147 protein-coding genes and 9 pseudogenes (1 of these 156 running past the window's edge) are annotated in these 174,314 nt (G+C 72.1%); 83 read left to right on the top strand and 73 right to left on the bottom strand.

Translation table 11 applies throughout. The features are described from left to right. The 3 genes and pseudogenes from IO20_RS0115735 to IO20_RS38605 all read left to right on the top strand — a co-directional run. Nucleotides 1-241 (top strand): annotated as a pseudogene (locus IO20_RS0115735) (glucosamine-6-phosphate deaminase); the annotation flags it as partial. A 323-nt stretch (nt 242-564) separates the two neighbouring features. After that, nucleotides 565-1,116, top strand: coding sequence for a hypothetical protein (locus IO20_RS42355; protein WP_030545688.1), 552 nt, complete (start codon nt 565-567; stop codon nt 1,114-1,116). Between the two features lie 493 nt (nt 1,117-1,609). Beyond that, nucleotides 1,610-1,759 (top strand): pirin, encoded by a 150-nt coding sequence (locus IO20_RS38605; RefSeq protein ID WP_078945786.1) that lies wholly within the window; start codon nt 1,610-1,612, stop codon nt 1,757-1,759. Between the two features lie 559 nt (nt 1,760-2,318). On the opposite strand, the pseudogene IO20_RS41390 reads toward IO20_RS38605, so the two are convergent. Continuing rightward, nucleotides 2,319-2,536, bottom strand: a pseudogene (locus IO20_RS41390) (IS5/IS1182 family transposase); the annotation flags it as partial. 355 nt (nt 2,537-2,891) lie between these two features. Between IO20_RS41390 and IO20_RS0115720 the strand changes: the two are divergent. The 4 genes from IO20_RS0115720 (at nt 2,892) to IO20_RS0115700 (ending at nt 7,782) form a co-directional block, all read left to right on the top strand. Then, nucleotides 2,892-4,208 (top strand): NAD(P)/FAD-dependent oxidoreductase, encoded by a 1,317-nt coding sequence (locus tag IO20_RS0115720; RefSeq protein WP_078945785.1) that lies wholly within the window; start codon nt 2,892-2,894, stop codon nt 4,206-4,208. A gap of 181 nt (nt 4,209-4,389) precedes the next feature. After that, nucleotides 4,390-4,926 (top strand): nitronate monooxygenase, encoded by a 537-nt coding sequence (locus tag IO20_RS39730; RefSeq protein WP_342635499.1) that lies wholly within the window; start codon nt 4,390-4,392, stop codon nt 4,924-4,926. Nucleotides 4,927-5,000: 74 nt separating this feature from the next. Continuing rightward, nucleotides 5,001-6,386: a flavin monoamine oxidase family protein gene (locus tag IO20_RS0115710; protein ID WP_051874216.1), complete on the top strand. Its 1,386-nt coding sequence runs from the start codon at nt 5,001-5,003 to the stop codon at nt 6,384-6,386. 151 nt (nt 6,387-6,537) lie between these two features. Continuing rightward, nucleotides 6,538-7,782: a cation:proton antiporter gene (locus IO20_RS0115700; protein WP_063761373.1), complete on the top strand. Its 1,245-nt coding sequence runs from the start codon at nt 6,538-6,540 to the stop codon at nt 7,780-7,782. A 9-nt stretch (nt 7,783-7,791) separates the two neighbouring features. Here the strand turns inward: IO20_RS0115700 and IO20_RS0115695 are convergent, their stop codons facing one another. Then, a complete protein-coding gene (locus IO20_RS0115695; protein WP_030545678.1) occupies nt 7,792-8,682 on the bottom strand; it encodes an MBL fold metallo-hydrolase in 891 nt (296 codons plus the stop codon). Between the two features lie 237 nt (nt 8,683-8,919). Between IO20_RS0115695 and IO20_RS0115690 the strand changes: the two genes are divergently transcribed. Further along, nucleotides 8,920-9,621 (top strand): DUF1345 domain-containing protein, encoded by a 702-nt coding sequence (locus IO20_RS0115690; protein ID WP_030545675.1) that lies wholly within the window; start codon nt 8,920-8,922, stop codon nt 9,619-9,621. Nucleotides 9,622-9,649: 28 nt separating this feature from the next. Here IO20_RS0115690 and IO20_RS40320 read toward each other — a convergent pair whose 3' ends face one another. From IO20_RS40320 to IO20_RS0115675, 3 genes are all read right to left on the bottom strand, one after another. Beyond that, nucleotides 9,650-9,832: a hypothetical protein gene (locus IO20_RS40320; RefSeq protein WP_157850781.1), complete on the bottom strand. Its 183-nt coding sequence runs from the start codon at nt 9,830-9,832 to the stop codon at nt 9,650-9,652. Nucleotides 9,833-9,996: 164 nt separating this feature from the next. Next, nucleotides 9,997-10,140, bottom strand: coding sequence for a DUF6126 family protein (locus IO20_RS40725; protein ID WP_169749492.1), 144 nt, complete (start codon nt 10,138-10,140; stop codon nt 9,997-9,999). 52 nt (nt 10,141-10,192) lie between these two features. Next, nucleotides 10,193-11,098: an FAD-dependent oxidoreductase gene (locus tag IO20_RS0115675; protein ID WP_030545671.1), complete on the bottom strand. Its 906-nt coding sequence runs from the start codon at nt 11,096-11,098 to the stop codon at nt 10,193-10,195. A gap of 187 nt (nt 11,099-11,285) precedes the next feature. Here IO20_RS0115675 and IO20_RS0115670 point away from each other — a divergent pair, with 187 nt between their 5' ends. Further along, on the top strand, nt 11,286-11,906 hold the full coding sequence (locus tag IO20_RS0115670; RefSeq protein WP_030545669.1) for a TetR/AcrR family transcriptional regulator: 621 nt from the start codon (nt 11,286-11,288) through the stop codon (nt 11,904-11,906). A gap of 38 nt (nt 11,907-11,944) precedes the next feature. Here the strand turns inward: IO20_RS0115670 and IO20_RS0115665 are convergent, their stop codons facing one another. The 7 genes from IO20_RS0115665 to IO20_RS0115635 all read right to left on the bottom strand — a co-directional run bounded on the left by IO20_RS0115665 (nt 11,945) and on the right by IO20_RS0115635 (nt 23,109). Continuing rightward, complete coding sequence (locus IO20_RS0115665; protein ID WP_037635599.1) at nt 11,945-14,104, bottom strand: ATP-binding SpoIIE family protein phosphatase; 2,160 nt, start codon at nt 14,102-14,104, stop codon at nt 11,945-11,947. A gap of 93 nt (nt 14,105-14,197) precedes the next feature. Then, nucleotides 14,198-15,541 (bottom strand): NAD(P)/FAD-dependent oxidoreductase, encoded by a 1,344-nt coding sequence (locus tag IO20_RS0115660; protein WP_030545665.1) that lies wholly within the window; start codon nt 15,539-15,541, stop codon nt 14,198-14,200. A gap of 84 nt (nt 15,542-15,625) precedes the next feature. Next, complete coding sequence (locus IO20_RS0115655; RefSeq protein ID WP_030545663.1) at nt 15,626-17,173, bottom strand: long-chain-fatty-acid--CoA ligase; 1,548 nt, start codon at nt 17,171-17,173, stop codon at nt 15,626-15,628. Between the two features lie 128 nt (nt 17,174-17,301). Continuing rightward, nucleotides 17,302-18,765 (bottom strand): aldehyde dehydrogenase family protein, encoded by a 1,464-nt coding sequence (locus IO20_RS0115650; protein ID WP_030545662.1) that lies wholly within the window; start codon nt 18,763-18,765, stop codon nt 17,302-17,304. Between the two features lie 27 nt (nt 18,766-18,792). Further along, complete coding sequence (locus IO20_RS0115645) at nt 18,793-19,890, bottom strand: Zn-dependent alcohol dehydrogenase (RefSeq protein WP_030545661.1); 1,098 nt, start codon at nt 19,888-19,890, stop codon at nt 18,793-18,795. A gap of 54 nt (nt 19,891-19,944) precedes the next feature. Continuing rightward, nucleotides 19,945-22,317, bottom strand: coding sequence for an AMP-binding protein (locus IO20_RS0115640; protein WP_030545660.1), 2,373 nt, complete (start codon nt 22,315-22,317; stop codon nt 19,945-19,947). 93 nt (nt 22,318-22,410) lie between these two features. Further along, complete coding sequence (locus IO20_RS0115635) at nt 22,411-23,109, bottom strand: hypothetical protein (RefSeq protein WP_030545659.1); 699 nt, start codon at nt 23,107-23,109, stop codon at nt 22,411-22,413. A gap of 391 nt (nt 23,110-23,500) precedes the next feature. On the opposite strand from IO20_RS0115635, the gene IO20_RS0115630 reads away from it, so the two are divergent. Continuing rightward, nucleotides 23,501-24,055 carry a TetR/AcrR family transcriptional regulator gene (locus IO20_RS0115630; protein WP_063761369.1) on the top strand — a complete coding sequence of 185 codons (555 nt, stop codon included), beginning with the start codon at nt 23,501-23,503 and terminating at the stop codon, nt 24,053-24,055. Between the two features lie 70 nt (nt 24,056-24,125). On the opposite strand, the gene IO20_RS0115625 is transcribed toward IO20_RS0115630, so the two are convergent. The 3 genes from IO20_RS0115625 to IO20_RS0115615 are packed head-to-tail and all read right to left on the bottom strand — an operon-like array spanning nt 24,126 to nt 26,921. After that, nucleotides 24,126-24,899 carry a gamma-glutamyl-gamma-aminobutyrate hydrolase family protein gene (locus tag IO20_RS0115625; protein ID WP_030545657.1) on the bottom strand — a complete coding sequence of 258 codons (774 nt, stop codon included), beginning with the start codon at nt 24,897-24,899 and terminating at the stop codon, nt 24,126-24,128. Next, nucleotides 24,896-26,266, bottom strand: a complete 1,371-nt coding sequence (locus IO20_RS0115620; protein WP_030545656.1) for a glutamine synthetase family protein — start codon at nt 26,264-26,266, stop codon at nt 24,896-24,898. The genes IO20_RS0115625 and IO20_RS0115620 overlap by 4 nt, the downstream gene beginning before the upstream one ends. Beyond that, nucleotides 26,259-26,921, bottom strand: coding sequence for a hypothetical protein (locus tag IO20_RS0115615; protein WP_030545655.1), 663 nt, complete (start codon nt 26,919-26,921; stop codon nt 26,259-26,261). The genes IO20_RS0115620 and IO20_RS0115615 overlap by 8 nt, the downstream gene beginning before the upstream one ends. Nucleotides 26,922-27,079: 158 nt before the next feature. On the opposite strand from IO20_RS0115615, the gene IO20_RS0115610 reads away from it, so the two are divergent. The 4 genes and pseudogenes from IO20_RS0115610 to IO20_RS38595 all read left to right on the top strand — a co-directional run. Beyond that, nucleotides 27,080-28,051 carry an alpha/beta hydrolase gene (locus IO20_RS0115610; protein ID WP_030545654.1) on the top strand — a complete coding sequence of 324 codons (972 nt, stop codon included), beginning with the start codon at nt 27,080-27,082 and terminating at the stop codon, nt 28,049-28,051. Between the two features lie 199 nt (nt 28,052-28,250). Then, a complete protein-coding gene (locus IO20_RS0115605) occupies nt 28,251-29,912 on the top strand; it encodes a flavin-containing monooxygenase (RefSeq protein ID WP_030545653.1) in 1,662 nt (553 codons plus the stop codon). Continuing rightward, nucleotides 29,909-30,289 carry a hotdog fold domain-containing protein gene (locus IO20_RS0115600; protein WP_030545651.1) on the top strand — a complete coding sequence of 127 codons (381 nt, stop codon included), beginning with the start codon at nt 29,909-29,911 and terminating at the stop codon, nt 30,287-30,289. Before IO20_RS0115605 ends, IO20_RS0115600 begins: the two co-directional genes overlap by 4 nt. Nucleotides 30,290-30,644: 355 nt before the next feature. Continuing rightward, nucleotides 30,645-30,815, top strand: a pseudogene (locus tag IO20_RS38595) (pirin family protein); the annotation flags it as partial. Nucleotides 30,816-30,892: 77 nt separating this feature from the next. Here the strand turns inward: IO20_RS38595 and IO20_RS0115590 are convergent. After that, on the bottom strand, nt 30,893-32,587 hold the full coding sequence (locus IO20_RS0115590) for an alkaline phosphatase D family protein (RefSeq protein ID WP_030545649.1): 1,695 nt from the start codon (nt 32,585-32,587) through the stop codon (nt 30,893-30,895). Nucleotides 32,588-32,878: 291 nt separating this feature from the next. Between IO20_RS0115590 and IO20_RS0115585 the strand changes: the two genes are divergently transcribed. Beyond that, nucleotides 32,879-33,520, top strand: coding sequence for an esterase/lipase family protein (locus IO20_RS0115585; RefSeq protein WP_051874233.1), 642 nt, complete (start codon nt 32,879-32,881; stop codon nt 33,518-33,520). Between the two features lie 121 nt (nt 33,521-33,641). On the opposite strand, the gene IO20_RS0115580 is transcribed toward IO20_RS0115585, so the two are convergent. Further along, complete coding sequence (locus IO20_RS0115580; protein WP_030545644.1) at nt 33,642-34,094, bottom strand: SRPBCC family protein; 453 nt, start codon at nt 34,092-34,094, stop codon at nt 33,642-33,644. 273 nt (nt 34,095-34,367) lie between these two features. On the opposite strand from IO20_RS0115580, the gene IO20_RS0115575 reads away from it, so the two are divergent. After that, a complete protein-coding gene (locus IO20_RS0115575) occupies nt 34,368-34,730 on the top strand; it encodes a PRC-barrel domain-containing protein (protein ID WP_030545642.1) in 363 nt (120 codons plus the stop codon). Between the two features lie 34 nt (nt 34,731-34,764). Here IO20_RS0115575 and IO20_RS0115570 read toward each other — a convergent pair whose 3' ends face one another. After that, complete coding sequence (locus IO20_RS0115570) at nt 34,765-35,226, bottom strand: ATP-binding protein (RefSeq protein ID WP_051874215.1); 462 nt, start codon at nt 35,224-35,226, stop codon at nt 34,765-34,767. A gap of 200 nt (nt 35,227-35,426) precedes the next feature. On the opposite strand from IO20_RS0115570, the gene IO20_RS0115565 reads away from it, so the two are divergent. Beyond that, nucleotides 35,427-36,347 (top strand): squalene/phytoene synthase family protein, encoded by a 921-nt coding sequence (locus IO20_RS0115565; protein ID WP_030545638.1) that lies wholly within the window; start codon nt 35,427-35,429, stop codon nt 36,345-36,347. 260 nt (nt 36,348-36,607) lie between these two features. On the opposite strand, the gene IO20_RS0115560 is transcribed toward IO20_RS0115565, so the two are convergent. Next, nucleotides 36,608-36,988, bottom strand: a complete 381-nt coding sequence (locus IO20_RS0115560) for a hypothetical protein (RefSeq protein WP_051716223.1) — start codon at nt 36,986-36,988, stop codon at nt 36,608-36,610. Between the two features lie 85 nt (nt 36,989-37,073). Between IO20_RS0115560 and IO20_RS39725 the strand changes: the two genes are divergently transcribed. After that, nucleotides 37,074-37,891 (top strand): IS5 family transposase gene (locus IO20_RS39725; protein ID WP_106978500.1). Its coding sequence is split into 2 segments (ribosomal slippage): nt 37,074-37,416 and nt 37,416-37,891, totalling 819 coding nucleotides; the frame shifts between segments, so codons are not numbered across the junction. A 91-nt stretch (nt 37,892-37,982) separates the two neighbouring features. Here the strand turns inward: IO20_RS39725 and IO20_RS0115550 are convergent. The 5 genes and pseudogenes from IO20_RS0115550 to IO20_RS0115535 all read right to left on the bottom strand — a co-directional run bounded on the left by IO20_RS0115550 (nt 37,983) and on the right by IO20_RS0115535 (nt 41,274). Beyond that, nucleotides 37,983-38,438 carry a DUF2690 domain-containing protein gene (locus IO20_RS0115550; RefSeq protein WP_157850780.1) on the bottom strand — a complete coding sequence of 152 codons (456 nt, stop codon included), beginning with the start codon at nt 38,436-38,438 and terminating at the stop codon, nt 37,983-37,985. A gap of 211 nt (nt 38,439-38,649) precedes the next feature. Next, nucleotides 38,650-38,898 carry a sugar nucleotide-binding protein gene (locus IO20_RS41995; RefSeq protein WP_051874213.1) on the bottom strand — a complete coding sequence of 83 codons (249 nt, stop codon included), beginning with the start codon at nt 38,896-38,898 and terminating at the stop codon, nt 38,650-38,652. Nucleotides 38,899-38,953: 55 nt separating this feature from the next. Further along, nucleotides 38,954-39,583, bottom strand: a pseudogene (locus IO20_RS42350) (sugar nucleotide-binding protein); the annotation flags it as partial. Between the two features lie 26 nt (nt 39,584-39,609). Then, nucleotides 39,610-40,548: an adenosine kinase gene (locus IO20_RS0115540; protein WP_030545632.1), complete on the bottom strand. Its 939-nt coding sequence runs from the start codon at nt 40,546-40,548 to the stop codon at nt 39,610-39,612. Nucleotides 40,549-40,695: 147 nt separating this feature from the next. Further along, a complete protein-coding gene (locus IO20_RS0115535) occupies nt 40,696-41,274 on the bottom strand; it encodes a DinB family protein (RefSeq protein WP_030545630.1) in 579 nt (192 codons plus the stop codon). A gap of 218 nt (nt 41,275-41,492) precedes the next feature. On the opposite strand from IO20_RS0115535, the gene IO20_RS0115530 reads away from it, so the two are divergent. Beyond that, nucleotides 41,493-41,705, top strand: coding sequence for a hypothetical protein (locus IO20_RS0115530; protein WP_030545628.1), 213 nt, complete (start codon nt 41,493-41,495; stop codon nt 41,703-41,705). Between the two features lie 34 nt (nt 41,706-41,739). Here the strand turns inward: IO20_RS0115530 and IO20_RS0115525 are convergent, their stop codons facing one another. The 5 genes from IO20_RS0115525 to IO20_RS0115505 form a co-directional block, all read right to left on the bottom strand. Further along, complete coding sequence (locus tag IO20_RS0115525; protein ID WP_030545626.1) at nt 41,740-42,819, bottom strand: C40 family peptidase; 1,080 nt, start codon at nt 42,817-42,819, stop codon at nt 41,740-41,742. Between the two features lie 16 nt (nt 42,820-42,835). Further along, complete coding sequence (locus tag IO20_RS0115520; RefSeq protein ID WP_030214927.1) at nt 42,836-43,318, bottom strand: poly-gamma-glutamate biosynthesis protein PgsC/CapC; 483 nt, start codon at nt 43,316-43,318, stop codon at nt 42,836-42,838. Nucleotides 43,319-43,375: 57 nt separating this feature from the next. After that, nucleotides 43,376-44,857 carry a poly-gamma-glutamate synthase PgsB gene (pgsB, locus tag IO20_RS0115515; protein ID WP_030545623.1) on the bottom strand — a complete coding sequence of 494 codons (1,482 nt, stop codon included), beginning with the start codon at nt 44,855-44,857 and terminating at the stop codon, nt 43,376-43,378. A gap of 7 nt (nt 44,858-44,864) precedes the next feature. Further along, nucleotides 44,865-47,108, bottom strand: a complete 2,244-nt coding sequence (locus IO20_RS0115510; protein WP_030545621.1) for a HAMP domain-containing protein — start codon at nt 47,106-47,108, stop codon at nt 44,865-44,867. Nucleotides 47,109-47,305: 197 nt separating this feature from the next. After that, complete coding sequence (locus IO20_RS0115505) at nt 47,306-48,472, bottom strand: CapA family protein (protein WP_397792352.1); 1,167 nt, start codon at nt 48,470-48,472, stop codon at nt 47,306-47,308. Nucleotides 48,473-48,594: 122 nt separating this feature from the next. On the opposite strand from IO20_RS0115505, the gene IO20_RS0115500 reads away from it, so the two are divergent. After that, the gene (locus tag IO20_RS0115500; protein WP_245684957.1) at nt 48,595-49,491 is read left to right on the top strand and encodes a hypothetical protein; all 897 of its coding nucleotides are present in this window, start codon (nt 48,595-48,597) and stop codon (nt 49,489-49,491) included. Nucleotides 49,492-49,534: 43 nt separating this feature from the next. On the opposite strand, the gene IO20_RS41385 is transcribed toward IO20_RS0115500, so the two are convergent. From IO20_RS41385 to IO20_RS0115475, 4 genes and pseudogenes are all read right to left on the bottom strand, one after another. Then, entirely contained in the window at nt 49,535-50,842 is a 1,308-nt protein-coding gene (locus IO20_RS41385) for a methyltransferase domain-containing protein (protein WP_245684956.1), read from the bottom strand. Nucleotides 50,843-50,985: 143 nt separating this feature from the next. Then, nucleotides 50,986-51,297 (bottom strand): annotated as a pseudogene (locus tag IO20_RS0115485) (hypothetical protein); the annotation flags it as partial. Nucleotides 51,298-51,332: 35 nt separating this feature from the next. Further along, nucleotides 51,333-51,860 carry an SMI1/KNR4 family protein gene (locus IO20_RS0115480; RefSeq protein ID WP_051874212.1) on the bottom strand — a complete coding sequence of 176 codons (528 nt, stop codon included), beginning with the start codon at nt 51,858-51,860 and terminating at the stop codon, nt 51,333-51,335. 101 nt (nt 51,861-51,961) lie between these two features. Continuing rightward, nucleotides 51,962-53,311 carry a nicotinate phosphoribosyltransferase gene (locus tag IO20_RS0115475; RefSeq protein ID WP_037635521.1) on the bottom strand — a complete coding sequence of 450 codons (1,350 nt, stop codon included), beginning with the start codon at nt 53,309-53,311 and terminating at the stop codon, nt 51,962-51,964. Between the two features lie 348 nt (nt 53,312-53,659). On the opposite strand from IO20_RS0115475, the pseudogene IO20_RS36620 reads away from it, so the two are divergent. Next, a pseudogene (locus tag IO20_RS36620) lies at nt 53,660-54,366 on the top strand (alcohol dehydrogenase catalytic domain-containing protein); the annotation flags it as partial. A gap of 615 nt (nt 54,367-54,981) precedes the next feature. Here the strand turns inward: IO20_RS36620 and IO20_RS0115460 are convergent. Then, complete coding sequence (locus IO20_RS0115460) at nt 54,982-55,992, bottom strand: quinone oxidoreductase family protein (protein ID WP_030545608.1); 1,011 nt, start codon at nt 55,990-55,992, stop codon at nt 54,982-54,984. Nucleotides 55,993-56,145: 153 nt separating this feature from the next. Here IO20_RS0115460 and IO20_RS36615 point away from each other — a divergent pair. Continuing rightward, a pseudogene (locus IO20_RS36615) lies at nt 56,146-57,097 on the top strand (IS481 family transposase). Here IO20_RS36615 and IO20_RS0115450 read toward each other — a convergent pair. Then, nucleotides 57,094-57,762 carry a hypothetical protein gene (locus IO20_RS0115450; protein WP_037635518.1) on the bottom strand — a complete coding sequence of 223 codons (669 nt, stop codon included), beginning with the start codon at nt 57,760-57,762 and terminating at the stop codon, nt 57,094-57,096. The pseudogene IO20_RS36615 and the gene IO20_RS0115450 overlap by 4 nt on opposite strands. Nucleotides 57,763-58,032: 270 nt before the next feature. Beyond that, nucleotides 58,033-59,484, bottom strand: a complete 1,452-nt coding sequence (locus tag IO20_RS0115440; protein ID WP_051874211.1) for an MFS transporter — start codon at nt 59,482-59,484, stop codon at nt 58,033-58,035. Between the two features lie 95 nt (nt 59,485-59,579). Between IO20_RS0115440 and IO20_RS0115435 the strand changes: the two genes are divergently transcribed. Next, on the top strand, nt 59,580-60,179 hold the full coding sequence (locus tag IO20_RS0115435; protein WP_030545600.1) for a helix-turn-helix transcriptional regulator: 600 nt from the start codon (nt 59,580-59,582) through the stop codon (nt 60,177-60,179). A 51-nt stretch (nt 60,180-60,230) separates the two neighbouring features. Here IO20_RS0115435 and IO20_RS0115430 read toward each other — a convergent pair whose 3' ends face one another. Then, on the bottom strand, nt 60,231-61,061 hold the full coding sequence (locus IO20_RS0115430) for a class I SAM-dependent methyltransferase (protein WP_030545598.1): 831 nt from the start codon (nt 61,059-61,061) through the stop codon (nt 60,231-60,233). 222 nt (nt 61,062-61,283) lie between these two features. Further along, a complete protein-coding gene (locus IO20_RS0115425) occupies nt 61,284-61,760 on the bottom strand; it encodes a hypothetical protein (protein ID WP_030545596.1) in 477 nt (158 codons plus the stop codon). Nucleotides 61,761-62,594: 834 nt separating this feature from the next. On the opposite strand from IO20_RS0115425, the pseudogene IO20_RS42170 reads away from it, so the two are divergent. Beyond that, nucleotides 62,595-62,763 (top strand): annotated as a pseudogene (locus tag IO20_RS42170) (IS630 family transposase); the annotation flags it as partial. A gap of 7 nt (nt 62,764-62,770) precedes the next feature. On the opposite strand, the gene IO20_RS38575 reads toward IO20_RS42170, so the two are convergent. Continuing rightward, entirely contained in the window at nt 62,771-63,055 is a 285-nt protein-coding gene (locus tag IO20_RS38575; protein ID WP_078945781.1) for a DUF3027 domain-containing protein, read from the bottom strand. 102 nt (nt 63,056-63,157) lie between these two features. Further along, a complete protein-coding gene (locus IO20_RS0115420; RefSeq protein WP_030545594.1) occupies nt 63,158-63,823 on the bottom strand; it encodes a hypothetical protein in 666 nt (221 codons plus the stop codon). Between the two features lie 770 nt (nt 63,824-64,593). Here IO20_RS0115420 and IO20_RS0115410 point away from each other — a divergent pair. From IO20_RS0115410 to IO20_RS40315, 4 genes are all read left to right on the top strand, one after another. Beyond that, the gene (locus IO20_RS0115410) at nt 64,594-65,985 is read left to right on the top strand and encodes a hypothetical protein (protein WP_030545592.1); all 1,392 of its coding nucleotides are present in this window, start codon (nt 64,594-64,596) and stop codon (nt 65,983-65,985) included. A 64-nt stretch (nt 65,986-66,049) separates the two neighbouring features. Next, nucleotides 66,050-66,826, top strand: a complete 777-nt coding sequence (locus IO20_RS0115405) for a helix-turn-helix transcriptional regulator (RefSeq protein ID WP_030545590.1) — start codon at nt 66,050-66,052, stop codon at nt 66,824-66,826. A gap of 32 nt (nt 66,827-66,858) precedes the next feature. Then, nucleotides 66,859-67,359, top strand: coding sequence for a DUF3291 domain-containing protein (locus IO20_RS0115400; RefSeq protein ID WP_030545588.1), 501 nt, complete (start codon nt 66,859-66,861; stop codon nt 67,357-67,359). Nucleotides 67,360-67,479: 120 nt separating this feature from the next. Beyond that, nucleotides 67,480-67,641, top strand: coding sequence for a hypothetical protein (locus IO20_RS40315; RefSeq protein ID WP_157850777.1), 162 nt, complete (start codon nt 67,480-67,482; stop codon nt 67,639-67,641). Nucleotides 67,642-67,907: 266 nt separating this feature from the next. On the opposite strand, the gene IO20_RS0115390 is transcribed toward IO20_RS40315, so the two are convergent. Continuing rightward, the gene (locus IO20_RS0115390) at nt 67,908-68,360 is read right to left on the bottom strand and encodes a hypothetical protein (protein ID WP_051874210.1); all 453 of its coding nucleotides are present in this window, start codon (nt 68,358-68,360) and stop codon (nt 67,908-67,910) included. 791 nt (nt 68,361-69,151) lie between these two features. Here IO20_RS0115390 and IO20_RS39710 point away from each other — a divergent pair. The 4 genes from IO20_RS39710 to manA all read left to right on the top strand — a co-directional run bounded on the left by IO20_RS39710 (nt 69,152) and on the right by manA (nt 73,816). Continuing rightward, on the top strand, nt 69,152-69,667 hold the full coding sequence (locus IO20_RS39710; RefSeq protein ID WP_037635514.1) for a DUF5133 domain-containing protein: 516 nt from the start codon (nt 69,152-69,154) through the stop codon (nt 69,665-69,667). A gap of 909 nt (nt 69,668-70,576) precedes the next feature. After that, nucleotides 70,577-71,371, top strand: coding sequence for a VOC family protein (locus IO20_RS0115375; protein WP_030545583.1), 795 nt, complete (start codon nt 70,577-70,579; stop codon nt 71,369-71,371). A 176-nt stretch (nt 71,372-71,547) separates the two neighbouring features. Next, complete coding sequence (locus tag IO20_RS0115370) at nt 71,548-72,501, top strand: ROK family protein (protein ID WP_030545581.1); 954 nt, start codon at nt 71,548-71,550, stop codon at nt 72,499-72,501. A gap of 82 nt (nt 72,502-72,583) precedes the next feature. Beyond that, on the top strand, nt 72,584-73,816 hold the full coding sequence (manA, locus tag IO20_RS0115365; RefSeq protein ID WP_030545579.1) for a mannose-6-phosphate isomerase, class I: 1,233 nt from the start codon (nt 72,584-72,586) through the stop codon (nt 73,814-73,816). Between the two features lie 168 nt (nt 73,817-73,984). Here the strand turns inward: manA and IO20_RS0115360 are convergent, their stop codons facing one another. Together IO20_RS0115360 and IO20_RS0115355 are read right to left on the bottom strand one after the other, a co-directional pair. Then, nucleotides 73,985-75,016 carry a LacI family DNA-binding transcriptional regulator gene (locus IO20_RS0115360; RefSeq protein WP_030545577.1) on the bottom strand — a complete coding sequence of 344 codons (1,032 nt, stop codon included), beginning with the start codon at nt 75,014-75,016 and terminating at the stop codon, nt 73,985-73,987. Next, complete coding sequence (locus IO20_RS0115355) at nt 75,013-77,475, bottom strand: glycoside hydrolase family 2 protein (protein ID WP_030545575.1); 2,463 nt, start codon at nt 77,473-77,475, stop codon at nt 75,013-75,015. Before IO20_RS0115355 ends, IO20_RS0115360 begins: the two co-directional genes overlap by 4 nt. Before the next feature lie 283 nt (nt 77,476-77,758). Here IO20_RS0115355 and IO20_RS0115350 point away from each other — a divergent pair, with 283 nt between their 5' ends. The 3 genes from IO20_RS0115350 (at nt 77,759) to IO20_RS0115340 (ending at nt 81,235) form a co-directional block, all read left to right on the top strand. After that, entirely contained in the window at nt 77,759-79,081 is a 1,323-nt protein-coding gene (locus tag IO20_RS0115350; protein ID WP_030545573.1) for an ABC transporter substrate-binding protein, read from the top strand. A 238-nt stretch (nt 79,082-79,319) separates the two neighbouring features. After that, on the top strand, nt 79,320-80,321 hold the full coding sequence (locus tag IO20_RS0115345) for a carbohydrate ABC transporter permease (RefSeq protein ID WP_030545571.1): 1,002 nt from the start codon (nt 79,320-79,322) through the stop codon (nt 80,319-80,321). Then, nucleotides 80,318-81,235, top strand: coding sequence for a carbohydrate ABC transporter permease (locus IO20_RS0115340; protein WP_078945780.1), 918 nt, complete (start codon nt 80,318-80,320; stop codon nt 81,233-81,235). Before IO20_RS0115345 ends, IO20_RS0115340 begins: the two co-directional genes overlap by 4 nt. A 36-nt stretch (nt 81,236-81,271) precedes the next feature. Here IO20_RS0115340 and IO20_RS0115335 read toward each other — a convergent pair whose 3' ends face one another. The 4 genes from IO20_RS0115335 to IO20_RS36595 all read right to left on the bottom strand — a co-directional run bounded on the left by IO20_RS0115335 (nt 81,272) and on the right by IO20_RS36595 (nt 85,357). Next, a complete protein-coding gene (locus IO20_RS0115335) occupies nt 81,272-82,300 on the bottom strand; it encodes a LacI family DNA-binding transcriptional regulator (RefSeq protein ID WP_030545567.1) in 1,029 nt (342 codons plus the stop codon). A 222-nt stretch (nt 82,301-82,522) separates the two neighbouring features. Further along, a complete protein-coding gene (locus tag IO20_RS36600) occupies nt 82,523-83,812 on the bottom strand; it encodes a cellulase family glycosylhydrolase (RefSeq protein ID WP_037635509.1) in 1,290 nt (429 codons plus the stop codon). 498 nt (nt 83,813-84,310) lie between these two features. Further along, nucleotides 84,311-84,844 carry a hypothetical protein gene (locus tag IO20_RS37625; RefSeq protein ID WP_051874209.1) on the bottom strand — a complete coding sequence of 178 codons (534 nt, stop codon included), beginning with the start codon at nt 84,842-84,844 and terminating at the stop codon, nt 84,311-84,313. 6 nt (nt 84,845-84,850) lie between these two features. Next, nucleotides 84,851-85,357 carry a hypothetical protein gene (locus IO20_RS36595; RefSeq protein WP_030545562.1) on the bottom strand — a complete coding sequence of 169 codons (507 nt, stop codon included), beginning with the start codon at nt 85,355-85,357 and terminating at the stop codon, nt 84,851-84,853. A 176-nt stretch (nt 85,358-85,533) separates the two neighbouring features. Between IO20_RS36595 and IO20_RS0115315 the strand changes: the two genes are divergently transcribed. The 6 genes from IO20_RS0115315 (at nt 85,534) to IO20_RS0115290 (ending at nt 92,765) form a co-directional block, all read left to right on the top strand. Further along, nucleotides 85,534-86,634 carry a carboxylate-amine ligase gene (locus IO20_RS0115315; RefSeq protein WP_030545560.1) on the top strand — a complete coding sequence of 367 codons (1,101 nt, stop codon included), beginning with the start codon at nt 85,534-85,536 and terminating at the stop codon, nt 86,632-86,634. 252 nt (nt 86,635-86,886) lie between these two features. Next, complete coding sequence (locus IO20_RS0115310; protein WP_030545558.1) at nt 86,887-87,933, top strand: AI-2E family transporter; 1,047 nt, start codon at nt 86,887-86,889, stop codon at nt 87,931-87,933. Between the two features lie 147 nt (nt 87,934-88,080). Continuing rightward, nucleotides 88,081-89,727, top strand: a complete 1,647-nt coding sequence (locus tag IO20_RS0115305) for a glycosyl hydrolase family 8 (RefSeq protein WP_030545555.1) — start codon at nt 88,081-88,083, stop codon at nt 89,725-89,727. A 109-nt stretch (nt 89,728-89,836) separates the two neighbouring features. After that, nucleotides 89,837-91,741, top strand: coding sequence for a tetratricopeptide repeat protein (locus IO20_RS0115300; protein ID WP_030545553.1), 1,905 nt, complete (start codon nt 89,837-89,839; stop codon nt 91,739-91,741). Between the two features lie 41 nt (nt 91,742-91,782). Further along, nucleotides 91,783-92,187 carry a hypothetical protein gene (locus tag IO20_RS36590; protein WP_106978497.1) on the top strand — a complete coding sequence of 135 codons (405 nt, stop codon included), beginning with the start codon at nt 91,783-91,785 and terminating at the stop codon, nt 92,185-92,187. Between the two features lie 95 nt (nt 92,188-92,282). Next, nucleotides 92,283-92,765 (top strand): SAM-dependent methyltransferase, encoded by a 483-nt coding sequence (locus IO20_RS0115290; protein WP_030545548.1) that lies wholly within the window; start codon nt 92,283-92,285, stop codon nt 92,763-92,765. A gap of 107 nt (nt 92,766-92,872) precedes the next feature. Here the strand turns inward: IO20_RS0115290 and IO20_RS0115285 are convergent, their stop codons facing one another. Both IO20_RS0115285 and IO20_RS0115280 read right to left on the bottom strand, forming a co-directional pair. Further along, nucleotides 92,873-94,207 carry a carboxyl transferase domain-containing protein gene (locus IO20_RS0115285; RefSeq protein WP_030545546.1) on the bottom strand — a complete coding sequence of 445 codons (1,335 nt, stop codon included), beginning with the start codon at nt 94,205-94,207 and terminating at the stop codon, nt 92,873-92,875. A 105-nt stretch (nt 94,208-94,312) separates the two neighbouring features. After that, complete coding sequence (locus tag IO20_RS0115280) at nt 94,313-94,771, bottom strand: Crp/Fnr family transcriptional regulator (protein ID WP_030214810.1); 459 nt, start codon at nt 94,769-94,771, stop codon at nt 94,313-94,315. A gap of 230 nt (nt 94,772-95,001) precedes the next feature. On the opposite strand from IO20_RS0115280, the gene IO20_RS0115275 reads away from it, so the two are divergent. From IO20_RS0115275 to IO20_RS0115200, 16 genes are all read left to right on the top strand, one after another. Next, nucleotides 95,002-95,757, top strand: a complete 756-nt coding sequence (locus tag IO20_RS0115275; protein WP_030545544.1) for an amino acid ABC transporter ATP-binding protein — start codon at nt 95,002-95,004, stop codon at nt 95,755-95,757. Nucleotides 95,758-95,832: 75 nt separating this feature from the next. Further along, nucleotides 95,833-96,681 carry a glutamate ABC transporter substrate-binding protein gene (locus IO20_RS0115270; RefSeq protein ID WP_030545542.1) on the top strand — a complete coding sequence of 283 codons (849 nt, stop codon included), beginning with the start codon at nt 95,833-95,835 and terminating at the stop codon, nt 96,679-96,681. A 10-nt stretch (nt 96,682-96,691) separates the two neighbouring features. After that, on the top strand, nt 96,692-97,357 hold the full coding sequence (locus tag IO20_RS0115265; protein ID WP_030545540.1) for an amino acid ABC transporter permease: 666 nt from the start codon (nt 96,692-96,694) through the stop codon (nt 97,355-97,357). Next, nucleotides 97,354-98,277: an amino acid ABC transporter permease gene (locus tag IO20_RS0115260; protein ID WP_030545538.1), complete on the top strand. Its 924-nt coding sequence runs from the start codon at nt 97,354-97,356 to the stop codon at nt 98,275-98,277. The genes IO20_RS0115265 and IO20_RS0115260 overlap by 4 nt, the downstream gene beginning before the upstream one ends. Before the next feature lie 77 nt (nt 98,278-98,354). Further along, nucleotides 98,355-99,944, top strand: coding sequence for a molybdopterin-dependent oxidoreductase (locus tag IO20_RS0115255; RefSeq protein WP_030545530.1), 1,590 nt, complete (start codon nt 98,355-98,357; stop codon nt 99,942-99,944). A 33-nt stretch (nt 99,945-99,977) separates the two neighbouring features. Further along, a complete protein-coding gene (locus IO20_RS0115250; RefSeq protein ID WP_030545527.1) occupies nt 99,978-102,128 on the top strand; it encodes an ATP-binding protein in 2,151 nt (716 codons plus the stop codon). A gap of 55 nt (nt 102,129-102,183) precedes the next feature. Next, the gene (locus IO20_RS0115245; RefSeq protein WP_030545525.1) at nt 102,184-103,326 is read left to right on the top strand and encodes a sulfite oxidase; all 1,143 of its coding nucleotides are present in this window, start codon (nt 102,184-102,186) and stop codon (nt 103,324-103,326) included. A 133-nt stretch (nt 103,327-103,459) separates the two neighbouring features. Next, nucleotides 103,460-104,290, top strand: a complete 831-nt coding sequence (nadE, locus tag IO20_RS0115240) for an NAD(+) synthase (RefSeq protein ID WP_030545524.1) — start codon at nt 103,460-103,462, stop codon at nt 104,288-104,290. A 106-nt stretch (nt 104,291-104,396) separates the two neighbouring features. After that, complete coding sequence (locus IO20_RS0115235) at nt 104,397-104,783, top strand: VOC family protein (protein ID WP_030545522.1); 387 nt, start codon at nt 104,397-104,399, stop codon at nt 104,781-104,783. Nucleotides 104,784-104,895: 112 nt separating this feature from the next. Beyond that, on the top strand, nt 104,896-105,576 hold the full coding sequence (locus tag IO20_RS0115230) for an ABC transporter permease (RefSeq protein ID WP_030545520.1): 681 nt from the start codon (nt 104,896-104,898) through the stop codon (nt 105,574-105,576). Next, nucleotides 105,573-106,247: an ABC transporter permease gene (locus IO20_RS0115225; protein ID WP_030545518.1), complete on the top strand. Its 675-nt coding sequence runs from the start codon at nt 105,573-105,575 to the stop codon at nt 106,245-106,247. The genes IO20_RS0115230 and IO20_RS0115225 overlap by 4 nt, the downstream gene beginning before the upstream one ends. Next, on the top strand, nt 106,244-107,194 hold the full coding sequence (locus IO20_RS0115220) for an ABC transporter substrate-binding protein (protein ID WP_030545516.1): 951 nt from the start codon (nt 106,244-106,246) through the stop codon (nt 107,192-107,194). The genes IO20_RS0115225 and IO20_RS0115220 overlap by 4 nt, the downstream gene beginning before the upstream one ends. A 34-nt stretch (nt 107,195-107,228) precedes the next feature. Continuing rightward, nucleotides 107,229-108,584 (top strand): alpha/beta fold hydrolase, encoded by a 1,356-nt coding sequence (locus IO20_RS0115215; RefSeq protein WP_051874208.1) that lies wholly within the window; start codon nt 107,229-107,231, stop codon nt 108,582-108,584. Between the two features lie 68 nt (nt 108,585-108,652). Further along, on the top strand, nt 108,653-109,801 hold the full coding sequence (locus IO20_RS0115210) for a GntR family transcriptional regulator (protein WP_030545512.1): 1,149 nt from the start codon (nt 108,653-108,655) through the stop codon (nt 109,799-109,801). A 90-nt stretch (nt 109,802-109,891) separates the two neighbouring features. Then, a complete protein-coding gene (locus IO20_RS0115205; protein WP_030545510.1) occupies nt 109,892-110,827 on the top strand; it encodes an SIS domain-containing protein in 936 nt (311 codons plus the stop codon). Next, a complete protein-coding gene (locus IO20_RS0115200; protein WP_030545508.1) occupies nt 110,824-111,576 on the top strand; it encodes a PIG-L deacetylase family protein in 753 nt (250 codons plus the stop codon). Before IO20_RS0115205 ends, IO20_RS0115200 begins: the two co-directional genes overlap by 4 nt. Before the next feature lie 21 nt (nt 111,577-111,597). Here the strand turns inward: IO20_RS0115200 and IO20_RS0115195 are convergent, their stop codons facing one another. Beyond that, nucleotides 111,598-112,377: a VOC family protein gene (locus IO20_RS0115195; protein ID WP_030545506.1), complete on the bottom strand. Its 780-nt coding sequence runs from the start codon at nt 112,375-112,377 to the stop codon at nt 111,598-111,600. 101 nt (nt 112,378-112,478) lie between these two features. Further along, nucleotides 112,479-113,456 (bottom strand): NAD(P)/FAD-dependent oxidoreductase, encoded by a 978-nt coding sequence (locus tag IO20_RS0115190; protein ID WP_030545504.1) that lies wholly within the window; start codon nt 113,454-113,456, stop codon nt 112,479-112,481. Nucleotides 113,457-113,522: 66 nt separating this feature from the next. On the opposite strand from IO20_RS0115190, the gene IO20_RS0115185 reads away from it, so the two are divergent. The 12 genes from IO20_RS0115185 to IO20_RS0115130 all read left to right on the top strand — a co-directional run bounded on the left by IO20_RS0115185 (nt 113,523) and on the right by IO20_RS0115130 (nt 125,438). Beyond that, complete coding sequence (locus IO20_RS0115185) at nt 113,523-114,110, top strand: helix-turn-helix domain-containing protein (RefSeq protein WP_030214771.1); 588 nt, start codon at nt 113,523-113,525, stop codon at nt 114,108-114,110. Nucleotides 114,111-114,326: 216 nt separating this feature from the next. Next, nucleotides 114,327-115,295 (top strand): NADPH:quinone oxidoreductase family protein, encoded by a 969-nt coding sequence (locus tag IO20_RS0115180; protein WP_030545502.1) that lies wholly within the window; start codon nt 114,327-114,329, stop codon nt 115,293-115,295. Further along, entirely contained in the window at nt 115,292-116,476 is a 1,185-nt protein-coding gene (locus tag IO20_RS0115175) for an acyl-CoA dehydrogenase family protein (RefSeq protein WP_030545501.1), read from the top strand. Before IO20_RS0115180 ends, IO20_RS0115175 begins: the two co-directional genes overlap by 4 nt. Next, nucleotides 116,473-117,588 (top strand): acyl-CoA dehydrogenase family protein, encoded by a 1,116-nt coding sequence (locus IO20_RS0115170; RefSeq protein ID WP_030545498.1) that lies wholly within the window; start codon nt 116,473-116,475, stop codon nt 117,586-117,588. The genes IO20_RS0115175 and IO20_RS0115170 overlap by 4 nt, the downstream gene beginning before the upstream one ends. Before the next feature lie 88 nt (nt 117,589-117,676). Further along, the gene (locus IO20_RS0115165) at nt 117,677-119,302 is read left to right on the top strand and encodes an ABC transporter substrate-binding protein (protein WP_030545496.1); all 1,626 of its coding nucleotides are present in this window, start codon (nt 117,677-117,679) and stop codon (nt 119,300-119,302) included. Then, nucleotides 119,299-120,291: an ABC transporter permease gene (locus IO20_RS0115160; RefSeq protein WP_030545493.1), complete on the top strand. Its 993-nt coding sequence runs from the start codon at nt 119,299-119,301 to the stop codon at nt 120,289-120,291. Before IO20_RS0115165 ends, IO20_RS0115160 begins: the two co-directional genes overlap by 4 nt. Next, a complete protein-coding gene (locus tag IO20_RS0115155; RefSeq protein ID WP_030545492.1) occupies nt 120,284-121,120 on the top strand; it encodes an ABC transporter permease in 837 nt (278 codons plus the stop codon). Before IO20_RS0115160 ends, IO20_RS0115155 begins: the two co-directional genes overlap by 8 nt. Continuing rightward, entirely contained in the window at nt 121,072-122,136 is a 1,065-nt protein-coding gene (locus IO20_RS0115150; protein WP_078945779.1) for an ABC transporter ATP-binding protein, read from the top strand. The genes IO20_RS0115155 and IO20_RS0115150 overlap by 49 nt, the downstream gene beginning before the upstream one ends. Continuing rightward, a complete protein-coding gene (locus tag IO20_RS0115145) occupies nt 122,129-122,800 on the top strand; it encodes an ABC transporter ATP-binding protein (RefSeq protein ID WP_030545487.1) in 672 nt (223 codons plus the stop codon). The genes IO20_RS0115150 and IO20_RS0115145 overlap by 8 nt, the downstream gene beginning before the upstream one ends. Further along, nucleotides 122,797-123,423: a hypothetical protein gene (locus IO20_RS0115140; protein ID WP_030545485.1), complete on the top strand. Its 627-nt coding sequence runs from the start codon at nt 122,797-122,799 to the stop codon at nt 123,421-123,423. The genes IO20_RS0115145 and IO20_RS0115140 overlap by 4 nt, the downstream gene beginning before the upstream one ends. 118 nt (nt 123,424-123,541) lie before the next feature. Next, nucleotides 123,542-123,736: a hypothetical protein gene (locus tag IO20_RS0115135; RefSeq protein WP_030214746.1), complete on the top strand. Its 195-nt coding sequence runs from the start codon at nt 123,542-123,544 to the stop codon at nt 123,734-123,736. Nucleotides 123,737-123,851: 115 nt separating this feature from the next. Then, a complete protein-coding gene (locus IO20_RS0115130) occupies nt 123,852-125,438 on the top strand; it encodes a hypothetical protein (RefSeq protein WP_030545483.1) in 1,587 nt (528 codons plus the stop codon). A gap of 62 nt (nt 125,439-125,500) precedes the next feature. Here the strand turns inward: IO20_RS0115130 and IO20_RS0115125 are convergent, their stop codons facing one another. From IO20_RS0115125 to IO20_RS0115115, 3 genes are all read right to left on the bottom strand, one after another. Beyond that, complete coding sequence (locus tag IO20_RS0115125) at nt 125,501-126,298, bottom strand: VOC family protein (protein WP_030545481.1); 798 nt, start codon at nt 126,296-126,298, stop codon at nt 125,501-125,503. 111 nt (nt 126,299-126,409) lie between these two features. Then, nucleotides 126,410-127,366 (bottom strand): universal stress protein, encoded by a 957-nt coding sequence (locus IO20_RS0115120; RefSeq protein ID WP_051874207.1) that lies wholly within the window; start codon nt 127,364-127,366, stop codon nt 126,410-126,412. Between the two features lie 88 nt (nt 127,367-127,454). Next, entirely contained in the window at nt 127,455-127,853 is a 399-nt protein-coding gene (locus IO20_RS0115115; protein ID WP_030545477.1) for a DUF5997 family protein, read from the bottom strand. Nucleotides 127,854-127,968: 115 nt separating this feature from the next. Here IO20_RS0115115 and IO20_RS0115110 point away from each other — a divergent pair, with 115 nt between their 5' ends. Further along, nucleotides 127,969-128,757 (top strand): LysR family substrate-binding domain-containing protein, encoded by a 789-nt coding sequence (locus tag IO20_RS0115110; protein WP_030545475.1) that lies wholly within the window; start codon nt 127,969-127,971, stop codon nt 128,755-128,757. Nucleotides 128,758-128,889: 132 nt separating this feature from the next. Then, on the top strand, nt 128,890-129,474 hold the full coding sequence (locus IO20_RS0115105; protein WP_030545473.1) for a type-2Aa cytolytic delta-endotoxin: 585 nt from the start codon (nt 128,890-128,892) through the stop codon (nt 129,472-129,474). Between the two features lie 79 nt (nt 129,475-129,553). Here IO20_RS0115105 and IO20_RS0115100 read toward each other — a convergent pair whose 3' ends face one another. From IO20_RS0115100 to IO20_RS0115090, 3 genes are all read right to left on the bottom strand, one after another. Continuing rightward, entirely contained in the window at nt 129,554-131,212 is a 1,659-nt protein-coding gene (locus tag IO20_RS0115100; RefSeq protein WP_030545471.1) for an FAD-dependent oxidoreductase, read from the bottom strand. Between the two features lie 63 nt (nt 131,213-131,275). Then, nucleotides 131,276-132,187: an AurF N-oxygenase family protein gene (locus IO20_RS0115095; protein WP_030545469.1), complete on the bottom strand. Its 912-nt coding sequence runs from the start codon at nt 132,185-132,187 to the stop codon at nt 131,276-131,278. 212 nt (nt 132,188-132,399) lie between these two features. Next, a complete protein-coding gene (locus IO20_RS0115090) occupies nt 132,400-134,178 on the bottom strand; it encodes a S8 family serine peptidase (protein WP_037635574.1) in 1,779 nt (592 codons plus the stop codon). Between the two features lie 315 nt (nt 134,179-134,493). On the opposite strand from IO20_RS0115090, the gene IO20_RS0115085 reads away from it, so the two are divergent. Both IO20_RS0115085 and IO20_RS0115080 read left to right on the top strand, forming a co-directional pair. Beyond that, nucleotides 134,494-134,856 carry a DUF1304 domain-containing protein gene (locus tag IO20_RS0115085; RefSeq protein ID WP_030545466.1) on the top strand — a complete coding sequence of 121 codons (363 nt, stop codon included), beginning with the start codon at nt 134,494-134,496 and terminating at the stop codon, nt 134,854-134,856. After that, the gene (locus IO20_RS0115080) at nt 134,853-135,440 is read left to right on the top strand and encodes a TetR/AcrR family transcriptional regulator (protein WP_030545465.1); all 588 of its coding nucleotides are present in this window, start codon (nt 134,853-134,855) and stop codon (nt 135,438-135,440) included. Before IO20_RS0115085 ends, IO20_RS0115080 begins: the two co-directional genes overlap by 4 nt. Nucleotides 135,441-135,503: 63 nt before the next feature. Here IO20_RS0115080 and IO20_RS0115075 read toward each other — a convergent pair whose 3' ends face one another. Then, the gene (locus tag IO20_RS0115075; protein ID WP_030545464.1) at nt 135,504-138,482 is read right to left on the bottom strand and encodes a carbohydrate binding domain-containing protein; all 2,979 of its coding nucleotides are present in this window, start codon (nt 138,480-138,482) and stop codon (nt 135,504-135,506) included. Nucleotides 138,483-138,684: 202 nt separating this feature from the next. On the opposite strand from IO20_RS0115075, the gene IO20_RS0115070 reads away from it, so the two are divergent. Beyond that, nucleotides 138,685-139,056 (top strand): YrdB family protein, encoded by a 372-nt coding sequence (locus tag IO20_RS0115070; RefSeq protein ID WP_030545463.1) that lies wholly within the window; start codon nt 138,685-138,687, stop codon nt 139,054-139,056. A gap of 34 nt (nt 139,057-139,090) precedes the next feature. On the opposite strand, the gene IO20_RS0115065 is transcribed toward IO20_RS0115070, so the two are convergent. Continuing rightward, nucleotides 139,091-139,558, bottom strand: a complete 468-nt coding sequence (locus tag IO20_RS0115065; RefSeq protein WP_030545462.1) for a MarR family winged helix-turn-helix transcriptional regulator — start codon at nt 139,556-139,558, stop codon at nt 139,091-139,093. Between the two features lie 123 nt (nt 139,559-139,681). Between IO20_RS0115065 and IO20_RS0115060 the strand changes: the two genes are divergently transcribed. Further along, nucleotides 139,682-141,148 (top strand): MFS transporter, encoded by a 1,467-nt coding sequence (locus tag IO20_RS0115060; RefSeq protein ID WP_030545460.1) that lies wholly within the window; start codon nt 139,682-139,684, stop codon nt 141,146-141,148. A gap of 281 nt (nt 141,149-141,429) precedes the next feature. Here IO20_RS0115060 and IO20_RS0115055 read toward each other — a convergent pair whose 3' ends face one another. Together IO20_RS0115055 and IO20_RS0115050 are read right to left on the bottom strand one after the other, a co-directional pair. Then, nucleotides 141,430-142,224 (bottom strand): VOC family protein, encoded by a 795-nt coding sequence (locus IO20_RS0115055; RefSeq protein ID WP_245684955.1) that lies wholly within the window; start codon nt 142,222-142,224, stop codon nt 141,430-141,432. A gap of 124 nt (nt 142,225-142,348) precedes the next feature. Then, entirely contained in the window at nt 142,349-143,299 is a 951-nt protein-coding gene (locus IO20_RS0115050) for a MerR family transcriptional regulator (protein WP_078945797.1), read from the bottom strand. A 145-nt stretch (nt 143,300-143,444) separates the two neighbouring features. Here IO20_RS0115050 and IO20_RS0115045 point away from each other — a divergent pair, with 145 nt between their 5' ends. The 3 genes from IO20_RS0115045 to IO20_RS37620 all read left to right on the top strand — a co-directional run bounded on the left by IO20_RS0115045 (nt 143,445) and on the right by IO20_RS37620 (nt 149,669). Further along, nucleotides 143,445-144,965, top strand: a complete 1,521-nt coding sequence (locus IO20_RS0115045) for an alpha/beta fold hydrolase (RefSeq protein ID WP_030545454.1) — start codon at nt 143,445-143,447, stop codon at nt 144,963-144,965. Nucleotides 144,966-145,118: 153 nt separating this feature from the next. Next, a complete protein-coding gene (locus IO20_RS41990; RefSeq protein WP_051874205.1) occupies nt 145,119-149,141 on the top strand; it encodes a golvesin C-terminal-like domain-containing protein in 4,023 nt (1,340 codons plus the stop codon). Between the two features lie 12 nt (nt 149,142-149,153). Continuing rightward, nucleotides 149,154-149,669 (top strand): hypothetical protein, encoded by a 516-nt coding sequence (locus IO20_RS37620; protein ID WP_157850776.1) that lies wholly within the window; start codon nt 149,154-149,156, stop codon nt 149,667-149,669. Between the two features lie 117 nt (nt 149,670-149,786). Here the strand turns inward: IO20_RS37620 and IO20_RS0115030 are convergent, their stop codons facing one another. Then, entirely contained in the window at nt 149,787-150,452 is a 666-nt protein-coding gene (locus tag IO20_RS0115030; RefSeq protein ID WP_030545449.1) for a GOLPH3/VPS74 family protein, read from the bottom strand. A 211-nt stretch (nt 150,453-150,663) separates the two neighbouring features. Here IO20_RS0115030 and IO20_RS0115025 point away from each other — a divergent pair, with 211 nt between their 5' ends. Together IO20_RS0115025 and IO20_RS0115020 are read left to right on the top strand one after the other, a co-directional pair. Beyond that, nucleotides 150,664-151,611, top strand: a complete 948-nt coding sequence (locus IO20_RS0115025; protein ID WP_030545447.1) for a LysR family transcriptional regulator — start codon at nt 150,664-150,666, stop codon at nt 151,609-151,611. Nucleotides 151,612-151,737: 126 nt separating this feature from the next. Further along, nucleotides 151,738-153,108 (top strand): carbohydrate-binding protein, encoded by a 1,371-nt coding sequence (locus IO20_RS0115020; protein WP_030545445.1) that lies wholly within the window; start codon nt 151,738-151,740, stop codon nt 153,106-153,108. A 127-nt stretch (nt 153,109-153,235) separates the two neighbouring features. Here IO20_RS0115020 and IO20_RS0115015 read toward each other — a convergent pair whose 3' ends face one another. After that, the gene (locus IO20_RS0115015) at nt 153,236-153,976 is read right to left on the bottom strand and encodes a TioE family transcriptional regulator (protein ID WP_030545443.1); all 741 of its coding nucleotides are present in this window, start codon (nt 153,974-153,976) and stop codon (nt 153,236-153,238) included. 196 nt (nt 153,977-154,172) lie between these two features. On the opposite strand from IO20_RS0115015, the gene IO20_RS0115010 reads away from it, so the two are divergent. Further along, nucleotides 154,173-155,318 carry an erythromycin esterase family protein gene (locus tag IO20_RS0115010; protein ID WP_051874227.1) on the top strand — a complete coding sequence of 382 codons (1,146 nt, stop codon included), beginning with the start codon at nt 154,173-154,175 and terminating at the stop codon, nt 155,316-155,318. Nucleotides 155,319-155,391: 73 nt separating this feature from the next. On the opposite strand, the gene IO20_RS0115005 is transcribed toward IO20_RS0115010, so the two are convergent. The 4 genes from IO20_RS0115005 to IO20_RS0114990 form a co-directional block, all read right to left on the bottom strand. Continuing rightward, nucleotides 155,392-156,798, bottom strand: coding sequence for a GH1 family beta-glucosidase (locus IO20_RS0115005; RefSeq protein ID WP_030545439.1), 1,407 nt, complete (start codon nt 156,796-156,798; stop codon nt 155,392-155,394). A gap of 83 nt (nt 156,799-156,881) precedes the next feature. Beyond that, nucleotides 156,882-157,820 (bottom strand): carbohydrate ABC transporter permease, encoded by a 939-nt coding sequence (locus tag IO20_RS0115000; RefSeq protein WP_030545437.1) that lies wholly within the window; start codon nt 157,818-157,820, stop codon nt 156,882-156,884. Further along, the gene (locus IO20_RS0114995) at nt 157,817-158,782 is read right to left on the bottom strand and encodes a carbohydrate ABC transporter permease (protein WP_030545435.1); all 966 of its coding nucleotides are present in this window, start codon (nt 158,780-158,782) and stop codon (nt 157,817-157,819) included. The genes IO20_RS0115000 and IO20_RS0114995 overlap by 4 nt, the downstream gene beginning before the upstream one ends. Before the next feature lie 185 nt (nt 158,783-158,967). Further along, entirely contained in the window at nt 158,968-160,284 is a 1,317-nt protein-coding gene (locus IO20_RS0114990) for an ABC transporter substrate-binding protein (RefSeq protein WP_030545433.1), read from the bottom strand. Between the two features lie 225 nt (nt 160,285-160,509). Here IO20_RS0114990 and IO20_RS0114985 point away from each other — a divergent pair. Next, nucleotides 160,510-163,176: pseudogene (locus IO20_RS0114985) on the top strand (glycosyl hydrolase); the annotation flags it as partial. A gap of 87 nt (nt 163,177-163,263) precedes the next feature. On the opposite strand, the gene IO20_RS38565 reads toward IO20_RS0114985, so the two are convergent. Then, nucleotides 163,264-164,289, bottom strand: a complete 1,026-nt coding sequence (locus IO20_RS38565; RefSeq protein ID WP_030545430.1) for a LacI family DNA-binding transcriptional regulator — start codon at nt 164,287-164,289, stop codon at nt 163,264-163,266. A 289-nt stretch (nt 164,290-164,578) separates the two neighbouring features. On the opposite strand from IO20_RS38565, the gene IO20_RS0114980 reads away from it, so the two are divergent. Further along, nucleotides 164,579-169,525: a hypothetical protein gene (locus IO20_RS0114980; RefSeq protein ID WP_030545428.1), complete on the top strand. Its 4,947-nt coding sequence runs from the start codon at nt 164,579-164,581 to the stop codon at nt 169,523-169,525. A gap of 80 nt (nt 169,526-169,605) precedes the next feature. Here IO20_RS0114980 and IO20_RS0114975 read toward each other — a convergent pair whose 3' ends face one another. The 5 genes from IO20_RS0114975 to IO20_RS0114955 form a co-directional block, all read right to left on the bottom strand. Further along, nucleotides 169,606-170,712 carry a FecCD family ABC transporter permease gene (locus IO20_RS0114975; protein WP_030545426.1) on the bottom strand — a complete coding sequence of 369 codons (1,107 nt, stop codon included), beginning with the start codon at nt 170,710-170,712 and terminating at the stop codon, nt 169,606-169,608. Continuing rightward, nucleotides 170,709-171,743, bottom strand: a complete 1,035-nt coding sequence (locus tag IO20_RS0114970) for a FecCD family ABC transporter permease (RefSeq protein ID WP_030545424.1) — start codon at nt 171,741-171,743, stop codon at nt 170,709-170,711. The genes IO20_RS0114975 and IO20_RS0114970 overlap by 4 nt, the downstream gene beginning before the upstream one ends. 16 nt (nt 171,744-171,759) lie before the next feature. After that, on the bottom strand, nt 171,760-172,812 hold the full coding sequence (locus IO20_RS0114965; RefSeq protein WP_030545422.1) for an iron-siderophore ABC transporter substrate-binding protein: 1,053 nt from the start codon (nt 172,810-172,812) through the stop codon (nt 171,760-171,762). Nucleotides 172,813-172,954: 142 nt separating this feature from the next. Beyond that, nucleotides 172,955-173,632, bottom strand: coding sequence for a MarR family winged helix-turn-helix transcriptional regulator (locus IO20_RS40990; protein WP_078945776.1), 678 nt, complete (start codon nt 173,630-173,632; stop codon nt 172,955-172,957). A gap of 26 nt (nt 173,633-173,658) precedes the next feature. Further along, nucleotides 173,659-174,314 carry the 3' portion of a methionyl-tRNA formyltransferase gene (locus IO20_RS0114955; RefSeq protein ID WP_030545418.1) on the bottom strand. It continues 292 nt past the right edge of the window, so the window shows 656 of its 948 coding nt (coding positions 293-948); its start codon lies off the right edge, out of view; the stop codon is at nt 173,659-173,661.

Genomic DNA, 174,314 nt, shown 5'->3' with positions numbered 1-174,314 from the left:
CCAGGGCATCGGCACCATCCTGGAGGCCCGCCACCTGGTGCTGCTCGCCACCGGCGAGGGCAAGGCCGAGGCCGTGGCGCAGACCGTCGAGGGCCCCGTGGCGGCGCTCGTGCCGGCCTCCGCGCTCCAGCTGCACCCGCACGCCACCGTGGTCGTGGACGAGGCCGCGGCCTCCAAGCTGAAGCTCGCGGACTACTTCCGCGCGACGTACGCGGCGAAGCCCGCGTGGCAGGGCCTGTAGCCGCGCCTGCGGCGGGCCTGGCCAGTGATTCCGTCGGGGAAGGACGGGAGGCCCGGACGGCCGGGTAGAGCCCCCGCGAGGGCGCCGATGACGACGGCGGCCCCGATGTCGTCGGCCATGGCTCAGGGCGTGACGACGGTCGGCCAGCCCTGGTAGAGGGCGTATCCGGAGGTGACGGCCGTGCCGAAGAGGGCCCCGCTGGTGCCGCCCAGGGGGGGCAGGAGCAGGGACTCGGCGAGGAACTGTGTCCGGATCCGGCCCCGGTCGCCCCGGGAGCGCGGGGCAGCCCGAACCCCGGGCGGCGTTCCAGGACGGAGACGACCATGGTGTTGGCCACGCCCACGCCTCCGACGAGCAGCGCGACGGGCGCCGAGGCCGAGGAGGAGTCCGGTGAACGCGCTCTGAAGCCCGGCCTCACGCACACTGAGTGGAACCGCGGCCCTGCCAACCCGGACTGGCCTTACGCACAGCCCGACCTCGGCAAACGCTTCAACTCCGTCCGCGACGGCGACCGGCTCAGCGTCGCCTACGCGCCCTTCAACGTCGGCGAGGGTGGCCATCACGCACGGATGTACCTCGGGACCGACGTGACCGGCACCACCACGGTGCGGCGGGACGGTGTCCTGCTCGGCAACACCCCCTCGCCAGTCGGTGTGACGGTGACCGTGCTCGAAGAGCTCGCCAACTACACGGTGACCTCCACGGCGACCCGCGAGGCGGGCTGGACCCCGGTGGGCACGAAGGACGAGACGACCTGGACCTTCCGCTCCGGCTTGGAGCGGCTCACGGGTCGTCTGCTGTCGCAACCACGCCATGTGGTCGATTTGTCGTTCGCGCTCGAGGCGCATCGAGTGATCTCCCGGCAGAGCGCCTGAGTGCCGTGACCCGCTCGGGTGCGCGATGGAACCCAGAAAGTCACCCTCTCCCTCTGTCCAAGTCCAGCCCGTGACCGTCGTGGACGCCGTTGGCGCGGGGGGCTCATTCACCGCGGGCCTGCTCCACTGCCTTGTCGCCCTCGGATACCTGGGCGGTCGACTCGATCGGATCGCCATCGAAGACGTCGCGGACGAATACTCTTCGCCTCCCTCTGTTCGACTCCGCGGGACACCGGTGCTCGATGAGGCCCATTGGAGCGAAGGGGCGTCACGCCAAGGAACCGGCTCGACCCGCAGCCGGGGCAGCGGCTGCTTCAGGACGGCGTCGCGGGTGGCGGTGGCTGACTCTCTCTTTGTGCCCGGGACCAGCAGGTGATTTGCGGGCAGATCGGCCTTCTCGAAGGCATGTCGATGCTGACTTTTGCTGACTTTGGCGGACTTTAACGCCTCTGACCTGCGGAAACGTCGACGGATCAAGTGGTGGTGGAACTTCGTGGGGCGCACGGACGACGAGATCCGCGAGGCGAGGGACGACTGGATGACGTCCGACCGGTTCGGCGAGGTGAAGGGCTACGACGGCGACCGGCTGGACGCGCCGGAGGTCCCGGCGGCCCACCTGAAGGCGCGAGGTCGAGTGCGCTGACCTGGGAATTTCCCTGTCGAGCCGATGGAGCATCGAAGATTTTCGGTCCCCTCTTGCAGCTGTCGCCGCGACTGGGGGAGGGGTCCTGTCGCATCTCTCCCGCAGTCGTGCAGTCGGCGGGTGTGTTTCCAGAGTGTGCTTGTGTGGGAGCAGGTCCGATCAGCTGCATGCTGACTTTTTGCTGACTTTCCTGACAGGGCGTCAGGAGTCTGTCGGTGCGGTGCTGGCGTGGTGGCGGCCCGGTCGCGGCGCCGTGGTCTGCGCCGCTCACCAGCTCCGTCACGGAACCGCTGGGGACGGTGGCCGGCGCGTGAGGACACCCCCCAGGCTGATCGTCCCTGTGGGGTGGGTGCGCTGTCGGCCGCACCAAAGGGCTGTCCCGTAAAGGATCTTCGTGTCACGTCGGGCGTGCAGGGCCGCGGTGTGCCCCTCTCCTTCATCCGGCAAGGGCGAGGTTGCCGGCGGTGGTCTTGGCGTCGTGTTCCTCCCGCGTCTTGCAGTCGGGTGCGGTTCTCGGGCGGCAGTCGGCCGACCGCTGCGGCGTGCCAGGAGTGGGCGTCGACCTGGAAACCCCGAACGGCGGGGCGAGTCGACGCGGCGCCAAGTCGGTGTGCCAGGAGGTGGGGCGGCTCGGCCCTCCAGTGGCAGGCTCCAGGGCCGGCCCCGGCGGGCCGCGTCCGTACTTTCGTGCCGCAGCGCGATCACTGGCTTCCCGAACTGCCGACGACTCGGTCTGACGCACGGGGGAATCCAGGACGGCTCCGACGGCGTGATCACGTAGACCGTGCCGGTGATCACCGCTTCGGCCCGGCGTGCCCGCCGGCAAGCCCTCGCGGGGCTCACCCGAGGCGATGGCTGGGGGCGAAATCCGGCGCCAGTGGGGAGGAGGGGCGAGTTTCCGGGCGGCGTGGCCGGCGCTGCTTGGCGATGTGTGTCGCATCGACACCTCGGCCCGATCCGCAGCTGAGCTTGCGCACGCATCGCGCCGACCAGCCTCGGATGTGCGTGGTGCGTGCTGCTGGCCGACGATGAGTGAGCTGGACGAAGGCGCTAAACTCAAACTCGATTCGGGTTTCCTATTTCCATCACTCGTTCTCCCGTCCCACGCGGGGAACGGGAGACGAGGGGCATCGTGGCGAAGAACGCGTCCACCGACGGCTTGACCTACTCGGCGTTCACCGGGTGGACTGATCGGCCCACCGATCTCGCGCCGGCGCTGAAAGGTGAGGTCCGGTGCGATGTCGCTGTCGTCGGCGGTGGTCTCGTCGGGATGGCGGCGGCGCTCCGGCTGGCGGAGCGCGGCGTCGATGTGGCTCTGCTCGAAGGCGGGTACTGCGGCTGGGGTGCGAGTTCACGCAACGCGGGCTATTTGTCGAACGCCCTGGCCGGGGACCCGCAGCTCTTGCGCCTGCTGTACCGGCGCCGGCTCCGCGACCTCGTGCGGTATGGCGGGAACGCGGCGGAGTTCACCGAGGGCCTGATCGGGCGCCTCGCCATCGACTGCGAGTACGACCCCACGGGTAACGTCATCGCCGCTGTCTCCACCGGACAGTTCCGGCGTTTGAGGAAGAACATGGGGATCCTCCGTGACGCGGGGGCGGACGTGGAATTCGTCGACGGCCGTGACTTCGGCCTGCCGGGAACTTTCCTGGGCGGCATCTTCGAGCGGGGTGGTGGCCTGCTGAACCCCGGGAAGCTCGCCCTCGGGCTGCGGGCCGTACTGCTGGCGTCGAGTGCGAAGGTGTTCGAGCGGACGGCCGTGGAGGCCGTCGAGCCGGACGGCGCGGGCGTCGTGCTCAGCGTGCCCGGTGGGCGCGTCCGCGCCGAGAGGGTCGTGCTCGCGACCAACGCCCACTCCCGCGACCTCGAGATCGCCCCGAGCGGTATCACGCCCGTCTGGACCAGCTTGGTGGAGACGGAGCCGGTCGATCCCGACCGTCTGGCGGCGATCGGCTGGACAAGCCGTACCGGCATCATCACCCCGCACACGATTCTCGAGAACTACCGGCGCACCGCTCGCGGCACGATCATGTTCGGTACCCGTCGGCTCCAGGCGGCGCCGTCGGCGCTGGGTGCCCACGAGCCGGATCGCGCGGTGGTGGCGGACCTGGTCCAAGGCTTCCACGAGCGGTTCCCGTCGCTCGGATATGTCGCGCCCCAGCGGGCGTGGGGCGGGTGGGTGGCGATGACGTCCTTCCTCCCGGTGGCCGGAGAGGCCGCGAAGAACGTCTTCTACGCCGTCAGCTGCAATGGTCACGGGCTGTCCCAGTCGCCCTATATCGGCACGCTGCTGGCCGACCGGCTCGCCGGTGACGAGATCCACGACGACCTGCGTGCGATCTGGCGGCCGCGGCCGCCCTACATGCCCTCATTCGCTCTCGGCGCGACGGCGCTGAAGGCCGGGTGGGTGCTCGACCGCATTTCGGACCGTCTGAGCCGGCGGCCCTGAGGAGCCAGGCCCAGGCGCAATAAAGGAGCTAACCGTCACCTCCGGCGCATCTCTCCGGACGTGACATCAAGGCCGCCGTCGACAGGCCTGTGCTGTCGCGTGCGGAGCGGGTCGCGCCTTCTTTCCGAGTGCGCCGGCGACCCCGCCGAGGAGGACGTCCCCGGCCTGGTCCTCATCCCCGCTGCCGTGCGACGCCTGGACCCCCGCGGTCATCGACAGCGGCGGCATCGTCACCGGCAGCGGCCTCGCCGTCGTCCTCGCGCTCGGCGCCTGTGCGGTCACCATGGGCACCTGCTTCGTCGCCAGCGCCGAGGCGCCGGTGCACCAGAACGTCAAGGGCCAGACCGTGGTGGACCGTTGGGCGCTGGGCCGCTCCCACCCGGCCAGCTCCGCCGTGCCGCCGTTCCACGGCGAGTGCATCGCCACCATCGAGAACGCCTGGCCGGGCGAGGGGTCGGCCCGTCACGCCGGCGCGCGCCTCGGTTTCCGTGCGGCGGGAGGGCACGACCATGCCTTTCGGGTGGTGCCCACCACCGCCGGGGCGTCCGGCAGCACTCCGAGGGCCCGCGTGCTCGGTGCGAGAGCCGGGTGCGGCGGCGGTGGCGAGCCGGCGGAGGCGAAGTCGCCGACGTGCGGGTCTCGTGCGCTCCCCACCGCAGCTGCTATAAACTCGAAGTCGATTCGAAATCAAATAGTCCGTTCGTCAGGACCGGACTGAAGCCGCGAGGTCTCGCGCCGTGCGCGTCGAGACCAGCCGGAAGCTTGTTGCGCACGACGAAGAGAGGAACAGGGATGACGAACGCGGAGCCCGAGTCGGACGCGGTCAACGCCGTGCCCCCCGTGCGCGAGGAGACCTGCGACGTCGTGGTCGTCGGGGCGGGAATGGCGGGCCTGATGGCTGCCACGACGCTTGCCCAGGAGACCGATGTCATCGTGCTGGAGGCGGCCGATCGCGCGGGCGGACGTGTCGAGACGGTTCGGAAGGGCGACTACTGGATCAACCTCGGTACGCAGTTCACCGAGGGGACCGGGCCGTTGATCGACGCTCTCCACCGCCACGGCATCGAGATGGGGTCGTTGGCAGGCAAGGGCGTGGCACTGGCCCTCAACGGCCGGTTGGTCGACACGGCCGATCTCTTCGCGCTCATGTTCCGCACGCGCATGCGCCTCGTGGACCAGGTCGGCATGGCTGTGGTCGGTGCCCGCATCCTTGCCGCGGTGCCGTTCCTCGCCTCGGCCAGCGGCCTGGCGAAGCGGGTGCGGGCCGGGCTCGACCGACGTCTCGCCTCCGACCTCCTGCGCGGTGTCCGCTCCGGACTGGCCCGGGACATGGTCCGGTCGTGGTCGGGCCAGTGGATGGGCTGCGAGCCCGGCGAAACGGCCGCGACCCAGCTGGTGACGTCCGTGGGAATCGCCATGACGGATCCGGCGAAGGTACCGAACTTCGCGCTGCCGGTCGGGGGGAACCAGACGCTGACCGACGTTCTCGCCGCCGATCTCGGCGAACGTCTCCGTCTCCGGGCAGCCGTCAGGTCGGTGAGGCCGAAGGGGGACGGGGTCGTCGTGGAGTACGTCGCAGCGGGCCACGAGGTACGGGTGCGCGCGAAGCGGGCCGTCGTCGCGGTGCCCAGCGACATCGCGATGCGGATCCTTCCGGCGCTTCCGCAGACGTACCGCAACGCGTTCCAGGACATCCGCTACGGCCGGTACGTGATCGTCGGCTTCTTCACCGAGGAGAAGGGGCCTCAGCCCTGGGACGAGCTCCTGGCCGTCTCCACGCCGCAGCTCTCGTTCCAGGCGGTGTTCAACCACGCCGCCGCCACCCGCAGGGGAGGCGAGCGGAAGCCCGGCGGCGCGCTGGCGTGTTTCGCCGGCGGGGCAATGGCCGACGAGCTCTTCGAGCTCTCCGATGAAGCGATCGTCACCCGGTTCGCCGCGGACCTCATCTCGCTCTACCCCCAGCTCGAAGGGAAGCTCGACGAGGGGGCCGTGCGGCGGCACCGCCGTGTGGTGCCCTTCTGGGCGCCCGGAAGGCGTGCGTCGCTGCCCGTGCTGAGGAACCCCCTCGGGCCGATCCACCTGGCCGGCGACTACCAGCTCGACATGCCCTCGCTCGCCGACGCGGCGAGCTCGGGCGAGAACGCGGGCAAGGCAGTGCTCGCGAGCATGGGGCGGTGACCTCGGCGGTGGCGATGAACGGGGGCCCGGCGTTGTCCGTGCCGAACGACGCCATGTCCGACGGCGTCGTACAACACACGATGCTGTTCGACCGGGCCCCTGGGGAGTCACCGGTGATCCTCTTCGTCACCCGTCCGAGGCGGTGACGCACGTGGCCGCCGTCCTCGCCCTGTTGTCCCTGCTCTTCGTGTGGTCGCTGGTGTCGAGCCGCATGTCCCGCTGGAGCGTCACCGCGCCGATCGCGTTCGCCGTGGCGGGCGCGGCGCTGGCGGGAGGCGACCGGCCCGTGCTCGGCTTCGACCTCGACGCCCACACCTTCCAGAGGTGTGTCGAGGTCGTTCTGGCCGTCATGCTGTTCACGGACGCCACCGAGGCCCGGGGATACGAACGGCTGGGCCGGTCGGTGGGGGAGGGGCGCCTGCTGGGCCTGGCGCTGCCTGCCTCGGTTCTGCTCGGCACCCTCGTCGGGGTCGCGCTCTTTCCCGGCACGAGCTGGTGGTTGTCGGCGGTGGCCGCCCTCGTCGTGATGCCCGCGGACCTCGCCCCCGTACTGAACCTGCTGCGTGACGAACGCGTGCCCCTGAGGGTGCGGGCCGCCCTGAACGTCGAGGGCGGTTTCAACGACGGCCTGGTCTCGCCGTTCTTCGTGTTCTGCGTGGCCAACCTCATTTCGACGGACGGGGACACGTTCACCGACCTGTTGCTGAACGCCGCCCGGGGCGCGGCGTACGCGGTGCTCGTCGGTGCGGTCCTAGGCTTGCTGGCGTCATGGCTGGTGCGCAGGTCCCGGGAAGCCGGCTGGACGGGGCCCACCGGCCTGCGCATGGCCGGCCTCGCTCTCCCCTTCCTCGCTTATACGGCCTCGTCGGAGGTCGGGGGCAACGGCTTCGTCGCGGCGTTCGTGACGGGCCTGTGCTACGCCCGCACCGCGCGTCCGGCGGGGGACGACCACCTCCGGCTCGTCCACGACGTCAGCCACCTGATGGCGCTGGCGGTGTGGTTCACCTTCGGGGTGCTGATCACGGACGAGTTCGCGGGCGGCGTCAGCCTCGCGGTCGTGGTCTACGCGGTGTTCGCCCTCACCGTCGCCCGCTTCGTTCCGGTGGTCACCGCGCTCACCGGCAGCGGGTTCAGCGGGGCCGAACGCGCCGCCGTCGGCTGGCTGGGCTCGCGCGGCGTCACCTCCATCGTCTTCGCCGTCCTCGCGTACACGCAGCTGCCCGACGAGGAAGCGGCGTTCGTGGCCAGGACGGCCTGCGCGACCGTCCTGCTGAGCGTCGTCGCGCACGGTGTCACCGCGGAGCCGATCGCCCGCTGGTTCGCCCGCCGCGCCCCGCGGGAAGAGGTCGGGAAAGGAGGCTTGCCGCCGGCGACGACCGTGCGTGACACCGTGTGATGCGGACCGCTACGTGGCGCGGAACCGCCCCGCCTCGACCTCGACGATCATTCCTCTGTCCACCAGCCGACTCAGGTGCCGTGCCGCGATCCGCCGCTCCACCGGCCGCACGTGGGGGCCTTCGACGTGCGGCCGGTAGACCAGCCGGCGCTCGGCGATCTCTTCGACGGTCCGCGGTGCGTCGAGGTACGTCAGAAGGGTCGCGTCCCGCCGCTCCACCACGCCGACGAAGGCGTCGAGCCGTCGGCCGAACTCCTCGGCACCCTCGATCACGCCCTTCTGGTGGGCCGTCCCGTACCAGCGGGCCCCGATCTCCCGGCATCGGCGCAGGGACGCCTCGAAATCCGTCAGGCTGCTGCCGACGTCTCCGTAGAACGGGCCGAACGAGGTCAGGTCGATGTCCGCCACGTACAGGAATCCGTCCGGCTCGATCAGGAAACCGCAATGACCGGCGGTGTGGCCCGGAAGGTGCACGACCGTCACGGTGCGCCCCCCGAGGTCGAACACGGCTCCGTCGGTGAACCCCGTCGCGTCGGGGCGGTCACGCACGTGGAACCGGTCGCGCAGCATCGCCTCCGCCTGCTCCGTGGCGTCCGGCGGGAGGCCGTAGCCGGCGGCCATGACCGCACGGGACCGCACGGCGGCGAGATCGTCCTCGTGGGCGTGGACGGGCGCGCCGTACCGTCCGAGACCCGCGACGTGGTCCTCGTGTGCGTGGCTCACGAGCACGAGGTCTGCGGGAGGCGCCGACTCGACGAGCGACAGCGACGGGTCGATGATCAGTGTCTCGGCGGTGCCGCGCACGAGGACGGAGTTGGCGTGCGGGTAGGCGCCTCGCTCGGCGCCGACCAGTACGGTGACTCCGCCGTATTCCGCTTCCGTGTATCCCGTCGTGTGCACGGTCGGCACTCCTTCATCCGCGAGTGGCGTGGTGGTCGGATCGCGTGGCGGCCGTCGCGGCCCTGCGTGGGGTCGTTCGCGCGGGTGATCCACAAGCCCACGACGCGAGGGTAACGGTCCACCGATTCGGCCGACACCCCACGGCGACGGCCGCGGCACACCGTCGACGGAGCGCCATGATGTCGTAGCGTCGGGCCTCGAACGGGTCGGTAGCCGCTGCTTCCTGAGGAGTTCTCCGTGCCGCAGTCACGTTCCCAGGGCCGCCGTCGGAACCAGTGGCTCTCCGAGCGTCGCCGGTCGGCGGTGAGCTTCATCATCGCTGTGTGCACGGCGGTGCTTCTCCTCGGCCTCGACCGCAGCTGGGCGGAGATCTCGGTGGCGGACGTGTGCGTGCTGATGCTGCTCGCCCATCTCTTTCCCTATCTCCTGATCACGACGATCGCCTTCTCGACCGCCTCTCCCGATCGTGTGCGCGACTGGGCGGACCGGGAGACACGGGGCACGACCCTCCAGCGGTACGTGTACGGAACGGCGCCAGGGCCAGGGGTCTCCATCTTCATCGCGGCCGCCGCGCTCGTGGTGGCGGTGGTGTGGCGCCCCGGCCACATCGGCTCAGCGTTCGAGCCGGTCGCCCGGGCGGCGGTGGCACTCACCCTGGTCGCCGTCGCCTGGGTCTGCGTGGCCGTGTCCTTCGCCGTCGCCTTCCAGGCCGACAACCTCGTGGAGGGCGAACGGGCACTGGACGTGCCTGGCGAGGAGGCCCCGATCTGGAGCGATTACCTCTATTTCGCCTTTTCGGTCATGACGACGTTCGGCACGACCGATGTCACCGTGGTGTCCCGGGAGATGCGCCGTACGGTGACGGTCAACGCCTGCATCGCCTTCGTCTTCAACACCGTCACGGTGGCCAGCCTCGTCTCCGCCCTGGACAGCCTGTGACGAAGCCACCATGGAACTGGGCGTCCCCTCAGATCCGCTCCCACCATCCCAGCGTCAGAACGATGCCCTTCTTGACCGCGCACCCGAGCGTACGACCCCTGAGGGAGAACACGAACGAGGAGAGCACCGCCGATGACGCGGTCGCCATCACGAGGGCGATGCCGATGTCCCACGACATGAAGAAGCCGAGGAGAAGGGTGGGTACGAGCATGATCAGGCATCCGACGGCCGTCTCACGGAGGACTCGGCTCCAGCTCGCCTTCTGCCACGTCCGCGCCCTGCCGGAGTACCCCTCAAGGGGAACGTGACGAGTGGAGCCGCAGACATCGGTGTTCATTTCGGTGTGCTCCCGAGAGGTGTGAGGGGTCGGGGCGGCTATTCCTGGGCCTGCGCGCCCAGGTGGCCCACCAGGGTGACGAACAGGTAGGTGCCGACGACGTAGAAGAACACCCGTAGACCGATGCCCTTCGCTTTCCATCTCTCGTTCGTCCGGTCCGCGTCGTGGTCCTCGTCGCGCACAGCAGTTCCCCTCTCAGGGTGTGGTGGTCGGAAGCGGTGAACCCGTTCCCCGCTACTGCTGCCGGCCGACGGCGGAGTCGCCCCCGGCGACCTGTGCCAGGGCGTAGAAGCTCGACCCGCCCAGCCCCGCGGCCTCGGCCGTCTTGAGATTGCGTACGGCGGCCTCCAGCACGTTCGCGGCGAAGCCGGCGCCCCTCATGCCGTCGAGGCACGTCTCGCCTCCGTGGGTGAACACCGACAACGTGGCCTGGTCCGTCGTGAAATCACCGCTGCCGATGGCCGCCACTGCCTCCTTGGCCCCGTCCTTCAGCGCCGCGAGGACCTTGTCCGTGGCCTCGTCGAGGACGTCGCCCGAAACCCCCTGGCTGTGGGCGTACGCCGCGGCGTCGATGTAGGCGGCCAGCGCGGCGACGTACACCCCGCCGACGATCGTGAGGTCGACCGCGCTCGCGGCCTGCGCCTGTTCGGAGACGAACCGCGTCGCCTGACCGAGGGCGGCGATCAGCTCCTCGTGCCGCGCCCAGGCTTCGGGGCTTCCCGAGAAGAGGACGTAGCCTCGCTCGGTGCCGATGTCCTGGGGGAAGCAGAGGATCGCGGCGTCCAGGTAGGGGACGCCCTTCCGGGCAGCCCACGCGGCGGCGTGCTCCGCCTCCGCCGTCGAGCTCGTCCCCGTATTGAGGAGCGTCTTGCCGTTCCAGTCGCCGACGCACTCCAGGCTTCGGAGCACGGCTTCGTAGGACGGGGCGCAGGTCAGGACAAGGGGGGCGGACGCGACCGCCGTTTCGAGGTCCGCCTCGGCCTTGATCCCCGGCAGCTCGGTCGCCAGCACCCGAGCCCGTGCCGTGTCCGGGTCGTATGCCGTGACCCTCCAGCCGGAACGCGCCAGGGCACGGGCGATCGACGCCCCCATGAGCCCGTTGCCGATCACCGCGACGTCGCGCTCGGTGTATGTGGCCATGCCAGTTCCTCTCGTCGTGGGGTTTTCGGCGCCAGGGATGAACTCTAAAGTCAAACTCGATTCGAGTTTAAGTTTTGGTGATGCGCGTAGTCAATCCGGGTTGTGGTGATCGGCGTCGGTTACGGCAGGGCCTGCCACCTCGCTTCACCCGGGGGAAGCCGATGTGTGGCTGATACGATCTCGAATTGTGTTCGAGAAGAAGTCCGCATCCCCGGCGTCGGCCCGTCCGGCCGTGCAGCGCCGTGGCATGGAGCGGAGACGCGCCATCCTGGACGCCGCCGAGGCCCTGCTCCGGGAGCAGGGCTACGAGGCGGCCACCCTGAAGGCCGTCGGTGAGCGGGCGGGCATCCCGGTCGCCTCGATGTACCACTACTTCCCCGACCGGCACCAGGTCGACGCCGAGCTCCTGCGCCGGCACCTGCGGGTGATCGAGGAGCTCGTCACCGCCGCGTTGGAAGGCTCCTCGCTGTCCACGCTGCGGGAGGCCGCGGACGCCGTCATCGACCCCCTGCGCGACTACTTCCGCGAGCATCCGAGCTGCGTCGAGCTGTGGTTCTCGGGCCGCAGCGAGGCGCTCGCCGTCCTGGTCCGGGAATTCGACGCCGCTCAGGCGGACCGGTTCTGGCGCCTTCTCGTCGAGCGCGGTCTGGTATCCGCCGACACCCCCCGGCTCGCGCTGCAGCTCGCCTTCGAGGTGGGCAACCGCCTCTTCGACGTCGCGTTCCGGCAGTCACCGGCCGGCGACGACGCCACGATCGACGAAGCGCGCCGCATGGTGATCGCGTACCTCAAGACGTACGCGGCCTGACCTGACCTGGCCTTCCCACGGCCACGCGGGCGGGGAGGTCAGGTCGCCGGGAGAGTGAGGAGACCGTCCGCGGGCAGGGCCTGTTCCGCCCAGATCACCTTTCCCTCGCGGTGGTGGCGGGTGCCCCAGCGTTCGGAGAGCTGGGCGACGAGGAGCAGTCCGCGGCCGCCCTCGTCGTAGGTGCGGGCGCGGCGCAGGTGCGGAGCGGTGCTGTTGGCGTCGGATACCTCGCAGGTCAGCGTGGACTGACGGATCATCCGCAGCCGGATCGGACTCCGGCCGTAGCGGATCGCGTTCGTCACCAGCTCGCTGACGATGAGTTCGGTGGTGAAGGAAAGCCCGTCGAGGCCCCAGGCGGTCAGCGTTTCGGAGGCGAAGCGGCGTGCCCCGGCGACGGCCGCCGGGTCGGAGGGAACGTCGAGGGTGGCCACGTGACCGGGATCGAGCGACAGGGTGCGGGCCACGAGGAGGGCGATGTCGTCGACGGCCCGCTCCGGCACCAGCGCGGCGATCAGACGGTCGCAGACCTCGTCCGGGGACGCGGACCCCTGGGCCAGGCCGTCGCGCAGCAGCTCGCGAGCGGTGTCGACGTCCCGTGCCCGGCTCTGGACGAGACCGTCCGTGAACAGGGCAAGCAGGCTCCCCTCGGCCAGTTCGAACTGCACGGTCTCGAAGGGGAGTCCGCCCAGGCCCAGCGGCGGGCCGATCGGCATCTCCGGGAACTCGACCGACCGGGAGCCCGGCGCGTCGCCCGCTCCGTCCGGGGGAGTGGCCACGGCGGGCAGGACGTGTCCGGCGCTGGCCAGCGAGCACACGCGGGAGACCGGGTCGTATACCGCGTACAGGCAGGTGGCGCTGGTCTCGCCCGCTTCCTCCCCCTCCTCGTGCTGGAGCCGGATGACCACGTCGTCCAGGTGGGTGAGCAGCTCGTCGGGCATGAGGTCGATGTCCGCGAAGGCGCGCACGGCCATCCTGAGGCGGCCCATGGTGGCGGCGGCACGCAGTCCGCGTCCGACGACGTCACCCACGACGAGGGCCACGCGGGCTCCGGACAGCGGGATCACGTCGTACCAGTCGCCCCCCACGCCCGCGCGGGAGCCACTGGGCAGGTAGCGGGAGGCCGTGACGACGGCGGACTGCTCCACGGCGTGCCGCGGCAGCAGGCTGCGCTGGAGGGCGAGCGCGGTGGAACGCTCGTGGGTGTACCGGCGGGCGTTGTCGATGGACACCGCCGCTCTGGCGGCGATCTCCTGGGCGAGGAGGAGATCGTCGTCGTCGAAGGGCGCGCCGCTCCCCGTACGGAGGAACTGGACGAGGCCCAGCGTCTCCCCGCGGGCCACCAGGGGGAGGAGGAGGGCTGAGTGGAACCCGTCACCACCTGCGAGGCCTCCGCTCGCTCCGCCACGGCGCAGAACGGGCGTGCCGGTCGCCAGCGCGCGGGCCGGCTCCGAATCGGCGGGGTAGCTGTGTGTCCGTCCGATCCGTACGGGAAGCTCCTTGGCGTCGCCGCCCGGTACGGATCGCCGGGCGACGCGACGGAGCGACGGCGGGGTCGACGGCGGCGAGACGTCCTCGTCGTCGAGGACGGAGGAGACGAGGTCGACGGCGACGAGGTCGGCGAAGCCGTCGGCGCCGACGTCCGCAAGCTCCTGCGCGGTGCGGTCGATGTCCAGTGTGGTCCCGATCCGGCGACCGGCCTCATTGGCCAGCAGGAGCCGCCGTTGCAGTCGGCGGTCGCGTTCCTCCTGGTAGGCCGCGACCACGTGTGCGGAACTGCGGTCCACGTACCCGAAACCCGCCGCCATCAGGCGCAGTGCCGCGGCGTTGACCAGCTCGGGATCGTCGGTGAGCGTGAGGACCTCGGTCTGGACCAGCTGGAGCAGGGCGACGTGTCCGAGCCGGTAGCCGCGCAGGAGCGTGCTGATCGGGACCCCGCTCCGGGCGAGCCTGCGGGCGAGCTCCAGGGACTGCGGCGGCGGCGCGGCCTCCGCGGCGTCGGCGCCGTGTTCCAGCAGGTCCAGGAACGCGACGACGTGCCCGGCCGTCTCCTCGGCCACGAGATCCGCGACCTCGTCGTACCCCCAGGGTTCAGACAGCTCGCCGCGGGTGTACCGCAGCAGGGTCTCGACCGATTCCTCCGTCCGCGGCCTGAGCTGCTGGGCCAGACGGTGGAGGAGGGTGTCGACATCGGTCCTCATAAGGGCATTGTCCGGAAGCGGAAGGACCTGTGCCACCGGGTGAGCGGGGAGCGGGGCGTCGGAGACGACGGACGGTTCGCGGTCACCCATGCCTCAGCTCGGAGCGGCGCCGCGCCGGGCGTTCCGTCGGCTCCCGTTGATCAGGTCGTTGAAGCGGTCGACCGTCCAGATGGTCCGCAGTCCCACGGCGCCCATCATCAGCGGGCGGGGGAAGTCGGGCTTCTTCGCCCAGAGCGTCTTCAGGTCCTCGTGCTGCCGGCCGTCCACGATCAGGTCCGCGATGAGGGAGCCGACGTAGGGGGCCTGGGCGAGGCCGTGGCCGTTGCAGGCGACCGAGTAGTAGACGCCGTCGCGGGTCGTGCCGGCGACCGGGAGCCAGGACGGGGTGATCGCGATCCATCCGCCCCAGGCCCGGGCGGCCGCGACGTCGGCGAGTGCGGGGAAGCGCCTTTCGAAGGCGCGCGCGAGTTCGGCGACGACGGCCTCGTCCGGCTTCCTCGGAGGGAGGGGACAGGTCCTGCCCCGCTGGAGCCGGCGGACCCCGAACACGATGGTGTCGCGCGAGGTCAGCCGGTAGTTCTCCATGATGTTGTGCTGGGTCACCACACCCGACCGGCTGGTCCATCCCAGTGCGGCCAGGCGGTCGGGGTCGATCGGCTCGGTCTCCACCTCGCTGACCCAGATCGGCACGGAGAGCCGCTTCGGGGTGATGGCCAGGTCGCCGCCGAAGGCGTTCGTCGCGAGCACGGCCCGCCGCGCTCGCACCTCGCCCCCAGGCGTGTTGATCACCACGTGATCGCCGGTCGGACGGACCTCGGAGACCCGCGTCCGCTCGAAGACCCGGGCGCCGGACGCGAGGACGGCACGGCGGATGCCGAGGCTGAACTTGCCCGGATTCATCATTCCGCCGACGGACTCGCGCATGCCGCCGAGGAATCCGCGCGGGATGCCGAGCTCTGCGCTCGTACCGAGCTCGACGTCCGCGCCGGCCTTGCGCAGGAGCTTCGTCACGCGGCGCACGCGGCCCATCTGTCCACGGGACACGGCGGCGCAGACGTTGCCCGTGGCCTCGTAGTCGCAGTCGATGGCCAGCCGCTCGATCAGCCGCTCCAGGAAGTGAGCGGAGTTCTCCGCGAACCGGACGATGCCGGGAAACGTCTTGCGGTGGAGCATGCTCAGGAGCTGGATGTCGCCCCCCGGGGCGCCCGCCACCTGCCCGGCGTTGCGCGAGGCGGAGCCGTGCCCGCAGAACTCGGCCTCCAGCAGCACCACGTCCCGGCCGCGTTCGGCCAGTCGCAGGGCGGTCGACATGCCCGCCAGGCCGCCGCCGATGACCGCGACCTCGCAGGTGACGTCGTCGGCCAGGGCGGGCCGGACGCCGCCAGGAGGGTCGATCCACCCGGTGAAGGTGGTGTATTCGACGTGGTCCGTCTTCATCTCGCTGCTCCTCCTGGGCGGTGACGGTTACGACGGCGGCTGAGGGGTGGGACCGCCTCGGGTGGTCCGGGGTTCGTGGGAGCTTCAGACGAGCCGGCGCTTGAGGATCTTGCCGGTGGAGGTCATCGGCAGGCTCGACACGAGTTCGACGACGCGGGGGTACTTGTAGGAGGCCATCTGCTCCCTGCTCCAGGCGACGAGCTCGTCGGCGGTGACGACAGCGTCCTTCGCCGGGATCACGAAAGCCTTGATCTCTTCGCCGTGGCTGTCGTGCGGGACACCGACCACCGCCGCCAGACTCACCGCGGGATGGGTGAGCAGCACCTCCTCGATCTCGCGGGGGTAGACGTTGTAACCCCCGCGGATGATGAGGTCCTTCGCGCGGTCGACGATGGAGTAGAAGCCGTCCTCGTCGCGCCGCGCGAGGTCTCCGGTGCGGAACCAGCCGTCGCGGATCACCTCGGCCGTCTCCTCCGGGCGGTTGTAGTAGCCCTTCATGACGTTGTGACCTCTGATCGCGATCTCGCCGACCTCCCCGGCCCGGGTGACCTCCGTCCAGTCCGGCCGGATCAGCTTCAGCTCCACGCCCCAGATCGGGACGCCGATCGAGCCCGGCCGGGGTGCGAGCCGGGGATCGCTGAACGTGGCCACGGGCGACGTCTCGGACAGCCCGTACCCTTCGAGCACGGTGATGCCGAGGCGCTGCTCGACCTGGTTGAGGATCTCGACCGGCAGGGCCGCGCCGCCGGAGATCCCGATCCGCAGGTTCCCGGCGATGCGGTGGACGTCGATGTCCTCGGTGAGGGCGTCGAGCAGCCCCCACCACATGGTCGGAACACCCGCGAAGAACGTGATGGTCTCGCGGCTCATCAGCTCGACCACCTCACGCGCGGCGAAGCGCGGCACGAGGTACAAGGTCGCGGCGACCGAGAACCCGGCGTGCATCTGCACCGTCGCGCCGAAGGTGTGGAAGAGGGGGAGGCACACCACGTGGCTGTCGGTGGCGGGCTCGTTGCGGAACAGCCGGTTGTCGGCCAGCACGTTCATCATGATGTTCGCGTGGGAGAGTTCGGCTCCCTTGGGCCGCCCCGTCGTCCCCGAGGTGTACAGGATCACCGCGGTGTCGTTCGGCTCGGTGACCACCGGAGCGAACGCGGTGCTCATGCCGGCGAGAGCCCGGCCGAGCGTCTCGGCGCCGGCGATCGGGCAGGGAGCCTCCGGGTCGGCGGTGATGACGAAGAAGTGCTCGACCGTTCCGGCCTCCTGGTATCCGGCATGGCCCTCCGCGGCCATGGCCAGCTCAGGGGCCCCCTCGAAGCAGAAGTACGCCGAGACGTCCGCGTCGGCCAGGTGGTAGGCGATCTCGCGGCCCTTGAGCAGGACGTTGAGCGGTACCACGACCGCCCCCGCCTTGAGCACGCCGTAGTAGACGATGGGGAAGGCGGGGAGGTTGGGGCAGCTGAGGGCGACCTTGTCGCCGGGCCGGATGCCCCGGGACACCAGCAGGTTGGCGACCTGGTTCGCCGCCTCGTCCACCTGTCGGTACGACAGCCGGTGCGGGCCGAGCACGAGCGCGTCCCGGTCCGGGAACGTGCGGGCGGAGTCTTCGAGGAGGATCGAGAGGTTGAGCATGAGGGTTCTCCAGCGGCTCTGGGTGTGCGTCGGGTGATCTCGACGGCTGGGTCCGGAGACGTCAGCCTTCAGCCGCTGCGTCCTTCACCCGTGTTCGGTCCATGGCAGCGGCTCGTTTCACGGGCGTTTCACAGCGGAAGGTCCGGTGCGTCCACACCGACGACCCGGTCTCCGCAGAACACACGCACCGACTCGGCCGGGCCGTGACCGCCGATGCCGGACGGCCCCCAGAAGCTCTGCGCGGAATCGTCGCCGAGATCGGCGATCTTCGCGCCGTTGATCCGCACCTCGCCGGCCAGGACCCGCGAGCCGACGTCGATGGCGCGTTCGGTGTCGCCGCCGAAGACGTAGGCGTCGAGTCCCGAGGGGTGGGCGTTCGCGACGCGCAGCGCCTCCTCGTCGGAGTCGACGGCGTGCACGGAGACGAGGGGGCCGAACAACTCCGCGGTGGCCTTCGCCGGGTCGGCCCCGGCGGCGACGGCCGGTGAGAGGAAGAAGCCGTCGAGCTCGGGCAGCCGGGCCGGCTGGTGGACGGTGGCCCCCAGGGCACGCAGTCCCTCGATCCGGCTCTGCAGGGTCGCGAAGTGCGGCGCGTTCGAGATCGGGCCGAGCTCGGCGCCCTCGTCGAGCGAATGACCGACCACGACCTTGGAGATGCGCTCGGCCAGCGCTTCGACCAGCGGCCCCACCAGGCGCCTGGGCGCGAGGACCTTGCCCGGTCCCTCGCACCACTGGCCGTTCAGCTTGGTCATGCCCTCGAAGATCCCGTCGGCGGCGACCTCGACGTCGGCGTCGTCGAGGACGAGCACGGGGTTGTTGCCGCCGAGCTCCAGCTGGAGGACCTTGAAGTCCTCCGCGCCGGCCCGGGCGATCGCGCGCCCGGCCGCCGGACCGCCGGTGAACGACACGACCTTGACGCGCGGGTCACCGGTCAGCGCGGCGCCCACGTCGCCCCGGCCGTGCACAAGCTGCAGGGCACCGGCGGGCAGCCCGGCCTCGACGAAGCACTCGACGACGATCTGCGCGCTGCCCGGAGCGTGCTCCGACGGCTTGAGGATCACCGGGCAGCCGGCCGCGACCGCGCTGACGACCTTCGCCGCCGGGATGAAGCTCGGTCCGTTCCACGGAGTGAGGATCGCGGCCGGTCCCCACGGAACCTTGTACAGGCGGACGTCACGGCCACCCGCCGCCAGGGCCCTCACCCGGGGAATGCTCCGCAGCTCCGCCGCCGTCGCCCGGATCCTGGCGGGCAGGAACGCCGCCACCTTCCGGGTGACGCCGATCGGCACGCCGCTGGTCAGGGAGTCGGTGCGCGCGATGTCCTCGACCCGGGCCTCGACGAGCGCGGCCACGCGTTCGAGGGTGTCCGCGCGCTCCTGGCGGGCCTCGTCGTCCCAGCGGCCGATGCTGTACACCCGCTCGGCGTGCTTCAGAGCCCGTTCGATGTCGCCGGGTCCCGTCGTGACCGTGCGGTGCACCGGTTCCCGGGTGTTCGGGTCGACGTTCCACTCGCCCGGGACCGTCTCGCAGTCGCTCCAGGCGTCCGCGATGTAGTTCACCGGCTGGGGGATCGTCGTCTCGCCACTCGTCATGTGATTCACCTCTGCATCCGTGGTCGGTCAGGCCTGGAGGTCGAGGACGATCCGCGTCACGTCACCGCTCCGCATCGCCTTGAAGCCCTCGTTGATCTTGCCGAACGGGATCACCTGCGTGACCATCTCGTCGAGCAGCAGCCGCCCCTGCTGGTACAGGCGCGCGAGCTGGGAGATGTCCTGGCGCACCTGACCCGAGCCCATGTACGAGCCGATGAGGCGCTTCTCGCCGAAGAAGAAGTCCGACGCGGGCAGCGTGAGCTCGGTGCCCTCCGGGGCGATGCCCACCAGGCACGCGGTGCCGGTCGGCCGCAGCACCGCGAGTGCCGTGGCCGCGGTGCGCGCCGAGCCGACGGCCTCGAAGGAGTAGTCGACACCGTCGCCCAGCAGGCTCCGCACCTCGGCGGCAACATCCTGGACGCCGCCGTTGACGACATGGGTCGCCCCATAGCCGCGCGCGGCCTCCAGTCGTGCCTCGTCCAGGTCGATCGCGACGACCGCCGATGCCCCCGCCAGCCTGGCTCCCTGGATGACGGCCGACCCGACACCACCGCAGCCGATCACCGCGACCGTGCTTCCCGGACGCACCCGGGCACCGCGGAAGACGGCGCCGACGCCGGTGATGACACAGCACGCCAGGAGGCACCCGACGTGAAGCGGCACGGCCTCGTCCAGCCGCACCAGCGCGTTCTCCCGCATGAGCGTGTGGCGCGAGAAGGCGCCGACGTCGCCGAGCCGCTCGACCGGTCCGCCGTCCGTCAGCCGGAACGCGGGGCGCGGGCGACGCCGGACCTCCGCCACACGCTGACACTGGGTCGACCGGCCGGCCTCGCAGTTGGCGCACAGGCCGCACGACGGCGTCAACGCCCCGACCACGCGGTCGCCGACGCGCAGTGCGGTCACGGCCGAGCCGATCGCCTCCACCACCCCCGCCACCTCGTGCCCCACCACCACGGGCAGGCCGGTCGGCACCGTGCCGGTCATGTAGTGCAGGTCGCTGTGGCACAGGCCCACATGCGTGACCGCGACGCGCACCTCGTCGGGCTCGGGGTCGTCCACCTGGATCGTGGTCAGCTCAAGCGGTTCGTTCACCGCAGTGAGTACCGCGGCCTCTGTCTCGATCACGTCGTCTCCTCTGTCGTTCTTCAGGGAAGGGCCGTTCCGGTCCCTGTGGCGCAGCTATTCCCGAGCGTTCTTGGCGGTCCAGAAGCCCTCGATGCCGGCGCTGAGCACCCCGCTCTCCCAGGTCTTCCGGGCGGCGTCGTCCTCCCGGGCGAAGGCCTGCTCGATCTCGTCGAGACGCGGCCGCAGGAGCGCGAGGTGGAGCGCCGTCGTGTTGTTCTCCGGTGTCCACTCGACGACCAGGTCGACGGCGCGGTCGAGCAGTTCGTCGGGCGCGACGATCTCGTCCAGGAGGCCGATCCGCAGGGCCTCCTGGGCTCCGATCCGCGGCGAGCCGAGGACCGTGCGCATCGCGTGGTTCCGGACGATCCGGGGCAGCAACAGGCTCGACGCGTTCGAGATCGTGATGCCGCGGCCGTTCTCCGGCTGGTAGTACTCCGTCGCCGGGGTTCCGATCCGCGCGTCGCAGCAGAGGGTGATCTCCGAGGCGCCGCCCACCGCCAGGCCGTTCACCGCCGCGATGACGGGTACCCGCGTCTGGACGATGGCCCGGGTGATGTCGTGGAAGCTCTCGAAGGCCGTACGGAGCTCCGCGTACGAGGTGGGCACGGATCTGAGGTCCTCGCCCGCGGAGAAGGCCCGGCCCTCGCCGGTCAGGACGATCCCGCGCACGTTCTCGTCGGTGCCCGCCTCCCGGACGGCGCTCGCCAGCCGCAGCCGCGTGGCGACGTCCAGGGCGTTCAGCTTCTCCGGACGGCGCAGGGTCAGGACCGCCACGCCTCGGACGACGTCGATGCCGAGGAAGTCCGTGGGCGCGGTGGGCACGCCGCCGGTCCCGCGCCGGCCGCCCAGGTCGAAGGTGATGCCGGGCTCCGCCGCAGCGCGGGCCTTGAGCGCGGGTTTGGACACGCGCGCGGACGGCGTCCGCGGGAAGTCGGCGACGAACTCGACGTAGCGCGGCACCTTGAAGCGGGCGAGCTGACGGCCGGCCCGGTCGACGATCCGCGCGGCGGTCGTACGGTCCGCCGGCACCCCGGCGGACAACTGGACGAATGCCTTGACCTCTTCCCCGAGGATCTCGTCGGGTTCGGCGACGACGGCGGCGGCCGTGACCTCCCCGTCACGTTCGAGGGCGGCCTCGACCTCGGCGCTCGCGATGTTCTCGCCGCCCCGGCGCACCATGTCCTTGATCCGGCCGACCAGCCGGATGCCGCCGTCCGGCGGGCGGACGACGACGTCGCCGGTGTGCAGCCAGCCGTCCCGCAGCACCCGGGCGGTGTCCTCCGGCCGGTTCCAGTAGCCGCGCATCATCGGCTCGCCCGAGACGATCAGCTCTCCGGGCTCGCCGTCGGGGAGATCGCCCCCCTGCGGATCGACCACACGGACCCGCTTCGTCGGCACCGGAATCCCGAGGTTCCCGCTCCCGACGCAGCTCGTGTCCCCGACGGGACCGAACAGGTCGACGCCGGACTCGGTCATGCCGTAGATCTCCCGCCAGGGCGCGCCCCAGCGTTCCTCCAGCTGGGCGTGGATCCCGGTCGGGATGCCCGAACAGAGCACCAGACGCAGCTGGTTGTCCAGGTCCTCGGGGCTCGGCGGTTGCTTGAAGAGCAGCGTCGGCATGGATCCGAGGACGTAGAAGAACGTCGCTCGATGGCGACGGACATCGGCGAAGAAGCCCGATGCGGAAAAACGGGGCAGGACGACCAGCGGGGCCCCGACCGTCAGGGCGAGCGCGGTGTTCCACTGCGGATCCATGTAGGAGAACGGCTGCGCGGTGAGCAGGACGTCGTCGGACCCGAGGCCGGTCCCCGCGGCGCAGGTCCAGCCCAGCCGCACCCAGTAGTCGTGGGTGAGCATGCACGCCTTGGGGAAACCGGTGGTGCCGGACGTGTACTGCAGGTTCGCCAGGGTCTCGGCGGTGGGGCGCAGCGCCGGAGCGGTCGCCGGGAAGGCCGCGGACCCGTCGTCGGCGACGTCGACGACGCGGAGGTCCGTCAAGTCGGCCTCGACGTCGACGACCTCCTTCAGGAGGCCCACCCGCTCGTGGTCGGTGAACACGACCCGGGCTCCCGAGTCCCGCAGGAGAAAGGTGAGATCCGCCCGCTTGTACGAGGAGTTGACCGGTACCGCCACGGCGCCGGCCTTCAGCGCGGAGAGCCACACGACCGGCCACTGCACGACGTTCGGGAGCATGATCGCGACACGATCACCCGGCTGGACGCCGTCGACCTCGATCAGCCGATGCGCCAGCCTGGAGGTCCAGGCGTCGATCTCCGCGAAGGTCCACGACGCGTCTTCGAAACGGAGGAACTCACGGTCAGGTGATTGCCGCGTCCGCTCCGCCAGCAATTCGGTCAGCGTCGCGGTGGGCGGGGCCTCTCCCATCCGCTCGGGCCTGACGGCCGGCTGAGGACGGCGAGAAGTCACGTCTTCCTCCCGCTGAGGTGTTTCTTTCACGACCACGGTTGCTTTCTCTGCATGGGACGTTGTCCGTCGTTTCGCCGCCTTGAACGCGGATGGTCAGGCGTCGGCTCGGCTCGGCTCGCGCAGGTCCGGTTCGGCACCGACCGACTCGTTGTGGCGGTGCAGGGCGCGGTAGGCGAAGTAGTACGTGAACATCTGGAAGCCCCAGGTGCTCAGCGCGCCGATGTAGAAGAGGGTGTGCGCCTCGTCGTCGCCCGGAATGTGGACGAAGTCGTACGTCCACGCGATGACGCAGCCGGCGGCGGTCGCCAGCCCCGCGCCGACGGCCCACCCCTTCGCGCCGATAGCCCAGAGGCGCTTCGAGAAATAGATCAGGAACAGGGTGGTCAGGACGTTGACGGCGATCAGGAAGATCGCGACCCCCGTGCCGAGCCGCTCGCCGAAGAGCAGCAGAGCGAGGCCGACCGCGGTGGCGAACGCGAACACCCCGACGTCCGTCCCCACGGACGGCTTGTACCGGTGCGTCACGCGCATCAGGCCCAGGACGAGAATCAGCGTGATGCCGACCGACCGTGAGAACTGATCGAAGAAGAAGGCCAGGGTGTACATCGGGCTTTCCTCGGTCGCCCCCACGGCCGCGTAGACGAAGAAGTTCGACCCGGAGGTGGCGACGATGATCCATTCGAGGCCGAGAAGATAGTTCCCGTAGTTCCGGATGAACTTCCACCCGAAGGTGAATCCGACGGCGATCATCCAGACGTCGGCGAGCAGGAAAAGCAGTTCTCTGAGTGCCATTTTCCTCGGTTCCTTGAGGTCTCTTCGGTATCCGGATCTCCGCCGAAGGCTGCGAGTCGGGGTGTCGCCCCACGGGGCCCGAGCCGGGCGATTCGAACGAGTCAGAACGTGGCGAGCGGTCCGCCGCCGCTGGCCGGGCGCAGATGGCTGCCGGCGAGCCCTCGTCGTGGGGGTGATGGCCGCACGGGGTCTTCGCGAGGGGTGGGAGCCATGCTTCTTCATTACGGTCGTACGATCAAGTCATATGACCAACTATTTTGCGGAGGGGTCGGCGCGCGGGTCGATATGGACATACCGCCTGGTAACCTGGACGCTGACTTGATCAATCGGCCAACTTCACCAGGGGGTAGATGTGGCACGCGTACCGGCGGCCGAGCGGCGGGATGAGCTGGTGAACGCCGCCATCCGGGTGATCGCGAGCCGCGGCGTCGACGGTGCCACGACCCGCCGGATCGCCGAACAGGCGAACGCTCCGCTTGCGACCCTGCACTACTGCTTCCAGACCAAGGAGCTGCTGTTCACGGCCGTCTTCGAGAGGCTGACGGAGCGGTACCGCGAGGTTCTGATCGAGAGCGACGTGCACGGCGACCTGGTCGTGACCGCGCGTGCGATGCTCCGGGGCGTCCTTGACTGGTATCTCGAGTCCGACCCGGAATTCGCGTCCGCGAGCTTCGAGCTGATCAGCTGGGCGCAGCGCCAGGAAGAGCATCCGGCGGTGGCCGTCTACAACGAGGCGTTCAACGTGGTGCGATCGATCCTCGCGAGAGCGGCCGCCGGACAGAACGTCCCGCCCGAGACGATCGACGAGATCGGCTATGTCATCGGTACCCTTTCCGATGGGTTCGTCGTGAACTGGTTGACGTACGGCGACCGTTCCCGGGCCGCGCAGCAGGCGCAGACCGTCGTCGACGTGTTCGACGCGTGGCTGGCCGTGAAGCTCGCCTGAGCGCTGACCGCGCCGTGCCCCAGCCCGGACCCGAGTGCGTCATCCGTCGGCGCGCACTCGGGCCGGCCCCTCACAGGCGTTTGAGAGCTTCCTCGACGATCCACGTCATCGTCGGATCGTCGCTCTCCATCCATTCGGGGTGCCACTGGACTCCCAGCACCGGCGCGTCCGCAAGCTCCACCGCCTCGACCACTCCGTCGGCCGTCCGGCCCGTGACGAGGAGCCCCGTGCCGCAGCGGTCGACGGCCTGGTGGTGCCACGAGTTGGTGACGGCCCGCGCTCCGAACAGCCCCGCCACGATCGAGCCGGCCTCGAAGGTCACGAGGTGATCGTCCGTGCCGTCGGTGAGAGCGGCCTCCTGCGACAGGTGCCGCACCTCACCGGGAGGAAGGTCGGCGACGAGCGTGCCGCCGAGCGCGACGTTGAGGACCTGCATGCCCCGGCACACGGCGAGCACCGGAATCCCGCGGTCGAGCGCGGCGCGTACGAGCGCCAGCTCGTACGCGTCCCGCTCGGCGTCGTGGACCATCGGGTCCGTGCGGGGGTCGACGTCGCGCACCACGGAGGTGTCTCCTCCCCAGCACGCCGGGTGCAGGTCCTGCCCTCCGGTGATGACCACGCCGGCCAGCCAGTGGCAGACCGCCTCCGCGTCCGTCTCGTACGAGAGGTGCACGGGGAGGCCGCCGGCCCGCGCGATCCGGATCGCGTAGTCGGCCATGTAGCTGTCGGCGCAGCGATCGCCGTATCGCCGGTCCGCTCCCTTGATGAGGTCCAGCAGGATCCGCCGGCCGGTGATGCCGATCAGCGGCCGTACCGCGGCCGATCCCTCGCCCGCGGCGCTCACGGCAGCTCGAAGTAGCGGGCGGACTCCCACGCGGAGAGGTCGGCGGACGGATCGCCGCCCGCGGTGTGGAACTGCATCCACTCCCACCGGCGCGAACCGATCCAGTAGTCGACGAACTCGGAGCCGAGGAGGTCGCGCAGGATCGGGTCCGCTTCGAGGGCGGCGGCGGCCTTCGTGATGGTGTTCGGCAGCCGGGTGATCTCCCCGGGCGGCATGCACCAGGCCATCTCCGCGACCGGCTCCGGCGGTTCGATCTCTCGCTCCAGACCCGCGATCACACCGGCCAGCACACCGGCGAGCGCGAGGTACAGGTTGGCGTCGGCGCCGGGGACCCGGTACTCCAGACGGGAGTACGACGGGTGTCCGCACACCGCCCGGATCGCGGTGGTCTTGTTGCTGATGCCCCAGCTGACGGTGACCGGCGGGCCGCTGAGGTCCACCAGGCGTCGGTACGAGGTGATCTGCGGGAGCACGATCGAGGTGTTGCCCTCGATCGTCGCGAGCAGACCGCCGACGGCATGGCGCATCGTCTCCGACGGCCCCTCCTCCGCGTAGAACGCGTTGACGCCGTTGCGCTGGAGGGACAGGTTGATGTGCGAGGCCTGCCCGTAGCCCGCGGTGGGCTTGGCCATGAAGGTGACCGTGCGGCCGAGGTCGAACGCGACCTCGCGCATGATCTGGCGAGTCCGTGCCCAGGCGTCACAGACCGCGAGCGGGTCGCCGGGCGCCAGGTTGATCTCGATCTGGCCGGCGGCGTCCTCGTCGCTCCAGGCCTCCCACTCGATGCCCACCGCGGAGAGCCGATCGGCGACGGCGTTCATGTAACCGGTCCAGTCCTTGGACTTCGCCAGGTGATAGGCCGTGCCCGCGCTCCCGCCGAGCGGTGTCAGGTCGCGGTATCCGCGGGCACGCGCCTCGTGGATGGACTCCTCGAAGACGGTCGCCTCGATCTCGACGGCGACCGTCGCGGTGAAGCCGAGCGAGGCGAGTCGCGAGGTCATCTTCTTCGTCAGGTTGCGCGGACAGATCGGAACCGGCCTGCCGTCCTTCAGCCAGTAGTCGCCGATCACGGCCTGGCGCCCGGGCTCCCACTCGACCAGCGTCGACATGTCGGGACGGAAGTAGACGTCGTTCAGGTGTCCGCGCCAGTCGGGGAAGGCGAACCCGAGGACCGGCGCGTTGCCGAGGTCGAGCCCGAAGAGGAGATCGGCGAAGGCGAAACCCGAGTCCATGCCGGAGGCGAACTTCTTCGGGGTCAGCGTCTTGCCGAGGAACGATCCCTCGTGGTTCGTCGCCTCCAGCCGAACGGCTCGAACGGCCTCCTCGCCGCGGTCGACGCCGTTGGCGGGCATGGTGAGTTCAGACATCGAAACGAACCTTCCAGGAAGCGCCGACCATGACCGACAGCTGGGACATGGTGCCTTGGATGCCGAGCGCACCCGTGGAGAGCACGGCGAGCAGGTCGTCGGCTCCGGAGAACACTCCGGCGAGCGCCTCGGGGGCTCCGGCGATCAGGTAGTGCGTCGCGCCCTCGCCGAGTACGAGCTGTTCCAGGCCGTCGGGGCCCTCGGTGACCGCGATGAGCACGTCCGGAATGCCCGGCACGGAGCGCGCGGCACTCCAGAAGTGCGCGGCCGCCGTCTGCCAGTCCGGCACCGGGGGCGACAGCGCGAGCAGCGCGTCCGCGGCGAGCTCGGCGTCACCCGACGGGGCGGCGACGGGGGCGAACCGGGCGTTCAGATCGACGGTGATCGTGGCATCGGGTTCGACGAGGACTCCGCTGGAGACCGAGACGCCGTCGCCGAAGGTGATCGTCGCAGCCTGAGGCGTGTCATGGGACCGGATCGCCACGGTGCCGGCCGGCCTCCGCAGCACCAGGTGGGCGTGCCCCGCACGAGCGGAATCGCGCAGGGTGCGGCCGATCAGCCGGACGAGGGGAGTCGCGTCGTCCTCGATCCTTACGTCGACCTCGGTTGCCGCTGGTGCGCCGGGCGCCGCGGGAGCCGTCGTGGTTTCGGTCATCCGTCGGTCCTTTCGACTTCGGGAGATCACGTGCGCCGTGCATCGGCTGCTTCGGATCTCGGATGGACCGTGATCGTCATGGTCAATTGACTAGATCAGGTGACTAGGATGGTGGGGTACAGGTCGCGACCTGTCAATGACTTCGGAGAGGCCACACAGTGAATGAAGCGAAGCCCCCGTACTGGGAGCGGCTGGACCCCGATGCGCGGTCGGTGGCGCGATTCATCGCCGAGACCCTCAGGAAACCCGTACGTGAACTGGGCGCCGAAGTGGCGCGGAAAACCCTGGCGACACCCCCGCCCGAACGGCCGCTCACCCCTCTCGACCAGGTCGAATCCCTGATCGTTGCCACCCGTTCCGGCGGGATCGGTGCACGTCTGTACCACCCGGACGGTCCGCCGCCGGGCGCCGGCCCACGGCCGACGCTGGTCTATCTGCATGGTGGCGGCTTCGTCCTGGGAACCCTCGACGGGGTGGACGAGGTCTGCCGCGCGATCGCCGCCCGATCGGGCTGGGCGGTGTTCTCACTGGAGTACCGACTCGCACCGGAGAATCCCTATCCCGCGGCGCTGGACGACTGCTTCGACGCGTTCGCCTGGCTGCGGCGGTCGGCCCCGGGCCTCGGCCTCGATCCGGACACGATTGCCGTGGGGGGTGATTCGGCGGGCGGCGGTCTCGCCGCCGCGCTGTGCCTCAAGCTCCGCGATCTCGGACTCGCCCGGCCCGTGTCGCAGGTGCTGGTCTACCCCGCCGTCGACGACACGTTCGCCAGCCCGTCCTGGATGGAGTTCGCCGAAGCACCCTTGCTGACCAGTAAGGATGCCCGCTGGTGTTGGGAGCAGTACATCGGCCCGGATTGCACCGGGGAGGTCGACCACTACGCGGCCCCGATGCGCGCCGCGTCGTTGCGGGACCTCCCCCCGGCGCTCGTCCTCACTGCCGAGGTCGATCCGCTGCGCGATGACGCCGAGGCGTACGCCGAAAGGCTGCGGCGCGACGGCGTCGAGGTGACCCTGACCCGCTATGCGGGCGTGTTCCACGGCTTCTTCACCGAAGTGGGCGTGTTCACCAAGACGGACGAGGCAGTTGCGCAGGTGGCGCGCCACCTGCGAGGCGTCGCCGACGCCTGACGCGTGCAGCGGGCAGGAACTCGATCGCCATTCGACTATTGACGGCGAGCGTGCTCATGTCTAGATTCGCATGGTCATACGACTAAGTCGGATGACCGACACATGCATGTCGACGCATCGAGGGGTTGTGGACCCCCGCCCGGGGCGAAGCCCTGACGGCCGGATGCCAGCCGCATTTCGACTAACCGAAGGCACACGCATGACCGAGACTCCCTCCACCGCCCCCGTCGTCGACCTCCTCTGCGTCGGCGCGGGGTTCTCCGGCCTGTACGCGGCGTACAAGGCCGCCGAGAAGGGCTGGACCTTCGCCGGATTCGAAGCCGCGCCCGATGTCGGCGGCACCTGGTACTGGAACACGTACCCCGGCGCACGCTGCGACGTCGAGAGCGTCTACTACTCCTACTCGTTCAGCCAGGAGCTCCTGCAAGAGTGGACGTGGAGCGAGCGCTTCGCTCCCCAGGCCGAGATCCTGAGCTACATCCAGCACGTCGCGGACCGCTTCGACCTGCGCCGGCACTTCACCTTCGGCACCCGGGTGACGTCCGCGACCTGGCTCCCGGATGAACGACTCTGGGAGGTGACCCTCGACTCCGGCGAGACCCGGCGGGGCCGCCACCTGCTCGCCGCCTCGGGCGGCCTTTCGGCGCCCAAGGACTTCGACGTGCCGGGCCTGGAGAACTTCACCGGGACCACGGTCTCGACGAGCCGGTGGAACATTCCGCTGAGCGATCTGGCGGGCAAGCGCGTCGCCGTGATCGGCACCGGGTCGTCCGCCGTCCAGTGCATTCCGCTCATCGCCGAGGTGGCCGAGCACCTCACCGTGTTCCAGCGCACCCCCAACTACGTTTTCCCCGCCCGGAACACCCCGCTGTCGGCGGAGTACGTCGACGAGATCAAGAGCCACTACGCGGCGATCCGCGAGGAGTGCCGCCACTCGCTCGGCGGCATCCCCGACCGCATCCCGGACGCCGCCGCGTTCGACGTCTCCGACGAGGAACGGCGCGAGCGCTACGAACGGGCCTACCAGCGCAGCGGGTTCAACGGCGTCGGCGGCGAGTTCTCCGACCTCCTGACCGACGCGAGGGCCAACGAGACCGCGGCCGAGTTCGTACGCGAGAAGATCCGCCGGATCGTTCACGACCCGAAGACCGCCGCGGTCCTCGAACCCCGCTTCCACCCCCTCGGCGCCAAGCGCAGCTGCTTCGGCACCGACTACTACGAGACCTTCAACCGCCCCAACGTCTCGGTGGTCTCCCTTCGTGACGAACCCATCGAAACCATGACGAGCGACAGCATCGTCACGCGCGCCGGCTCCCACGAGGTCGACGCCATCGTCCTGGCGATCGGATTCGACGCCTTCACCGGCCCGCTGTACGCGCTCGGCGTCTCCACCCCGGAGACCGGCGGACTGCAGGACGCGTGGAGCGACGGAGTCCGGACCTACCTGGGCATCATGACCGCCGGATTCCCCAACTTCTTCATGATCGCGGGACCGCAGAGCCCCGCGCTCGCGAGCAACGTCGTCGTCACGATCGAGCAGGCCGTGGACTGGATCACCGATCTGATCGGCCACGCGAAGGCCGGCGGCGCCGAGGTCATCGAGCCGACGGCCGAAGCCCAGACCGACTGGGTGAAGATCACCGAGGAGACGGTCGCCCAGACCCTCTACGCCACCACCGACTCCTGGTACCGGGGCTCGAACGTGACCGGCAAGCCGACGACCTTCCTCGGCTACGTGGGCGGGGTCGGCAAGTACCGCCGCATGTGTACCGAACTCGCCAAGCGCGGCTACCCGGGCATCGCGCTGGACGGCGAGACCGTAGCCCGCCGCCTCGGCCGTATCCACGAGGAGATCGCGTGAAGGTCGTGCACCAGCGCTACGTCGCGTACTCCGAGGCGCACTACGCGGGGAACCTGGTCGACGGGGCCTTCGGCCTGAAGCTGTTCGGAGACGCCGGAACGCACCTGGCGATCACCCTCGACGGCCACGAGAGCCTGTTCGCCGGATACGCGTCGGTCGAGTTCCTCGCACCGGTTCGCGGCGGCGACGTCGTCGAGGCGGAAGCACGCCTGGCGGCGAAGGGGAGGCGGAGCCGGACCGTCGACTTCGAGCTGCGGATCATCTGCCGAGCCGTTGACGACAGTGGCCGAGCCGAGGTGCTCCCCGAACCCATCGTGGCCACCCGGGCGCGCGGCACGGCGGTCGTTCCGGCCGCCGAGGCGACGACGGCACCGTGACCGCCCGGGTGGGAGACGCCGGTCGGCGCTGAGCAGCCCGAGCCGCGTGCCCCTACGAGCGACCGGCCCGCTGTCGGCGGCGGGCCGGTCTCGGATCTCGCGGTTGCGTACGATGGCCGACGCGGCACCAGAATGTGCGGTGCGCTGGCGCAACAGTCCTGGGGCGGCGCTCACCAGTTGCACGGGCTGCCGGAACCGGCCGGGCCTCGTGGCTCGCGCACCTGCCCCCAGCAACTGAGTTCTCCACATCATTGTCAAATGAAGGCGATCAGCATGGGCCGACTCCTGCCGCTCATGCTGACTTTTGCTGACCTTCGAGGTCATCATCCCGTCTGACCTGCGATTATGAGTTTTGATCGTCATGTGGTGGAACTTCGTGGGCCGCACGGACGAGGAGATCCGCGAGGCGAGAGAGGCCTGGATGACAGGCGACCGCTTCGGCGAGGTGAAGGGGTACGACGGGGGCCGACTGGACGCGCCGGAGGTCCCCGTCGCCCACCTCAAGGCCCGGGGAAGGGTACGCTGAGCTGGGGCTTTGTCTGTAGCGGCGGTGCGGACGGCGGGGGCGGGGTGCGCTCGTCCGGGGAGGTCACCTTCCGTCCGTCACCTTCCGTCCGTCAGGGTCCGGTCGTAGACGCCGATGAGCCGTGCTCCCGCGCGGTCCGTCCCGCCGCGCTCCCGCTTCGCACCCGCCGAGGCCCTCTCCAGCCGCAGCCGCGCCGTACGTCCGTGCAGTGTGAGCGTCATCAGCTGGTTGCCGAACCACGGTCCGCCGGTGCGCTCCCACCGGACCGCCGGTCTCGTGACCCGTCCGTGGCGGGCGAGGAGATGCCCGATCCCCTTGGCGAACCGGCTCCAGCCGAAACGGAATCCGACTTGCATGATCATGGGCACCGAGTTGTGCAGCGGCGAGCAGGTGAGCTGGAAGATGCGGGAGCGCGGCTGCTGCCCGGTGGTCCAGTCGGGCTCCGCCACATATCCGTGGTGCACGTCCCCGGAGAGCACGCACACCGTCGCCGGGTGGGCGGCGGCCCTCCCCACTTCGGCGACCGTCTCCGTCAGCCTCGCGAACGACGAGGGGAACGCCGCCCAGTGCTCCATGTCCGCCCGTCGGCGCAGCCACTCACCGAAACGCGCCCACCGCGGCCCGCGTTCGCCCCGGCAGAGCGCCGCGTGCCAGCCCTCCGCGAAGTGGACCATCGGGGGCAGCAGCCACGGGAGCGAGGTCCCGATCAACAGGTGGTCGATGCCGCCGGAGTCGTCGACCACCTGCGCCCGCAGCCAGGCCGCCTCCTGGGCGTCCAGCATCGCCCGGTGGTGCTCCTCCAGCACCCGGGCGGCCCGGGTGTCGACCATCAGCAGCCGGGTGCGGCCGAAGTCCCTGCGGTAGCTCCAGCGCACCGTCACAGGGTCGGCCTCGGCGCGTTCGGCGAACGCGCGCAGCACCTCCGTGCCGTCGTCGGCCGCCTGCACCGCCGCGTACAGCTCGTCCTCGGCGAGTTCGGCGGGGGAGAGGTTCCCAAGGTGCTGGTAGACCCAGTACGACATCAGGCCGCCGGTGATCCGCTCGTGCCACCAGGGCGTTGCCCGCATGTCGGCCGCCCAGGCGGCGCTGGTGTTCCAGTCGTCGACGACGTCGTGGTCGTCGAAGATCATGCAGCTGGGCACGGTCGAGAGCAGCCAGCGCAGCTCGGGGTCGCCCCAGGACTCGTCGTAGAGGTGGGTGTACTCCTCGTAGTCGGCGACCTGGTCCGGCGGGGCGGCCGAGCCGGTGCCCGCCGACCGCCGGTGCCGGGCGATCCAGGCGCGGGTGTCGTCGGACGTCTCGTCCGCGTACACCTGGTCGCCGAGGAGGAGAAGCACGTCCGGACGATCGGCGTCCGGGTCGGCGGCGAGCCGGGCGGAGAGGGTGTCGAGGACGTCGGGGCCCACCGGATCGGGCTCGCCCACGGGAGGCGCCGCCCACCGGCACGAGCCGAAGGCGACCACCGCGCCCGTCGCCGGGACCGACGGCGTGTGGATGGTGCTGGGCGGCTGGGGCGAGTCCGCGAGCGGCCACACACGCTCGCCGTCGAGCAGCACCTCGTACGCCGTGGCGGACCCTGGGGCGAGTCCGGTCACGACCACCAGTGCGTAGTGGTGGCCGGCGACGCGGAACGTCGGAGCCGAACCCCCTGCGCCGCCCGTGCACCGGACCTCCGCGGTACACGCCCGGTCGGCCTCGACCCACACCGTCGCGCTCGTGCCCGACGTCCAGTCCACGTGCCGCAGGAGCGGTCCCAGCCTCAGACGGGCCATCGCGAGTCCCCTTCTGGCGCTTCGTACGGCACAGGCGGCCGCTGCTTACAGTATTGAACGACGGCGGGAACCGCGCCGGTGCGCCGCCCGGCCGACCCGCGCCCGCGTGAGCCACGGCGGGGCCGGGCGCATGTGTCCGGCATCGGCTGCTGTCACGTTTCTGCGGTGAAACGCTGCCTCCGGGCGGGTGAGCGTCGCGTGCGGGCCCCGCCGTTCCGCTGGTCGGCGCGCTACAAACCGAGCGTGATCAAGAACCTGTCGCGGAGCTTGTCCACGCTCCTCCTCGCGCTCATGCCCCTTCTTCCCACCGCCGGCCCGGCGTTCGCAGCCGACGTCCGGCCCAGGGCTGTCCAGCCTGACCCCGTCGTCTTCGTCCACGGCTGGAACTCCGACGGCTCCACCTGGCGGACCATGGCCGACCGCTTCCGGGCGGACGGCTGGCCGGCCGGCCACCTCGACCAGTGGACCTACGACGCCACCCGGTCCAACGCCACCACCGCCGAACAGCTCGCCGAGGAGATCGAGCGCGTGCTGGACGCCACCGGCGCCGCGAAGGTGGACGTCGTCACCCACTCGATGGGCGCGTTGTCCTCCCGCTACTACCTCAAGAACCTCGGCGGCACGTCCAAGGTCGACGCGTGGGTCTCCCTGGCGGGCCCCAACCACGGCACCGACGTCGCCCGTCTGTGCGGAGGTGCTCCGTGCGTCGAGATGCGGCCGGGATCCGACTTCCTGAACGTGCTCAACGCCGGTGACGAGACTCCCGGCCCCCTCCGTTACGCCACCTGGCGCTCGCCGTGCGACATGGTCATCAGCCCCAAAGACAGCGTGGCTCTCTCCGGCGCGGCCAACAGCACGACCGCCTGCCTGGGCCACAGCGAGCTGCACACGGACCAGGCGGTCTACGAAGAGGTCAAGAAGCACATCCGCTAGCCAGGCGCATTCGTGCGACGGCCCTGCCTCCTCGCCCGGGGGCAGGGCCGTCGTCCCGTCTACCGCGATGCCTCACGGGCCACCGAGGCCGGCTCCGCGGCACGGCGCCGTCCTCCGGACCTCACACCGAGCCGCGCCAGGCGCCCGTCTCCTGGCCGCCGCGCTCTTCGATGAACGACTTGAACCGCTTGAGGTCGCCCGTGACCTTCCGCTTGACGAACCCGAGCGTGTCACCGACCTGCTCCGTCAGCCCTTCGGGGGCGAAGTCCATCTGGAGCATGACCTTCGTCCGGGTCTCGTCGAGACGGTGGAACGTGACGACGCCGGCCTGCCGCGCCTCACCCTCGACGGTCGTCCAGGCGACGCGCTCGTCCGGGATCTGTTCGGTGACGACGGCGTCGAACTCGCGGCGCACTCCGCCGATCTCCGTGACCCAGTGGGTGAGTGTGTCCGTACGCTGTTCGATCCTCTCCACGCCGTCCATGAAACGCGGGAACGTCTCGAACTGGGTCCACTGGTCGTACGCGGCGCGGACCGGGACCTCGACCTCGACGGACTCCTCGACCTTCGACATGGGAAAACCCTTCTCGTTCGGGTGCGGGTTACGGGGATCCGCGTAACCCGCACCCGAGAACTCACACCTCCTCGAGGGAAACAGGACGAACAACCGCAGCGCACGGCTGACGCCGGCATACGGGCAGCGGGACGGGGCACCCGAAGGCCAGAGATCGACACGAAGGAAGAAGCGGTCGATCCGCAGAGCCCGAGGCGGGACGAGGAGACGGCCGGGGCGACACGCCCCGGCCCGATCGGACCGCCGTCGATTCCGAACAGGAGTTGTTCGCACGTGACTGAGAACGCCTGGAACTACCGGCCGTCCTTCAACTTCGCCGTCGGCACGGACCTCACCGGCTACAAGGTGGAGGCGCTCGACGGGAGCATCGGCAAGGTCGACAAGCACTCCGAAGAGGTCGACGACGCCTACGTCGTCGTCGACACCGGTGTGTGGATCTTCGGCAAGGAGGTCCTCCTGCCCGCGAACACGATCTCGCGCATCGACGCGGAGGCCCGGAGGATCCATCTGGACCTCACCAAGGAACAGATCCAGAACGCCCCCGAGTTCCACCGCGAGAAGCATCTCGACGAGATCGCGTACCGCGATCAGGTGGCTTCGTACTACGGACACACGGGTGGCGCCGGCCCGCTGTAGACCACCGGCGTCACGGACACCTTGCGCCGCCCGGCTACCGTTCGCCCCCCTCGTGATGCTTCCCGCCGCGGGAATCCTCGTCACGGTCCTGGGATCCGGTCGAACGGGCCGGGCGGAAGCAGGCCGTCACCGTCTTGCCGTGCCGTTGGCACCGCATGCTCCACGTGTCGGCGAGGGCCTGCACGATGCTCACGCCCCGGCCGGAGACCGCGTCGTCGTCGGCGTCACGGGGCCGGGGCAGCGTCGGATCCTCGTCGTGGACGTTGATGTGGAGGCAGTCGCCGTCCCAGGTGAGCACGAGCTGTGCGTCGCTGTGCGCGTGGACGTGGGCGTTGGTGAGCAGCTCGGAGACGGTCAGGACGATGGCGTCCACCGTCTCGGGCTCCTGCGCGGCCCACGGCAGGGACGCCAGATGCTCCTGCGTCCACCGTCGCCCGGCCCGTACACCCCCTGACATGGGGAACGAGTGCGCCCAACCCATCGCCTTGACTGTCATGTTCTTCTCTCCCCGAGAGCGGTCGTGAACGCGGTCCGCGTCGCTGGTCCGTACGGAGTCGGGTACCCGGCGTTCGCGTCGGCAGGCGTCCCGAAATCGCCGGGTCTGTTTCGGGCCGGCCAGACAGGATGGCGGGGGCTCGTCCGGATCTCCTGCCCCAGCGCCCGTAAGCTCGCAGCCGACGACGACAGGAGACCGGCATGTGGAAGCGGACCCTCGACCGGGCCGGGGTCGGAGAGCCGCGGCTGCGGCAGGACTACACAAGGCAGCGGCGGGCCGTGCGGAGGTACAGGACCGCCGAATACGCGGCCGCGCGGCTGCTGCTCCCCGCCGCACTGCTGCCGCACGTCGTGGCCGCCGTCGCGTTCATGCACGACACCGACGACCGGATCGACCGGGGAACGCCGGACGAACGGGTGACGGCGCTCGCGGAGTGGGACGGGCTCGTGCGGAAGGCCTTCGCCGAGGGCCGCTCCGGACTTCCCGTGCTGCGTTGCCTGGTGCGCACCGCCGAGTGCCACCCGGACGTGCGCGTCCATGTGGACGAGTTCCTGCGGGGATGCGCGCGCGAGGTCGCGTGGCGGACCATCACGGACGACGAGGAACTGGAGCAGTACGTACGGGAGTACTCCCTGCCCGCACTGATGCTCACGGCCTGTCTCCTCGCGCCCACGGACGCGCCGGCGCGGGCGGTGTTCACGAACGGCTGCCACCTGCTCATCCGCGCCATGCAGCGCATCGACTTCCTGGAAGACCTGTCCGAGGACGTGCGCGCGGGCCGGCCTGGCGTTCCCGCCGACGCGGTGGCACGCCACGGCGCGGACCTCACCCGGCCCGGCGCGGCGCTGGGCCGGCTCGTCGGGGAACAGGCGGACCGGGCCGCCACCGACCTGGCGGCGGCCGCCCCCCTCGCGGGCGTGGTGGACCCTTCGTACCGGCCCTTCCTGCGGGCCCTCGTCGGCGTCCAGCGCCTCCGCCTCGACGCGGTACGCCGCGCGGGCGCGTCCCTGGCGACACGGAGCTCGGGCCCCTCGGCGTCGGCGGCGGCCGTACTGATCCTGCGGGAGACGGCGACCCGGACCCGGCGGGCCTCATGGGCCGGACCCTCGGGCCGTGCCTGACGCCTCGACCCCGAAACGGACGCGGTACCGGTGCTCGCCGGCTGACGCGAGCTCTGCGTGCCGCGGACCGGGGGCGGGTGAGCAGAGCCGTTTTCCGGCGTCCGCGTCGTCAGGAGTGGGCGCGTGAATCCTGCCGGAGACGCTTTCCTGGGAATGTCGGACTGCTATGCGGCTGACATGAACGCACATTCCCTAAGACCGTGTCTCACGTGGTGATCTCGCCCCCTGCGGGGGATAGGGGCTGAGGGCGGGCGGAGCCGTCAGGACGGCCAGCTGAGCCGGCCGTGCATGACGGTCGGGAGAGACGTGGGCATCTCGTCGGTGACCCAGGCGAACTCCAGGGCCGCGAGCGTGGCTCCCCGGTCCGTCCAGACGAGGATCTCGCCGACGTAGGCGCCGGACGGGTCATGGACGTGCGCGTCCACGGGAACGAGCTCGGTCGACAGCGCCGCATGCTCGCACGGTTCCCGGACCTGCAGATCGACGCTCACGGAGTCGGGTCCCCAGGCAGCGGTCACCTCGGTGCGGTCCAGCTGATTCCGCAGTTGCGACGCGCCATCGAACTCCGCCGACAGGATGTGTTCAAGCACTGCGCGCTCGTCGGCGTTCAGCGAGCGCGGGTCGATGGAGAGAGGAGCCATGCGCCCATTCTGAGGTGGCGAGGGCAACCAGCCCAACGCTCCACCGGCCGTCGCCGGGTGGCTGGCAGCGGCATCATGATCGTCCATGGGTGGGGATCTGTCGCAGCGGCTCGTGCCGGATGACCTATGGGCATTGGTCGAGCCGGTGCTGCCGTCCTTCCGCTCGCGCCCGCAGGGCGGTGGCACCGCGCCGGTCGACCAGCGTGCCGTGTTCACTGCCGTCGTGTACGTGTTGACCAGCGGGTGCGCCTGGCGGTATCTGCCACCGACGTTCGGAGTGTCGCCGGCGACGGCTCACCGGAGGTTCTCCGTCTGGACCGCATCCGGAGTATGGCGGAGCCTGCACCGCGTGATTCTGGACGAGATCGGAGCCCGCAGCGGACTCGACTGGAGTTCTGTGATCGTCGACGCGGCCTCGGTGCGCGCGAAAAGGGGGGTTCGCTGGCGGGGCCAAATCCAGTCGACCGAGGCAAAGCGGGCAGCAAACTGCACGTTCTGACCGACGCGCAGGGGCTGCCCATGGTCGTCGGGGTGTCCGCTGCGAACGTCAACGACGTCCAAGCGCTTGGCCCGCTCGTCCTTGGGATCCCGGCCGTCCGCTCGCGCCGCGGTCCTCGCCGGCGACGCCCCGAAAAGGTTCGGGCCGACAAGGCTTACCACTCGGCCGGCAACCTGGCGTGGCTGCGTGAACGCAACATCACTCCGCGGATCGCTCGGCCGGGCGTGGAGTCCTCCGAACGTCTTGGGAGACACCGATGGAAGATCGAAAGATCGATCTCGTGGCTCTTCGGATACCGCCGCCTGACCGTCCGCTATGAACGAAAGGGCAGTCACTTCCTCGCCTTCCTCGGCCTTGCTGCAGCCATGACCTGCTACAAGAAGCTCGCCAAGATCACCACGTGAGACACGGTCTAAGGTTCGCCTGAAACATGAACTAGGGGACAATTGATGAACAGAGAAAAATGTCCGGGTCATCGTCCCCCGATTCGGCGTCTCAGAACTTCGTGCTGCACTTCATCGGGTACTCGTCGCCGACAAAGGCGATGCAGACGCGGTAGTAGTAGCTGGCGCCGCCCAGCATGTTCGACCAGTCCGAGCCGCCCGTGGTGTCCGGGACCCGGACGCTGAGCGAGCGGATCAGCTTGCCGGCCGAGTCGAACTTCTCGATGTAGCCGTACGAGTTGAAGACCGAGTTCGAGGAGTTGTTCGTCACGCGGACCCAGGCCGCGCTGCATCCCGCAGACCAGCGCAGCTCGGCCTTGCGGCTGTTGTTGTCGATGGTCCGCACCGTGGTGACGCTCGCCGTCTCGCAGCCCGTGGCCCTCGGGCCGAGGTTGTCGCAGCCCGCACCGCTGCAGGTCGCCGCGAACGAGGTGCCGGCGAGCGGCACCATGCTCATCGTGACGACGGCCGCGGAGACGGTCGCGGCACGGGTCAATATTCTTTTCACGAGGACTCCGGTGTGAAATCAAGCGATGCGCGCACTTATGTGCAGCGCCGGATGATCATAGGGGCGGAGCCCCGGGATGACAATCATCATCTTTGCGCAAATCGAATTTTTTCGGTTGAAGTACGAGTAGAGGCCGCTGAGGTGAACAGTAAATTCAGCCATCCTTTACGCCGTTCTTCGGGGGCGAGTGGGATTCGGTCTTCGTAGGGGCTCAGTGGCGGAGGAACAGGGGTGCCAGGGTCCCGGCTGCCGCCGCCACGCCCTGAAGGGGGACGGTGTCCATGCCGGGCACGCTGGAGAGCAGCGTGCTGGACAGGCACGTGTTCTGCGGTCGGGAGGCGTAGCGGCCGGCGGCCCTCGGGACCGGGTTCACCAGGGCCGTCGGCGCGTCCAGGGCGCGGGCGATCTCGCGGGCCCAGGCCGCACGGGAGACGCGCTCGGGGCCGCCCAGGTGCAGCACGGGAGACGCGCTCGGGGCCGCCCAGGTGCAGCACGGGCGGCAGGTCGCCCTCGTGCGCGAGGAGACGGGCGACCACCGTGGCGACGTCGTCCACGAGGACCGGAGTGGTCCACTGGTCGGCCGGGGCCTCCACCGGTTCGCCCCGGGACAGGCGGTGGGCGCAGGACGCGAAGAAGTTCAGCCACTTCTCGCCGCCCGCGGGCTCGTGGCCGTAGACGAGGCTGACGCGCAGGGCCGTCGCCGGGGAGGCCGCCCGGGACAGCAGCACCTCCTCGGCGGCGCGTTTCGCCACCCCGTACGCGTTGGCGGGTGCGGTCGGGGTGGACTCGACGCTCTCGGCCCCCCTGCCGTCGAACACGTTGTCCGTCGAGATCATCACGATGCGGTCCAGGCCCGGTACCGCGGCGAAGTGGGCCGTCGCCGCCCGGTGCGCCGCGGCCGCCTCCTCGGGATGCGCCTCGCACCACGTGACGTCGGACGGCCCGTGGACCAGGACGACCGTGCGGGGCGCGACCGTCGCCACCGCCCGGTCGCAGGCGCTCGCGTCCGTGGCGTCCAGGGCCTGCCACCGCGCCCCGTGGTCCTCGGGTGCGACCGTGGGGCGTCCTCGTGAGCCGAGCGTCACCTCATGGCCCTCGGCGACGAGCCGGCGGGCGATTTCGGAGCCGGCCACTCCTCCGCCCAAAACGACGACGTGTTAGGAGCCGGCGGTCACTCGGCGTCCTTCGCGGCGGACCGGGAGCCGGTGAGCGCGGCGACCTCGTCGATCAGGGCGGCGCGGTCGATGGCGTCGCTCCCGGTGGCGGGCACGGTGCAGGCGTAGGCCCCGGCGACGGCCCCGTGGAGGGCGCACCGTCGCGGGTCCTCGCCCGCGAGGTGGGCGAAGAGGAAGCCGGAGGCGTAGGCGTCGCCCGCGCCGTTGGAGTCCACGACGGGTGCGCGCGGGGCGACGGCGGGGATGTGGACGAGGCCGTCGTCGGCGGTGAGCAGATAGGAGCCCTCGGCCCCCGCGGTGGCGACGACGACCTCGGCCCGACCCCGCTCCAGGATCCGGCGCATGGTCCGCTCCGGGTCCGGCAGGGCGGTGGTGGAGACGAAGACGATGTCGGCGCCGTAGGCGAAGGCCTCGTGGTACGGGTTCTCGCCGTCCCAGTTGTGCAGGTCCGTGGAGACGGTGAGGCCGGCCTCGCGCAGGAGGGGCAGGGTGAAGGCACAGGGATAGGTGATGGAGACGTGCGCGTGGCGGCTGGCCTCGGCCAGCTTCCGGATCAGGTCCTCGGGGAGGCGGTCGGACTCCTGCGAGCGGCTGTCGTCGTACAGCGACAGCCTGCGGCCGTCCGGGCTGACGAGGTTGACGGCCCGCTTGGTACCGCCGGGGAGCGGGACCTCGGTGAAGTCGATGCCCCGGTCGCGGTGGAACGCGCGGAGGAGATCACCCGACGGGTCGTCACCGATCATGTCGACGTGGTGGGTGCGCAGGCCCAGCGTGCTGAGGCCGAGCGCCACGAAGTCCCCGGTCTGGCCCGCCCGGGTCTCGATGCCCGGTCGGATCATGTAGCTGTCGGCGTAGGGGAGGGGGAGTTCGGGTACGTAGACGATCGTGTCGACGCCCGACCCTCCCAGGACGAGGACGTCGTAGTCGCTGCTCATGGCTGTTCCTCTCGCGTGCAGGTGCTTCAACTACCGCGGATCGCAGGTGAGTCAAGCAGTCGGCGATCTCGGTCGGCAAGATCTTGCGACAAGTTTCAGGAAGAACTTGCACGTTGGGGCTGGAGCGGGTGCGGCTTCCGTCTCCACTCAGGGGCGCGGGTTCCACGGCTGGAACCACGGGTCCGGCCACCGCTCGGCCGTGGCGAGCAGCGGGAAGAGGGTCGCGCCGTCGATGCTCTCGCGGATGACGTCGGCGTGCCCGCCGTGCCGCGCCGTCTCCTCGATCAGGTGCAACAGCACCCAGCGCACCGACCACTCCCGCACCTCGGCGGGGAACCAGGGAAGTCCCTGCGGCACCGGAACCGCCCGGCCGAGGTCCGGAATGCCGGCGATCACCGCGTCCGTGCGCTCGGCTGCCGCCGCGTGCGCGGCCAGGGCGCCGGCCAGGGTCTCGTCCGGGGCGAGCGTGAACTCGTCGGCGTCCGACTCGTCGGCCGACCGTTGCACCCCGCGCGGCCGCTGAAGGATGAGGTCGGTCCAGAAGGCCTCGCACCGTGCGGCGTGCTTGATCAGTCCTCCGATGCTCAACTCGCTCGCGGACGGCGTCAGGCGGGCCTGTTCCTCGGTCAGGCCGTAGGCGGTGACGCGCAGCGCGCGCCGCTGGTGGGCGAGGTAGGCGGTCAGTGCCGTGCGCTCATCGGCGACGGGCGGGGCGAAGCCTGGCATGGTGGGGCCCTCTCGGCTGTGCAAATTCTTGCAGCAAGTTTCGGCGGGACTCTACTGCTCCCCTCGACCGCCGTACACCGAATTGACCGACCCCCGGTCCCCACCGTGTCTCGTGGTCGGCGCCGGGCCGCGACGCCAGGTCGTCATGTCGCGCTGCCCGCGGTCCCGTCGTCGCACCCTTCCTGGCCTCACGACTTGGCCCGGTGCATCCTGGACACATGGACAACGTCCCGATAGTCGTCCACCGGCCCTCTCCCACGGGCGGCCGGCGCGTCACCGCACGCGGGGCCATCCTGGGCCTCGCGCACAGTGACGAGGACGTGATCGAGTTCCTCCGGCGCGCCGGTCTCCCGGAGGCCGAAGCCCTCCTCGACGACCCGGGCTGGGTGGCGTGGCGGGGCGGCCGGGCGCACGAGTACGAGGCAGCCTGACCGGCCAGAGGACCACGGCCGTGACCGGCCGCCCTCACAGGCGCTTGGCGCTGCGCAGGGTCTTGGCGTAGTAGCCGTTGCCGTCGAGCCGGGAGACCCCGCCGACGTCCCCGATGGTCGGGCCGTTGACCTCCTCGCGGCTCGACACGAAGATCAGATGGCCCTCGGTGTCGTGCCCGAGCACCATGCCGACGTGGTCGAGCCGCTGCCCGGTGCGCGCGTCGAGCTTGAAGAAGACCAGGTCACCGGGCTGCAGCTGGTCGATGGCGGTCGGACGGTTCCCCGCCGCGACGCCGGCCAGCGGCAGCACGTCCACGCCCTCCCGCGAGCGGGCCATGCCGTTGGCCGTGCGGGGCAGACCGTCACCGGTCTTGTCCGAGGACATCAGCGGGTAGCGCGCGCGGTAGCCCAGGACCATGCGGATGTAGCCGGAGCAGTCCAGGGACCGGGCGCGGAGAGCTTCCGGCGTCCCGACGGAGCCGTCCCTGAACGGGTAGGGCGTGCCGAGGTAGTCGTAGAAGTCGGACTGTTCGAGGCGGAGGTCGCCGCCCTCGGCTCCGGCGGTGTTCAGCGGCCCGAAGTTCGCGTCGCCCGCGTAGGAGACGCCCTGCCCGTCCTTCCGCTGCGGCGCCCCCGCCACGTACTGGAAGGCGAACGCGAAGAGGTCGTCCTCCTCGCTCCCCGCGTACCGCGCGTACCAGTCCTTGAACCACTTCTGCTTCTCCGCGCCCTTGGTCCAGGGCTCGGGCATGAGCCGGACCCAGTCCGTGGTGGAGACCTTGGACGCGGTGGAGGCCGGCTCGGCGAAGGTACGGGCCGGGCCCGTCAGCTTCGCTGTGCGCGCGCCGTCGGTCAGAACCGCCCTGACCTGGCCGTCGCCGCCGCGGAGCACGCTGCGCGCCGGGCTCTCGAGCCGGGACCACCGGTCACCGGACGCGTCCGCGGGCTTGCCGGACTGCTTCCCCGCCCCGTTGAGCACGCCGACGTTGCGCACCTCGGTGACGCCCTGTTCCTCCTGCTTGCGCAGTTCCAGGGTGAGGTAACCCGAGGTCGCGACGAGTCCGAGGACCACGAGGCCCGCGAGCAGCGGGCGCGACTTCTTCTTCCCTGCCATGGTTGTTCCCCGATTCTCAGACGGCGGGCATGACGCCGAGCAGCAGGCCGGCGGCGACGACGATGTAGGCAAGGAGCGACACCGAGGCCGTGGCCAGCAGGGTGGGCCCCTTGGGCTGGCGGACCAGCTGGTAGGCGATCAGGCCGGGGACGATGAAGCCGAGGGTCTGGTTGCCGTACAGCAGCGGGAACTCCAGTGAGAGCACGATCATCACCGTGGCCTGGAGCAGGACCCCGAGGAGGACGACCGCGGCGAAGAGCCGCTTGCCGTAGAGGATCACGAGCCGCTGCATCACCTTGGTGCCCGCGTAGGTGAGGGCGGTGACACCCACGACCATGGCCGCCCGCTGCAGGTCCTCGATGAGGGTGAGGGCGAGCCAGCCCGGTGTGATCATCCCGCCTGGCGAGAGGTTGGTGGTGAGGTAGCACAGCAGCGAGAAGAACAGGCCGATGGCGATGCCCAGGGCGGCCATCTCGGGAGTCAGGGCGGCGGTGGTCAACGGGGGCTCCGGGCGCGTGTACGGGTGGTGAGGGAGGGACGGTCGGCAGGGGCGGGGTCAGGCGGGCGGAGTCCGCCGGTCGCCCTCCTGTACCGGCTGCCGGAACCAGCCGAAGGACTCCTGGCCGCCGGGCGGCGGAGGTGTGCCGGCCGACTGGGCGGGGATCCGTACGAGGGGGATCTCCTGGGTCTGGGCGACCTGGTACCGCTCCTCGTAGGCCGCGGGGTACGAGGCGTACGGGTCCAGATGCATCGGCTGCGCCGTGACGGCGGAGGCGGCGACAGGGCCGTGCCCCGTCCCGTGTCCAGGGTCGGCGTCGGAGGCCTCCTCCGCTCCGGCCCCCGCCTCGGCTCCGCTCTCGTCCGCCGGGAGTTCCGCGAGGTACTCGAGCAGTTCCTCGCCCTGGCCGTGGATGTTGCCGATGGCGACGAGCGAGGAGCCGTCGGGCATCCGATCGAGCATGGCCGGCATGAACTCCTCGGCCGCGCGCCGCTCGCCTCCCAGGTCGACCGCCCGGTCCCGCCAGGGCGCCGGAATGGCGTCGATGGCGCTCTTCGCGGGGTGCCCGATGACGAAGACGTTGTCGGGCCGCAGGTCGGGGATGATCTCGCCCATCTGCCCGTTGCGTTCGACGCGGTCGGGCCGGCAGTTGATCACGACGTTCAGCGGACGGCTGACGGCGCCGAGGTCGAGCAGCTGGTTCACGTTCATCAGCGTCGACTCGGGGTCGTTCGCGGCGAAGACGTTCGCGAAGGCGAGGCGCCTGTTCCCGGGCGCCACATAGCGTTCCACGGAGAGGACACCGGGGTCCGGCGGCGCGTCGTACATGCCCTGGAGGGCGACCTGCCGCTCGACGCCGACCAGCTCCGCGACGGTCAGGGCGATCGCGACGTTCTCCTTGAAGGTGAACCAGCTGAAGCCGCGCAGCTCGTCGTCGGTGACCGTCTCGGGGTCCGCGTACACGAGCCGGCAGTTCCGCGCGTCCGCCTCCTCCTGAAGGATGTGGAACCGCTCCTTCTCCGCCGTGACACAGATGCCGTTCTCCGGCATCGAGCGGCACAGCGACCGGGCCACGTCGTCCAGGGTCGGGCCCATCTCGGCGAGGTGGTCCTCGCGGACGTTGCACAGGACGCCGATGGTGGAGCGGATCAGCTTGCTCTGGTTGACCTCCTGCAGCGCGGGCATGACGGCCATGCACTCGATGACGAGCGCGTGGGGCCGGTACGAAGCGGCCCGCCGCACGATGGCGATCTGCTCCACCACGTTGGCGATGCCGAACTTCCGGTAGACCGGTTCCTCGGTCGCGTCGGGATGGATGAAGCGCGCTGCCGTGCCCGTCGTCTTGGCGACGGTGACGAGACCACCGCCGCGTAGGGCTCCCGCGCACAGCCGGGTGATGGAGGACTTGCCCCGGATGCCGTTGACGAGCACCCGGGTGGGGACGGTGTGGAGGGCGGCGTAGTGCCTGCGCTGTTCCACGATGCCCGCGACCAGCAGGAACACCCCGCCGATCAGCAGCACGAAGTAGAGGTAGAGCACGGCCTTGTCACCTTCCGCCGGCGTGCGGCCGCGGCTCAGCGGACCGGCGCGCCTGGTTGTGTCTGTGGGCCTGCGCCTGCTGGCGCAGCAGTTCGAGGCTGCGGACGACGGCGCCCACCTCGTCCTGGTATCGGGGGTACAGCACGGTCTTGAGGTCGCCGTCGGCGAGCTTCTCCGCGCTGGTGGCGAGGGCCCGCAGCGGTCGTACGACCACCAGGTAGACCCAGCCGAGGCAGAAGATGATGGCGGCGAGCCCGAGCATCCCGGCGAGTACGCTGCGGTCCTCGCGCTCGTACGGGGCGATCTGGAAACGCGCGGCGTCCTGCCAGCTGACGACGGTCCAGCCGATGTCGGCGGTGACGCCGCCGCCGGAGAACGGGGCCGCCGCGGCGACGGTGACACCGCTGCCCTCCCGGATGAGCAGGCCGTTCTCGACGGGGCCGGCACCGACCCGTACGCCGGCGGCCCGGACGAGGCCGGTGAGGCTGTCGCGGGGCAGTTTCTCGAACGCCAGGAACCCGTCGCTGGCGGCGATGGTCAGGCCTGCGGAGTCCACCACGCGGACCTCTCCGAGGCCGGGCCGGGCAAGCAGCGAGTTGAGGAACTCCACCCGGATCTCGCCGACCAGGGTGCCGCCCTCGCCCTCCGGTACGGGAGCGCCGGCCTGGACGACCGGCTCCTTGCCGCCGTGCCCGGACACCCGGACCAGCGGCAGGTCCTCGCCGCGGGCCCAGGCGTGGGGGTCACCGCCCGCGCGGGCGGTGACCCGGCCGTCCGCGTCGACGACGTAGAGGGCCTGGTAGCGGGGGTGCTTGGCCAGGGTGTCCTCAAGGAGGCGGCCGGCCGCGTCGCCGTCCTCCGCACCGATCAGGCGGGACGTGGAGACGAGGTCGGCCTGCGCCTCGTTGAGCGCCCTGCGCAGGCGGTCGGTGATGAGGTCCGTGCGGTCCCGCTGGTCGTTGACCATGGTGGTCGGCACGCTCACCGACCCGTCCGTACGGTTGAGGAGAAGTCCGACGGGCACGCACCACACGAGCAGCAGACCGGCCGTCAGCACGAGCGGACCGCGGCCGCCGATCCGGATCCCGCGGCGCGGAGCGTCACCGGAGGCCGTGGGCTCGCCGCCGAGCTGCCCGCGCAGGCGTTCGAGGGCGGCGCCGATCCGGGCGGCCTCGCCCCAGCGGGGCACGGTGACGGGCCGGGTGAGATCGCCTCGGGCGAGGCGGCGCGATTCCAGGAAGAGCCGCAGCAGCGGCCGCTGGACGGTGGCCCACAGGACGGTCGCCGCGAGCAGCCCGAGCAGGACGAGGACACCGGCCGCCGCGAGACCGAAGAGCTCGCGCCCCTGGTCGGTGGCCTGCTGCTGCACCACGGGCATCAGGGCGACGACCGTCAGCCCGAGCCCGGCGGCCGGGCTCCGCTTCTCCTCGGGGTCGGCGGAGGAGAGCGAGGCGTATCCGGCGGTGGCCACGCGGCCGTTGTACTCGCCGCCGACGAGGCTGCCGCTGACGCCGGGGTAGCCCCGTGAGCCGGGTTCCTTGGCGCGTACGGGATGCTGCTCGGTCCGCACGGCGGCCTGGTCGGCCAGCCGGCCCATCTGCTTGCGGAGGAACGCCAGCTCCTGGCGCTCCTGGTCGGAGTTGAGCGCTTCGGCCTGCTCGAAGCCGGCCGTGGCGAGGACTTCGCCGTTCTCGGCGACGACCGCCATGCTGCGGAACGGGCCGAGGTTGATGGCGGGGACGGACAGGCTGCTCGACGCGATCAGGAGCTGCTGCGGCCGGTCCTTCCAGTCCAGGACCGCCATCGTCATCAGACGTACGTCGCCGGCCTCGAGCCGCACCATGCGGGGCGTGAGAGCGTGCTCACCGGTGAGGACGTCCTCGTCCAGCCAGGCGAGAGGAATCGTTTCTCCCCGAGCGGCGAGCACCTCCCCGCTCTCCAGGTCCAGGACGGTGGTGCCGGTCCACTTCTGGTACGTCCGGCCCAGGTCCGACAGGATCCGCTCGGCCTTCACCGGACGGCCCGCGCTCAGCGCCGCCGTGGTGCGTTCCAGGTCAGTGACCCGCTCGTCGATCGAGGCGCGCAGGGCGATGGCGCCGTCCTCGGCGAAGTACTGCTGCGAGGAGAGCACCGCCTTCGGCGCGACCGCCTCCTTGCCGGGTCCGAGCACCTTGGCCGTCAGCCCGGCCAGGGCGAGGATCAGCACGCACAGGGCCGCGATGGGCGGACGGATGCCGCCGAGGAGCGGCATGTCCGCGCGCCGGCGGCTGCGTCGCCGCCCTCCGCGCACGGAGTACGCGGCGTTGGCGGCCTTACTCGATGTCACTGCTGCTCTTTCCTGATTCCTACGGCGCCGCATTCCTGCGGCGCCGCGCACGGAGGGACCGCCACGGGGGCGGGCGCCGGGCGCCCGGGGCCGCGAACGCATGAAACGGGCTCGGTACCGGCTCAGTCCTTCAGGGAGAGCTCGGCCAGACCGTCGCCCCCCGGCGCTCCCCGGTTGAAAAGGAACCCGCGAGTCCGCTCCTCGGCGAGGCGGTAGCGGTCGAGCCGCTCCTCGGGCAGGTCGCCCGGTTCGTCGAGCACCCGCCTCACATCGACGAGCCGGTGGTCCTCGACGGCGCCCGTGGGCGGCTTCTCACCGGGTTCGACCTCCGGAGGGATGTCGACCAGCGTGGTGCGGTAGCGGGCGTCGACCGCCCACCCGGACTCCGTCTCCCGGAACTCGAACCAGCCGAGCGCCCCCTCCTCGGTGAGCCCCGAGGGCGAGGAGTGCCGGGCCACCTGGTTGCCGAGGCCGAAGGCGACCCAGGTGCCGTTCAGCTTCTGGATCGGCTGCACCACGTGCGCGTGGTGACCGATGACGAGATCGATCCCGGTCTCCCCGGTGATCCGCTCGGCCAGCTGCAGCTGCGGCAGGCTCGGCTCGTTGTAGTGCTCCAGGCCCCAGTGGACCGAGAGGATCACCACCTCGGCGCCCTGCTCGCGGGCCCGGGCCTCGGCCTTCTTGATCTCGTCCGTGCCGATCCGGTTGAAAGCCCAGCGCTCCTTCTGGGGCGTGGGATTCAGGAAGGACTCCCACGAGTAGGAGAGGTGCGCGACCTTGACGCCCCTGACGTCACGGATGTTGATCTTCTCCGCTTCCTCGGGGGTGCGCGCGGAGCCGGCGTGACCGAGCCCCACCCGGTCCATGGTGTCCAGGGTGCGCCGGACGGCCTTCAGTCCGTGGTCGTAGGTGTGGTTCGAGGCGGTCGAGCAGGTGTCGTAGCCCACGTCCTTCAACGTGGTGAGGATCTGCGGCGGCACCAGGAACTCCGGATATCCCTGGAAGGGCCCGCGGGGCGTCCCCACGGGCGTCTCCATGTGGCAGATGGCCAGATCGGCCCGGCTGATCACGGGCTGCACGCCGGCCATCAGCGGGCCGAAGTCCAGTCCGGCGCTACCCTTGCCCGACCGCTCCGCGTCCTCGGCGGCCTGCTCGACCAGCTCGGGATGGATGAGAACATCTCCGGCGGCGGCGACGGTGAACGCCCGTCCGCCCGGCTTGGTCCGCGACTCCGTCGGGGTCGACGCACAGCCGGTGACGAGCACGGCAAGAGCCGCCGTCACTGCCAGTGCACGGCCGATGGGGAGAGAATCGCAGAATGTCACCGGCCGATCTTCACACGCGTCCCAAGATCGACTATCCGCTGGGCGTCACGAGATCATCACTTTTTCTTTACCTTCTGACCCTTGTCATGATCGCTCCGATTCTGATCTCGTGTCAGGCCACGCCGAGCGACGGGACGGGAGCGGAGCGTCCGCACACCCGTGAGCTCGTGGATCTCGACGACCGGATCCTCGGGTACGCCGAGCAGGCCGAGGCCCGCGACCCGTACACGCCCCCCGGCGAAGAGCGGCGGGACCGGCTCGCCCGTGGCGTGGGACACCTCCTCGACGGCGACCTCGAACAGGCGCACGAACACCTCACCGTCGCCGGCTTCCGGCTGACCACGCTCACGGACACCGCGTCCGGCCGGCGCTACCGCGAGGTCGCCGCCCGCGGATCGGGCCCCGAGGAGCGATGGGGCCGGCTGTACGTCCACGCCGACGCCGCCGTCCGGTGGAACGTGCAGGTCCCGCACCCGGTCGCCGACCGCGCCACCGAATCCCTCGGAGTCCGGCTCCTGGAGAACACACCGGGCGGCGCGCTCGTGCTCGCCGGCGCGCATCGCACCGCGGGCCGAGGGGACGCGGCGGACGTCGCCCACCGCACCGACAGCGCGTTCCACGTGATGGTCACGGAACTGCAGAAGCGCGGCGTGCCGGGAGTACAGCTGCACGGCTTCGCGAAGACCCCCGACCGTCCCTACGACGCCATCCTCTCCACCGGCTCGGCGCAGACGGCGCCCGCGGAGGCCGCGACACTGGCCGACCTGATGGCAGGACGTGACCTGCGCGTCTGCAGGGGATGGGCCGACCGGTGCCCCCTGGAGGGAACCACCAACGTCCAGGGCCAGGCCGCGCAGCGCGCCGGAACGACGTTCCTCCACGTCGAACTCGCCCCGGCCGCGAGAGGCGACGGCGACGAGGCCGCCCGGGCGCGCAAGGCCCTCGCCGGGCTGCTCGACACCTGGTCGTCCGCCGGGAGGTGAGGGCGTGCCGTCGCCGCCGACAGGGGGAGAGCGGGCGGCGGGGTCAGCGTCCGGGAAGGAGACGGAGCCGGTGGACCGCGGGGTCGTGAGCGATCGGGTCCCCCGGCTCCTGGAAGTGCAGCGCGACGCGGGCGCCGGCCCGGTAGGCGTCGAGCCCGGCGCGGCAGTAGGCCACCATCGGCTCCGGCAGGGCGTCGAGCGCAAACCACTCCATGCCGTCGCACACCGCCGGCTCCATGACCCTCGGCGTCCCGGCCCAGCGGCGTACCTCGAAGAAGAACCCGACGCGGGCGCCACCGGCCGGCGACCGGTGATGCACCGTGACGGCGGCGCGCACGTCGTCCGGATCCACGACCAGGCCCGTCTCCTCCCGGGCCTCCCGCACCAGTGCGGTGACGACGTCCTCGAAGGGGCCGTCGACGTGACCGGACGGAAAATGCCAGTGCCCGGCGGCGTACACGGCACCGGCCCGCCGGGACAGCAGCACGTCCGGTCCGCGCTCCCCGTCGCGTACGGCTATCAGATGCACGTCCATCGGTACGGCGTGCCGCCCGCCGCCGCTCAAGCCGGTGCGGCCGGCGGGCCCGGCCGGATCGCGGCGCGCCAGGGTGTGGACCTGCCGTCCCATGTCCCGGTAGGGACCGATCCAGGACGCGGTCCACTCGGTCCGCAGCGCGGCCTCGTACTCCTCCTCGCCAGGAGCCCAGGCGTCGGTGAGGTGCTCGTGGAAGATGCGAATGCCCTGCCACGACAACGGAACGAGGCCGTGGTCGCGGGCGAGACCGTCGAGGAGCTCGGCGGTGTCGCCACGGGTCGGGAGCCCGAGATGACCGAGGCTCGTGTCGGCGGCGTGTGCGATGAGGTCACGCGCCGCCGCGTAGTCACCGCGCAGCGCCTCGCGAACGCCGATCGCGGCACGGTTCTTCGTCAGAAGACTCAACAGGCCACCCGGCGCGAGGAGTCGGGACAGCCGGGCCACCGCGTCCGCGGAGTCGTCGAGGTACATCAGCACGCCGTGGCAGCAGACCGCGTCGTACTGCTCTCCGCCGGGGAGCGTCGCGATGCCGGCCTCGCGGAACCGGACCAGCGGTCTGAGTTCGGGGTGGGCGTCGAGGCGGCGGGCCGCCGCCTCGAGCATGTCGGCCGACGGGTCCACCGCGGTCACGTGATGACCGGCCGCGGCGAGCCGCAGGGTCATCTCGCCGTTGCCGCAGCCGACGTCCAGGATCCGTGCGGGACGATCCGGGAGTTCGGCGAGGAGACGACGGGCGACGAGATCGTGGCGGAGCCGACCCCGCGCGCTCCGCGAATGCGCGGCGTACGCGTCGCCGACGGAGGCGAAGTCGGTCACGACGACCCTCCGTGTTCGACGTCCGCTGCCGCTGTCGCCGTCTTGGCGTCGAGATGACGTGTCATTCTCCAGGCCCCTCAGAATCGTCAGTCCAGGATGACGCGAAAGACCACGTGAGGGCACGGGAACGCCACTTCTCGACCTCATCGGTCGGACGACCTCGTAGCGCGGCCGGCGCCGCGGTACCGCCTGACCTGCGGATCTGCGAGGAGGACGACTCGATCGGCCGTGACGTCGAAGCCGAGCACGGGATGGTCGTGGTCGCCTTCCGGGCACATCAGCACCGGCTTGCCCAACCGGTGCCCGATCTCCCGGAGGAAGCCGCAGAACACGTCAAGTCGGTTCTGGCCCTGCAACTCCCTCAGGTCGACATCGAAGTCGACTTCGTCAGCGGCATGGAAACGGAAGATCACCAACACCTCGTCAGCCGGCCACACCCGAAGGGTCGGGCACTCGCCAGGTCGGCCACCCCGTCATGATGTCCGGCTCTTCAAGCCGGTACGGGACCGCCGGCAGAGCCGTCCCCGTACGTGGTTCCCGCGGTCAGGCCCTCGACGAACGAGCGGAAGTCACGCGCCAGGACGAGTTCCCTGGCGAGGTCGGTCTCGAACCACGTGACCGAGGGCTCGCCATCCCGCCCACAGGTGCGGTAGTCCAGCGCGATCCAGCAGTGTCCGTCGCCGGAGAGCAGCACAAGTGGTGCCGGCATGCCCCACTCCCTGACCAGGTAGGGGGTGTCGAGCAACGAGGTCGTCCCGTGGCGTCGCCCGATGCCCATCAGCGTGTCGAAGGGAACGTGGTCTTCGCTCCACGAGGTCGGTCCGCTGGTGGGGAACGCATCGTGATCACCAGCCACGATGCCGCCGTTCCGGATCCGTAGAAGGGCGAGCAGGCCCGAGGGCAGTGTCACGCCGAGCGCGCGCTCGGCCTCCCGGACCATCTCGTCCGTGAGGGGTTGTTGGACGCCGTAGTCCCCGTCATCCCAGAACGTCGCCATGACCTCATCGAATCGCGCCATGGCACGCAGCCTAAGGACTCGGAGTCACGCGCCGAGCGGCGCACCGTCGGGCCCCGGGGCCTCGCCGATCGCCCGACGCTCGACACTCGACGCGCCACACGTCACGCGTACGTACTTCTGCCGGACGTGCCCGTACGCGACTCGATCCGGTGGCGGACGACGGCCGTCAGGGCCGTCAGGCGGGTGGAGGCCGTGGGTGCGGGGGCCACGGGGTGCTCGATACGCCGGGCCTCGTCCGGCAGGGCGGCGAGATCCGTCTCGAAGCGGGCGCGGGCGGCCGCAGGGGTGTCGGGCGGCTCCGTGCGCAGGCCGCCGCGCATCACCGTCCGCAGCAGCGGCTCCGTACCGTCCGGCGGTTCCTCGTTCGCCAGGCCGATCACGTCCCGCAGACCGGGACCGCGGAACACCTGCTTCGGGCCCGGAGCCGTCACCTTCCCCGACGAGAGCTTCATGACGGGCCGCCGCGCGTACTCGACCAGTTTGTACGCCGCGTCCAGATACGGGGCGTCGGCGGCCGTACCGACCTTGCTGCCCACGGCGTACGCGTCGATCGGCGCCCCCTCGCGTACGAGCCGGTCGACGGCGTACTCGTCCAGACCCCCGCTCGCGATGATCCGGACGTCCGCGAGCCCGGCCGCGTCGAGCGCGGTACGGGCCCGGCGTGCCTGTTCGCCGAGGTCGCCGCTGTCGAGGCGGATCCCGCACCCGGGACCGAGGCCCAGGTCCTTGAGGACGCGCGCGGCCGTCGCCACGCCCCGCTCCGTGTCGTACGTGTCGACGAGCAGGGTCACGGGCCCGGGGTGGGTACGGGCGAAGGCGCGGAAGGCCTGTTCCTCCGAGGCGAAGGCCTCGACGTACGAGTGGGCCATCGTGCCGGCGGCCGGGATGCCGTACCGGCGTGCGGCGGCGACGTTGCTGGTGCCGGCGAATCCGACCAGGGCGCACAGGCGCGCAGCCTGCATGCCCGCCTCGGGCCCGTGCGCGCGCCGCAGCGAGAAGTCCACCAGGGGCCGCCCGGCGGCGGCGAGGACACACCGGGCCGCCTTGGAGGCGACCGCTGTCTGGTGGGAGAGCAGGGCCAGCAGGTACGTCTCCACGAGCTGCGCCTGCGGCAGCGGCGCGGTGACCTCCAGGAGCGGCTCACCGGCGAGGACGAGGCGCCCTTCGGGCACGGCGCGGACCTGCCCGTCGAAGGAGAGGCCGTGCAGCGGTGCGAGGTCCTCCACGGGGCGGCGCAGCACCTCGGCGAACTCCTCGACGTCGGTGCGGCCCACCCGGAAACGGGACAGGTGGTCGAGGGCCGGTTCGAGCCCGGCGGCGACGAGGAACCCGCGGCCCGGCGGCAGGTCGCGCACGGACAGGCTGAAGGTGGCCGGCGCCCGCATGTCCTCGCGCAGGTACGAGAGCGCCATCGTGACCTCGTACAGATCGGTGGTGGTCACCTCGGACATGCTTCGAGCATGCGCCGCCGTCGAGCGGCCCGCACGGGGACCGGGTGACGTGCCTGGTTCTGTGCGGCGGTTGGTTCGCACCGCACGACCACCACGCCCTCGACGTCGCGGGCAAGCCTTGGCCAGGGCCGCGCGCGGCACACCAGGGACCCAAGGGCCCTGGGGCCGTCGCATGACGGGTGGGCCGCTCCCGGTTGCGTCGCCGCAGGTTCACGAAACCCTGGAAGAGACCGCGCGCGACGGCCTCGGCACATGCCTGGCCGTGGCGCGACGGCCCAGCCTGGACGAGGAGGACATCCGCGGCAGGAGGAGGACATCCGCGGCGTCGACAGGAAGTGGGTGGGAGCCATGAAGGCAGCCCCCTTCCAGGGGCCGGGAGAGATCGCCTGGCGCGACGTACCCGATCCGGCCGTCGAGGACCCCGGGGACGCGATCGTGCGAGTCGACGTCGTCACCGTGTGTGGCACGGACCCGCACATCCTGAGGGGGACGTGCCGGAGGTGACACCCGGTCGCGTGCTCGGCCACGAGGCCGTGGGCACGGTCGTGGAGACCGGCCGGGACGTGCGCACGATACGGCCCGGCGACCGCGTCCTCATCTCCTGCATCACCGCCTGCGGCCGCTGCGGCTTCTGCCGCGAGGCCCGCAATGGCCAGTGCCGCGGCGGGGGCGGCTGGATCCTCGGGCACCTCGTCGACTGCACACAGGCGGAGTACGTCCGGGTGCCGTTCGCGGACCTGTCCGCGCACCCGCTGCCGAACGCGGTCGACAGCTTCGACGCCGTGCTTCTCACGGACATCTTCCCCACGGCCTACGAGGTGGGCGTCCTGAACGGCGGGGTCAGGCCGGGCGACGCCGTCGTCGTGGTCGGCGCGGGTCCCGTCGGCCTCGCCGCCGTCGCCACCGCGCGGCTCTACAGTCCCGGCAGGATCATCGCCGTCGACCTCGTCGCGTCCCGGCTCGCCACGGCACGGAAGCTCGGCGCCGACGCCACCGTGACGGCCGACGAAGGTCCCGAACAGCTCGTCGAGGATCTGACCGCCGGTCTCGGAGCCTGGAAAGCCGGTTCCCTTGGGAGCGGGCGACCGGTTCGAGGTCGCGCCCGCAGGTCTCGCGACGGATCTGCGGCGGGAGGTCTTCGACCTCCTGACTGCGGCTGAGCGCATCTACCACCTGAGCGAGTTCGGCGATGAGGCGATCCACGACTGGGGCGGTGTGCACGGAGACTTCCTCGAGTTCGTGCTCATCGACCGCTCCGCAGGGCAGATCACACTCCTCGTTGCGGCGGACGACTGAGACAACCGCCGGAGCAGCTGCGCGGGGCGCCGGGAGCGACCGTGATCGACAGCGGGGCGGACTGCACACAGGCAGCTTCCCGCCGAAGCCGTTGCCGCCACCGTGCTCATCGAGGTCGTGAGGATCTCCCCCTCCCGGCTGAGCGGGGCCTCCCCTGTCCCGGCAGGACGGTCGCCCTGTCCCGGGAGGTTGTGGACGGGTGAGCCAGGTCTCGGCTGAGGGATCTTGAAGGAGCGGGACCCAGATACGCCAGAAACCCGCCAGAACTTGATCTTGGCCTGCTGAGTGCCTGACGCTGTCGGGGTCTTGGCGATGACGGTCGGTCATGCCCTCGACATCTCAGTCTCCAAGATCCCCGACCTCGTCACCCGCGATCAGCTCTGCGTCTCCTCGCGGTGCCCAATAGCGGCCGCATCGGGTACGACGAGCAGCTTGCCGGTGGTACGCCGAGCCTCCAGATCGCTGTGGGCCCGGGCGGCGTCGGACAATGCGTAGCGGCCCGTTACGGTGACCTCAAGCGCCTTGGAGCGCACCCACTCGAACACATCGGCGGCCCGTCGGAGCAGTTCGGACCGATCGGCGATGAAGTCCCCGAGGCTGGGCCGGATCAGGGTCAGCGAACCGCCATGGGCGAGCCGAATCGGATCAAACGGCGGCACGGCACCGCTTGCCGCGCCGAAGAGCACGAGATGGCCGCGGGCTCGCAGGCTGGCGAGGCTCGCGTCGAAGGTGTGCGCGCCGACGCCGTCGAAGACAACCGGCAGTCCCTGACCGCCGTTGAGCCGCCTCACCTCGGCTGCGAGATCGTCGACTGCGGAGGAAAGGATCACCTCAGCGGCCCCGGCACGCTTCGCCAGCTCGGCCTTCGCCGTGGTGGACGTCGTGCCGATCACCCTGCCGCCGAGATGGGCGATGAGCTGGGTCAAAAGCAGCCCCATGCCACCGGCAGCCGCATGCACGAGCACCGTGTCGCCCCCCTGAACCGGGTAGGCGTCCTTGACGAGATAGTGCGCGGTCATGCCTTGGAGGAGCACGGCGGCGGCTGTCTCGAAGCCGATGTCGTCGGGCAGCGGCACCAGCCGGGAGGAGTCCACGACGGCCCGCTCGGCGTACGTGCCGGGAATCTCCACCCAACCGACCCGGTCCCCGACTGCGACGTCAGCGACGCCGGGTCCGACTTCGACGACCGTGCCGGCGCCCTCAGCGCCCGGGGTGAAGGGCAGCGGGAGGCTGTACCGGCCTTCGCGGTGGTAGACGTCGAGGAAGTTGACCCCGGATGCGGCGACCTCCACGATCGCCTCGCCCGGACCCGGCCGCGGCTGATCCACCTCGGCCTCCTGCAGCACCTCGGGACCGCCCACTTCGTACACCTGTATCGCTCTCATGGCCCTCCAATAACGGCTCACCCCCCACCAACCCCGTTGATGGCGATCCGATTCCCGGCAAGCGGACCAGCCCGCCGCCCCCGCCGAGAGCTGAGACGCCTGCTTCGCACCCGGGTCTGGGATACGACGTCCACACCTGACCGAAAGGCCCTCGTGCGCCACCGTGATGCACCCCTGACCGAGACCGGCCGACTGCGTCCGGCCCGCTGTGTGGTCGAGGACGGCCGGCCCCTGCGCGGGCCGCCGAACGCTTCCAGGTCTCACCGACCACCGTCCAGTGATGGGCCGACCGCTACCGCGCCCCGGGCGAAGCGGGCATGGGTGACCGCTCCAGCCGTCCCCATCACGCGCCGCGCCGGACACCGACCCGGACCGAACGCCGGATCATCAAGGTCCGCCTCCTGCGCCGCTGGGGACCGGCCCGTATCGCCCACCTGCTCGGCCTGGTCCCCTCGGCCGTCCACCGCGTCCTGACCCGCTACCGGCCGGCCCGCCTGACCCACCTCGACCGCGCGACCGGGCACGTCATACGCCGCTACGAACGCGAGAGACCCGGCGAGCTCGTGCACGTCGACATCAAGAAGCTCGGCAACATCCCCGACGGCGGCGGACACAAGGTCCTGGGCCGGCAAGCGGGCCGCAAGACCCGCAGGAACGCCGGCTACAGCTACCTGCACACCGCCGTCGACGACCACTCCGGCCTCGCCTACAGCTAGATCCACGCGGACGAGAAGAAGCAGACCGCCACCGCCTTCTGGCAACGGGCCCACGCCTTCTTCACGGCGCTGGGATCACCGTCGAACGGGTTCTGACCGACAACGGCTCCTGCTACCGCTCACGCGACTGGCGCGACAGCCTGGCGGCGGCTGGGATGACCCACAAACGAACCCGGCCCTACCGTCCCCAGACCAACGGCAAGGTCGAACGCTTCGACCGCACCCTGCTCGACGAATGGGCCTACGCCCGCCCCTACCGGTCAGACATCGAACGCCGCGAAGCATTCCCCGGCCGGCTCCACTCCTGCAATCACCACCGCGGACACACCGCACGCGCAGGCAAACCACCCGCAAGCCGCGTCCCCAACCTGACGAGGCAATACACCTAGGGCGTGTCCGGAGTCGCGTCGCCCGACGTGCCCACCGGTACGGCCGGCGCGGGAAGGCGGACGACGCGGGCGAGGGCGGCTGTGACGGCAGCGCAGTGGCCAGGCAGGTACCGGGAGGCCCAACCGGCCGCCAGAACCTGGAAGTCGGCCAGGTCGCGCTCGGCATCGGTGAGCAGGCCGCGGAGTTCGGCGACGGACAGTTCGATCACCGGACTGTCGCTCCGCTCGGCGTTGACAGTGAGCCGGACGGTGTCGCCGAAGCGCTCCGCAACCGGCGACACGGGGGCGTGGCCGAAACCGAGCGGGCTGCCGTCGTCGATGAACCGGTGCCAGTCACGCCAGTCCTCAAGACCGTCACAGCAGCCGGGCTGGAACGTGACGCCGGTGGAGTGGTCGGTGACCCGCAGGCCGCCGGCGGCGAAGAGAGTGTCGAACGTGAGCAGTCCGTGCAGGAACGAGCCGAGTGCGTCGGTCGGCCGAGGCGGGCGGTCGCCGTCGGGGTCGATGTCGTTGCAGTCGGCGATGCGCATCACCGCGGCCCCGACCTCAGCCGGTGAGAGCTCGCCGCTGAGGGGCAGAAAGCCGAACGGCTCGACCTCGGCGACGGGCCAGAGGTCGAAGCCGGCAGGTGCGTACATCTCCAGGACGGGCTGCATCACGATCACCCGGTGAAGTGTTCCGCAATTCCCGCCCGTATCGCCTCCCGATGACGCCGATCACTCTCATCTCGGCCAAGGGGGCCGGGTTCTTCCGGACCCTGTCCCTCACACGTACTGCCGGACCCGACGACCCGCTGCGCCCGGTGGTCGCCGTCGGCGAGCGCCGCATGGATCCGCTCCGGGCTCCTGCCCAGCGCGTGGACGATCCCGGCGCCGCCGGCCAACTCGTCGAGCCGCCTGACGCCGTGCGGCGTCGCCGTGGACATGCTGCCGACCTCACCGGCCCTTCCCCGCGAGCCGCGCAGGACCCTGCCCCGCACGTCGTCGAGCGGGCCGGGCCGGACCGGGGCCCGCTGCGCGGGCCGCCACGAGGAGGAAGAGTCCGCAGGCCGATACGAGCAGCCAGCCCGGGCGGGTCTCGGCGGCGAGGTCGACTCGGCCGGCGCCCGCGACCAGGCCGCCGGCGACCGCGATGCCGACCGCCGCACCGAACTGGCGCGCCGTGGAGGTGATCGCCCCCGCCACTCCGGCCCGGGACGGCGGCAGACCGCTGACCGCCGTGTTGGTCAGCGGCGCGTTGGCGAAGCCGAACCCGATGCCGATCAGCAGGAGGGCGAGGAGGATCAGCGACACGCTCGTGTCCCGGTCGAGGCTCACCAGGCACAGACCGCCGGCCGCGGTGAATCCGCCCGCGAGGAGCAACGGACGGCGCGGTCCGAGACGACCCACCAGGGTCCCGGACCAGGGCGCGCACAGTGTGGCCCCGAGCGCCATGGGCAGGGTCGCGGCGCCCGCCGCGAGCGGGGTCCAGCCGCGGGTGTGCTGGAGATGGAAGGTGTTGAGCAGAAGGGTCACGTTCAGCGCGACGAACACCGCCGTCGCGCCGAGCACCGCCGTGACGAACGGCGGTCGACGGAAGAGGCCGAGGTCCATCAGGGGCTCGCCGCGACGCAGTTCGACGAGGACGAAGGCGGCCGTGGCCGCGGCGGTCAGGGCGTAACCGGCAAAGGCCGAGGGCGACGTCCAGCCGATGCGGGGCCCCTCGATGAGAAGCCCCACGGAGAGGCAGAGGACCGCGGTGAGGAGCACCTGGCCGGGCAGGTCGAGGCGCCGGACGCGCTCCCCGCGGGACTCCGGCACGAACACGGCGACCAGGACGAGAGCGACGACGACCACCGGAACGTTGATCCAGAACACCGATCGCCAACCGAACGCGGCGATCAGCGCCCCGCCGGTGACCGGGCCCGCCGCCATGCTGAGCCCGAAGACCGAGGCCCACACCCCGATCGCGCGGGCTCGTTCCCGCGGGTCGGGCATCGCGTTCACCACGATCGCCAGGGCCACAGGACTCAGCATCGAGGCGCCGATCCCCTGGGCGGCCCGCGCGGCGACGAGTACGCCGAGGGAGGGGGCCAGGGCGCAGGCGAGGGACGCCAGGCCGAAGACGACCAGCCCGTACCGGAAGATCCGACGGCGCCCGAATCGGTCCGAGAGGGCGCCGGAGGCGATGAGCAGGCCGGCCATGACCACGGTGTAGGCGTCGACGATCCACTCCAGACCGCGCGTGCCCACGTCGAGGCCGCGCCCGATCTCGGGCAGCCCCACGTTGACGATGGTGGTGTCCACACCGACCAGGAACATGCTGAGCGCGCAGACAGCGAGGATCGTCCAGCGCCGGCGGGCGCTCAGGGGTGGGGCGGGTGGAGCGGCAAGGGATGACGTGAGCACGGGAGTTCCCCCTTCGACGGAATCGGACGCCGTCCAGGCTCCGGCCGGGGGAGGGGCCAGGACCAGGAATTTTGCGGAGACCGCAAAATGGTCGTATGGACGCCGAACTCGCGGAAATCCTCGACAGCATCGGGCCACGGCTGCGCGCCCTGCGGCGCGACCGCGGCCTCACCCTCGAAGCCCTCGCGGAGGACACCGGGATCTCGGTGAGCACCCTGTCGCGCGTGGAGTCCGGCCTGCGGCGTCCGACGCTCGACCTCCTCATCCCGCTCGCCCGTGCCCACCGCGTCGCGCTGGACCAGCTGGTGGCGGCCCCGGCCACGGGCGATCCGCGGGTCCATCTGACACCGCGGAGCCGGGAGCGCGGAAACGTCCTCGTCCCGCTGACGCAGTACCCCGGCCGGGTCCAGGTCTTCAAACAGGTCCTCGCGCACCGCGAACCGAGACTGGTGACCCACGCGGGCTACGAATGGCTCTACGTGCTCGCCGGTGAACTCCGCCTCATCCTCGGGGAACGCGAGGTCACCCTCCGGCCGGGCGAGGTGGCCGAGTTCGACACCGGCGAACCCCACTGGTTCGGCCCCGCCGGCCGCGAAGCGGTGGAGATCCTGCACCTGTTCGGCCCCCACGGGGACCAGGCCATCGTTCGTACGGGCCGGACGACGAGCGGCGAGCCCCCGGGGGCGGGGCAGTGATGAAGCCCTGGCGCCGGCCACGGCCCCGGGCGGCGGCGCGAGGAGGATGGGTCACCGTGGGGCGGTCTCCGCCGGTTTCCATCCCCAGGCGGTGAGCATGCCGGCCGACAGGGCGGCACAGTCGTCGGAGCCCAGGTACCGGACCGCCACGTCGACGGCTTCGTCGTCGACGAGACCGGTGGCGAGCAGCGCAGCCCTGCTCCGCTCCCACGTGTCCGCCCAGAAGCGGCTGAGAGGACTTCCGGGCAGCAGCGGGGGCACATGGATCTCGGCGGCGACGCGTGCGAGCCCCGCGCCGCGCAGCAGTCGGGGGTACGACGGCACCCAGGAGACGTCGGTGCCGATGGTGGCCCGCAGCCCTTGCCACATCGCACGCATCACCGTGGTGTACGGCGTGGGAGGCGTCCGGTCGCTCGTGAGGTCGACTGCATCGCTGAGCACCAACACGCCGCCCGGAGCGACGAGTTCGGCCAGGTGGGCGATCAGGCGCTCGTGCTCGGGCAGGTGCATCAGGACGAAGCGCGCGTGGACGAGCCGGAACCGGCCCGGTTCGAAGTCCAGGGCGGTGACGTCGGCCTCCCGCACGTCGAGCCCGGGCACGGGCCGCTCCGTGAGGAAACGTACGTCGCGGTCCACGGCGAGAACGCTCGCCACCCCGACTTCGTCGAGCAGCCGACGGGAGACCGTTCCCGTGCCGGCGCCCACGTCGAGACAGCGCCACCCCGGACCCACCCCCAGTGCCCGCAGCCGCGCCATGGTGATCTGGTCGTAGGCGAGGGCGCCGAAGTCGATGCGCTCGCCCTCGCCCTCCTGCTCGGGACGGAAGACGGCCTCACCGTAGCGGCCACCGTACGAGGCGTCCCCGTCCGGCGCGGCGGTCACACCGCCACCGCCGGCGCGGCGCGATGGGCGTCGTCGTCGAACGGATTCATGGTCGGGACCTCTCGCACGATGGGGCGGGGCGCGCGGCGGTCGCGGGACCCCCGGCCTGCCGATCCTCCACCGCCCACCGCCCGCACGACCGAGACGCGCCCGCACCCTGAGCCGATCGGCCGAAGGCAGCGCCGGGTGGATGACGGCCGAGCGGCGGTTACCTTGGGGCGGTCACGCGGTGGGGTCCACGTTCCACGTCTCCGGCAGATCGCTGCCGCAGAAGACACAGACGAAGTCGCTCTCGCGAACGATGTTGTGCTCCTGGCATCCGGGACACCGCCGGAACACGACCTCGTGGGTGAAGCCGGAGGGCCGCACGAGCTCTACGGCGTCCAGGGCGTGGGCGACCGCCGTCCAGGAGGAGATGTCCGGACAGTACCCGGTGGAGTGGTTGCTGACGTCACTCACGGTCCAGCGGTCCGCCTCACGTACGAAGCTGATCTCGCCGGCGCCCAGAACCCTTGCTCCACCGGCGCAGGCCACATGCTCGCTTCGTCGCGGCGCCAGCCGAAGGACACCGTCCGTGCCGACCACGAAGGTGAACGGTTCGGCCGCCTCCACCGCCGAACGCTCAGCGACCCAGCAGGCGAAGTCGGCCGCCGACCCGACCCGGAACCCGCCACTGCCGGGCCGAACCGCAGCCTTCAGCTCGGCCGGTCCGACGTATCCGTAACTCTGCCCCTGCCCCCGCGCCTTCACGCGAGCCAACCTAGATCACCAGCAGCTCCGGCACGCCTTTGGACGGCGGATGTGCGGGGGGTGCCGCCGAGGCTCAGACGGCTGGCTGTGGTAGGGCCGGTCCTCCGGTGGAAGTGGCTGGCTGAGGGGGCAATTCCGCAGGCCCCCGGCGCTACGCTGGTCACGAACGCGATGCAGGGGGACAAAGGTGGGACAGAAGGTACAACGGGCGGCGGGGACGCACTCCTTCACTGATCTGCTCCGGCATCCAAGTCGCCTCATCGAGCAGCTCACAGGAAACGTTGGGCATCGCGCCGAGGCGGACCTCGTAGCGTGAACACTGGAGATGCTCGTGAAGTCTCCGCGCTCGTCCGTGACGGCCACCGTTCCCGGCAGGGGTCGCTGATCCTGGATCCTGCCGCAGCCCCGTCAGTGGTGTGGCGGCCGTTTCGAGTCCTCGGCAGATCTGGTGAAGACATCGCCTTGATCGCTCCCTTCCACATTCACGGGGCGGGCCCGGTCGCCGGTCCGGGAAGTGGGGCGGTCGACAAGGGAGCGTTCCGCCTGCTGTCCCTGCAAGCCGCCGACCGCTACTGGGAACTCGCCGTCCCCGCTGCGGACGTTGCTCTGGTCCGTGCTGCGCTGCGTGCGGATGGCACCGGCGGCTAGCCGGAGAGCCGCGGCTCATGGGCGTCAGTCCGCGGTACGTCGTCACACCCTCGCGTCCGCCTTTGCCCGCCGCCACCGGGGCGGGCGGTCTCACTCGTGTGCGGCACCCGTGCCCACCACGCCAACAGCTCCTGACTCAACCGGATCGAGGTCCGGTTCACCGCCCTGCGCTCCTTCGCCCTCGACGCCACCGACCACACCAGCGCCAAGGATCAGGCATGATCCGCCGCTTCATCATCGGGCGGAACAGCACGCCGACGACGAACGCCTCCGCAGGGTCGTGGTCAAAGGCAACGTCGCCTGAACGGCCGCTACCCGAATGAGCCGTCGGCTCGACCGGCGAAGCTTTCGCAGCCGTCATGCTCGAACCGCACTCGCCCATCGAATGATGAGCTGGGGTTGCTGCACGCCCCGTAGTCCCGGCCGAGCTGCCCGCTCAACGCGATCCGGAAGCGGCATCCTCCGCACGGGGCGTCCCGCCATTCGTCCCGGTAGCCGGACTGGGCTGTCGAGCGGTACAACGACGCTCGCCAACGCGCATGACACCGATCATTGTGATCTTGATCGTCACGCGTCCAAGGCTCATCCTCGGCCACTCTCGATGTCTCCCCGCCCCATTCGATCCGAGACCGTCAGCCCCCGGCTCTTGCCGGTGATCCTGGCACCGAGAGACACGGCGAAAGTTCTCTGATGCGGCACTAGCTGACGGAGACGATCCGGTCGGGTCGTCCATCTGGGGCGATGGTCACGTAGTGGTCTACGCCTCCCTCGGTGGTCATACGAATCCGGTCGGGAGCCGTCCACGCGGTGTCGCTCAGTGCGTTGGCTGCGGAGTCGCCGTTGAAGCAGCCGACGGTCCAACGGCGTTCCATTGGCGGGTTTCCCTGGTGGACGTAGACGCACCAAACCGGGTCAAGGATGCCGCTGCGTGCCATCACCACCAGTTGGCGGTCCCCGCGGCGGGGGGCCGACTCGGTCTTCACCGTCTCGTCCGAGCCACCGAAAGCCGAGGCCCAGCCTCCGATGAGCAGTGTCGGGACGCCGATGACGAGCAGCATGGCGGCCAGGGGCACGCGCAGCGAGGCCTTTGCCAGCCCCAGGAGGACCGCCCCGGTCAGTGCGCCCAGAGTGAGCCATCCGAGAAGAAGGACGTGCTCGCGGAGTCGGAGAAGCAGGATCAGCGCGCCCTCGTCTCCCGACTCGAGTCCGGCTACTGCCGCGACGCCGAGGACGACTGCCACCGTCAACAGCAGGAAGGCCGAGGGCCTGCGATATCGCGTGAAGTTCATGATCCCCCGATCGATGTGGATCACGCAGCCTAAGGGGAAGGCGGGGCTGAGGCCAGGGAGCGTCTTTCCGATCATCCGATCGTTGGTCCGATCGTGAGGGTGGGGGAGGCTTCTGACGCTGCGTGGGCGGCAACCGCCTGTGGAGACGGAGAGGTAAGTCCGTGGGGTGATGCGGGGGAATCTGCCACGATCACCGGATGGGTGCATTGGACGCGGCGGCGGGCAGGGTTGCCGGAGGCGCCACCGTGGCGTTCCGGCCCAGCGGCTCCTCGATGGTCCCGCTGACGCAGTCGGACGCACATGGTCGTCGCTCCCGTCGACCCGTCGAAGTTGGAGGTCGGGGGCATCGTCCTCGCCCGTGTCGCCGAGACGGTCTACTTGCACTTGGTGTCGTCCGTGGACCCCGCCAGGAAGCGGGTGTAGATCAGGAATAACCGTGGCCGGGTCAATGGCTGGACCAGCCACGATCGTGTCTTGGAACATGTGTGGCCGTCGACGGCGTCGCCCGGTCGGGGAGCGAGGGCAAGAGGCTCGCGGCCGACTCCGACAACTCCCCCTGAACTGATGCTCCAGCGGCATCGGGTCCGCCAGGCCACGACCGCGTCGATCTCCTCTGCGCGTCGCCGACGGTGAGGTCACCGCCGAGGACGGCGAGCCCGGAGCCGTGCGGCTCGCCGCTACGCGCCGCCGTGGGCAGGGCGAACGTTGCCTGTCGCGGCCATGGAGGCCGGCCGGTCACGACGAGCCCGGTCGCGACGGCCGCGGCCACGGGATCGGGTGGTCGGAGGGCGCAGGGGTCATCATGGGCGCGGGCCAGTCGGGGGAAGACACAGGACAGGGGAATCATGGTCGCGTCGCACGCATCCGCGCTCGACGGCGTCGCCGGCAATCGGGCGTTGCCGGCGGAGCTGTTGCTTCGCCTGCTCGCCTCCGACGGTGGTGGTTTCGGGCCGCCCCGCCGCGCCCTCCAGCGGACCGGGCTTCCCGAGACGGCCATCGCGGTGATCCTGGCCCATCCGATCCCGGGCGCTCGGGCGGAGTTCGCGATGAGCGCCGGGGCCGAGCCCGCGCAGCGGGGCCGTCTCGTGGACGACTCTTCCCCCAGGGTGCGGACGGCTCTCGCGTACGGACCCGAGGTGTACGACCCGCGTACGGAGGTCGCTCCGCTGCCCGACGCCGTATGCGCCCGTCTGCTCGACGACACCGAGCCTTCGGTACGGGCGGCTCTGCTGGACTCGCCCCATCTGGCACCGTCGTTCGTGGTCTCACTCGCCACGCACCATGATCCGGCGGCGCGCCGGAGAGCGGTACGCGCGTGGGAGACCCTGCCGCCGGGTGACCGATCGGCGCTTCTCGCCGATCCCGACCCGGAGGTGCGGAGGGCCGCCGCCCTGAGGGAGTGCCGGCGGGACGCACGTCTCACCGCCGAACTCCTCCGGGATCCGCGGTCCGCCGCCGAGGCCCAGCGCCGCGGGCTCCTCCACCGCGCCGACGCCGAGCGGTGTGTCGCCGAGCGGACGCACCTGGCGGCCCTTGCCGAGAACCCGTCGCTGCCCGCCGACCTCGTGGAGCGACTCGCCGTCGACGCCGACGAGGCCGTACGGCTCACGGTCTCTCTCAGGCCTGAACTGGACGAGACGTGGCGCATGGCGATCGACTTCACGACGGAGGCCAACTCCAGGGGAGACGTGGAGTGGGTTCGGGACGGTCTCGCCGACACGCAGGTGTTGCGCCGGGCCGTGACCTCCGCACACCCGCTGCTCCGGCGGGCCGCCGCCCAGAGCCCTCACCTGCCGCCCGACCTCCTGAGCCTGCTCGCGCGCACCGAGGACCCCCTGGTGGACGAGTTCTTGGGCAGGCGCCACCCCGACACCCCGGAGGAGGTCCTGCTGCGCGTGTTCGCCCGGTTCGGCGCGACGTTCTCCGCCTGGATCGCGGAGACGCACCCCAGGTTTCCCCGTGAGGGGCTCGCCGCGCGCTACGCGGACCATCCGGACGGTCACTACCGTCGGCTGGCCGTCCGGGACCCGGCCGCCACACCTGTGCTGATCGAACGGCTCAGCCATGACCCCGCCGTGTGGACACGCCAGGCGGCTGCCCGTGATCCGCGCCTCCCGCTCGCCCGCCTCCGCGAGGCGCTGTACATCCCTGAACTGGCCTCCAGCGCAGGCGCCAACCCCGCGCTTCCCGAAGACGAGATGGCCGCCGTCCTGGACAGGGCCGGCGTTCCCGCCTGACCTGTAGCGGGCGGGCGCGTCCCGTCGTTCTATGGCCAATCTGCGTTGTTCCTAGAATGGCCAGGTGAAGGACATCGACGTGATCGCGGTACTGCAGGATCCGGTACGCCGCCGCCTGTACGAGTACGTGGCGGCGCAGGGGCGTGAAGTCGGCCGCAACGAGGCCGCCGAGGCGGCCGGAGTGGCGCGCACGCTCGCCGCGCACCACCTGGACCGGCTGACCGAGGCGGGGCTGCTGGAGAGCGGGAGTCGCCGGCTGACCGGGCGTTCGGGGCCGGGGGCCGGCCGCCCCGCCAAGGTGTACACGCGAGCGCGGGTCGAGCGGTCGGTGTCGCTGCCCGCCCGCGACTACCGCACCGCCGCCGAGTTGTTGGCCGAGGTCGCCGAGCAGGCCGGTCTCGATGCCGGGCTCTGCGCGGCCGCGCGCCGCCGCGGTGAGGCCCTGCGTGGTTCCGGGGCGCCCTGCGGCGGGCTCGAAGAGGCCATGGAAGTGCTGGCCGCCCGAGGGTACGAACCGCACCTGGAGGGCGGCCTCGGTGGCTCGGGTGGCCCCGGTGGCCCGGGTGGCTCTGGGGTTGCCGAAGGGGCGGCCGGCGCGGTCGGGGCGTCCGGGCCGGGAGGGGAAGCCGCCGCCACGGCACAGGAGGGCGTGCCCGTCGTCCGTATGCGCAACTGTCCCTTCCATGCCGTCGCCGAACGCTTCCCGCCCCTCGTCTGCGGCATGAACCTCGCCCTCCTCGAAGGGCTGCTCGGTGTGGACGGTCCCGTCCGCGCCCGCATGGACGCCCGGCCGGGGGAGTGCTGCGTCGTGGTCGAAGCTTCTAAAAGCAATGCTGATTGACATAGAAAAGCGGCTCGTGCTGGGATGAGGTCATGACCCCACCCGCGCACGCCGCCCATCTGGCCCAGCTCAATGTCGCCAGGCTCCGCCATCCCCTCGACGACCCGCGTATCGCGCCCTTCGTCGAGCTGCTCGATCCGGTCAACGCGGCGGCGGACGGCTCGCCCGGTTTCGTGTGGCGGCTCGTGGAGGACGGGGCGGCCGACGCCACCGCACTCCGCCCCGCCGGCGAGGACGTCATCGTCAACCTGTCGGTGTGGGAGAACCAGGAGGCGCTGTGGGACTTCGCCTACCGCAGCGGCCACTTGGAGGCCATGAGGCGGCGCCGCGAGTGGTTCGAACGGCACGTCGAGGCCCACCTCGTGCTCTGGTGGATCCCCGCGGGCCACGTGCCGACCGTCGCTGAGGCCATGGACCGGCTGGCCGACCTGCGCGCCCACGGTCCGTCCCCCCGCGCCTTCACCTTCGCCTCCTCCTACACCGTGGCCGAGGCGGCCGGACATCCCGAGGCCATGGCGCCGAACGCGGGATGAGAGGCCGGACCTCACCCGGAGGGTGTCACGCTCCGTGAGTGATCGATGTGCGCATCGTGTGCACAGGTGCCACCGTTGGTGATGTCCAACCCCCTCCGTACTCACGAGGAGTGAGCTGCTGTGGCCAAGAAGACTTCGCCGAAGGACAGGGCCGGCCGTCAGGCCGCCAGGACGGCGCCGAAGGGCAAGAAGCGTACGGGCGCCGAGGAAACCCGTCCGGGTCACGTGTCCGAGCACCAGGCGGAACAGCGCGAAGCCAGGACGACCTTCAGCGAAGGCTGATCGACGCCCGCACTTCACCTCGGAGGCGCACCCGGCACTGTCGGCGGGTGCGCCTCTCGCCGTGCGCCCGCCGGGCCGGACCGGACCGGGCCCCGAGCCGGGTCGAGCCGAGCCGGACCGGGCGTACCCCAGCCGGACCGGGCGTACCCCAGCTGGGCCGGCCCGCGCCGTACAGCCCGCCGAGCTGAGCCGCCCCCCGCCGAGCCGTCCCCGCATGCGTCATCCCCACCGAGCCGCGCTCGCTCGGGTGCGCCCCGCGGACGGGGTCACGAGGAGCCGGGGTCGCCGTTCGGGGTGGAGATCCCCGACGCGCCGCCGCCGGGTTCCCTGTCCGCCCGGCCGGGCGGTGTGCCTCGTGCGCGGTTGAGGGCGGTACGCAGGGTGGCCGCCGTCCCGTCGGGGATACGGTCCGACACGGCGACCCTGGCGAACGCCGCGGACATCGGCCTCAAGCCGACGCTGACCACCCCGCCCTGCCGGGGCCGGAGCGCGACGAAGTCTTTCGCTCCCGCCACCTTCCGCACACCGAGGCAGAGCACGTCCGGGATCCACACGCCCCGGCCCGGTGAGCCGCGCAGCGCGCGCCACCAGGACGGGTCGGCCTCCACCGACTCAACGGCTTCCAGGGGAAGGTGTACGTTGCGCCGGCGCGCGACGATCTTCTCCCACCACGACAGCCGGACGACCAGCTCCTCAGCCCTGACCGTCAGACGCGCCATGGCCCCTGCACCTCCTCGCATCTCATGCCGCCCCGTTCGGCGCGGCTGACGGCCGCGCCGAACGGCACGCTGCCACCGGCGAATACCCCTTGTCCTGATCGTCACGCCCCGGCCGGAAGCCCCCGTCCTTCCACAGGGCCACGCGCCGGGCGGGATCGACCGCAGGCGACCGGATCCGGCGGCGGAGGTGCGGGTCCACGCGCGCGTACGAGTGAGAGATGGTCAGGGCCTCCTGCAGGCACTGGCGGACACCGCACCGCCGCCGTCGTCTGGCGGGCCGACCCGGGCCGCCCTCCGACATCGTCACCCGCACTCAGGCGGCCCTCTCCGGCAAGGTCCTTCTGGACACCGCCGCGGGAATGATCGCCGCCACCGCCGGCCTTGCCCCCGGGGAGGCGGTCGGGCACCTGATCGGCTACGCCGCGACCCGGGGCGAGCGCCCCACGGACGTGGCCGCGCAGATCGTACGGAAATACCCTCGCGCCCCGGGCGGTCCTGCCACCGGAGAGCTGACACCCTCATGCGGCCGGCCGGCCGGCCGGCGCGGCGCGGCGTGGCACGGCACCGCGCCGGTGCCGCCGCGGCCCGGCCCGCGGGTCGGCCGGTCGGTCCGTCGGCCCGTCGGTCCGTCGGCCCGTCGGTCGGCCCGCAGGCCGGGTGGCCGGGTCGGTCGTGCGGTCGCAGAGCGTGGCGCTCTCGGCACAGCGCGTCGGGTAGCAGGGCCGGTATCGTGGGAATACCTTCCCTACGCAAGCCGCCGCCGTCTGTGGGCCTGGCATGAAGGGACTTCGATGCCGACACCCGGAAACCTGCCTCAGCACCCCTCCGTGGCCGTCGAACGCCCGCGCAGTCCGCTGCTCGCGCCGTCGGCCTCCGCACTCGCGGTGGGGATGCTGATGGCCGCCACTCCGTGCTCGGCCCGCGACGCGAAACGGATCCTCGCCACCGCGGCGGACCTCGCCGACGTCACCGTCCAGGACCTGGCGGCGGCCGTGGTCGCGGCGGCCGAGGGGACGCCTCCGCCTGTACTCGTCGAACGCGCCCTGCGCCGCGCGATCGAGGTCGCCCGCACCTCCCACGCTCCCGCGTCACGCTCGATCGGGCTCGCACCGAGCCGTGAGCGGACCGAGGAGGTCCTGACCCGCCTGCGCGGCTCCCAGGCCCGCCTGGCAGCCGCGCCCGGCGACCCCGCGGCCATGCGGGCCATGGACGACGCGGCCTACACCTTGTGCGTCCTGATGGGCTTCCCCACCGTCCACGAGGCCGTTCTCGCGGCCGAGCGCCGCCTGGCCGCCCCGGTGGGGTGACCGCGGAACCTCTGACGCCGCACCTCCCTCGATCGACCGGCTCGGAGAGGCTCTCCCCGCTCCGGAGTGTGGGAGCGTGGAGGTGACGGACTAGCCTCGCATTGAGGCTTCGGTGACCCGCCGCCCCGCTCGGGGCGGGCCCGGGTGCGAGTTCGTGTACGAGGATTGTGCCCTCGCGGCTTTGAACGCCGGATTCACACACGGCAGCCCGGTCATGTCCGGACGGCTCGGCCCCCGGCCGGTGCCGTCCAGGGCTGCCGCCCCGGCGTGGGGACGCCCGATGAAGCCGCACATGGTCCACGTCGAGCCGTGCGACACCGTTGCGCTGATGGCCCCGTGCGTGGAAAGCCGCCGGCACGACGGCGGCCAGGTCCGCGCCGCGCTCGCGGGGACGCTCGCGGGCCTTCCGCCGAGCGTCGACGCCCTCGTCCTGGATCTCGACCACGCGCCCGGCTGCCCGGCGGGGCACGAGCTGCCGCCGTGCTCCACGACTGGGGAGCCACACGTGCGGTTCTGGGTCGTGGCCGTGGCCGTGGCCGGCGGCAGGGCGCGGATCGTCTCGATCCCGCCGGAGCCCGTTTCCCCCGAGCCTGCTGCTCAGGGGCTTCCTCCCCCCGAGCCTGCTACTCCGGGGCCCGTTCCTCCCCGCTCTGTTCCTCCAGGGCCCGTTGCCTCCGTCTCCCCGCGGTCCGCCACGACATACGGGGGAGGGTGGCGGCGCAGCGGGCCGTCGGCATCAACCGCGCCCGTCAGGGAACGCCGCCACGATGCCCAGGACATGAGCTCCGGCCGGTCACTCTGTCGCTGCCGTCACAGCCGCCCCATGCCTCGCATGGCCCCGGGAAGCGGGGGCACCCGCGCGGAGAGGCCGCGGCGGTGCCGCCGGCCGGAGAGGATCGGAGGAGTCCAGTGGTTCTGGTGGCAGCGGATGTGATCGGCGCTCCGTGCTGGCTGAGCCTGGCGGCGCGCTCGCGTGAGTCGGCGGAACGCTTCTACGGCGCGGTGCTCGGCTGGACGTTCCGGCAGGGCCGGTTCGGTCGGGCGTACTCGGTCGCGGAGATCGGGGGCGTACCGGTGGCGGGTATCGGGGCGGTGGCCGGCGAGTTCGCCGTGCCGGTGGCGTGGACGCCGTACTTCGCCGTCGACGAGGCCGACTCGGCGGTCGCGCGGGTGCGGGAGCGCGGAGGCACCGTCGGCGTGGGCCCGGTGGCGTTCCCGGCAGGTGGCAGGGCGGCGCTGTTGTCCGACCGGGAGGGTGCCGTCTTCGGGGTCTGGGACGGGGACGTCCTGGCCGAGTGGAGCGTCGGTGCGGAGCGGTCGCCGGCGTGGCTGGAACTCCATACGGCCAACGCGTTCGACGCGGCGCTCTTCTACGGCGAGGTGCTGGGGTGGGGCCAGGGCGAGAGCGACGGCTGCTGCGACATCTCGTACGAGGAGGACCAGGTCGTGCTGCGGCGGCGCGGGCGTCCGGTCGCCCGGCTGAACAGCGGCCCGATCGAGGAGGCCGCGCCGAAGCCGCAGCTCAGGCCGCGCTGGCTGGTCCACTTCAAGGTTCCCGACCTCGAGGCGGCGGTCGCACGCGCCCTGGAGAACGGCGGAAGCACCGTCACCGGCCCGGACTGGGGCGGCGGCGGCCGTCAGGTGACGCTCCGGGACCCCGACGGGGGCCTCTTCACCCTCGACCCCGCCTCGGACGCGAGCTGAGGGGCGGGCGGCGGGCGGTTCCCGGGCCGCCCTTTACTGAACGATGACTCAACTGAACCCGTTTACTAGACAACGTTGTCAGAGCCGAGGCAGAGTGCCTGTCAGCCACCGGTCCCCGCAGGCCCGAGTCCTGCGAGCCGGTGGTTCTCGTCGCTGTGGAGGAAAGGCTGAGCAGGATGGTGTACGGAGCACTCGACATCGGCGGTACGAAGATCGCCGGTGCCCTCGTCGACGCCGAGGGGCGCCTGCTGGTCAGACACCAGCGGCCCACCCCCTCCCACGGCTCCGCCGAGGAGCTCATGGGGGCCGTCACCGGGGTCCTCGACGACCTGGCCGTCCATCCCGCGTGGGCGTCCCTCGCCTGTCTGGGCATCGGCAGCGCCGGTCCCGTCGACACCGTCGCCGGGACGGTCAGCCCGGTGAACATCCCGGCCTGGCGCTCCTTCCCCCTGGTCGACCGGGTACGCCGGCATCCGGCGGTTCCCCGGGGGACGCGGCCGGTCCTCGTCGGCGACGCGGTGGCGATGACCGCCGCCGAACACTGGCTGGGCGCCGCCCGTGGCGCCACCAACGCGTTGTGCATGGTGGTCTCCACGGGCGTCGGCGGCGGGCTCGTCCTGGGCGGCGCCACACACCCCGGCACCTCGGGCAACGCCGGCCACATCGGTCACATCACCGTCGACCAGAACGGCCCCCTCTGCCCCTGTGGGGGCCGCGGCTGCGTGGAACGCTTCGCCAGCGGCACGGCGATCGCCGCCCACGCCCTGGAGTCCGGATGGACGCCGTCCGCCGACGGCGCCGCCACCGCCGCGGAGGTCGCGGCCTCGGCCCGGGCGGGCGACCCCCGGGCCCTCGCCGCCTTCGACCGGGCAGGGCGGGCCCTCGCCGCCGCCATCGCGGCGACGGCCGCGCTCGTCGAACTCGACCTGGTGGTCGTCGGCGGCGGCGTCGCGCAGTCCGGTGAGGTCCTCTTCGGTCCCCTCCGGCACCACCTGGCCTCGTACGCGGTCCTCGACTTCACCCGTGACGTGCCGGTGGTACCCGCGGGTCTCGCGCTCGACGCGGGACTGATCGGTGCCGCCGCGGCGGGGGCGGCGGCGCTGTCGGGAGCGGGCCGGTCCGTGAGCTGAACGCCCCTTTCCCCGCCCTCCGCTCCCTCCCCTCCGCCCCACCCGACTCCTCGTTGGCCGTCCTCAGGAAGTACTCGTACTCGTGGATCTCCTCCTCAACACCGTCCAGCCCTACGACTGGGGCTCCACCACCGCACTGCCCCGCCTCATGGGAACCGAGCCCACCGGCGAACCACAGGCCGAACTGTGGATGGGAGCCCACCCCTCCGCGCCCTCCCGCATCGACCGGGGGTCCGCGGACAAGGGCGGGGACGGGGGCGGGGACGGCGGCGGCCCGGTGCCGCTCGACCAGGTCATCGCCGGTGACCCGCCGGCGGAGCTCGGCGCGGCGACCCTGCGCCGGTTCGGGCCACGGCTGCCCTTCCTGCTCAAGATCCTCGCCGCCGCCGCACCCCTCTCCGTCCAGGTCCACCCCGACCTCGCCCAGGCCCGAGCCGGATTCGCGCGCGAGGAGGCGCTCGGCGTTCCGCTGGACGCCCCGCACCGCACCTACCGGGACGACCAGCACAAGCCGGAGATGATCGTCGCCCTCACTGCCTTCCGGGGGCTGTGCGGATTCCGGGTCCCCCTGGCCTGCGCCGACCTGTTGGACGCCCTCGGCGTCCCCGCGCTGCGGTCGTACGCCGACACCCTCCGTGGTCTCCCCGAGGCCCAGGCCCTCGCCGAGGTCTTCACCGCCTTCCTCAGTCCCCCCGCCGGTCTCGTCGACGACGTCACGGGTGCCGTCGTGGCCGCGGCCGACCGGGCGGGCCCGTACCGCGCCGACTTCGCGGCCTACGCGGGGGTCGCCCGGGCCCATCCCGGAGACTCGGGCCTGCTCGCCGCACTGATGCTGCGCCATGTCGAACTGGCGCCGGGCGAGGCGCTGTTCCTGGGGGCCGGGATCCCGCACGCGTACCTCTCGGGACTCGGGGTGGAGATCATGGCGAGTTCCGACAACGTCCTGCGGTGCGGGCTGACGTCCAAGCACGTCGACACGGCCGAGCTGGTGAAGGTGGTCCGCTTCACGGCGATGCCCACCCGCGTCCTCCACCCTCGGGCGGAGGACGCCGAGGAGACGTATCCGGCGCCCGTCGACGACTTCCGGCTGTCGCGGTTCCGGCCGCGCGCGGGCGATCCGTCGTTCCGGCTCGCCGCCGGCGCCCCGCAGATCCTTCTGTGCACAGAGGGGGAGGCGCGCCTGAGTTCGGCGGGCGCCACGGTGGGCATCGGCCCGGGGGAGTCCGTGTACGTGCCCGCCGTGGCCGAGGTGTCCGTCGCCGGGTCCGGAACGCTCTTCCGGGCCACCGTGGGCCTGGACGCCGTCGCCCGCTGAGACCCGCTGAGACCCGGCGAGAACCAGCGAGAACCGGTGAAGGCCGGTGACACGCGCGAGGCCGTACCTCTCCGTGGAGGTACGGCCTCGCGGCGCTGTGCGCCTCGGTCATGCCCGGCCCGGTCATGCCCGGCCCGGTCATGCCAACCCCGGCCACAGCCGGCCCCGTCATGCCCGGCGCGGCGGTCCCGTGGAGCCCCGTGGTGTCAGGGCCGGTGTCGGCACCTGGAGGGCTCCCTTGTGCGTGCCCGCGATCACCTCGAACAGCGCCCGCGCGACCTCCTCGCCGAAGTGGTGCACGTCGTGGCTCATGGCCGACAGCGGGGGGTGGGTGATCCGGCAGAGCTGGGAGTCGTCCCAGGCCAACAGCGACACGTCGTCCGGCACCGCGAGCCCCATCTCGGCCGCCACGGCCGCCCCCGCCACGGCCATGATGTCGTTGTCGTACACGATCGCCGTCGGCCGCTCCGGGCCGAGGAGCAGGCTCCGGGTCGCGCGCGCGCCCTCCTCGCCGACGAAGCCCGTCGACACCTGGCGGCGCCCGTCGAGGCCGAGTTCGGCCATCGTGGCCTCGAACGCGGCGGCGCGGATGCCGCTGTGGCCGAGACCGGCCGGCCCGCCCACCCGCGCGATGCGCCGGTGACCGAGCGCCGCCAGGTACCGGACCGCGTCCGAGGCCGCCGTGGCGTCGTCCGTCCAGACCGAGGGGAACCCGCCGGTGAGCGACGGGTGTCCCACGGCGACGGCGGGCAGCCCGAGGGCCCGCAGCGGCGCGATCCGGGGGTCCTCGCGGTGGAAGTCCACCAGGATCGCCCCGCCGATCGTCCGGCTCCGCCACCACTCCTCGTACAGAGCGATCTCCTCGTCGAGGTCCCGCACGAGGCGCAGCAGCAGCGAGCAGGAACGGCCCGCCAGGACGTCCTCGATCCCCGAGATGAACTCCATGTAGAAGGGTTCGAGGCCGAGGAGGCGTGCGGGCCGGCAGATCGCCAGGCCCACGATGCCGACGCGCCGGCCGGCCAGGCTCCGCGCGGTCTGGTGCGGGGTCCAGCCCAGCTGCCTGGCCACCTCGAAGATCCGTTCCCGGGTCGCGGCGGACACTCCCGGACGGTTGTTGAACGCCATGGAGACGGCGCCCTTGGAGACGCCGGCCCGGGCGGCGACGTCGTTGATGGTGACGCGGGGAGCGGGGACGTTCACTCCGCTCCCACGCTGAACAGGGCTTCGCGTACGACGGCCACGTCGACGTCCCTCCAGCCCGTGACGGCGATGCGCGCCTCCTCGCCGGGGAGCAGGGTCAACAGACCCCGGTCCGCGCTCGCCGCCGGGTCGAGCCGGTCCGGCTGGAGGAGGAGGTCCCGTACCAGCGTCCGGGCGGTGACCACGACGTCGACGGAGTCGCCGTCGGCGCCGGTCTCGATCCGGACGTCGTACCGCGCCGCCGGATGCGCGAACTCCTTGTCGGGGAAGGGGAAATGCACGGCGCGCAGCCCGTCGGCGTCGGCGACGAGGAACTCGTCCGACGTGCCGGGCGCGGGCAGCACGGCGGCCGGGAGCACCAGCCGTACGACCGTCCGCGCGGCGGCCTCCAACGCGAAGGCCTCCTCACGGAGGACCGTGCCGTCGGCGCGGAACCGGCGGAGCGTGACCGTCGTGCGCCAGGGCGAGCCGGACTGGTTGTCGAGGGCGAGGACGGGGCCCTCACCGTCGGGTACGAGGCTGAGCAGCCGGTCCGCGTACACCCTTCGCAGCTCGTGGTGGAGCGGCTTGAGGCGCCCGTCGCCGTCGATCGCGGCCCAGGAGCTGACCGGCCAGCAGTCGTTGAGCTGCCACACCACGGTGCCCGCGCACACCGGCCAGTTGGCCCGCCAGTGCTCGATGCCCGCGGCGACGGCGCGTGCCTGGACGACCTGGGCCAGGTAGTGCCAGCGGTCGAAGTCCTTCTCGGGCAGGCCGAAGTGGCGCTCGATGCCCCGGTTCAGCTTGCCGTTGCCGTCCTCGGCCTTCTGGTGGTGCAGCATGCCGGGGGAATCGGAGGCGAGTTCCTCGCCGGGCAGCGCGCGGCGCAGCGTCGCGAGCGCAGGCGGGGCCTGCCAGCCGAACTCGGCGCAGAACCGGGGCACGTCCGCCCTGTACTCGGAGTAGTCCTGCCTGTTCCACACCTCCCACGAGTGATGGGTGCCGTGCCGGGGGTCGTTGGGGTGGTGGTCCCAGGAGCCCGACCACGGGCTGCCCGCGGTGTACGGGCGGGTCGGGTCCAGCTCGGCGACGATCCGCGGCAGCACGCCGAGGTAGTACCCCTCGCCCCAGGAGTCGCCGGCCAGCGGCTGCTCCCAGTCCCAGTCGCGGAAGCCCCAGAGGTTCTCGTTGTTGCCGTTCCACAGGACGAGGCTGGCGTGCGGCATCAGGCGGACAACGTTGTCACGAGCCTCTGCCTCGACCTCGCCGCGCAGCGGCTGTTCCTCCGGGTAGGCGGCGCAGGCGAAGAGGAAGTCCTGCCAGACCATGAGGCCGAGTTCGTCGCAGACGTCGTAGAAGGCGTCGTCCTCGTAGATGCCGCCGCCCCAGATCCGCACCAGGTCGACGTTGGCGGCGGCGGCCTGGGTGAGGCGGGCGCGGTAGCGCTCGGGCGTGACCCGGGAGGGCAGGACGTCGTCCGGGATCCAGTTGACCCCGCGGGCGAACACGCGCACGCCGTTGACGACGAAGGTGAACCCGGTGCCGTACTCGTCGGCGGAGCGGTCGATCTCGACGGTGCGGAAGCCGATCCGGCGCTGCCAGGTGTCGAGCGGGCTGCCGTCCTCGTCGAGGAGGGTCACGTCGAGCCCGTACAGCGGCTGTTCGCCGTAGCCGCGCGGCCACCACAACTCCGGCTCCGGCACGGCGAGTCGGAGCACGGCCTCGTCGCCTTCGAAGGAGACGTCGGCGGTGGCGAGGACCTCTCGGCTCGTGCCCTCTCCGCTCGTCTCGTCTTCGCGGACAGGGCCTCCTGTGGCGCTTCCGACGGTGGCCCGAAGGGTCAGCGGGCGGCCGGCGCCGTTCCCGGTGCGCTCGACCCGGACCGCGAGCTCGACCAGGCCGGTCGTCCCGTCCACGGTGACGAGGGGACGGACCCGGTCGAGCCGGGCGGTCGACCAGTGCTCCAGGCGGACCGGGCGCCACATGCCCGCCGTCACGACGGTGGGGCCCCAGTCCCAGCCGAACGAGCAGGCCATCTTGCGGATGTACTGGAAGGGCTCCGGGTAGACGTTCGGCCGCTCGCCGGTGAGGGCGCGGACCCGGTCCGCCTCCTCGTACGCGGAGGCGAACCGGACCTCCAGGGCGCCGGTGCGCCCCGTGACGTCGAAGCGGTACCCGCGGTGCATGTTGCGCGTACGGCCGACGGACTCCCCGGCGAGGACGATCTCGGCGGCGGTGTCGAGGCCGTCGAAGACCAGGTCGGTGCGCTCGTGCGCGCTCCCGTGGCCGAGTTCCGTGACGTACGACCACGCCCGCCGGCCCACCCAGGCGACCTCGGTCTCGTTCCGGCCGATGAACGGATCGGCTATGACCCCGGCGGCCAGCAGATCGGTGTGGACACAGCCGGGGACGGTGGCCGGAAGCAGTGCGTCCTCGTGGCGCAGGTTCCAGCCCTCGGTCAGCTGGGTGACGTCCTTCATGGTGTGCGGCTCCATTCGCCTGGCGGCAGGGCGGGTGCGGTGCGTGTACGAGGCCACAAACTAGCCGCACCGTCACGCCCTGTCCATGAACCGGTGAAGTAGCGCGCTTCCTCACGCAGAGTGGTTACGTCTGTGCGTTTGTGGGCTCGATCGTGACTTTCGCGGGCTCGCGGTAACGATTGAGTATCACGCAGGAAATCGGCACTTTACCGGTTCACGTACGGCTGACATAGTGCCGACATCCCACCGAAGACCTGAGCCGTAACCCTGAAGGAGTTGGGCAATGGGGAAGAAGTCGATGGCGCTCACGGGCGCGCTTCTGACTGCCGCGATGCTGACCGTGGCGGGATGTGGAGGGGGAGGCGGCGCCGACGGAGAGACGGCCGCCTCCCCCGCCGACCCGAACGAGGTCTCGGGCGAGATCAAGGTGCTCACACAGCGCACCGACCTCGTTCAGAAGGGCGTGATGGCGAAGTACGCCGCCGAGTTCAACAAGGTCTACCCCAAGGTGAAGGTGTCCTTCGACGGCATCACCGACTACGAGGGCGAGGTGAAGATCCGGATGAACGCCAAGTCGTACGGCGACGTCCTCTTCATCCCCGGAGCGGTGGCCAAGAACGACTACCCGAAGTTCTTCGCCCCCCTGGGCACGACCGCCGAACTGTCGTCGAAGTACCGCTTCAGCGACAAGACCGAGGTGGACGGCAAGGTCTACGGCGTCGCCCAGTTCGGCACGGCGAACGGATTCGTCTACAACAAGGCGCTGTGGCGGAAGGCCGGCGTCACCGCGTGGCCGAAGACCCCGCAGGAGTTCCTCGCCGGACTGAAGGCGATCAAGGAGAAGACCTCCGCGACGCCGTACTACACGAACTTCAAGGACGGCTGGCCGCTGGTCCAGTGGACCGCCAACAACGGCTCCGTGGGGTGCGACGCGCAGGCGGGCAACGCGCTCGCCGGTCCGGTCTCGCCGTGGAAGGCCGGCGGTGAACTCCACACCATCGACTCGCTGCTCCACGACATCGTGAAGCAGGGGCTTTCGGAGAAGGACCCCACGACCACCAACTGGGAGACCTCCAAGGCGCTGCTCGCCGAGGGCCGGATCGCCACGATGATGCTGGGCTCCTGGTCGATCACCCAGATGCAGGGCGCGGCGAAGGAGGCGGGCGTCTCTCCGGACGACATCGGCTTCATGCCGTTCCCCGTGCAGAAGGACGGGAAGTTCTGCGCGGCCGTGGTCTCCGACTACCAGCAGGCGGTCAGCGCCTACTCGGAGAACAAGTCCGCGGCGCGTGCCTGGATCGACTGGTTCACCGAGAAGTCCGGCTACTCGGCGACGGAGGGCGTGGTGTCCGCGGTGAAGGCCGCTCCGATGCCCGCTACCCTCAAGGACTTCGTTGACAACGATGTCACGTTCTTCGACCGCTCCGAGGCGAAGACGGCGGCCGTCAACGACATCGACGACGCGGCCGAGATCGGTCTGAACAAGCCGGACTACCGCCAGAAGCTGATCGACACCGCGCGGGGCGCCGAGAAGGGCAGCCTCGAGGACTTCTTCGCCGGCCTGAACAAGAGGTGGGACGAGGCGGCGAAGACCGCCGGTTCCTGACGGACCGGCGGAACGGGCCCCGGCCGTACGACACCGGCCGGGGCCCGACCCTCCCCACAGTCGCGGGCGGGAGCGCAGAGCCCGGGGGCCGCGAGGGCGGACACCCGCCGGGGGCCGCTACGGATGCGGCCCCCACGGTGCCGGGCACGCGCTGGGGCCTCCGGGCCCCCGCAGTCACGAGCACGAGAGCCGGGCGCCGGGCCCCTGGACCCCGCAGTCGCGGACACGAAAGGCCGACATGACCGAGACAACCGACACCGCTCCCCGGGGTGCCGCCGCGACACGGCGGTCCTCCGCGGACGCGACACACAAGGGACGCGGGCGACGAGGCCCGCGCCGTGGCCCCGGAGGTGGACAGCCACGTTCCTGGCGGCAGTCGCCGCTCAGCCGGATCACGCCCTGGCTCTTCCTGGTGGCGCCGCTCGCGCTGCTGATCACGTTCACCTACATCCCCGTGGCGAGCATGATCTCGTACAGCTTCACGGACTGGGACGGGGTGAGCCCCGACCGGGAGGTCGTCGGTCTCGACAACTACGTACAGATCTTCACCCGCCCCGAGCTCTTCAGGGTCTTCTTCGTCAGCGGCTACTACCTGGCCGCGTCCGTGGTGCAGATCGCCGTCGCCCTCTACTTCGCGGTGATCCTGAGCTTCGACCTCAGGTTCCGCAACTTCTTCAAGGGCGTCCTCTTCTTCCCGTACCTCATCAACGGGGTCGCGATCGGTTTCGTCTTCCTCTACTTCTTCCAGGACGGCGGCACCCTCGACTCGGTGCTGGCCTGGCTCGGCGTGACCACCGACCACCCGTGGCTCGGGGACCCGACCTCCGCCAACGTCTCCCTGGCGGGCGTGTCGGTCTGGCGCTTCACGGGACTCAACTTCGTCCTCTTCCTCGGGGCCATCCAGTCCATCCCCGGTGAGCTCTACGAGGCGGCCCAACTCGACGGCGCCGGCCGGTGGAAGCAGTTCCGCCACATCATCGCCCCGAGCATCAAGCCCGTCATCAGCCTCAGCGTCATCCTGGCGATCTCCGGCTCCCTGTCCGTCTTCGAGATCCCCTACATCATGACCGGCGGCGCGACCGGCACGCAGACCTTCGTCATCCAGACGGTCAAGCTCGCCTTCCAGTTCAACAAGACCGGCCTGGCCTCGGCCGCGGCCGTGGTGCTGCTCCTGATCATCCTGCTGATCACCTGGATCCAGCGCCGGCTCGTGCCCGACGACAAGGTGGACCTCGTATGACCCCCGACCGCCCCGCGACCCCGAACTCCGCGCGGACACCGGCCTCCTCGCGGACCCCGAACTCCGCGCGGACCCCGAGCTCCTTCCGGTGGCGCCTGCCCGTCGGGACCTCGCTGACGTACCTCTCGCTGCTTCTCGCCACCGCCGTGGTCCTGCTGCCGCTGACCGTCGTCTTCCTGACGTCCCTCAAGACGTCGCAGGAGGTCAAGGACGGCGGTGCGCTCTCCCTGCCGGGGAACTGGCTGAACTTCGACAACTACGTCACGGCGTTCACCGACGGCAACATGCTCATGGCCTTCGGGAACACCGCCTTCATCCTGTTCTTCTCCATCGGTGGCACCGTGATCATCGGCTCGATGACGGCCTACGCGGTCGACCGTTTCGACTTCCGGGCGAAGAAGCCCGTCATGGCGCTGTTCCTGATCGCCACCCTCGTCCCCGCCGTCACCACCCAGGTCGCCACCTTCCAGGTAATCAGCGGCTTCGGCCTGGTGGACACCCGATGGGCGCCGATCCTGCTCTACATGGGCACGGACATCGTCTCCGTCTACATCTTCCTGCAGTTCATCCGCGGCATTCCCGTCTCCCTGGACGAGGCGGCCCGCCTCGACGGGGCCAACGCCTTCACGATCTACCGGAAGATCATCTTCCCGCTGCTCAAGCCCGCCATCGCCACCGTCGTCATCATCAAGGGGATCACCACCTACAACGACTTCTACATCCCCTTCCTCTACATGCACTCCGAGGACCTCGGCACGATCTCCACCGCGCTGTTCCGCTTCAAGGGGCCCTTCGGCGCGCACTGGGAGGCCATCTCGGCCGGCGCGATCCTCGTCATCCTGCCGACGCTGGTCATCTTCCTGCTGCTCCAGCGCTGGATCTACAACGGCTTCTCCCAAGGAGCCACCAAGTAGCGGCCCGCCGGCCGTCGTCCGCCGCCGGCCGGGGACTCAGACGGGTCGCCGGTCCGGCGGCGGACACGTGCTGCCCCGCGGCACGAAGCGCGCGTACCCCTCGCGGATGTCCGTGACCTCCTCGCCCTCGATGAGGGCGAGGAGGGCTTCGGCGGAACTGGCCCCGTAGGCCGCGATGTCCCGGGTGACGGCCGACAACATGGGCCGGACGACCTGGGTGAGCGGAGACTCGTCCCAGGCCACGATCGACAGGTCCGCCGGGATGGTGAGGTTCAGTTCCTGGGCCACGGACAGCGCGGCCACGGCCATGATGTCGTTGTCGAACACGATGGCCGTCGGCCGGTCCTGCGCGATGAGCAGCGCGCGGGTCGCGCGGGCGCCGGCGTCCCCCGTGTAGTCGGTGTGCACGACCGTCGCGGGCGCGATGCCCGCCTCCTGGCAGGCCTCGCGCAGCGCGGCGTCGCGGATCCGGGTGTGCGCCAGTTCCGGGGGGCCCGCCACGCGTGCGATACGCCGGTGGCCGAGCACGGCGAGGTAGCGCACGATCTCGTGGACGCTCTCACCGTCGTCGGACCAGATCGCGGGCAGCGGCCCCGACACCTCGGGCGGACCCACGGCGACGGCGGGCAGACCGAGCGCCTCGATCTCCGACGGGCGGACGTCGTCGGCCTGGAGGTCGATCAGGAAGACCCCGTCCACCCTCCGCTCGCCCCACCAGCGCCGGCAGACCTCGATCTCGCTGTCCAGGGTGGCGGCCATCTGCAGCATCAGCGCGTAGGAACGCTCGGAGAGGACGCTCTCCACCCCGCTGATGAACTCCATGAAGAACGGCTCCACACCGAGCGTCCGCGCGGGGCGGCGCACGATGAGGCCCACCGCCTGTGCCCGCCCTCCGTTGAGAGCGCGGGCCGCGCTGTTGGGGCGCCACCCCAGCTCGTCCGCGATGCTCTTGATCGACGCCCGCGTCGTCTCGGAGACCCCCGGCTGGTCGTTGAGCGCGTACGAGACCGCCACCTTGGACACGCCGGCGCGGCGTGCGATGTCCGCCATGGTCGGCCGCTTCACGCGCCACCTCTGTCTTTCCGTGGTCCGATGCCGGTGTGTCGACCCTACCGCTGCGGGACACGCCGAAGGGGGGACGGTTCCGGCGGCGCCCCGGGCCCATCGCACGAGGGGCGCCCTTCCGCCCGGTGTGGACGGAAGGGCGCCTCGTTCCCGCAGGGAGAGTTGTCAGCAGTGGTCAGTGGTCAGTGTTCTAGCCGGTGGCCGGTGGCCGGGGGTGAGCGGTCAGCGGTCCGCCGCGCTGCCGCGGACGACGCAGGAGCGGCTGTTCTCCCAGCCCCAGCCGTCGCCATCGGGGTCGGAGGCGCTGCCGCCGGCGCAGTACGGGTACCCGTTGGGCGCCGTGCCGCCGCCGGCTCCGGTGTCCGCCGCGCTGCCGCGGACGACGCAGGAGCGGCTGTTCTCCCACCCCCAGCCGTCGCCGTCCGGGTCCGAGGCGCTGCCGGCGGTGCAGTACGGGTACCCGTTGGGCGCCGTGCCGCCCGTGCCGCCACCACCGCCGGTGCCGCCGTAGACCGTGGCGGGCTTCGACGTGGCCGCGATGCCGTTCGCGCCGTGGACGAGGCGGTTGCCCCAGGTGGTCAGGGAGTCCGCGTCGAAGCCGTTGACCATGTCGAGGTACTCGACACCGCTTCCGTTGCCGCTCCACGACCAGCCCAGATAGCCGACCTTGAGGGACTGGGCGGTCGCCATGATGGCGTTCTCGTCGGGGTTGCCGTCGCTGTGCTGGTCGCCGAACTCGCCGACGACGAGGGGGAGACCGCTGTTCACGAAGTGGCCGAGGTAGCTCTGCACCTCGGCGGCGGTGTCGTACACGCCGTACATGTGGATGGAGAAGACGGTGTTGCGGTGGGGGTCGGCGGCGAAGACCGAGGCGGCGTTGTCCCGCATGGTGTGGGACCAGTCCTGGCCCCAGTTGGGAGCGTCCAGCATCAGCGCGTGGTCGAAGCCCGCGCCGCGGAGCCTGCCGATGGCGCTCTTGGTGGCATTCGTCCAGGCGGCGTAATTGCTGTTCCCGAAGGGCTCGTTGCCGATATTGACAACGACGTAGTCCTCCTGGCCCTGCAGCGCGCTCTTCACGCCGATCCAGTAGTCGACGGCCTTGTCGAGAGAGGCGGCGGCGCCGTCCTCGCCGTAGCCGGTGGTGTCGTGCACCTCCAGGACGCAGACGACCTTGCTCGCCTTGCACTGGGCGATCAGCGAGGACACCTCGGACGCGCTCGTTTTCGTCCAGCGGTCGCCGCTGGAGAGGACGACGCGCACGGTGTTGGCGCCCGTGGCGGCGATGTCGGCGATCGCGCCGGTCTGTTCCGGGTACCAGGTGTGCGCGTGGTTGACGCCGCGCATCACGAACTCGTTCCCGTTGGCCTCGTACACGCGGCCCTGGGCGACGTGGATGCCCGTGGCGGCGGCCTCGGCCTCACCGGCGGGGCCGAGGACGGGCAGCAGCAGGCCGGCCAGGCCGGCCAGAGCTGCTCCGGCGGCGGTCAGCCAGGTGCTTCGTGGCTTGTTCATGCCTCTCCTCAAAAGGGGCGTCTCCATGGGGGTACCGGCCACCGGCCGGTGGTTCATGGCGGGGATCGTGGGGATGAAGGACTTCTATGGCAACGTTGTCATCCGACTGCGTGGACCCGGGAGCCGAAGGGTGGGGTCGTCGTCCGCGCAGGTCGCCCCGTGCGGGGCGGAAAGCTCTGCCGTTGTACGGCGGGGAGACCTCGCGAGCCGTATGACGAGGGCCGGAGGTCTTCACTATGAGGCACTCGCTGTTCTGCCCCTGTCAATACTCCGGTCCATGGATATCCCTTCTCGGGGCCATATGAATGGCCCCGAGAAGGTAAACCCCCACTGAACCGAGGGAATTCGGCGGAGACGCTTGCCTCGCCTTCCTCTCCACCCCTACGGTCGCTCTTCGACCCGCCGTGAGCGGGCACCCTTTCGGAATGCGTCGACCCTGCCCTTAGCAGCGGAAATTGACCCACCGTCATGCGAGGAGGAAATGCGGAGCGGCGCTCCTCAGGTCGCCAGGGGTTCTCCTGCCGTTCCGGAGAGGGGTTGCGCGGGTCCGGGTGCCATCGGCGGGGCGGCCCATTGTTTGTGCGCGGCCGGCTGATGGACCACGCGGAGGCGGCGGTGCACCACCTGGAGTTCCCGGCCGTCACCATCGGTGAACCGGCCGGTCAGTTCGTAGACCCCGCGGTACGCCCGTCCCACCGGGAGGCGTTCCGGGGGCAGCCGGACCTCGTACGGGCCACCGGTCCGGAAGCCGCCGAGGACGGTGCGCGTGGTCGCGAGCACGGTGCCCTCGCGGACGCGGCTGTCCTCGAAGGCCACCCCGGCGATCTCCCGGCCGAGACGGAAGGTGAGACCGATGCTCAGGACCGCCCCCTCCGGGAGTTCGGGTGTGGCGGGGATGTCCGGCGAACCCGGCCCATCCCGCGTGTCAGGTGTATCTCGGGTATCCGGCGTGTCCGGGCCTCGCAAGGGCACGACGCGTCGGTCCGGCTCCTCCGTGTACAGCGAGATGTCGAGCAGCTCGAAGTCCTTCACGACGGGTCACCGTCCTTCGGCACGGGGCCGGCGCGCCGCGCCGGGCCGGCCCAGGAGGACGCGCGCCACGAGCGCCGCCGTCCCCACGGCCGCTCCGACGGCGGCCGGGTGGCGGTCGAGCGCGGTGTACGGCGAGTGCGCGGCGGCCTCGTCGTCGAACGGTCCGTGGGCGCCGTGGTCCCGGCCGCCGGCACCGTCGAGGGGGAGGCCAGAGGGTGTGCGGTGCGGTGGCCGAGGCCACGTCGGTCTGCCGGGCGTCGTAGCCCGTTCGGGCGAGGTGCCGGTCGAGGAGTCCGGGCGCGGCCCGGTGCGCCAGGACGGCCGCCGCGGTGGCGGCCCGGTACTCCCTGCGCCGCGGGTGGCGCGCGGCGCGCAGGACGGCCCGGGTCGCGACCTCCGACTGGTGGACGGGCGGTACGGGGCGAACGGCTTCGCGTGGCGGCGGACGGTCCGCATCGCGATGAGTCCCTCCGGGAGCGGGACCACCTCGGGCGACCGGATGGACCGGGTCATGGCCACGCCCCTTCGCCTCGGTTCCGCCGTATGCCTGCCGCCGCGCTTCGTCGCCGTGCGAATGCCCAGGCGGCCCCGGAACATGCCCGGCGGGACATGCCCCGGCGGTCGCGAAGGGGTGGAACCCACGCGGCCGGGTAGTCGCAGGCCCCCGGGCCGGGCGAGAGGAGACGGCCATGAAGCTCCTGACCATGGGAGTCGAAGAGGAATTCGTCCTCGTCGACCGGGCCAGCCGAGCCCCCGTGGACCGCGCCCCCACGGTCATCGCCTCGGCCGCCCGAACCCTCGGAGACCAGGTCCAGCACGAGTTCTTCAACGCCCAGGTCGAGACCATCTCCCGTCCCACGGCCTCGTGCCGCGACCTCCGCGACGAACTGGTCCGGCTGCGCGCGGCCATCGGCGACGCCGCCGGCGCGGAGCGCTGTCTGCCGGTCGCCACCGGAACGCCCGTGGTGCCGCCCGAGCAGCCGATGACCATCACCGACACCGAGCGCTACCGCCGCATGGCGTTCCGCTTCGCCTCCCGCTTCAGCACGGTCGACGGCCTGCTCTGCGGCTGCCACGTCCACGTCGGGACGCTCGACCGCGAACGCGCGCTGGCCCTGTCCCGGCGCATGGGGCCCTGGCTGCCCGTCCTGCAGGCGGTCACGGCCAACTCGCCCTTCGTGAGGCGCTGCGACACGGGTTTCGACAGCTGGCGCTCGGTCGAGTACGCCAAGTGGCCGACCGTCGGACCGGCCCCCGACCTGGACGAGGCCCGGTACCTCGCCCACGTGGCCGAGCTCGTGCGGACCGGCGCCCTGCTGGACCGGCGCATGATCTACTGGCACGCCCGGCCGTCCGAGCACGTGCCCACCCTGGAGATCCGCGTCGCCGACGCCAACGCCGACGTGGACACCGTCGTGATGCTGGCGGCCCTCGTCCGCGGCCTCGCCACGACCCTCCTGGACGACGTGTGCGAGAACCGCCCGGGCCGGTGCGTCCCCCTCCGCCGGCTGCTGCTCGCGCACGAGCTCGCCGCGCGGCAGGGTCTCTCGGGATACGGCATCGACCCGTTCACCGCCCGTGAACGGCCCGCCGTCGAACTGGTCGACCGGCTCGTCGAGCGGGCGCGACCCGGCCTGGACCTCGCCGGGGACACCGGGCAGGTCCTGCGGCAGTGGCGCCGCATCAGGGCCCAGGGCGCCGGGGCCACCCGGCAGCGGGCCGCCTACCGCAGGCACGGGCGGTGCACGGAGGTCGTGGACTCCCTGGCCGCGCTGACGGCGGCGGCCTGACGGGGACGTCGGGCGGCCCCACGGAGGCGTCGAGCAGCCGGGCGGGCTGACGGGCACATCGGGCGGCCGGATGGGGGCAGCCTGCTGTGCTCCCCGACGATGGCGGCCGGTACGTGCCCCCGTCGGCGAGCCGCGAGGGCACCTCCCTCGGCGAGCCGCGAGGGCACCGGTCGGCCGAATACCGCGCGCGTGTCGGGCGAATGTCGGGGCCGGGGCGTGGACCGGCCGGCCTCCGGTGGTACGTCGTTCGCCATGCAACCAGGCGCACCACCGACGGTGACCCCCTTCCTTCGTACGGCCGCCGCCTACGCGTGGCGGCTGCTGATCGTCGGCGTGCTCGTCTACAGCCTGTTCGCGGTGCTCGGGCGCTTCCACGAGATCGGCGTCGCCGTCTTCCTGGGGCTCGTGGTCACCGCGCTGCTGCGTCCCGTGGCCGACGTGGTGACCCGCGGGCTGCCCCGGCCGGTGGCGGTCGCCCTCACCCTGCTCGGCAGCGTCGCGCTCGTCCTCGGCGTGCTCGCGCTCGTCGGCGAGGCGGTGGCGGGCGAGCGGACGACCCTGGTGCGTGAGTTCCGGGTCGGGATCGGCCGGATCGAGGACTGGCTGGAACGGCCACCGTTCCGGCTGGACCCCGGGGCGCTCGCCGGTCTCCAGGGGAAGGTGGGGGAGTTCCTTTCCAGCCACCGTTCGATGCTGATCAGTACGGCGCTGAGCGGAGCGGGCCATGTGGTGGCCGTCCTGACGACGCTGGCCCTGGCGCTGTTCTGCGCGGTGTTCTTCATCCACTCGGGGGACCGGCAGTGGGCCTGGTTCCAGGAACAGCTGCCCCGCTCCGTCCGTGACAGGGTGGGCGTCGGCGGGCGCGCCGCCTGGCGTACGTTCACCGGCTACACGCACGGGATCGTGATGGTGGCGGCGGTGAACGCGGTGCTCGTCGGGGTCGCGCTGTGGCTCCTCGGCGTCCCGCTCGCGGTGCCGCTGGCCCTGCTGGAGTTCCTGGCCGCCTTCGTCCCGCTGATCGGCTCGCCGATCGCCCTCGCGGTCGCCGCCGTCGTGGCACTGGCGTCCCAAGGACCGCTGGTGGCGGCGCTCGTGATCGCCCTGATCGTGGTGATGGGGCAGATCGAGGGGCACGTCCTGCACCCGCTCGTCATGAGCTGGGCCGTACGGCTGCACCCGCTCGTCGTGGCGATCTCGGTCATCGCCGGCTCGATCGCCGCAGGCATCGTGGGAGCGGTGGTGGCGGTGCCGCTGGTCTCGGTGATCTGGTCGGTCCGCACGGCGCTGCGGGAGTCATGACGGACCGTCACGTCCCGCGCCCGCGCCGCCGGGCCGTGGCCCGGATCTCGTGCGGGGTCTTGCGCGGGACTTCCGGTCTCTCTACTCTCCCGGCCAATGGTTAGGAATATTTCCTAACCATTGGCCATGGAGGGAAAGGGAGTTGTCATGCGACGACGAAGCGCCTCGCTTCTCGGGCTCGCTGGTCTGCTGGCGTTGCCCCTGACGGTGATGCCGCAGGCACAGGCGGCCGACGGCCTGGTCTCCACCGGGAAGGCGGCGACCGCCTCGTCCACCGAGACCTCGGCCTTCGGGCCCGGCCTCGCCGTGGACGGGAGCGCGGCCACCCGCTGGGCGAGCCTCGAAGGGGTCGATCCCCAGTGGATACGGATCGACCTCGGGGCCAACCACACGATCTCCCGCGTCAAACTCGACTGGGAGACCGCGTACGGCAAGACGTACCGCATCCAGACCTCGGCCGACGGTTCCACCTGGACCGACGTCTACTCCACCACCGCCGGTGACGGGGCGACCGACGACCTGACGGTCTCCGGCAGCGGCCGCTACGTGCGGATGTACGGCACCGGCCGCGGCACTCCCTACGGCTACTCCCTCTGGGAGTTCCAGGTGTACGGCGCCCCCACCGGAGGCGGCGGAGGCGGGGGGACGGCCGTCCCCTTCGGCAGCCACCTCAAGCCCTACGCCGCCGGCATCCTGAAGCCCACCGGCTCCCAGGCCGCCATCGACCAGAAGGTCGTCGACTACTACAACAAGTGGAAGACCGCCTTCGTCCGGCAGAACTGCGGCAACGGCTGGTACCAGATCATCTCGCCCGACGCCGACCACCCCTACGTCGCCGAGGCGCAGGGCTACGGCATGGTCGTCACCGCGACCATGGCGGGCGCCGACCCCGACGCGAAGAGGATCTTCGACGGCCTGGTCAAGTGGAAGATCGACCACCCGTCCGCCATCAACCCCGACCTGCTCGCCGCAGAACAGGACACCGCCTGCAGGAGCGTCAACGGCGGCGACGGAGCCACCGACGGCGACATGGACGTGGCGTACGGCCTGCTCCTCGCCGACAAGCAGTGGGGCAGCACCGGCACCTACAACTACAAGGACCTCGCGCTCAAGCACATCGCCGCCATCAAGAAGGACGAGCTCAACCCCACGACCAAGCTCCTGAAGCTGGGCGACTGGAGCAGCTCCGGCGACCAGTACTACTACATCTCCCGCACCTCGGACTGGATGGTCGACCACTTCCGCGCCTTCCGCAGGGCCTCCGGGGACACGACCTGGGACGCCGTGCGCACCGCGCACCAGACCCAGATCTCCCGGCTCCAGTCGACCTACGCCCCGGGCACCGGGCTCCTTCCCGACTTCGTCGTCGACACGAACACCACCCCCAAGCCCGCCCCGGGCCAGGTCCTGGAGGACCCCAACGACGGCGCCTACTGGTGGAACGCCTGCCGCACCCCGTGGCGGATCGCCGACGACGCGGTGACCAGCGGCGACGCCACCTCGCTCGCGGCGGCGCGGAAGCTCAACAGCTGGATCAAGACGAAGACCGGCGGTGACCCGAACAAGATCGCCATCGGCTACAAGCTCAACGGCACCCAGATCTCCTCGGGCAGCGAGGCGGCCTTCTTCGCCCCGTTCGCGGTGGCCGCGATGACCGATCCGGGCAGCCAGGCCTGGCTCGACGCGCTCTGGAACAAGATGCTGGCCACCCCCGTCGACACCAGCAGCTACTTCTCCGCGAGCATCCAGCTCCAGGTCATGATCACGGCCTCGGGCAACCACTGGGTCCCGTAGCCGCACGGACGGCGCCCTAAGCCGGTGGTCCCGTCGCCGTCGCTTTCATCAGGAATTCATCGGTGCACGGAATTCTTGTCCTCCGAGCCGTACGAACGGGGGGAGCGTCATGTCGTCGAGGGGGACGCCGGAGGGCGGCACGGAACTGGGCGGGGCCGAGCGGGACGTCGCACGCCTCCGGCGCGCGGTCGCCGCCGACCCCGCCCGCCACCTTCCCGAACTCGGTTACGCCCTGCTGCGGTTCGGGTCGCTGCTCGCCGCCGACACGGACCGGAACGAGGAGTCGGTCCGTGTCTTCGGCGAGGCGGCCGGGCTGTACAGGCGGCTGGCGGAGACCGAAAGGGCCCCCCATCTGGCGGGCCTGGCCGTCGCGTTGCAGCGGCAGGCCCTCGGCCTGGGCCTGCTCGGGCGGCGGGAGGAGGCGCGCGCGGCGGCGCGGGAGGCGGTCGGCATCTGGCGTTGCCTCGCGGAGCGCGGCGTCGAGGGCAGCCGAGCCGAACTCGCCGGTGCGCTGATCAACCTGGGGAACCAGCTCGCCGAGACGGGCCGCCATCACGAGGCCCTCGACCGCGTCACCGAGGCCGTGGAGATCCGCCGCTCCCTCGTCGACCCGGTCGAGGGGACGGGGCGCGGAGAACTCGCCTCGGCCCTCGGCGACCTGGGCGTCAAACTGGGAGAGATGGGCCGCCAGGACGAGGCCCTCGACGTACTGCGGGCTGCGGTCACGACGTACCGCGCCATGGCGGACCGGGGCCGCCGTACGACGAGGAGCGGGGCGGGGGAGACCGGTACGCCCCAGGGGCCCGAGGAGCGGTCCGTCGGGGACCTGCTGGAGCACGCGGCCGTGGCCTTCGCGGCGGCCCGTGCGCTCACCGGCCTGGGACGCACCGCCGAGGCGGACCCGTACTTCGCCGAAGCGGCGGAGCTCCGCGCCGAGGCGGGCGCGCGCGAGCCGGCCGCCGTCGCCCGCCTCGACGCCCTCCTCGCCGATCACGGCTACCGGGCCACCGGGGACGGCCGGATCCGACGCGACGACGCAAGCCGGGAAGGCGGGAGCCACGGAGGCGGGAGCCACGGAGGCGGGAGCCACGGAGGCGGGAGCCACGGAGGTGGAAGCCACGAAAGCGGAAGCCACGCAGGCGGGAGCCGCCACCGAGAAGGGACCCACCATGACCGCGACCGGCTCCACCGGTTCTTCGGCCGGATCGACCGGCTGAACACCCAGGCGCTGGCCCTCGCGGACGCCGGGCGCCCGGACCTCGCCCTCGCACCCCTGGACGAGGCCCTCACCCTGAGCCGCGAAGCCGCCGCCGGCCGAGCGACGCCCGCGCTCGTCGCCCTTGCCCGTACGCTCCACAACCTCGGTCTCGTACGGGCGTGGGCGGGCCGGCGCGCGGAGGCGCTCGAAGCCGCCGACGAGGCCGTGCACCTCTACCGGCGGCTGCTCAGTACCGTGCCCGAGACCGTACGCCCGCTGCTCGCCGACGCCGCCGACAGCCTGGGCAGCCGGCTCGCCCTGCTCGGACGCCACCGGGACGCCGTCGCACCGGCCACCGAGGCGGTGGCGCTCCACCGGCAACTCGCCGAAGCCGACCCGGCCGCGTACCGGGGGGAGCTCGCCCGGGTCCTGAACAACCTCAGCATCCGGCTCTGCGACAGCGACCGGCACGCCGAGGCGCTCGCCGCCACCCAGCAGTCGCTGGAGATCCACCGGAGCCTGCACCGCGACGACCCGGGCCCGCACCTGCCCGGCCTCGTCCACGCGCTGTCCAACCTCGCCCTGCGGCTCGCCCGCGTCGAACGCCACGACGAGGTGGCGCGCCCCACGGCCGAGGCGGTCCGCCACCTCGGGGAGCTCGGACGCCTGCATCCGCGCAACGACATCGCCGCTCTCGTCGAGTCCCTGGACTGGCTGGCCTGGTATCTGCGGAAGCACGGTCACGCCGAGGTCGCCCGCGACACGGCGCGAGCGGCGGCGGACCTGCGACGCCGCGCGCCGAAGCCGGGGCGGTGACGCGGGGAACCGGGCGTCGGCGGCAGGCGTCACTTCCGGGCATGAGCGAGAACGCCCACCCTTCCCGCGATCCGGACGACGACGTCGACGCGGCCACCGACAGGGGCACCGGCGGAGGTCTGCTGGAGAGCGCCGTCGGCTGCGGCCTCGCCGTCCTCGGCGTGGCCGTCGCGGGGGCCTACGCGCTGCCCCGGGCCGCGTTCAGCATCGACGGCGGATTCGAGGCGCACGCCAGGGACTGGAGCGTCATCCTCGTCGACGTACCGCTGATCCTCCTCGCCGGTCTGCTCGTTCCGCCCATGACCTGGGCGGCGGCGTCGCGACGGCTGCCCCCGTGGGCGGCGCTCCTCGTCTGCGTCGCCGTCGCCGCGCTGGTCTACGGGGGAATCGAGGCCGTATGGCATCCGCGGCAGGATCCCGACCCGGGGTATCAGGGCCCGCTGTGAGGGAAGTTCGGGGGCTGTAGCGTTCCCGGCCGGAGCCCCTTCGGGGGAACGGGCGATCAGGGGGCGGATGTCCCTCTGGAGAGGACGAGGAACACATGGCACAGGAGCACACCCCGCTGACGGTCGTCTCGCATCCGGTGGGTCATGTGATCGGCGGGCGCGACGAGGTACGGGACGACGAGTGGGGGGACGTCGAGTCGGTCATCCGGCTGGACGCGGCCGCCTTCGGCCCCGAGGCGCTGGCCGGCCTCGACGCCTTCTCGCACCTCGAGGTGGTCTACCACTTCGACCGGGTACGGCCCGACGCGGTCCAGACCGGCGCCCGCCATCCGCGGGGCAACGAGGAGTGGCCGCTGGTCGGCATCTTCGCCCAACGCGGCAAGAACCGCCCCAACCGTATCGGTGTCTCCCGCTGCCGCCTGCTGCGCACGGACGGGCTCGACGTCCACGTGCGGGGCCTGGACGCGGTCGACGGCACGCCGGTACTCGACATCAAGCCGTACATGGCCGAGTTCGGCCCCCAGGGCCCGACCACCCAGCCCGCCTGGGCGGACGAGATCATGCGCCGCTACTACTGAGCAGCAAGCAGCAAGCAGCAAGCAGCAAGCAGCAAGCAGCAAGCAGCAAGCAGCAAGCAGCAAGCCGCAAGCCGCAAGTCGGCTGCCGAAGGGCGTCAGCCGACGGCTCAGACCACGCCCCGCACGACACCGAGGTCCAGGAGGTCCCGTGGGCGCAGGCGCAGCTGGTCGGCCGTCGTGCCCGACTCCTCCGGCGGGCGCTTGAGGATGGACGCGGCGGCCTCCGGGGCGATCACCGAGAAGTAACTGTCGGACGTGGCCCAGAGGTTGCCGGGGGCGGCGAGGGCGAGCGCGCCGCCCGAGCCGCCCTCTCCGATGAGGAGGGACGTGACGGGGACCCGCGCGGAGGCGACGGCGGCGAACAGGTCGGCGATCGAAGGGCCCGCGCCGGCGCGTTCCGCCGCCGGGTCGTTGGCCGCCCCCGGCGTGTCGATCAGCGTGAGGACCGGGATGGCGAGGCGGTCGGCGAGCCGTACGAGCCGGGCGGCCGTACGGAAGCCGGCCGGGAGGGTCGCGGTCCCGCACTGCGCGGCGTAGGCGACGGTACGCCCGTCGGGCAGCCGCCCGAAGCCGCACCGCATCCCCGGGTCGACGCCACCGCAGCGGTCACCGGAGATCTCCTCGCGGACGGTGAAGAGCGCGTCGAGGTACGCGGCCGCCCGGGGCCGCTCGGGGTGCCGGGCGCGTGCCACGGCCTCCCGGCCGCTCTCGGCGGGCGGCGTCCCGGGGGCGCCGAGCCCGCGCGGCGGTGACACGGGGCCCTCGGCGGGCTGGGTGAGCAGGGAGAGCCAGCGCCCGAGGGTCTCGCGCAGCTCGGCGGGGGGCACGACCGCGTCGACGTGTCCGTGCGCGAGCTGGGCCTCCGCGGTGTACGCGGCGGGGTCGGCGTCCGGCGGGCGGACCCGGGAGCCGGCGAAGCCGACCTGGGCGCCGGGCAGGGCGAGGACCACGTCGGACCCGGCGCCGAGCGTGGCCCAGCCGCCGCCCGTCGTCGGATCGCGCAGGACGGCGAGCTGCGGCAGACCGGCCGCCCGGGTGTGGGCCGACTCACCGGCCAGCCGCTGGAGTTGGAGGAGGGCCCGCATGCCCTCGTGCATCCGGCTGCCGCCGGTGGCCGGCAGGACGACCACGGGCAGCCGGCGTGCGCGGGCCACCGCGTGCGCGGCGGCTGCCCGCGCCCCTGTCCGCTCCCCGAGGGACCCTCCGAGGAACCGGAACTCGAACGAGATCAGGACCACCGGGACCCCGCCCACCACGCCGGTACCGCAGACCACGGACTCGGTCTCGCCGGTACGGGCGGACGCCCGTGCGTGGCTCTCGGAGTAACCGGGCCAGCCGATCGGCCCGTCGTCCTTCAACGGCCCTTCGGCGGTGGGCAGTTCGGTGAAGTCGCCGCCGGTCACGAGGGCGATCGCCTCGCGTGCGGTCGTCGGATCGCTCATACGGGCCTCGCAGCTCGGCGGCGGGTCGGGGGAGGGGCGCTGATGATCCCCTACCGTACCGCCCTGCCTGTGCGCGGCCCCGGGCGGGCGCCGCGGTCCGGGGTGTCAGGCCAGGATCCCGCTCCCGTGCGGGGCGTACAGGTCGAGGAGTCTCACCCGGGTCACATGGAGGCGATGGGCGAGGATGGCGCCCACCCAGAACGTGACGGAGACGCCGAACTCCGCGTCGGAGCGGCACATCGAGCGTACGGCCGGGGCGTCGAACTCGTACGCCCGTACCGGCGTCATCGCCTCGGCCCCCGACTGGCACAGATAGGGCGGGAACAGCCACGAGAGGCCGACCAGCTCGCCGTGGCGCAGCGTCTCGATCACCGGCGACCCGCGGCCCGGCACCTTCGCGTCGAGCGTCACCGCGCCCGTCTTCACGATCCAGAACCGGTCGGCGTGCTGCTGCTCCTCGAACAGCCGGTGACCGGACTCGAAGTGCACGTCCTCGGCGAAGGCCATCAGGCGCTCGCGGTGCTCCGGCGGCAACGTGCTGACCTTGGGTGCGGCACTGCTCATGGCGGACCCTCCTCGCGCACTCGGCTCCACCCCCAGTGTCCGCCAGGCGGCTCCCGCGCGCGCCTGCTCCCGGCCGACCGCCCCCGCCCGCCCGCCGCGTGTGACCCGGTCACCTCACGGTACGGATGGTCACCCTCCGCACACCCCCTCCGGCGTGCGTCGTGCGGGTGGAGGGCGGAGCATGAACGTGAGGAGGGAGCGGCTACGGGGGCGTGAGCCAGGAGGCTGCCATGCCCGTCCCGGAAGGCGGAGACGCGCTCGTCGTGCTGCGCGGGGTCGACAAGCACTTCGGAACCCTGCACGTCCTCCAGTCCATCGACCTGACCGTCCACCGAGGCGAGGTCGTCGTCGTCATCGGGCCGTCCGGCGGTGGCAAGTCGACGCTCTGCCGCGCGATCAACCGCCTGGAGACCATCGACAAGGGCGAGATCGTCGTCGACGGGCGCCCCCTGCCCGCCGAGGGACGCGACCTCGCCGCGCTGCGGGCCGACGTCGGCATGGTCTTCCAGTCCTTCAACCTCTTCGCGCACAAGACGGTGCTCGGCAACGTCACGCTGGGCCAGATCAAGGTCCGCAAGAAGGACCGGAAGGCGGCCGAGCAGCGCGCCCGCGCGCTCCTCGACCGGGTCGGCGTCGCCTCGCAGGCGGACAAGTACCCGGCGCAGCTCTCCGGCGGCCAGCAGCAGCGCGTGGCCATCGCGCGCGCCCTCGCCATGGATCCGAAGGTGATGCTCTGCGACGAGCCGACCTCCGCGCTCGACCCCGAGATGATCAACGAGGTCCTGGAGGTGATGCAGCAACTCGCCAGGGACGGGATGACGATGGTGGTCGTCACCCACGAGATGGGCTTCGCCCGTTCCGCGGCCAACCGCGTCGTCTTCATGGCCGACGGCAGGATCGTCGAGGAGACGACCCCGGACGAGTTCTTCAACAATCCCCGCAGCGACCGTGCCAAGGACTTCCTGTCCAAGATCCTCCACCACTGAGCCACCGGGCCACGGCCGCACATCGAGCCGCCGCCGGCGCCCGACCAGCAGCCCCCAGGGGTGATCCTCATGATCATGAACCCGACCAGGACCGGCAGGGCCGTCGTGGCCGTCGCCGCGGCCGTCGTCCTCTCCGTCACCTCCGCAGGTTTCGCGAACGGAGCGTCCGGCGCGGCCCCACGCGACCACGGCGGCGACGAGATCACCGTCGGCATCAAGTACGACCAGCCCGGCATCGGCCTGAAGACCCCCGACGGCACCTACACCGGCTTCGACGTGGACGTGGCGACCTACGTCGCCAAGGAACTCGGCCACGACCCGTCCGACATCGTCTGGAAGGAGGCCAAGAGCGCGGACCGGGAGACGCTGCTGCAGCGCGGTGACGTGGACTTCATCGCGGCCTCGTACTCGATCAACGACGAGCGCGCGGAGAAGGTCGACTTCGCCGGTCCCTACCTCCTCGCCCACCAGGACGTGCTGATCCGAGCCGACGACGACTCCATCAAGCAGCCGTCCGACCTCAACAACAAGAAGCTCTGCTCGGTCACCGGCTCGACCTCCGCGCAGAACGTGAAGGACGACATCGCCCCCGACGCCCAGCTCCAGGAGTACGGCGGCTACTCCGAGTGCCTGACCGGACTCGAGAACGGTGTCATCGACGCCGTCACCACCGACGACTCGATCCTCGCCGGATACGCCTCCCAGAGCCAGTTCAAGGACAAGTTCAAGCTGGGCGGCTTCAAGATGAGCAACGAGAACTACGGCATCGGCGTCCAGAAGGGCAGCGAGCTCAAGGACAAGATCAACACCGCCCTGGAGAAGATGGTCGCCGACGGCTCCTGGGAGAAGGCCGTGGAGAAGAACTTCGGCCCCGCCGGCTACCAGAACGAACCCGCCCCGAAGATCGGCGTCATCGTCGAGTGAGTGGGTCGTCGTGTTCGACTTCCTGCAGGGGTACGACCTGGTCGGAGCCTTCTGGGTGACGGTGCAGCTCACCGTCTACTCCGCGATCGGCTCCCTGATCTGGGGGACGCTGTTGGCCGCCATGCGCGTCAGCCCCGTCCCCCTCATGCGGGGCTTCGGCACCGTCTACGTCAACATCGTCCGCAACATCCCCCTCACCGTCATCATCGTCTTCACTTCGCTCGGCCTCTTCCAGACCCTCGGCGTCAGCCTCGGCGCCGACCGCTTCACCGTCATCAACTTCCGGCTCGCCGTGCTCGGCCTCACCGCCTACACCAGCGCCTTCGTCTGCGAGGCGGTGCGCTCCGGCATCAACACCGTCCCCCTCGGGCAGGTCGAGGCCGCCCGGGCCATCGGGCTCAGCTTCCCCCAGGTCCTGCGGATCATCGTCCTCCCGCAGGCCTTCCGCTCCGTCGTCGGCCCGCTGGCCAACGTCCTCATCGCCCTCACCAAGAACACCACCGTGGCCGCCGCCATCGGCGTCGCCGAAGCGGCCCTGCTGATGCGCGAGATGATCGAGAACGAGGCCCAACTCATCCTCATCTCCGCGATCTTCGCCTTCGGATTCATCTGTCTGACCCTGCCCACCGGGCTGTTCCTCGGCTGGGTGGCCAAGAAGGTGGCGGTGAAACGGTGAAGACCCGACCCACCGTCCTCTACGACGTCCCCGGGCCGCGCGCCCGGCGGCGCAACGTCCTGTGGACCCTGCTGTTCCTGGTCGTGCTGGCCGCGGTGGTGTGGTGGGTCGTGGCGAGCCTCGCCGACCAGAACCAGCTCGAATGGGCCAAGTGGGAACCCTTCTTCACCGACGCCCGCGTGTGGGAGACGTACATCCTGCCCGCCCTGAAGAACACCGTGATCGCCGCCGCGCTGGCCATGGTGATCGCCCTTCCCCTCGGCGCCCTCCTCGGCATCTCCCGCCTCTCCGACCACCGCTTCGTGCGCGGCGCGGCCGGCACCGTCGTCGAGTTCTTCCGGGCCATCCCGGTCCTGATCCTCATGCTGTTCGCCAACGCCGCGTACTCCGAGTTCACCGACATCAGTCCGGACACCCGCCCGCTGTACGCCGTCGTCACCGGCCTCGTCCTCTACAACGCCTCCGTGCTCGCCGAGGTCGTCCGCGCCGGCATCCTCGCCCTCCCCAGCGGGCAGACCGACGCGGCGAAGGCCATCGGCATGCGCAAGGGCCAGACCATGACGTACGTCCTGCTGCCGCAGTCGGTCACCGCCATGCTGCCCGCCCTGGTCAGCCAGCTCGTCGTCATCGTCAAGGACACCGCCCTCGGCGGCGCGATGCTCGGCTTCTCCGAACTCCTCGCCTCCGTCCGCCCGATGAGCGCCAACTACGGGGCCAACACCATCGCCTGCTTCACCGTCGTCGCCGTGATCTTCGTCCTGCTCAACTTCGCCCTCACCACCTTCGCCTCCTGGCTCGAAGGCCGGCTGCGGCGCGGCAAGAAGTCCACGGGCGCGGTCGTCGGCGCCGACGCCGTCGAGGAACTCGCGACCCCCGGCGAGCACCTGGACACCCCCGGCACCCCGCCCGACACCCGCTGAGGCCCCGACACCCCCTAAACTGCGCCGCCCGGGTGAAGCCACCCATCCGGACGGCGGTGCGTGCCGAAGTACCCACCATGAACCCCACCAGGACCGCACCGGACGGGGGCCGCGAGCCCACCCGTACCGACCGTCTCCTCGCCGCGCTCGGCGGACTCGTCGCCGCGTACGTCTCGCTCGCCGTCGCGGACCTCGTCGCCTCCCGCGTACGCCCCGAGGCCGGACCGGTCCTCGCCATCGGCGACGCCGTCGTCGACCGCACCCCGGCGGCCCTCAAGGACTGGGCGATCCGCACCTTCGGCGAGAGCGACAAAGCCGTCCTCCTGCTCGGCATCCTGTCCCTCCTCGCGCTCCTCGCCCTCGGCATCGGGCTGCTCGCGCTCCGCCACCGGCTGCTCGGCGCCGCGGCCGTCGCCGTCTTCGGCGGCCTCGGGGCCCTCGCCGCCGTCTCCCGACCCGACTCGGACTCCGCCCTGGACGCCGTGCCCTCGCTCGTCGGGGCCGCCGCCGGAGCGCTGCTGCTCTACGTGCTGACCGGCGTCCTGCGCACACCCCGGCCGGGCGCCGCCCGTCAGGACCGGCGGCGCTTCCTGATCGTCGCCGCCTCCACCGGATTCGCCGCGACCGGCGCGGCCGCCCTCGGCCGGACGGTCGCCTCACCCGCGGAGGAGAACGCCGTCGCCTCCCGCGCGGCCGTACGACTGCCCCGCCCCGCGTCCCCCGCGCCGCCCGTCCCCTCCGGAGCGCAACTGAACGTCCCGGGGATCAGCCCCTTCGTCACCCCCAACCGCGACTTCTACCGCGTCGACACCGCGCTCGTCGTCCCCAAGGTCGACGCGGACCGCTGGCGGCTGCGCCTCCACGGCAGCGGCGTACGCGAGGAGATCACCCTCACCCTGAGGGAACTCATGGCCCGCAGGACCGTGGAGCGGGACATCACCCTCGCCTGCGTCTCCAACGAGGTCGGCGGCCCCTACGTCGGCAACGCCCGCTGGCTCGGCGTCCCCCTCGCCGACCTGCTCCGCGACGCCGGAGTCCGACCGCCCTCCGAAGGGGGCCCCGCCGACCAGCTCGTGGCCCGCTCCGTCGACGGCATGACGATCGGCACCCCCGTCGAGGACGTCATGGACGGCCGTGACGCGCTCCTCGCCTTCGGGATGAACGGCGAACCCCTGCCCTTCACCCACGGCTTCCCCGTCCGGATGATCGTCCCCGGCCTCTACGGGTACGTCTCCGCCTGCAAGTGGATCGAGTCCGTCGAACTCACCACCTTCGACGCCTACGACGCCTACTGGGTCCCGCGCGGCTGGGCCGCCGAGGCGCCCGTGAAGACCCAGTCCCGCATCGACACGCCCCGCCCCTTCGGCCGCCCCGCCGCCGGTACCGTCATGGTCGCCGGGGTCGCCTGGGCCCAGCACCGGGGCATCCGCCGCGTCGAGGTACGCGTCGACGACAGCCCCTGGCAGGACGCCCGGCTCGCCGCCGAGGACAGCCGCGACACCTGGCGCCAGTGGACGTACCCCTGGGCCGCCACCCCCGGCCGGCACACCCTCACCGTCCGCGCCACCGACGGCACCGGCACCACCCAGCCGGAACGGCGCACCGACACCATGCCCGACGGGGCGCAGGGATGGCACTCGGTGGTGGTCACGGTCGAGGGTGCGTAACGAACCGGTGCCGTACGCCCGTTCGCTCCGCTCATGAGGGAGACTGCTCCCGTGCGTGGACATCTGCCGGACGAGAACCCCGGTTTCGTGGGACGCCGCACGGAACTGGAGCGCGTCTCCGCCGCCTTGGCGGAGCACCGCCTCGTCACCGTGACCGGCGTCGGGGGAGTGGGGAAGACCCGGCTCGCGCTGCGCGCCGCGCACCGCGCCGCCGAACGGTACCCGGACGGCGCCTGGTGGACCGACCTCACCCCGCTCGACGGCGACCGGCTCCTCGTCGCCCTCGTCGCCGACTCCGTCGACCTCTCCGACCACACCCCCGGCATGGCCACCACAGGCCTCTGCCGCCGGCTCGCCGACGACCGGCTGCTGCTCGTCCTCGACTCCTGCGAGCACCTCGCCGCGCCCTGCGCCCGGCTCGTCGCCGAACTCCTCGCCGCCGCCCCCGGGCTCACCGTCCTCGCCACGAGCCGGTCCCCCCTGGGCGTCGAAGGGGAGCGGGTGATCGCCCTCGACCCGCTGCCGCCCACCGGACGGGACGCCGTGGAGCTGCTCCGGCGGGCCGCCGGGGAGGACCTCCCCGCCGCGGGGCCCGCCGGCGAGATCTGCGTACGCCTGGAGGGCATCCCGCTCGCCCTGGAACTGGCCGCGGCCCAGATCCGTCTCCAGGGCGTGGAAGCCGTCAGGGACCAGCTCGGCACCCGCTTCGACGCCCCGCCGGAAGCCCGCTTCGACCTGCTCGCCCACCCCGAGCGGGTATGGCCGAGCCGCCACCAGACCCTGCGCGCCGCCATCGGCTGGAGCCACGAGCTGAGCGCCCCGCTCGAACGCCTCCTCTGGGCCCGCCTCTCCGTCTTCCGCGGCCCCTTCGACCTCGCGTCGGCGACCGCCGTGTGCATCGGCGGCCCGCTGAACCGGGCCACCCTGCCGGACGCGCTCGCCGGCCTCGTCCGCGCCTCCGTCGTCCGCCCGCTGGACGGCGCGGGCAGACACCGGATGCTCGACACGATCCGCGCGTACGGGGCGACCTGGCTGGAGCGGACCGGGGAGACCGGCACCGTCGCCGACCGGCACGCCGCCCACTTCCGGGGTATCGCGCGCCGGGCGGAGACCGAATGGCACGGCGCCCGCCAGCTGCGCTGGTACCGGACCGTCGACGCCCACCACACCGATCTGCGCACCGCCCTGGACCGGCTCCTTCGCACCGACCCCGACGGGGCCCTCGACCTCGTCGGCTCCGTCGCCTTCGCCTGGTCGTGCCGGGGCCGCCTGCGCGAGGCCCGCGACGGCCTCGAACAGGCCCTGGTCCTCAGTGAGGCCCGCGGCCGGCCCAGGGCCCGCGCCCTGTGGGCGCTGGGCGTCACCCTGGTCCTCCAGGGCGAGTTCGGCCCGGCCCAGGAGATCAGCGAACGCTGCGCCCGCGAGGCCCGGTACGCGGAGCACACCGAGGGCACGGAGCACGAGGACCGGTACGCGGTCCCCGCACAGCGCGAGCCGGGCGACCCGCCCCGGCCCCGTCCCGGCCCCGGTGACCTCACCCTCGACGCCGCCGCGCTCGCCGGGCTCCTCGCCCTGACCACCGGCCGCCCCATGGCCGCGTACGTCGTCGTCGGCCACGTCCTCGACGCCGTCCATGGCGGCCCCGCCGGCTCGGCGGACTCCGCCGCCCGGCTCCGCTGCCACCTCGTCCGGGTCTTCGCCCTCACCGGCCTCGGACGGCTCGCAGAGGCCAGGGACCGGGCGCTCGCCCTGCGCGCCCGGTGCGAGGACCTCGACGAGCACTGGATCCGCACCGCCCTGGAGTACCAGCTCGCCCTCACCGGCCTCCTGGAAGGCGACCCGGCCGCCGCCGCAGGCCACGCCCGCGCCATGCTCGAAGGCACCAGGGCCCTCGGCGCGAGCCTCGGCGTCGCCCTCGGCCTCGACGTCCTCGCCACCGCCCTCGCGGCGGCCGGTGACGGGGAACGCGCGGCCGACGTCTCCGGCACCGGGGAGGCGTACTGGCGCTCCACCGGCCAACCCCGGCGCGGCCTGCCCGGCCTGCGGGCCCTGCACGAGAAGTACACGGACACCGTGCGCGCGACGATCGGCGAGCCGGCGTACGAGGAGATCTTCGTCCGCGCCCTCACCGGCCTCCCCCAGGACGGCCTCGACCGCGCCCTGCGCGGCCCCCGGCAGACCTGAGGCCCCGGCCGGGCACCGACGTGCCCGGCGCCGGGGCGCGGCGCACCATGAAGGCATGGACGAAACCCCGGGCGGTCTGAGCGGCATCAGCGCGCCAGGGCGCGTGGCGGCTCCGGACGAGGGCGTCACCGAGCAGGAGCTCGCCCTCGCCGCCCGCAACCACGGACTGCCCCTGGAAGCGCTGCGGTACGACGTCACCCCGCCCGGCCTCCACTACGTACTGACGCACTACGACATCCCCGCGACCGACGCGGACGGCTGGCGGCTCACCGTCGGCGGTCGGGTGCGCCGGACGCTCGACCTGGACCTCGACGCCCTGCGCGCCCGCCCCGCCACGACCCGTCGCGTCACCCTGGAGTGCGCGGGCAACGGCCGCGCCCGGCTCACGCCCCGCCCGGTCAGCCAGCCCTGGCTCGTCGAGGCCGTGGGGACCGCCGAGTGGACCGGCGTCCCCCTGGCGGCGCTGCTCGCCGAGGCCGGGATCGCCGACGACGCCGTCGAGGCGGTGTGCACGGGCGCCGACCACGGAGTGGAGCGGGGCGTCGAGCAGGACTACCGGCGCGCCCTGCCCCTGTCGACGGCCGCCGACCCGGCCCGGGACGTCCTCGTCGCGTACGAGATGAACGGCGCGCCCCTGCCCCCGCAGCACGGCAGCCCGCTCCGGCTCGTCGTCCCCGGCTGGTACGGCATGGCCCAGGTGAAGTGGCTCCACGACATCACGCTCACCGCCACCCCGTACACCGGCTTCCAGCAGAGCGTCGCCTACCGGCTGCGGCAGGCGGCGGAGGACCCGGGTGAGCCGGTGACCCTCATCGCGCCCCGGGCCCTCATGGTGCCGCCGGGATTCCCCGACTTCATGTCCAGGACCCGCGTCGTCCGGCCCGGACCCGTGCCGCTCGCCGGGCGCGCCTGGTCGGGCCACGGGCCGGTCACGCGGGTCGAGGTGAGCGAGGACGACGGGACCACCTGGGCGGAGGCCGAGCTGGTCCCGGACCCCGCGCATCCGTGGGCCTGGACCGCCTGGCGCACCACCTGGACGGCGACACCCGGGCCGCACCGCCTCACCGTGCGGGCCACCGACGCGGCGGGCAACGCCCAGCCGCTGGTCGCGGAGGAGACGTGGAACCTCGGCGGCTTCGCCAGCAACCTCGTCCAGCGCGTCGAGGTCCTCTGCACCCCGGACGTGTCCGCTGCCTGAGGCCGGGACGGACGGGGCAGGGCGACGGCCCGGTGCCCCGGTGCGTAAAGTCGACCTTCGTACCCTTGTCGGCGCGCTGTTCCGATGCCCCCGTGCCCGGCCGCCGCCGACCGACCCTGACGAGGAGACCTCCGTGACCGACCCGGCGTCCACCGCCCTCCAGCAGCAGATCGCCCGGGACCTCCAGGTGGCCGAGCTCTTCGACCCGCGGGCCGAGATCGAGCGCCGCGTGGCCTTCCTCACCGAGCGCCTCACCTCCACGGGGCTGCGCTCCCTCGTCCTCGGCATCAGCGGCGGCGTCGACTCCACCACGGCGGGCCGGCTCTGCCAGCTCGCCGTGGAACGGGCCCGGGCCGCCGGTCACGGCGCCGTCTTCTACGCGATGCGCCTGCCGTACGGCGTCCAGGCCGACGAGAGCGACGCGCAGACGGCCCTCGGCTTCATCCGCGCCGACCAGGTCCTCACGGTGGACGTCAAGGCCGCGAGCGACGCCGCCCTGGACGCCTGCCTGGCCGGGGGCGTGACCTTCCGCGACGCCCACCACCAGGACTTCGTGCAGGGCAACATCAAGGCCCGCCAGCGGATGATCGCCCAGTACGCCGTCGCCGGCGCCCACGACGGGCTCGTCGTCGGCACCGACCACGCCGCCGAGGCCGTCTCCGGCTTCTTCACCAAGTTCGGCGACGGCGCCGCCGACGTCGTCCCGCTCACCGGCCTCACCAAGCGGCGCGTCCGCGCGGTCGCCGCCGAGCTGGGCGCCCCTGCCGAGCTGGTGTGGAAGACCCCCACCGCCGACCTGGAGACGCTCGACCCGGGCAAGCCCGACGAGGACGCGCTCGGTGTCACGTACGACGACATCGACGACTTCCTGGAGGGGAAGCCGGTCGCCGAGGCCGCCTTCGCCTCGATCGTCCGCCGGTACCGGCTCACCGAGCACAAGCGACAGCTGCCGATCGCGCCCTGAGCGCCCCGTGAGGCGGTGGGCGGCGGCCTCCCGGGCGGCGGGGTCCGGACGGGCGGCGGATCCTGGAAGGGGTGCCTCGCGACAGGACCCCGGAAGGGAGCACGTCATGTTCGGCGAAACCCCGGCGTTCAGCGGCTTCTCGGTCGACGACCTCGACGCCGCCCGACGCTTCTACGGTGAGACCCTCGGCCTGAAGGCGGAGCTGGAGGGCGAGGGCGAGATGCGGATGCTCTTCCTCACCCTGGCAGGAGGGGCGCGGATCTTCGTCTACCCCAAGGACGATCACGCCCCCGCCACCTTCACGATCCTCAACTTCGAGGTCGACGACATCGACCGGGCCGTCGACGAGCTGACGGGGCGCGGCGTGACCCTGGAGCGGTACGCGGACTTCGAGGCCGACGAGAAGGGCGTCATGCGGGTCGAGGGCGGACCGGCCATCGCCTGGTTCAAGGACCCGGCCGGCAACGTCCTGTCGGTCCTCCAGGAGGGCTGACCCGCAGCCCGCAGCCCGCAGCCCGCCGTGGGGCACCGGACCCGGCGCCGCGCCCGTCCCCGAACGGACCGGCCCGCGTGCGCGGCGGCCCCGTACCCCCTCGAATGGGAGGGTGATCGCGCCGCCCGACGACTGCCTCGCCCGCAACGAGTGGATCTGCGGCGCCTACCTCTCCACCCGGCGCGAGATCCTCGGCGACGCGGTCGTCCAGCACCTCCAGCTGACCGCCGTCTCCGTCGCCCTCGCCCTGCTGCTCGCCCTGCCGCTCGCGGTCGCGGCCCGCCGCTGGCGCCTGGCGGCGGGCCCGGTCCTCGGGGTGACCACGCTCCTGTACACGATCCCGGCGCTCGCGATGTTCTCGCTGCTCCTGCCCGTGTACGGGCTGTCCGCCGCCCTGGTCGTGGCCGGGCTCGTCCTGTACTCCCTCACCCTCCTCGTCCGCAACCTCCTCGCCGGACTCCGCGCCGTCCCCGAGGAGACCCGGCAGGCCGCGCGCGGCCTCGGATACGGGCCGGTCAGACTGCTCCTCGCCGTCGAACTGCCGCTCGCCCTGCCCGCCGCCATGGCCGGGCTGCGGATCGCCACCGTCTCCGCCGTCTCCCTCGTCACCATCGGCGCGATCGTGGGCCACGGCGGGTTGGGCAACCTCATCTACTCCGGCATGAACACCTACTTCAAGGCCCAGGTCCTCACCGCCTCCGTGCTCTGCGTCCTCATCGCCGTCGCAGCCGACCTGCTCCTCCTCGGCGTACAGCGCCTGCTCACTCCCTGGACCCGCGGGCGGGCCGCGTGACCACCCTCGCCGACGCCTGGTCCTGGCTGACCACCTCCGCGCACTGGTCCGGCGAGAACGGCGTCTGGCACCGGCTCGGCGAGCACGTCTTCCTCACCGTCGTCTGCCTCGCCCTCAGCTGTCTCGTCGCCCTGCCGACCGCCTTCGTCCTCGGCCACCTCGGCAAGGGCGGCGCGCTCGCCGTGAACCTCGCCAACGCGGGCCGGGCCGTCCCCACCTTCGCCGTCCTCGTGGTGCTCCTGCTCAGCCCGATCGGCGCGTACGGCGACTGGCCGACGATCATCGCCCTCGTCCTGTTCGCCGTGCCGCCGCTCCTGACCAACGCGTACGTGGGGATGCGGGGCGTCGACGCCGACGTCGTACGGGCCGCCAGAGGCATGGGCATGACGGGCGGCCAGACCCTGGCCCGGGTCGAACTGCCCCTCGCGCTGCCGATGGTCCTCACCGGCGTACGGATCGCCGCCGTCCAGCTCGTCGCCACCGCCACCGTGGCCGCCCTCGCCGGCGGCGGCGGACTCGGCCGGATCATCACCGCCGGGTTCAACCTCGCCTCCACACCGCAGGTCGTCGCCGGCGCCTGTCTGGTCGCGGCGCTCGCACTCCTCGTGGAGGGCGTCTTCGAGGGCCTCCAGCGCCTCGCGCCCACCGGGGCGCGGGGGAGCGGCGCATGAGACCGCCGGGCGTCCCCGTCACGGTCCTCTGCCTCCTCCTCTGCGCCACCGGCTGCGCCGCGGGACCGTCCCTGGAGGACCGGGACACGGTCACGGCCCCGCCGGGCGACAGCCGCCGGCTGACCGTCGGCTCGGCCGGCTTCACCGAGAGCGACCTGCTGGCCCAGATGTACGCCCTGCTGCTCCAGGAGGCCGGATTCCGTACGAAGATCCTCTCCGTCAGCAACCGGGAGCTGTACGAACCCGCCCTGGAACGCGGCCAGATCGACGTCGTAGCGGAGTACGCGGCGACCTTCGCCGACTGGCTGAACGCCAAGGCCAACGGGGCGGACGCGCCGACCGTCGGCTCTCCCGACCCGGCCAGGACCATGACGGCGCTCCGCGCGCTCGCCGGCCCGCGCGGCCTCACCGTTCTCGACGCGGGCCGCGCCGTCGACCAGAACGCCTTCGCCGTGACCGCCGCCTTCGCCGCCGAACACCGTCTGAAGACCCTCAGCGACCTCGGCGCCACCGGTCTCCCCATCCGCCTCGCGGCCGGTGACGAATGCGTCAGTCGGCCGTACTGCGCCCCGGGTCTGAAGGAGATCTACGGCATCGACGTGACCGCCGTCGACCCCAAGGGCGTCGGCACCACCCCGGCCAAACAGGCCGTCCAGAACGGGCAGGACCAGCTGGTGCTCACCACGACCACCGACGCCACGCTCGACGACTTCGGGCTCGTCCTGCTCGCCGACGACAAGCACCTGCAGAACGCCGACCACATCGTGCCCGTCGTGAACCGCGCCCGCGCCGGGAGCGAGCGCGTCACCCGCGCGCTCGACCGGCTCAACACGGTCCTGACCACGGCCGACCTGGCCCACCTCAACGAGCAGGTCGACAGCTGGCGCCGCCTGCCCGAGGACGTCGCACGGAACTACCTCGTGGACAAGGGCCTTGTCCGGGGGTGACAGGCCCCGGCACGATCCGTACGGCACCCCACGTATGATCCACTGTCCTCGCGGGGGCGTACCGAACAGGAGCAGCGACAGCGTGACCACCTACCGGCAGCCGGGACTCGTCCTCACCGACCACCGCTTTCCCGTCCCCCTCGACCACTCCCGCCCCGACGGCGAGCGCATCGAGGTCTTCGGCCGCGAGGTCGTCGCGACCGGCAACGCCGGACCCGACCGGGAGCGGCTGCCCTGGCTGGTCTACCTGGAGGGCGGCCCCGGTTTCGGCGCCCGCCGCTTCATCGGCCCGCAGGCCTGGCTCGGCCGGGCCGTCAGGGAGTTCCGCGTGCTCCTCCTCGACCAGCGGGGCACGGGCCGCTCCACCCCCGCCAACCGCCAGACCCTGCCCCTGCGCGGCAAGCCGGCCGAACAGGCCGACTACCTCACCCACTTCCGCGCCGACTCCATCGTCAAGGACTGCGAGCTGATCAGGCGCCGGCTGACCGGCGGCGCCCCGTGGACGGTCCTCGGCCAGAGCTTCGGCGGCTTCTGCGCCGTCCACTACCTCTCCACCGCACCCGAGGGCCTGGAGCGGGTCCTGATCACCGGCGGACTGCCGTCCCTGTACGCCGGCGCCGACGAGGTCTACCGCGCCGCCTACCCCCGCATCCGGCGCAAGAACGAGGCCCACTTCGCCCGCTACCCGCAGGACGCCGAACGGGCCCGCGCCATCGCCGCCCACCTCCTCGACCACGAGGTCACCCTCCCCGGCGGCGGCCCGCTCACCGTCGAGGCCTTCCAGTCCCTCGGCATCCTCCTCGGCTCCGGCGACGGCACCCACCAGCTCCACCTGCTCCTGGAAGGCGCCTTCGTCCCCACCCCCGGCGGGCCCGCGCTCGCCGACGCCTTCCTCGAACAGGTCCAGGCACACCTGTCGTACGCCGGACACCCGCTGTACGCCGTGCTCCACGAGGCCATCTACGCCCAGGGGCGGGGCGCCACCGACTGGGCCGCCGAACGCGTCCGCGCCGAGCACCCCGAGTTCGACGCCCGCGCCGCGCTCGCCGAGGGCAGGCCGCTCCTCTTCACCGGCGAGACCGTCCACCCCTGGCACTTCACCACCGACCCCGCCCTGCGCCCGCTCCGCGAGACCGCGGAACTGCTCGCCGCCCGCACCGACTGGGCCCCGCTCTACGACCCCGAACGCCTCGCCGCCAACCAGGTGCCGGTCGCCGCCGCCGTCTACCACGACGACATGTACGTCGACACCGCCCACTCCCTCGACACCGCGCGCACCGTACGCGGACTGCGGACCTGGGTGACCGACGAGTTCGAGCACGACGGCGTCCGCGCAGGCGGACCGCGCGTCCTCGACCGACTGCTCGCGCTCTCCCGGAACGAGATCTGACCACTTCCGCATAGGATGCGGCGCGCCCCGGAGGACCGGGGAGCGCCGCGAGCGAGAAGGGGGCCCGGATGACGGGACGCGAGACACCGGCGTCCGGCCGGGAGCTGAAGTTCCGGGCCCTGATGGCCGAGCTGCGGCGCGGCATCCTCGACGGCACCTGGCCACCCGGCAGCAAACTGCCCACCGAGCGCGCCCTCGCCACCGAGACGGGCCTGTCGGTGACGACCGTCCGCCGCGCCTACGAGGACCTCGTCGCCCTCCGGCTCGTCGAGCGCAGACAGGGCGCGGGCACCTTCGCCGCCCACCGCCCCGAACGCGACGCCACCGGACAGCGGATCGTCGGCGTCCTCGTCCCCGACACCACCTTCTACTACCCGCGCGTCCTCCAGGGCATCGAGAAGGAACTCGCGGCGGCCGGCGCCCGGCTGGTCCTCGCCTGCTCCCACTACGACCCCGACGAGGAGGACGCCGCCGTGGCGCGCCTCCTCTCCGCAGGTGTCCACGGGCTCCTCCTCGTCCCCAGCCTGCACACCGCCACCGACCCCGGACGGCGCGCCGAGGAACTCCTCGCCCTGCCCGTCCCCGCCGTCCTCGTCGAGCGCAGGCTCGCCGCCCACGGTCCCGGCGACCCCACCGAGCACGTCTGCACCGACCACGAGGGAGGCGCCTACGACGCCGTACGCCATCTGCGCGCCCTCGGCCACGAGCGCCTCGGGCTCGTGGCCCGTACCGACGCGCCCACCACCGCGCCCATCGAGTCCGGCTTCGCCCGCGCCCTCACCGACCTCGGGCTGCCCGACGCCCCGCCGTGCGAGCGGGACGTGATGGCCCGCTGGGACCCGGAGCGTGCCGACCGGGCCCTCGCCGCGCTGCGGGACGCCGGAGTCACCGCCGCGCTCTGCTTCGGCGACCGTGAGGCCGCGCTGATGCTCGGCGCGGCCCGCCGGGCAGGCGTACGGGTCCCGGACGACCTCGCCCTGATCAGCTACGACAACGAGTTCGCCGACGTCGCCGAGACCCCTCTGACGGCCGTCTCGCCGCCCAAGTACCAGCTCGGCAGACTCGCCGCGCAGATCCTGCTCCGGCGTCTCGCCGAGGGCGACGCCGCCCCGCTGCACCAGGTGCAGCTGCGCCCCCGGCTCGTGATCCGCGCCTCGTGCGGCGGCGGAGGCGTGACCGGGGGCATGACCGGAGGCGTGCAAAAGTCCAAGGGGTGAGTTCCCATTGCTCATGGAGTGCTCTTGGCCGATGCCGGTAGAACTCGGTGCGGACCCCGCGAGGGGACCCTGCGAGGAGAGGACCCGGACATGAGCAGCACCCACGTCGGCGCGGAGATCGCCGGCCAGCCGGACTGCTGGCGCCGTGCCGCCGAGACCGCCGACCGCCAGGCGGGCCTGCTGCCCGCGGACGGCGAGCGCGTGGCGGTGGTGGGCTGCGGCACCTCGTACTTCATGGCCCGCGCCTACGCCGCCCTGCGGGAGTCCCTCGGCGCGGGCGAGACCGACGCCTTCCCCGCCTCCGACGCCACCCCGCTCGGCCGCGGTTACGACCGGATCGTGGCCCTGACCCGCTCCGGCACCACGACGGAGGTGGTGAACCTGCTCGGCCGCGCGGCGGGGAGCGTGCCCACGCTCGTCCTCACCGGCACACCCGGCAGCCCGGCCGGGCAGCTCGCCGACCAGGTCGTCGACCTCGGATTCGCCGACGAACGCTCCGTCGTGCAGACCAGGTTCGCCACCACGGCCCTCCAACTCCTGCGCGCCGGACTCGGGGTGGACCTCGGGCCGTCGGTCTCCGACGCCGAACTCGTCCTGTACGAGCGGCTGCCCGCCGCCTGGGAGCGGCAGGGCCAGTTCACCTTCCTCGGCACCGGCTGGACCGTGGGCCTCGCCGACGACGCGGCGCTCAAGCTGCGGGAAGTGGCCCGCGCCTGGACGGAGTCGTACGCGGCCATGGAGTACCGCCACGGTCCGATCAGCATCAGCGACCGGTCCAGTCTCGTCTGGTGCCTCGGCCCGGCGCCGTCGGGGCTGCGGGAGGAAGTGGAGTCCACCGGCGCCCTGTTCGCCGCCGACGCGATCGATCCGGTGGCCGCGCTCGTCCGCGCCCAGCGGCTCGCGGTCGCCCTCGCGGCCCGGCGCGGCCTCAACCCCGACCGCCCCCGGAACGTCTCGCGTTCGGTGATCCTTTCCGGAGCGTTCCGCCCGACGGCCTCCGAGGCGGCCCGTATTCTGCGGGCATGACGGAAACCGACATCACGGCCCTCGCGGAGATGCCCGGCGACTGGCGGCGCGCCCTCGCCGTCGTCGCCCACCCCGACGATCTGGAGTACGGCTGCGCGGCAGCCGTCGCCGCCTGGACGGACGCGGGGAAGGAGGTCGTCTACGTCCTCGCCACCCGGGGCGAGGCCGGTATCGACACGCTGGCGCCGGACGTCTGCGGTCCGCTGCGCGAGCGCGAGCAGCGGGACAGCGCCGCCGTCGTCGGTGTGGACACGGTCGAGTTCCTCGACCACCGCGACGGGGTGATCGAGTACGGGCTCGGGCTGCGCCGCGACATCGCGGCGGCGATCCGCCGCCACCGCCCCGAACTCGTCGTCACCCTCAACCACCGCGACACCTGGGGCGGGGGTCCAGGGGCTCCCTGGAACACCCCCGACCACCTGGCCGTCGGCCGTGCCACGCTCGACGCGGCGGCCGACGCGGGGAACCGCTGGATCTTCCCCGAGCTGATCGAGCGGGGCCTGGAGCCCTGGAGCGGCGTCCGTTGGGTGGCGGTCGCGGCCTCCAGCACCCCGACCCACGCGATCGACGCGGCCCCGGGCCTGGACCGCGCGATCCGCTCGCTGCTCTGCCACCGCGCCTACATCGAGGCCCTGACGGACGAGGACCCGGAGACGTACGTCCGTGACTTCCTCACCATGACGACCGGCGGTGCGGCCGCCCGCTTCGGCGGCCGCCCGGCGGTGACCTTCGAGCTCTTCGCGCGCTGACACGGACGCGCGCGGGCGGTGTCAGCCCATCGGTGCGGGCTTGAGTACCGCGAAGGGCGCGCCGAAGGGGTCCTTGAGCCAGGCGATGCGGCCGACGTCCGGGATGTCGGCCGCGGGCATCACGACGGAGCCGCCGTTGCCCTGGGCGGAGGCGGCGATCGCGTCGGCGTCCTCGACGGCGAAGTACGGGATCCAGCGCGGACCCTCGGTGAAGTCCTGGAGTTCGGCGGCGCCGCCGAAGGAGGCGTCCTCCTGGTCGCCCTCGGCGGTGGAGACGACCCGGTACGTCATGCCGGGCGCTTCCATCTCCGCCCAGCGCCAGTCGAACAGGGTCCGGTAGAAGCCGAGGACGGTCTCCGGGTCGGCGACGTGCAGCTCCACCCAGACCAGGGTGTTGGTGGACGAGGTCCGCTGGAGGCCCTGGACCGCACCGGGCTGCCAGATCGCGAACCGGGCGCCGCCCGGGTCGGTGAGGGCGGCCATCCGGCCCGCGTCCATGACGTCGAAGGCCCCGAGGCGGACGGCGCCGCCCGCGGCCTCGGCCGCCTTCTGGGTGGCGTCCGCGTCCGGGGTCTGGAAGTACACGGTCCAGGCGCTGTCCGCGCCCTCCTCGGTGAGCGGGCCGAGTGCGGCGACCGTGCGGCCGTCCTGCTGGAAGAAGCCGTAGCCGCCGCCCTCGGGTCCCGCGGAGAGGAGCTCCCAGCCGAAGACGGCGCTGTAGAACTCCTTCGCCGCATCGGTGTCGGGGCTGCCGAGATCGAGCCAGTTGGGAGAGCCCTTGGTGAACTGCGTACCGAGCATGGGAGGTGTCCTCTTCTTCCGTCGTCCGTGGCTGCGGCTTCCGGCCACCATGGCCGATCCTCGTCTGCCCGGTCCCGTGGCGCAGCCCCGGACGCCCGGGTTCATCCGACCGGCCGACCGGCCACCTTCGCCTCCAGGTCGGCGAAGTGCAGTTCGGCGTTGAGCGCGGCACCGGCCCGGTAGCCCCGGCTCACCGCGTTGACCACCTGTTCCTGCGGCCCCGTGACGTTCCCGGCCGCCCACACGCCCGGCACGCTCGTGCGGCCCGTCTCGTCGACCGCCACGAACTCCCCGAAGGGGGTCTCGCGCAGCTCCGCGCCGAGCTGCCGCAGCACCCCGTCGCGGGCCGCGAACCGCGAGGCGGCGGCGAAGACGACCGAACGGGCCACGGTCCGCCCGTCGGCGAGCCGCACCCCGGTCAGCCGGTCGTCCTCCACCGCGAGCCCCGTCACCTCGCCCCGCTCGACGCGGACGCCCGCCGCGTCGAGCAGGGCCGCGTCGTGCTCCGAGAGTTCCCCGGCGGTGTGGAGGAACAGGGTCACGTCCTTCGACCAGTGCGCCACCATGAGCGCCTGGTGCGCGGGCATCGTCGGGTGGGCGATCACACCGAAGGCCTCGTCGCGGACCTCCCAGCCGTGGCAGTACGGACAGTGCAGCACGTCCCGCCCCCACCGCTCGGCGAGTCCCTCGATCGCGGGGAGCTCGTCGACGAGGCCGGTGGTGACGACGAGCCGCCGCGCGCCGACCGTGCCCCCGTCCGCGAGGGTGACGACGAAGCCGCCCTTCCCGTCCGGCTCGGCGCCCGTCACCTCACCGGCGCGCAGGTCGACCCCGTATCCGGCGATCTCGGCCCGTCCCGCCGCCAGGAAGTCCGCCGGGCCCATCCCGTCCCGGGACAGGACGCCCTGCGTGTGCGCGGCGGGGGCGTTGCGCGGCTCGCCGGCGTCGACGACGAGGGTCCGGCGCAGGGACCGGCCCAGGATCAGGGCGGCGCTGAGCCCGGCGGAGCCCCCGCCGACCACCACCGCGTCGTAGGCGTACGTGTCGTTCTCCAGAGGTGCGTGCTGCTGTGCGTTCATGGGACGAGCGTCGCCGGGCCCGATGGATCCGGCAAGTGAACTTGCCGTTTCTGCAACAATGGACGCATGACCGAAGACGACCGCATCGACGCCGTGCTCAACGAGGTCGGTCCCCGGCTCCGCCGGGTCCGCCGCGACCGCGGGGTGACCCTGGCCGAGCTGTCCGCCGACACCGGCATCTCCGTGAGCACCCTCTCCCGGCTCGAGTCGGGGCAGCGCAAGCCCAGCCTCGAACTGCTCCTGCCGCTCGCCCGCGCCCATCAGGTACCGCTCGACGAACTGGTCGGCGCCCCGGCGACGGGAGACCCCCGCATCCGGGCCAAGCCCATCGTGCGCCACGGCCGCACGATGTTCCCGCTGACCCGGCAACCCGGCGGCCTCCAGGCGTACAAGGTGATCCAGGAGACGTCGACGGAGCACCCGGAGCCGCGGGTCCACGAGGGGTACGAGTGGCTGTACGTGCTCTCCGGGAGGCTCCGGCTCGTCCTCGGCGAGCACGACGTGGTCCTCGGGGCGGGCGAGGCGGCCGAGTTCGACACCCGCGTCCCGCACTGGTTCGGGCCGGCGGGCGAGGGGCCGGTGGAGTTCCTGAGCCTCTTCGGTCCGCAGGGGGAGCGGATACACGTCAGGGCGCGCCCGAAGAAGCCGGAGTAGCGCGGGCCGGGCGGCGGGGCGCGCCCAGCCGGGAGACGGGGGGCGCCCGGCCCGGAGACAGGGGCCCGGCCCGGAGGCAGGGGCCCGGCCCGGAGACGGGGCGCGCCCGCCCGCTCCCGCCTTCCGGAACCCAAGAAGTCCCGCCGAGCCGTTCCCTCAAGGGCAAGCGACCGCTTAGTATGCTACCGACCGCTCGGTACGGAGGAGGCATTCCGGATGCAGGCATGGCGTGTGTACGAGAACGGGGAACCGGGCGCGGTGATGCGCCGCGAGGAGGTGACACCGCCCACGCCCGGCGAGGGCCAGGTCCTCCTGAAGGTCCGCGCCGCGAACGTCAACTTCCCCGACGCGCTGCTCTGCCGCGGCCACTACCAGGTGCGCCCCCCGCTGCCCTTCACCCCCGGCGTCGAGGTGTGCGCCGAGACCGAGGACGGCCGCAGGGTCATCACCACCGCGGCCCTCCCGCACGGCGGCTTCGCCGAGTACACCCTCGCCGACGCGGCAGGACTGCTCCCGGCCCCCGAGTCGCTCGACGACGCCGAGGCCGCCGCCCTGCACATCGGCTACCAGACCGGCTGGTTCGGCCTGCACCGCAGGGCGGCTCTCCAGGAGGGCGAGACCCTCCTCGTCCACGCGGCGGCCGGCGGAGTCGGCAGCGCGGCCGTCCAGCTCGGCAAGGCGGCCGGCGCCACCGTCATCGGGGTCGTCGGGGGACCGGAGAAGGCCGCCGTCGCCCGCGCGCTCGGCTGCGACGTGGTCGTCGACCGCCGTTCCGAGGACGTCGTCGCCGCCGTCAAGGCCGCGACCGGCGGACGCGGCGCCGACGTGATCTACGACCCGGTCGGCGGCGAGGCCTACCAGCAGTCCGCCAAGTGCGTCGCCTTCGAGGGGCGGATCGTCGTCGTCGGCTTCGCGAGCGGCACCGTCCCCGCCCCCGCCCTCAACCACGCCCTGGTGAAGAACTACTCCGTCCTCGGCCTCCACTGGGGTCTCTACGCGGCGAAGGACCCGGCCTCGATCGGACGCTGCCACGAGACGCTCACGGACTACGCGGCCAAGGGCCTGATCAAGCCGCTCATCGGCGAACGCGTCCCCTTCGCCGGAGCGGCGGACGCCGTCCAGCGGGTCGCCGACGGCACCACCACCGGCCGTCTCGTCGTCCTCCCGGAAGGGGCCCGCGCATGATCGGCGCCGAGGAACTCCGCGCACTCACAGGCAAGTTGCTGGACGCGTACCCGCCCGCCACCACCGACCGCACCGACTTCCTGCGCGCCCGCTTCGACGCCGGACTCGCCTGGGTGCACTACCCGGTCGGCCTCGGCGGACTCGACGCCCCCCGCGCCCTGCAGGCCGTCGTCGACGCCGAACTCGCCGCCGCGGGCGCCCCCGACAACGACCCGCGCAAGATCGGCATCGGCCTCGGCATGGCCGCCCCCACCGTCCTCGCCCACGGCTCCGACGAGGTCAAGCGGCGCTTCCTCCGGCCGCTCTGGGTCGGCGAGGAGGTCTGGTGCCAGCTCTTCAGCGAGCCCGGTGCGGGCTCCGACCTCGCCGCGCTCGCCACCCGGGCCGTCAGGGACGACGCCGGGGACTGGATCGTGGACGGCCAGAAGGTGTGGACGTCCAGCGCCCACACCGCCCGCTGGGCCATCCTCATCGCCCGCACCGACCCGGACGCCCCCAAGCACCGGGGCATCACCTACTTCGTCTGCGACATGACGGACCCGGGCGTCGAGGTCAGGCCGCTGCGCCAGATCACCGGCGAGGCCGAGTTCAACGAGGTCTTCCTCACCGGCGTCCGCATCCCCGACGCCCACCGCCTCGGCGACGTCGGCGACGGCTGGCGCGTCGCGCAGACCACCCTCATGAACGAGCGGGTCTCCATCGGCGGATCCCGCATCCCCCGCGAGGGCGGCATGATCGGGAAGGCCGCCGCGACCTGGCGCGAGCGCCCCGAACTGCGCACCCACGACCTGCACCGGCGCCTCCTCGACCACTGGGTCGACGCCGAGGTGGCCCGGCTCGCCGGGGAACGGCTCCGCCAGCAGCTCGTCGCCGGACGGCCGGGCCCCGAGGGCAGTGCCATGAAGCTGGCCTTCGCCCGCCTCAACCAGGCCATCAGCGGTCTGGAGGTCGAACTCCTCGGGGAGGAGGGCCTGCTGTACGGGGAGTGGGAGATGCGCCGCCCCGAACTCGTCGACTTCACCGGCCGGGACGCCGGCTACCGCTATCTGCGGTCCAAGGGCAACTCGATCGAGGGCGGCACCAGCGAGGTGCTGCTCAACATCGTCGCCGAGCGGGTCCTCGGCCTGCCGCCCGAGCCCCGCAACGACAAGGACGTCGCCTGGAAGGACCTCGCCCGATGACAGACGTGACGGAGTCGGCGGAGCCGACCGAACCGCCGCTCGACCTCCTCTACTCCGAGACCGAGGAGGATCTGCGGGCGGCGGTCCGCGGCCTGCTCGCCGACCGGGCGGGCCATCAGGTCGTCCTCGGCCTGATCGAGTCGGACAGCCCGTACGTCCCCGGCCTCTGGAAGCCCCTCGCGGCCGACATCGGCGCCGCCGGACTGCTCGTCCCCGAGAAGCTCGGCGGTCAGGGCGCGAGCCACCGAGAGGCGGCCGTCGTCCTGGAGGAGCTGGGCCGCGCGGTGACCCCGCTGCCGTACCTCAGCAGCTCCGTGGTGGCCACGGAGACCCTGCTCGCCCTGGCCGGGGAGAGCGAGGCGGCCGCCGGGCTGCTCGCGGAGCTCGCGGGCGGACGTACGGTCGCGGTGCTCGCCGTACCGCTGTCGACGGCGCCCGGCGCGGAGCTTCCGCTCACCGGCCCGGTGGCCGGGGTCGCCGACGCCGCCATCGCCGACGTTCTCCTCGTACCGCGCGCCGACGGGCTGTACGCCGTACCGGCCGCGGAGGCCACCGTCGAGCCGCAGACTCCGCTGGACCTGACCCGCCCGCTGGCCCGGGTCGCCACGGGGGAGGGAAGCGGCACCCGGCTCGCAGGGCCGGAGGCGACCGGCCCGGCGGTCCGCCGCGGCCTCCTCGCGGGGGCCGGGCTCCTCGCCTCCGAGCAGCTCGGCCTCGCCGAGTGGTGCCTGGAGGAGACGGTCCGGTACACCCGTGAGCGCCATCAGTTCAACCGGCCGGTCGGTTCCTTCCAGGCCCTCAAGCACCGCATGGCCCAGCTCTGGCTCGACCTCGTCGGGGCCAGGGCGGCGGCCCGCGCGGCCGCCGACTCCCTGGCCACCGGCAGCGCGGACGCGCCGCTGATCGTGGCGGTCGCCCAGGCCTACTGCTCCAAGGTGGCCGTCCGGGCCGCCGAGGAGTGCGTCCAGCTGCACGGCGGGATCGGAATGACCTGGGAGCACCCCGCCCACCTGGCGCTCAAGCGGGCCAAGTCCGACCAGATCGCCCTGGGGTCGGCGGGCCGGCACCAGGACGTGATCGCCGCCCTGGTCGGCCTGGAGCCGCCTGTGTAAGGGGCCCCTGTGTCCACACCCCTTTACATACTGTTTAATTGCGAGCTGTTCGCAATAACAGTTGATCTCCAAGAGGGGTGTGGACACGATGACCGCCCGATTCCTCCGCGGCACGGCCGCCGCGACGCTCGCGGGGGCCCTCGCCCTCACCGCGGCGGCCTGCACGAACCCCGGCTCCACCGCCGGGGGCACCGGCGGACCCAAGGACTCCGCGGTCGTCGGCATCGCCTACGAGCCGGAGACCCTCAGCCCCCTCCTCGGCTACGGCAAGGACGGCAACTCCAAGATCTTCGACGGGCTGCTCGCCTTCGGCGCCGACATGAAGCTGAAGCCCGCCCTCGCGAGCGGGCTGCCCCGCATCAGCGACAACGGCCTCACCTACACGTACACCCTCCGGAACGGAGTCACCTTCAGCGACGGCGCCCCCTTCACCGCGAAGGACGTCGTCTTCACGTACCGGACGATCCTCGACCCGAAGACGAACAACGCCTCCCGCACCGAACTCGACGCCCTCGAGAGCGTCGAGGCGATCGGCGACGACACCGTAGTCTTCCGCCTCAAGTACCCCTACGCGCCCTTCGCCGAGCGCACCGTCCACGCCATCGCCCCGGAACACATAGCGGCGAAGCAGGACGTCAACACCGGCGCCTTCACCACCAGGCCGATCGGCACCGGCCCGTACGTCCTCACCGGCTGGTCCAAGGGCGAGAAGCTCACCTTCAAGGCCAACCCGTCGTACTGGAACGGCGCGCCCCGGGTGAAGAAGTTCACCATGGCGATCATCAAGGACGACGACGTCCGCGCCACCCGGCTCCGCGCCGGAGACCTCGACGGCGCCATCCTGCCGCCCAACCTCGCCGCCGGCTTCAAGGACGACAAGGCGAAGAAGACCTGGACGGCCACGACCTACGACTACCGCACGGTCACCCTCCCCACCCACCACCCGGTCAGCGGGGACACCGCCGTCCGCCGCGCCCTCGACCTCGCCGTCGATCGCCAGGCCATGGTCGACAAGATCCTCGAAGGCGCCGGAAAGCCCGCCTACGGCCCCGTCCCCACCGACAGCCCCTGGTTCGCGAAGGGCACCGAGCGCCGCCACGACCTCGCCGGCGCGCGGAAGATCCTCGACGAGGCCGGCTGGAAGCCCGGCCCCGACGGCATCCGCGTCAGGAACGGCGTCCGCGCCGCCTTCCCGCTCTGGTACCTCTCCGGCGACAAGCTCCGCCAGGACCACGCCCTCGCCTACGTCTCCGACGCCAAGAAGGCCGGCATCGACATCACCGCCCAGGCCGGCACCTGGGAGGTCATCGAACCCCGGATGAAGACCGACGCCGTCCTCGCCGGCGGCGGCTCGCCCGGCGACCCCGACTTCGACCAATACCTCCTCCTGAAGTCCGACCTCGCGGGCGACGGCTTCAACAACATGGCCTGGTACGACAACGCGACCGTCGACCGCGCCCTGGATGCCGGCCGCCGCACGAACGACCCCGCCGAGCGCCGCGCCGCGTACGACACCGTCCAGCGCGAACTGGCGAAGAACCCCGGCTACACCTTCCTCACCCACATCGACCACCTCTACGTCGTGAACGACGCCTGGGACGGGCCGAGCACCCAGATCGAGCCACACGACCACGGCCTCGCGTCAGGACCCTGGTGGAACGTCGAGAGCTGGAAGCCGAAGAAGGCCGGAGCGACCGGAGCGACGCAGAAGTGAAGCGCCGCCTCCCCTGGGGGGCCATGGCGCGGATGACGGGACGGCGCGCCCTGGCCGCCGTCCCCGTCCTCCTGACCGTCACCTTCGCGGTGTTCGCCGTCGCCGAAGCCTCCCCCTTCGACCCCGTCAAGGCCTACGCGGGCACCGCGGGGCTCACCGCCTCGCAGGAGAACCTCGACCAGCTCCGCGCCAACCTCGGCGTCGACCGGCCCCTCCTCACCCGCTGGTGGGAGTGGCTGACCTCCGCCCTCACCGGCGACCTCGGCGACTCCTCCGTGATGCGCCGCCCCGTCGCCGACGTCATCGGCGAACGCCTCGGCTGGTCCGTGCTCCTCGCCGTCACCGCCTTCCTCGTCGCCATCGCCCTCGGCACCCTCCTCGGCGTCCTCGCGGGACGCCGCCGCGGCGGCCTCCTCGACCGGGCCGTCAGCTCGATCGCGTACACCCTGGAAGCCGCCCCCGCCTTCTGGCTCGGCCTCCTCGCCATCTGGTTCTTCGCCCTGAGACTGGGCGTCCTGCCGGCCGGCGGACTCACCGACACCGCCAGCGACACCGTCACCTTCGACCAGGTCGCCCGGCACCTCGTGCTGCCCGCGCTCGTCCTCGGCATCTCCCAGCTGCCCTGGTTCTTCCTCTACGTCCGCCAGGGCGTCGGCGACGCCCTCGACGAGGACCCGGTGCGCGGCGCCCGCGCCCGCGGCCTCGGCGAACGCACCGTCCTCACCGGCCACGCCCTCCGCTCCGGAATGCTGCCCATGCTCACCCTCATCGGCTCCCGCGTCCCCGAACTCATCACCGGCGCGCTGCTCGTGGAGACCGTCTTCAGCTGGCCCGGCATCGCCGCCGCCACCGTCCAGGCCGCCACCTCCGTCGACTTCCCGCTGCTCGCCGCCCTCACCGTCCTCGCCACCGCCGCCGTCCTCCTCGGCAACCTCCTCTCGGACCTGCTGTACGGACTCGCCGACCCGAGGGTGGGCTTCGATGGCTGACCCGCGCACCCACCGCCTGCGGCTCTGGAGCTCCGCCGCCGTCGTCGGCGCCGTCCTCCTCGCCGTGCTGCTCGTACCCCCGCTCGTCCAGCTCGACGAACAGGCCGTCGACCTCTCCCGCAAGCTCCTCCCGCCGTCCTGGGCACATCCCTTCGGCACCGACGACCTCGGCCGCGACCTCCTCCTGCGCTGCGTCTACGGACTGCGGATCTCCCTCCTCGTGGGACTCGTCGCCGCGCTCGTCGCCACCGTCGTCGGCACCGCCGTCGGAGCGGCCGCCGGCGCGCTCGGCGGCTGGACCGACCGCACCCTCATGCGGCTCGTCGACGCCTTCTCCTCCGTGCCGCACCTGCTGCTCGGCATCTTCGTCGTCGCCCTCTTCCGGCCCGGCGTCTGGCCCGTGATCGCCTCCGTCGCCGTCACCCACTGGCTGTCCACGGCCCGCATCGTGCGCTCCGAGGTCCTCTCCCTGCGCACCCGGCCGTTCGTCGACGCCGCCGTCTCAGGCGGCGCCTCGCGGTGGCGGGTCGCCGTCCGGCACCTGCTGCCCGCCGTCCTGCCGCAGGCCGGACTCGCCGCCGTCCTCATGGTCCCGCACGCCATGTGGCACGAGTCCGCGCTGTCCTTCCTCGGCCTGGGCCTCCCCAGCCACCAGGCCAGCCTCGGCAACCTCGTCCAGACCGCCCGCTCCTCGCTGCTCGCGGGCGACTGGTGGCCCACCCTCTTCCCCGGCCTCCTCCTCATCGTCCCGACGCTCGCCATCGCGGGCCTCGCGGGCGTATGGCGGGACCGTCTCAACCCGCGCCGCCGATCGGAGCTGATGCTGTGAACGCCCCGAACGCCCCGCACGTCTCAGGACAGCGGCTCCTTCGCGCACTCGACGCCGTCAGCGCCGAGCGGGCCGAGGACGCCGTCCTCAGCGTCCGCGACCTCACCGTCCGCTTCCGGCTGCGGGGCGGGCGGACCGTCGCCGCCGTCACCGGCGCCGACTTCGACCTCGCGGCGGGGGAGTGCCTCGCCCTCGTCGGCGAGAGCGGCTGCGGCAAGTCCGTCCTCGCCTCCGCCCTCCTGGGACTCCTCCCCGGCAACGCGGAGACCTCCGGCACCGCGACGACCGACGGCATCGACCTGCTCGCCGCCGACGAGAAGACCCTCGCCCGCACCGTACGGGGCCGCCGCGTCGGCCTCGTACCGCAGAGCCCCGCCGCCCACCTCACCCCCGTCCGCACCGTACGGTCCCAGCTGGAGGAGACCGTCCGCGCCCTCACCGCGACGGGCCGCCGCGCCCGCCGGAAGGCGGCGGAGGACGCCGCCGAACGAGCCGCGTTCCCCGCCGGCCACCTCGACCGCTACCCGCACGAGCTCTCCGGCGGCCTCGCCCAGCGCGCCGCCACCGCGCTCGCCCTCATCGGCGGCGCCCGGCTGCTGCTCGCCGACGAACCCACCACCGGACTCGACCGCGACCTCGTCGACCGCACCGCCGACGAACTGCGCCGCCACACCGACGACGGGCGCGCCCTGCTCCTCATCACCCACGACCTGGCCGCCGCCGAACGCATCGCCGACCGCGTGGCCGTCATGTACGCGGGCCGCATCGTGGAAATCGCCCCCGCCCACCGCTTCTTCGGTCCCACCGGCCCCCGCCACCCCTACGCCCGTGGCCTCCTGAACGCCCTCCCCGAGCGGGAGTTCACCCCGATCCCCGGCATGCCCCCGGAGCTCTCCGCGCTGCCCGAGGGCTGCGCCTTCGCCCCGCGCTGCCCGCTCGCCACCGAACTCTGCGCCACCGTCCCCGCGTTCACCGCCGGCCTGGCCTGCCACCACCCGGAGCGCCCCCGTGCTTGAACTCGACACCGTCACCGCCGGATACGACCGCCGCGCCCCCGTCTTCCGGGGCGCCTCGCTCACCGTCGCCCCCGGGCAGTCCGTCGGACTCCTCGGCCCCAGCGGCTGCGGCAAGTCCACCCTCGCCCGGGTCGCCGCCCTCCTCCACCGCCCCGACGCGGGCCGCCTCGTCCTCGACGGCACCGAGGTCAGGACCTGGCGCCACCGCGCCCCGCGCGAACTCCGCACCGCCGTCGGCGTCGTCTTCCAACAGCCCCGCACCGCCGCCGACCCCCGCCTCGCCCTCGCCGACCTGATCGCCGAACCCCTGCGCGCCACCGGACGCCGCGCCGAGGCCGAGGGCCGGGTCGCCGAACTCGCCCCGGCCGTCGGCCTCACCGCCGACCTGCTCACCCGCCGCCCCCACGAGGTCAGCGACGGCCAGCTCCAACGCGCCTGCCTCGCACGGGCGTTGACCCTGCGCCCCCGCTGGCTGATCTGCGACGAGATGACCGCCATGCTGGACGCCTCCACCACGGCAGCCCTGGTCGCCGCCGTCGAGACCTACCGCGAGACCACGGGCGCGGGCCTCCTCGCCGTCGGACACGACCGCGTCCTGCTCGACCGCTGGTGCGACCGTACGGTGGAGTGGAAGGACTGCCTGCCCGCCGAGGAGAACCCGTGACGAGCCCGTGGGCCCGCGCCGCCGAGGACGACCCCCTGGACGGTCTGCGCGCCGCGCTCACCGACGCCGACTGCGGCTACGAACCCCAGGACGGCTACGAGGACCGCTGCTGGATCCTCCACTCCGTCCACGACGGCCCTGTACGGCTCCGCTGGGACGAGGTCCTGGCCCGGGCGGGCCGACGGCTCGCGGACTGGCCGGGCACCCTCTCGTACCTGGTCCTCGAAGACGTGCCGGGCGCGGACGACCTCGAAGGGCCCGACCCGGCGGAGCTGGACCGCGCCTGCCTGGCCCGGCTCGTCGAGCACCTGGTCCTGAGCGGTCCGCAGGGGGCGGACACGCCGTGCGGAGCCGCCCAGGCCCCCGTGTCGACGCCTCCCGGTGAACCGCTGATCGCCCGGCGCGGCCGGCTCGGCGATGCGCTCGCCCACCACGACGCGATGCCGGACCTCCGGTTCCCCGCCACGTGGTGGGCCTCGGACGGCGGATGGCTCGTCCTGACCGACCACGACCTCAGCGCCACCGAGGTGTTCGGGAGCCGCGCGCTGATCGAGGGACTGCTCGCCGACCCGTGGCTCGACGCGGTGCGCCGGCCGGGCATCGCCGAGACGCTCGGAGCCTGAGGCGGCGCGATCTCACCCGTATGGCCGCCCCGCCATACGCCCGGACGGACCGCCCATTCCGCCACACTGTCCGCCGAACGCCGCAATTCCCGTGCGGCGCAAGGAGGACGTGAGAGCGATGGCCGTTTCCATTTCTGTCGTGGTGCTGCTGCTGATCCTGGCCGTGATCTTCCTGCGGAGCGGCGGGCTCAAGGTCAGCCACGCGCTCGTCTGCGCACTGCTCGGCTTCTTCCTCGCCGGCACCAGCATGGCGCCCACCATCCACGACGGCGTCGCCGCCACCGCCGATGTGGTCTCCAGCCTCAGACCGTGATCGTTGCACCGCCGTGAACTGCCCGTGAAACCAGGGGCGGGTCCATGTACATCTCACGCACTCGGGCCTAGCGTCGGCCGCCGGCGCGACCGACGTCCGGACCCGAGGAGCCCCCTTGACCACCCATCCGCCCAGAAGACGAGCCCGCGCGCTCACGCTGATCGCGCTCGCCGCCACCTTCCTGGCCGGCGCCGCACCCGTCGCCCAGGCCGAGGAGATCCCCCTCGCCCCCGGCCACCGCCTCGTCGAGCACTACGAGGGCGCCCCCGCCACCGCCCGGCCCGTCCACGGCGAGGGCCCCGCCCAGCACCCGTACCTCGCCCCCAACGGACGCAGCGGGATGCACGCCGACGGGGCGGGCAGCGGCACCCACCCGTACCCGGGCCCCCTCGGCCGCTCCCCGGAGGTCGACAGCGAGAAGATCGCCGCCGTCGGCGGCGAGTGCGCCACCGTCACCTTCGACTCCGGCGGCCGGCTCCTCACCGTCTGCGGCACCTTCAGCGGCTTCCTCCTGAAGCTGCTCGACCCGCGCACGCTCGACACCCTCGCCGAGTACAAGCTGCCGCAGCGCTCCTCCACCGTCGAGGCCATCACCCGCCTGGACTTCGAGAAGATCTTCAAGGACACCTCGGGCGGCGCCTACTTCTACCTCGACCACCGCGACCGGGTCGTCCTCGCCGACTCCCGGCAGCACATCCAGCGCCTCGCCCACCGCCAGAAGGGCGACGGCACCTGGGAGTTCGTCGTCGAGAACGACTGGGACCTCACCCCCCTGGTCCCGCACGACTGCGTCACCTGGACCAACCTCCTCCCCAGCGGCGTCTGCGACCCCGTCACCTCCGTCATGCCCGACTGGGACGGCCGCATCTGGTGGGTGACCCGCCTCGGCCGCGTGGGCACCGTCGACCCCGCGACGGGTGCCCTGCGCGCCATCCGCCTCGAAGGGGAGGAGATCCAGAACTCCTTCTCCGTCGCCGAGGACGGCGTCTCCCTCGTCACCGACCACGCCCTCTACAGCCTCGACGCCGACGCGGACGGCGTCCCCCGCGTACGGTGGCGCGAGGCGTACGACCGGGGGACCGGCACCAAGCCCGGCTCCGTGAACCAGGGGTCGGGCACCACCCCCGACCTCTTCGGCGCCCGGGACGCGTACGTCGCCATCACCGACAACGCCGACGACCGCATGAACGTCCTCGTCTACCGCAGGGGCGCCGACGTCCCCGCCGCCGAGCGCCTCGTCTGCAAGGTGCCGGTCTTCGGATCCGGTGCCTCCACCACCGACAACTCCCTGATCAGCTGGGGCGACAGCCTCGTCGTCGAGAACAACTACGGCTACGAGAACCCCAGTACGCTCACCTTCGGCCGCAGCGTCGTCGGCGGCGCGACCCGGATCGACGTCCGCGCCGACGGCAGCGGCTGCGACACCGTCTGGGAGAGCGACGTCCGCTCGCCCTCGACCGTCCCCAAGCTGTCCACCGCCAACGGACTCCTCTACTTCTACGAGAAGCGCCCCCACGCCTGGGGCATCGACGCCTGGTACCTCACGGCCGTCGACTTCCGCACCGGGGAGCGGGCCTTCAGCCGCTTCACCGGCACCGGCCTGGCGTACGACAACAACTGGGCCCCGATCACCCTCGGCCCCGACGGCACCGCGTACGTCGGCGTCTTCAACGGCATCGTCGCCGTCCGCGACAGCGCCTGACACACGCGGAACCGCCCCGGGACAGGGTCCAGGGGCGGTTCCGGGGCGGTCCTCCGTGACGGTCAGCTCATCTCGGGCATCTCGCCGACGGTGGTCTTGACGTCGATCACGGCGAAGGCGGCACCCTGCGGGTCCATGATCGCCGCGAAGCGCCCGAAGGGGCTGTCCATCGGCCCGAACACCTTCTGCCCACGCAGCCGCTCGGCCGCCTCGACGGCCTTGTCGCAGTTGTCCACGGCGAAGTAGACCTGGATGTACGAGGGGATCTCCGGCGGGAACTGGTCCGCCGTCATCACCATCCGTCCGAGCAGGGGATCCCCACCGAGGTCGAAGACCCGGTAGTCCATCTCCCCGTCCTGCATCGTCTTGGAGCGGTAGCCGAAGACGGCGGTGAAGAAGTCGTCGGACTTCGCCGGCTCCCGGGTGAACACCTCGGCCCACACGAACGAGCCGCTCTCGCCCTCCAGCTCGAAGCCCTCGTGGACGCCGGCCTGCCAGACGCCGAACGTCACACCCGCCGGATCCTGCGCGATGCACATCGAGCCGAAGTCACCGACCTGCATCGGCTCCATCAGCACGGTGCCGCCCGCGCTGCGGATCTTCTCCGCCGTCGCGGCGACGTCCGGGGAGGCGAAGTACAGACACCAGGCCGACTGCTCCTCCCCGTCCTGCCCCGGCATCGGCGGGACGACGGCCGCGACGGCCTTCCCGTTCTTGTACGCCTGCGTGTAGTTGCCGAATTCCGAGGAGGACTCTCCGAAGGTCCAGCCGAGCACGTCGCCGTAGAACGTCTTGGCGCCCTCGACGTCGGTGAACATCGCGTCGGTCCAGACCGGCGTGCCTTCAGGTCGTACGGCCATGACGGTGACTCTCGCTTCCGATTCGATGACGTGTTCCTGTGAGCCACGCTAGCCACGCTCGCCCCGCCCCGCTCGGTGACGCGGCGTGACCGCCCCGGCGCCGGACACGGCCTACGGGGCCGCCGGGGGAACCACCGCGACCGGGCAGTGCGCGTGGTGCAGGACCGCGTGGGCGACCGAGCCGACGAGCAGCGTTCCGAAGCGATGCCGGTGGTGGCGGCCCACCACCAGCAGACCCGCGTCCCGCGAACCCTCCACCAGCAGGCCCGCCGCGTCCCCCGGCGTCACCACGGGAACGAGCTCGACCCCTGGCCTGCGCTCGGCGAAGGGCCGCAGCCGCTCCTCCTGCTCCCGCTTCCCCTCCCGTACGAGCTGCTCCTCCATGTCGTCCGCGAGGGGCAGCGGCGGCGGAACCTGGAGCGCGGGGGACGGCGCGACGACGAGCGAGCCGGGCTGAGGAGGCAGCCGGAACGCCGTCACGACCTCCAGCGGTACGCCCCGGTGCAGCGCCGCCTCGAAGGCGAAGTCCAGCACCTCGTCCGGAGTCTCCTCCGGGTGCAGGCCGAGCAAGACCCGGCCCGCCCCGGCACCGCCCTCCAGGGCAGCCGTACGCGCCTCGTGCGGGACGACGACGAGCGGGCAGGGCGCCGTCGCGGCGAGCGTGCGGCTGGTCGATCCGAGGAGGAGGCTCGCGAAGCCGCCGTGCCCGCGGGAGCCGGTCACCAGGAGCCGCGCGCCCCGCGCGGCGGCCGGGAGGGCGTCGGTCACGGACCCGTCGAGGGAGGCGTACCGCACGGGAAGGGTGTGGCCGCGCGCCTCGACGACGTTCCGCACGGCCGTCACCACCGTGTCGGGCAGCTCGGGCGACGGGCCGAGGGAGGCGATACGGGCGGCGCCGAGCTGCAGCGCGTCGGAGCGCACATGGGCCACGACCAGCGGTGATCCCAGGTGCTCCGCGGCGCCCAGCGCCCATTCGAGGGCCCGGAGACTGTGCTCCGAGCCGTCCACGCCGACGACGACCGGTGGCTCCGACGCGATGCTGAGGTCACTGGTGGGGGAAGCGCTCATGGGGGAATGACTCCCGCGCACGGCGCCGCGCCACACCCGTCGGGGTGCGGCGCGGTCGGGTGGAGACGATCAGGCGTTGCGGAGACGATCAGACGTCGTCGTCGCGGCGCGCACGCTCCGCGTCGCGCTCCTTGATGCGGACGGTCTCCTTGCGGACCTCCGCCTGGGTGGCCCGCTCCTTCTGGAGCCACTCGGGCAGCTCCTGCTTGAGCGCCTCGATCTGCTCGGTGGTGAGCGGCTCGGTGATGCCGCCGCGCGCGAGACCGGCGATGGAGACGCCGAGCTTCTGGGCGACCACCGGGCGCGGGTGCGGGCCGTTCTTCCGGAGCTCCTGGAGCCAGGCGGGCGGGTTCGACTGGAGCTCGTTCAGTTCGGTGCGCGAGACGACACCCTCCTGGAACTCTGCGGGGGTGGCCTCGAGGTACACACCCAGCTTCTTCGCCGCGGTGGCGGGCTTCATCGTCTGGGTGCTCTGGTGCGACGTCATGGTGTCAAGAGTATCGAGCGTGCGGGCGAGTTCCGACCACGGCAGCTACCGGTAACCTGGCGGAGTGACAGGCTCGGACGCTTCCCCCTCGGACACCACGGCGGATTCCCCCGCGGTGTCCCCCTCTGACCTCCCCTCCGGCACCCCCGCCTTCCGGCTGGCGTACGTGCCCGGAGTGACGCCCTCGAAGTGGGTCGGGGTCTGGAAGGAGCGCCTGCCCGACGTTCCCCTGACCCTCCTCGCCGTGACGCCCGCCGAGGCCTTCGGCGCGCTCCGGGAGGGTACGGCCGACGCCGGTCTGGTCAGGCTCCCCGTCGACCGGGACGACCTGAGCGCGATCCCGCTGTACACGGAGACGACGGTCGTCGTCGTACCCAAGGACCACCTGTTCGCGGCGGCCGAGGAGGTGTCGGCCGAGGACCTCGCCGAGGAGCTCGTCCTGCACCCGCTCGACGACACCCTGGGCTGGGAGCGGCCGCCGGGCCGCGCGGCGGACGAGCGCCCGGAGACGACCGCCGACGCGATCGAGCTGGTCGCGGCGGGCGTCGGCGTGCTCGCCGTGCCGCAGTCCCTCGCCCGGCTGCACCACCGCAAGGACCTCACCTACCGGACCCTGACCGACGTCCCGCAGTCGCGGGTGGCCCTTTCGTGGCAGGCGGCCGACGAGGCCCCCGACCTGGTGGAGGAGTTCATCGGCATCGTGCGCGGCCGCACGGTGAACAGCACCCGGGGCCGGCGCGCGGAGGCCCAGAAGGGCCAGAAGCAGCCGAAGAAGGAGCAGAAGCCCTCCAGGTCCGCCAAGCCGGGCGGCGGCTCCCGTACGTCGGGGAAGCCGGCGGCCCGCAAGGGCGGCGGGGGCTCAGGCCGTGGCCGTACCGGCGGGAAGCCCCGCAAGAGGTCCTGAGCGGCTGCCCGCCCGTACGGCGGACTCGCGCTCCCCGTCCGTACGGCGGACTCGCCCACGGTGCCGGGCGGACGCTCGCCATACTGACCCCTCCTGATCATCGAGAGCACACGAGATCACACAGGAGGAGCTTTGGCCGCCAGTTTCAGGACCGTCGTCGAGGTGGGACCGGACCATCTCGAACGGGCCCGGTCCATCGACCGGGTGTTCCAGGAGGCGATCGCGCCCGCGACCGTCGACTTCGACTTCGAGGCGATACGGGCGGCGGCCGCGGCCGTCCCCGGCACCACCGTCGTGCGGATGGTCCGGGGCTGGGGGCTCCAGGAGCACGCCCCCGTCCTGGTGATGGTGCTCTCCCTGAAGGAGGCCGTCCGGCAGGCCCTTCCCCCCGAGTACGCGGAGGCGGGGTTCTGGGGGACCGTCGAGCGGGAGCTCGTCGAGGCCTTCACCGGCCTCGCCGGGCAGGAGGGACGGCCCGGACTCTCCTTCTACGAGGAGTCCGAGCACCGCACCCGCTTCTACCGCGACCTGTTCTTCGCCCTCCAGGACGAAGAAACGGGGCAGGACATCTACGCCCTCGCCTTCTGCGCCGACGTGACCGTCGAGCTGCCGAAGGCGCGGGCCACCGCCCTGGAACTGACGGACGTCGTCCCGTTCGCCGTCCGGCTCAACGCGATCGTGGTCCGCCAGACGGCTGCCGTGGACGCCGCCGTCTGAGTCGTACCGGCCCGCCGTCCCGGGCCGGACATTCCGCAGAGAACCTCCCAAGGGAACCTCCGAAGAGCACCCCTGAAGATCATCCCTGCCGGCGCCACCGCCCGCCCTTGGCCGCCGCGACGAGCTCCGGCACCGTGGCCAGCTTGACCCGGGGACGCCCCGCGTCCCTGCCCCTGGCCCGCTCGGTCCGGTCGATGGCCGCGAGACCGCGTGCGTCGACGAGGTGCCGACTGCGGCTCCTGGCCAGCCGACGGAAGTCCTGGGCCGTGCCCGTCGGAGCCGGCAGCGCACCGGCGACCGCGTCCGCGAGCAGGGTCCCGACCGTCTCCTCGGCGCAGGCCCGGTTGGCGCCGATGCCCCCGGAGGGCCCGCGCTTGATCCAGCCGACGACGTACCCGCCGGGCAGCCCCGTCACCCGCCCGGCCTCGTGCGGCACCGTGCCGGTGACCTCGTCGAAGGGCAGCCCCGCCAGCGGAACGCCCCGGTAGCCGATCGCCCGCACGAGGAGCCCCGCCCCGATCTCCGTACCGGCGGGCGATCCGTCCTCCGTCACCCGGACCGCCCGTACGCCGTCGGTGCCGAGCGCCTCGACGGGGGCGGAGTGGAAACGGAGCACGATCCGGCGCCGGTCCGACGGGGGAGGAGCCGTCCAGTCCACCGTCTCCCGGAGCACGTCCCGCAGCAGCGCGGCCCTGTCCCCGGCCGCCGCCGCGTCGACGGCCGCGCCGGTGCGCGGATCCCGGTCGTCGACGACCAGGTCCACACCGGGCAGGTGCTTCAGGGCGAGCAGTTCCGAGGCCGTGTACGCCGCGTCCTCGGGGCCCCGGCGGCCGAGCAGCACCACCTCGCGGACCCGGCTGTCGCGCAGGGCCGTCAGGGCGTGGTCGGCGATGTCCGTGCCGGCGAGGTCGGCCGGGTCCATGACGAGGACGCGGGCGACGTCGAGGGCGACGTTGCCGTTGCCGACGACGACGACCCGTTCGGCGGAGAGCCGGACGGCGTCCGCGCCGGTCTCGGGATGCGCGTTGTACCAGGACACGACCGAGGTCGCCGAGACGCTGCCGGGCAGCTCCTCGCCGGGGATGCCGAGCCGCCGGTCGGCGGGCGCGCCCACGGCGTAGATCACCGCGTCGTGGTGCGCGGCGAGTTCCCCGACGGTGACGTCCTCGCCGATCTCCACGCCGAGCCGCATCCGGACCCGGGGGTGGGAGTGGAAGCGGGCGAAGGTCTCGCCGGCGCCCTTGGTCGCGGGGTGGTCCGGTGCCACGCCGTACCGGAGGAGCCCGCCGGCCACCGGCAGCCGGTCGATCAGCGTCACCTCGGCGTTGGTGTGCAGGAGCAGGTCCTCGGCGGCGTACATCCCGGCGGGCCCGGTGCCGACGACCGCGATCCGCAGCGGCGCGAAGTCGGCGGGCAGCGACCGGGGGAACGAAGGCTCGCCCCAGGTGTGGAAGTTGGGCGAGGCCAGGGCCGGTGCCGGGGCGCGGTCGGCGTAGTACTCCGCGTTGATCGCCTCGTACTCGCGCAGCCGCCCGGTGAGGCGGTCCGCCGGGAAGATCGCGTCGACGGGGCAGGCGTCGGCGCAGGCGCCGCAGTCGATACAGGTCTTGGGGTCGATGTACAGCATCTCCGTGGTCCCGAAGTCCGGTTCCCCGGGCGCCGGATGGATGCAGTTGACCGGACAGACGGCGACGCAGGTGGCGTCGTTGCAGCAGGTCTGGGTGATCGCGTAGGTCATGGCGTCGGCTCTGCTCTGCTCTTCTCGGAGGGGCTCGGCTCGGAGGGGCTCGGCTCGGAGGGATCAGACGAGGTGGGCGCGCTGGTAGAAGAAGAGCGCGGGCCGGGTCAGCATCCCGACGTCCGCCAGGAACTCCATGAGCCCGGAGCAACTCGCGCGCAGCTGTGCCTTGTAGTGCTCGTTGGCGGCGGCCTCGCGGCGGGCGCGCTCGGGGTCGAGCCCGGCCCGGACGTACACCTCCGGGTTCACCAGGCTGGTGATGATGTAGTACGCGGCGATGGCGACCACGAGGGCCTGGAAGTGACGGCGGGCCCTGCTCGCGCGTGCGAGGTGGCGGCGCGTCTCGTCCCGGGCGAACTTCATGTGCCGCGATTCCTCGACGACATGGATGTTGTTGATGGTGCGCACGAAGGGCACGACCCGCTCGTCGCGCATCCAGTCGCGCTGCATGACGTCGAGGACCTCCTCGGCGACGAGGATGCCGGCGTACGCGGCCTCGCCGAAGCCGACGGTCTTCATGAAGCGCCCGAGCTCCATGACGGCCCGCTTGGGCCGGTACGCGGGGGCGCCGAGCTTCTGGGAGCCGCGGGCGAACATGATCGAGTGCCGGCACTCGTCGGCGATCTCGGTGAGGGCCCACTGGAACCGGGGGTCGGTGTGGTCCATGCGGTAGATGTCGCGGAGCACCATCTGCTGGAGGATCATCTCGAACCAGATGCCGGTGCTGGCGACCGAGGCGGACTCCTGCCGGGTCAGCTCCTTGCGCTGCTCATCGGTCATCTCGTTCCAGTACGCCGTGCCGTAGAGGGAGTTCCACTCGGGGCTCTGTCCGTGGAAGCCCTTGTCGAGGGGGGTGTCCCAGTCGACCTCGACGGCGGGGTCGTACGACAGCTTGGCGGCCGACCGGAGCAGCCGCTCGGCGACGTCCTGGTCGGGGGCGGACTGGCTGTCCGGGCGAGCGGTGCTGTGTGCCATGGTGCGGCTCCTCGGGGCGCGTGTCCGGCTCGGCGGCTTGTTAGACGCACTGTCTAGCAAGCTTGTTAGACGGAACGTATAGCAAGACGGCCGTGCGGGCCTACCCCTCGGTACCGACTTTCTTCCCCCCGGAGTTACCGCGGGTACGCGAACGGGGCCGGAGCCATGTCGGCTCCGGCCCCGTCCTCGGGTCGGTGGTGGGTCAGGTGGTGCTAGAAGGTCAGGTTCCAGGCGTCGATCCGGCCCGTGTCCTGGTTGGCGTTGTCGTTCACGCGGAGCTTCCAGACGCCGTTCGCGACCTCGGCCGAGGCGTTGACCGTGAACGTCTGCGCGATGTTGTCCGTGCCGCTGCCGGTCCGGTTGTGCACCGTGTACACGGTGCCGTCCGGGGCCACCAGGTCGACCTTCAGGTCGCCGATGTAGGTGTGCTTGATGTCCACGCCCACCTTCAGCGTGGCCGGGGCGTTGCCCGTCACGCCGCTGACCGTGATCGGGCTCTCGACCGTGGCGTTGTCGGCGATCGCGACGTCGGTGAGGTTCTCGAAGTACGCGCCGGGCGGCGGGGTGGTGCCCCCGACGGCCTTCAGGGCGTCGACCGCGCCCTCACCGAAGAATCCGTTCTTGGTCGTGGTGCCCGTGCAGCGGGTGTCCGACGGGCAGGCCCTGTCCGTGGCCTGGACGCCGAGCTGGTCGCGGATCTGCGCCGGGGTGAACGCCGGGTTCACGCTCGCGATCAGCGCCGCGACGCCCGCGACGTGCGGGGAGGCCATCGACGTCCCGTTCATGTTGCCGTACTTGCCGCCCGGGAGCGTCGAGTAGACACCGGAGGCGCCGTCGCCGCCGGGGGCCGCGATGTCGATGACGCCGTTGCCGAAGTTCGAGTACGAGGCCTTGGCGCCGCCGTTGCCCTGCGCGGCGACGGTGACGACGCCCGGAAGCTCCGTCGGGATGTCGATGCAGGCGTTGGTGATCGTGCGGGTGACCGGGGTCGAGTCGTTGGGGGACTCGGTGTCGGTCGTCTTGTTCGCCAGGTCGTAGTTGGAGTTGCCGGCGGCGGCCACCTGGAGCGAACCCTTGCCCTCGGCGTATGCCTGGGCGCGGCGGACGCCCTCGATGATGGCGGCCTGGTCCACGTTGTCCGGGCAGTTGAACGCCCACGGGTCCGTGTAGTAGCTGTTGTTGGTGACCTTGAAGCCGTGGTCACCGGCCCACATGAAGCCGCAGATCGTGTTCTCCGCGAAGAACAGGCTGCTGGTCGGCTCCGCGATGCGGACGGAGGAGATCTTCACGCCCGGCGCGACGCCGATGACGCCCTTGCCGTTCTTGGCCGCCGCGATCGTGCCGGCGACGTGCGTGCCGTGCGTGCCGACGTCACGCCAGGCGCCCGCTCGCGTGTCCGCCTTGCCATAGGCGCAGGAGGCCGAGTCGGCGGCGTTGAAGTTGGGTGCGATGTCCTGGTGCTGGTCGTCCACGCCGGTGTCGAGGACGCCGACCTTCACCGTCGCCGAACCGGTGGTGACCGCCCAGGCCTGGTCGGCCTTGATCTGCGTCATGTCCCAGCGGTTCGACTCCGTCAGCGTCGTCGCCGACTGCGACGGGTTGGCCGGGAGCGCCGGGCTGTACGCGTCGGCGGGAACGTCGGAGGTACGGGTCGCCCCGACCTGCTGGACGCCGCTGACCGTACGCATCGACGAGGCGAACGACGCGGACGTCGAGTGCGCCACGATCACGCCGATCGCGTCGTAACTGGCGAAGACCGAGCCGCCGTTGGTCGCCACGGCGCCGCTCACGGCCGAGGTGCCGCCGGGGGCCGTGATCACCAGGTACGCGCGGGTGCCCGCGGCCCAGGCCGCCGGCGCCGCCGCGGTCGTGGTGGCCGTCGTCGCCCCCGCCGAACGGGCCGCGACGGGCGCGGTGTCCGACGGTGCTGCCTGGGCGAATCCGGCGGGAGCGGCGAGCGCCACGGTGGTGCCGAGGGCCGCGACGGCGATGGCCGACGTTCTCAACCGGCTGGATATGAGGGAAAACAATGCGTCCTCCGATAACCCGGTGGCGCGGGTGGCGCCCGCCGGGCTTTGTGATGTGTGGGGTGGACGCAAGATCCCAGACTCGTGCGGCGGAGGGAAGTGTTCTGTCCGAGAAGCGTGTTCGCGTTACGCACTGTTGACCGAACGGTGCCGGGAAGGTGTCGGTATGGAGGCCTTCGCGCCTTTGGCTCGCCCTCGTAGGGCCGGTGGTACTTCCTGGACAGGCGTCCAGGTATGCTGGACGTCTGTCCAGGAAGTGCGATGGTGGGAGAAGACCTGATGGAGACGACGGCGAACGTCCTGGTGGCCCTGGTGGCCGCCCTGCACGCGTACATCCTGGTGCTCGAGATGTTCCTGTGGGAGCGGAGGCCGGGCCGCTCGCTCTCCGGCTTCGACGCCGACATGGCCCGCGCGACCGCGCCGCTCGCCGCGAACCAGGGCCTCTACAACGGCTTCCTGGCCGCCGGTCTCGTCTGGGGCCTGTTCGCCGGCGACCCGACGGGGTACCGGGTCACCCTCTTCTTCCTCGGCTGCGTGGTCGTGGCGGGCCTGTACGGCGGTGCCACCGCCAATCGCCGCATCTTCGTGGCCCAGGCGCTGCCCGGCGCGCTGGCCCTCGCCGCCGTGCTCCTGAGCCGATGACCCCGCCGCAGGCGGCGCCGCCCGCCGACCCCCGGGCGGCCAGGACACGGGCCAAGCTGCGCGAGGCCCTCCTCGACGAGTGCGCGGAGCGCCCCCTGGCGGAGGTCACCATCGCCGCCCTCGTCCGGAGGGCCGGTGTAGGGCGGGCCACCTTCTACGTGCACTACGCCGACCTGGAGGCGCTGGCCGTCGACGCCTGCGCCGACGTGGTCCGTGACGCGGTGGACGCGCTGCACGCCTGGCGGGGCGTCCCCGACCCGGCGTCCCCGCCGCCCGCGCTCGTCGACTTCTTCGACGGCCTCGCCCCGCACGCCCCGCTCTACCGGACCCTGTTGAGCCCGGGGGGCGGCGGTCCGCTCGGGCGCGTCCTCCACCGGGACCTACGGGCCCGCAGCCTCGCCGAACGCAGTCTCGTCGGCGCCCCGGAGCCCGAGCTGATCGCCTCCGCCGTCGCCGCCACCTTCGCGGGAGTGCTGGCCGACTGGCTGCACGGCCTGGTGGAGGGCACGCCCGCCCACGTCTCCGCGCGGATCTGGCTCCTCCTCGTCACCCTGCACCGCACACCCCTGCGGGACGCCCCGTAGGACCCGCCGGTGGGACGCGTACGGGGCGGGGCGAGACCCCCGCCCCGCCCCGTACGCCGTCCGCTACTTCAGGTACGGGCCCGAGGCGCCGATCTTGCCCGGGCCGTTCAGGACGTACACTCGCAGGTTGCCCTTGCCGGGCGCGGCGACCGAGAGGGTGCCGTTGGTGACGGTCCGCACGTCGCCGGTGACGGCGTCGGTGTACGTGCCGTTCGGGATGCCCGAGTAGGTCGCGCCGCCCGAGACCGTGACCAGCGCGAAGCTGTCCGTACCACCGCTGGTGTAGCGGCGCTTGAACGCCATGCCACCCGAGATGCCCTCGGTGGAGTACTGCCCCATCTGCAGCGCGGGGATCGCGCGGCGGATCTGGTTGAGCCGCTGCACGTGCTGCACCAGGGGCTGCTGGAGCGTGGTGGCGACCGCTCCGGAGGCCGCGGAGACCCGGGAGAAGTCGGAGGCCGTGACGGAGCCGGCGACGTGGTCGCCGAAGTAGGCGCGGCCGGTCGAGGCCAGCGGGCAGGTCGGCCCGCAGTCGATCTTCTGTCCCTTCTGGAACTCGATCTCGGAGCCGTAGTACAGGGTCGGGATGCCGCGGAACGTCCACATCAGGGACATGTTCTCCGCCCAGGCGTCGGTGCCGCCCGTGTACCGCTCGCTCGACTTGTTGGGACCGTAGTCGTGGCTGTCGACGTAGACGACGTTGTACGTGGCGTCGTTGTAACTGTCGTCCGAGTCCTTGCCGTTGGAGAAGGCGTTGTACGCGTCACCGAAGTTCATGTGCATGCGCATGTCGATGACGTTCATGCCGGAGAAGCGGCTGTGGTCGGGCGCGTGGTAGCTGTTCCCGTTGAGGAAGGCGTTGGTGGAGGTGGGCTGGCTGCCCGTGCCCTGCTGCTGCTCGTAGTCGTACATCTCCAGGGCGGCCTTGGCGTCGTCGGCGTCGTACTCCTTGCGCTCCTTCCAGGTGAAGAACTGCGCCGAGTGGTTCACCGAGCCGCGGTTCCACTTGTCGTTGACGAAGGCGGCGACCTCGCCGAAGACGAAGAAGTTCTTCGCCGCCTCGGCGCCGTGACTCCGTGTCACCCGCTCCTGGATGGCGGGCAGGAAGCGGCGGTTCCAGGTGGTGCGCGGGATGTGCACGGCCGTGTCGACGCGGAAGCCGTCGACGCCCATGTCGATGTACTTGTTGTAGGCGCCGATCAGGTAGTTCTGCACGGTCGGGTTCTCGGTGTTGAAGTCGGCCAGGTCCTCGTGAAGCCAGCAGGAACGCGAGTCCTCGCCCTCCCAGTTGCCGATCCAGCACTGGTGGAACAGCGCCTTCGGGAACATGCCGGACGTGGGGCTCGGCCACTGACAGTTGTAGACGGTGTAGCCCTCGGCGCTCTTGCCGCCGGTCGGCTTGCCCCAGTTGAGGCAGGTGTTGCCGGTCGGCTCCGCCGTCGACCACAGGTCGCCGTTGTAGTACGACTTCCCCGTCTTCGGATCGATCGTCAGGCCGTCGTACTCGAAGCCGGGCTGCTTCTCGTCGTAGTACCAGCTCCACTGGCTGTCCCGCACGCCGTACACGGTGGGCGTGAACAGGCCCTTGGCGCCCCAGCGGGAGGAGTGGTTGTAGACGACGTCCTGGTAGATCTTCATGCCCTTGGCGTGGGCCGCGTCGATCAGGTCCTGGTAGGAGGCGCCGGCCGACTCCAGGCGGGGGTCGACCTTGTAGAAGTCCCAGCCGTGGTAGCCGTGGTGGTCGTAGTCGGACCGGTTGAGGACCACCGGCGTGACCCATATCGCCGAGAAGCCGAGGCCCTTGACGTAGTCCAGCTTCTGGATGAGGCCCTTGAAGTCGCCCCGGAACATGGGGTCGTCGTTGGCCGCGTTGCCGGACTTGACGTGCTGGCTGCCGCCCCGGTTGTTCGACGGGTCGCCGTCGTTGAAGCGGGCGGTGAGGACGAAGTAGATGGGGTCCTTGCGCGGGTCGGTGCCGAGCGGCTTCCCGGTGGCCGGGTTCGCCGGCCTCTCGCCGGTGGTGGCGGTCGCGGCGGCCGAGGCGGCGGAGACGTTGCCCGCGGCGTCGACGGCCTTCACCGTGTAGGTGTAGGCGGTCCGTTCGGCGAGTCCGGTGTCGGAGAACACCGTGGAGCCGACGTCGGTCACGATCGTGCCGCCGCTGCCGCCGGTCCGCGTGACCTGGTACTTCGTCACGCCCCTGTCGTCCGTGGCGGGGTCCCAGGTGAGCAGCACCGAGACGCCGTCGGCGGCGGCGGTGACCCGGCCGGGGGCCGTCGGCGCCTGGGTGTCGGGGGTCGCGGCGGCGCACGGATCGGTCGCGTTCGCCGTCACCACGTTGTTCCGTACGGTGCTCACGCCGGTCCCGAGGGCGTAGTCGGAGCCCCGGTTGTTGTCCCAGGTGCCGTTGCCGTTGTTGAAGGCCGCCTTGAGGGAGGAGGCCGTCCCGAGGTCGACCTCCCGCTTCCACCAGCCGGCGCAGGCGGCCTGCATGCCGACACCGGGGGCGGCGGTCCAGGCGCCGCCGGCCGGCTGGTAGTGGAGATTGACGGTGGACCAGCCGAGCGTCTCGGTCGAGTAGTAGACGGTGGCCTTGGCGCCCGGGGTCGGGGGGGTGCCCGCGCAGGGGTCGGAGTGGGCGACGACCCCGTCCTTGACGGTGATGGCGCCGGTGCCCAGGGCGTAGTTCTTGCCGCCGTTGTTGTCCCAGGTGCCGCCGCCGTTGTTGAAGGTGGCCTGGAGCCCGGTGGCCGCGCCGAGGGGGACGGTCTTCTTGACCCAGTCGGTACAGGCGGCCTCCATGGCCACCCCCGGGACGGTGGTCCAGGAGCCGCCGTCGGGGGCGTAATGCAGGTTGTAGGCGGCCCAGTTCTTCGTCTTGGTCCAGTAGAAGACCGTCGCCGTGCTGTCCGCGACGGCCGCGACCGGGGCGGTACGGGGCGAGGGACCGTCGGGCGGGGCGGCGAGCAGGCCGAGCAGGCCGGCGGCGACGGCCAGGACGGCCACCGGGCGTCCGGGTGGCCGCAGGGGGATGCGGGTCATCTCAACTCCAGGCGGGGGCGCGCTCCGTACGGGCTGGCGGGAGAGGGGGATCGGCACCGTTGGAAACGCTGTCGGAAAGTTTCTGAAACATCTTGCGTCGGCGGGAAGTTACCGCCGCCGGGACCGGAGGTAAAGACTTCTGTCAGAAGTCGGGTCTAGGCTCGGGCGGCCCGCACGCGTGATCGACGTTCGAGAGGCTCCGATGAAACTGCCCACGCCGCTGCACGTGTTCAACGAAGGCCTGGCGTTCCTGCTGGAGCTCGCGGCCTTGGCCGTGCTGGCGCGGTGGGGGTGGGAGAGTGCGGAGAACCTGGCTCTCCGGTGGGTGCTCGCGGTCGCCGTGCCCGCCGTCGCGACCGTCGTGTGGGGCCTGTTCGCCGCGCCCAAGGCCCGGATACGGCTGCCCATCGCGGGGGTTCTGGTCGTGAAGGCCCTGGTGTTCGGGGCGGCGGCGGTCGCGCTGCACGACCTCGGCCGACCGGTGTGGGCCGTCGTCTTCGCCGCCGTGGCGCTCGTCAACACCGCCCTGGCGACGGCGGACCGGCAGGCCGCCGTGCGGCGGGCCGGCGGCTGAGCGGGGGCGGTGCGGAGTGGTGCGGAATCACGCCTCAGGGGCGCGGCCAGGGGCGGCCCTCCAGGCGTTCGATGTCCCGGTTGAAGCGTTCGAGGTAGGCCGCGAAGTGGGCCACGTCCTCGGGTGACCAGTGCTCCATCACCCGCTCCAGGCCGTCGATGTTCGAGGCCCGGTCGGCCTCAAGGCGCCGCTCGCCCTCCGCCGTGATGCGGAACTTGCGGGCGATCCCGCCGTCCGGGTCGGGGATGCGTTCGACGACGCCGGCGCGCAGCATCGCCGCGGTCTGGCGGTTGAGGGTGGAGGCGTCGAGGCCGAAGGCCTCGCTGAGCTGCCCGATGGACATGGGCCCGTGCATCCGGATGCGGCTCAGGACGACGTACGCGCTGCGGTCGAGCTGCCCGCCGGAGGCCCGGGAGCGAGGCGCGTACAGCAGGGAGTGCCGGCCGAGCAGCATGGTCTCGAACTCGACCAGATGAGTGGGCTTGTCCACGGGCTTGTCCATGGGGTCATTCTCTCCCGCCCTGATCGGATGTGCATCCTACATAATTTGTGTACCGAGCAATTGATGTGCATGATGCATAACCGACCCTCGGACCGGCTGGGGGAGACCGAGGGAGAACATCACGTGGACGGTTCCACGCCCGACACCCGGCCCGGACGCGTCGTCGGTGTCCTGGCGCTCGCCGGCATCGTCGCCGCACTCATGCAGACCCTGGTGGTGCCGCTCATCGGCGACCTCCCGAAACTCCTCGACACCAGCGCGTCCAACGCCTCCTGGGTGATCACCGCCACGCTCCTGGCCGGAGCCGTCGCCACCCCCGTGGCCGGCCGGCTCGGCGACACCCTCGGCAAGCGGCGGGTCCTCCTCGTCTCCGTGATCCCGCTGATCGTCGGCTCGGTGGTCTGCGCGCTCGCCTCCTCCGTCGTCCCGATGATCGTCGGACGCGGCCTCCAGGGCCTCGGCATGGGTGTCGTCCCGCTCGGCATCAGCCTGCTCCGCGACATCCTCCCGGCCGAGAAGCTGGGCGGCTCCATCGCCCTCATGAGCGCCTCCATGGGCGTCGGCGGCGCCCTCGGCCTGCCGTTCTCCGCCGCCGTCGCCGAGAACGCCAGCTGGCGCGTGCTCTTCTGGGTCGCCGCCGCGCTGAGCGTCGTCGTGGGCGCCCTGATCTGGCGCGTCGCCCCCGCGGGCCGCCGCGCCGCCGGCCCCGGCCGCTTCGACGTGCCCGGCGCGCTGGGCCTCGGCGTCGGCCTCGTCGCCCTGCTGCTCGCCGTCTCCAAGGGCGCCACCTGGGGCTGGGGCAGCGGCACCACCCTCGGCCTCTTCGCCGTCGCGGCCGTCGTCCTGCTCGCCTGGGGCCGATGGGAACTGCGTACCCGCGATCCCCTCGTCGACCTGCGGGTCACCGCCCGCCCCGTCGTCCTGCTGACCAACGCCGCGTCGGTCCTCGTCGGATTCGCCATGTACGCGCAGTCCCTCGTCGTCCCGCAGCTGTTCCAGCTGCCCGAGGCCACCGGCTACGGCCTCGGCCAGTCGATGATGGCGATGGGCCTGTGGATGGCCCCGGCAGGCCTGATGATGATGCTTCTGGCGCCTCTCGGCGCCAAGCTGTCGGCCGCCCGCGGCCCCAAGGTCACGCTCTCCGTCGGCGCCCTGGTCATCGCCGCCGGATACGGCTCCTCGCTCGCCCTGATGGGCTCCACCTGGGGCCTGCTCGTCGTCACGCTCATCTGCAACACCGGCGTCGGACTCGCCTACGGAGCCATGCCCGCCCTCATCATGGGCGCCGTCCCGCAGGAGGAGACCGCCTCCGCCAACAGCTTCAACACCCTGATGCGCTCCATCGGCACCTCTGTCTCGGCCGCCGTGATCGGCGTCGTCCTGGCCCAGATGACCACGACCCTGGGCGGCCACGCGCTGCCGTCCGAGGAGGGCTTCCGCGTCGCGATGCTCATCGGCTGCGGCGTCGGCCTGGTGGCCGCGGTCGTCGCCGCCTTCATCCCCGCCAGGGCCACGGCAGCCCCCTCCGAGGGCCTGGCGGGCATCGAGCCCGACGCCGCACCGCGCGCCCCCTCCGGGGCCACCGCCTAGGGTCCTTCGTTTGGATCAGGCCGGATCAGGAGCGGGCTCTGGTAGATGGGGTCTCCCCAGGCCCGCAGGGCCCAGGGGACGCCTCGCAAGGCGGAGGAGGGTGCCATGGCGGCGCCATGGCAACCGACGACAACGCGACGAGGTGCGGTGCCAGGGCCCGCGAGCCCGGCATGATCCAAACGAGAGGCCCTAGGTCGTGTCCGGCGGCCCGAGAGCCCGCACCGGCCGGGTGTCGACCGGTGCGGGCACGGAGAACGGCCCGCGCCCGCACCGGCCGACGCTCAGCCCTTGCCCTCCTCGACGCCCTCCAGCGTGAAGAGCGCCCCGTCCGGGTCCCGTACCACCACCGCCCTGCGCCCCTCGGCCTCCTCGGGGCCGCGAACCCCGCCCCAGTCCCCGCCCGGCACCACCGAACCACCGTGCGCCAGGACCGCCGCCGTCGCCGCCTCCGGATCGGGCACCCTGAAGCGCACCAGCCAGCGCGGACGCAGCTGCGGCCGGGGTGAACCGGACTCGACGGGACCGCTGTTCAAGCGGGCCACCGCTTCGCCCTCGCGCCGCAGCACCACCTTGTCCTGCTCGTACGACACCTCGTAACGGCCCGTGCCCTCGTCCGCCCAGCGGAGCACCTCGCCGTAGAACACGGCCGCCTCGAACGCGTCCCGCGTGTGCAGTTCGAGCCAGGCGGGCGCCGAGTGCTCGCCGATGTGCCACTGCGACTCCGTCCGCCCCTGCCACACGCCGAACGCCGCACCCTCCAGGTCGGTCGCGAGCGCCGCACGCCCCTCGGGCGGGTAGGCCACCGGCCCCACCCCCACGGTGCCGCCCCGCTCCCTGATCCGCGCCACCGCCGCGTCGGCGTCGTCCACGGCGAAGAACGCCGTCCAGGACACCGGTACGGACAGCTCGGCCGCGACGGCCGCGATCCCGGCCACGGGCACCTCGCCCAGCTCACCCACCGCGTACTTGCGCTCCTCGCCGCCCCGCCGGAACGTCCATCCCAGCACGGCCCCGTAGAAGCGCTCCGCCGCGTCCAGATCGCGCGCGTTCAGACTCAGCCAGCACGGTGCTCCCACCTCCTCTCCGGTTGTCGGCCCCGACACCGGCACCACCTCCTCGTCGTCCTGCGTGCAGCGTGCGTCGTGCGCCCCTTCCCCGGTCCGCCGCACCGCATGCGCGCGTTCACCCACGTGCCGCCGATCACCACCCGCCCGGGTGCGCCGACGGCGCCACGCCGGCCTCCTCCCCGACCTGCCGGCCGAGCGCGACCGAGAGGTGGTGGTGGAGGGCGCCGAGGACCGGCTCCCCGGGAGGGAACAGGCCGGTGGCGAGCTTCCAGTAACGGATGATCACCGGGCCCTGGCTCCCGGCGAGCAGCGGGACGAGCCCACGCCGGAACTCCGGCGAGTCCACCGCCCCGCGCGCGCGTGCGTAGGCGCCGACGAAGCAGTCCAGGGCCCCGCCGTCCTGCGGGTCGTGCCCGGCCCGAACCTCCGCCGCGGCCAGCGCGTACGCCTCCGCGAGCCCCTCGTACAGCACCGCGGGACGGTACTCCCCGGCAGGCAGCGGCGGCGCCGGTCGGGACTCCGGACTGTCGAGGCGCGGATCGGACACGAGCGCGTGCAGCTTGGCGAAGTCGAGGACCTGCGCGGGCGTCGGCTCCTCCGGGAGCCCCGGCACCACCGAGTCGAGGACCATCGAAACCACCCGGCCCGGCAGCCGGACCGGGAGGATCCGCCGCCAGAACCTGGCGAGCGCGTCCGTGCCCGGCGGCACGGAGACCGCGCCGAGCAGCCGCAACCGGTCGGCGCGTTCCCCGGCCGGGCAGTCCTTGAGCAGGAGCAGCGAGGCCTCGCGCCAGCGCAGCGCGGCCAGTTGGGAACCCAGCTCGCGCAACTGCCCCGCCACGACCTCCTCCAGGGCGTCGTCCCGTGCGAGCACCCGCTCCACCTCGGGGACGGGCAGGTCGAGGGCGCGCAGTGAGCGGATCAGCCGGAGCCGGCCGAGTGCCTCCTGCCCGTACCGCCGATGCCCTCCCGCGCTGCGCGCCGCCTCGGGCAGCAGCCCGCGGTCGGTGTAGTAGCGCACCGTCTTCACGGTGGCACCCGCCCGCGCGGCGAGCTCCCCGATGCTCCACAGTCCCTCGGACACCACGGCGCGAGCCTCCCTCCGGTCGACTCCAGTGTCCTGTACGGCCCGTTCGCGATCACCTCCGCCCGTCGCCGTCCTTGAACCTCCCGCAGGGGGAGTTCCTAGCGTGGCGGCGAGGAGTCACCCGACGGGCGAGGAGACGATCATGACGGCGTTCGTACTGGTTCCGGGCGCGTTCACCGGCGGCTGGGTGTGGGAGGAAGTGGCCGCACGCCTGCGGGAGGCGGGCGCGGAGGCGTATCCGGCGACCCTGACCGGTATGGGGGAGCGGCGGGGCGGGGCGGGACCCGGCACCGGTCTTGGGACTCACGTCGAGGACCTGCTGCGGCTGATCGACGGCATCCGTACGCCCCGGGTCGTGCTCGTCGGCCACGGGTACGGGCTCCACCCCGTCCTCGCCGCCGCCGACCGGCGCCCCGGGCGGGTCGCCCGGATCGTCTCCCTGGACACGGCCCTGCCGCAGGAAGGCGAGACCGCCCTGGGCTCCGTGCCCCATCCCGAGGTACGGGCGCGGCGGACGGACGGCGTCCTGCCCGCCGCGGACGACGGGTGGATCCCACCGCCGCGGCCGGGCACCTGGTCCCGCTGGGGCAGCACCGAGGGGGTGCCCGCCGAGGCTCTGGATCGCCTTGAGCGCCTGGCCTCGCCCCAGCCGGCGGGCACCTTCACCCAGCCGCTCCGGCTGTCCGGCGCGGCCGCCGCACCGCCGACCACGGGCGTGCTCTGTACCGCCAACGGCTCCAGCGTCGACCTGGTGCGGATGCTGGTGGAATCGGGTCCGCCGCAGTTCCGCGCGCTCGCCGACGACCGGTTCCGCTTCCTCGACCTCGGCACCGGACACTGGGCGATGCTCTCCGCGCCCGGCGAACTGGCCGAGGTGCTGCTCCAGGCGGCGGCCGGTGAGGGGCACCGCGTCACCGCGCCCGAGCGCGACCCCGAGCACGAACGGCCCCCGCATCTCCTGCCCTTCCTCCTCGACGTACCCGAGGTGCCGCGCGAGCGGCGCGGACGCGTCGACCTCCACCTGCCGGAATCCGGTCGGCCGAGGCCCGCGATCGTGTTCGTCCACGGTGGCCCCGTCGCCGTCGACCAGCGCCCCACCCCGAGGGACACGCCGTTCTTCCTCGGGTACGGCAGGTACGCCGCGGGCCTCGGCGTCGTCGGCGTCACCCTGGACCACCGGCTGCACGGCATCGCCGACTACCCGCGCGCCGCGGACGACCTCGCCGAGGCCGTCGCGCTGGTCCGCGCCGACCCCCGCGTCGACGAGGACCGGATCGCGCTCTGGTTCTTCTCGACCGGCGGGCTCCTGGCGGCGGACTGGCTCGCCGCGCCCCCGCCGTGGCTGCGGTGCGTGGCCGCCAACTACCCCGCCCTGGCACCGCTGCCCGGCTGGCGGACCGTGGACTCGCGCTTCCGCCCCGTCGCCACTGTCGGGACGGCGGACGGGCCGCCGATCGTGCTCACCCGGGCCGGGCGCGAGCATCCGGCCTTCGCGGCGACGGTCGAGGAGTTCCTGACCGCCGCCGGGAGGACGGGCGCCGACGTCGAGGTCGTCGACGTCCCTGACGGGCGCCACAGCTTCGAACTGGTCGACCCCACCGACGAGTCGCGCGCGGCGGTGGAACGGGCCGTGCGTTCCGTCCTCACGCACCTGAGGAGTTGAGGTCGCACGGAGGAGTCGGGGCGGCACGAGGGGCGGATCCTTCACGTGGCGTTGATCATGCTCTGGTCAACCGGGCGGACGCCCACTACTGTCGCAGCACCCTTCAAGATCAACTGCGTTGAGCAGGGACGAGAACCTCAGAGGAGAACGTCGTTGAGAACCCTCCACAAGAGGCGAGCGCCACTGGCGGCGATCGCCGCCGGCGCGGTACTCGCCGGACTGACCCAGGCGACCGCCTGGGCCGAACCCCCGCCCGCCGCACCCCCGGCGGCCGTCACCACCGGCACCGCCCCCGCGCCGGACGACAGCGTTCCGGCCGCCGACCGGTCCCAAGTCCTCGGCGAGGACTGGCAGAAGTCCACCGACACGGCCTGGACGACCACCGGTGACGCCCAGGGCTTCCACCTCCTGACGGCCACCGAGCGGAGCGGCTACGCCTGGAAGACCCTCGCGTCCCTCGCCGAGCCCGGCTTCGACGCGGACCAGTGGATCGGCAACGCCTGCGTCACCGGTTCCGGCAAGCGGGCCGTCGTCGTCTACGCCCCGCGCACCTTCACCAACGACCCCCGGCTGATGGCCCGCGGCGGATTCTCCGCCGTCGTGGACCTGACCAGCGGCGCCGTGACCAAACTGAAGGTCAACGCCTCACTGTCGTACTACGACCCCGGCTGCGGTACGGGCGAAGAGGCCGTCCTCACCCAGTCCCCGGGCGAGGACAAGCGGCAGACCCGCCTGTTCCGCGTGAACGCGGCCACCGGAGAAGTGAGCGAGCCGGTCGTCGTCGACGGCCAGATCACCTCCTCCGTACCGGCCGGCGACGGGAAGATAGCCGCCGCCTCCGGACGCACCCTGGTCGAGATCGACGGCAAGGGCGCCAAGAGGAAACTCGCGACGACGGGCACCGTCCCGTACCGCATCAGCAAGGACGGCGACGGCGGTTACGTCTTCCTGGAGCGCGTCCAGCGCGACAGCCTCAAGGAGAACGAGACCGCGCTCGTCCGCCGCTGGGCCGACAAGAAGGTCTCCCGGCTCGGCCACGGACCGCTCGCCGACACCGGTCTCGCCCGGGTCGGCGGCCAGGTCTACCTGACCGGCGGAATCACCACGGAGACCGGCCTGCCCGCGTCGGTCACCCGGCTCGCCGGAGCCCACAAGGACGCCACGCTCTCCACCAGGGGCACCGCGATCGTCCAGCACACGGTCTGGGCGGACGGCAAGGGATCCCCGCAGTACCTCCAGCCGGAGAAGGCCACCGACGCCCGCCCCGTGAAGATCGACACCACCCTGCGGGACACCGGCAGGAGCGTCGGCTTCACCGTGACCCCCATGGCGGCCACCGCCCCCGAGTGGGAGACCTCCCGCATCCCCTCGCCACTGCTCCCCAAGGGCGACGGAGCGGGCAAGGGCAAGGCCACTGCCCGGACCGGCACGGACGGCCTGTCCGCCCAGTCCGCGGGCGCCCGCCCGCTCACCGCCGCCACGACGCTCGCCGCCGCCTCCGCCACGGAGATCGTGGAGTCGGAGCGCACCTGCTCCGTGCCGCGCAGCGACCCCCGCAACCAGGCCATGCAGCCCAAGCCGCGCCAGGTCGAATGGGCCGTCGACAAGGCCATCACGGGCAAGCTGAACATCGGCGCCTCGCGCCCGGCGAACTGGAAGAACCTGGGAATGCCGGCGTACGCGCCGCAGACCCTCTTCCCGAACCCGGTCCTCGAAGGCGGCGGCCGTGTTCCCGCGCAGGTGATGCTCGGCATCACCGCGCAGGAGTCGAACATGTGGCAGGCGTCCCGCTCCGCGGTGCCCGGCGTGACCGGCACCCCGCTGATCGGGAACTACTACGGCGTCGACTACTACGACGGCAACCCGGCCAACGACTGGGACGTCAACTGGTCGGACGCCGACTGCGGTTACGGCATCACCCAGGTCACCGACCACATGCGCATGGCCGGCCGCGAGCACGGCAAGGGCGGCACCGCCTGGGACTACCAGAAGCAGCGCGCCGTCGCCCTGGACTACGCGGCGAACGTCGCCGCGGGCCTCGGCATCCTGGTCGAGAAGTGGAACCAGACGAAGACGGCAGGACTCGTCGTCCACGACGGCAACCCGGCCAAGCTGGAGAACTGGTTCTTCGCGCTGTGGGCCTACAACAGCGGCTTCTACGAGAACGTCAACTACAACGAGCCCTGGGGCGTCGGCTGGGCCAACAACCCCGCCAACCCCGAGTGGGACGCCGGCCGGCTCCCGTTCATGGAGACCCGCCTCGGCGCCGAGGACGCCTCCGCCGCCGCACGCCCGCAGCACTGGCCGTACCCCGAGAAGGTCCTCGGCTTCGCCGCGCACCCGCCGTCGTTCCTGGAGTCCCCGGGCGTCCTGGTCGCCGCGTTCCGCGCCGCCTGGTGGAACGGCACCACCGAGGACGCCACCGTCCAGGGCTCGGCGAAGTACAACCGCGCCCGGGTGAAGCCGCCGGAGGACCTCTTCTGCGGCGTCTACAACTGGTGCGAGCCCTCGAAGATCTCGGACACCGCGAAGAACGAGCCCGGAGCGGGACCCTGCACCCGCGACGACTTCAAGTGCTGGTTCCACCTGTCCGTCCAGTGGAAGACCGACTGCTCGTACTCCTGCGGCAACGAGCTCTTCCGCTTCACCTCGCCGGACTACGACGCCGAGCAGGCCGACGGTACGGCCTACCCGCCGAACTGCACCCGCTCCGGCCTGCCCGCCGGCGCGCTCGTCGTCGACGACGTGCCCGGAGGAACCCCGTCCGTCCGGCCCGGCTGTGCCAACAGCGACTGGACCAACTCGGGCAGCTTCACCGCCGACTTCCCGGGCGAGTCCGGAATCGCGCATGACGGAACCGCCACGACGGTGTACCCCGGCAAGGTCGACCTGCACCAGCTCGGCGCGGGCTTCGGCGGCCACTTCTACTTCGGCCACACCCGGGACCTCGCCGCCAAGGGCGACCGTCTCAACTTCACCGGAACCTGGACGCTGAACCAGGCCCGCACGGACTGGATGCGCGTCCTGGTCCACCTCCCCGACCACGGCGCCCACACCCAGCAGGCCCGGTACGACATCGACACCGGCAACGGCTTCGACCGCCACCGCTATGTCAACCAGAAGCGCGGGACCAACGGCTGGATGTCCCTGGGCGCGTTCAAGATGAACGGCGTGCCCCGGGTCAGGCTCACCACCGAGACCGAGGACGGCACCGGGGACGACGACGTCGCCTTCGACGCCGTCGCGTTCCAGCCGCTGCCGGGCAAGCCCCAGCAGGTCGTGCAGATGGGCGACTCGTACGCCTCCGGTGAGGGAGCGGGCTCGTACGCCAAGGACTCCGACAACGACGTCGACACCAACGCGCGCTGGAACGCCTGCCGCCGCAGCGCCAACTCCTGGGTCCGCAAGACCACCCTGCCCGGCCGGTCCGCGTCCGTCGGCACCCTCGCCGACAACTTCTCCTCCGAGCTCGAGCTCCAGAACGTCTCCTGCTCCGGCGCCCGGACCTTCCAGCTGACGACGGGACACCCCGTCGACGGGAACGGCAACGAGAAGTGGGGCTTCGACGGCAACTTCCACGAGCGGTTCCAGATCGACTCCGGCGTCCTCAGCGGTGACACCGACCTGGTGACGCTCACCGTCGGTGGCAACGACGCCGGCTTCCCGACCGTGATGCAGGAATGCGCCACCCTCGGCTGCCCGGCGGAATCCGAGGTCCACGCGGACATCGACGCGGCCATGCCCAAGATCGAGGACGTGCTGCGGCGGATCCACTCCGAGGCGGGCAACGCGAAGATCGTCCTGCTCGGGTACCCGCAGATCTTCAACGAGAACTCGCTCACCTGCGTGAGCGGCGTCGGCGGCGCGGGCATGATCCGCATCAACGACAACGCGGTCTACATGGAGGGCAAGCAGCGGGCCGTCGTCGACAAGCTCAAGGCGGAGGGACTCCCGGTCTTCTTCGAGTCCCCCGACGCGGACTTCGCGGGCCGGCGGGCGTGCGACGACCCCGAGGGCATCAACAAGATCGTGACGGCGGGCAAGGGCCCCGGTGACTTCAAGTGCGAGCTCGGCGGCACCTGGTGCATCAGCCGTGAGAGCTACCATCCGAACAACACCGGCACCTCCGCGTACTCCGCGGCCTTCCGCCGCGCGGTGGACAACCTCCCCAAGTAGCGACGGGAACCAGTGAAAACAGAGCGAAAAGGAAGGACCGCACCCTGGGCCAAGGCCCTGGGTGCGGTCCTGCTCGTCCCGGTCATGGTCGTCGTGGCCCTGTTCGCCGTCGCCCGGCACCGTGAGGGCGACCGGGAACGGGACGCCTTCGACGCCACCGTCACGGACGCCCGGCGCTTCGCCGACGCCCTCGCCGGCCGGGGTGCGGCTCCCTCCCCGCAGGACGTACGGGACGTCCTCGCCGAGACGGCAGGCCACGGCCGGGGCGACGGGGTCCTCCACGAGGTGCGCCCCGCAGCGGACGGCACCCGGGTCATCGTCCAGTTCTCGCGCGTGTACGAGCGGTCCCCGGCCCTGTTCGGCCCGTCGACGACCACGGCCGACCGTTGCTTCACGATCGACCTCCCGGTCCTCCCGGCCGACGAAGCGCCCGAAGGGACCGAGGCCCGGGTCACGGCGCACGGCCCCGACGAATCCTGTCTGGACGTGGCGTCCGCAGCCCCCGGACGAGGGGAAGCTCCGCGTTAGCGGAACGTGAGTGAGACGTGAGTGGCGGCAGGGACAGTGGTGACCGCCGCACAGACCGGATTCGGGGCGGGCCGTGGGGGCCCGCCCCGAGTCCTTTTCAGCCGTGCTCGCGACGGGTCAGCCGGCGACGGTCGCGATGGTGGCGGCCGTGACCACGATCATCGCGGCCTGCATGTCACGGATCGCCCGGCGCACGCCCTCCGCCGCCCACTCACCGGCCGTGATCTCCTCCAGACGCGCCGCGATCTCCTTGCGGGGCACGTCGGGGAAGGCGAGGCGGTGCAGCTTGGCGCCGTGGATCAGGGCGAGGAGGCCCGTGGTGCGGGCATGGTGGGTGGCGCCCTCGACGACCACCGCGCCCAGCCTGGCCCGCAGCTCCCGCTCGACCGAACCGTCCGCCTCCGGATAGCGGGAGACGGGGAAGAGCCCCAGCACCCGGTGCTGCTCCTCGCGCACCAGACCCCGCTCGCACAGGCCGGCGACCGTGGCCTTCACGGCCTTGGCGTGGTCCTTGGTCAGCCACTCGGTGACCTTCGGAGCCTTGCCCTTCTTCCCGCACCAGACGACGAGCTTCCCGAGGCGCTCGTCGAGAAGCGGCACTTCGGTGGGCGTCGTGTCCAGCACCCTCAGCCGCCCGTCGTCGACCGACACGCGTCCTGCCAGGACGAGATCGAGCAGGATTCCTCCCGCGACGGCCCACGCGGCGGACTGCCGTTCCTTCGCCGCCCCGGACTCGTCGTCCAGCGACAGCAGCATGATCTCCTCCGCGAGCGTGACCGCCACCCGATATCCCTTGCCTTCCGCACGTACGTCCCTGGGGCCGGACAGCTTCCGGCACCCCTCGCCCCTGAGGACGACCGGAACGCGCCGACGGTTCCCTCGCCGGCGCCGCCGCCCCTCGTGACCTGGGGCGTTCCGCTCGGGCGGGGAACACCGGAGGAGGCGTGACGACGTTGGTCTGGACCGCTGGGGGTCGGGGCGTCAAGCTCTCGGTATGGACTTGGAGTTGAGGCACCTGAAGACGATCCGGGCCATCGCGGACGCGGGGAGCCTCACGCGGGCCGCGACCGCGCTCGGCCTCGCGCAGCCCGCGCTCAGTGCTCAGCTCAAACGGATCGAACGGGCCCTGGGCGGCGCCCTGTTCGAGCGCGGAAGGGAGGGCGTGCGCGCCACGGCCCTCGGCGACCTGGTCCTCGACCGGGCCCGGGTGGTGCTCCCCGCCGTCTGCGAGCTGCAGGAGGAGGCGGTGCGCTTCGCGCGCGACGGAGCCGAGGGCTACCGGCTCGGCGGGACGCACGGGCCGATGCTCGGCGGCCTCGTCGACCGGATCGCGCGCACCGACCCCGGGGCGCCGGTGACCACGTACACCTCGTGGTCGGAGCGTGACGTCGCCGGCGGGGTCGCCGACGGGCGGCTCGACTTCGCCCTGGTCGGCGTCTGCGGGGAGAGCGGCCCGCCCGAGGCGGGACGGCTCGCGTGGACGGAGGTCGCCCGCGACCCGGTGTACGTGATGCTGGCCGCCGACCATCCGCTGGCGCCCCGAACTGAGATCGACCTCGCCGAACTGGCGGCGGAGGCCTGGACCGACGTGCCGGGCGACGGCTGCTTCGGCGACTGCTTCGCCGCCGCCTGCGTGCGGGCGGGGTTCACCCCGGCCTGCGTGTACGAGACGGACACCGCGTCCTGTGTGCACCTGGTGCGGGTGGGGCGGGCGGTCGGCCTCTGCCGGGCCACCTTCCCCGCCACCCCCGGGCTCGTCACCCGCCCCCTCGCCGGCGCCCCGCTCGTGTGGCGGCACCTGCTGGGCTGGCATCCCGAGGGGCGGGCGGCCGGGCGGGCCGCCGCCGTGCTCGGGCACACCAGAGCCGCCCACGCGGAGGCGCTCGCGACCAGCGCCGGCCGGTCACCGGCTCAGGGGCCGCGCGAGGGAAGCCCGCGGTGACACGCCATCAGCCGTCCCGGTTCCTCGCCATAACGCGATGACAGGGGCCGACCGACAGCTGCCGCCCGCTTCCCGTCCTCCCTACGGTTCCAGCAGATCCCCACCCATGAACCGAGGAGACACCCCATGCTCCGACGACACGCCCGTACGGCGTGTACCGCCCTCGTCGCCGCCGGACTGGCGCTGGCCGGGCTCCAGGCCGGTTCCGCCAACGCGGCTCCGCACGCCCCCGACCCGCACCGCGCGCCGACCGCCAGGACCGCCGCCCAGGCCCTGGGCGCCGACTCCGCCGCCCCCGAGCTGCTCGACGCCATGCGGCGCGACCTGGGGCTCAGCCGCTCCCAGGCGCTGACCCGGCTCGCGAACGAGGCCGAGGCGGGCGCCACCGCCGCCCGGCTCCGCCAGGGTCTGGGCGGTGCCTTCGCCGGCGCGTGGCTGGACGGCGCCGAGGCCGGGACCCTGACCGTCGCCACCACCCGGGCGGCGGACACGGCCGCGATACGGGCCTCGGGAGCGTACGCCCGGCTCGTGACGCACGGTCTGACCACCCTGGAGCGGGCCAAGGAGACCCTGGACCGGTCCGCGACCGTCGACGCACCCGTCCGCTACGTCGACGTGCGCGCCAACGTCCTGGTCGTCGAGGAGACCAGGACCGGTGCGGGGGAGCGGCTCGTGGCGGCCGCCGGGGTCCCGCGCGAGCTGGTCCGCGTCGTCCGCACCGAGCAGGCACCCCGCCCGCTCCACGACATCCGGGGCGGCGACGCCTACTACATGGGCGGCGGCGGCCGCTGCTCGGTCGGCTTCGCGGTCACCCGGGGCACCACGCAGGGCTTCGCGACCGCCGGGCACTGCGGGCGTGCGGGCACCACCACCAGTGGCTTCAACCAGGTCGCCCAGGGCACCTTCCAGGGCTCCGTCTTCCCCGGCAACGACATGGCCTGGGTCGCCGCCAACACCAACTGGACCTCCACCCCGTACGTCAAGGGCGCCGGTGGCGCGAACGTCCAGGTGACCGGTTCCGTCCTGCAGCCCGTCGGCTCCTCCGTGTGCCGCTCGGGATCGACGACCGGCTGGCACTGCGGGACCGTGCAGCAGCACAACACGAGCGTCACCTACCCCGAGGGCACCATCTCCGGGGTGACCCGTACGACCGTCTGCGCCGAGCCCGGCGACTCGGGCGGCTCGTACATCTCCGGCAGCCAGGCCCAGGGCGTGACCTCCGGCGGATCCGGCAACTGCTCCACCGGCGGTACGACGTTCTTCCAGCCGCTGAACCCGTTGCTGCAGAACTACGGCCTGACGCTGAGGACGACCGGCGTCGACCCGGGCCCCGGCCCCGGCGAGCCGCAGCCGGGCGGCACCTGGGCGGCGGGCAAGGTCTACGCGGCCGGTGACGTGGTCACCTACGGCGGCACGAGCTACCGCTGCCTCCAGGGCCACCAGGCCCAGACCGGCTGGGAGCCGCCGAACGTCCCGGCCCTGTGGCAGCGCCTGTGACGACCGTGCTCCGGCGGTGCTGAACGGGGGGCGTCGCGTCCGGACGGGGGCGGCGCTGAACGGGGGGCGGCGCGTCCGGACGGGGGGTGTCGCCGTGCCCGAGGGGGCGGCGACACCCCTCGTCCGTTCAGGCGTTCTCCGGGAGCTCGCGGAGATACGCCTCCAGCTCCGCCGCCCCGGCCAGCATCGCCCGTCCACGGGCGGACAGGCGCCCGTGCCAGTCGGACAGCGCGGCCGCAAGCGGCTCGAGGCCGCCGGCCGCCCGCACATGGGCGATCAGTCGCGCGATCCGCTCCAACGGATAGCCGCCCCGGCGGAGTTGACGGGCCAGGCGGGCGTCCCGTACGTCCGCCTCGTCGTAGACGCGGTATCCGGTCCGAGGATCACGGCGCGGGCTCACCAGGCCGGCCTGCTCCCACTTGCGCAGCGTCGCGGGCCGGATTCCGAGCCTCCGCGCCAGCGGTCCGACGAACGTGCCACCGGGTCCGGATGTGGCGGCGGGTGCGGTCTCCGCGCCCGCCGTCAGGTCCCGGAGGGCGCTCTCCACGGCCTGGAGGGTCTGCCGGTCGTCGAGGAGCCCGGCATGGCTCTCGTCGATGAGGCGGAACGCCTCCTCCACCGCCCCCTGGTTCACGGCCCGCATGATCGACGTCGCCGTCCGGTGGCCGTGACCCGGCACCAGCGCGAGAAACGCGCGCAGGGCCGCCGCGTGCAGTGCGGTGTAGGTGCGGTAGCCGTGGGGTGTGCGACCGGCGGCCGGAAGGATCCCGGCCTCCTCGTAGTTCCTGATCGCCTGCGTGGACAGACCGTGCCCGCGCGCCAGGTCGATCGGCCTGAGCCTTCCACCGGTTTGAAGGTTTTGCCCCATGAGGCCGACGATATCGCGGGAAAGTCTCAACCGAGAGTTCAGCGATAGCGTTGAAGGCATGGCGACCGACACCAACACCGCTGACCTGCAGACCGCTGACCTCCGGACCGCTGACGCCCAGAGCGCTGACATCGAGACCGCGGTCGAGAGCGCTGCCATCGAGAGCGCCGCCCACACCCTCGACGCCGCCGCCGTCATGGGCATGCTCCAGGCCCGGCCCCGGATGCTCGCCCTCGGCGAGCCCACCCACGGTGAGGAGACCCTGCTCGAACTGCGCAACGACCTGTTCCGGCAACTCGTCGAGCAGGAGGGCTACCGGACGATCGCGATCGAGAGCGACTGCGTCAGGGGACTGCTCGTCGACGATCACGTCACCTCCGGGAAGGGCACGCTCGACGAGGTCATGGAGCACGGCTTCAGCCACGGCTGGGGCGCCTCGCCGGCCAATCGCGCACTCGTGCGCTGGATGCGCGCCCACAACGAGGGCCGGCCCGTGTCCGACCGGCTCCGCTTCGCCGGATTCGACGGCCCGCTGGAGATCGCCGCCGCCGAGAGTCCCCGGCAGGCCCTCACCGCGCTCCACGGCTACCTCGCGGCCCGGCTGGACGCGGACCTGCTCCCCTGCACCACCGAGACGCTCGACCACCTGCTCGGCACCGACGACCGGTGGACCGAACCCGCCGCGATGAGGGACCCGTCCCGGTCCGTGGGCAGGTCGGCCGAGGCCGGCGAGCTGCGGCTGCTCGCCGACGAACTGACGGCGCTGCTCGACGCGTGGACACCGCGGCTGATCGCGGCGACCTCGCCGGACGCCTGGGACCGGGCGCGACTGCACGGGCGCACCGCCCTCGGGCTGCTGCGCTACCACTACTGGATGGCAGACGTCTCACCGGCCCGCCTGACCCGGCTCGTCGGCGTCCGGGACCAGATGATGGCCCACAACCTCCTCGCCGTCGCCGCACGGGGCCCGGTCCTCGTGTACGCCCACAACTCCCATCTCCAGCGGGAGGAGAGCACGATGCGGATGGGCGGGGCGCCGCTGGAGTGGTGGAGCGCCGGAGCGCTGGTGAGCGCAGAACTGGGCGCGGAATACGCCTTCGTCAGCACGGCCCTCGGCACGATCAGGCACCAGGGGGTCGACGTGCCGGAGGCCGACACGATCGAAGGGCTCCTCTACGCCCTGCCGGAGGACAGCCTGGTCGACGCCCGGCGCCTGGCCACCGTCCTCGGTGACACCCGCCCCGCACCCCGCGTGTCCCCCTGGTTCGGCTACGCCCCGTTCGACCCGGAGCACCTGGGGGACAGCGACGGCATCGTGTTCGTCAAGGACGCCCAGCACTAGGGCCTCTCGCTCGGATCATGCCGGGCTCGCGGGATCTGACCGGTCTGATCCGGACTCATCGACAAGACAGCCCCTAGGGCGCCTCCGTGATGCCCCCTCGGGTGATGACCTCCGCGTACCAGCGGGCGCTGTCCTTGAGCGTGCGGCGCTGTGTCGCGAAGTCCACGTGCACGATGCCGAACCGCTTGCTGTAGCCGTACGCCCACTCGAAGTTGTCCAGGAGCGACCACAGGAAGTACCCGCGCACGTCGGCGCCGTCGGCGAGGGCGCGGTGCACCGCCGCCAGGTGCGCGTGCAGATAGGCCACCCGCTCCGGGTCCTTCACGTTCCCGGAGGGGTCGGCGTAGTCGTCGTACGCCGCGCCGTTCTCGGTGATCATCAGGGGGACGCCGGGCAGTTCGTCCCGCAGCCTGACGAGGAGTTCGTGCAGCCCGTCCGCGTCCACGGGCCAGTCCATGGCGGTGCGCGGACCGGGCGCGGGCTCGAACCGGACGTGCTGCTCCGCGCCCGCCCACGCCGACGGCGATCCGGAGGCGCCCGCCGCGACGACGGAGGGCGAGTAGTAGTTGATGCCGAGGAAGTCGAGCGGCGCGGCCGCCGTCGCCAGGTCGCCGTCCCGGACGAAGGACCAGTCCGTGACCGGCGCCGTGTCGCGGACCAGGTCCTCCGGCAGCCGGCCGTGGAAGACGGGATCGAGGAAGATCCGGTTGGCGACCGCGTCGATGCGGCGGGCCGCGTCCACGTCCTCGGGGGCCTGCGAGAGGGCCCGTACCGCATGGAGGTTGAGGGTGAGGGACACCTCCGACGCAGCGGGCAGCGCGCCCCGGAGCGTACGGGCCGCGAGCCCGTGCGCGAGGTTGAGGTGGTGGGCGGCACGCAGCGACTCGAGCGCGCTGGTGTGCCCCGGCGCGTGCTCGCCGCTGCCGTAGCCGAGGAAGGCCGCGCACCAGGGCTCGTTGAGCGTGGTCCAGGTCGCCACCCGGTCGCCGAGCGCGTCCGCCATGATGCCCGCGTACTCGGCGAAGCGGTACGCGGTCTCCCGGTGCGGCCAGCCGCCCGCGTCCTGCAGCTCCTGCGGCAGGTCCCAGTGGTAGAGCGTCGCCACCGGGCGGATGCCGGCCTCCAGGAGCCGGTCGGCGAGGCGCCGGTAGAAGTCCAGGCCCTTGCGGACGGCGGGTCCGCGTCCGGTCGGCTGGACCCGGGGCCAGGCGATCGAGAAGCGGTAGTCGGTGACGCCGAGGCGCCGCATCAGGGCGACGTCCTCGTCGACCCGGTGGTAGTGGTCGGCGGCGATGTCACCGGTGTCGCCGTTGCGGACCTTGCCGGGTGTGCGGCTGAAGGTGTCCCAGATGGAGGGCGTGCGGCCGTCCTCCGTCGCGGCCCCCTCGATCTGGTAGGCGGCCGTGGCGGTGCCCCAGCGGAAGCCCTCGGGGAAACGGAGGACGGTCGTGGTGTCGGTGCGGGCGTCGAGCGCGGTCATGGGGTGGGAACTCCCTGGAGTGAGACGTCTGGGGTGGGGCGGGTGGAGCGCCGGTCGACCCGGAGCGGCCGTTGTTCCGTCGATCAGCCCTTGACCGCGCCCTGCATGATGCCGCCGACGATCTGCCGGCCGAGCAGGCCGAAGACCAGCAGCACCGGCAGGGTGCCGAGCAGCGTGCCGGCCATGATCACGGACTGGTCGTGGACGTAGCCGCCGCCGAGCTGACGCAGGGCGACCTGGACGGTGGGCTCGGACGACGTGAGGGCGACGACCGGCCAGAAGAAGTCGTTCCACGCGGCCATGAAGGTCAGCAGGCCGAGGACGGCCATGCCGGGCCGCGCGATCGGCACCACGATCGACCAGAAGATCCGGGCGGTGGAGGCGCCGTCGACGCGGGCGGCCTCGATCAGCTCGTCCGGCAGCGCCTGCGTCAGGTACTGGCGCATGAAGAACACCCCGAACGCGGACACCAGGCCCGGCAGGATCACCGCCTGGAGCTGGTTCACCCAGCCGAGCTCGGCGATCAGCATGAACAGCGGGATCACGCCCAGCTGCGGCGGGATCATCATGGTGCCGACGGTGATCGCGAGCAGCGCGCCCCGGCCCCGGAACCTCAGCTTGGCGAAGGCGAAACCGGCGAGCGTGCAGCACAGCACGGTGCCGAGGGTGATCGATCCGGAGACGATGAGCGAGTTGAGGAGGGCCTTGCCGATGTCCGCCTCTTCGAGGACGGCCTCGAAGTTCTTGATCAGGTTCGGTCCGGGCAGCAGGGCCGGCGGGACCTTCGCCAGGTCGGCGTTGGAGCGGCTCGCGGCGACGATCGTCCAGTAGAAGGGGAAGGCGGAGAAGAGCACGGCGACGATCAGGATCGCGTAGGCGAGCGGACCGGCGTGCAGGGTGCGGCCGGCCCGGCGGGCCCCGCGCCGGGGCACGCGCGCGCGTACGGGGGCCGGGGGAGTGGTCCCCGGGTCGGTGGGTCCGGTCGGGGCCGGGGTGGCCGCCGGGGCGGTCGGCGCGGTCATCGGCCGGCCTCCTTGCGGGAACGGCGGCGCACGATCAGGGCGTTGGCCCCGACGAGCACCACGATGAGCAGGAACATCACCCAGGCGATGGCGGCGGCCCTGCCCAGGTGGAAGAAGCCCCAGCCCTGCTCGTACATGTACAGGCCGAGCGTCTGGTACTGGTGCGAGATGCCGCCCGAGATCGACCCTTCGAGCAGCAGCGGCTCCCCGAACAGCTGGGTCGCGCCGATCGTCGAGACGATGACGGTGAACACGATGGTGGGCCGCAGGCCCGGCAGCGTCACGTGGAAGAACTGGCGCCACCGCGAGGCCCCGTCCATCGCGGCCGCCTCGTACAGCTCGTGGGGGATCGACTGCATGCCCGCCAGGTAGATCAGCGCGTTGTAGCCGGTCCAGCGCCAGATCACGACCGTGGACACGGCGATCTGCGAGGCGACCGTGCCGTTCTGCCAGTCGACGGGGTCGATGCCGACCAGGCCCAGGGCGTAGTTGATCAGCCCGAAGTCCCGCCCGAAGAGCTGGGCGAAGACGAGGGTGGCCGCGGCCACCGAGGTCGCGTACGGCAGGAGGACCGCGGTCCGCAGGAACGTGCGGCCGCGCATGCGGTAGTTCAGCAGATGCGCGAGGCCCAGGGCCATGACGAGCTGCGGAACGGTGGACAGCACACCGATGGTGAACGTGTTGCGCAGGGAGGTCCAGAAGTACTCGTCGCCGAAGAGGGCGGTGTAGTTGCCGAGACCGCGCCACTCCATCTCGCCGGGCGTCTGGAGTTCCACCCGGTACAGCGAGACGAAGGCCGTGTAGATCAGCGGGAAGAGGCCGAAGGCGGCGAACAGGGTGAAGAACGGGGCGAGGTAGGCGTACGGCGAGAACGTCTGCCAGGCCCGCCGGGCGGATCCCCGCCGCGCGGGCGGCGGAACCGGCCTCGGCGGCGCCGGGCTCTCGGATGCGATGAGGGTCACGGGGCGGGCCCTTCGGAGGGGAGCGGGGGCGGAGGCGTACGGGAGGAGGCGTGACTGAGGAGGCGTGTCCGAGGCAGGGAGGGTGGAGGCGTACGGGAGGAGGCCTGCCTGAGGAGGCGTGTTCGAGGAGGCGTGGGGGAGCGGGCAGGTAGGCCGGCGCGCGTCCGCCGGCCCGTCGCCGCCCGTCAGCCGATCGTGTTCGCGACGCCCTTCTTGGCGTTCGACCAGGCCTTCTCGGGCGAGGTCCCCTTCCGCTCCACCTCGCTCAGCGCGTTCGTGATCTGCTGCGCGATGTTCTGGTCGTGCACGCCGAGCACCTGGACGGGGGCCGCCTTCGCCGCCTCGCCGAAGATCCGGCCGATCGGGGCGTCGGAGAAGAACGGGTCCTTGGCGTCGGCGACCTTCGCGATGGCGCCCGTGGCGGAGGGGAAGTTGCCCTGCTTCTCGAAGAGCCGGGCCTGCTGCTCGGGGGCGGTCAGCCACTTCACCAGCTCGTACGCCTCCTTCTTGTGCTTGGCGGCCTTGGGCACCGCCAGGTAGGAGCCGCCCCAGTTGCCCGCGCCGCCGGGCAGCGCGGCGACGTCCCACTTGCCCTTGCCGGCCTCACCGGCCTGGCCCTTGATGTAGCCGAGCATCCACGCGGGGCACGGGATGGTGGCGAAGGAGCCGGCCGCGAAGGCCTGGTTCCACTGCGGGGACCACTGGTCGAGCTTGGCGCTCAGACCGTCCTGGGCCGCCTGGACGGAGTGGTCCCAGGCGGTGCGCAGGGCGGGGTTGTCCTCCCAGATCAGCTTCCCGGAGGCGTCGTAGTACCGCTCCTTCTCCTGCCCGATCATGATCGAGTAGAGGCTGCCGACGCTGTCGAGCCAGGCGCTCTTGCCGGGGGCCTTCGCCTTGTACTGCTTCCCGAGCGCCAGGTAGCCGTCCCAGGTGGCCCACTTCCGGGCGAGTTCCTCGCGGTCGGTCGGCAGTCCGGCGGCCTTGAAGAGGTCGGTGCGGTAGCACATGGCCTCGGGGCCGACGTCCGTGCCGAGTCCGAGGATCTCGCCGCCCTTGCCGGTGGCGGCGGCCCACTTGGCGGGGGCGAACTGGTCCTTGAGCCCGTCCGCGCCGTACTTGCGCAGGTCCTCGAACCGTTCGGCCTGCTGCTGGGCGACGGAGGCGATCCGGCCGACCTCGATGCCCTGGACGTCGGCGAGGCCGGCGCCCCCGGCCAGCCGGGTCTGGAGGGACTTCCAGTAGTCGGCCTCGTCCTCCGTGTCCGTCTGCTTGATGGTGACGCCGGGGTGGAGCTTCTCGTACTCGGCGTACAGCCCGGCCTCCTTGTATCCGAAGGAACCGAACAGGTCGACGGTGAGGGTCACCTCGCCGCCCGCACCGTCGGCGGAGGTGTCGTCCGAGGCGCCTCCGCAGGCGGCGAGCAGGGCTCCGGTGAGCGCGACCGCTCCCAGGCGGACGGCGGCTCTTCTCGTGGTGGTGATCGCGGCTCGGGCGATGGGCATGGGAAGCCTCCCTTGGCTCCGGAACGAGCGAGAGGCTCTGAGAGCGCTCTCAAGCGTGCGGGGGGAGCGTGCCCGTGCAGGAGTCCATCCGTCAAGGCTCGAAGGCGTAACGGACGGGACGCACTCTCAACTCCCGCCTGTGTTCAACCTCTTGACACAGTTGTTTCGGCGGTTTTACGTTTCCGGCGATCTGAGAGCGCTCTCTGACGACATGAGGTGCCGTTCATGCCAGCCCCCCGCAGAAGGCCGGCCGCCGCGCTGGTCCTGGTCTCCGCCCTCGCCGCCCTGGGACTCGGCCCCGCCGCCGCCCCGGCCGCCGCCGCCACCGTCCCCACGGGCGCCGGAAGCTACTCCGACACCCGTCCGACCGGAACCTCCGGCCCCACCACCAACACCGGTGCGCCCGTCACCCCGAAGGTCACCCCCGCCGCCCAGGGCAAACCGGTCCCCACGAACGACTGGTGGTCCTCCCTCGCCTACCAGCGGTACGGGGACAACCCCTACTCCACCCCCATGTACGGGCATCCGCTGACCTACCAGGCCGTGTCCGGGGGCCTTGAGATCGGCTATCCGACCACCCCCGCCGTCGTCGGTGAGGGTCGCCAGTACGAGTTCGCCCACAAGCGCGATCTCACCCTCGGCCTCACCGGCCTCAACTCGCCCGACACCAAGGCCGACGCCTGGTCCGACTGGACCGTCACCCCCTACTGGTCCGACGGCGCCCGCACCCTGCGGACGACCATCGGCCACGGAATGCCCTTCGTGTACGCCAAGGGCTCCGGCGGCGACGCCCGGATCACCACGGCCACCGCGCCCGCCGTCTTCGCCGACCAGGGCAACGTCCTCGGCATCACCGTCGCCGGACACCACTACGCCCTCTTCGCGCCCGGCGGCACCGACTGGAACGTCTCCGGCTCCACCATCACCGCGGGCCTCGGCGGCAAGGACTACTTCTCCGTCGCCGTCCTCCCCTCCACGGACGCCCTCGCGACCTACCGGAAGTACGCCTACAGCTTCGTCACCGGATCCACCGTGAACTGGAGCTACGAAGCGGGCACCGTCCGGGCCGCCTACACCCTCACCACCGAGGCCAAGGAGGGCACCGAGCGCGGCACCCTCCAGGCGCTCTACCGCCACCAGTGGCTGCACACCACCGACCCGCTCACCCCGTACACGTACGTCTCGCCCCGCGGTGCCATGAAGGTCCGGGAGGCGGCCACCTTCACCACCACCCAGAAGGCCGCCCCCACCCTGCCCGGACTGCCGGGCGGCACCGGAGTCGACCCCGCCCGGCTGCGCGGCTACCTCAACGAGGTCGCCAACTCCGCCGACCCGTTCGCCGGAGCCGTCGACACCTACTGGACCGGCAAGGCTCTCGGCAAACTCGCCCAACTGGTGCCGCTCGCCGAGCAGATCGGAGAGACCGCGCTCCGCGACAAGCTCCTCGGCCAGATCAAGGGCCGCCTCCAGGACTGGTTCACGGCCGGTGGGGCGAGCGAGTTCTCGTACGACGCGAACTGGAAGACCCTCACCGGCTACCCGGCCTCCTACGGCAGCGACACCGAACTCAACGACCACCACTTCCACTACGGCTACTACGTGTACGCCGCCGCGATCGTCGCCCAGTACGACGCGGCCTGGGCGGCGGACTCCGCCTGGGGCGCCATGGTCAAGACCCTGGTGAGGGACACCGCCAACCCCAGCCGCACCGACGCCGCCTACCCCTTCCTCCGCGGCTTCGACGTCTACGCGGGACACAGCTGGGCAAGCGGCCACCAGGGCTTCGCCGCCGGCAACAACCAGGAGTCGTCCTCCGAGTCGACCAACCTCAGCGCCGCCCTCGTCCTCTGGGGCTCGGCCACCGGGAACACCCAGCTCCGCGACCTGGGCACGTACCTGCTGACCACCGAGGGCGAAGCCATCGCCCAGTACTGGTTCGACGCCGACCAGCAGGTCTTCCCCGGCTCCTTCCAGCACGACACCGCCGGCATGGTGTGGGGCAGCGGCGCCGCCTACTCCACCTGGTGGACCGCCAACCCCGAGGAGATCCACGGCATCAACGTCCTGCCGGTGACCGGCGGCTCGCTCCACCTCGGCGGTCACAAGGACGCCGTCCGGCGCAACATCGCCGAGCTGGAACGCGAGAACGGCGGACCCGCCGTCGAATGGCGCGACATCCTGTGGGAGTTCCAGTCCTTCGCCGACCCCGGCGCCGCCAAGGCCAAGTGGGACGCGGGCCATGCCGGCTACACCCCGGAGGCGGGCGAGTCCAAGGCCCACACCTACCACTGGCTCACCGCGCTCGACACCCTCGGCGCCCCCGACGCGACGGTCACCGGATCGATCCCCACCTCCGCCGTCTTCGCCAAGGGAACCGCCCGCACGTACGTGGCCCACAACCACGGCTCCACCGCCCGCACCGTCACCTTCTCCGACGGCAAGTCCCTGTCCGTACCGGCCCGTTCCACCGCGACCGGCACCGGTACGGGCGGCCCGGGAACCGACCCGGACCCGGAGCCGTCCACCGGCAACACCTTCCAGCTCCGCACCGGCGGCGCGCTCACCACGGCCACCGGGGCCACGGCCGGAAGCGACACCATCGCCTCGGCGCAGGGCGGCAACCACGACGGGACGCCGAACCGGCCGCTCGTCTACGAGGTCAGGGGAGTCAACGGCACCCTCAAGGCCGGCGTCTCCACCGCCTTCCGCCTCCAGGTCGACGCCGGAACGGCCGTCGGGCTCGGCCAACAGGCCCGGATCAGCTACGACCTCACCGGTGACGGCACCTTCGAACGGACGGAGACCTACCACTACTTCGCGACCGACCCGGTGACGGGCTGGGAGGAGTACGCCCACTCCCGCGGACTGAAGTCCGGGGGGGGGGGGGGGGGCCCGGGCCCCCCCCCCCCCCCCCGCCGTTTCTCGTGCCTGCTCAGGCGATACCCCGAGAGGCCGACAGCCGGTCGGGGGGATGCCCGCTCAGGCGGAGGCGCGGCGGACCAGCGAGGTCGGGGTGATCACGGAGTCCGGGATCCCGGCCCCGGTGCCGTCGAGCCGCCGCATGAGCAGCTTGACCATGAGCCGGCCCATCCCCTCGATGTCCTGGTGCACGGTGGTCAGGGCGGGCGAGGTCCTGTCGACCACCGACGCCATGTCGTCGAAGCCGACGACCGCCACGTCCTGCGGCACCCGTACGCCGCGCTCCCGCAGGGTCAGCAGCGCACCCGACGCCATCAGGTCGTTGGCGACGAACACCCCGTCCACGTCCGGCCGCTGGTCGAGCAGCTCGGCCATGGCACGGGCGCCGCTCTCCTCCGTGAAGTCGCCCACGCGCAGCAGCGCGGGATCGGCGTCGATGAGGACGTCCCGGTAACCGTGCAGCCGGTCGACGGCCGACGTCTGGTCGGCGGGCCCCGAGATGTGGGCGATGCTCCGGCACCCGCGCCCCACCAGGTGCCGCACCGCCTCGCGGGCACCCCCGCGGTTGTCGCAGTCGACGAAGGGCACGGCCGGGTCGATGCCGGGCGCGGGCCGCCCGCCGAGGACCACCGGGATCCGCGCCCCCTCGATCACGGCCGGCAGCGCGTCGTCACTGTGCAGCGAGAAGGCGAGCGCCCCGTCGACATGGCCCCCGCCGAGATAGCGGGCGATCCGCTCGTGGTCTCCCGGCCCCTCCACCCACAGCAGCACCAGCTGGGCGTCGTGCGCCGTGAGTTCCCGGCTGATGCCCCGCACCTGCTGCTCGAAGAACGGGTCGGAGAAGATCCGGAACTCGGGCTCCGCGATGATCACCGCCACCGCGCCGTTGCGGCGGGTGACCAGCGTGCGAGCGGCGTGATTGGGGACGTAACCCAGCTCGTCGACGGCCCTGCGCACCTTCTCGACCAGCGGAGCGCGTACGCCCGCGCCCCCGTTGACGACCCGGGAGGCCGTGGCGCGGGACACGCCGGCGCGAGCGGCGACGGCTTCCAGCGTGGGGCGGGGCCCCGTGGTCTGCTCGGGCAAGGCGGGCGCTCCTCGACTGCGGGGTACGGGCGGCGGGCTGCGTGGTGCGTACTGCGGACTGCGGACTGCGGACTGCGGACTGGGGACTGCGGTCTGGGGACTGCGGTCTGTGCGGGTCTTGTCGGTTCTGTGGGTCCGCGTGCCTCAGGATATCCGGAGCGGCCATCGTTCTGAGAGCGCTCCCAGAATGCGGCGGGCTGAGCGCCTCGACCACCGCCGCTCGTGCCGGCCGGGACCGAACCACCCCGGCCGGACAGCCGTGTCAGTGGCGCGTGCGACGATCCGGAGCATGATCGCCTCGCTCGCATCCCTGTTGCCCGCCGACGGCAGGACGCACGTCTCGACCACGTACGCCGACTGGGTCGCCGCCCACGACCCGGACGCGGCCGCGAAGGCGCGCGACCTGATCCAGGACATGGGCACGGAGCTCAACCGGTCCTGGACCAAGCCCGGCGCGTTCGTCGACGCGATGGCGTGGCGGGCGCGGCGGCTGCCACCCGAGCACCTGCCGTGGTTCTGGGACACGGTGGGCCACCGCCTCATCGGCTACGGGAGCCGGCCCGGCGGCCGGGCGTACGTGGCGGCGAGGGCCGCGGAGGCCGAGCGCGGGCTGCCGGTGGACCCCGCCTACCGTCGGGCCAACGGCCTGCTGTTCGCCAAGGGCGGGGCCATGCCCGCCAAGGAGTTCGGGGCCCATCAGCGCTTCCTCGCCGAGACCCTGGAGCCCGCCGAGGCGTACGCGGCCCTGGGCGCGTTCCTGACCGCCTGGTCGGCGTCCGAGGCGGACCTGCCGGCGGACCTCGTGCACCGGGTCCGGGCCGCGGCCAGGACGGCGGGACACGGCGACGACGAGGTGGCGCGGGTGGTGGGCGCGATCGTGTCGGTGGCCCGGAAGAAGTCCGTGCCGGACGCGCTGCTCACCGCCGCCGAACCGGTCCTGACGGCTCATCCGCCGACCGACGAGGTCGCCGCCGGACTCGTCGAGGTCTTCCCCGAGGGCGTCACCGACGGCGGTGCGTGGCTGCGGACGCTGATCGGCTGCGGCGCGACGGAGGCGATGGAGGCCGGGCGGGTGGTACCGGAGGGCGGACTGCACCGCTGGGTCGGGCACTTCGTCCACATGTACCAGTACGCGAAGCAGTCCGGCGGCGGAGTCGGACGGCAGCAACTGCCGCCGGAGTTCCTCGACCTCGTCGGGCGCCTCGGGCCGCGCCTGCGGGCGGCGGGCGAGGCCGTGACCGTGCACACGACCCGCCACTACTACCAGGGCTTCGACGCGGACGTGCTCGACGCCTGTCTGGCGGCCGGGGTCGCCGTCGTCGACCCGGGGCCGGAGATCCGGATGCGTTTCTGGGGCGACCGGTCCCGGCGCGACCTCGCCGCGCTCGCCGCCGACCCGGTCTTCGGGGCCCGCCTGGAGGGGACCGTGCACGCCGGTCTCACGCCGCACGGGTTCAGGTCGCGCGGACGCAAGGCCGGGTCGGCGGTGACGCTGCTCCCGGGCAACGAGGGCATCGCGCAGGAGGTGGCGGGCCGGGTCGGCAAGCTCGTCGCCACCGTCGGGGGCGGCGGCATGGCGGGGGCGGAGGAGGCCGTCGCCGAGCTGGAGACCCTGCTCGACCGGCCGACGGTGACGGCCCTCGGGGGAGTCGGCGACGCCCTCGCGGAGGTGTCCGCGGCGGGCGCGCTGCGCCGCTCGCTCGCGGCCGGGCTGCCGGAGGAGCTGGCGTGGCCGGCCCTGGAGTCCGTGTACGAGGAGTTCGCGGCGGCCTCCGTCCGGGAGGCGTCGGAGGGTGCGGCGGCCGACGTCGGCCCGGTGACCGAAGAGGCGCCGGCCGGGGGGCATGGTGCCGCCGAAGCCGCTGGTGGCCCCGATGCCGGCAGTGCCGCCGGGGTCGCGGGCGTCGCCGGCTCCGGCGGTGCCTCCGGTTCCGGCGGTGCCTCCGGTTCCGGCGGTGCCTCCGATGCCGCCGGTGTCGCCGGGCTGATCGGTGTGGCCGGTCTGCCGGGAGTGATCGGTGTGACCTCCACCTGGCCGGTCCTGACGGTGTTCGGACGCGACCGGGCCGTCGCCGTCGCGCCCGACGGGGTCCGCGGCTCCTGCCGGTTCACCGTGCCGGAGGACGCCACCATGGTCGCCGTCCACTATGTGGGCGGCTCCTTCCTGGTGAGCTGGAGCCTCAAGCCGGGCCCGTACTACTGCGACACCGCCATCTGGGCCGACCGCCCCGGAGAGCTGTTCACCCCCGACGACTGGGGTGGTCTGGTGCCGTTCGGCGGCAGCCTGGACGGGGCCTACGGCTTCCAGTTCGAGACCGCGGACGGAGGCGGCCGGCACGGCGGCCTGCGGGTCGTGCGGCCCGGCGGCACGGAGGGGATCGACCGGGAGGAGCTGCAACTCCGCGACGGCTGCCGTGTCTGGACCAACGCCGTCTACCGCGGAAAGCCCTGGGAGGTCGTCGACCCCGTCACGGGCGAGCGGCTCGGCGCGACGCCGCTGCCGGACTTCCCCGGCCGCGCCCCGAGCGCCGATCCGGCCGTCGAACCGTCCGAGGCGGGCATGTCCCTGGCCCGCGAGGCCCTCCAGCTGGCGCCGCTGCCCGCCGGACTGACCGGCTCCCCGCTGGGCAGCCGCGACGGACTCGTCGGAACGCGGGTGCTGTTCCGCACCCGGCACCGCGACCACGCACCCGACCACTACCTGCTCGAGAGCATCGACGGGCGCAAGGCCGGCTTCGGCATCGACCGGCAGGGCCAGCAGCCCTGGGGACTGTGGGCGCCTCCGGAGGGCGCGGTGGAGGACGTGGTCCTCGCCGAGGCGGAGACCCGGACGGGCGTGCGCGCATACGCCGCCGACGGCAGCCTGCTGTGGGAGCTGGACGGACACCACTCGCCCCGGAACGGCCGGACGAAGCGGAACCGCCGGGTCACCGTGTCCCGTGGCGTGGCCCTGCCCCCGGCCTTCTGGTACCTGCTGCGGACGCGGGACACCGCGGGCTCCCGGGCCCTGCGGAGCGTGGCGGATCCGACGGCCGAGGTGCTCCTGGCCGCCGCCCTCGAAGGCACCGAAGCACTGCGCGCCGCCGTGGCACGCCACCTTCCGCGGGTCACCGAGCCTGAGCTCGTCGAGGCCGTCGTGGCGGTGGCCGGGCGCGCCGCACGGGTGGAGGAGCGGCGGCGCGCCCTGCACCGGCGGGTCACCCTGCTGGCCGAGGCGCCCCCCGCCCCGCCGCGCCGGACCGCGCCGGACACCGAGCTGGTGCCCGCGCTGTCCGGACTTCTCGTGGACGGGCAGCACGCGACGTGGCGCAGGAGCCCGGACGTGGCCCTGCCGGCGACCCTGAGCGCGCTGGCCGCCGACGGCGCCTGCCTGGCCGGGACGATCGGCGAGGAGGTGCGGCGGCTGTCCCCGCCCGCGGCGCCGCACGACTGGTCGCGGCTGCTCGGCGCGATCGACGCCGTCGCCTGGCGGGCGGTGGTGGCGCCGACCCCGGAGCCGGCGCGGGCCGCGCTGCTCGCGCTTCTGGACACCTGGGCCGAGCAGCCGTTCGCCCGTGCGGGCAGCCGGTGGTGGGTGGGCCGCACGTCCGGGGCCGCGCCCCTCGACGGACTGCGGGAGGCCGGGACGGCCGTGGCGTCCGCCCTGGTGTGGGACGCCGCGCCGGACTGCTGGTTCGTCGCGCCCGCCGCCGAGGACACCGAAGGCGACCCCGTGCCGGCGGCCGTCCCCGAGGCCCGCCTCGTGCGGGTGGAGCGGGACGACGCCGTCCGGCTGAGGGCCCTGCTCGCCGCGATCGAGGCACACGGACCCGTTCCGGTGCCGGAGTCGGCGGCGGCACGGTTCGCCGAACTGACCGGTGTACGCCGCGCGGTGGCCAGGCTCGTGGTCGCGGGTCTCGTCGGCGGCTCCGACCGGGACGAGGACCGCGCCCTGGCCCGCAAGGCCCCGTACAAGGCGAGCCCGAAGACGGTCGAGTCCTACGAAGAGCTGTGGGGACGGCTCGGAGCCGACGGCCGCAGCGCCGTCCTGGCCGCCGCCGTCCCCGAGGACCCGGCGGACCTGTGGCGGGCCGGCGGGGTCGAGGCGGCCGCGGAGCGGATGGCCGGGGCGTGGCGCGGTCTCGTCGGATCGCTGCCCGCCGTCCACGACGAGGCCGCCGACGCCCTGGAGGCGGCCCTGGGACTCTCCGAGGTGTGGGCACGGCGTCTCGCGGGGGGCTACGAGGCCGCCGAGGACGCGACCGTGCCCGCGGCCGGCTGGGACCTCGCGGCGCCCTCGTACGGCCTGGGCGTGGAGGTACGGGCCCTGCCGCCGGCGGGCACCGAACCGCCTTACGGCACCCCGGTGGGCCTCCCGGTCCGCCGGATCGCGAGCGCGCTCGTGTGGGCGTGGACCGACAGGCCCGTCGGCGACCCCGCGACGGCCGGTGCCACGGCACTGTACGAGCGGCTGCGGTCCGAACTGGCGCGGCCGGAACTGCTCCTGGAGCTGCGCGGTTCACGGGTCGAGGACACCCCGGAGGCGCTCGCCGAGCGGTTCGGTCCCGCCCGGCTGCCCATCTCGCTCGACCGCAGGAAGGAGGAGGGCGAGCTGCCCGCCATGACCGCGTACGACTCCGGGCCGCTCGTCGTGTGCGCCCCACGGGGCGAGGCCTTCCTGCGGCCCGCCGAGGTGGCGGACCCCGAGGCGTGGCAGCGGGTCCGCGAGCTCACCGACCTCGCAGACGAGCTGGACCGGACGGCGCCGCTCCTCGCCGGCGGCGGCCTCGAACGGATGATGCGCCGGGCGGTCTCCGGGGCGGTCCCGGCCGGCGCGTACGAGGCGGATCCCCGCCGCTCCTGCCCGGACCTGGTCGCACGCGTGGCGGAGGAGCTCGGCGTCGGCACGGCCGCCGCAGCGCTGTACCTCCAGCTGGCGACGCTCGCCGCGCCCACCGACCGGAACGTGCGCCGGTGGAACGGCTGGACGGCCAAGGGACACGCGGAGGTCAGGGCGGAACTCCTCGCGACCGGCGCGGTCCTGGAGGCCAAACGGGCCCGGGCGGGGCGGACGCTGTTCCTGCCCGGCGAGTGGACCGAGCTGAAGGCCCCGCACCTCCCGCTGGAGACCGTGAAGCTGGCCGCCCACCGGGTGCGTCCGCTGTGGGGCAACCAGATCCGCGCTCCGTTCGAACGGCTGCTGCCGACGGCACCCCTCCACGAGATGTTCGCCGAGGCGTGGAAGCGCGACCGGTGAGACACGAGACGCCCGGCGGTGCCGGAAAGCACCGTCGGGCGTCTCGTCGGGTGCCTCGCGGTGGCGAGGCACCCGGGGGGTCAGGCGGGGCGCTTCCACTCGCGGAGCAGCAGATAGCCCAGGTAGGCGCCGCCGACGGCCATCGTGTACAGGCCGACCGGCAGGTCGTCGAAGAGCGGCAGCTGCTGCGCCGTCAGGTCGGCCAGGACCAGGAGCAGGGCACCGAGGAGGGTCGACATGACCAGGTGCGGGCCGCCGCTGCGGGTGACCCGCTTGGCGATCTGCGGCGCCGTCAGGGAGACGAACGCGATGGGACCGGCCACGCTCACCGCCCCCGCCGAGAGGACGATCGACAGCACGACCGCCGCGGTCGCGGTCCGCCCCGGACGGGCACCCAGGCCGGTGGAGAGGTCGTCGCCCATCTCACCGATGCTCAGGGGCCTGGCCAGAAGGGCCGCGAACGGCAGCGCGAGGAGCAGTACCGTCCAGATGGTCGTCGCGTCCTCCCAGGAGCGGGCGGAGAGACTGCCGTTGATGTAGGCGGTCAGGGCGCTGGCCTTGTCGCGCTCGACGGCGTACACCACGTACTGGGTCAGCGCCGTGGCCATCGCGGCCACGCCGATGCCGGCCACCACGAGCCGGCCCGGGCTGCGGAAGCCGGTGCCGGTGGCGAGGAACACGACGGCCATCGCGATGACCGCACCGAGCAGCGCGCCGACGGCCACCGGCAGGACGTCGGGCAGGAAGAGCGCCGCGGCCGCGGCGCCCGCCCCGGCGCCGGCGCCGAGCCCGATCACGTCGGGACTGCCCAGCGGATTGCGGGTGACGGACTGGAACAGGGCCCCCGAGAGGCCGAAGGCCGCGCCGGTGGCGATGGCCACCACGAGCCTCGGGCCGCGCAGCCGGTTCAGGACGAACGCGTTCTTGCCCGTGGCGTCACCGGCGAGGGCCGACGGCAGGTCGGGCAGGGCGATGCCGAGCCTGCCCATCGACAGGGTGGCCACGGCCACCCCGCAGAGCAGCAGCAGCGCCACGACGGCGGCGATCACGGTGGAGCGGCGGACGGGCACGGCGACCCAGGGACCGATCCGCAGGATCCCACGGCCCGCGGGCCGCACCCCGCTCTTCGGCGCCGCGAGAGCGCCGTCGGCGCTGTTCGTGGTGGCGGTCCGGTCGGCGGTCTTCATGCCGCTCCCCTCATACGACGAACGGCGAAGAGCAGGGCCGGGGCGCCGATGAAGGCGGTGACCACTCCGACCATGAGCTCCTGCGGGCGCAGCAGGACCCGGCCGATGACATCGGCGAAGAGCAGCAGCGCGGGACCCGCGAGCGCGGTGAACAGGATCTGGGCCCGGAAGTCGGCGCCCACGAGCGCCCGCACCACGTGCGGGACGGCGAGGCCGACGAAGGCGATGGGCCCGACGGCCGCTGTGGCGGCGGCGGCCAGCAGGGTCGCGGCGAGCAGTCCCGCGCCCTTGACCCGGGCCGGACTGATGCCGAGGGAGGCCGCCTTGTCGTCGCCCATCGCCATGGCGTTGAGCCCGGGCGCGAGCAGCAGGGCGAGGAGCAGACCCGCCGCGGCGAACGGCGCGACCGCCCAGAATGCGTCGAAGCCGCGCCCGCCGAGCGCGCCCACCACCCAGTAGCGGTAGGTGTCGAAGACCCGCGGGTTGGACAGCGCGACGGCCTGGATGAACGCGGCGAGGACGGCGGAGAGCACCGCACCCGCGAGCACCAGGCGCACCGGTCCGCCACCGCCGCCCGCGGTGCCGACGACATGGACGACGACTCCGGTCGCGAGGGCGCCGAGGAGGGCCCACCAGATGGTCTGCTGCTGTCCGGAGGCACCGAGGAACGCGGTGGCGGCGACGATGCTCGCGGACGCGCCCGCGTTGATGCCGAGGAGTCCCGGCTCGGCGAGCGGATTGCGCGTGATGCCCTGCATCAGGGTTCCGGCGACAGCGAGACAGAGACCCGCGAGGACGCCGAGGGCGGTGCGCGGGTAGCGGCTCTCGACGACGGTACGGGTGTAGCTGTCGCCGTCACCGGTGATCACCCGCAGGACGTCGCCGAGGGACGTCGGCTTGCTGCCGAACATCACGCTGGCGAGCAGCGCGAGAGCGAGCAGGAGGAGACACAGGACGGCGGCCATGACATGCCGGGCAAGGCCCCGCCGTACGACGGCGGGGCCTTGGCCGATCCGGGAGAGAGTGGTCACGCTGGGGGACCCGCTGTTACTTCCCGGCCTTGGCGACGGCCTTGTCGATCATCGGGAGGTAGCGCTCGATGCTGTACGGCACCGTCAGCGGGTTGATCATCGACGAGGCGGTGACGAACGGCTGGTCGTTGCTGTAGACGAGCGCGCCCTTCTTCACGGCCGGGATCGCCGCGTACAGCGGCTGCGCCTCGATCTCCTTGCGGGACTTGTCGTCCATGTAGAAGGTGAAGGCGATGTCGCTCTTGGAAAGCTTGTTGGCGTTCTCCAGGCCGATGAGGGCCGAGTCGGTGCCGTCGGTCTCCTTGAACGTGTTCACGATCGGGTCGACCTTGAGGCCCAGCTTCGACACCATGGACACGCGCTGCTCCTCGGGCTTGAAGATGCCGAGGGTGCCGGGGCCGGTGTTGTAGATGTACGAGAACGTGACGTTCTTGTAGTTCGGGCGGGTCGCGGCGGCGTCCGTGAGCTGCTTGTCGATCTTCGACGTCAGCTCCTTGGCCTTCTCCGGCTGGCCCAGCGCCTTCGAGATGATCTCGATCTGCTGGTCCCAGTTGGTGCTCCACGCCTTGTCGGGATAGGCGACGGTCGGCGCGATGTCCTTGAGGATGTCGTACTGCTTCTGCGTGATGCCGGACCACGGGGCGAGGATGACGTCGGGCTCGAGCTCGGTGATGGCCTCGATGTCGAGCTCCTCACCACCGTTGAACTGCTTGGGCAGCGTGGCGCCGGACTTCTTCACCGCGTCGTGGATCCAGGGCAGGTAGCCCGTCTTGTCGCTGCCCCACGGGTAGCTCTCGATGCCGACCGGGACGTTGCCGAGGGCGATGGCGGTCTCCGCGGAGCCCTGACCGAGGGTCACGACGCGCTTCGGCTTCTCCTTGATGACGGCTTCACCGAGGGCGCTCTTGATGGTGACGGGGAAAGCGCCTGCCGGGGCCTTGGTCTCCGCGCCTGCCGCGTCGTCTTTCTTCTCGTCCGAGCCGCACCCGGTCACCATCAGGCCGAGCGAGACCGCGGCGGCGCCCGCCGCGAGGACGCGACGACGAAGGGGGGTGAACACAGAAGGCATGGTGGATCCTTGTCTCCGGGCAGGGTGTACTGAGGCCCCGACCGGCCCGCCCCGAGCAGGGGCAGCGGCCATCGCGGGCTCTTGTTAGGTGAGCCTAACCTATTAATTCCCGGGTTCGATCACCGGGAGGTCACGGTTGTGATCAGGGGCGCCGGCGCGCCCGCTCGGCCGGTGCCCGTTCGAGGTGGCCATGGACGCGACGCAGTAACGAGGCCAGTTGCTCGCGCTCCCCGGTGTCGAGCGGGGCCAGGATCTCGTCGTCCGTGGACGCGATCTCCGCGCTGAGGTCGCGGAGGGCCGCCCCGCCCTCCGGGGTGAGCCGTACGACGACGCGGCGCCGGTCCGCCCGGTCCCGGACGCAGTGCGCGTGGCGGAGGCGCACCAGATCGTCGACGATCTTCACCAGGTCGCTGGGGTTGATGGCGAGCCTGGTCGCGAGGGCCGTCTTCATCTGCGGGCCGAGTTCGGCGAGCAGCGTCATCACGGTGAGGTGCCAGAGGCGTAACCCCCGGGCCTCCAGCTTCTCGGCCAGTTTCCGGCGCGCGGCCCTGCCGACGGAGTGCATGAGGTACGCGTTGAGATCCAGCACGCTGGGAGGTGGCGCGCCGGGGGAGGGCGTCACGCCGGGGGAGGGCGGCGTGACGCCCTGGGCGGGCGGGGCCGGCGGGGCCGCGCCCGTGAGCGGGTCGAGTGTCAGGCCGGCGTTCGCGAGCGATCGGAAGACTTGCGCCCAGTCGGTCGGCATGGTCGAGATGCCGACGACGGCGAACGTCGCCCCCGAGAGGTCGTGCGCGACACCGGAGACGACGGGCCGGTCCATCGGCTGTTCCTCACTCACCCCGGTCGTCAGGGGCGGCTGGTGAGGTAGCCGCCCATGGAGGTGAAGTACTCGGTGGCCGGCAGCTCGTGGCCGTCCTCGGTCCGGACGCGGGTGAGGGCGAGGCCGTGGTTGCGGCCGGTGCGGGCGTCGGCCCCGGCGACGATCACGACGCCGTCCCCCTCGCGGTAGAAGACGCGGCCCGGGGTGCCGCCGTAGCGTCCCTCGGAGACCACGGCGGAGAGGATTTCGAGACGCTTGCCCCGGTGGAAGGTGAAGGCGCTCGGGTACGGCGCGGACTGGGCGCGGACCAGGCGCTCCAGGACCTCGGCGGGCCAGGTCCAGTCGATGCGGATGTCCTCCTCGGCCCGCTTGTGGAAGAAGCTGGCCTGTGACCGGTCCTGCCGGGTGAACTCTGCCTGTCCCGAGGCGATCTGGTCGAGTGCGCCGATCGTGACCGGGGCGATGAGGTCGACCGTCTTGTGGAAGAGGTCGGTGGCCGTGTCCTTCGGTCCGACGGGCACCGCGCGCTGCTGGACGATGTCGCCGGCGTCGAGGACCTCGTCCATCATGTGGGCCGTGACGCCGACTTCCCGCTCGCCGTTGATGAGGGCCCAGATCAGCGGGGAGAAGCCGGCGTACTTGGGCAGCAGCGAGTCGTGGATGTTCAGCGTCCCGTGGCGGG

The organism is Streptomyces exfoliatus (genome assembly GCF_000725545.1).
GTDB classification, from domain to species: Bacteria; Actinomycetota; Actinomycetes; order Streptomycetales; family Streptomycetaceae; genus Streptomyces; species Streptomyces exfoliatus.
The sequence above is the reverse complement of the archived record's forward strand: the minus strand, read 5'-3'. Positions and strand labels throughout refer to the sequence as shown.

Excerpts from the sequence above, each read along its gene's own strand:
- IO20_RS42355 (WP_030545688.1), top strand. The coding sequence starts at position 565 with ATGGTGTTGGCCACGCCCACGCCTCCGACGAGCAGCGCGACGGGCGCC.
- IO20_RS0115710 (WP_051874216.1), top strand. The coding sequence starts at position 5,001 with ATGACGAACGCGGAGCCCGAGTCGGACGCGGTCAACGCCGTGCCCCCC.
- IO20_RS40320 (WP_157850781.1), bottom strand. The coding sequence starts at position 9,832 with ATGCTCGTACCCACCCTTCTCCTCGGCTTCTTCATGTCGTGGGACATC.
- IO20_RS0115675 (WP_030545671.1), bottom strand. The coding sequence starts at position 11,098 with ATGGCCACATACACCGAGCGCGACGTCGCGGTGATCGGCAACGGGCTC.
- IO20_RS0115665 (WP_037635599.1), bottom strand. The coding sequence starts at position 14,104 with ATGAGGACCGATGTCGACACCCTCCTCCACCGTCTGGCCCAGCAGCTC.
- IO20_RS0115660 (WP_030545665.1), bottom strand. The coding sequence starts at position 15,541 with ATGAAGACGGACCACGTCGAATACACCACCTTCACCGGGTGGATCGAC.
- IO20_RS0115655 (WP_030545663.1), bottom strand. The coding sequence starts at position 17,173 with ATGCTCAACCTCTCGATCCTCCTCGAAGACTCCGCCCGCACGTTCCCG.
- IO20_RS0115650 (WP_030545662.1), bottom strand. The coding sequence starts at position 18,765 with ATGACGAGTGGCGAGACGACGATCCCCCAGCCGGTGAACTACATCGCG.
- IO20_RS0115635 (WP_030545659.1), bottom strand. The coding sequence starts at position 23,109 with ATGGCACTCAGAGAACTGCTTTTCCTGCTCGCCGACGTCTGGATGATC.
- IO20_RS0115620 (WP_030545656.1), bottom strand. The coding sequence starts at position 26,266 with ATGTCTGAACTCACCATGCCCGCCAACGGCGTCGACCGCGGCGAGGAG.
- IO20_RS0115615 (WP_030545655.1), bottom strand. The coding sequence starts at position 26,921 with ATGACCGAAACCACGACGGCTCCCGCGGCGCCCGGCGCACCAGCGGCA.
- IO20_RS0115605 (WP_030545653.1), top strand. The coding sequence starts at position 28,251 with ATGACCGAGACTCCCTCCACCGCCCCCGTCGTCGACCTCCTCTGCGTC.
- IO20_RS0115590 (WP_030545649.1), bottom strand. The coding sequence starts at position 32,587 with ATGGCCCGTCTGAGGCTGGGACCGCTCCTGCGGCACGTGGACTGGACG.
- IO20_RS0115585 (WP_051874233.1), top strand. The coding sequence starts at position 32,879 with ATGCCCCTTCTTCCCACCGCCGGCCCGGCGTTCGCAGCCGACGTCCGG.
- IO20_RS0115580 (WP_030545644.1), bottom strand. The coding sequence starts at position 34,094 with ATGTCGAAGGTCGAGGAGTCCGTCGAGGTCGAGGTCCCGGTCCGCGCC.
- IO20_RS0115570 (WP_051874215.1), bottom strand. The coding sequence starts at position 35,226 with ATGACAGTCAAGGCGATGGGTTGGGCGCACTCGTTCCCCATGTCAGGG.
- IO20_RS0115565 (WP_030545638.1), top strand. The coding sequence starts at position 35,427 with ATGTGGAAGCGGACCCTCGACCGGGCCGGGGTCGGAGAGCCGCGGCTG.
- IO20_RS0115560 (WP_051716223.1), bottom strand. The coding sequence starts at position 36,988 with ATGGCTCCTCTCTCCATCGACCCGCGCTCGCTGAACGCCGACGAGCGC.
- IO20_RS0115540 (WP_030545632.1), bottom strand. The coding sequence starts at position 40,548 with ATGAGCAGCGACTACGACGTCCTCGTCCTGGGAGGGTCGGGCGTCGAC.
- IO20_RS0115535 (WP_030545630.1), bottom strand. The coding sequence starts at position 41,274 with ATGCCAGGCTTCGCCCCGCCCGTCGCCGATGAGCGCACGGCACTGACC.
- IO20_RS0115530 (WP_030545628.1), top strand. The coding sequence starts at position 41,493 with ATGGACAACGTCCCGATAGTCGTCCACCGGCCCTCTCCCACGGGCGGC.
- IO20_RS0115525 (WP_030545626.1), bottom strand. The coding sequence starts at position 42,819 with ATGGCAGGGAAGAAGAAGTCGCGCCCGCTGCTCGCGGGCCTCGTGGTC.
- IO20_RS0115510 (WP_030545621.1), bottom strand. The coding sequence starts at position 47,108 with ATGCCGCTCCTCGGCGGCATCCGTCCGCCCATCGCGGCCCTGTGCGTG.
- IO20_RS0115500 (WP_245684957.1), top strand. The coding sequence starts at position 48,595 with ATGATCGCTCCGATTCTGATCTCGTGTCAGGCCACGCCGAGCGACGGG.
- IO20_RS0115480 (WP_051874212.1), bottom strand. The coding sequence starts at position 51,860 with ATGGCGCGATTCGATGAGGTCATGGCGACGTTCTGGGATGACGGGGAC.
- IO20_RS0115475 (WP_037635521.1), bottom strand. The coding sequence starts at position 53,311 with ATGTCCGAGGTGACCACCACCGATCTGTACGAGGTCACGATGGCGCTC.
- IO20_RS0115460 (WP_030545608.1), bottom strand. The coding sequence starts at position 55,992 with ATGAGAGCGATACAGGTGTACGAAGTGGGCGGTCCCGAGGTGCTGCAG.
- IO20_RS0115435 (WP_030545600.1), top strand. The coding sequence starts at position 59,580 with ATGGACGCCGAACTCGCGGAAATCCTCGACAGCATCGGGCCACGGCTG.
- IO20_RS0115420 (WP_030545594.1), bottom strand. The coding sequence starts at position 63,823 with ATGATCGGAAAGACGCTCCCTGGCCTCAGCCCCGCCTTCCCCTTAGGC.
- IO20_RS0115410 (WP_030545592.1), top strand. The coding sequence starts at position 64,594 with ATGGTCGCGTCGCACGCATCCGCGCTCGACGGCGTCGCCGGCAATCGG.
- IO20_RS0115400 (WP_030545588.1), top strand. The coding sequence starts at position 66,859 with ATGACCCCACCCGCGCACGCCGCCCATCTGGCCCAGCTCAATGTCGCC.
- IO20_RS0115390 (WP_051874210.1), bottom strand. The coding sequence starts at position 68,360 with ATGGCGCGTCTGACGGTCAGGGCTGAGGAGCTGGTCGTCCGGCTGTCG.
- IO20_RS39710 (WP_037635514.1), top strand. The coding sequence starts at position 69,152 with ATGCCGACACCCGGAAACCTGCCTCAGCACCCCTCCGTGGCCGTCGAA.
- IO20_RS0115370 (WP_030545581.1), top strand. The coding sequence starts at position 71,548 with ATGGTGTACGGAGCACTCGACATCGGCGGTACGAAGATCGCCGGTGCC.
- IO20_RS0115355 (WP_030545575.1), bottom strand. The coding sequence starts at position 77,475 with ATGAAGGACGTCACCCAGCTGACCGAGGGCTGGAACCTGCGCCACGAG.
- IO20_RS0115350 (WP_030545573.1), top strand. The coding sequence starts at position 77,759 with ATGGGGAAGAAGTCGATGGCGCTCACGGGCGCGCTTCTGACTGCCGCG.
- IO20_RS0115345 (WP_030545571.1), top strand. The coding sequence starts at position 79,320 with ATGACCGAGACAACCGACACCGCTCCCCGGGGTGCCGCCGCGACACGG.
- IO20_RS0115340 (WP_078945780.1), top strand. The coding sequence starts at position 80,318 with ATGACCCCCGACCGCCCCGCGACCCCGAACTCCGCGCGGACACCGGCC.
- IO20_RS36600 (WP_037635509.1), bottom strand. The coding sequence starts at position 83,812 with ATGAACAAGCCACGAAGCACCTGGCTGACCGCCGCCGGAGCAGCTCTG.
- IO20_RS36595 (WP_030545562.1), bottom strand. The coding sequence starts at position 85,357 with ATGACCCGGTCCATCCGGTCGCCCGAGGTGGTCCCGCTCCCGGAGGGA.
- IO20_RS0115315 (WP_030545560.1), top strand. The coding sequence starts at position 85,534 with ATGAAGCTCCTGACCATGGGAGTCGAAGAGGAATTCGTCCTCGTCGAC.
- IO20_RS0115310 (WP_030545558.1), top strand. The coding sequence starts at position 86,887 with ATGCAACCAGGCGCACCACCGACGGTGACCCCCTTCCTTCGTACGGCC.
- IO20_RS0115305 (WP_030545555.1), top strand. The coding sequence starts at position 88,081 with ATGCGACGACGAAGCGCCTCGCTTCTCGGGCTCGCTGGTCTGCTGGCG.
- IO20_RS0115300 (WP_030545553.1), top strand. The coding sequence starts at position 89,837 with ATGTCGTCGAGGGGGACGCCGGAGGGCGGCACGGAACTGGGCGGGGCC.
- IO20_RS36590 (WP_106978497.1), top strand. The coding sequence starts at position 91,783 with ATGAGCGAGAACGCCCACCCTTCCCGCGATCCGGACGACGACGTCGAC.
- IO20_RS0115290 (WP_030545548.1), top strand. The coding sequence starts at position 92,283 with ATGGCACAGGAGCACACCCCGCTGACGGTCGTCTCGCATCCGGTGGGT.
- IO20_RS0115285 (WP_030545546.1), bottom strand. The coding sequence starts at position 94,207 with ATGAGCGATCCGACGACCGCACGCGAGGCGATCGCCCTCGTGACCGGC.
- IO20_RS0115280 (WP_030214810.1), bottom strand. The coding sequence starts at position 94,771 with ATGAGCAGTGCCGCACCCAAGGTCAGCACGTTGCCGCCGGAGCACCGC.
- IO20_RS0115275 (WP_030545544.1), top strand. The coding sequence starts at position 95,002 with ATGCCCGTCCCGGAAGGCGGAGACGCGCTCGTCGTGCTGCGCGGGGTC.
- IO20_RS0115270 (WP_030545542.1), top strand. The coding sequence starts at position 95,833 with ATGAACCCGACCAGGACCGGCAGGGCCGTCGTGGCCGTCGCCGCGGCC.
- IO20_RS0115255 (WP_030545530.1), top strand. The coding sequence starts at position 98,355 with ATGAACCCCACCAGGACCGCACCGGACGGGGGCCGCGAGCCCACCCGT.
- IO20_RS0115250 (WP_030545527.1), top strand. The coding sequence starts at position 99,978 with ATGAGGGAGACTGCTCCCGTGCGTGGACATCTGCCGGACGAGAACCCC.
- IO20_RS0115245 (WP_030545525.1), top strand. The coding sequence starts at position 102,184 with ATGGACGAAACCCCGGGCGGTCTGAGCGGCATCAGCGCGCCAGGGCGC.
- IO20_RS0115235 (WP_030545522.1), top strand. The coding sequence starts at position 104,397 with ATGTTCGGCGAAACCCCGGCGTTCAGCGGCTTCTCGGTCGACGACCTC.
- IO20_RS0115220 (WP_030545516.1), top strand. The coding sequence starts at position 106,244 with ATGAGACCGCCGGGCGTCCCCGTCACGGTCCTCTGCCTCCTCCTCTGC.
- IO20_RS0115215 (WP_051874208.1), top strand. The coding sequence starts at position 107,229 with ATGATCCACTGTCCTCGCGGGGGCGTACCGAACAGGAGCAGCGACAGC.
- IO20_RS0115210 (WP_030545512.1), top strand. The coding sequence starts at position 108,653 with ATGACGGGACGCGAGACACCGGCGTCCGGCCGGGAGCTGAAGTTCCGG.
- IO20_RS0115205 (WP_030545510.1), top strand. The coding sequence starts at position 109,892 with ATGAGCAGCACCCACGTCGGCGCGGAGATCGCCGGCCAGCCGGACTGC.
- IO20_RS0115200 (WP_030545508.1), top strand. The coding sequence starts at position 110,824 with ATGACGGAAACCGACATCACGGCCCTCGCGGAGATGCCCGGCGACTGG.
- IO20_RS0115195 (WP_030545506.1), bottom strand. The coding sequence starts at position 112,377 with ATGCTCGGTACGCAGTTCACCAAGGGCTCTCCCAACTGGCTCGATCTC.
- IO20_RS0115190 (WP_030545504.1), bottom strand. The coding sequence starts at position 113,456 with ATGAACGCACAGCAGCACGCACCTCTGGAGAACGACACGTACGCCTAC.
- IO20_RS0115185 (WP_030214771.1), top strand. The coding sequence starts at position 113,523 with ATGACCGAAGACGACCGCATCGACGCCGTGCTCAACGAGGTCGGTCCC.
- IO20_RS0115180 (WP_030545502.1), top strand. The coding sequence starts at position 114,327 with ATGCAGGCATGGCGTGTGTACGAGAACGGGGAACCGGGCGCGGTGATG.
- IO20_RS0115175 (WP_030545501.1), top strand. The coding sequence starts at position 115,292 with ATGATCGGCGCCGAGGAACTCCGCGCACTCACAGGCAAGTTGCTGGAC.
- IO20_RS0115170 (WP_030545498.1), top strand. The coding sequence starts at position 116,473 with ATGACAGACGTGACGGAGTCGGCGGAGCCGACCGAACCGCCGCTCGAC.
- IO20_RS0115165 (WP_030545496.1), top strand. The coding sequence starts at position 117,677 with ATGACCGCCCGATTCCTCCGCGGCACGGCCGCCGCGACGCTCGCGGGG.
- IO20_RS0115155 (WP_030545492.1), top strand. The coding sequence starts at position 120,284 with ATGGCTGACCCGCGCACCCACCGCCTGCGGCTCTGGAGCTCCGCCGCC.
- IO20_RS0115150 (WP_078945779.1), top strand. The coding sequence starts at position 121,072 with ATGGCGGGACCGTCTCAACCCGCGCCGCCGATCGGAGCTGATGCTGTG.
- IO20_RS0115135 (WP_030214746.1), top strand. The coding sequence starts at position 123,542 with ATGGCCGTTTCCATTTCTGTCGTGGTGCTGCTGCTGATCCTGGCCGTG.
- IO20_RS0115125 (WP_030545481.1), bottom strand. The coding sequence starts at position 126,298 with ATGGCCGTACGACCTGAAGGCACGCCGGTCTGGACCGACGCGATGTTC.
- IO20_RS0115120 (WP_051874207.1), bottom strand. The coding sequence starts at position 127,366 with ATGAGCGCTTCCCCCACCAGTGACCTCAGCATCGCGTCGGAGCCACCG.
- IO20_RS0115115 (WP_030545477.1), bottom strand. The coding sequence starts at position 127,853 with ATGACGTCGCACCAGAGCACCCAGACGATGAAGCCCGCCACCGCGGCG.
- IO20_RS0115100 (WP_030545471.1), bottom strand. The coding sequence starts at position 131,212 with ATGACCTACGCGATCACCCAGACCTGCTGCAACGACGCCACCTGCGTC.
- IO20_RS0115095 (WP_030545469.1), bottom strand. The coding sequence starts at position 132,187 with ATGGCACACAGCACCGCTCGCCCGGACAGCCAGTCCGCCCCCGACCAG.
- IO20_RS0115085 (WP_030545466.1), top strand. The coding sequence starts at position 134,494 with ATGGAGACGACGGCGAACGTCCTGGTGGCCCTGGTGGCCGCCCTGCAC.
- IO20_RS0115080 (WP_030545465.1), top strand. The coding sequence starts at position 134,853 with ATGACCCCGCCGCAGGCGGCGCCGCCCGCCGACCCCCGGGCGGCCAGG.
- IO20_RS0115075 (WP_030545464.1), bottom strand. The coding sequence starts at position 138,482 with ATGACCCGCATCCCCCTGCGGCCACCCGGACGCCCGGTGGCCGTCCTG.
- IO20_RS0115070 (WP_030545463.1), top strand. The coding sequence starts at position 138,685 with ATGAAACTGCCCACGCCGCTGCACGTGTTCAACGAAGGCCTGGCGTTC.
- IO20_RS0115065 (WP_030545462.1), bottom strand. The coding sequence starts at position 139,558 with ATGGACAAGCCCGTGGACAAGCCCACTCATCTGGTCGAGTTCGAGACC.
- IO20_RS0115045 (WP_030545454.1), top strand. The coding sequence starts at position 143,445 with ATGACGGCGTTCGTACTGGTTCCGGGCGCGTTCACCGGCGGCTGGGTG.
- IO20_RS0115025 (WP_030545447.1), top strand. The coding sequence starts at position 150,664 with ATGGACTTGGAGTTGAGGCACCTGAAGACGATCCGGGCCATCGCGGAC.
- IO20_RS0115020 (WP_030545445.1), top strand. The coding sequence starts at position 151,738 with ATGCTCCGACGACACGCCCGTACGGCGTGTACCGCCCTCGTCGCCGCC.
- IO20_RS0115015 (WP_030545443.1), bottom strand. The coding sequence starts at position 153,976 with ATGGGGCAAAACCTTCAAACCGGTGGAAGGCTCAGGCCGATCGACCTG.
- IO20_RS0115010 (WP_051874227.1), top strand. The coding sequence starts at position 154,173 with ATGGGCATGCTCCAGGCCCGGCCCCGGATGCTCGCCCTCGGCGAGCCC.
- IO20_RS0115005 (WP_030545439.1), bottom strand. The coding sequence starts at position 156,798 with ATGACCGCGCTCGACGCCCGCACCGACACCACGACCGTCCTCCGTTTC.
- IO20_RS0115000 (WP_030545437.1), bottom strand. The coding sequence starts at position 157,820 with ATGACCGCGCCGACCGCCCCGGCGGCCACCCCGGCCCCGACCGGACCC.
- IO20_RS0114990 (WP_030545433.1), bottom strand. The coding sequence starts at position 160,284 with ATGCCCATCGCCCGAGCCGCGATCACCACCACGAGAAGAGCCGCCGTC.
- IO20_RS0114980 (WP_030545428.1), top strand. The coding sequence starts at position 164,579 with ATGATCGCCTCGCTCGCATCCCTGTTGCCCGCCGACGGCAGGACGCAC.
- IO20_RS0114975 (WP_030545426.1), bottom strand. The coding sequence starts at position 170,712 with ATGAAGACCGCCGACCGGACCGCCACCACGAACAGCGCCGACGGCGCT.
- IO20_RS0114965 (WP_030545422.1), bottom strand. The coding sequence starts at position 172,812 with ATGCCTTCTGTGTTCACCCCCCTTCGTCGTCGCGTCCTCGCGGCGGGC.
- IO20_RS40990 (WP_078945776.1), bottom strand. The coding sequence starts at position 173,632 with ATGGACCGGCCCGTCGTCTCCGGTGTCGCGCACGACCTCTCGGGGGCG.